The organism is Sphingosinithalassobacter sp. CS137, from assembly GCF_014334115.1.
GTDB lineage: Bacteria > Pseudomonadota > Alphaproteobacteria > Sphingomonadales > Sphingomonadaceae > Sphingomonas.
Genome location: NZ_CP060494.1, coordinates 2,840,756 through 3,062,365 on the forward strand (window position 1 = coordinate 2,840,756; position 221,610 = coordinate 3,062,365).

General features: G+C 67.5%; 221 protein-coding genes, 2 tRNA genes and 1 riboswitch (2 of these 224 only partly in view). Of the genes, 109 read left to right on the plus strand and 114 right to left on the minus strand.

Going from position 1 to position 221,610, the window contains the following annotated elements:
• The 5 genes from uvrA to H7V21_RS13960 form a co-directional block, all read right to left on the minus strand.
• On the minus strand, positions 1-1,846 hold the 5' portion of the coding sequence (gene uvrA, locus H7V21_RS13940; RefSeq protein ID WP_188054310.1) for an excinuclease ABC subunit UvrA. It extends 1,220 nt beyond the left edge of the window; only the first 1,846 of its 3,066 coding nucleotides appear in the window; it begins with the start codon at positions 1,844-1,846; the stop codon falls past the left edge of the window.
• Positions 1,847-1,960: 114 nt separating this feature from the next.
• Entirely contained in the window at positions 1,961-2,248 is a 288-nt protein-coding gene (locus H7V21_RS13945) for a UvrB/UvrC motif-containing protein (RefSeq protein WP_188054311.1), read from the minus strand.
• A 188-nt stretch (positions 2,249-2,436) separates the two neighbouring features.
• Positions 2,437-4,617 carry a TonB-dependent receptor gene (locus tag H7V21_RS13950; RefSeq protein ID WP_188054312.1) on the minus strand — a complete coding sequence of 727 codons (2,181 nt, stop codon included), beginning with the start codon at positions 4,615-4,617 and terminating at the stop codon, positions 2,437-2,439.
• A 43-nt stretch (positions 4,618-4,660) separates the two neighbouring features.
• Complete coding sequence (locus tag H7V21_RS13955) at positions 4,661-4,840, minus strand: hypothetical protein (protein ID WP_188054313.1); 180 nt, start codon at positions 4,838-4,840, stop codon at positions 4,661-4,663.
• A complete protein-coding gene (locus H7V21_RS13960; RefSeq protein ID WP_188054314.1) occupies positions 4,837-6,003 on the minus strand; it encodes a PepSY-associated TM helix domain-containing protein in 1,167 nt (388 codons plus the stop codon). The genes H7V21_RS13955 and H7V21_RS13960 overlap by 4 nt, the downstream gene beginning before the upstream one ends.
• 186 nt (positions 6,004-6,189) lie before the next feature.
• Between H7V21_RS13960 and H7V21_RS13965 the strand changes: the two genes are divergently transcribed.
• The 3 genes from H7V21_RS13965 to H7V21_RS13975 all read left to right on the plus strand — a co-directional run bounded on the left by H7V21_RS13965 (position 6,190) and on the right by H7V21_RS13975 (position 8,109).
• Complete coding sequence (locus H7V21_RS13965) at positions 6,190-7,065, plus strand: dienelactone hydrolase family protein (RefSeq protein ID WP_188054315.1); 876 nt, start codon at positions 6,190-6,192, stop codon at positions 7,063-7,065.
• Between the two features lie 153 nt (positions 7,066-7,218).
• A complete protein-coding gene (locus H7V21_RS13970) occupies positions 7,219-7,776 on the plus strand; it encodes a hypothetical protein (RefSeq protein WP_188054316.1) in 558 nt (185 codons plus the stop codon).
• Positions 7,777-7,815: 39 nt separating this feature from the next.
• Complete coding sequence (locus tag H7V21_RS13975; RefSeq protein ID WP_188054317.1) at positions 7,816-8,109, plus strand: hypothetical protein; 294 nt, start codon at positions 7,816-7,818, stop codon at positions 8,107-8,109.
• A gap of 90 nt (positions 8,110-8,199) precedes the next feature.
• Here H7V21_RS13975 and H7V21_RS13980 read toward each other — a convergent pair whose 3' ends face one another.
• From H7V21_RS13980 to H7V21_RS13990, 3 genes are read right to left on the minus strand one after another with little or no spacing between them, the layout of a single operon-like run.
• Positions 8,200-8,979, minus strand: a complete 780-nt coding sequence (locus H7V21_RS13980) for a crotonase/enoyl-CoA hydratase family protein (protein ID WP_188054318.1) — start codon at positions 8,977-8,979, stop codon at positions 8,200-8,202.
• A 51-nt stretch (positions 8,980-9,030) separates the two neighbouring features.
• Complete coding sequence (locus tag H7V21_RS13985) at positions 9,031-9,513, minus strand: vgr related protein (RefSeq protein WP_188054319.1); 483 nt, start codon at positions 9,511-9,513, stop codon at positions 9,031-9,033.
• On the minus strand, positions 9,513-9,956 hold the full coding sequence (locus tag H7V21_RS13990) for a copper chaperone PCu(A)C (RefSeq protein WP_188054320.1): 444 nt from the start codon (positions 9,954-9,956) through the stop codon (positions 9,513-9,515). Before H7V21_RS13990 ends, H7V21_RS13985 begins: the two co-directional genes overlap by 1 nt.
• A gap of 166 nt (positions 9,957-10,122) precedes the next feature.
• Between H7V21_RS13990 and dnaK the strand changes: the two genes are divergently transcribed.
• The 5 genes from dnaK to H7V21_RS14015 all read left to right on the plus strand — a co-directional run bounded on the left by dnaK (position 10,123) and on the right by H7V21_RS14015 (position 15,177).
• A complete protein-coding gene (gene dnaK, locus H7V21_RS13995; RefSeq protein WP_188054321.1) occupies positions 10,123-12,039 on the plus strand; it encodes a molecular chaperone DnaK in 1,917 nt (638 codons plus the stop codon).
• 107 nt (positions 12,040-12,146) lie between these two features.
• Positions 12,147-13,256, plus strand: coding sequence for a molecular chaperone DnaJ (gene dnaJ, locus H7V21_RS14000; protein WP_188054322.1), 1,110 nt, complete (start codon positions 12,147-12,149; stop codon positions 13,254-13,256).
• Between the two features lie 54 nt (positions 13,257-13,310).
• Positions 13,311-13,931, plus strand: coding sequence for a hypothetical protein (locus H7V21_RS14005; protein WP_188054323.1), 621 nt, complete (start codon positions 13,311-13,313; stop codon positions 13,929-13,931).
• Positions 13,928-14,563, plus strand: coding sequence for a hypothetical protein (locus H7V21_RS14010; protein WP_188054324.1), 636 nt, complete (start codon positions 13,928-13,930; stop codon positions 14,561-14,563). Before H7V21_RS14005 ends, H7V21_RS14010 begins: the two co-directional genes overlap by 4 nt.
• A 134-nt stretch (positions 14,564-14,697) precedes the next feature.
• Positions 14,698-15,177, plus strand: a complete 480-nt coding sequence (locus H7V21_RS14015; RefSeq protein ID WP_262503892.1) for a glycine zipper 2TM domain-containing protein — start codon at positions 14,698-14,700, stop codon at positions 15,175-15,177.
• An 87-nt stretch (positions 15,178-15,264) separates the two neighbouring features.
• Here H7V21_RS14015 and H7V21_RS14020 read toward each other — a convergent pair whose 3' ends face one another.
• The 3 genes from H7V21_RS14020 to purB are packed head-to-tail and all read right to left on the minus strand — an operon-like array spanning position 15,265 to position 19,748.
• Positions 15,265-17,847 carry an HWE histidine kinase domain-containing protein gene (locus tag H7V21_RS14020; RefSeq protein ID WP_188054325.1) on the minus strand — a complete coding sequence of 861 codons (2,583 nt, stop codon included), beginning with the start codon at positions 17,845-17,847 and terminating at the stop codon, positions 15,265-15,267.
• Positions 17,848-17,850: 3 nt separating this feature from the next.
• A complete protein-coding gene (locus H7V21_RS14025) occupies positions 17,851-18,438 on the minus strand; it encodes a biliverdin-producing heme oxygenase (protein ID WP_188054326.1) in 588 nt (195 codons plus the stop codon).
• Positions 18,435-19,748 carry an adenylosuccinate lyase gene (gene purB, locus H7V21_RS14030; protein WP_188054327.1) on the minus strand — a complete coding sequence of 438 codons (1,314 nt, stop codon included), beginning with the start codon at positions 19,746-19,748 and terminating at the stop codon, positions 18,435-18,437. The genes H7V21_RS14025 and purB overlap by 4 nt, the downstream gene beginning before the upstream one ends.
• A 205-nt stretch (positions 19,749-19,953) precedes the next feature.
• On the opposite strand from purB, the gene H7V21_RS14035 reads away from it, so the two are divergent.
• Positions 19,954-20,442, plus strand: a complete 489-nt coding sequence (locus tag H7V21_RS14035; RefSeq protein WP_188054328.1) for an EF-hand domain-containing protein — start codon at positions 19,954-19,956, stop codon at positions 20,440-20,442.
• A gap of 76 nt (positions 20,443-20,518) precedes the next feature.
• On the opposite strand, the gene radC is transcribed toward H7V21_RS14035, so the two are convergent.
• The gene (gene radC / locus H7V21_RS14040; protein ID WP_188054329.1) at positions 20,519-21,202 is read right to left on the minus strand and encodes a RadC family protein; all 684 of its coding nucleotides are present in this window, start codon (positions 21,200-21,202) and stop codon (positions 20,519-20,521) included.
• A 101-nt stretch (positions 21,203-21,303) separates the two neighbouring features.
• Here radC and H7V21_RS14045 point away from each other — a divergent pair, with 101 nt between their 5' ends.
• The 8 genes from H7V21_RS14045 (at position 21,304) to H7V21_RS14080 (ending at position 27,832) form a co-directional block, all read left to right on the plus strand.
• Entirely contained in the window at positions 21,304-24,465 is a 3,162-nt protein-coding gene (locus H7V21_RS14045; protein WP_188054330.1) for a YdbH domain-containing protein, read from the plus strand.
• Positions 24,466-24,509: 44 nt separating this feature from the next.
• A complete protein-coding gene (locus tag H7V21_RS14050; protein ID WP_262504110.1) occupies positions 24,510-24,677 on the plus strand; it encodes a YnbE family lipoprotein in 168 nt (55 codons plus the stop codon).
• Positions 24,677-25,054, plus strand: a complete 378-nt coding sequence (locus H7V21_RS14055; RefSeq protein ID WP_188054331.1) for a YdbL family protein — start codon at positions 24,677-24,679, stop codon at positions 25,052-25,054. The genes H7V21_RS14050 and H7V21_RS14055 overlap by 1 nt, the downstream gene beginning before the upstream one ends.
• Before the next feature lie 167 nt (positions 25,055-25,221).
• Entirely contained in the window at positions 25,222-25,545 is a 324-nt protein-coding gene (locus H7V21_RS14060; protein WP_188056573.1) for an AtpZ/AtpI family protein, read from the plus strand.
• Positions 25,546-25,608: 63 nt separating this feature from the next.
• On the plus strand, positions 25,609-26,367 hold the full coding sequence (locus tag H7V21_RS14065) for a F0F1 ATP synthase subunit A (protein ID WP_188054332.1): 759 nt from the start codon (positions 25,609-25,611) through the stop codon (positions 26,365-26,367).
• A 41-nt stretch (positions 26,368-26,408) separates the two neighbouring features.
• Positions 26,409-26,636 carry a F0F1 ATP synthase subunit C gene (locus H7V21_RS14070; protein ID WP_188054333.1) on the plus strand — a complete coding sequence of 76 codons (228 nt, stop codon included), beginning with the start codon at positions 26,409-26,411 and terminating at the stop codon, positions 26,634-26,636.
• Positions 26,637-26,709: 73 nt separating this feature from the next.
• Positions 26,710-27,204 carry an ATPase gene (locus H7V21_RS14075; protein ID WP_188054334.1) on the plus strand — a complete coding sequence of 165 codons (495 nt, stop codon included), beginning with the start codon at positions 26,710-26,712 and terminating at the stop codon, positions 27,202-27,204.
• Positions 27,197-27,832 (plus strand): hypothetical protein, encoded by a 636-nt coding sequence (locus tag H7V21_RS14080; protein WP_188054335.1) that lies wholly within the window; start codon positions 27,197-27,199, stop codon positions 27,830-27,832. Before H7V21_RS14075 ends, H7V21_RS14080 begins: the two co-directional genes overlap by 8 nt.
• 96 nt (positions 27,833-27,928) lie before the next feature.
• Here the strand turns inward: H7V21_RS14080 and H7V21_RS14085 are convergent, their stop codons facing one another.
• Positions 27,929-29,371 (minus strand): S41 family peptidase, encoded by a 1,443-nt coding sequence (locus H7V21_RS14085; protein WP_188054336.1) that lies wholly within the window; start codon positions 29,369-29,371, stop codon positions 27,929-27,931.
• Positions 29,372-29,412: 41 nt separating this feature from the next.
• Complete coding sequence (locus H7V21_RS14090) at positions 29,413-30,264, minus strand: GyrI-like domain-containing protein (protein ID WP_188054337.1); 852 nt, start codon at positions 30,262-30,264, stop codon at positions 29,413-29,415.
• 110 nt (positions 30,265-30,374) lie between these two features.
• Between H7V21_RS14090 and uvrC the strand changes: the two genes are divergently transcribed.
• Positions 30,375-32,297 (plus strand): excinuclease ABC subunit UvrC, encoded by a 1,923-nt coding sequence (uvrC, locus tag H7V21_RS14095; RefSeq protein WP_188054338.1) that lies wholly within the window; start codon positions 30,375-30,377, stop codon positions 32,295-32,297.
• Between the two features lie 16 nt (positions 32,298-32,313).
• Here the strand turns inward: uvrC and H7V21_RS14100 are convergent, their stop codons facing one another.
• Positions 32,314-33,204 (minus strand): hypothetical protein, encoded by an 891-nt coding sequence (locus tag H7V21_RS14100; protein WP_188054339.1) that lies wholly within the window; start codon positions 33,202-33,204, stop codon positions 32,314-32,316.
• Positions 33,205-33,333: 129 nt separating this feature from the next.
• Here H7V21_RS14100 and H7V21_RS14105 point away from each other — a divergent pair, with 129 nt between their 5' ends.
• The 3 genes from H7V21_RS14105 to H7V21_RS14115 all read left to right on the plus strand — a co-directional run bounded on the left by H7V21_RS14105 (position 33,334) and on the right by H7V21_RS14115 (position 38,074).
• Positions 33,334-36,129, plus strand: a complete 2,796-nt coding sequence (locus H7V21_RS14105; protein WP_188054340.1) for a DUF3857 domain-containing protein — start codon at positions 33,334-33,336, stop codon at positions 36,127-36,129.
• Between the two features lie 65 nt (positions 36,130-36,194).
• Entirely contained in the window at positions 36,195-37,151 is a 957-nt protein-coding gene (locus tag H7V21_RS14110; RefSeq protein WP_188054341.1) for a polysaccharide deacetylase, read from the plus strand.
• Positions 37,148-38,074 carry a GNAT family N-acetyltransferase gene (locus tag H7V21_RS14115; RefSeq protein WP_188054342.1) on the plus strand — a complete coding sequence of 309 codons (927 nt, stop codon included), beginning with the start codon at positions 37,148-37,150 and terminating at the stop codon, positions 38,072-38,074. Before H7V21_RS14110 ends, H7V21_RS14115 begins: the two co-directional genes overlap by 4 nt.
• Here the strand turns inward: H7V21_RS14115 and H7V21_RS14120 are convergent.
• Positions 38,071-39,333 (minus strand): cation:proton antiporter, encoded by a 1,263-nt coding sequence (locus H7V21_RS14120; RefSeq protein ID WP_262503893.1) that lies wholly within the window; start codon positions 39,331-39,333, stop codon positions 38,071-38,073. The two genes, H7V21_RS14115 and H7V21_RS14120, sit on opposite strands and share 4 nt — an antisense overlap.
• Positions 39,334-39,469: 136 nt before the next feature.
• Between H7V21_RS14120 and recO the strand changes: the two genes are divergently transcribed.
• From recO to H7V21_RS14135, 3 genes are read left to right on the plus strand one after another with little or no spacing between them, the layout of a single operon-like run.
• Positions 39,470-40,201 carry a DNA repair protein RecO gene (gene recO, locus H7V21_RS14125; RefSeq protein WP_188054344.1) on the plus strand — a complete coding sequence of 244 codons (732 nt, stop codon included), beginning with the start codon at positions 39,470-39,472 and terminating at the stop codon, positions 40,199-40,201.
• Between the two features lie 46 nt (positions 40,202-40,247).
• A complete protein-coding gene (gene leuB / locus H7V21_RS14130) occupies positions 40,248-41,294 on the plus strand; it encodes a 3-isopropylmalate dehydrogenase (protein ID WP_188054345.1) in 1,047 nt (348 codons plus the stop codon).
• Positions 41,291-42,397: a glycosyltransferase family 2 protein gene (locus H7V21_RS14135; RefSeq protein WP_410482662.1), complete on the plus strand. Its 1,107-nt coding sequence runs from the start codon at positions 41,291-41,293 to the stop codon at positions 42,395-42,397. The genes leuB and H7V21_RS14135 overlap by 4 nt, the downstream gene beginning before the upstream one ends.
• 21 nt (positions 42,398-42,418) lie before the next feature.
• Here H7V21_RS14135 and H7V21_RS14140 read toward each other — a convergent pair whose 3' ends face one another.
• On the minus strand, positions 42,419-43,783 hold the full coding sequence (locus H7V21_RS14140) for a phospholipid carrier-dependent glycosyltransferase (protein ID WP_262503894.1): 1,365 nt from the start codon (positions 43,781-43,783) through the stop codon (positions 42,419-42,421).
• Between the two features lie 95 nt (positions 43,784-43,878).
• On the opposite strand from H7V21_RS14140, the gene H7V21_RS14145 reads away from it, so the two are divergent.
• Genes H7V21_RS14145 through H7V21_RS14160 form a run of 4 tightly spaced genes read left to right on the plus strand, consistent with a single transcriptional unit; the run spans position 43,879 to position 46,822 of the window.
• Positions 43,879-45,087 carry a trans-sulfuration enzyme family protein gene (locus H7V21_RS14145; RefSeq protein ID WP_188054346.1) on the plus strand — a complete coding sequence of 403 codons (1,209 nt, stop codon included), beginning with the start codon at positions 43,879-43,881 and terminating at the stop codon, positions 45,085-45,087.
• A complete protein-coding gene (gene apaG, locus H7V21_RS14150; RefSeq protein ID WP_188054347.1) occupies positions 45,087-45,485 on the plus strand; it encodes a Co2+/Mg2+ efflux protein ApaG in 399 nt (132 codons plus the stop codon). Before H7V21_RS14145 ends, apaG begins: the two co-directional genes overlap by 1 nt.
• A 9-nt stretch (positions 45,486-45,494) precedes the next feature.
• Entirely contained in the window at positions 45,495-46,286 is a 792-nt protein-coding gene (locus tag H7V21_RS14155) for a LysR family transcriptional regulator (protein ID WP_188054348.1), read from the plus strand.
• Positions 46,283-46,822: a GNAT family N-acetyltransferase gene (locus H7V21_RS14160; RefSeq protein WP_188054349.1), complete on the plus strand. Its 540-nt coding sequence runs from the start codon at positions 46,283-46,285 to the stop codon at positions 46,820-46,822. Before H7V21_RS14155 ends, H7V21_RS14160 begins: the two co-directional genes overlap by 4 nt.
• Before the next feature lie 106 nt (positions 46,823-46,928).
• Here H7V21_RS14160 and H7V21_RS14165 read toward each other — a convergent pair whose 3' ends face one another.
• The 3 genes from H7V21_RS14165 to H7V21_RS14175 all read right to left on the minus strand — a co-directional run bounded on the left by H7V21_RS14165 (position 46,929) and on the right by H7V21_RS14175 (position 51,490).
• Entirely contained in the window at positions 46,929-48,299 is a 1,371-nt protein-coding gene (locus H7V21_RS14165; protein WP_188054350.1) for a serine hydrolase, read from the minus strand.
• Positions 48,300-48,387: 88 nt separating this feature from the next.
• Complete coding sequence (gene parE / locus H7V21_RS14170) at positions 48,388-50,373, minus strand: DNA topoisomerase IV subunit B (protein WP_188054351.1); 1,986 nt, start codon at positions 50,371-50,373, stop codon at positions 48,388-48,390.
• A gap of 97 nt (positions 50,374-50,470) precedes the next feature.
• Positions 50,471-51,490: an alpha/beta fold hydrolase gene (locus tag H7V21_RS14175; RefSeq protein WP_188054352.1), complete on the minus strand. Its 1,020-nt coding sequence runs from the start codon at positions 51,488-51,490 to the stop codon at positions 50,471-50,473.
• 98 nt (positions 51,491-51,588) lie between these two features.
• On the opposite strand from H7V21_RS14175, the gene H7V21_RS14180 reads away from it, so the two are divergent.
• Positions 51,589-52,227 (plus strand): SOS response-associated peptidase family protein, encoded by a 639-nt coding sequence (locus H7V21_RS14180; protein WP_188054353.1) that lies wholly within the window; start codon positions 51,589-51,591, stop codon positions 52,225-52,227.
• A 70-nt stretch (positions 52,228-52,297) separates the two neighbouring features.
• Here the strand turns inward: H7V21_RS14180 and H7V21_RS14185 are convergent, their stop codons facing one another.
• Positions 52,298-52,954, minus strand: coding sequence for a GcrA family cell cycle regulator (locus tag H7V21_RS14185; RefSeq protein ID WP_188054354.1), 657 nt, complete (start codon positions 52,952-52,954; stop codon positions 52,298-52,300).
• Between the two features lie 61 nt (positions 52,955-53,015).
• Between H7V21_RS14185 and H7V21_RS14190 the strand changes: the two genes are divergently transcribed.
• Positions 53,016-53,873, plus strand: coding sequence for an ABC transporter permease (locus H7V21_RS14190; RefSeq protein ID WP_188054355.1), 858 nt, complete (start codon positions 53,016-53,018; stop codon positions 53,871-53,873).
• Between the two features lie 59 nt (positions 53,874-53,932).
• On the opposite strand, the gene H7V21_RS14195 is transcribed toward H7V21_RS14190, so the two are convergent.
• Positions 53,933-54,259: a phage tail protein gene (locus tag H7V21_RS14195; protein ID WP_188054356.1), complete on the minus strand. Its 327-nt coding sequence runs from the start codon at positions 54,257-54,259 to the stop codon at positions 53,933-53,935.
• A 203-nt stretch (positions 54,260-54,462) separates the two neighbouring features.
• On the opposite strand from H7V21_RS14195, the gene H7V21_RS14200 reads away from it, so the two are divergent.
• The 6 genes from H7V21_RS14200 (at position 54,463) to queE (ending at position 59,677) form a co-directional block, all read left to right on the plus strand.
• A complete protein-coding gene (locus H7V21_RS14200) occupies positions 54,463-55,659 on the plus strand; it encodes an aspartate aminotransferase family protein (RefSeq protein ID WP_188054357.1) in 1,197 nt (398 codons plus the stop codon).
• Positions 55,660-55,687: 28 nt separating this feature from the next.
• Positions 55,688-56,611, plus strand: coding sequence for an ornithine carbamoyltransferase (gene argF / locus H7V21_RS14205; RefSeq protein WP_188056576.1), 924 nt, complete (start codon positions 55,688-55,690; stop codon positions 56,609-56,611).
• Between the two features lie 145 nt (positions 56,612-56,756).
• Positions 56,757-57,680, plus strand: a complete 924-nt coding sequence (locus H7V21_RS14210) for an Hsp33 family molecular chaperone HslO (RefSeq protein ID WP_262503895.1) — start codon at positions 56,757-56,759, stop codon at positions 57,678-57,680.
• 85 nt (positions 57,681-57,765) lie between these two features.
• Positions 57,766-58,179, plus strand: coding sequence for a DUF3617 domain-containing protein (locus H7V21_RS14215; RefSeq protein WP_188054359.1), 414 nt, complete (start codon positions 57,766-57,768; stop codon positions 58,177-58,179).
• Between the two features lie 173 nt (positions 58,180-58,352).
• A complete protein-coding gene (queC, locus tag H7V21_RS14220; protein ID WP_188054360.1) occupies positions 58,353-59,042 on the plus strand; it encodes a 7-cyano-7-deazaguanine synthase QueC in 690 nt (229 codons plus the stop codon).
• A 2-nt stretch (positions 59,043-59,044) separates the two neighbouring features.
• Positions 59,045-59,677, plus strand: a complete 633-nt coding sequence (gene queE / locus H7V21_RS14225; protein WP_188054361.1) for a 7-carboxy-7-deazaguanine synthase — start codon at positions 59,045-59,047, stop codon at positions 59,675-59,677.
• Positions 59,678-59,689: 12 nt separating this feature from the next.
• On the opposite strand, the gene H7V21_RS14230 is transcribed toward queE, so the two are convergent.
• The 3 genes from H7V21_RS14230 to lipB form a co-directional block, all read right to left on the minus strand.
• Positions 59,690-60,358: a hypothetical protein gene (locus H7V21_RS14230; protein WP_188054362.1), complete on the minus strand. Its 669-nt coding sequence runs from the start codon at positions 60,356-60,358 to the stop codon at positions 59,690-59,692.
• A 184-nt stretch (positions 60,359-60,542) separates the two neighbouring features.
• Complete coding sequence (locus H7V21_RS14235) at positions 60,543-60,803, minus strand: hypothetical protein (protein ID WP_188054363.1); 261 nt, start codon at positions 60,801-60,803, stop codon at positions 60,543-60,545.
• A gap of 103 nt (positions 60,804-60,906) precedes the next feature.
• Positions 60,907-61,557 (minus strand): lipoyl(octanoyl) transferase LipB, encoded by a 651-nt coding sequence (lipB, locus tag H7V21_RS14240; RefSeq protein ID WP_188054364.1) that lies wholly within the window; start codon positions 61,555-61,557, stop codon positions 60,907-60,909.
• Between the two features lie 99 nt (positions 61,558-61,656).
• Between lipB and H7V21_RS14245 the strand changes: the two genes are divergently transcribed.
• Together H7V21_RS14245 and H7V21_RS14250 are read left to right on the plus strand one after the other, a co-directional pair.
• The gene (locus H7V21_RS14245) at positions 61,657-62,487 is read left to right on the plus strand and encodes a hypothetical protein (protein ID WP_188054365.1); all 831 of its coding nucleotides are present in this window, start codon (positions 61,657-61,659) and stop codon (positions 62,485-62,487) included.
• Positions 62,484-63,236: a hypothetical protein gene (locus H7V21_RS14250; protein WP_188054366.1), complete on the plus strand. Its 753-nt coding sequence runs from the start codon at positions 62,484-62,486 to the stop codon at positions 63,234-63,236. Before H7V21_RS14245 ends, H7V21_RS14250 begins: the two co-directional genes overlap by 4 nt.
• Here the strand turns inward: H7V21_RS14250 and H7V21_RS14255 are convergent.
• From H7V21_RS14255 to H7V21_RS14265, 3 genes are read right to left on the minus strand one after another with little or no spacing between them, the layout of a single operon-like run.
• Entirely contained in the window at positions 63,194-63,799 is a 606-nt protein-coding gene (locus H7V21_RS14255; RefSeq protein ID WP_188054367.1) for a GNAT family N-acetyltransferase, read from the minus strand. The genes H7V21_RS14250 and H7V21_RS14255 overlap by 43 nt on opposite strands.
• Complete coding sequence (gene hemF / locus H7V21_RS14260) at positions 63,790-64,632, minus strand: oxygen-dependent coproporphyrinogen oxidase (RefSeq protein WP_188054368.1); 843 nt, start codon at positions 64,630-64,632, stop codon at positions 63,790-63,792. The genes H7V21_RS14255 and hemF overlap by 10 nt, the downstream gene beginning before the upstream one ends.
• 44 nt (positions 64,633-64,676) lie before the next feature.
• Entirely contained in the window at positions 64,677-65,123 is a 447-nt protein-coding gene (locus tag H7V21_RS14265) for a tRNA (cytidine(34)-2'-O)-methyltransferase (protein ID WP_188054369.1), read from the minus strand.
• Positions 65,124-65,459: 336 nt separating this feature from the next.
• Between H7V21_RS14265 and petA the strand changes: the two genes are divergently transcribed.
• The 5 genes from petA (at position 65,460) to H7V21_RS14290 (ending at position 69,512) form a co-directional block, all read left to right on the plus strand.
• A complete protein-coding gene (gene petA / locus H7V21_RS14270; RefSeq protein WP_188054370.1) occupies positions 65,460-66,044 on the plus strand; it encodes a ubiquinol-cytochrome c reductase iron-sulfur subunit in 585 nt (194 codons plus the stop codon).
• 13 nt (positions 66,045-66,057) lie between these two features.
• Positions 66,058-67,347: a cytochrome b gene (locus H7V21_RS14275; RefSeq protein ID WP_188054371.1), complete on the plus strand. Its 1,290-nt coding sequence runs from the start codon at positions 66,058-66,060 to the stop codon at positions 67,345-67,347.
• A gap of 16 nt (positions 67,348-67,363) precedes the next feature.
• Positions 67,364-68,218 carry a cytochrome c1 gene (locus tag H7V21_RS14280; RefSeq protein ID WP_188054372.1) on the plus strand — a complete coding sequence of 285 codons (855 nt, stop codon included), beginning with the start codon at positions 67,364-67,366 and terminating at the stop codon, positions 68,216-68,218.
• 64 nt (positions 68,219-68,282) lie between these two features.
• Positions 68,283-68,825: an adenine phosphoribosyltransferase gene (locus tag H7V21_RS14285; protein ID WP_188054373.1), complete on the plus strand. Its 543-nt coding sequence runs from the start codon at positions 68,283-68,285 to the stop codon at positions 68,823-68,825.
• Between the two features lie 168 nt (positions 68,826-68,993).
• Complete coding sequence (locus H7V21_RS14290; protein ID WP_188054374.1) at positions 68,994-69,512, plus strand: hypothetical protein; 519 nt, start codon at positions 68,994-68,996, stop codon at positions 69,510-69,512.
• A 21-nt stretch (positions 69,513-69,533) separates the two neighbouring features.
• On the opposite strand, the gene H7V21_RS14295 is transcribed toward H7V21_RS14290, so the two are convergent.
• From H7V21_RS14295 to H7V21_RS14310, 4 genes are read right to left on the minus strand one after another with little or no spacing between them, the layout of a single operon-like run.
• Positions 69,534-69,983, minus strand: a complete 450-nt coding sequence (locus H7V21_RS14295; protein WP_188054375.1) for a MaoC family dehydratase — start codon at positions 69,981-69,983, stop codon at positions 69,534-69,536.
• A 39-nt stretch (positions 69,984-70,022) separates the two neighbouring features.
• Positions 70,023-71,273, minus strand: coding sequence for an ectonucleotide pyrophosphatase/phosphodiesterase (locus H7V21_RS14300; RefSeq protein WP_188054376.1), 1,251 nt, complete (start codon positions 71,271-71,273; stop codon positions 70,023-70,025).
• A 46-nt stretch (positions 71,274-71,319) separates the two neighbouring features.
• Complete coding sequence (locus H7V21_RS14305; RefSeq protein WP_262503896.1) at positions 71,320-72,621, minus strand: hypothetical protein; 1,302 nt, start codon at positions 72,619-72,621, stop codon at positions 71,320-71,322.
• 25 nt (positions 72,622-72,646) lie between these two features.
• Positions 72,647-73,390, minus strand: a complete 744-nt coding sequence (locus tag H7V21_RS14310) for a MauE/DoxX family redox-associated membrane protein (RefSeq protein WP_188054377.1) — start codon at positions 73,388-73,390, stop codon at positions 72,647-72,649.
• Between the two features lie 78 nt (positions 73,391-73,468).
• Between H7V21_RS14310 and H7V21_RS14315 the strand changes: the two genes are divergently transcribed.
• Positions 73,469-73,846 (plus strand): MerR family transcriptional regulator, encoded by a 378-nt coding sequence (locus tag H7V21_RS14315; RefSeq protein WP_223177085.1) that lies wholly within the window; start codon positions 73,469-73,471, stop codon positions 73,844-73,846.
• Positions 73,847-73,892: 46 nt separating this feature from the next.
• Here the strand turns inward: H7V21_RS14315 and ychF are convergent, their stop codons facing one another.
• A complete protein-coding gene (gene ychF / locus H7V21_RS14320; protein WP_188054379.1) occupies positions 73,893-74,993 on the minus strand; it encodes a redox-regulated ATPase YchF in 1,101 nt (366 codons plus the stop codon).
• Between the two features lie 69 nt (positions 74,994-75,062).
• Positions 75,063-75,665 (minus strand): TIGR02466 family protein, encoded by a 603-nt coding sequence (locus H7V21_RS14325; RefSeq protein ID WP_188054380.1) that lies wholly within the window; start codon positions 75,663-75,665, stop codon positions 75,063-75,065.
• A gap of 114 nt (positions 75,666-75,779) precedes the next feature.
• Here H7V21_RS14325 and H7V21_RS14330 point away from each other — a divergent pair, with 114 nt between their 5' ends.
• The 3 genes from H7V21_RS14330 (at position 75,780) to H7V21_RS14340 (ending at position 78,404) form a co-directional block, all read left to right on the plus strand.
• Positions 75,780-76,337, plus strand: coding sequence for a hypothetical protein (locus tag H7V21_RS14330; protein WP_188054381.1), 558 nt, complete (start codon positions 75,780-75,782; stop codon positions 76,335-76,337).
• 33 nt (positions 76,338-76,370) lie between these two features.
• Positions 76,371-77,267 carry an oxygenase MpaB family protein gene (locus H7V21_RS14335; RefSeq protein ID WP_188054382.1) on the plus strand — a complete coding sequence of 299 codons (897 nt, stop codon included), beginning with the start codon at positions 76,371-76,373 and terminating at the stop codon, positions 77,265-77,267.
• A 144-nt stretch (positions 77,268-77,411) separates the two neighbouring features.
• Positions 77,412-78,404, plus strand: coding sequence for a hypothetical protein (locus H7V21_RS14340; protein ID WP_188054383.1), 993 nt, complete (start codon positions 77,412-77,414; stop codon positions 78,402-78,404).
• Positions 78,405-78,453: 49 nt separating this feature from the next.
• On the opposite strand, the gene pth is transcribed toward H7V21_RS14340, so the two are convergent.
• The 3 genes from pth to H7V21_RS14355 all read right to left on the minus strand — a co-directional run bounded on the left by pth (position 78,454) and on the right by H7V21_RS14355 (position 80,923).
• Positions 78,454-79,029, minus strand: coding sequence for an aminoacyl-tRNA hydrolase (gene pth / locus H7V21_RS14345; protein WP_188054384.1), 576 nt, complete (start codon positions 79,027-79,029; stop codon positions 78,454-78,456).
• 80 nt (positions 79,030-79,109) lie between these two features.
• Positions 79,110-79,754, minus strand: coding sequence for a 50S ribosomal protein L25/general stress protein Ctc (locus H7V21_RS14350; RefSeq protein WP_188054385.1), 645 nt, complete (start codon positions 79,752-79,754; stop codon positions 79,110-79,112).
• Between the two features lie 131 nt (positions 79,755-79,885).
• Positions 79,886-80,923, minus strand: coding sequence for a TraB/GumN family protein (locus H7V21_RS14355; protein ID WP_188054386.1), 1,038 nt, complete (start codon positions 80,921-80,923; stop codon positions 79,886-79,888).
• Between the two features lie 145 nt (positions 80,924-81,068).
• Between H7V21_RS14355 and H7V21_RS14360 the strand changes: the two genes are divergently transcribed.
• From H7V21_RS14360 to H7V21_RS14380, 5 genes are all read left to right on the plus strand, one after another.
• Positions 81,069-81,935, plus strand: a complete 867-nt coding sequence (locus H7V21_RS14360) for a glycine--tRNA ligase subunit alpha (RefSeq protein WP_188056578.1) — start codon at positions 81,069-81,071, stop codon at positions 81,933-81,935.
• A gap of 122 nt (positions 81,936-82,057) precedes the next feature.
• Positions 82,058-82,402 (plus strand): endonuclease domain-containing protein, encoded by a 345-nt coding sequence (locus tag H7V21_RS14365; protein WP_262503897.1) that lies wholly within the window; start codon positions 82,058-82,060, stop codon positions 82,400-82,402.
• On the plus strand, positions 82,399-84,810 hold the full coding sequence (gene glyS / locus H7V21_RS14370) for a glycine--tRNA ligase subunit beta (RefSeq protein WP_188054388.1): 2,412 nt from the start codon (positions 82,399-82,401) through the stop codon (positions 84,808-84,810). The genes H7V21_RS14365 and glyS overlap by 4 nt, the downstream gene beginning before the upstream one ends.
• An 84-nt stretch (positions 84,811-84,894) precedes the next feature.
• Complete coding sequence (gene ppdK / locus H7V21_RS14375) at positions 84,895-87,561, plus strand: pyruvate, phosphate dikinase (protein WP_188054389.1); 2,667 nt, start codon at positions 84,895-84,897, stop codon at positions 87,559-87,561.
• A 29-nt stretch (positions 87,562-87,590) separates the two neighbouring features.
• A complete protein-coding gene (locus H7V21_RS14380) occupies positions 87,591-88,097 on the plus strand; it encodes a hypothetical protein (RefSeq protein WP_188054390.1) in 507 nt (168 codons plus the stop codon).
• 31 nt (positions 88,098-88,128) lie between these two features.
• Here the strand turns inward: H7V21_RS14380 and H7V21_RS14385 are convergent, their stop codons facing one another.
• The 8 genes from H7V21_RS14385 to H7V21_RS14420 all read right to left on the minus strand — a co-directional run bounded on the left by H7V21_RS14385 (position 88,129) and on the right by H7V21_RS14420 (position 95,999).
• On the minus strand, positions 88,129-88,704 hold the full coding sequence (locus H7V21_RS14385) for a hypothetical protein (RefSeq protein WP_188054391.1): 576 nt from the start codon (positions 88,702-88,704) through the stop codon (positions 88,129-88,131).
• A gap of 77 nt (positions 88,705-88,781) precedes the next feature.
• Entirely contained in the window at positions 88,782-89,780 is a 999-nt protein-coding gene (locus tag H7V21_RS14390; RefSeq protein ID WP_188054392.1) for a type II secretion system F family protein, read from the minus strand.
• 7 nt (positions 89,781-89,787) lie between these two features.
• Positions 89,788-90,768, minus strand: coding sequence for a type II secretion system F family protein (locus tag H7V21_RS14395; RefSeq protein ID WP_188054393.1), 981 nt, complete (start codon positions 90,766-90,768; stop codon positions 89,788-89,790).
• 46 nt (positions 90,769-90,814) lie between these two features.
• Positions 90,815-92,104: a pilus assembly protein CpaE gene (locus H7V21_RS14400; protein ID WP_188054394.1), complete on the minus strand. Its 1,290-nt coding sequence runs from the start codon at positions 92,102-92,104 to the stop codon at positions 90,815-90,817.
• A 1-nt stretch (position 92,105) separates the two neighbouring features.
• Positions 92,106-92,744 (minus strand): CpaD family pilus assembly protein, encoded by a 639-nt coding sequence (locus H7V21_RS14405; protein WP_316715430.1) that lies wholly within the window; start codon positions 92,742-92,744, stop codon positions 92,106-92,108.
• Positions 92,745-92,764: 20 nt separating this feature from the next.
• The gene (locus tag H7V21_RS14410; RefSeq protein ID WP_262503898.1) at positions 92,765-94,393 is read right to left on the minus strand and encodes a type II and III secretion system protein family protein; all 1,629 of its coding nucleotides are present in this window, start codon (positions 94,391-94,393) and stop codon (positions 92,765-92,767) included.
• A 2-nt stretch (positions 94,394-94,395) separates the two neighbouring features.
• On the minus strand, positions 94,396-95,472 hold the full coding sequence (gene cpaB, locus H7V21_RS14415) for a Flp pilus assembly protein CpaB (RefSeq protein ID WP_188054396.1): 1,077 nt from the start codon (positions 95,470-95,472) through the stop codon (positions 94,396-94,398).
• Positions 95,473-95,528: 56 nt separating this feature from the next.
• Positions 95,529-95,999 (minus strand): prepilin peptidase, encoded by a 471-nt coding sequence (locus tag H7V21_RS14420; protein ID WP_188054397.1) that lies wholly within the window; start codon positions 95,997-95,999, stop codon positions 95,529-95,531.
• Positions 96,000-96,048: 49 nt separating this feature from the next.
• On the opposite strand from H7V21_RS14420, the gene H7V21_RS14425 reads away from it, so the two are divergent.
• Together H7V21_RS14425 and H7V21_RS14430 are read left to right on the plus strand one after the other, a co-directional pair.
• A complete protein-coding gene (locus H7V21_RS14425; RefSeq protein WP_188054398.1) occupies positions 96,049-96,996 on the plus strand; it encodes an alpha/beta fold hydrolase in 948 nt (315 codons plus the stop codon).
• A complete protein-coding gene (locus H7V21_RS14430) occupies positions 96,993-98,072 on the plus strand; it encodes an NAD(P)/FAD-dependent oxidoreductase (protein ID WP_262503899.1) in 1,080 nt (359 codons plus the stop codon). Before H7V21_RS14425 ends, H7V21_RS14430 begins: the two co-directional genes overlap by 4 nt.
• Positions 98,073-98,159: 87 nt before the next feature.
• Here H7V21_RS14430 and rnhA read toward each other — a convergent pair whose 3' ends face one another.
• From rnhA to ispH, 3 genes are read right to left on the minus strand one after another with little or no spacing between them, the layout of a single operon-like run.
• Complete coding sequence (gene rnhA, locus H7V21_RS14435) at positions 98,160-98,603, minus strand: ribonuclease HI (RefSeq protein ID WP_188054399.1); 444 nt, start codon at positions 98,601-98,603, stop codon at positions 98,160-98,162.
• Positions 98,600-99,556, minus strand: coding sequence for a homoserine kinase (thrB, locus tag H7V21_RS14440; protein WP_188054400.1), 957 nt, complete (start codon positions 99,554-99,556; stop codon positions 98,600-98,602). The genes rnhA and thrB overlap by 4 nt, the downstream gene beginning before the upstream one ends.
• Positions 99,556-100,509 carry a 4-hydroxy-3-methylbut-2-enyl diphosphate reductase gene (gene ispH, locus H7V21_RS14445; protein ID WP_188054401.1) on the minus strand — a complete coding sequence of 318 codons (954 nt, stop codon included), beginning with the start codon at positions 100,507-100,509 and terminating at the stop codon, positions 99,556-99,558. Before ispH ends, thrB begins: the two co-directional genes overlap by 1 nt.
• 124 nt (positions 100,510-100,633) lie before the next feature.
• Here ispH and H7V21_RS14450 point away from each other — a divergent pair, with 124 nt between their 5' ends.
• From H7V21_RS14450 to H7V21_RS14475, 6 genes are all read left to right on the plus strand, one after another.
• Positions 100,634-101,272, plus strand: coding sequence for a hypothetical protein (locus H7V21_RS14450; protein ID WP_188054402.1), 639 nt, complete (start codon positions 100,634-100,636; stop codon positions 101,270-101,272).
• A 67-nt stretch (positions 101,273-101,339) separates the two neighbouring features.
• Positions 101,340-101,440: riboswitch (glycine riboswitch) on the plus strand.
• Positions 101,441-101,655: 215 nt separating this feature from the next.
• On the plus strand, positions 101,656-102,807 hold the full coding sequence (gcvT, locus tag H7V21_RS14455) for a glycine cleavage system aminomethyltransferase GcvT (RefSeq protein ID WP_188056581.1): 1,152 nt from the start codon (positions 101,656-101,658) through the stop codon (positions 102,805-102,807).
• Positions 102,808-102,811: 4 nt separating this feature from the next.
• Positions 102,812-103,183 carry a glycine cleavage system protein GcvH gene (gene gcvH, locus H7V21_RS14460; RefSeq protein WP_188054403.1) on the plus strand — a complete coding sequence of 124 codons (372 nt, stop codon included), beginning with the start codon at positions 102,812-102,814 and terminating at the stop codon, positions 103,181-103,183.
• 117 nt (positions 103,184-103,300) lie between these two features.
• The gene (gene gcvPA, locus H7V21_RS14465; protein WP_188054404.1) at positions 103,301-104,659 is read left to right on the plus strand and encodes an aminomethyl-transferring glycine dehydrogenase subunit GcvPA; all 1,359 of its coding nucleotides are present in this window, start codon (positions 103,301-103,303) and stop codon (positions 104,657-104,659) included.
• The gene (gcvPB, locus tag H7V21_RS14470; RefSeq protein ID WP_188054405.1) at positions 104,656-106,224 is read left to right on the plus strand and encodes an aminomethyl-transferring glycine dehydrogenase subunit GcvPB; all 1,569 of its coding nucleotides are present in this window, start codon (positions 104,656-104,658) and stop codon (positions 106,222-106,224) included. The genes gcvPA and gcvPB overlap by 4 nt, the downstream gene beginning before the upstream one ends.
• A gap of 91 nt (positions 106,225-106,315) precedes the next feature.
• A complete protein-coding gene (locus tag H7V21_RS14475; protein ID WP_188054406.1) occupies positions 106,316-106,576 on the plus strand; it encodes a hypothetical protein in 261 nt (86 codons plus the stop codon).
• Positions 106,577-106,659: 83 nt separating this feature from the next.
• Here H7V21_RS14475 and H7V21_RS14480 read toward each other — a convergent pair whose 3' ends face one another.
• Positions 106,660-107,136, minus strand: coding sequence for a methyltransferase family protein (locus tag H7V21_RS14480; RefSeq protein ID WP_188054407.1), 477 nt, complete (start codon positions 107,134-107,136; stop codon positions 106,660-106,662).
• Positions 107,137-107,201: 65 nt separating this feature from the next.
• On the opposite strand from H7V21_RS14480, the gene H7V21_RS14485 reads away from it, so the two are divergent.
• Positions 107,202-107,813, plus strand: coding sequence for a DUF938 domain-containing protein (locus H7V21_RS14485; RefSeq protein WP_188054408.1), 612 nt, complete (start codon positions 107,202-107,204; stop codon positions 107,811-107,813).
• A 91-nt stretch (positions 107,814-107,904) separates the two neighbouring features.
• On the opposite strand, the gene H7V21_RS14490 is transcribed toward H7V21_RS14485, so the two are convergent.
• Complete coding sequence (locus H7V21_RS14490) at positions 107,905-108,828, minus strand: DMT family transporter (protein ID WP_188054409.1); 924 nt, start codon at positions 108,826-108,828, stop codon at positions 107,905-107,907.
• Between the two features lie 94 nt (positions 108,829-108,922).
• Between H7V21_RS14490 and H7V21_RS14495 the strand changes: the two genes are divergently transcribed.
• Positions 108,923-110,458 (plus strand): aminoacyl--tRNA ligase-related protein, encoded by a 1,536-nt coding sequence (locus H7V21_RS14495; protein WP_188054410.1) that lies wholly within the window; start codon positions 108,923-108,925, stop codon positions 110,456-110,458.
• On the opposite strand, the gene glpD is transcribed toward H7V21_RS14495, so the two are convergent.
• Positions 110,452-111,927 carry a glycerol-3-phosphate dehydrogenase gene (gene glpD, locus H7V21_RS14500; RefSeq protein WP_188054411.1) on the minus strand — a complete coding sequence of 492 codons (1,476 nt, stop codon included), beginning with the start codon at positions 111,925-111,927 and terminating at the stop codon, positions 110,452-110,454. The genes H7V21_RS14495 and glpD overlap by 7 nt on opposite strands.
• A 39-nt stretch (positions 111,928-111,966) precedes the next feature.
• Positions 111,967-112,449, minus strand: a complete 483-nt coding sequence (locus tag H7V21_RS14505) for a DUF892 family protein (protein WP_188054412.1) — start codon at positions 112,447-112,449, stop codon at positions 111,967-111,969.
• A gap of 70 nt (positions 112,450-112,519) precedes the next feature.
• Between H7V21_RS14505 and rnr the strand changes: the two genes are divergently transcribed.
• From rnr to H7V21_RS14520, 3 genes are read left to right on the plus strand one after another with little or no spacing between them, the layout of a single operon-like run.
• On the plus strand, positions 112,520-114,757 hold the full coding sequence (rnr, locus tag H7V21_RS14510) for a ribonuclease R (protein ID WP_188054413.1): 2,238 nt from the start codon (positions 112,520-112,522) through the stop codon (positions 114,755-114,757).
• Between the two features lie 55 nt (positions 114,758-114,812).
• The gene (locus H7V21_RS14515) at positions 114,813-115,145 is read left to right on the plus strand and encodes a hypothetical protein (RefSeq protein ID WP_188054414.1); all 333 of its coding nucleotides are present in this window, start codon (positions 114,813-114,815) and stop codon (positions 115,143-115,145) included.
• 4 nt (positions 115,146-115,149) lie between these two features.
• A complete protein-coding gene (locus H7V21_RS14520; RefSeq protein ID WP_188054415.1) occupies positions 115,150-115,464 on the plus strand; it encodes a hypothetical protein in 315 nt (104 codons plus the stop codon).
• A 4-nt stretch (positions 115,465-115,468) separates the two neighbouring features.
• Here the strand turns inward: H7V21_RS14520 and H7V21_RS14525 are convergent, their stop codons facing one another.
• Both H7V21_RS14525 and H7V21_RS14530 read right to left on the minus strand, forming a co-directional pair.
• Complete coding sequence (locus tag H7V21_RS14525) at positions 115,469-116,644, minus strand: saccharopine dehydrogenase family protein (RefSeq protein ID WP_188054416.1); 1,176 nt, start codon at positions 116,642-116,644, stop codon at positions 115,469-115,471.
• Between the two features lie 156 nt (positions 116,645-116,800).
• Positions 116,801-118,597: an ABC transporter transmembrane domain-containing protein gene (locus tag H7V21_RS14530; RefSeq protein WP_188054417.1), complete on the minus strand. Its 1,797-nt coding sequence runs from the start codon at positions 118,595-118,597 to the stop codon at positions 116,801-116,803.
• 150 nt (positions 118,598-118,747) lie between these two features.
• Here H7V21_RS14530 and H7V21_RS14535 point away from each other — a divergent pair, with 150 nt between their 5' ends.
• A complete protein-coding gene (locus H7V21_RS14535) occupies positions 118,748-119,968 on the plus strand; it encodes a polyhydroxyalkanoate depolymerase (protein WP_188054418.1) in 1,221 nt (406 codons plus the stop codon).
• Between the two features lie 28 nt (positions 119,969-119,996).
• Here H7V21_RS14535 and H7V21_RS14540 read toward each other — a convergent pair whose 3' ends face one another.
• The 5 genes from H7V21_RS14540 to H7V21_RS14560 all read right to left on the minus strand — a co-directional run bounded on the left by H7V21_RS14540 (position 119,997) and on the right by H7V21_RS14560 (position 123,132).
• Positions 119,997-120,365, minus strand: a complete 369-nt coding sequence (locus tag H7V21_RS14540; RefSeq protein WP_188054419.1) for a YkvA family protein — start codon at positions 120,363-120,365, stop codon at positions 119,997-119,999.
• Positions 120,366-120,396: 31 nt separating this feature from the next.
• Complete coding sequence (locus H7V21_RS14545; RefSeq protein WP_188054420.1) at positions 120,397-120,885, minus strand: pyridoxamine 5'-phosphate oxidase family protein; 489 nt, start codon at positions 120,883-120,885, stop codon at positions 120,397-120,399.
• Positions 120,886-120,946: 61 nt separating this feature from the next.
• Entirely contained in the window at positions 120,947-121,435 is a 489-nt protein-coding gene (locus H7V21_RS14550; protein ID WP_188054421.1) for a DUF805 domain-containing protein, read from the minus strand.
• 16 nt (positions 121,436-121,451) lie between these two features.
• Complete coding sequence (locus H7V21_RS14555) at positions 121,452-122,627, minus strand: acetyl-CoA C-acyltransferase (RefSeq protein WP_188054422.1); 1,176 nt, start codon at positions 122,625-122,627, stop codon at positions 121,452-121,454.
• A gap of 49 nt (positions 122,628-122,676) precedes the next feature.
• Positions 122,677-123,132 carry a MaoC family dehydratase gene (locus H7V21_RS14560; RefSeq protein WP_188054423.1) on the minus strand — a complete coding sequence of 152 codons (456 nt, stop codon included), beginning with the start codon at positions 123,130-123,132 and terminating at the stop codon, positions 122,677-122,679.
• A gap of 102 nt (positions 123,133-123,234) precedes the next feature.
• On the opposite strand from H7V21_RS14560, the gene putA reads away from it, so the two are divergent.
• Positions 123,235-126,264, plus strand: coding sequence for a bifunctional proline dehydrogenase/L-glutamate gamma-semialdehyde dehydrogenase PutA (putA, locus tag H7V21_RS14565; protein WP_188054424.1), 3,030 nt, complete (start codon positions 123,235-123,237; stop codon positions 126,262-126,264).
• 45 nt (positions 126,265-126,309) lie between these two features.
• On the opposite strand, the gene H7V21_RS14570 is transcribed toward putA, so the two are convergent.
• Complete coding sequence (locus H7V21_RS14570; RefSeq protein WP_188054425.1) at positions 126,310-127,530, minus strand: mechanosensitive ion channel family protein; 1,221 nt, start codon at positions 127,528-127,530, stop codon at positions 126,310-126,312.
• An 11-nt stretch (positions 127,531-127,541) separates the two neighbouring features.
• A complete protein-coding gene (locus tag H7V21_RS14575; RefSeq protein WP_188054426.1) occupies positions 127,542-128,564 on the minus strand; it encodes a DNA topoisomerase IB in 1,023 nt (340 codons plus the stop codon).
• A gap of 118 nt (positions 128,565-128,682) precedes the next feature.
• Between H7V21_RS14575 and H7V21_RS14580 the strand changes: the two genes are divergently transcribed.
• Positions 128,683-129,243, plus strand: coding sequence for a type 1 glutamine amidotransferase domain-containing protein (locus tag H7V21_RS14580; protein WP_188054427.1), 561 nt, complete (start codon positions 128,683-128,685; stop codon positions 129,241-129,243).
• Between the two features lie 4 nt (positions 129,244-129,247).
• Here the strand turns inward: H7V21_RS14580 and H7V21_RS14585 are convergent, their stop codons facing one another.
• A complete protein-coding gene (locus H7V21_RS14585; RefSeq protein WP_188054428.1) occupies positions 129,248-130,612 on the minus strand; it encodes a putative O-glycosylation ligase, exosortase A system-associated in 1,365 nt (454 codons plus the stop codon).
• A complete protein-coding gene (locus H7V21_RS14590) occupies positions 130,605-130,754 on the minus strand; it encodes a hypothetical protein (RefSeq protein ID WP_188054429.1) in 150 nt (49 codons plus the stop codon). Before H7V21_RS14590 ends, H7V21_RS14585 begins: the two co-directional genes overlap by 8 nt.
• A 94-nt stretch (positions 130,755-130,848) precedes the next feature.
• On the opposite strand from H7V21_RS14590, the gene H7V21_RS14595 reads away from it, so the two are divergent.
• Both H7V21_RS14595 and H7V21_RS14600 read left to right on the plus strand, forming a co-directional pair.
• Entirely contained in the window at positions 130,849-132,087 is a 1,239-nt protein-coding gene (locus H7V21_RS14595) for a TIGR04063 family PEP-CTERM/XrtA system glycosyltransferase (RefSeq protein WP_188054430.1), read from the plus strand.
• Complete coding sequence (locus H7V21_RS14600) at positions 132,084-133,004, plus strand: hypothetical protein (protein WP_188054431.1); 921 nt, start codon at positions 132,084-132,086, stop codon at positions 133,002-133,004. Before H7V21_RS14595 ends, H7V21_RS14600 begins: the two co-directional genes overlap by 4 nt.
• Positions 133,005-133,008: 4 nt before the next feature.
• Here the strand turns inward: H7V21_RS14600 and H7V21_RS14605 are convergent, their stop codons facing one another.
• On the minus strand, positions 133,009-133,323 hold the full coding sequence (locus tag H7V21_RS14605; protein ID WP_262503900.1) for a hypothetical protein: 315 nt from the start codon (positions 133,321-133,323) through the stop codon (positions 133,009-133,011).
• Between the two features lie 271 nt (positions 133,324-133,594).
• On the opposite strand from H7V21_RS14605, the gene H7V21_RS14610 reads away from it, so the two are divergent.
• Complete coding sequence (locus tag H7V21_RS14610) at positions 133,595-134,218, plus strand: helix-turn-helix transcriptional regulator (RefSeq protein WP_188054432.1); 624 nt, start codon at positions 133,595-133,597, stop codon at positions 134,216-134,218.
• Between the two features lie 7 nt (positions 134,219-134,225).
• On the opposite strand, the gene H7V21_RS14615 is transcribed toward H7V21_RS14610, so the two are convergent.
• Positions 134,226-134,408 carry a hypothetical protein gene (locus H7V21_RS14615; RefSeq protein ID WP_188054433.1) on the minus strand — a complete coding sequence of 61 codons (183 nt, stop codon included), beginning with the start codon at positions 134,406-134,408 and terminating at the stop codon, positions 134,226-134,228.
• 184 nt (positions 134,409-134,592) lie between these two features.
• Between H7V21_RS14615 and H7V21_RS14620 the strand changes: the two genes are divergently transcribed.
• From H7V21_RS14620 to H7V21_RS14630, 3 genes are all read left to right on the plus strand, one after another.
• Positions 134,593-134,805 (plus strand): hypothetical protein, encoded by a 213-nt coding sequence (locus H7V21_RS14620; RefSeq protein WP_188054434.1) that lies wholly within the window; start codon positions 134,593-134,595, stop codon positions 134,803-134,805.
• A 160-nt stretch (positions 134,806-134,965) separates the two neighbouring features.
• Positions 134,966-136,738 carry an SLC13 family permease gene (locus H7V21_RS14625; protein ID WP_188054435.1) on the plus strand — a complete coding sequence of 591 codons (1,773 nt, stop codon included), beginning with the start codon at positions 134,966-134,968 and terminating at the stop codon, positions 136,736-136,738.
• 55 nt (positions 136,739-136,793) lie between these two features.
• Positions 136,794-137,129 carry a zf-TFIIB domain-containing protein gene (locus H7V21_RS14630; protein WP_188054436.1) on the plus strand — a complete coding sequence of 112 codons (336 nt, stop codon included), beginning with the start codon at positions 136,794-136,796 and terminating at the stop codon, positions 137,127-137,129.
• Between the two features lie 42 nt (positions 137,130-137,171).
• Here H7V21_RS14630 and H7V21_RS14635 read toward each other — a convergent pair whose 3' ends face one another.
• A complete protein-coding gene (locus tag H7V21_RS14635; RefSeq protein WP_188054437.1) occupies positions 137,172-138,602 on the minus strand; it encodes an aldehyde dehydrogenase family protein in 1,431 nt (476 codons plus the stop codon).
• A 110-nt stretch (positions 138,603-138,712) separates the two neighbouring features.
• On the opposite strand from H7V21_RS14635, the gene H7V21_RS14640 reads away from it, so the two are divergent.
• Positions 138,713-139,687 (plus strand): quinone oxidoreductase family protein, encoded by a 975-nt coding sequence (locus H7V21_RS14640; RefSeq protein WP_188054438.1) that lies wholly within the window; start codon positions 138,713-138,715, stop codon positions 139,685-139,687.
• Between the two features lie 259 nt (positions 139,688-139,946).
• On the opposite strand, the gene H7V21_RS14645 is transcribed toward H7V21_RS14640, so the two are convergent.
• Complete coding sequence (locus H7V21_RS14645; RefSeq protein WP_188054439.1) at positions 139,947-140,564, minus strand: flavodoxin family protein; 618 nt, start codon at positions 140,562-140,564, stop codon at positions 139,947-139,949.
• Between the two features lie 152 nt (positions 140,565-140,716).
• Here H7V21_RS14645 and H7V21_RS14650 point away from each other — a divergent pair, with 152 nt between their 5' ends.
• Together H7V21_RS14650 and H7V21_RS14655 are read left to right on the plus strand one after the other, a co-directional pair.
• Complete coding sequence (locus tag H7V21_RS14650) at positions 140,717-141,355, plus strand: SRPBCC family protein (RefSeq protein WP_188054440.1); 639 nt, start codon at positions 140,717-140,719, stop codon at positions 141,353-141,355.
• On the plus strand, positions 141,355-142,536 hold the full coding sequence (locus H7V21_RS14655) for a zinc-dependent alcohol dehydrogenase (protein WP_188054441.1): 1,182 nt from the start codon (positions 141,355-141,357) through the stop codon (positions 142,534-142,536). The genes H7V21_RS14650 and H7V21_RS14655 overlap by 1 nt, the downstream gene beginning before the upstream one ends.
• A 219-nt stretch (positions 142,537-142,755) precedes the next feature.
• On the opposite strand, the gene glnA is transcribed toward H7V21_RS14655, so the two are convergent.
• Together glnA and H7V21_RS14665 are read right to left on the minus strand one after the other, a co-directional pair.
• Positions 142,756-144,168 carry a type I glutamate--ammonia ligase gene (glnA, locus tag H7V21_RS14660; protein ID WP_188054442.1) on the minus strand — a complete coding sequence of 471 codons (1,413 nt, stop codon included), beginning with the start codon at positions 144,166-144,168 and terminating at the stop codon, positions 142,756-142,758.
• Positions 144,169-144,351: 183 nt separating this feature from the next.
• Positions 144,352-144,690: a P-II family nitrogen regulator gene (locus tag H7V21_RS14665; RefSeq protein WP_188054443.1), complete on the minus strand. Its 339-nt coding sequence runs from the start codon at positions 144,688-144,690 to the stop codon at positions 144,352-144,354.
• A 276-nt stretch (positions 144,691-144,966) separates the two neighbouring features.
• Between H7V21_RS14665 and H7V21_RS14670 the strand changes: the two genes are divergently transcribed.
• Positions 144,967-145,218: a hypothetical protein gene (locus H7V21_RS14670; RefSeq protein WP_188054444.1), complete on the plus strand. Its 252-nt coding sequence runs from the start codon at positions 144,967-144,969 to the stop codon at positions 145,216-145,218.
• On the opposite strand, the gene map is transcribed toward H7V21_RS14670, so the two are convergent.
• The gene (map, locus tag H7V21_RS14675) at positions 145,209-146,036 is read right to left on the minus strand and encodes a type I methionyl aminopeptidase (RefSeq protein WP_188054445.1); all 828 of its coding nucleotides are present in this window, start codon (positions 146,034-146,036) and stop codon (positions 145,209-145,211) included. The genes H7V21_RS14670 and map overlap by 10 nt on opposite strands.
• Before the next feature lie 64 nt (positions 146,037-146,100).
• On the opposite strand from map, the gene H7V21_RS14680 reads away from it, so the two are divergent.
• A complete protein-coding gene (locus H7V21_RS14680) occupies positions 146,101-146,856 on the plus strand; it encodes a competence/damage-inducible protein A (protein ID WP_188054446.1) in 756 nt (251 codons plus the stop codon).
• Positions 146,857-146,895: 39 nt separating this feature from the next.
• Here the strand turns inward: H7V21_RS14680 and H7V21_RS14685 are convergent.
• From H7V21_RS14685 to H7V21_RS14715, 7 genes are all read right to left on the minus strand, one after another.
• Positions 146,896-146,969 (minus strand) — tRNA-Gly (locus H7V21_RS14685).
• A 49-nt stretch (positions 146,970-147,018) separates the two neighbouring features.
• Positions 147,019-148,815, minus strand: a complete 1,797-nt coding sequence (locus H7V21_RS14690) for a glycoside hydrolase family 15 protein (protein WP_188054447.1) — start codon at positions 148,813-148,815, stop codon at positions 147,019-147,021.
• Positions 148,812-149,825, minus strand: coding sequence for an SDR family oxidoreductase (locus H7V21_RS14695; RefSeq protein WP_188054448.1), 1,014 nt, complete (start codon positions 149,823-149,825; stop codon positions 148,812-148,814). The genes H7V21_RS14690 and H7V21_RS14695 overlap by 4 nt, the downstream gene beginning before the upstream one ends.
• A 26-nt stretch (positions 149,826-149,851) precedes the next feature.
• Positions 149,852-151,498, minus strand: coding sequence for a GMC family oxidoreductase (locus tag H7V21_RS14700; protein ID WP_188054449.1), 1,647 nt, complete (start codon positions 151,496-151,498; stop codon positions 149,852-149,854).
• Complete coding sequence (locus H7V21_RS14705) at positions 151,488-152,132, minus strand: gluconate 2-dehydrogenase subunit 3 family protein (RefSeq protein WP_188054450.1); 645 nt, start codon at positions 152,130-152,132, stop codon at positions 151,488-151,490. The genes H7V21_RS14700 and H7V21_RS14705 overlap by 11 nt, the downstream gene beginning before the upstream one ends.
• Positions 152,125-152,976, minus strand: a complete 852-nt coding sequence (locus tag H7V21_RS14710) for a hypothetical protein (RefSeq protein WP_188054451.1) — start codon at positions 152,974-152,976, stop codon at positions 152,125-152,127. The genes H7V21_RS14705 and H7V21_RS14710 overlap by 8 nt, the downstream gene beginning before the upstream one ends.
• 6 nt (positions 152,977-152,982) lie before the next feature.
• Positions 152,983-154,767 (minus strand): thiamine pyrophosphate-requiring protein, encoded by a 1,785-nt coding sequence (locus H7V21_RS14715; protein WP_188054452.1) that lies wholly within the window; start codon positions 154,765-154,767, stop codon positions 152,983-152,985.
• Positions 154,768-154,872: 105 nt separating this feature from the next.
• Between H7V21_RS14715 and H7V21_RS14720 the strand changes: the two genes are divergently transcribed.
• Positions 154,873-155,250 carry a sensory rhodopsin transducer gene (locus tag H7V21_RS14720; protein WP_188054453.1) on the plus strand — a complete coding sequence of 126 codons (378 nt, stop codon included), beginning with the start codon at positions 154,873-154,875 and terminating at the stop codon, positions 155,248-155,250.
• Here the strand turns inward: H7V21_RS14720 and H7V21_RS14725 are convergent.
• From H7V21_RS14725 to hutI, 5 genes are read right to left on the minus strand one after another with little or no spacing between them, the layout of a single operon-like run.
• Positions 155,235-156,491, minus strand: a complete 1,257-nt coding sequence (locus H7V21_RS14725) for an alpha-hydroxy acid oxidase (protein ID WP_188054454.1) — start codon at positions 156,489-156,491, stop codon at positions 155,235-155,237. The genes H7V21_RS14720 and H7V21_RS14725 overlap by 16 nt on opposite strands.
• Before the next feature lie 41 nt (positions 156,492-156,532).
• Entirely contained in the window at positions 156,533-158,197 is a 1,665-nt protein-coding gene (gene hutU, locus H7V21_RS14730) for a urocanate hydratase (RefSeq protein ID WP_188054455.1), read from the minus strand.
• A complete protein-coding gene (gene hutG, locus H7V21_RS14735; protein WP_188054456.1) occupies positions 158,194-159,009 on the minus strand; it encodes an N-formylglutamate deformylase in 816 nt (271 codons plus the stop codon). Before hutG ends, hutU begins: the two co-directional genes overlap by 4 nt.
• Positions 159,006-160,532, minus strand: a complete 1,527-nt coding sequence (gene hutH, locus H7V21_RS14740; RefSeq protein WP_188054457.1) for a histidine ammonia-lyase — start codon at positions 160,530-160,532, stop codon at positions 159,006-159,008. Before hutH ends, hutG begins: the two co-directional genes overlap by 4 nt.
• Positions 160,529-161,746 carry an imidazolonepropionase gene (hutI, locus tag H7V21_RS14745; protein WP_188054458.1) on the minus strand — a complete coding sequence of 406 codons (1,218 nt, stop codon included), beginning with the start codon at positions 161,744-161,746 and terminating at the stop codon, positions 160,529-160,531. Before hutI ends, hutH begins: the two co-directional genes overlap by 4 nt.
• 60 nt (positions 161,747-161,806) lie before the next feature.
• Here hutI and H7V21_RS14750 point away from each other — a divergent pair, with 60 nt between their 5' ends.
• From H7V21_RS14750 to H7V21_RS14765, 4 genes are read left to right on the plus strand one after another with little or no spacing between them, the layout of a single operon-like run.
• On the plus strand, positions 161,807-163,144 hold the full coding sequence (locus tag H7V21_RS14750) for a formimidoylglutamate deiminase (RefSeq protein ID WP_188054459.1): 1,338 nt from the start codon (positions 161,807-161,809) through the stop codon (positions 163,142-163,144).
• Positions 163,141-163,830, plus strand: a complete 690-nt coding sequence (locus H7V21_RS14755; protein ID WP_188054460.1) for a UTRA domain-containing protein — start codon at positions 163,141-163,143, stop codon at positions 163,828-163,830. Before H7V21_RS14750 ends, H7V21_RS14755 begins: the two co-directional genes overlap by 4 nt.
• A 56-nt stretch (positions 163,831-163,886) precedes the next feature.
• A complete protein-coding gene (locus H7V21_RS14760) occupies positions 163,887-164,729 on the plus strand; it encodes a diacylglycerol/lipid kinase family protein (protein WP_188054461.1) in 843 nt (280 codons plus the stop codon).
• The gene (locus H7V21_RS14765; RefSeq protein ID WP_188054462.1) at positions 164,726-165,523 is read left to right on the plus strand and encodes a metallophosphoesterase family protein; all 798 of its coding nucleotides are present in this window, start codon (positions 164,726-164,728) and stop codon (positions 165,521-165,523) included. Before H7V21_RS14760 ends, H7V21_RS14765 begins: the two co-directional genes overlap by 4 nt.
• Positions 165,524-165,527: 4 nt before the next feature.
• Here the strand turns inward: H7V21_RS14765 and H7V21_RS14770 are convergent, their stop codons facing one another.
• The 7 genes from H7V21_RS14770 to H7V21_RS14800 form a co-directional block, all read right to left on the minus strand.
• Entirely contained in the window at positions 165,528-166,286 is a 759-nt protein-coding gene (locus tag H7V21_RS14770; protein WP_188054463.1) for a class I SAM-dependent methyltransferase, read from the minus strand.
• A gap of 187 nt (positions 166,287-166,473) precedes the next feature.
• Complete coding sequence (locus H7V21_RS14775; RefSeq protein WP_262503902.1) at positions 166,474-169,965, minus strand: autotransporter domain-containing protein; 3,492 nt, start codon at positions 169,963-169,965, stop codon at positions 166,474-166,476.
• Between the two features lie 334 nt (positions 169,966-170,299).
• On the minus strand, positions 170,300-170,833 hold the full coding sequence (gene rpsI / locus H7V21_RS14780) for a 30S ribosomal protein S9 (RefSeq protein ID WP_188054464.1): 534 nt from the start codon (positions 170,831-170,833) through the stop codon (positions 170,300-170,302).
• Positions 170,833-171,312, minus strand: coding sequence for a 50S ribosomal protein L13 (gene rplM, locus H7V21_RS14785; protein WP_188054465.1), 480 nt, complete (start codon positions 171,310-171,312; stop codon positions 170,833-170,835). The genes rpsI and rplM overlap by 1 nt, the downstream gene beginning before the upstream one ends.
• 123 nt (positions 171,313-171,435) lie before the next feature.
• Positions 171,436-172,275 (minus strand): hypothetical protein, encoded by an 840-nt coding sequence (locus tag H7V21_RS14790; RefSeq protein ID WP_188054466.1) that lies wholly within the window; start codon positions 172,273-172,275, stop codon positions 171,436-171,438.
• Positions 172,272-172,589, minus strand: a complete 318-nt coding sequence (gene cutA / locus H7V21_RS14795; protein ID WP_188054467.1) for a divalent-cation tolerance protein CutA — start codon at positions 172,587-172,589, stop codon at positions 172,272-172,274. The genes H7V21_RS14790 and cutA overlap by 4 nt, the downstream gene beginning before the upstream one ends.
• The gene (locus tag H7V21_RS14800) at positions 172,586-173,617 is read right to left on the minus strand and encodes a COX15/CtaA family protein (RefSeq protein WP_262503903.1); all 1,032 of its coding nucleotides are present in this window, start codon (positions 173,615-173,617) and stop codon (positions 172,586-172,588) included. The genes cutA and H7V21_RS14800 overlap by 4 nt, the downstream gene beginning before the upstream one ends.
• 109 nt (positions 173,618-173,726) lie before the next feature.
• Here H7V21_RS14800 and H7V21_RS14805 point away from each other — a divergent pair, with 109 nt between their 5' ends.
• The 3 genes from H7V21_RS14805 (at position 173,727) to dxs (ending at position 176,621) form a co-directional block, all read left to right on the plus strand.
• Positions 173,727-174,113, plus strand: a complete 387-nt coding sequence (locus tag H7V21_RS14805) for a MerC domain-containing protein (protein WP_188054469.1) — start codon at positions 173,727-173,729, stop codon at positions 174,111-174,113.
• A 44-nt stretch (positions 174,114-174,157) separates the two neighbouring features.
• Positions 174,158-174,616, plus strand: coding sequence for a Fur family transcriptional regulator (locus tag H7V21_RS14810; RefSeq protein WP_188054470.1), 459 nt, complete (start codon positions 174,158-174,160; stop codon positions 174,614-174,616).
• A 73-nt stretch (positions 174,617-174,689) separates the two neighbouring features.
• Entirely contained in the window at positions 174,690-176,621 is a 1,932-nt protein-coding gene (dxs, locus tag H7V21_RS14815; RefSeq protein ID WP_188054471.1) for a 1-deoxy-D-xylulose-5-phosphate synthase, read from the plus strand.
• A 64-nt stretch (positions 176,622-176,685) separates the two neighbouring features.
• Here dxs and H7V21_RS14820 read toward each other — a convergent pair whose 3' ends face one another.
• Positions 176,686-177,651 carry an alpha/beta hydrolase gene (locus tag H7V21_RS14820; protein ID WP_188054472.1) on the minus strand — a complete coding sequence of 322 codons (966 nt, stop codon included), beginning with the start codon at positions 177,649-177,651 and terminating at the stop codon, positions 176,686-176,688.
• A gap of 224 nt (positions 177,652-177,875) precedes the next feature.
• Between H7V21_RS14820 and H7V21_RS14825 the strand changes: the two genes are divergently transcribed.
• From H7V21_RS14825 to H7V21_RS14860, 8 genes are all read left to right on the plus strand, one after another.
• The gene (locus H7V21_RS14825) at positions 177,876-178,607 is read left to right on the plus strand and encodes a TlyA family RNA methyltransferase (RefSeq protein WP_188054473.1); all 732 of its coding nucleotides are present in this window, start codon (positions 177,876-177,878) and stop codon (positions 178,605-178,607) included.
• Positions 178,608-178,652: 45 nt separating this feature from the next.
• Entirely contained in the window at positions 178,653-179,753 is a 1,101-nt protein-coding gene (locus tag H7V21_RS14830) for an efflux RND transporter periplasmic adaptor subunit (RefSeq protein ID WP_188054474.1), read from the plus strand.
• Complete coding sequence (locus tag H7V21_RS14835; RefSeq protein WP_188054475.1) at positions 179,753-182,854, plus strand: efflux RND transporter permease subunit; 3,102 nt, start codon at positions 179,753-179,755, stop codon at positions 182,852-182,854. The genes H7V21_RS14830 and H7V21_RS14835 overlap by 1 nt, the downstream gene beginning before the upstream one ends.
• A 13-nt stretch (positions 182,855-182,867) precedes the next feature.
• Positions 182,868-183,422 carry a TspO/MBR family protein gene (locus H7V21_RS14840; RefSeq protein WP_188054476.1) on the plus strand — a complete coding sequence of 185 codons (555 nt, stop codon included), beginning with the start codon at positions 182,868-182,870 and terminating at the stop codon, positions 183,420-183,422.
• Positions 183,423-183,448: 26 nt separating this feature from the next.
• Positions 183,449-183,739, plus strand: coding sequence for an accessory factor UbiK family protein (locus H7V21_RS14845; RefSeq protein WP_188054477.1), 291 nt, complete (start codon positions 183,449-183,451; stop codon positions 183,737-183,739).
• A gap of 103 nt (positions 183,740-183,842) precedes the next feature.
• Complete coding sequence (locus tag H7V21_RS14850) at positions 183,843-184,343, plus strand: YbjN domain-containing protein (protein ID WP_188054478.1); 501 nt, start codon at positions 183,843-183,845, stop codon at positions 184,341-184,343.
• A gap of 71 nt (positions 184,344-184,414) precedes the next feature.
• Positions 184,415-185,158 carry a pyrroline-5-carboxylate reductase family protein gene (locus tag H7V21_RS14855; protein ID WP_262503904.1) on the plus strand — a complete coding sequence of 248 codons (744 nt, stop codon included), beginning with the start codon at positions 184,415-184,417 and terminating at the stop codon, positions 185,156-185,158.
• Positions 185,159-185,237: 79 nt separating this feature from the next.
• The gene (locus H7V21_RS14860) at positions 185,238-185,849 is read left to right on the plus strand and encodes a hemerythrin domain-containing protein (RefSeq protein WP_188054480.1); all 612 of its coding nucleotides are present in this window, start codon (positions 185,238-185,240) and stop codon (positions 185,847-185,849) included.
• 36 nt (positions 185,850-185,885) lie between these two features.
• On the opposite strand, the gene H7V21_RS14865 is transcribed toward H7V21_RS14860, so the two are convergent.
• Positions 185,886-186,371: a MarR family winged helix-turn-helix transcriptional regulator gene (locus H7V21_RS14865; RefSeq protein WP_188054481.1), complete on the minus strand. Its 486-nt coding sequence runs from the start codon at positions 186,369-186,371 to the stop codon at positions 185,886-185,888.
• A gap of 95 nt (positions 186,372-186,466) precedes the next feature.
• Here H7V21_RS14865 and H7V21_RS14870 point away from each other — a divergent pair, with 95 nt between their 5' ends.
• From H7V21_RS14870 to H7V21_RS14880, 3 genes are all read left to right on the plus strand, one after another.
• Entirely contained in the window at positions 186,467-187,564 is a 1,098-nt protein-coding gene (locus H7V21_RS14870; protein ID WP_188054482.1) for a branched-chain amino acid aminotransferase, read from the plus strand.
• A 70-nt stretch (positions 187,565-187,634) separates the two neighbouring features.
• Positions 187,635-187,709 (plus strand) — tRNA-Gln (locus tag H7V21_RS14875).
• A gap of 171 nt (positions 187,710-187,880) precedes the next feature.
• Entirely contained in the window at positions 187,881-188,219 is a 339-nt protein-coding gene (locus tag H7V21_RS14880) for a helix-turn-helix domain-containing protein (RefSeq protein WP_223177036.1), read from the plus strand.
• Here the strand turns inward: H7V21_RS14880 and H7V21_RS14885 are convergent.
• From H7V21_RS14885 to H7V21_RS14945, 13 genes are all read right to left on the minus strand, one after another.
• On the minus strand, positions 188,212-189,138 hold the full coding sequence (locus H7V21_RS14885) for a 1-phosphofructokinase family hexose kinase (RefSeq protein WP_188054483.1): 927 nt from the start codon (positions 189,136-189,138) through the stop codon (positions 188,212-188,214). The genes H7V21_RS14880 and H7V21_RS14885 overlap by 8 nt on opposite strands.
• Before the next feature lie 33 nt (positions 189,139-189,171).
• Positions 189,172-190,728, minus strand: a complete 1,557-nt coding sequence (locus H7V21_RS14890) for an AAA family ATPase (protein WP_188054484.1) — start codon at positions 190,726-190,728, stop codon at positions 189,172-189,174.
• Positions 190,729-190,911: 183 nt separating this feature from the next.
• Complete coding sequence (locus tag H7V21_RS14895) at positions 190,912-191,139, minus strand: hypothetical protein (RefSeq protein ID WP_188054485.1); 228 nt, start codon at positions 191,137-191,139, stop codon at positions 190,912-190,914.
• Between the two features lie 144 nt (positions 191,140-191,283).
• Positions 191,284-192,576: a patatin-like phospholipase family protein gene (locus tag H7V21_RS14900; RefSeq protein ID WP_188054486.1), complete on the minus strand. Its 1,293-nt coding sequence runs from the start codon at positions 192,574-192,576 to the stop codon at positions 191,284-191,286.
• 160 nt (positions 192,577-192,736) lie between these two features.
• Complete coding sequence (locus tag H7V21_RS14905) at positions 192,737-193,402, minus strand: AAA family ATPase (protein ID WP_188054487.1); 666 nt, start codon at positions 193,400-193,402, stop codon at positions 192,737-192,739.
• A 58-nt stretch (positions 193,403-193,460) separates the two neighbouring features.
• Complete coding sequence (locus H7V21_RS14910; protein WP_188054488.1) at positions 193,461-195,095, minus strand: putative bifunctional diguanylate cyclase/phosphodiesterase; 1,635 nt, start codon at positions 195,093-195,095, stop codon at positions 193,461-193,463.
• A 71-nt stretch (positions 195,096-195,166) separates the two neighbouring features.
• A complete protein-coding gene (locus H7V21_RS14915) occupies positions 195,167-196,186 on the minus strand; it encodes a helix-turn-helix domain-containing protein (RefSeq protein ID WP_262503905.1) in 1,020 nt (339 codons plus the stop codon).
• A 203-nt stretch (positions 196,187-196,389) separates the two neighbouring features.
• The gene (locus tag H7V21_RS14920; protein ID WP_188054489.1) at positions 196,390-196,905 is read right to left on the minus strand and encodes a hypothetical protein; all 516 of its coding nucleotides are present in this window, start codon (positions 196,903-196,905) and stop codon (positions 196,390-196,392) included.
• 78 nt (positions 196,906-196,983) lie between these two features.
• Positions 196,984-198,015, minus strand: coding sequence for a sigma factor-like helix-turn-helix DNA-binding protein (locus H7V21_RS14925; protein WP_188054490.1), 1,032 nt, complete (start codon positions 198,013-198,015; stop codon positions 196,984-196,986).
• A 252-nt stretch (positions 198,016-198,267) separates the two neighbouring features.
• Positions 198,268-199,323 (minus strand): peptidoglycan-binding protein, encoded by a 1,056-nt coding sequence (locus tag H7V21_RS14930; protein WP_188054491.1) that lies wholly within the window; start codon positions 199,321-199,323, stop codon positions 198,268-198,270.
• The gene (locus H7V21_RS14935) at positions 199,320-199,745 is read right to left on the minus strand and encodes a hypothetical protein (RefSeq protein WP_188054492.1); all 426 of its coding nucleotides are present in this window, start codon (positions 199,743-199,745) and stop codon (positions 199,320-199,322) included. Before H7V21_RS14935 ends, H7V21_RS14930 begins: the two co-directional genes overlap by 4 nt.
• Positions 199,742-201,067 (minus strand): flagellar protein export ATPase FliI, encoded by a 1,326-nt coding sequence (gene fliI / locus H7V21_RS14940; protein WP_188054493.1) that lies wholly within the window; start codon positions 201,065-201,067, stop codon positions 199,742-199,744. Before fliI ends, H7V21_RS14935 begins: the two co-directional genes overlap by 4 nt.
• A 12-nt stretch (positions 201,068-201,079) precedes the next feature.
• Positions 201,080-201,472, minus strand: coding sequence for a flagellar biosynthesis repressor FlbT (locus tag H7V21_RS14945; RefSeq protein ID WP_188054494.1), 393 nt, complete (start codon positions 201,470-201,472; stop codon positions 201,080-201,082).
• 333 nt (positions 201,473-201,805) lie between these two features.
• Here H7V21_RS14945 and H7V21_RS14950 point away from each other — a divergent pair, with 333 nt between their 5' ends.
• Genes H7V21_RS14950 through H7V21_RS14960 form a run of 3 tightly spaced genes read left to right on the plus strand, consistent with a single transcriptional unit; the run spans position 201,806 to position 206,084 of the window.
• A complete protein-coding gene (locus tag H7V21_RS14950) occupies positions 201,806-203,008 on the plus strand; it encodes a flagellar hook protein FlgE (RefSeq protein WP_262503906.1) in 1,203 nt (400 codons plus the stop codon).
• Positions 203,009-203,067: 59 nt separating this feature from the next.
• Positions 203,068-205,164: a flagellar hook-associated protein FlgK gene (locus tag H7V21_RS14955; protein ID WP_188054496.1), complete on the plus strand. Its 2,097-nt coding sequence runs from the start codon at positions 203,068-203,070 to the stop codon at positions 205,162-205,164.
• A gap of 14 nt (positions 205,165-205,178) precedes the next feature.
• Positions 205,179-206,084, plus strand: a complete 906-nt coding sequence (locus H7V21_RS14960; protein WP_188054497.1) for a flagellin — start codon at positions 205,179-205,181, stop codon at positions 206,082-206,084.
• Positions 206,085-206,242: 158 nt separating this feature from the next.
• Here the strand turns inward: H7V21_RS14960 and H7V21_RS14965 are convergent, their stop codons facing one another.
• Both H7V21_RS14965 and H7V21_RS14970 read right to left on the minus strand, forming a co-directional pair.
• Positions 206,243-208,042: a hypothetical protein gene (locus tag H7V21_RS14965; protein WP_188054498.1), complete on the minus strand. Its 1,800-nt coding sequence runs from the start codon at positions 208,040-208,042 to the stop codon at positions 206,243-206,245.
• Positions 208,039-208,278, minus strand: a complete 240-nt coding sequence (locus tag H7V21_RS14970) for a hypothetical protein (RefSeq protein WP_188054499.1) — start codon at positions 208,276-208,278, stop codon at positions 208,039-208,041. The genes H7V21_RS14965 and H7V21_RS14970 overlap by 4 nt, the downstream gene beginning before the upstream one ends.
• A gap of 78 nt (positions 208,279-208,356) precedes the next feature.
• Between H7V21_RS14970 and H7V21_RS14975 the strand changes: the two genes are divergently transcribed.
• The gene (locus H7V21_RS14975) at positions 208,357-208,755 is read left to right on the plus strand and encodes a hypothetical protein (RefSeq protein WP_188054500.1); all 399 of its coding nucleotides are present in this window, start codon (positions 208,357-208,359) and stop codon (positions 208,753-208,755) included.
• Positions 208,756-208,802: 47 nt separating this feature from the next.
• On the opposite strand, the gene H7V21_RS14980 is transcribed toward H7V21_RS14975, so the two are convergent.
• From H7V21_RS14980 to H7V21_RS14995, 4 genes are read right to left on the minus strand one after another with little or no spacing between them, the layout of a single operon-like run.
• Positions 208,803-209,366, minus strand: a complete 564-nt coding sequence (locus tag H7V21_RS14980) for a MotE family protein (protein ID WP_188054501.1) — start codon at positions 209,364-209,366, stop codon at positions 208,803-208,805.
• Entirely contained in the window at positions 209,363-209,779 is a 417-nt protein-coding gene (locus H7V21_RS14985) for a DUF6468 domain-containing protein (protein WP_188054502.1), read from the minus strand. Before H7V21_RS14985 ends, H7V21_RS14980 begins: the two co-directional genes overlap by 4 nt.
• A complete protein-coding gene (gene fliM / locus H7V21_RS14990; protein WP_188054503.1) occupies positions 209,776-210,801 on the minus strand; it encodes a flagellar motor switch protein FliM in 1,026 nt (341 codons plus the stop codon). The genes H7V21_RS14985 and fliM overlap by 4 nt, the downstream gene beginning before the upstream one ends.
• Positions 210,798-211,325, minus strand: a complete 528-nt coding sequence (locus H7V21_RS14995) for a flagellar basal body-associated FliL family protein (RefSeq protein ID WP_188054504.1) — start codon at positions 211,323-211,325, stop codon at positions 210,798-210,800. The genes fliM and H7V21_RS14995 overlap by 4 nt, the downstream gene beginning before the upstream one ends.
• 117 nt (positions 211,326-211,442) lie before the next feature.
• Between H7V21_RS14995 and H7V21_RS15000 the strand changes: the two genes are divergently transcribed.
• The 7 genes from H7V21_RS15000 to H7V21_RS15030 all read left to right on the plus strand — a co-directional run bounded on the left by H7V21_RS15000 (position 211,443) and on the right by H7V21_RS15030 (position 216,466).
• Complete coding sequence (locus tag H7V21_RS15000) at positions 211,443-212,186, plus strand: flagellar hook basal-body protein (RefSeq protein ID WP_188054505.1); 744 nt, start codon at positions 211,443-211,445, stop codon at positions 212,184-212,186.
• A 38-nt stretch (positions 212,187-212,224) separates the two neighbouring features.
• Positions 212,225-213,007 (plus strand): flagellar basal-body rod protein FlgG, encoded by a 783-nt coding sequence (gene flgG, locus H7V21_RS15005; protein WP_188054506.1) that lies wholly within the window; start codon positions 212,225-212,227, stop codon positions 213,005-213,007.
• Positions 213,007-213,456, plus strand: coding sequence for a flagellar basal body P-ring formation chaperone FlgA (gene flgA, locus H7V21_RS15010; RefSeq protein WP_188054507.1), 450 nt, complete (start codon positions 213,007-213,009; stop codon positions 213,454-213,456). Before flgG ends, flgA begins: the two co-directional genes overlap by 1 nt.
• Positions 213,457-213,482: 26 nt before the next feature.
• On the plus strand, positions 213,483-214,232 hold the full coding sequence (gene flgH, locus H7V21_RS15015) for a flagellar basal body L-ring protein FlgH (protein WP_188054508.1): 750 nt from the start codon (positions 213,483-213,485) through the stop codon (positions 214,230-214,232).
• Positions 214,233-214,569: 337 nt separating this feature from the next.
• Positions 214,570-215,400: a flagellin gene (locus tag H7V21_RS15020; protein WP_188054509.1), complete on the plus strand. Its 831-nt coding sequence runs from the start codon at positions 214,570-214,572 to the stop codon at positions 215,398-215,400.
• 137 nt (positions 215,401-215,537) lie between these two features.
• The gene (locus H7V21_RS15025) at positions 215,538-215,942 is read left to right on the plus strand and encodes a hypothetical protein (protein WP_188054510.1); all 405 of its coding nucleotides are present in this window, start codon (positions 215,538-215,540) and stop codon (positions 215,940-215,942) included.
• Between the two features lie 110 nt (positions 215,943-216,052).
• Entirely contained in the window at positions 216,053-216,466 is a 414-nt protein-coding gene (locus tag H7V21_RS15030; RefSeq protein WP_188054511.1) for a hypothetical protein, read from the plus strand.
• A gap of 308 nt (positions 216,467-216,774) precedes the next feature.
• On the opposite strand, the gene H7V21_RS15035 is transcribed toward H7V21_RS15030, so the two are convergent.
• The 4 genes from H7V21_RS15035 to H7V21_RS15050 form a co-directional block, all read right to left on the minus strand.
• Positions 216,775-217,428, minus strand: coding sequence for a flagellar hook assembly protein FlgD (locus H7V21_RS15035; RefSeq protein ID WP_188054512.1), 654 nt, complete (start codon positions 217,426-217,428; stop codon positions 216,775-216,777).
• Positions 217,429-217,440: 12 nt separating this feature from the next.
• Positions 217,441-218,940, minus strand: coding sequence for a flagellar hook-length control protein FliK (locus H7V21_RS15040; RefSeq protein WP_188054513.1), 1,500 nt, complete (start codon positions 218,938-218,940; stop codon positions 217,441-217,443).
• A gap of 71 nt (positions 218,941-219,011) precedes the next feature.
• Positions 219,012-221,093 carry a flagellar biosynthesis protein FlhA gene (gene flhA, locus H7V21_RS15045; RefSeq protein ID WP_188054514.1) on the minus strand — a complete coding sequence of 694 codons (2,082 nt, stop codon included), beginning with the start codon at positions 221,091-221,093 and terminating at the stop codon, positions 219,012-219,014.
• Positions 221,094-221,161: 68 nt separating this feature from the next.
• Positions 221,162-221,610, minus strand: the end of a protein-coding gene (locus tag H7V21_RS15050; protein WP_188054515.1) for a sigma-54-dependent transcriptional regulator. 889 nt of this gene lie beyond the right edge of the window; the window shows 449 of its 1,338 coding nt (coding positions 890-1,338); the start codon falls outside the window, past its right edge — the gene reads right to left on this strand; it ends in the stop codon at positions 221,162-221,164.

A 221,610-nucleotide genomic window follows, 5' to 3' on the forward strand; every position in this document is an offset into this window, starting at 1 on the left:
CGACCACCAGCACGGTGTTGCCGAGATCGCGCAGGCGGCGCAGCGTGGCGAGCAGCATGTCGTTGTCGCGCTGGTGGAGGCCGATCGAGGGCTCGTCGAGCACGTAGAGCACGCCCGAGAGGCCGCTGCCGATCTGGCTGGCGAGGCGGATGCGCTGGCTCTCGCCGCCCGAGAGCGTGCCGCTGGTGCGATCGAGGTTGAGGTAATCGAGGCCGACGTTGTTGAGGAAGCCGAGCCGCTCGTCGATTTCCTTGAGGATGGCGCGGGCGATCTCACGCTGCTGGTCGGTGAGGTGGTTGGGCAGGTCGGCGAACCATTGCAGCGCGTCGACCACGCTGAGGCGCGTGGCGTGGCTGATGTGCTCGCCGGCGACCTTGACCGCCAGCGCCTCGGGCTTGAGGCGCGCGCCGCCGCAGGTCTCGCAGGGGTGGCTCGCCTGATATTTGGAGAGCTCCTCGCGCATCCAGGCGCTTTCGGTCTGGAGCATGCGGCGGTTGAGGTTGCCGATCACGCCCTCGAACGGCTTCTTCACGTCATAGCTCTTGCGGCCGTCGACGAAGGTGAGCGTGACGGGCTTGCCCCTGGTGCCGTGGAGGATGGTGTCGCGGATTTCGGGCGGGAGCTCGGCCCAGGGGGTTTCGAGGCTGAAGCCGAATTCGCGCGCGAGGCTGCCGAGCACCTGCATGTAATAGGGGCTGGGCGGATTGGATTTCGCCCAGGGGACGATCGCGCCCTTTTTGAGGCTGAGGTCCTCGTTGGGGACGACGAGGCCCTCGTCGAATTCGAGCCGCTCGCCGAGGCCGTCGCACGCGGGGCAGGCGCCCTGCGGCGCGTTGAAGCTGAACAGGCGGGGTTCGATCTCGGGGATGGTGAAGCCCGAGACGGGGCAGGCGAAGCGTTCGGAGAAGACGATGCGGTTTTCGGGGATGCCGGCGCCTTTCATCGCGCCGCCAACCGCGTTCCCCTCCCGCATGCGGGAGGGGTTAGGGGTGGGCTCGCGCTCGCCATCGAGGAGGTCCGTCGTATCAGCGCGAAACGCTTGCGGCGCTTCGTTGACGCTGGCCGGGAGCCCACCCCCGGCCCCTCCCGCAGGCGGGAGGGGGGAGGCGAGGTCCGCCACCCTCGCATCTACCAGATCGACGTACGCCAGCCCGTCGGCCAGCTTGAGCGCCGTTTCGAAGCTGTCGGCCAGCCGCGTCGCGATATCCTCGCGCACCACCAGGCGATCGACGACGACTTCGATGTCGTGCTTGTACTTCTTGTCGAGCGCGGGGGCCTCTTCGATCAGATGGGTCTCGCCGTCGATGCGGACGCGCTGGAAGCCGGCCTTCTGCCACTCGGCGAGCTCCTTGCGATACTCGCCCTTGCGGCCGCGCACGACGGGCGCGAGGAGCAGCAGGCGGGTGCCCTCGGGCAATGCCAGCACGCGATCGACCATCTGGCTGACCGTCTGCGCCGCGATCGGCAGGCCGGTGGCGGGCGAATAGGGCACGCCGACGCGTGCCCAGAGCAGGCGCATGTAATCGTAGATCTCGGTGACCGTCGCGACGGTGGAGCGCGGGTTGCGGCTCGTCGTCTTCTGCTCGATCGAAATGGCGGGGGAGAGGCCCTCGATATGATCGACGTCGGGCTTCTGCATCATCTCGAGGAACTGGCGCGCATAGGCGCTCAAGCTCTCGACATAGCGGCGCTGGCCCTCGGCATAGATGGTGTCGAACGCGAGGGACGACTTGCCGCTGCCCGACAGGCCGGTGATCACCGTCAGCGTATCGCGCGGGATATCGACCGACACGTCCTTGAGATTATGCTCGCGCGCGCCGCGGACGCTTATATGGCTTAGGCTCATTCGGGAAGTTCTACTTCTGTTCTGAAGGCGGGTACAGAGGGGAGATAGGGGCGCGGTGCTGCGAGTGCGAGGGGCGCGGCGCGGCGGGGCGGCACGCGCGGGGTCGGCGCGGCGTCAGTCGCGCGCGCCGTCGCGCCGGTTGCGGCCGCGCGTCAGCGGATCGGGCTTCTTCGGCGGGGTCCAGCCTTCGGGGCGGCTGGGGCGGCCGCGTGAGGTTCCGAGCCCCATCGCGCCGGGCTGTTGGCGGGTGAGCCCGCTGGTGTCGGCGCCCGCGGCGGCAGCGCCATCGGCGCCGCCGCGCAGCAGGTTGATCCGATCGCGCAGCCGCCGCGCCTCCTCGAACTCCATCGCCTCGGCAGCGGCCTCCATCCGGGCGCGGAGCGTTTCGATCGTGTCGGTCATGGCGGGGGTAACGCGGGGAGCGCATTGGGGGTGCCGTGGTATCGCCTCGGCAGGGGTAGTCTATAGGTCGCCGCTTGGCGTTCGCGTGCGGCAGGTGGTGCGCGAGGAAGCGAACGTGCTGCCCGACTTCTTCGCCCAAATCTGAGCCGCGGCGTCCGGCGGGGGCGCGCTGCCCCCGCCGGCGTGGCTTACAGTTCGAGCGAGGCGGACAGCTTGAAGGTGCGCGGGGCGCCTTGCAGCAGGTCGGGACGGAAGCTGTCGAAGGCGGAGGCCCAGTAGCGTGCGTTCGCTACGTTATCGACGCTGAAGCGCAGCGTGAGCGGCATGTTGCCCGCCACCGCGACGTAGCGCGCGCCGAGATCGAAGCGCGTCCAGTCTTCGAGGAACAGCGTGTTGGCGATATTAGCGGGCTGTTCGCCGGTGTGGACAACGCGGCCGGTGAGCGTCAGCCCGCGCGCGAAGGGGAGATCCCATTCGGCGTTGGCGTTGACCAGATATTCCGGCACGCCGACCGCCTGATTGCCTTCGTTGACTCCGCCCTGCGTGCGCCGCAGCTTCGCGTCGATCACCGATCCGCCCGCGATGAGGCGCAGCCCGTCGAGCGGCTCGGCCTCGAAGCTCACCTCGATGCCGCGGTGGCGCTGGATGCCGAATGGCCCGAAGACGAGCATGTCGGTGGAGTCGGGATCGGGGGTAAGGATCGCGATCGCGCGATCGGTGCGGAACAGCGCGATGCCGGCGCTGAAGCGTGGGGCGATGTATTTCGCGCCTACTTCGATCTGTTCGGAGCGCGTGGGGGAGAGCACCTCGCCCGCGTTGCGCACGGGCAGCGTGCCGCCGCCGTCCGGGTTCGCGCCGCTCGCCGGGGCGGTCGCGCCCTGTACCAGCGCCTCGATATAATTGCCGTAGAGCGAGATGCGGTTGGTGGGCTTCACGACGAGGCCGAAGACGGGGGTGACGGCGCTCTCGCTGTATTCGCCCGTCTCCTCTTCCGTGAAGGCGGAATAGGAAGTGGCGGTGATCGTCTGGAGCCGCAGCCCGGCGGTGGCGAGGATGCGATCGTTCCAGAGGCCGATCGTGTCCGACGCGAAGGCGCTGCCGAGGCGGGTGCGCGAAATGGGGAAGGGATCGTCGAGGTCGCCGCCGGCGAAGGTGACGGTGGTGGAGCGCGGGACGACGATTGGATCGTAGATGTTGTTGAGGACCGGCGAGACTGCGTAGAATTCATAGGCGTTGCGGTTGACCAGCCAGTTCATCGACCCGCCGAAATTGACTTCATGGCTGATCCCGCCGTGCGCCAGCTTCGCGCGAAGCCCCGCGGTGGCGGCTTCGTTGTTGTCGGTGCGCGGAATGAACGAGCTCGAGACGCTGGCCGCGCCGGTGTCCGCGTCGAGCAGCGTAAGGCTGCTGTAGACGCCCGATTCCGAGCCGTCGCGCGCGCCGAACGCGGCGTAGAGCATCGCGTTTTCGCCGAGATCATATTCGGCGCGGAACTGGCCGAAAATGTCGCGCAGCGTGGTTTCCTGCCACGGCTGGCCATAGTTGACATCCGCGTCGGGAACACGCGGAACGACTCCGTTGACGGTGAGCTTGGGGCGCAGGCGGCGCACTTCGACGCGCTGATAGGCGAGATCGAGCGAGAGGCGGAGCGGGCCGGCGGCATAGTCGATCGCGCCGCCCAGCACCGCGGTTTCGCGGAACTCGTCGGTGATCGAGACATCGCCGCTACGGAACGCGCCGTTGAGCCGCACGCCCCATGCGCCGCCCGCGCCGAAGCGGCGGCCAATGTCGAAACTGCCGCCGAAATGCTCGTCGGAATTGTAGATCGCGGAGACGCGCGCGAGCGGATCGTCGGTGGCGCGCTTGGGGATCAGGTTGACGCTGCCGCCGATGCCCGATCCGCCCGGAGCCGCGCCGTTGAGGAAGGCGCTCGCGCCGTTCAGCACCTGCACCGACTGGTAGAGCTCGGGCGCGATCAGCTGACGCGGGGTGATGCCGTAGAGCCCGTCGAAGCCGACATCGTCGCCCGCCAGCGCGAAGCCGCGGATGACGAACTGTTCGGCGGCGTTGGCGAAACCGTAGCTGGTGCGGACGGTGGGGTCGTTCTCGAGCACCTGCCCCAGCGTATAGGGTTGCTGGTTGCGGATCAGCGTCTCGTCATAGCTGCGGATGCTGAACGGGATGTCTTCGGCGGGCTTGTCGCCGAGCACGCCCGCGCTGCCGCCGCGTTCCACCCCGGTGGCGTTCTCGCGCTGTGCGGTGACGATGATTTCCTCGGCGGTGCGGCTTTCCTGCGCTGCGGCGGGCAGCGCGAGCGCGGCCGCCGAAGCGCCGAGCAACAGCCGGATCGCGATACGAGAAGTCACCATAGTCTCTCATTTCCCCATGTGAGCGCGACAGCGTCGCGCCGTTTCAGAATTTGCGGACGCGCATCGCCCAGGCCACTGCCGCGACCGGAATGCCGAGTCCCACCCAGGCGATCCCATCGCGCCAGCCATCGCCGGTGAGCGCCGCGACGAGCCCGACGAATCCGGCAAGCGCGATGAGAAGCGGCAGCGCGAACACCGCTCCGGCCGAACGCGCGCGACTCATGCCGCGGCGATCGCTTCGCCGCCGCTCGCCACTTCGCGGACATGCGCGTCGGGAGAGGCGCGGCGCTTGCCGAGCCAGAGATAGACGCCGCTCGCCAGCACGACGATCGTGAACAGATCGAGCGCGGCCCAGAGCAGCTTGAGCGGCAGCCCGCCATAGTCGCCGAAATGCAGCGGGCGCGAGAGCGAGAGCGCCTGATAATACCAGGGCATGGGCCGCGCATCGGTGAAGACGCCGGTTTCCGCGTCGATCAGCGCGGGCGTGAGCAGTTGCTGCGTCAGCGGCGTATCGCCCTGGAAGAACACCGCATAATGATGCTTCGAGCTGAAGCTGCCGCCCGGAAAGGCGATGAACTGGGGATTGTTTCCGGGCAGCGCCTTGCGCGCCTGCGCCATCGCGGCGTCAAGCGAGCCGTAGCGCGAGGGCGGTAGCGGATCCTGCCCGGCATATTCGCGCGTCATCGCGGCAAGCTCGTTCGCCTGCCACGCCTGGTTGATCGGCGTGGCGAGCGCGTTGATGATGCCGGTGACGCCCACCGCCGCCATCCACGCGACGCCGACGATGCCGAGCAGATTGTGATAGTCGAGCCACTTGAGGCGCCGGCTGCGCGAAACGCGCAGCGTGCCGAAATCGAGCTTTCGCATGAAGGGCGCGTAGAGCACGACGCCCGAAACGATCGCGATCACGAAGAGCAGCCCCATCGCGCCGAGGAACAACATGCCCGGCAGCCCGAGGAACATGTCGGTGTGGAGCTGGAGCAGGAAGTGCATAACGCCGCTTTCGTCCGCCTGCCCGGTGCGCGCGCCCGTCGAGCGATCGAAGAACAGGAGCGTCATGTCGTGCGCGGGGGAATCGGGGCGCGGCGCGGTGGTGACGGTGATCGCGGGCTGATCATTGTCGAACGCCATATAGACGGGCACTTCGCCCGGCCGCGCGGCGAGCGCGCGCGCAAGCATCGCGTCGAGCGGCAGCAGCCCCGGCGCGTCGCTGGAGGAGCCGACGCCAGGCATGCCATATTCGGGCGTGGCTTCGGTGAGCCGATCGATCTCGTCGTGGAAAATGAGCGGCAGCCCGGTGACGCAGAGCATCAGCAGGAAAAGCGTGCAGGCAAGGCTCGTCCACTTATGGACGAGGAACCATGCACGTATCGATGCCCGTCCCACGACGACCCCTTATCAAGAACGCTTCGCATTAGCGCTTAGGCGCGCACGGGCGGGACCGCAAGCCTCGCGTAACAAAGTTGCATCGTCGCGCGAACGAGGCGCGGCGGGCGCGGCGCAGTACTTCTGTCGCCGCGAAAACTGCGCTATTCGTCGGGTTCGGCCGATCGGCTGCGAAGGGAAGCGACCATGTGCGAGCGCGACAATCTGGAAGCATGGAGCCGGCAGGGCGGGTTCGACTGGGCGATGAACCGGCGGCGATTCGTCGCGGCGGGTGCGCTGGGAGCGCTTGCCGCCTGCGCGCCGCGTGCAGAGGAGGATGCGGGCGGGCTGATCGAGGAGAGGGTTTCCGTGCCCTCGCCCGACGGGACGATCGACGCCTTTTTCGTGGCGCCGGCGAGGGGTCAGCATCCGGCGGTGCTCACCTGGCCCGACATCGCGGGGTTGCGCGAGGCGTTCAAGGTGATGGCGCGGCGGCTGGCGGCGCAGGGCCATGCCGTGCTGGTGGTGAACCCCTATTATCGTGCGATGGCTGCGCCGCAGTTCGCCGACTTCGCCGCGTTTCGCGCGCAGGGCGGGTTCGAGAAAGTGGGGCCGTGGCGCGCGGCGCTGACGCCCGACGCGGTGATGCGCGACGCAACCGCAGCAGTGGCGTGGCTCGACGCGCGCGACGAGGTGGACAGCGGGCGCGGCGTGGGCACCAACGGCTATTGCATGGGCGGGCCGTTCACTGTGTACAGCGCGGCGGCGGTGCCCGGGCGGGTGCGTGCGGCGGCGTCGCTGCACGGCGGCGGGCTGGTGCGCGAGGACGATCCCCAATCGCCGCACCGGCTGCTGGACGCGACTCGCGCGGCCTATCTGTTCGCGATCGCGCAGAACGACGATGCGCAGGAGCCCGAAGCAAAGACGGTGCTGCGCGCGGCGGCGCAGGCGGCGGGCGTGCCGGCGCAGGTGGAAGTCTATCCCGCCGACCATGGTTGGACGGTGATCGACAGCCCCGCCTATGATTCGGCGGCGGCCGAGCGGGCATGGGCGGCAATGAGCGCGCTGTTCGCACGGCTCTAGAATCGGCCGATTATCGCCGTCGAGGAGCGGTTCGGCTCAAAAAAAGCACAGGATCGCGGATATTTGCCGCGCCCGCTCCGTTCATCGGAGAGCAAGGGACGCGCAGCGGCGACGCGTGCGCCCCGGTTCTCAATCGAACAGGAGTGATACCGCATGGCAGAAATTCCGATCGAGAAGAAAAAGGGCGTACCCGGATGGATCTGGGCCGTATTGGCGCTGATCATCCTTGCGCTGCTGCTCTGGGCCTTCCTCGGCGACGACGACGACGATGTGCTTGTGACCGAGCCGGTGCCGGTGACCGCCCCCGCCGAAACCACGCCGATGACCGACAATATGGCGATGGAGACGACCGAGTCCGACGCGCCGATCACCGACCTGACGACTATCACCGGCGCGACCGACAATTCGATCGTCGGCCGCGAAGTCGATCTGACAGGCATCAACGTCGTCGAAATGCGCAGCGATGCCGGCTTCTGGATCGCCGATGCGAGCGGCGAGCGAGTCTATGTCGTGCTCGACGAGCAAATCGACCGCAGCAACAACGTCGAGGGCCGAGTCAACGTCGATGCCGGCGATACCGTGGCGATCCGCGGTGCGATCCGTGATGCAGCCGGCGGCATCCCGGAGGATACGGTGATCTATAACGATCGCGCGCGTCCGCTGCCCGATGGCGTCGAGCGGTACATCTACGCACAGGCGGTGACGAAGTAAGCGCCGCATCGCCCCCCGACAGAATTCATGGAGAGAAACATGACCAAGGAACATGACGTCCGCGAACTGGACGGACTCGACAAATGGGAGCTGAAGCATCCCGAGCAGGACCTTCGCGGCAAGCAGCTGATGTCGCCCGAAGGCCAGCAGATGGGCCGGATCGATGACATGCTGGCCGATCTCAATCGCGAGGAAGTGATCGCGCTGCGGATGGAGGACGGCAAGATCGTCAACGTCGACAATATCGACATTCGCGACGGCGTGCCCGTGCTGGTGACGCCGGCGGGCCCCGGCGGCCGCGCACAGATCGCGACGTTCGGCCGGCGGCGCTGAATGCGGGAGCCGGCGCCGCCGGCTCCTCCCCACCATTCGACCAACTGCCCTTCCCATCGGCGATGGGGAGGGCTTCTTTATGCGCCGAGTTTATGCGCCGAAGCTGCCGCCGCGGCCGGCGCCGCCCGAGAAGCGGCCGGCGCCGGCATGGCCTTCCTCGCGCAGCGGGCGTTCGCCGCCCTCGGCTTCGGCGCGCAGCGCGTCTTCGAGCGGCAGGTTCCATTGAGCGAGCGCCGAGGCGCGGTCGGCGCGCATGCAGCGCGGGGGGAAGGCGGCGATTTCCTGGGCCAGCGCAACCGCGGCGGCGCGTGCCTGCCCCTCGGGCGCCAGCCGGTCGGCGAGGCCGATCGCATGCGCCTCGCGCGCGTCGACCGGGCGGCCGGTGAGGATCATGTCCATCGCCCGGCCCTGGCCGACCAGGCGCGGTAGCCGGATCGTGCCGCCGTCGATCAGCGGCACGCCCCAGCGGCGGCAGAACACGCCGAACACGGCTGCCTCCGACGCGACGCGCAAGTCGCACCAGAGCGCGAGTTCGAGCCCGCCGGCAACGGCATGCCCCTCGACCGCGGCGATCACCGGCTTCGAAAGCGTCGCGCGGGTGGGGCCCATCGGGCCGGGACCGGCGGCGTCATAGGGCGGCGGATCGCTGGCGACGGCGTGGAGATCATAGCCGGAGCAGAAGCTGCCGCCCGCGCCGGTGAGGACGGCGACCTTCGCCTCGGCGTCGGCGTCGAAGGCGGCGAAGGCATCGCGCAGCGCGACCGCAGTGGCGGGATCGACGGCATTGCGGCGGTGCGGCCGATCGAGGGTCACGATGGTGATCGCGTCGCGGGTTTCGATCTTGATCGGCCGGGAGTCTGCGGAGGACATCGCATCGAGTGTCGCGGCGTTCGCGGGCAAGTCAATCGTGCGGCGCAGCACTCAGAAGGGCAGCAGGCTTTCGTAGCTGCTCAGCCCCGGCGCGCCGGCGACGGCGCAGCCGCGGCGGAGCAGGAAGGCGTGGCGGACGATTTCGGCCTGCTGCTCGATGCCGTAGCGGTGGAGCGGGCGGCCGGGCCTGAAGCTGTAGCCGTACCGGCAGAAGGGGTGGCGCACGAGTGGCAGGAAGATGCCGCGCTGATGCTGCCAGACGTGCACCATTTCGTGAATGAACAGCCCCTGGAGGGTGAGCGGCGCATCGGCGAAGTCGGGGCGGTAGAGGCCGCCGGCGGGATTGAAGTGAATCGAGCCGAGCGGCGCCATGGTGGTGCTCCTCGGCTGGAAGAAGATCCACTTGCGGTTGTGGACCCGGACCCGCGCGTAGTCGATCGCGCCGTCGAACACCGAACGCGCGAGCCTGATCTCGCCGGGCGTGAGCGGCCGCCCGGCGACTTCGCCGTCGCTCGCCGGTGCGGTGCGGAGCATCAATCCTCGGGCGCGGGATCGGCGGGCCCGACCACCTGCGCCTCGACTTCGATCTCGCGGCCCTCGGCGAATTCGAAGCGCAGCGGCACCGGCGTGCCGGCTCGCACATTAGGGCTGATGTCATAGACCATGACGTGCTTGCCGCCGGGTTCGAAAGCGAGCGTGCCGCGCGCGGGAATCGGAACGTCGCCGATCGGCTCCATCGTCATGCGGCCGTCGTGATGCATGCTTTCGTGCATCTCGGTCCGCAGCGCGAAGGGCGCACGCACTGCGACGAGCGTGGCGGGATCGGCGCCGCCCTCGATCGTGAAATAGGCCGCGCCCGGATTGGCCGCGACCGCGGGCAGGCGCACCCAGGCATCGGTGACGGCAACTTCCTCGGCCGGCTGCTGGCAACCGGCGAGCAGGGCGAGGGCGACCGCAGGTGCTGCAATCCTGAACATGGCGGCGGCGGCTCCTTCTCAAAACGGGAAATCGGGACATTTTCGTAGAAGCGACGCGATCTTGCGGCAAGCCGAACCGCACCTATATCGCGGATCAGACCGGCACGTGCCGCCATTTTCGGGGCGCGGGCCGCATGAATTTCAATACGGGGGCCAACGAGGGACCATGGCTAAAGTTATCGGTATCGATCTGGGCACGACCAACAGCTGCGTTGCCGTAATGGAAGGCGGCAAGCCCAAGGTTATCGAAAATGCGGAAGGCGCGCGCACCACGCCGTCGATCGTCGCCTTCGCCAAGGATGGCGAGCGGCTGATCGGCCAGCCGGCCAAGCGCCAGGCCGTCACCAATCCGGACAACACCGTCTTTGCGGTGAAGCGCCTGATCGGCCGCCGCTTCGATGATCCGGTGACGAAGAAGGACACCGAGCTGGTGCCCTATGACATCGTCAAGGGATCGAACGGCGACGCCTGGGTGCAGGCGGGCGGCGAGGATTATTCGCCGTCGCAGATCTCGGCGTTCATCCTGCAGAAGATGAAGGAAACCGCCGAGAGCTACCTCGGCGAGACCGTCAGCCAGGCCGTCATCACGGTTCCGGCATATTTCAACGACGCCCAGCGCCAGGCGACCAAGGACGCCGGCAAGATCGCGGGCCTCGAGGTGCTGCGCATCATCAACGAGCCGACCGCGGCGGCGCTGGCGTACGGGCTCGACAAGGACAACAACAAGACGATCGCGGTCTATGACCTCGGCGGCGGCACCTTCGACATCTCGATCCTCGAGATCGGCGACGGCGTGTTCGAAGTGAAGGCGACCAACGGCGACACCTTCCTGGGCGGCGAGGACTTCGATTCGAAGCTCGTCCAGTATCTCGCCGACGACTTCAAGAAGGCGGAGGGGATCGACCTCACCAAGGACAAGCTGGCGCTGCAGCGGCTGAAGGAAGCCGCCGAAAAGGCCAAGATCGAGCTGTCGAGCGCGCAGACCACCGAAGTCAACCTGCCGTTCATCACCGCCGACCAGAACGGCCCGAAGCACCTCGTCAAGCAGATCAACCGCGCCGAGCTGGAACGGCTGGTGGACGACCTCATCCAGCGCACGCTCGAGCCGTGCCGCAAGGCGCTGGCCGACGCCGGGGTCAAGGCGAGCGCGATCGACGAAGTGGTGCTCGTGGGCGGCATGACGCGCATGCCCAAGGTGCGCCAGGTGGTGAAGGAATTCTTCGGCAAGGAGCCGCACACCGGGGTCAACCCCGACGAGGTGGTGGCGATCGGCGCGGCGATCCAGGCGGGCGTGCTCCAGGGCGACGTCAAGGACGTGCTGCTGCTCGACGTGACGCCGCTGTCGCTGGGCATCGAGACGCTGGGCGGCGTGTTCACCCGCATGATCGACCGCAACACGACGATCCCCACCAAGAAGAGCCAGGTCTATTCGACTGCCGACGACAATCAGCAGGCGGTGACGATCCGCGTCTTCCAGGGCGAGCGCGAGATGGCGGCGGACAACAAGCTGCTCGGCCAGTTCGACCTCGTCGGCATTCCGCCGGCACCGCGCGGCGTGCCGCAGATCGAAGTGACCTTCGACATCGACGCCAACGGCATCGTCAACGTCAGCGCCAAGGACAAGGGCACCGGCAAGGAACAGCAGATCCGCATCCAGGCTTCGGGCGGCCTCAACGAAGCCGACATCGAGCAGATGGTGCGCGACGCGGAGAAGTTCGCCGAGGAAGACAAGAAGCGCCGTGCGGATGCCGAGGCGAAGAACAACGCCGAGAGCCTGATCCACACCACCGAGCGCCAGCTCGCCGAGAACGGCGACAAGGTCGATGCCGGGCTGAAGTCCGAGATCGAAGCGGCGATCGCCGAGACCAAGAGCGCCGTCGAGAGCGGCGACGCCGAGGCGATGCAGAGCAAGTCGCAGAACCTGGCGCAGGTTGCGATGAAGCTCGGCCAGGCGATCTACGAGCAGCAGCAGGCCGGCGAGGCGCAGCCTTCGCAGGCCGGCGCGGCCGCGGGCGGCGAAGCCGGCTCGGAAGAGGAAGTGGTCGACGCCGAGTTTTCGGAAGTGGACGACAACAAGGCGTAAGGGCGCATGCAACGGTTCTCGACTTCGCTCGAACCGAACGGGAATAGGGGCCTCACCCTTCCGTTCCTCCCGAGCGAAGTCGAGGGGCGTTTGCGGGCGGGGCACGTATGACCACTCAAGTCGACTATTATGAACTGCTCGGCTGCGAGCGGACGGCGGACAATGCAACGCTGAAGTCCGCCTATCGCAAGCTCGCGATGCAGTATCATCCGGACCGCAACGGCGGATGCCGCGACTCCGAGGCCAAGTTCAAGGCGGTAAGCGAAGCCTATGACGTGCTGCGCGATCCGCAGAAACGCGCCGCATATGACCGATTCGGCCATGCCGCCTTCCAGAACGGCGGCGGCGGCGCCCAGGACTTCGGCGCGTTCAGCGACATCTTCGAAAGCGTGTTCGGCGAGTTCATGGGCGGCGGCCGGCCCGGCGGGCGGCAGACGCGGCGCGGCGCCGATCTGCGCTACGACATGGAAATCACGCTCGACGACGCGTTCCACGGCAAGGCGGCCGAGATCACGGTCGATGTCTCCAGCGCGTGCGACAGTTGCTCGGGTTCGGGCGCGGCGCCGGGCACCAGCGCCCAGACCTGCGGCATGTGCAAGGGCATGGGCAAGGTCCGCGCGAGCCAGGGCTTCTTCGTGGTCGAGCGGACGTGCCCGACCTGTCATGGCGCGGGCGAACTGATCCAGGAACCCTGCGGCCGTTGCCGCGGCGAGGGCCGAGTCGACAAGACCAAGACGCTGTCGATAAACGTACCGCCGGGCGTGGACGACGGCACGCGCATCCGCCTGACCGGCGAAGGCGAGGCCGGCGCGCGCGGCGCCCCGGCGGGCGATCTCTACATCTTTCTCCACGTCGCCAAGCACCCGATCTATCAGCGCGAGGGCACGACCTTGTTCGCGCGCGCGCCGGTGAGCTTCACCACGGCGGCGCTGGGCGGCGAGATCGAGATTCCGGGGCTGGACGGCGAGGTCCACACGATCAAGGTGGCGCCGGGCACCCAATCCGGGCGCGAGCAGCGCCAGCGCGGCGCCGGCATGCCGGTGCTGCAGGGGCGTGGACGCGGCGACCTGGTGGTGACGATCGAAGTCGAGACGCCGACTCGCCTGTCGGCGCGGCAACGCGAGCTGCTCGAGGAGTTTCGCGCGATCGAGACCGGCGACGAATGCCCGGCGAGCCAGGGATTCTTCGCCAAGGTGCGCAAGGCGGTCGGCGGCTGAACGCTTGACCGTTCCCCACGCGCGCGACACCCTCGCGCCCGAGGGAGAAGCGGCATGGGGACTGGTGGTTGGGCAATCGCCGGGGTGGCGGCGTGGATCGGAGCTGTCCTGCCGGTGCAGGCCGAATCCGCGCCACCTCCGCCTTTCCGCCCCGACGTTGCGCAGATCCGACGCGTCGATGCGCAGGCGGGGCAGGCGGCGCGGGTCACTCTCGAGCATTTCGTCTACGGCACCGGTGCCGGGTCGCTCCACTATATCCTTAACGGGGTGGATGACGGCTCCGGCTATTTCTGGCTGAACGGGACGGCGCCGGGATCGCTGTACGCCTGGCTGAACGGGACCGGCCCGGCGACCCGCTATTTCTGGGAGAACGGCACCGGGCCATGGAGCCGCTATTACTGGGAATATGGCACCGGGCCGGGCAGTCGCTTCGCCTGGGAGAACGGGACCGGGTGCATGTCGCGGTTCGGCTGGGTCAACGGAGCCAGGGCGAACGGTGCCGCATGCCCGCGGCCGGGCTTTGAGCTCTTCTATGTCGTCACCTGCACCGCGGGCGTGCTCGACATCGAGCCCTGCGACTCGATCGACCGGGCGATCGGCCAAGCCGGCGGAGACGTGCCGGCCCAGATCGAGCGGTTGCGCGCACTGACCGCGCGGCAGGCGGGCGCCCGATGACGCGCTTCCCGGTTCTTGCCGCCGTGAGCGGCGCTGCACTGCTGGCGATGCCTGGCGCCGCGCACGCCGGGCAGGAGGCGCCGACCGAAGCGGCGCTGATCGCCTGCGGAATCCCCGCCGAGCGGGTTACGAGCCTCACCGACGCGGCAGTGGGAATCGTCGAGGCGACGATCACCGGCGAGGAACCGCTTCCTGAGGAAGTGCTGGCTTGCGCCGTACGGGTCGAGGCGGAGGGCGGCTATGGCACCCATCTGCGGTTCGACAGCGTGGACATGGCCGGCCGCTCGGTCGAGCTGGGCGAAGAACTGGAGCCGTTGCGCGTCCACCATGAAGGACTGCGGCAGCTCGACAGGCTGGGCCTGCGCGAGGGTCTGCCGCTCCAGGATCCCGCCAGCGAGCCGCTGGCGGCGTTCGCCGCGCGGCTGGAGACGCATTGCGGCGCCGCCCAGCCCGGGACGCTGATCGCGTCGTCCGACGGCCGCTATCTGACGCTGAGCGCCGCGGCGCTGGCCGACCCGCCCGCGCCCGAGGAGTTCGAGTGCCTGAGCGCGGCGGCAGCGGGATCGAACCTGTGGGAGCAGGGCATTTTCTTCGGCTTCGTCGCCAACGAGGAGGCGGGCGCGGCGGAGTAGCGACGGTTCGTTACCCGGCCGAAACTTGCTGAACGGCGGCTGTCGGGCGAATTCAGACAAGGCTCAGCGCGACTCGGGTCTTATGGCCTTCATCGCGGCGCACCTTGCGACCGCGGCAAGACAGGAGGCTCGTCATGCGCAAGCTCGCTCTTGGTTTCATTCTCCCGATTCTCGCGGTGCCCGCGATGACCGTCGAGGCGTCGGCGCAGCGGTACAACGACCGCGCGGATCGCTACGCCGAAGATCATAACTACAACGGCTATTACGACCGCTACGATGCCCGGCGGGACCGCCGCGAGGCGCGCCGTGCCGATCGGCGCGACTATCGCCGCTCGGAGCGGCGCCAGGATCGCCGCTACGCCCGCTATTACGATAACCGCGGCTATTATAACGGCCCGGTGTGGCGCGGCGACGGCGGCCGCTATTACTGCCACCGCGAGGACGGAACGACCGGCACGGTGATCGGCGGCGTCGCCGGTGCAGTGATCGGCGCAGGCGTCGCGGGTCGCGGCGACAGCACGGCCGGTGCGATCATCGGCGGCGTCCTCGGCGCGGTGCTGGGCAATTCGATCGATCGCAACGAGGATCGTCGCGACGGCCGCCGCTGCCGCTGAGGCAGCCGGACGTGCCGGACGCGCCGGGCTTTCCGGGGAAGGATCTTCGGGGCCCGGCGCGGGCGGCGACGGCTTCGCTCGCGGCGATCAGCGCCCGAGCACTTCCCCCAGCGTCCACGCCATGTTGCCGGCGGTATAGGGCTTCTGGATCACCGGCGCGTCCTGGTGATCGGCAGGCAGCTTGAGCTGCTCGCCATAGCCGGTCGCGAAGACATAGGGCACGCCGGCGGCGCGCAGCGCATCGGCGATCGGCATGCTGGTCTCGCTGCCGAGATTGAAATCGAGGACGGCGATCTCGAAACTGTCCTGCTCGAGCTCGTCCAGCGCCTGCGCGATGCCCGCGGCCGTCACGACGCGCGTTGCGCCGAGATTCACGAGGATGTCCTCGGCGTCCATCGCGATGATGAGACTGTCCTCGACCAGCAGCGCATTGCCGGAAAGCACCGGGCGCGCCTTGGGTACCGAGGGCGTTTCGAACGCGCGCGCAGTGGGATCCGAACCCGCCTTGGGGACCGTTCCATCGACCGTGACCTGCCGCGCGGGAATGCAGAAATCGGCCTCGAGGCCGGTCACGGGATAGCGGACATCCGCCTTGCCACCCAGATCATAGGGAATCGAGCGCTGGATGATGGTCGTGCCGAAGCCCTGACGGCTGGGCGGCTGGACCGCCGGCCCGCCGCGCTCGCGCCACTGGAGGATGCAATCGCCCTCGGCGTCGAGCTGCCAGGTGACGTGGACGGTCCCGCTGTCGGCGAGCGCACCATATTTCGCCGAATTGGTCATCAGCTCGTGAAACACGAGCGCGAGCGTGGAAAAGGCGGCCGGACGCAGCAGGATCATCGGCCCGTCGAGCGCGACGCGGCCCGCGCGTCCCCCCAGATAGGCGGCGGCTTCGGTCTCGATCAGCCGCGCGAGCGGGGCGGGACTCCAGTTGTCCTGAGTGATCTGATCGTGCGCGCGGGCGAGCGCTTCGATCCGCCCTTCGAGCAATGCCATATAGCTCGCCGCCTCGACCGCGGGATCGCGCGACTGGCGGACGAGGCCGCGGATCAGGCTGAGAATGTTGCGGACGCGGTGGTTGAGCTCGGCGATCAGCAGTTCCTGCCGCTCGGAGGCGCGCCGCCGCTCCTCCTGCGCATCGTCCGACAGCCGCAGCACGACTTCGATCAGCGACGCGCGCAGCATCTCCGCCACGCGCAGCTGCGGGTCGGTAAAGGGCTCGGACCGGCCGCGCACTTCCTGCCGCCACGCGTCGAAGCTCTTGCGCGGCGTGAGCCGGGCGCCGTTCGGGCCGAGCTGCGCCGGCTTGTGCGGATCGCCGCCCCAGGTGACGTTGCGCACCCGCTCCTGACGGAACAGCAGCACATAGTCGCGCGGGCTGCGCGAGACCGGAATGGCGAGTAGGCCGGCGCCGAGGCCGGCGTACTCGGCGGCCTGCGGCAGGATCTCCGCCAGGTGATCAGTCGCAAACACGCGGCCCGCCGCCATGGCGTTCAGGCGCCGGACGATCGCCGGCATGGCATCGGCGGGCGGCGTCGCGCCGCTCATCGCCACCTTGCCGTCGATCCAGATCGCGATGCCGTCGCACGGCACGACTTCGCGCATGATGCCGCCCAGCCACTCGGGATTGTCGAGCAGCGTGGCGTCGCCCGCGACGGCGGCGAGCAGCCGGTCGCTGGTCCCGCGCGCGGCGGTTTCATAGGCCGACAGCGCCTTGCGCTCGCGGCTCTCGAGCTTGAGCGCGAACATCTGACCGAACAGCTCGGCGATCGAGCGGCGCTCGAAGCCGGGGCAGCGCGATCCGCTGTAGTGATGGCACGCGAACAGGCCCCAGAGCTTGCCCTCGACGATGATCGAGATCGACATCGAGGCGCCGACGCCCATGTTCTTCAGATATTCAATATGGATCGGCGAGACCGAGCGAAGCACCGAAAGCGACAGATCGAGCGGCGCGCCGGTCTCGTCGCGCTCGGGGACGATCGGCACCGGTTTTGCCTCGACATCGGCGATGAGGCGGAACGGCGTGCGCAGATAGAGCTTGCGGGCCTGCGCCGGAATGTCGCTCGCCGGATAGCGCAGATCGAGAAAGCTGCCGATGCCCGAGCGGGCGGCCTCGGCCACGACGATGCCCGATCCGTCGCGATCGAACTGATAGACCATCACGCGATCGAAGCCGGTGAGCGCACGCACCTGGCGCGCGCCCTCCCGGAAATAGGCGGGAAGATCGGGCGTATCGTCGAGCCGCGCCATCATGCCGCGGATCGCGCTGGCCGGATCGGTATGCGCGTCGACGTCGCTCGGCTCGCCCTCGATGATGATCGTGTCTTCGACCATGTGCACGGCGAAGTCGAAGCAGCGATCGGGCTGGTCGGCGAACAGCGCCAGGCCGAACACACGCTCGACCGCATCGGCGCCGCGCAGCATGGTCAGGCGGTTGCGCAGCGTGTGGACCACCGTGGCCGACATGTGCTCGGTGAGCGGGGTGCCGAGCATCTCCTCGGCGGGGATGCCGAACGTATCCGCCACATTCGCCGAGGCGCGCTTGACGAGCCAGTCGCTCGAAACGGCGATCAGGAACCCGAACGGCTGGATCGCCCCGAGCTCGTGAATCGGCTCGCGATCGCAGTTGGTCAGGTCAACCTGAAACGCTTCTTCTTCCCGGTCCGCCACGCGCTACACTTTCGCCAGCCATTTCCGGCCGGCGGTTTCGAACGCTTCGAACACGTCGAGCGCTGCATCCACGGCGGTACTCAAGGCATGCGGCTCGTACAGGACCGCGTCGAGCTTGGAAAGCAATTTAGGCCAGTTTCCGCGGGCTTGATCCGCATCAAGATAGCGACGGGGAAAGCCGGTGGCGAGTTGGCGCGCGAGGAAGCGGCCGCCCAGGCGCGAGCCTTCGAGCACATAGAGCGTGCCGGCGATCGTCGCCTGATCTGCGCCTGCGCCGGTGTCGAGCGGCGGAGTGCCGCCGGTCCCGAACGGTGCGCCAGGGGCGGGCGGAGCGCCGGCAGGTCCACCGGCGAGTTCCGCCAGATCCGCCTGCAACGCCGCGCCGCGCCTGCGCTCCGGCCAGTCGGCCGTCACCGATTCGGCGCCTGCGCGGTCCAGCGCCGCTTCGAGCGGAAGCAGGACCTCGGCATGCGCGGCAAGCATCGCCGCATAGTGTGCGCGATCGGACAGGTCATAGCCCGCGAACACCGCATCGACACGCTCGTGCGCGCCGCGGGTGCGCTCGCGCAGCGCCTTATGGGCGGGGTTCATGCGCCGAAGACGCGCTCGAAGATCGTATCCACATGCTCGAAATGATAATCGAGGTCGAAACGTTCCTCGATCTGCGACGGAGTGAGCGCGGCGGTCACTTCGGGATCGGCCTTGAGCAGTTCGAGCAGCGACTTCTCGCCGTCGCTTTCCCACACCTGCATCGCATTGCGCTGGACGAGGCGATAGGCATCCTCGCGGCTGACGCCCGCCTGCGTGAGCGCGAGCAGCACGCGCTGCGAATGGACGAGCCCGCCCATGCGATCGAGGTTCTTCCGCATCCGCTCGGGATAGACGACGAGCTTCTCGACCACGCCGGTGAGCCGAGCGAGCGCGAAATCGAGCGTGATCGTCGCATCCGGGCCGATGAACCGCTCGACCGACGAGTGGGAGATGTCGCGTTCGTGCCAGAGCGCGACATTCTCCATCGCGGGCGTGACCGCGCTGCGTACCATCCGGGCCAGGCCGGTGAGATTTTCGGTGAGCACGGGATTGCGCTTGTGCGGCATCGCCGAGCTGCCCTTCTGGCCGGGCGAGAAATATTCCTCGGCCTCGAGCACTTCGGTGCGCTGCAGGTGGCGCACCTCGGTCGCGAGCCGCTCGATCGAGCTGGCGATGACGCCGAGCGTCGCAAAGAACATCGCGTGGCGATCGCGCGGGATCACCTGAGTCGAGACCGGCTCGATCGTCAGGCCGAGCTTGTCGGCGACATGCTGCTCCACGCGCGGATCGATGTTGGCGAAGGTGCCGACCGCGCCCGAGATCGCGCAAGTGGCGACGTCCGCGCGCGCGGCGAGCAGCCGTTCGCGGTTGCGCTGGAACTCGGCATAATAAGTGGCGAGCTTGAGTCCGAAGGTGACCGGCTCGGCATGGATGCCGTGGCTGCGCCCGATCGTCGGGGTCAGCTTATGTTCATGTGCTTTCGCCGATAAGGCACTGAGAAGATTGTCGATATCCTCAAGGAGGATGTCGGAGGCACGGGCTAGCTGGACGGCAAGACAGGTGTCGAGAACGTCCGAGGAGGTCATTCCCTGATGCATGAAGCGCGCCTGATCGCCGACGTTTTCGGCAACCCAGGTGAGGAAGGCGATGACGTCATGTTTGGTCACTGCCTCGATCGCGTCGATCCGCTCGACATCGATCTTCGGATCGGTGGCCCACCAGTCCCACAGCGCCCTGGCGGCATCGCGCGGCACCACACCCAGTTCCGCCAGCGCATCGGTGGCATGGGCCTCGATCTCGAACCAGATGCGGTACTTCGCCTCGGGCGCCCAAAGCGCGGTCATGGCCGGGCGGGCATAGCGGGGGACCATCGAAACCTCTTCGGATGTGCGGGCAACTGGTCGCAGCCAGGGAACCGAACTGCGATGAGCCGAGCCCTAGCAGGGACGAATCGCCCCCGCAACGGGTTGAAAATGGAACAAGCTGACGGGACGATATGTTGAAGCGCCGATTATCCTAGCGCAGTCTCAAGTAGTTTTCAAGTCGAATGGTTGATTAATAGGAGTATAGATTTACATGCTGAAGCAGTTCCTTTTGGCCGGTTCCATGATGATCGCCGGTCCTGCTCTTGCGCAGGACATGGCTGGTCAGGACTCGACTTCGCAGCAGCAGGCGACGATGGCGGAGACCCCGGCGCAGCAGCAGTCCCCGGCGCAGGATACGCCCGCCACGACTCAACCCCAGAGCCAGCAGTCCGCCGCCGCGGCGCAGGTCGCGCAGCTCGTCGACAGCGAGTGGGAGCTTTATGACACCAACGCGAACAATGCGCTCGAGCAGAGCGAGTTCGCAGCCTGGATGATCAAGCTGCGCCAGGCGTCGGACCCGAGCTTCACCGGCACCAGCGAAGAAGCGGTGGCGTGGCTGAACGGCGCGTTCGGCTTCGCCGACAAGGATGAGTCGCAGAGCATCAGCAAGGTCGAGATGATCACGCTGCTCACGCCCGCGCCCGCCGAGCAGGCGCCGGCCGAGCAGGGCGCGGAAACCACCGACTCGCCCGCTTCCTAAGCAGCGCGAACGGTTACGACAGGCGGCCGCCGGGCTTTTGTCCGGCGGCCGTTTTCATGTGCGCCGCCGGTGCGGGCTACAGCACACCCATCGCGCGCAGGCTGGCATGGCCTTGCGTGCCGAGGATGATGTGATCGTGGAGCACGATGCCGAGCCGCTTGCCGGCTTCGGCGACATTGCGGGTGATTTCGATATCGGCGCGGCTGGGCGAGGGATCGCCCGAGGGGTGATTGTGAACGAGGATGATCGCGGCCGAGCCGAGATCGATCGCGCGGCGGATGACTTCGCGGACGTAGAGCGCGGCTTCGTCGACCGAGCCTTCGCTCATCAGCTCGTCCCGGATCAGCATGTTTTTCGAATTGAGATGAAGCACCCGCACGCGCTCGATCGCGTGGTGCGCCATGTCCGCGCGCAGATAATCGAGCAGCGCCTGCCAGTTGGCGAGCACCGGCCGCTCGGCGACCTGCGCGCGCAGCAGCCGGAGCGCGGCGGCGTGCGCGGCCTTCAGCGCGGCGGCCGAGGTGTCGCCCATTCCCGGCACGCGCGCCAGCGCCTCGGCATCGGCGGTGAGCAGCCCGGCGATTCCTCCGAATTCGTGCAGCAGCGCCTTGGCCAGCGGCTTGGTGTCCCGTCGCGGGATCGCCAGCGCGAGCAGATATTCGATCAACTCGTGATCGAGCAGCGCATCGGGCCCACCTTCGAACAGCCGCTGGCGCAGGCGCGCGCGGTGGCCGCTATTGTCGGGCGGAGGGGCTTGCATCGACGGCGATGCTAAGACGGCGGCTGGCGCTGCGCAATCGGGCTTGCAATAGAGCTCGTTGGGACGGCGCAACGTTCCGGCGTGCGTGGAGTTGTGGCTGAGTGACGGACGAGGGCGCAACGAAGCGGCGGGGGTGGCGCAAGCGGCGGTGGACCGCGAGCGCGCTGCTGGGGCTTCTGCTGTTCGCGCTGCTCGCCATCGGAATCGCCTGGCTCGACCGAGTGCGGATCGCCGACGACTTCATCGCGAAGGAGCTTGCCCGGCGGGGCGTGGCCGCGCGCTACACGGTGGAGGAGATCGGCCTCACCCGGCAGCGGCTTACGGATGTGGTGATCGGCGATCCGGCGCACCCCGATCTGACCGCCGACTGGATCGAAGTGAATACTGCGCTGGGTCTGTTCTCGGGCGCGCGCGTGACCGGCATCCGCGTCGGCACGGCATGGCTCCGCGCGCGGATCGAGGACGGGCAGGTCTCGCTCGGCGAGATCGACCGGCTGATGCCCGAGCCTTCCGGCAAGCCCTTCGCCTTCCCCGAGCTTCATGCGGAGCTTGGCGACGTGCGGGTGCGGCTCGAGACGCCGCAGGGGCTGGTCGGGCTCAAGCTGACCGGCAGCGGGCGGCTCGACGACGGCTTTCGCGGGCGGATCGGCGCAGTGGCGCCGAGGCTGGCGCTTGGCGGCTGCACTGTTCGAGACGTGGCGCTCGCCGGAGCGGTGGCGATCCGCGACGGCGCGCCGGCGCTCGACGGGCCGCTGCGGGTCGGCGCTGCCGACTGCGGCGACATGCGCGGTGAGACGCTGCGCGCGGATTTGGAGCTGGCGCTCGATGCCCAGCTTTCGGCGTGGCGCGGCGACGCGCGGCTGACGCTGGCGGCGGCGCAGATGCCGCAGCTCCGGCTCGGCGGGATTTCCGGCACGATCGGCTTCGCAGGCGATGCGGAGCGTACGGCGGGAAGCGTCGATCTGGCGGCGCGCGGGCTGGCCAGCGCGGCGGCGCGGGCCGCTTCGGTGCGGCTGCGCGGCCGCTATGCGCTGGGCGACACGATCGGATTCGACGGAGCGGTGGCGGCCGAGGGCATCGCGCTGGCGCCCGACACCCTCGCGGATATCGCGCAGTTGCAAGCCGCCGGAGACGGAACGCCGGTCGCGCCGCTGCTCGACCGGCTGGCGCGGGCGCTGGCCGCCGCCGGACGTGCGGCGCAAGGCCAGGCGCAGATCGTGGTGGCGAGCGGCCCCGAGGGCGGAGCGGTCCGCATCGAATCGCTTTCAATCGACGCGGCGAGCGGAGCCGAGCTGCGGATGACCGGATCGCCTGCGCTGGCCTGGCGTTGGCCCGACGGCGGGCTGTTGATCGATGGCGTGGTGACCACTGCGGGCGGCGGGCTGCCCGAGGCGCGGATCGCGCTCTCTCAAACGGCCCCGGGCGCGCCGGTGACCGGCGTGGCGCGGATCGCGCCCTATGCCGCGGGCGGCGCCCGGCTGGCACTGACGCCGGTGGCGTTTCGCGCCGGACCGGACGGGGCGACGCAGATCGAGACCCGCGCGACGCTGACGGGGCCGCTGCCCGACGGGCGTGTCGAGGGTCTGACGCTGCCGATCGACGCGCGCTGGAGCGGGGGCCGCGTGGCGGTGAATCCCGGGTGCGTGCCGGCCGGATTCGAGCGACTGCGGCTTTCGAGCCTCACGCTGGCGCGCACACGGCTTGCGCTCTGCCCGCTGGAGGGCGCGCTGGTGACGGTCACTAACGGCGCCGTTTCGGGCGGGGCGCGGATCGCACGGCCGCGGCTCTCCGGCGCGATCGGCGGCACTGCGCTGACGCTGGCCGCCGAGGAGGCGCGCTATGCGCTCGGCGGATCGCGCTTCGCGCTGAGCGACGTCGCCGCCCGGATCGGGGCGGGCGACAGCGTCACGCGGATCGACGCCGAGCGGCTGGACGGGCGCGTCGGCGGCGGTGCGCTGGGCGGCGGCTTTGCAGGGGTGTCGGGGCAGATCGGGCAGGTGCCGCTGCTGCTCGGCGGCGGGGCCGGCGACTGGCGGCTGGAAGGAGGGCGGCTGACGCTGGACGGCGGGATCGCCGTCACCGATGCGGCCGAAGCGCCGCGATTCAATCGCCTCGTCAGCGACGATGTGGTGCTGACGCTCGCCGACAACCGCATCGTCGCGACCGGCACGCTGCACTTGCCCGACGACACCACGCAGGTCGCGGCGCTCGATCTGCGGCACGATCTTTCGAACGGCGCGGGCGAGGCCGTGCTGACGGTCGACGCGCTGCGGTTCGAGGTCGGCGGTCTCCAGCCCGAAGCGCTCACCCGGCTGACCTATGGCGTGGTCGCCGATGTGGAGGGCAGCATATCGGGGCGCGGCATCATCCGCTGGAATGGCGAGGGCGTGACGAGCGAGGGAGGCTTCCGCACCCAGGGCGCCGATCTGGCCGCCGCCTTCGGATCGGTGAGCGGGCTGACGACCGAGATCCGGTTCGGCGATCTGCTCGGCCTGGCCACTCCGGAGGGCGAGACGCAAACCGCGACGGTGGCGCTCATCAATCCGGGTATTCCGGTCGAAGCGGGGACGATCCGCTACCGGCTGCTGGGCGAACAGCGGATCGCGATCGAGGAGGGGCGCTGGCCGTTCGCGGGCGGGACGCTGGTGCTCGAACCGACGGTGCTCGATTTCGGCCAAAGCGTGCCGCGGCGGATGACCTTCCGGCTGATCGGCGCGGACATCGCCCGCTTCCTGAAGGAAATGGAATTCGACAACGTCGCCGCCACCGGCACGTTCGACGGCGTGCTGCCGATGGTGTTCGACGCGCGCGGCGGCCGCATCGTGGATGGCGAGTTGAGCGCGCGCGACGGCGGCAGCATTGCCTATGTCGGCGAGCTGACGCAGGAAGACCTCGGCTTCTGGGGGAATTATGCTTTCCAGGCGCTGCGCTCGCTGCGGTACCGCAGCCTCGAACTCGGGATCGAAGGCCCGCTGACCGGCGAGATGGTCACGCGCATCCGCTTCGCGGGCGTGCAGCAGGGGGAGGGTGCGCAGCGCGACATCATCACGCGGCGGCTGGGCAGCCTGCCGATCGTGTTCAACATCGAGATCCGCGCGCCGTTCCGGCAACTCGCAGGCACGGTGCGCGGCTGGTACGACCCTTCGGTCCTGATCGATCGCAACCTGCCGCGACTGCTGGAAGAGCAGGAGGCGCGGGACGCGAAGGCGCCCGATGATAGCAAACGACCCGTTCAGCCTAAGGAAAGCGAGACCGTGCCATGAGCGTAACGGAGAAGAATATGGGTGGAAGAGGGTCGGTGATCCGGATGCTGCTGGTTGCGCCCGCGCTGTTGATCGGCGGCGGCTGCGTCACCATCAATGCTCCAGACAAGCCGATCGTCATCAACCTCAACATCGCGATCACGCAGGAAGTCGTGTATCGTCTCGACAGCAAGGCCCGATCGGTGATCGAGGACAACCCGGGGATTTTCTGATGCAATTCGCAGCATCCATCGCACTGGCTCTCGCGCTCGCCGCGCCGGCAGGCGCCGTGGCGTTTCAGGATCGCGATCCGGCCTATGCCGCGGCGCGCGCGGCGGGGCAGGTGGGCGAGCAGCCCGACGGCTATCTCGGCGTCGTCGGCAGCGGCACGCCCGCGCTGCGCTCGATGGTCAGCGACATCAACATCCGGCGCAAGGCGGCGTACACGCGCGGCGCGCAGGAGAATGGCTCGACCGTCGAGCAGTTCGCGTTCGTATCGGGCTGCCGGCTGATCCTGCGTACCGAAGCGGGCGAGAAATATCAGGCGCCCGACGGCACGTGGATGACTCGCGGCAGCGGCCCGCCGGTACGTGATCCGCGCTGCATCTGAGGCGTCTGGCCCGCGCGCCGGCGGGCAGCGCCTGTGCGCTTCGGACCCGCACGCGCCGCACGAGTGTTGACTCGCCCGCGCCCCCTTTCTAAACGGCCCCTGCCTTGGCGGGATCGCTCGCCGTTCTGCGCTTCTTCCCCCAGGATCGATACCAGGAGAAGCCGCGCATGGCGGAGAACGAAACCGGGCAAGACGATCCCTATGGCGCCGAAGATGCTCGCCTGACGTCGCTTGAAGAGCGGCTGAAACATGCGCAGCACGCGGAGGCGGTCCGGACGGGACGCGCGACGAAAACGTCTGACGGGGGCTATTCCCAGGGCAACCGCGTCCTCGCCGCTTTGATTGGGTCGCTTGCCGGCAGCGCGCTGGTGGGGTGGGTTCTCGACCGCCTCCTCGGCACGACGCCCTGGCTCCTGCTCGTGGCGCTGTTCCTCGGAATTGCGGTCGCGTTCAGGAACATCATCAGGATGGCAAGCGAACGCCCGGAGTGACCGGGCGTTTGGCATATCAGGGGTTTGAAGCGCGTGGCTGAATCGGGTTCCAAAATCGATCCGATGCATCAGTTCCTGATCGAACCGGTGTTCGGCGAACACTGGATCGTTGGCGGATATGATCTTTCCTTCACCAACAGCTCGCTGTGGATGGTGATCACGCTGGTCGTGCTGTGGGGCTTCATGTTCCTCGGCATGAAGGGCGATCTCGTCCCCGGCCGCTGGCAGGCGGCGGTGGAGAGCTTCACCGGCTTCGTGAAGAACATGCTGCTTTCGAACATCGGGTCCGAGGGCACGAAGTTCCTCCCCTATGTCTTCTCGCTGTTCATGTTCATCCTGGTGGCGAATATCCTCGGCCTTGCGCCGATCGGGCTGGTTCCCGGGTGGCATCCGTTCACCATCACCAGCCATCTGACCGTCACCGGCGTGCTGGCGATCATCAGCTTCGCGCTGGTGCTGATCGTCGGCTTCGGCCGCCACGGCTTTCATTTCTTCAGCCTGTTCGTGCCGCACGGCACGCCGGTGGTGATGATCCCGCTGATCTTCGTCGTCGAGCTGATGAGCTTTCTGGTGCGCCCCTTCTCGCTGGGCCTGCGACTGTTCGTCGCGATGACCGCGGGGCACATCCTGCTGAAGGTGCTGGCGAGCTTCGTCATCACCGGCGTCAATTCAGGCGCGGGCTATGCCGCGATCGTCAGCCTGCCGAGCTTCGCGCTGATGATCGGCATCACGCTGCTCGAGCTGCTGGTCGCCGCGATCCAGGCCTATGTGTTCGCGCTGCTGACGTCGGTGTATCTGAACGACGCCGTGAACCTGCACTAAGTGTTTCCAACAAGAACGTATCTGCCAAAGGAGTTTGAATAATGGACGCTGAAGCCGCAAAGCTGCTGGGTGCGGGTCTCGCCGCGATCGGCATGGGCCTCGCCTCGCTGGGCGTGGGCAACGTGTTCGCCAGCTATCTCGAAGGCGCGCTGCGCAATCCGTCGGCCGCCGACAGCCAGCAGGGCCGCCTGTTCATCGGCTTCGCGGGCGCCGAGCTGCTCGGCCTGCTCGCCTTCGTGACGATGATCATCCTGGTGTTCGTCGCCTAACCAGCGACCTTTGCGGCGGCGCGCGGGGCACGGAGCCCGGCCGCCGCCGTGACGACAAAGCTACGGGACGCCGATGCCTCAGATAGAACAGCTCGCTTCGACCTATGCGTCGCAAATCTTCTGGCTGCTGATCATTTTCGGCCTGACCTATTTCGTGGTCGGGCGGGGAATGGTGCCGAAGATCGAATCGACGGTGCAGAAGCGGGATACGCAGATCGCCGAAGACCTGGCCGCCGCCGAGCGTGCGCGCGAGGAAGCCGATGCGGTCGAGGATCGCTGGCGTGCCAAGATGGCCGAAGCGCGCACTGCCGCGCAGGCCGAGACGAACAAGGCCAAGGAGGCTTCCGCCGCGGATGCGACGGCGCGGGTGCGCGCCGCCGATGCCGAACTGGACGCGAAGCTCGAGGCGGCCGAGGCGGAGATCGCCAGGGCGAAAGCCGAAGCGCTCACCAGCCTGGAAACCGTGGCCGCCGAAGCCGCGCGCGACATCGTCGCCAAGCTGTCCGGCGTCGAGGTGAGCGAGGCGGTCGCCGAGCAGAAGGTGCGGGAGGCACTGGCACATGGCTAATCCGAACCTGTCCCCCGCCGATGCCGCGGTGCAGGAGCATCTCGACGACGCGGCATCGACCATGCCGCTCGCGCCCGAGAGCGAAGTCTATGGCGAAGCGCATTCGCCGGCCGGCGAGACGCACGCTGCCGAACCGACGATCGGCGGGTTCGCCGATGCGACCGTTATCGTTGCAGTCGCCGCGCTGGTGACGATCCTGGGCATGCTCTGGAAGAAGGTGCCTGCCGCGATCGCCGGCGCGCTCGACAAGCGGATCGCCGAGATTCGCGCGCAGCTCGACGAAGCGAAGAAGCTGCGTTCCGAGGCCGAGGCACTCAAGACCGAATATGCCGCCAAGGCCGCCGCCGCCGAATCCGACGCCGCCGCGATGCGCGAGAATGCGCATGCCGAGGCGGCCGCGATCGTCGCCAAGGCGAAGGAAGACGCCGATGCGCTGATGGCGCGTCGCGCGCGGATGGCCGAAGACAAGATCGCCGCCGCCGAACGCGCGGCGATCGCCGAGGTGCGCGCCAAGGCCGCCGATGCCGCCGCAGGCGCCGCTGCCGCGATCATCGCCGAGAAGCACGGCGCCGACGCCGATCGCGCGCTGATCGACCGCACCATCGCAGGGCTCGGCCGGCTCAACTGAGCTTCCGCAGCACGATGAACCGACGCCCGCCACGAGCGCCGTGGCGGGCGTTTTCGTGTGCAACGCGCGTGCGCCCCGGGCGACCGCCCGCTCGTGTCAGGGCTGCCGTGCGGCAACCAGTGCGGCGGGCAGCGCCGCTTCGAGCAGGCGCGTGCGCAGTGCGTTGCTGTCGCTGGCGCGCCAGCCGATCAGCACGTCGGGAATGATGCCGGCCACTTCGTTCGATCCGTCGCGGCGGAAGCGTGCGCAGTCGGGCAGTTCGAGCACCGCGCCGCTGTTGGGCAGGGTGGTGGGCGTGCCCCCCCAGGTGTGGCCGCAGCCTGCGCCGCCGGTACGGCTGCCGAGGACGATCGCCGCATCATTGTCGCGCAGCAGGGCCGTGAATTCCTCGGCTGCCGAGAAGGTCTTGTCGTCGACCAGCACGATCAGCGGCGCGCGCCAGACGCCCTCGCGCCACGGATGCGCTTCCTGCGCGATGCTGAACACATGGACGCCCCAGTCCTTGCCCGCGAACTCCTGCGGCGGGGCGGCGGCGATCAGACCGGTGGCATAGCCCGCGCTGCCGAGCCAGGCGCAGCCGGCCGCGGGGTCGCAGGGCGTTTCGGCTTCGAGGCGCGCGGCGTCGGCGCGTGCGATCCAGTCGGCGAGGCGAGCACGGTCCTCGGGCGCTGCGGTTTCGGTGGCTTCGCGCAGCGCCGCGGCGGTGTTCGCCCATTGCCGCGCCCAATGCTCGCCGCGCACGAACCCGACGCGCGCCGATTCGAGCCGCCGCGGCGTGAGCATCCGCGCGGCGGCCTCGGCCCATTCGCTGCCGCCGCCGTTGCCGGTGAGATCGACCAGCAGTGCCTGCGCACCCGCCTCGCGCAATTGATCGAGCCGGGCGATCAGCGCGAAGTTGAGCCGGCGATAGGCTTCCGTGATCAGCGCCCCCTGACAATTCTCGTTGCAGGGCTGGTCGACCGGCAGGCCGAGCGCCGCGACCGATTCGGTGCACAGCACGGGAAAGGCCGCGGGATCGAATACGGGAATGCGCAGCACGCCCAGCATGGTGCCGTTCACGTCGAGCAGGCCGGTCGGCAACAGGCGTTCGTCGGCAACCGGGCGATAGGCGGGCAGCGCCGCCGCGATGCCCGCGCGACCCCGGTTCGCGTCATAGCCCTGCGCGCGGCAGAAGGCGGCGGCGTCGGCCGGCGGAGCCGCCTCTCCCGGCGCGGAAGCGGGCGCGATGGGCGAGGCGGGGCGCGGCCAGCGCAGCGCGACATGACCGTCGTTCAGGCCGGCGAGAAGCCGGTCGAGCGTCGCGCGTGCCTCGGCATCGCTGCCCGCTGCGCGGACCTGCACCTCGATCGCGTCGAACGCCCGGTCGAGAGGAATTCCGCGCTCGCGCTCGATCCACTCGCGATTGGCATATTTGGTGAGGAAGGCGGTGCGCATCGCCGCCACATCCTCGAGCCATGGCTGCGGATCCCACGCCGGCTGGGCGAGCGCGGGGAGCGGCGTCAGAGCGGCGAGCGCCGCTGCGATTCGGAGAGCGATCATGCAAGGCGTATTGCTATAGTAACACGCCTTGTGCAAGCGGCTCAGGCGATCGGGAGATAGATGTCGGCGCGCTGATCGGCCTCGGCGACTTCGTCCGGATCGTCGAGATAGTGGAGCATCAACGGCGCGTCGGCGGGCTCGACTCCGGCGGCGAGCGCGATCAGCGTGAGCCGATCGATCTCGGGCTCCAGCGTGCCATAGCCGCCGACATGGTGGAGCCGCAGCCAGCGGCGCGGCTCGGCGCGGGTCGCGCGGATCGGCGACACCGGATCGGCGGGAGGCGCGAGCACCGCAAGCGCGGCATCATAGACCTGGTCCTCGGCGGGTACGTGATCGACGTCGTCATGTTGAAAGCCGAGCAGCGCCGAGACGTTCTCGGGACCGCCCGCATGCTCGAACAGGAAACCGTAAACGCCATGGAGCTGCATCGGATCGCCGACGTGGCGCATCACCAGCACGTCGAAGCCGGGCGTGTGCGCGACTTCGAGCGTCAGTGCTCCCGGCGCAGCGGGCGCGGCCAGGATGGTGAAGGCGGCGTCGAGCCGCTCCGGCTCGGAACGCAGACCGCTGGGCGAGGCGTCGAGCGCCTGGCGCATCGCCTTTGCCAGCGCCTGGCTGCTGGCGAATCCGGCCTCGTGCGCGACCTGAGTGATCCGGGCCTGCGGATCGCGCAGCCCGGCAACCGCATGGGCGAGCCTCAGCCGCCGTACTGCCTCGCCGGGCGCTTCGCCGGTGAGCAGGCGGAACACGCGATGGAAATGGAATTTCGAAAGCGCTGCGGCGTCGGCGAGTTCGTCGAGCCGCACCGGCTCGCCCGCGTCGATCCGCGCCGCCATCAGCTCGGCCGCGCGGGTGACGCGCGCCAGAAGTGCCTCGGTGTGCGGATCATGCATGCGGTTCCTCCCTTGTCGTGCCGCAGCGATAGCGCGCCGCAGTCGCCGGTGCGTGTCCGCGATTGCGGACGTTGCGGGAAACGGGTCGCAGCCCCTACATCGGGACTTCCATGTCCGATCCCAATTCGCCCAACCGCTTCAACGAGGAAGCGGCGACCTACACCGTCCGCGGCAGCGACAAGCCCGATCTGGAGACGGGTGTCGCGGCGATCCGCAACGTGCTCAAGACGCTGCCCGCGCGCCCCGGCGTCTATCGCATGCAGGACGCGCGCGGCGACGTGCTGTACGTCGGCAAGGCGCGCGCGCTCAAGAACCGCGTGGCGAATTACGTGCAGGTCGCGCGGCTGTCGAAGCGGTTGCAGCGGATGATCGCGCAGACGCGCAGCATGACGATCGTCACGACGAACAACGAGGCCGAGGCGCTGCTGCTCGAGGCGCAGCTGATCAAACGCTATCGCCCGCCGTACAATGTGCTGCTGCGCGACGACAAGAGCTTCCCCTTCATCCTGTTGCGCGGCGATCACGACTATCCGCGCGTGCAGCTGCATCGCGGCGCGCGGCGGGTGAAGGGCAATTACTACGGCCCGTTCGCGGGCGCGGGGCAGGTGCGCAAGACGCTGAACGCATTGCAGAAACTGTTCCTGCTGCGCAGCTGCACCGACGGATTCTTCAACACGCGCGACCGGCCGTGCCTGCTCTACCAGATCCGCCGCTGCTCGGCGCCCTGCGTCGGGCGGATCGACGAGGCGGGCTATGCCGAGCTGGTCGCCGACGCGAAGGACTTTCTCGCGGGCAAATCGACCAAGGTGCAGGAGAAGCTGGGCGCGCAGATGACCGACGCCGCCGAGCGGATGGATTTCGAACTGGCCGCGGTCTTTCGCGACCGGCTGAAGGCGCTCACCTTCATCCAGGGCAGCCAGGCGATCAATGCCGAGGGCGTTGGCGATGCAGACGTGTTTGCGCTCGCGTGCAAGGAGGGGCTGGTCGGCATCCAGGCCTTCTTCATCCGCGGCGGGCAGAACTGGGGGCATCGCAGCTTCTTCCCCGCGCACACCGCCGAGGTGCCCGACGAGGAAGTGCTGATGCAGTTCCTGATGCAATTCTACGAGGAAGTGCCGCCGCCGAAGACGGTGTTCGTCGATCGCGACCTGCCCGAGGCGGCGCTGCTGGCGCAGGCGCTCGCCGAGCGCGCGGGGCACAAGGTGGCGCTGGGCGTGCCGCAGCGCGGGCCGCGCCGGCGGCTGCTCGACCAGGCGAAGCGCAACGCCGACGAGGCGGTGCAGCGGCGGCTCGCCGAGAGCACGACGCAGGCCAAGCTGCTGCGCGAAGTGGCCGATCTGTTCGAACTGCCCGAGCCGCCCGACCGGATCGAGGTGTATGACAACAGCCATATCCAGGGGACGAACGCGCTGGGCGCGATGATCGTCGCGGGGCCGGAGGGGTTTCGCAAGGGCCAGTATCGCAAGTTCAACATCAAGCGCGCCGAGACCAAGCCGGGCGACGATTTCGCGATGATGCGCGAAGTGCTCGAACGCCGCTTCGCGCGTGCGCAGGCGGAGGACCCCGATCGCGAGAAGGGCGACTGGCCCGATCTGGTGCTGATCGACGGCGGGCGGGGGCAACTGAACGCCGCGATGGGTGTGCTCGAGGATCTCGGGATCGAGGACGTGACGATGGTGGGGATTGCCAAGGGGCCGCACCACGGCCGCGAGGGGCGCGAGGTGTTCCACCTGATGGACGGGCGCGAGCGGATGCTGCCCGCCAACTCCCCCGTTCTGTTCTACCTCCAGCGGCTGCGCGACGAAGTGCATCGCTTCGCGATCGGCGCGCACCGGGCGAAACGCGCTAAGGCGATCGGCGCGAGCCCGCTCGACGAGGTCCCCGGCATCGGCCCCGCGCGCAAGAAGGCGCTGCTGATGCATTTCGGCACCGCGAAGGCAGTGCGCGGCGCGAGCCTGGAGGATCTGCAGAAGGCGCCCGGCGTGAGCGCGGGTGTCGCGCAGCAGGTGTACGACTTCTACCACGCGCGGTGAGGCGCGGGCGGCGTTCTCAGTCTTCCGGGGGAAGAAGCGAGTCGACGTTCCGCACCGCCAGCGTCCAGCGATACAGCGCCTCGGCGGAATTCGCGCGGAATTGGCTGGTATCGATCGTGACCGTTTCAGCGCGCCCGCGGCACGGCTGCGATCGCGCGATCATCAGCGATGCCAGCCGGTTTTCGGCTGCCGATCCCGGCTCGGTGCGTGTCAGGAGGATCGCCGCGCCCGGCTGTAGCTGCACCACGCAGGCGGCGAAGAGATAAAGCCTGCGCTGCTGCTGTCGGCGCAGCGTCCCGTTTTCGCGCTCGTTCGCGGTGAACCGGGCCAGCGCCTCGGGAACGAGCGTGTCGGCGCGGCTGAGCGACAGATCGGGCGCATAGGTGTGCAGAACATATTCGAATATCGCGCCACGATCATGGACCGCGCGGCAGATCTGGTTTTCGATGCTGGCGTTGAAGATCCGGTTACTGCTCCCGCCGTCCGGGGGAGGCGCAGCGATGCTGCCGGTCAGGTCGGCGATCGGATTGCACTGGCCGTAAAAAGGCACCGGGTGCGGCAGCGTCGTCGAGCTGGTGTGATAGCAGGGACGATTGCGGCGGATATGGCTGTCGAGCGCGAGGATGGTGGCGCTCGAGGCGGGCTGAGCGTCCACGATCCCGCGCAGGTGGCGGAGCGCGGGGGCGCCCGCGCAATCGATGAATTCGCGCGCCTGCAGCGAGACGCGGCGGTTCAGTTGGACAACCGCGCCTACGGGTGGCCGATTGACCACGTTGAGCTCCTCGGCGGTCACGACGATGTCCTCGACCTGCTCTTCGGCTGCTCGAAAGTCCTGCGCGGCGGCGGGAAGCGCGCTCAGCGATGCGAGGAGCGCAATTCCGAGGCATCCCTTGGGAACACGATGCATGTGCGGCACCTCCGATCGTTCCGTGGGGAGAATGACCACGCTCGATGAACCCGGTATGAATATTCCGGCCGGAACTTGCCCAATGGATTGAATTGACTAGCCTTCCCGCATCTTGAGTGGGGGCGGGGTATGATTCGGCTTGTTGTGGCTGCTGTCGCGGCGCTTTTCTGCATGGGTGCCGCAATGGCGCAGGAGGCGCCCGCATATGGGCCCGTACCCGACTGGGTAACCGTCGCGACGCTCGATCCCGAGGCAGCGGATGCCGGCGAGGGGGGGCCGTTCCTGCTGTACGACCAGCAGCGCCTGATCGAAGGCGACACCGTCCACCACTATGCCGACACCGCGTTCCATATCGCGAACCAGCAGATGCTGGCGGCGTTCGGGACGATCAGCCTGCCCTGGCAGCCCGAGCAGGGCGCGATGACGATCCACCGCGTCGAGATCATCCGCGACGGAGAAACGATCGATCTGCTGGCGAGTGGCGCGCGCTTTTCCGTCCTGCAGCGCGAGCAGCAGCTGGAGCAGGCCCAGCTGACGGGCACGCTGACCGCGACGATGCCGGCCGAGGGGCTGCGCCTGAACGACGTGCTTCGCGTCAGCGTGTCGGTCGATCAGCGCGACTCTGCGCTGGGAGGCAATGCCCAGGTTGCGGTTCCGGTCCCTGTCGAGCCGGTGAAGCTGGCGTTCGGGCGTGTGCGGCTGCTTTGGCCGAGCGATCGTGCGCTCCGCTGGAAGCTGCCCGACTATGCGACGGCTCCGGAGGAGGCCGAGGCCGGGGGGCGCCGCGAGTTGATCGTCTCGCTGCCGCTCGCCAAGCCGCCCGAGCTGCCCGACGATCTTCCGGCGCGGTTCGCGCAGCTGCCGATTCTCGAGGCGACGAGCTTCTCCGACTGGGCCGATGTGGCGACGACGATGGCGCCGCTGTACCGCGCCGAGGGGCTGATCGCGCCCGACGGCGAGCTGGCGCGCGAAGTGGCGGCGATCGCCGCCGCCTCGACCGATCCGCTCGCGCGTGCGACCGCCGCGCTGCAACTGGTGCAGGGGCGTGTCCGCTATCTCTACAAGGGGATGGACGGCGGGAATTACCGGCCGCAGCAGCCCGAGGAGACCTGGGCGCTGCGCTATGGCGACTGCAAGGCCAAGACGCTGCTGCTGCTGGCCGTGCTGCACGAGCTGGGGATCGAAAGCGAAGCCGCGCTCGTCCATTCGACGCTGGGAGCGCTCGTGCCGCAGCGCGTGCCTTCGCCCGCCGCGTTCGACCATGTCATCGTGCGCGCGCGCATCGCGGGCCGCGACTTCTGGCTCGACGGAACCGATCTGGGCGCGACCGCGGCCACGATCGCGGACATTCCGCCCTTCCATAACGCACTGCCGCTTACCGCTGCCGGTGCACTGGTGCCGTTGCCGCTCACGCCGCCCGCCGAACCGGACCTCGCTTTCGACTACACGATCGACATGCGCGCCGGCATGCACCTTCCGGTCCTGTTCGAATTCAGCGGTACGATGACCGGCGAAATCGCCGAGATGCTGCGGATGGTGAAGCTGCAGGGCGACGCTGCGCAGATCGCGACGGTGGCGGAGAACCTCGCCAAGCTGACCTTGCGGAATGCGGTGGTCACGGAAGCGGCGGTCGAGGCGCCCGAGGATGGCAGCGGCGTCACGGTCACTGCATCGGGGATCTTCTATCCCAAGTGGGAGGAGGAGAATCGCGAATTGCACTATTGGCTCGATTCCAGCGTCGAGGGCATCGCCTTCGCGCCCAATCGTGCGCGGTCCGCCTGGCGCGACCTGCCGGCGATCGCAACCGAGTTGGAATCCTCCCGGATGCGGCTGCGCATCCGCTTGCCCGGGGGCGGGGAAGGATATCGGCTCGACGGTGACGAAACGCTCCCGCGCGAACTCGCCGGACGCCTGCTGGCGCGCGAAGTGCAGCAGGACGGCGCGTGGGTGACCGTAACCGACCGAGTCGATTCCGGCTTCATCGAAGTGCAGCCGGAGGAAATCGGAGCGGAACGCCGCAAGCTGGCGCAGGCCCAGTCGCGCAGATTGAAGCTGATCGCGTCGGAGGACGCCGGGTTTTTCCCGGATCAGCTGGAGCGCGCACGCGCGGACGGCATGATCGACTTGCTCGAGGCGCGCTATGGCGAGTGGATCGCGGCCGACCCCGAGGAGGCGTTCCGCTACGAATCCCGCGGCTGGTTCCGCGAGCGGATCGACGCCGAGGAAGCCGCGCTGGAGGATTATGATCGGGCGATCGAGCTCGACCCCAGCGCCCAGCGGTATCGCGGGCGCGCAGCGATCCATGCCGAGCTCAAGAACTGGGATGCCGCGCTGGCCGATGCCCGTGCCGCCTATGAGCTCGATCCCGCGAGCGACGGGGGAATCGGGCTGGTCGCGCATTACCAGGCGGAGGGCGGGGACGTCGACGGCGCGGTGGCGACGCTGACCGAGCAGATCGATCTGGGCGGCGATACGTCGGGCAATCTCGCCTCGTCGCTGGCCTCGATCCTGGCGGACGCGGGCCGCACCGACGAGGCGCTGGCGACGCTGGACGAGGCGATCCTGCTGCGGCCGGACGACAGCATGCTGCTCAACAGCCGCTGCTGGACCAAGGGAACGCGCAACCGCGATCTGGAGGGCGGATTGCGCGACTGCACCCGGGCGATCGAGCTGGCGGAATCGCCCGCCGCGATCCTCGACAGCCGCGCGATGATCTATTTCCGGATGAACCGCCTGGATTCCGCCTTGGCCGATCTGGATGCGGCGCTGGCGCTTGCGCCGGAGATGGCGGCGGGCCGTTTCCTGCGCGGCGTGGTCCGCACGCGCATGGGCGACGCCGAGGGCGCGCGCAGCGATCTGGATTTGGCCGCACGCCTCGTTCCCGACATTGCGGAGACCTATGCCGAATATGGGGTCGCGCCGTGACCGAGGGCGGCTGACCTGCACCGCGATTTGGAGTTTCTTCACCTCGGCCCGATACTGCCGCTTCCATGCCGACTCGCGTGTTCCTCACCATCGACACCGAGCTGATGTGGCGGCACCATGCCGCCGGGCTCGATGCAGACACCATCGTCGAGCGCTCGCTCGAGCCCGCAGGCGTGGGAATCGGCTGGCAGCTCGCGCGGCTGGCCGACCATGGCCTGAAGGCGACATTCTTCGTCGATCCCATGCCGGCGCTGATCTATGGGCTCGATCCGATCAAGCGCGTGGTGGGAGCGATCCTGGAGGCGGGGCAGGAAGTGCAGCTCCATCTCCACCCCAACTGGACCGGCGCGAGTTGCGAGGATCGCCGCGCGACCGCGCTGTCGTTCGAGCTGATCGACTATGAATTCGCCGAGCAGGTGGAGCTGATCGCCGGCGCGAGCGACCTGCTGACGGCTGCGGGGGCGCCCGACCCGGTGGCGTTCCGCGCCGGCAGCTATGCCGCGAGCGACGATACGCTGGCGGCGCTCGCCGAACTCGATTTCCGCTATGACAGCAGCCACAACGGCTCCGAGCATCCCTGGCCGAGCGCGGTCTCGCTGCCGCCGCGCCAGATCGCCCCGATCGAGCATCGCGGCATCATCGAAGTACCGGTGACGCTGATCGAGGACATCGCGGGCCATCTGCGCCATTTCCAGATCTGTGCCCTGTCCGCAGCCGAGATGCGCGACGCGCTCGACCATGCGGTGCGCGAGAGCCATGCCGCGGTGACGATCGTCGGCCATGGCTTTGAGCTTGCAAACCGAGCCGGTACGCGGCCAAACGCAGTGCATGTCCGGCGATTCGAGACGCTGTGCCGGATGCTCGCTCAGCGGCAGGGAGCGATGGTGACCACGCATTTCGCCGAGCGGCCGCAGCTGCGACTGGGGCAGGAGGATGCGCCGCTCGCGCCGAATGCGCTGCGCACCCGCCTGCGCCAGGCCGAGCAGCTCTGGTCCAACCTGGTCGAAGAGCGCGCAGCATGAGCGCTGCCGGACACGCCAATCCGACAGCGCTCAAGTTCGAGATCGGCGCGCGGACGCTGATGCAGGTGAGCCGTGCGCTCGCCCGGGTGCCGCTGAGCCTGGAGGAAGCCCGCGAGGGGCGGCTGCCCGCGCTGCCGCCGCTGGAGCGCGAGGCGCATGGCTATTCGATCACGTCGCTGCCCGAGGACCGGCTGGAGGCGATGGTCTATGCCAGCGGCGGGATGCTGCCGTTCGTGCGGCAGCGCTATACGCGCTACTATGCCGATCTGGACGGCGGCTTCGATCGCTGGCTGGCGGGGCTTTCAGGCAACACGCGCCAGCAGCTCAAGCGCAAGGCCCGCAAGATCGCCGAAGTGTCGGGCGGTACGCTGGATGTGCGGCGCTTTCGCACACCCGATGAGCTGGAGGAATTCCACGACATCGGCCGACGCATCTCGCTACGCACCTATCAGGAGCGGCTGCTGGGATCGGGGCTGCCCGACACGCCCGAATTCCTGCGCGAGATGATGACATTGTCGGCGGCCGACCGGGTGCGGGCGTGGCTGCTGTACGTCGCGGGCGAGCCGGCGGCGTTCCTCTATTGCCCGGTGTTCGGCAAGACCGTGATTTACGCCCATGTCGGGCATGATCCGGCGTTCAACGACCTCTCGCCGGGCGCGGTGCTCCAGCTCGAGGCGTTTCGCGACCTGTTCGGCGAGGAGCGGTACGACCGCTTCGATTTCACCGAGGGCGAAGGCCAGCACAAGCGCCAGATGGCGACGGGCGGCGTGGCCTGCGTCGATCTGCTGCTGCTGCGGCCGAGCCTGGCGAACCGGGCGACGATGGCCGCGCTGGGTGGGTTCAACCGCAGCGTGGCGGCGCTGAAGCGGGTGGTGAACCGCACGCCGCTGAAGGGCGTGGCAAAGAAGGTACGGCGCGGCTAACGCACCGGTTCGGGGCCTTCGCGCGCGACGTGATCGACCACCCAGCCGGCGGTGAGGCCGTGCACCGCCGTCGAGAGCAGGATGGTGAGCGCGATCGTCGCCCAGAGCTGGCCCTCGTTCAGAAATTCCATATGGCTGGTGGCATAGCCGAGATAGTAGATCGAGCCGATGCCGCGTACGCCGTAGAAGGCGACGACCCAGCGTTCGCGCGGGCGCAAATCGGTGCCGATCAGCGAAAGCCAGCCGCTCGCCGGACGGATCACGAAGATCACGGCCACTGCGATCGCGACATGCGCCCAGTCGAGTTCGCCCCAGATGGTGGGGAAGACGCCGCCGATCAGCACGAGCAGCAGCGCGGTGAGCGAATATTCGATCGATTCGTTGAAATGGTGGCAACGGGCGTGGAATTCATGGTCGGCCTCGACCCGGCGGAGGACCGCTCCGGCGACGAAGGCGGCGATGAAGCCATAGCCTTCGAGCAGTTCGGTCGCGCCATAGCAGAGCAGAACGCCGGCGATCGCCACGACACTTGAGCCGGTGTCGGCGAGCACATTGCCCCTCGGTACCACGAACAGCATCCGCCCGAGCAGCCAGCCGACCGCCGCGCCCCCCGCGACGCCGACCAGGATTCGATAGACGACGTCCTGCGCAACCCAGGTCAAGATCAGTTCGCCTGCGCCGGTTCCCGCCGCGGCGACGAGCAACCCCAGATAGACGAAGGGAAAGGCCAGCCCGTCGTTCAGTCCCGCCTCGGTGGTGAGGGCGAAGCGAACCGGATGTTCTCCGCCCTCGGTCGGCGGGCCGACCTGCACTTCGCCGGCGAGCACGGGATCGGTAGGCGCCATCACCGCGCCCAGCAGGATCGCGCCGGCGAGCGTCATTCCCGCCACGGCGAACCCCATCAGCGCCACGGCCGCGATCGTGAGCGGCATCGCGATGGCGAGCAGGCGGACGGTGGGTTTCCACCGCGTGAAGCTGGAGAGATTGTCGATCCGCAGGCCGGTGCCGAACAAGGCGACGATCACCGCGAGCTCGCTGGTGAGCTCCCAGAATCGCGAGGCGGTGCGCGGGTCCAGCGCCTCGGGCATGCCGGGGATGAGCGAGAAGGTGATCATGCCGAACAGGATCAGCAGCGCCGAGGCGGCCGGCTCGCGGCCCGAGAAGAGCCGCGGTAGCCAGGCGGCGAGAATGATCGCACCGCCCAGCGCGACCATCGCGACATGATAGGTGCTGAATCCGAAAAAAGGTTCGTCGGCCAAACGCGATGCTCCACAGATGCCCCGGCGGGCCGGCGGCGCACGCGAGTGCAGTGCTCCGGCCCACCCCAACGCGCGGTGCGGCCAAGCGGTTGCCGCCGCCATTTCCGCCACGGCCGCACGCCGCTAGGGTGGCGCGATGCACCTGCGCGCCGAAGCCATCGTCCTGTCCGTGCGCGCGCATGGCGAGCATGGCGCCGTCGTTCGGGCGCTGACCGAGGCGCATGGGCTGCAACCGGGGTATGTCCGCGGCGGACGGTCGCGGCGGTTGAAGCCAGTGCTCCAGCCGGGAAATCTGGTCCTCGGCGAATGGCGAGCACGGACCGAGGAGCAACTCGCGAGCCTGACGACCGAGCTGGTGCACAGCCGGGCGCCGCTGTTTTCCGAGCCGCTGCCGGCCGCCGCGATCGATTGGGTGACTGCGCTGACGGCGGCGGTGCTGCCCGAGGGGCAGCCTTATCCACGGCTGCATGCGGCGCTCGACGGCGTGCTCGCCGCGATCGAGGCGGCGCCGGCGGCGCGCGGCTGGGGCACGGCGCTGGTGCGCTACGAGCTGCTGCTGCTGGCCGAGCTGGGGTTCGGACTCGATCTGGAGCGGTGCGCGGCGACCGGCGGAACGGCGGAGCTGGCATTCGTCAGCCCGCGGAGCGGCGCCGCGGTGAGCCGCGCGGGCGCGGCGGGATATGAGGCGCGGCTGCTGCCGCTGCCCGGGTTCGTCGCGGCCGGTGGAACCGCCGAATGGCGCGAGATCCTGGATGGCCTGCAGCTTGCCGGCCACTTCCTCGAGCGCGATCTGCTGACCGGGCGGGCGGGCGAGACGCTGGCAGCGCGCACGCGCCTGATCGATCGGATCAAGAGGGCGGTTGCGTGAGCGCGCGACATCGGCAATGCGCTGCGCCGAGGGAGGGCTGGTTTCAGTGGCATTGATCGCGATTTTGCCGGGCGACGGCATCGGTCCCGAAGTGACGGCCGAGGCGCGCCGGGTGCTCGAGGCCGTGGGCTGCGGAGCAAGGTTCGAAGAAGCGCTGGTGGGAGGCGCGGCCTATCTCGAAACCGGTATGCCGCTGCCGCCCGATACGCTGGCGCTGGCGAAACGCGCCGACGCGATTCTGTTTGGCGCGGTCGGGGCGCCGCAATATGACACGCTGGAGCGCGCCTTTCGCCCCGAGGCAGCGATCCTGGGGCTGCGCAAGGAACTGGGCCTGTTCGCCAACCTGCGCCCGTCGAAGCTGTTCGCGGGACTGGAAGGGGCTTCGGCGCTTCGCCCCGAAATCGCGCGCGACATCGATCTGGTGATCGTCCGCGAGCTGACCGGCGACGTCTATTTCGGCGAGAAGGGCCGCAAGCTGAACGACGCAGGGCATCGCCTGGGCTTCGACATCATGGCCTATGACGAAGCCGAAATCGCACGAATCGCCCGCGTCGGCTTCGAGACGGCGCGCACGCGCTCGCGCCGGCTGGTGTCGGTCGACAAGGCGAATGTGCTCGAAAGCTCGCAGCTCTGGCGCGACGTGGTGAACGAAGTTTCGGCCGACTATCGCGACGTCGCGTTGAGCCACATGTACGTCGACAATGCCGCGATGCAGCTGGTGCGCAATCCGGGACAGTTCGACGTGGTCGTCACCGGCAATCTGTTCGGCGACATCCTCTCGGACCAGGCGAGCATGTGCGCGGGGTCGATCGGCATGCTGCCGTCCGCCTCGCTGGGCGAGGGCAGTCGCGGCCTCTACGAGCCGATCCACGGCAGCGCGCCGGACATCGCCGGGCAGGGCAAGGCGAATCCCTGCGCCGCAATTCTCTCGGCGGCGATGCTGCTGCGCCACTCGCTCGACGACGTGCCGAACGCCGAGCGGATCGAGGCCGCCGTCGCGCGCGCGCTGGCGAGCGGAGTGCGGACCGCCGATCTGGGCGGCAGCTGCTCGACGCGGGAGATGGGCGACACCGTGCTCAGGCACCTCGCGTGATCCCGCGATCGCTGGAGCTCGCGGTCGTCATCCCGACCTTCAACGAGCGCGAGAATGTGCCGGTGCTGATCGCAAAGCTCGATCAGGCGCTGGAAGGCCGCGCCTGGGAAGCGATCTTCGTCGATGACGACAGCCCCGACGGCACGGCGGACGCCGCGCGCGAGCTGGCGCGGATCGACGGACGGGTGCGGGTAATCCAGCGGATCGGCCGGCGCGGCCTTTCTTCGGCGTGCATCGAGGGCATGTGCGCGACCGCGGCGCCGGCGGTCGCGGTGATCGACGGCGACCTGCAGCATGACGAGACGCTGCTGCCGAAGATGCTCGACGCGTTGCAGGCGGACGCAACGCTCGACGTGGTGATCGGATCGCGCTTCGTCGAAGGCGGCGGCACGGGCGAATGGGATCGCGACCGAGTGGCCAAATCGGCGCTTGCTACGCGATTGTCTCGCGGCGTGCTGAAGGACGGGCTCACCGATCCGATGAGCGGCTTCTTCATGATCCGGTCGGACGTGATGCGCGGCCTCGCGCCGCTGCTGTCGGGCATCGGCTTCAAGATCCTGCTCGACATCATGACCGCGAGCCCGCGGCCGCTGAAGTTCAGGGAGCTGCCCTATGTCTTCCGAATCCGCGAAGCCGGCGAGAGCAAGCTCGATCACGTGGTGGCGATGGAATATCTGATCGCGCTCTACGATCGCATGTTCGGGCGTTTCGTGCCGGTCCGCTTCGCGATGTTCTCCGCGATCGGCGCGCTGGGGGCGGGGCTGCACATGGCGGTGCTGTGGCTGTTCTTCATAGGCGCGGGGCTGGGGTTCATCGTCGCCACCGCGATCGCCACGCTGGCGGCGATGACGTTCAACTTCTTCCTCAACAATGCACTCACCTATCGCGATCGGCGGCTGAAGGGCGCGAAGGCGCTGGTGAGCGGCTGGCTTTCCTTCTGTGCGGTCTGCGCGGTCGGGGCAGTGGCAAACGTCGGCGTGGCGGCGTTCCTGCACGATGTGCAGCACGGATACTGGGCGTTCTCGGCGCTTGCCGGCATCCTCGTCGGCGCGGTGTGGAACTTCGCGCTATCGTCGCGCTTCACCTGGGGGCGGTACAAGTAACTCGCCGCCGCACCGGCAGCATCACCTCCAGCTCGGGAACCACATCCAGAATTCGAACGCGTCGCCTCCGGAGAGCGGCGCGGCCGAGAGGATCGGATAGAAATAGATGAAGGCGAGCAGCGCCGCGCCGCCGAACCATTCCTCGAGCCCGCGCCGCTTGCCCCCATCGAAATGGTGGAAGGCGACCGCCAGCACCAGCGCGAGGAAAATGCCCGAGAGATGATAATAGTAATAGAAGCCCAGTGACTTGGGGATGACGATGTAGATGGCGAGCGAAGCGGTCCACAGCAGCGCCATCGCCAGCGGCACGATCGCCTTCGACCGGAACCATGCCCAGTAGCAGGCGGCTACGGCGACGAGACCGCCCCACATGATCACCGGATTGCCGATCAGCAGTACCCCGCGCTGGGCGCCGCCCTCGAACTCGTAGAAATACCAGATCGGCCGCAGCATCAGCGGCCAGCTCCACCAGTCGGACTCATAGGTGTGCGCCGACAGCACCTGGGTCTGCGCCTCGTACATCTTGAACTGGAACGCGACGATCTCGCCGGGAGGGATCGCCCCATAGGCGTAGAAGAAGGCCGGTAGATAGGTGAGAAAATAAACGGTGATGCTCACGGCGCCCATCAGCAGCAGCCCCGGAAGCGTCGCGAGACCCGGCCAGTGCGGCTGACCCTTTCCGGCGAGAGCGGCGGCCACCATTCCCCGCTGCGGCTGCGGCTGCGGCTGCGGCTGCGCCGGGCGCGAGGCGCTGCGGCGGGCGTCGATCAGCCGGATCGTCACGAACGCCAGCCCCGCGAGCGCGACATAGGGGATCGCGGCCCATTTCACGCCGACCGCGAGCCCCAGCAACACGCTTCCCGCGATCCAGCGCATGAGCACCTTGTTCGGCGGCGCGCGCATCGCCGCCAGGAACGCCACCATCGCCCAGACGAGGAACGCGCCCAGAAACACGTCGAGCATCGCGATCCGCGCCTGCACATAGAGCAGCTGGTTCAGCGCGACGAACACCGCGCCCGCGAGAGCAAAGCGCATGCGCCCCAGCAGCAGCCACAGGATCGCGAACACGCCGGCGACCGTGGCGCTGCCGGCGAGCGTCGACGGCAGGCGCCATCCCCAGACATTGTCTCCGAAAACCGCCATGCCGAGCGCGATCAGTTCCTTGGCGACCAGCGGATGCTCGGTGTTGCGCGCCTGATCGAGCAGCAGCAGGCTGCGCGCGGCAGGCACGTAATGAGTCTCGTCGAACTGAATGATGCCCGGGCGGTCGAGATGCACGGTGAACAGGATCTGGGCAGCGAGGGCGACGAGCAGCCCGACCAGCCAGGGACGGGAGCGAAGGTCAGTGAGGCGATCGAGCATGGCGGCGGAGCGATAGCCGATCATTTCGCGTGCGTCATGCCGTTTGGGGGAGCCGGCTTGGCACGGCCCAAGCGCGGCTAACTTGACGCCGCCCGTCCGGCCCCGGCAAAGCAACCGTCATGAAGCGTCATACCGGACAGGACCGTAGCGTCACCCAAAAGTGGAAGCCCGCGACTCAGGCGGTGCGCGGAGGAACCGCGCGTTCGGAATGGGGCGAGACGAGCGAGGCGCTGTTCCTCACGTCCGGCTATGCCTATGATTGTGCCGCCGATGCCGCCGCCCGCTTTGCCGGCGAGCAGGCGGGCATGACCTATTCGCGGCTGCAGAATCCTACCGTCGAGATGCTCGAGCAGCGGATCGCGCTGATGGAAGGCGCCGAGGCCGCGCGCTGCATGGCCAGCGGCATGGCGGCGATGACCGCGGCGCTGCTGTGCCAGCTGGAGGCAGGCGATCATGTCGTCGCGGGTCGCGCGCTGTTCGGATCGTGCCGCTGGCTCACCGATACGCTGCTGCCCAAATTCGGCATCGCGACGACGGTGGTCGATGCGCGCGATCCGCAGGCATTCGCCGACGCGGCGACCGACAGGACGAAGGTCTTCTTCTTCGAGACTCCGGCCAATCCGACGATGGACGTCGTTGATCTGAAGGCGGTGTGCGGCATCGCGCGCGAGCGCGGGATCACCAGCGTCGTCGACAATGCCTTTGCGACGCCCGCGCTCCAGCGGCCTATGGAGTTCGGCGCCGATGTCGTTGCCTATTCGGCGACCAAGATGATGGACGGGCAGGGGCGGGTGCTCGCCGGCGCGGTGAGCGGCAGCGAGGATTTCGTCACCGAGGTGCTGCTGCCGTTCACGCGCAACACTGGGCCGACGCTGAGCGCGTTCAATGCCTGGGTGGTGCTGAAGGGGCTGGAGACGCTCGATCTGCGCATCCGCCGTCAGAGCGAGAATGCACTGGTCGTAGGGCGCTTCCTGGACGGGCGCGTGCCGCGGATCAACCACCCCGGCCTGCCCAGCCATCCGCAGCACGATCTGGCGATGGCGCAGATGGCGGCGGCGGGGCCGATCTTCTCGTTCGAGGTGGACGGCGGGCGCAGCCAGGCGCACGGGCTGCTCGATGCGCTGGAGCTGATCGACATTTCGAACAACATCGGCGACTCGCGCTCGTTGATGACGCATCCGGCATCGACCACGCACTCGGGAGTCGCCGAGGAGAAGCGGCTCGAAATGGGCATTACCGAAGGGCTGCTGCGCATCAACGTCGGACTGGAGGATCCGGAGGATCTGATCGCCGATCTCGATCAGGCGCTGCGAGCGGTGGGCCTTTGATGAAGGCGCTGTTCACCGAGGAAGCCGAGACGCGGGGGATCACCGTTCGCGTATCGGTCTCCTATCTGCCGGAACAGTCGGAGCCGCAGCGCGGGCGCTGGTTCTGGGCCTATCACATCCGCATCGAGAACGAAGGGCCGATGGCGGTGCAACTGCTCACGCGCCACTGGATCATCACCGATGGGCGCGGCGCGCGCCATTCGGTGGAAGGCGAAGGCGTGGTGGGCGAGCAGCCGCTGATCGCGCCGGGCGGTAGTTTCGACTATGTCTCCGGATGTCCGCTCGCGACGCCGACGGGGAACATGCAGGGCAGCTATCACATGCTGGGCGAGGACGGCTCCACCTTCGACGTTACGATCCCCAAATTCGCGCTGATCGCTCCGACCGTGACGGGGTGAGATGAGCCGATGAAGCGCACGCATCTCCCGCTCAACGGCCTTCGCGTTCTCGACGCTGCCGCCCGGCACCTGTCGTTCACCCGCGCGGCCGACGAGCTGGCGGTCACGCCGGCCGCAGTGGGCCAGCAGATCCGGGCGCTGGAGGACACGCTGGGCGTCGTGCTGTTCCGCCGCACGACGCGCGGACTGGAGCTGACGCCCGAAGGCGAGGCGGGGCTCGACGCGCTGCGTCACGGCTTCCTGCAGTTCGAGGAGGCGGTACGCGCGATGCAGGCGGGGCAGTCGTCGAAGTCGCTGACGATCGCCGCCCCGCGTGACCTCACCGCGAAATGGCTGATGCCGCGCCTGGCCGAAATCGCGCGCGCCGACGGCGAGCTGCGCTTCATGCTGCTTACCGCCGACGAAAGCGTCGATTTCACCGAGGCCAACCTCGATCTCGCGGTCCGATGGGGCGAGGGGCCGGGCGAGCATGAGGGCGAGGCGCTCGAATCCGACGGGATGGTGACGGTGGAGCGGCCGGGCGGGGGCGCGGAGACGCGCATTTCATGGCCGGGGTGTATTTCCGACGAGGCGCAGTCGCTGGTGCGGGTGGGCGATGCCGGGCTCGCGCTCGACGCCGCCGCCGACGGGCTGGGCCGGGCGACCATTCCCGAAGTGCTGGCGCGCGGCGACCTGGCCGCCGGCCGAGTGGTGATGGTGGGCGAGCCCAAAGCGTCGCGGCTCGGCTACTGGCTGGTCGCGCCGCTGCCGCAGTGGCGGCAGAAGAAGGTCCGCGATCTGGTGGAGGCGCTCGCGTCGTGAGGGATGCGCCGCCGGTGCTCGAGACCGAGCGGCTGCGGCTGCGGCCGCTTTCTCCCGATGATGCCGAGGCGCTGCACCCGATGCTGGCCGATGCCGAGCTGATGACCTGGTGGTCGAGCGGCCCGCACGCCAGCCTGGAAGAGACGCGCGATTATCTGCGTCCCGTGCCCGAATGGCGTCACTGGGCGATCACGCGGCGCGGCGACGATAGCGCGCTTGGGTGGGTCGCCGCCGGCGCGAAGCGTTCGGGCGTGATCGAAGTCGGCTATATCCTCGGGCGGGTGCACTGGGGGCAGGGGATCGCGCGCGAGGCGGTCACTCGGCTGCTCGATCACCTGTTCTTCGAAGAAGGCCAGCGTCGTGTGATCGCCGACACCGATCCGGAGAATCGCGCCTCGCGGGCGCTGCTGGAGTCGCTCGGCTTCACGCTCGAAGGTATTTTGCGCGCCGAATGGGAGACGCACATCGGCGTGCGCGACACCGCGCTGTACGGACTGCTGCGTGACGAATGGGCGGCGCGAAGCACCAGGCGCTAAGCGGCTGGAGCGGGCGATCGGCGGCGGCCCCCCTGATGCCCCGCTCCTCCGGAGCGGTTGCATCCCCTTCGGCCGAACGGCGGCCCCAGGCGATTGAGCGAGTCGCTTACTGGCCGGCGCTCTGTTGCGGCAGCGCCGCCGCCGCCAGTTCCGCCATGCGGCTTACGAGCCCCGCGAAGCGGCCGTTGTCGACCGCCGCCTCCGGGTCGTTCCAGCTTCCGCTGAATGCATACCACTCCCCGGACTGCGCCTGGAGGAGCAGCGTCATGTTGATGACACCGGGTTCGGAGCCGCCCTTATACCCGACATAGCGCCACTGCTGCGCAATGCCGGGCGAGATGCCGGGGTTCTGCGAGAGGATTTCGCGGGCGACGGAATTGGCTTCGGTGTTGCGGCGCAGCCAGTCCATCGTGCGGACGAGATCCGCGGGGCTGGCGAAGAACTCGATTGCGTCGATCATCACCGGCACGCCGTCCTGGAACAGATCGGGGCGGATTGCCGTGATCGGCGCGGCGGCGACTTCGCCGGCCAGCAGCGCGCGGCGCTCGGCATGGTCGCTGCCGATCCACTGGCGGCCAAGCGCCCCATCCTCGATCCCCTTCAGCTTGAAGAATTCGAGCGTGCCGAGCAGCGGGCGATTCATCGCGACCTGTTCGGGCGCGACGCCGACCACCGGCAGCATCGCCTCCACCCGCTCGCGGCCGAGATGGTGGAGCAGGATGTCGGTCGCGCTGTTGTCGCTCACCGAGATCATCCGCTCGGCCAGTTCGCGCAGCGTGACTTCGGTGCCCGCAGGCGCCGCGAAATAGGCGCCGCCGGGAAGCGCGCTTCCGTCGAGCGTCACTACATCGTCCCACTGCCGTTCACCGGCATTGGTGGCGCGGACCAGTTCCGCGAGGATCCAGAGCTTGAAGGCGGAGCCGACGCCGAACGGAGTGTCGGCATCCTCGGCATGAAGCATCTGCGGAGCGCCGTCGCCCAATCGCGCGGCAGCATAGCCGGTGCGCCCCGGCAGCGCCTCGATCGCGTCGAACACTTCGCCGAGCGATGCTTCGCGCGCCTGAAAGCCAGTCACTCGAAGCCCCGTTACCTGATGCGGCTCGGCAGGATCGACGGCGATCTGGAGCGTGGCAGTGGTGTTCGCAAAGGCGACGGTGATGACGGCCTGATTCGGGTCGCGCGCCTCGACGTCGGCGATCTCGGGCGGAGCATCCGCGCCGGCGCGCATCTGGGCGGTCATTTGATCGAACTGCGCCTTCGGCACTTGCGCGACGAAGGCCGGATGGAAAAACGCCTCGTAATCGCCGCCGCCGGAAAGGATTGCCGGAAGCTCGTCGATCCGTGCCTGCAGTGCCGGGGAAGGTGCGATCGCCTGCGGAGCTTGCGGCGGGGAAGCGGGAGCGTCCTGCGCGACGGCCGGCGCTCCGGTGAGGGTGAGCGCGGCGAAGGCTGCGGCGAGAAGGCGTGTGCGAAGCATCGGCAAGTCCCCTGCTGCGCCGCGAATCGCCGCGGCCGCCCGATCCTACCCGGCAAAAATTATGATATCAATTATTGGCCGAAGGGGGTCAGGCGTCGATCGCGTCTTCCTCGAGCCGCGCGGCGTTTTCCTGGATGAAGGCGAAGCGATGCGCCGGATTGGTCCCCATCAGCCGGTCGACCAGATCCTTCACAACCGCCCGTTCCTCATATTCCTCGGGCAGGCGGACGCGCAGCATGCCGCGCGTCTTGGGATCCATCGTCGTTTCCTTGAGCTGCTGCGCGTTCATTTCGCCGAGTCCCTTGAACCGCGCGACTTCGACCTTTCTGCCCTTGAATTCGGTGCGCTCCAGCTCGGCGCGATGCGCATCATCCCGTGCATAGGCCGACTTGGCGCCCGCGGTGAGGCGATAGAGCGGCGGCTGGGCCAAATAGAGGTGCCCCTTGCGCACCACGTCGGGCATCTCCTGGAAGAAGAAGGTCATCAGCAGCGTAGCGATATGCGCGCCATCGACATCGGCATCGGTCATGATGATGATCCGATCGTAGCGCAGGTTAGCCGCGTCGCAGTCCTTGCGGGTGCCGCAGCCCATCGCGAGGATCAGATCGGCGATTTCCTGATTGGCGAGGATCTTGGCCGAGGTGGCGCTGGCGACGTTGAGGATCTTGCCGCGGATCGGCAGGATCGCCTGCGTCTTGCGGTCGCGTGCCTGTTTCGCCGTGCCGCCCGCGCTGTCGCCCTCGACGATGAACAGCTCGGTGCCTTCCGAAGCGTCCGAGGAACAATCGGTGAGCTTGCCGGGCAGGCGCAGCTTGCGCGCGCTGGTCGCGGTCTTGCGCTTGACGTCGCGTTCCTGCTTGCGCCGAAGCCGCTCGTCCATCCGCTCGAGCACATAGCCGAGCAGCGCCTTGCCGCGATCCATGTTGTCGGTGAGGAAATGGTCGAAATGATCGCGCACGGCCTTTTCGACCAGGCCGGTCGCCTCGGGCGAGGTGAGGCGGTCCTTGGTCTGGCTCTGGAACTGGGGATCGCGGATGAACACCGAGAGCATGAGTTCGCTGCCGGTCATCACGTCGTCCGCCGTGAGATCCTTGGCCTTCTTCTGCCCGACAAGGTCGCCGAAAGCGCGCAACGCCCGCGTGAGAGCGGTGCGCAGGCCCTGCTCGTGCGTGCCGCCATCGGGGGTGGGGATGGTGTTGCAATACCAGCTGTAGCTGCCGTCGGACCAGAGCGGCCACGCAACCGCCCATTCGACTCGGCCGTTGCCTTCGGGGAAATCCTGGCTCCCGGCGAAGAATTCCGCCGTCGCGCATTCGCGCCCGCCGACCTGTTCCTTCAGATGATCGGCAAGGCCGCCGGGGAACTGGAACACGCCCTCGGCGGGAATGTCGCTTCCTTCGACCAGCGCCGGCGCGCATTTCCAGCGAATCTCGACGCCGGCGAACAGATAGGCCTTGGAGCGCGCGAGCTTGTAGAGCCGGGCGGGCTTGAACTGCATCTCCGGCCCGAAGATCTCCGGATCCGGAGTGAAGGCGATCGTGGTTCCGCGGCGGTTGGGCGTGGAGCCAAGCGTCTCGAGCGGGCCAAGCGTCTGCCCTTGGCTGAACCGCTGGCGGAACAGCTCGCGGTTGCGCGCGACTTCGACCACCGTATCCACCGAGAGCGCGTTGACGACGCTGACGCCGACGCCGTGGAGCCCGCCTGACGTCGCATAGGCCTTGCCCGAGAACTTGCCCCCCGAATGGAGCGTCGAGAGAATCACTTCGAGCGCGGACTTGTCTGGAAACTTGGGGTGCGGATCGACCGGAATGCCGCGGCCATTGTCGCTGATCGTCAGGCGGTTGCCCTCGTCCAGCATCACTTCGATCCGGGTGGCATGGCCCGCCACCGCTTCGTCCATGGCGTTGTCGAGCACTTCGGCGGCGAGGTGGTGCAGCGCCCGCTCGTCGGTCCCGCCGATATACATGCCGGGGCGGCGGCGCACCGGCTCCAGCCCCTCGAGCACTTCGATCGAGGAGGCGTCATAGCTTTGGGCGGAGCGGGGAGTATCGGACTCGAACAGGTCGTCGGACATGTTCCCGGTATGGGCGCCGCGATTCCGCAGTGCAAGGCGCCGCCGTGTGTTGGCCGTCATTCGCAGGTCGCCGATGCTGTGGCAACGGCTTCGAGGATCAGTCGCCTGAGGCGAGCGCGGCTAGCAGAATGCGATGGAACTGCTCGGGAGCCTCGATCTGCGGCGAATGGCCGAGTTCGGGAAGGCGGATGAGCCGTGCCTCGGGAAAGCGGTTTACTGCCGTCTCGGCCGCTTCCGGCACGGTGCGGATCGACTCGCGTTGCGCCTCGGGCGCGCTGCCGCGGCGGAAGCTGGTCAGATCCCGTTGGCCGATGATCAGCGTGGTGGGCACGTCGATTTCCGGGATCTGCCCCACGATCGGCTGGCTCTGGATCATGTCCGAAAGCCGGGCCTGCGCGTCGCGCACCCGATCGCCCTCCGGACTGGCATATTGCCCGGCCAGCATGTCCACCCAGCGATCATAGGCCGGCCGCCATTCGCCCTGATAATAGACGCGCTGCTGATATGCCTTGATCGAGGCGCGGTCGGTCTCGGCTTCCTCCGCACGCAGCGTGCCGAGATCGGCATAGGGGACGCCTTCGGCCACGGTATCGTTGAGCCCGAGCGGATTGACGAGCACCAGCCGCTCCAGCCGCTCGGGATGGAGGAGCGCATAGTGCATCGCCAGCATCCCCCCGGTCGAATGGCCGACGAGCGTGACCTTCTCCGCGCCGACGCGGTCGAGCAGTGCATCCGTCAGGCTCGCGAGCGCACGGAAGCTATATTGATAGCCTTCGGGCTTGCTCGACTTGCAGAAGCCGATCTGATCGGGCGCGAGCACCCGATAGCCGGCTTCGGCCAGTACGCCGATCGCTTGAGCCCAGGTCGCGGCGCAGAAATTCTTGCCGTGGAGCAGCACGACCGTCTCGCCGTTCGGCGCGCCGCGCGGCGCGACGTCGAGATAGGCCATGCGCACGGCATCGCCCTGCGACCGGGTTTCGAACCAGTGGACCGGATAGGGATAGTCGAACCGCTCGAGGTCGGCGCCGTAGATCGGCGTTTGCGGCTCGGTCTGCGCGCTGGCAGGAGCCGAAAAGGCCGTGAGCGCCACGCCGGCCGCACCAATCCAGAACCGCATGCCTGCCTCCCATGTTCTCGGAGCGCGAACGAACGGATGCGCCCGCGGCTCCCGCCGCGCCGGTTGACCGGCGCACGCTTTGCGCCACAACTGATAGCATGTGCAACGAAGCGGCGCGGCAGATCGCCGTAGGAGAGATCGGTGAGGGTTTCGCGCAAATGCGCATCCCGCTCGACTTTCCCGAGGGGCTGCCGAACCTCGAGCCGACCGACAGCGTGCGCATTACGGATGCCACGCCGATCGTGCGCGCCGCCCCCTTGGGCGAAGGAATGGGCGCGCAACTGGTGCAGCGGCGGTGGAGCTGGCCGGGGCAGGGCGGTCGCCCGATCTACAACTACCGATCCGAGGGACGCGACTTCCGCAATGCGCCGACGCAGGGGCGTTGCCTGATCCCGCTCGACGGTTTCTACGAATTCCGTGAGCCGGCGCCGGGCACGGGGACGAAGCCCAAGCGCAAGGAGCGGCTGTTGTTCACGCCCGCGCCCGGAAGCGTGCTGGGAGACGGCTTTCTCTGCGTCGCGGGCCTGTGGCGCGCGGTTCCCAAAACAGGCGAAGCCTTCACCATGCTGACGTGCGAGCCGGGACCCGACGTGGCGCCGCATCATCGGCGACAGGTCGTACTGATGCCGCGAACGAGCTGGGCGGCATGGCTGCGCGGAGACGTGCCGGCACGGGAGCTGATTGAACCGACACCGGCCGGCATGCTCGACGTGCGGGTGGCGCCGCGTTCGGCCTGAAAGGGCGGAGCTTGCCCGCAAAACAAGGGGCGGCTCTTTCGAACCGCCCCCGTATGTCCTCGGTTCCTGTTCAGCGGACCCGCGGACCGCCGAAGGGAAGCGGCGGCGGAGGCCGGCGATCGCGGCGCGGCAGCTGCGCCTGATAGGCATGGCCGCAATGATCGACGCAATAGGGAAAGCCGGGGTTCACCTTTTCGCCGCAGAAGTGGAAGTCCGGCTCGCCGGGATGGCCGATCGGCCATTTGCAGATGCGGTCGTTGAGATCGAGCAGCGACGTCTTGCCGGCGATCGCCTCGCTCGGCTTGGCGGGCACCAGCCGGCGCGGCGGCGCGGGCGTGCTCGGCGGCGCCTGCTCCCCGGGATTCTGGCGAACGAAGCCGCCGGGGCCGACCGAACGAAGCGACGGGGCCGGCGCGCTCGGCTTCGCTTCGGGAGTGGGAGCCGCCTCCTGGTCCTGCTCCTGGTCCTGCGGCTGTTCCTGCTGCTGGGCCGGTTCGCGTGCCGGCGCCGGGCGCGGTTCGGGCGCGGCCTTTGCCGGCGCCGCAGGCGCGGCGCGGCCTTCGTTCGGCTTCACCGGCGACGGACGCGACGGAAGGCCGAGCCGGTGGGCCTTGCCGATCACGGCATTGCGGCTGACGTTGCCCAGTTCCTCGGCAATCCGAGTGGCGGTCATGCCGCTATCCCACATCTTCTTCAGCGTCTCGATGCGCTCTTCGGTCCAGCTCATGGTCTTCCTTCAGTATTCCGCGGCTTGCGGGCGGCCCCGGCAGCGATTAGGCGATCGCGCCATGAGCAGCCAGCCCCAATCGGGTGCCGAGCCCCGCCAGCATCCGCTGCCGGAGCCGGGTGTCCCCACGATCCGCAACGTCAATTGGGCAGGCTTGCGAACCCTATATGTGAAGGAGGTGCGCCGTTTCTTCAAGGTGCAACTCCAGACGATCTGGGCGCCCGCGGTAACGACGCTGCTGTTTCTGGTGATCTTCACCGTCGCACTGGGCGGAAACGGGCGGCAGGTGACGCTCGACGGCGAGCCGATCGCGTTCGGCAATTTCGTCGCGCCGGGGCTGATCGTGATGGGCATGCTGCAAAACGCCTTCGCGAACGCCAGCTTCTCGCTGCTGGTCGGCAAGATCCAGGGCACGATCGTCGACTATCTGATGCCGCCGCTATCGACCGGCGAGCTGCTCGCGGCGCTGGTGGGCGGCGCAGTGACGCGCGCCTTCTGCGTGGGCGGCGCGGTGTGGCTGGCGATGGCGTTGTGGCCGGGGGTGAACGTGACGCCGAGCCATTTCTGGGCAGTGCTCTGGTTCGGGTTGCTGGGGTCGGGGTTCCTCGCGCTGATGGGCGTGCTCACTTCGATCTGGGCGGAGAAGTTCGATCACGCCGCTGCGGTGACGAATTTCGTCGTCGCGCCGCTCACGCTGCTGTCGGGCACCTTCTATTCGGTCGAGCGGCTCGCGCCGACTTTTCAGGCGGTCAGCCACGCCAATCCGTTTTTCTACATCATCTCGGGCTTCCGCTACGGCTTTCTCGGAGTCGCCGATTCGCCCGTGCTGTTGGGCAGTGCGATCACCCTCGCGCTCGATGTGGCGCTGGGGCTGTTCTGCTACTGGCTGCTCAAGCGCGGCTGGAAGCTGAAGAGCTGACGCGACCCAGCGGTCCGCCGCCGCTGCAAAGACGCGGCGGCGGACCGGTTATGAGCCGCTCAGTTCGTGCGCGTCCGATTCGGGCGCGGCGGATAGGCGCCGTCCACGACGACGCAATAATGCATCCCGGCCAGCGGCGGGGTGAGCTTGGGAATGGCGAAGCTAGTCGCTCCATCGCCTCCATAGGTCGTCCCGTACAGTGAGAAGAGCGCCGAATATTGCTGGATCGGCAGGAGCCGGCCATCGGCATCCATCGTCCCGGCCGGACAGAAATTCGATCCGACGAGCAGCACTTCGCCAAGGAAGGACTGCTGTGCCAAGGCCGGAGCGGAAACGGTCAGAGCGGCGATCGCCGCGCATGCGGCCGTCATCATCTTGCGTGCCATTGCAAACCCCCTGTTTGCGCCGCCCGGAACATCCGGACGGATGCGAAACGATCCTACGGCATTTTCCTGCCGGAGTCGCGCGCGATGGTGTTGACGCGATTGCTGGGCTGCCCCTAAACACCCGCTCCGGGGCGGTCCGGATGGGCCGCCCTTTGTCGTTTCGGAGTTGTATTCACTCGTTCTTGCGAAAAGGAGCAGTCCCAATGTCGATCACCCCGCTCATGCCCGTTTATCCGCGGTGCGATGTGCGTCCGGTGCGAGGCGAGGGCTGCTATCTGATCGGCGAGCGCGGCGAGCGATACCTCGATTTCGCCAGCGGCATCGCAGTGAACGCGCTGGGCCATGGCCATCCGCACCTCACCAAGGCGATTCAGGACCAGGCGGCGACGCTGATGCACGTCTCCAATCTCTACGGTTCGCCGCAGGGAGAGAAGCTGGCGCAGCGGATCGTCGACAACAGCTTCGCCGATACGGTGTTCTTCACCAATTCGGGCGCCGAGGCAGTCGAATGCGCGATCAAGACCGCGCGCCGCTATCATTTCGCCAACGGCCAGCCCGAGAAGCACCGGCTGATCACCTTCAACATGGCATTTCACGGGCGGACGATCGGGACGATCAGCGCCACCAACCAGGCCAAGCTGCGCGATGGATTCGAGCCGCTGCTGCCCGGCTTCGCCTATGCCGAGTTCAACGATCTGGACGGTGCGCTGGCGCTGATCGACGACAATACCGCCGGTTTCCTGGTGGAGCCGGTGCAGGGCGAGGGCGGCATCCGCGCGGCGACGCCGGAGTTCCTGCAGGGCCTGCGCAAGGCGTGCGACGAGAAGGGGCTGATGCTCGTGCTCGACGAAGTGCAGTGCGGGTACGGCCGCACCGGCAGCTGGTTCGCCTATGAGCAGTATGGGATCGAGCCGGACATCCTCGCCGCGGCGAAGGGCATCGGCGGCGGCTTCCCGCTCGGCGCGTGCCTCGCCACCGAGAAGGCCGCCAAGGGCATGGTGATCGGCACGCATGGCTCGACCTATGGCGGCAATCCGCTCGCCATGGCGGCGGGCGAGGCAGTGCTCGACGTGATGTTCGAGGAAGGCTTTTTCGCGCATGTGAAGGCGATGGGCGAGCGGCTCCGCGCGAGCCTGGAGCAGATGATCCCGAACCACGATCATCTGTTCGACAGCGTGCGCGGCAAGGGGCTGATGCTCGGCCTCAAGCTCAAGGAGCCGGCGGTGAGCCGCGATTTCGTCGCCTTCTGCCGCGATCATCACGGGCTGCTGACGGTGGCGGCGGGCGAGAATGTCGTCCGCATCCTGCCGCCGCTGGTGATCGGCGAGGAGCATATCGCCGAATGCGTGCAGAAGCTGAGCGAAGCGGCGCAGGTCTATGTGCCGCCGAGCGACGATTGAGCCAACGGGCTTTTCCAGAGGCGTGCCGATGACGATCCGCAATTTCCTTAGTCTTGCCGACGCCGGACCCGCCGGCATCGCCGCCATGCTCGCCGACGCGCTCGACCGGAAGGCAGCGCGCGCAGGCTGGCCGAAGGGCAGGCTCGACGCCGATGCGCCGCTCGCCGGGCATACGCTGGCGCTGGTCTTCGAGAAGAGCTCGACGCGCACGCGCGTGTCGTTCGACATGGCGATCCGCCAGTTGGGCGGCAGCTCGGTGGTGCTCGACGCGGCGACGACTCAGTTGGGGCGCGGCGAGACCGTGGCCGATACCGCGCGCGTGCTTTCCGGCTATTGCGACGCGATCATGGTGCGTACCGACGATCACGCCAAGCTGCTCGAGATGGCGGAATATGCCAGCGTGCCGGTGATCAACGGCCTGACCGACGACAGCCATCCCTGCCAGATCATGGCCGACCTGCTGACGATCATCGAGAGCGGCAAGGCGCTGCCGGGGCTGAAAGTCGCCTGGCTGGGCGACGGCAACAATGTGCTCGCCTCGATTGTCGAGGCTGCCGGGCTGATGCAGTTCGACCTTGTCGCCGCCTGCCCGCAGAGCTTCTCGCTGCCGGAGGAGACGATGGCGGCGGGGGCGGGGCGCGCGCGCTGCGTCAACGATCCGGCCGAAGCCGTGGCCGACGCCGATGTCGTCATCACCGACACCTGGATCTCGATGGGGCAGGCCCACGCCGAGGCGAAGCTGGCCGCGCTCGCACCCTATCAGGTCGATGCCGCGCTGATGGAGAAGGCCAAGCCCGACGCCAGGTTCCTCCACTGCCTGCCCGCCCATCGCGGCGAGGAAGTGACGCCCGAGGTGATCGACGGGCCGCAGTCGCTGATCTGGCCCGAGGCGGAAAACCGCCTGCATGCGCAAAAGGCGATCCTGCGCTGGTGCTTCGGCCAGATCGGCTGAGTTGTCGCCGGGCACGAGGCTTCCTATCTCGTGCCCGAAGCCAACAGCCCCGTCCGCGCCGAGCGTGCCTAGGCGCTGCACTTCTTTCCGAGGGCGGAAAGGGGACGGACGGGGTTTCGACATGCCCAGCCCGAAGGTTGTTCTCGTGACCGACACACCACGCCCCGCCGATCTCGACCGCGCGATCGGCTTCACTCTTCCCGAACGGAATGCGCGCGGCCGCGTGACGCGGCTCGGACCGGTGCTCGACGAGATCTTGTCGGCGCATGCCTATCCGCCGCCGATCGAGCGGCTGCTTGCGGAAGCGCTGACGCTCACTGCGCTGCTCGGCTCGACGCTGAAGGATGCCGGCGGCCAGCTGACCCTGCAGGCGCAGACCCAGCATGGCATCGTGAGCCTGATGGTGTGCGACTACAAGGGCGGCGAACTGCGCGGCTACGTCCAGTATGACGCCGATCGGCTGGCGCTGCTCGGCAAGAACCCCTCGCTGTTCGCGATGTTCAACCAGGGCTATCTGGCGGTCACTTTCGACCAGGCGGCGACCGGCGAGCGCTATCAGGGAATCGTCCCGCTCGACGGCGATTCGATCGCGCAGGCGGCCGAGAGCTATTTCCTTCAGTCGGAGCAGATCCCCAGCCTCGTGCGGCTCGGCCTTGGCCGCGACGGCGAGGGACGGCTGATCGCGGGCGGGCTGTTCCTCCAGCATCTGCCCGAGGGCGAGGAAGGTCGCGAACGGCTGCACACCCGGCTCGACCATCCCGAATGGGGCCATGTCGAGGCGCTCGGCGCCACGATGGGTGCGGACGAGCTGGCGGATTCGTCGATCCCGCTCGAGAACCTCGTCTGGCGGCTGTTCAACGAGGAGAGCGAAGTGCGCGTGCTGGCGGGCACGGAGCTTTCGCGCGGTTGCCGCTGCGATGCGGAGTATATCACGCAAGTCCTGGGCAAGTTTCCGCCAGAGGAGCGGCAGGCAATGGCCGATGCTGAGGGCATGATTACGGTCGATTGTGCATTCTGCGCGCGCAATTTCCCGGTTTCGCTGTCGGACTTCGCAGCGTCGTCACTGTAATACTGGACTCTTTTGCCCGAATCGCGAGAGAGTGATGTTCGGGCGAAGACTCGCGCAACGCGGGCTCGCCCGCTAGGAGATCGAAATGCGGCTCATGCAGTTCGCGCGGCCGGCAGCGGCCGGAGCGTTGCTCGTCGCCGGTACGGCCGGCGCGCTGCCCGTGCAGGATGGCGTCGGGACCTTTCGTGCGCTCGAGGAGCTCGAACTCGGCGCGTGGGAGCTGCGGGAGCTGAACGGCGGGGCGGTACGCCGGATCTGCCTGCGCGACGCGGTCGTGCTGCTGCGCCCGCGCCTGAGCGGAGCGCAGTGCACGCAGCGGGTGATCGAAAATTCGGGCCGGACGGCGACGGTGCAGTATTCGTGCGCCGGGCGCGGCACTGGCCGCACCACCGTGCTGGTGGAAACGCCGCGGCTCGCCCGGATCGACGCGCAGGGCATTGAGGCCGGCGCGCCGTTCCTTCTCGCGATGGAAGCACGGCGCGTAGGCCCCTGCAACTGAGCCGGCACGGAACCCTTTGTTTACCAAGATCGTAGTAGAAGGCGGTGTCCCTTGCGGGACATTTCCTTTTGGCAGCGTTTGATCCTGGGCCGCTCGCCCGAGCGGCCCTTTTTCTGTTCGCGCCGCCGCCGAGGGGCTGGACCTTGGGCGAGAAAGCGCTAGCCGAGGAGGCGATGACTAACTCTGCTCCCGCTGCCGTCGTCCTCGTCTCCGGAGGGCTGGATTCGATGGTCGCCGCCGCCAGCGCGCGCGAGGCCGGTTATCGGCTGCTGGCGCTCTCCATCGACTATAATCAGCGCCACCAGGTCGAGCTGGCAGCGGCGCGGCGCATCGCGGCCGCGCTCGGCGCCGAGCGGCATGTGGTGCTCCCGATCGATCTGCGCGCCTTCGGAGGTTCGGCGCTTACCGCCGCGATCGACGTGCCGAAGCATGGTGTCGGCGCCGATATACCAGTCACCTATGTTCCCGCGCGCAACACGATCTTTCTGAGCCTCGCGCTCGGCTGGGCGGAAGCCGCGGGCGCGCGCGACCTGTTCATCGGCGTCAATGCGCTCGATTATTCGGGATATCCCGATTGCCGGCCGGAGTTCATCGAAGCGTTCGAGCGGCTCGCCGCGGTCGGCACCAAGGCGGGGGTCGAAGGCGATCCGTTCCGCGTGCATGCGCCGCTCCAGCACATGACCAAGGCCGATATCGCGCGTGAGGCGGATCGGTTGGGGCTCGACGCGGGGCTGAGCTGGTCGTGCTACGATCCGGCGCCCGGAGGCGTGCATTGCGGCCTGTGCGACAGTTGCCGGCTGCGCTCGAAGGGCTTTGTCGAGGCCGGGCTGCGCGACCCGACGGTCTACGCCACGGCGCCCTGAGCATGAGCTATGCCGTCAAGGAGAGCTTCCTGACGCTCCAGGGCGAGGGCGTGAACGCGGGCGCGCGCGCCGTCTTCGTGCGCTTCGCCGGCTGCAACCTCTGGTCGGGCCGCGAGGCGGATCGTGCGAAGGCGGTCTGCCGCTTCTGCGACACCGATTTCGTCGGCACGGACGGAGCGGGCGGCGGCCGCTTCGCCGACGCCGATGCGCTCGCGCGCGCGACCGAGGAACATTGGGGCGAGGGCAGCGAAGCCCGTTTCGTGGTGCTGACCGGCGGCGAACCCATGCTGCAGATCGACGACTCGCTCGTCGATGCGCTGCATGCGCGCGGCTTTCGCATCGCGATCGAGACCAACGGGACCTTGCCCGTGCATCCGCGCATCGACTGGGTCTGCGTGAGCCCCAAGGCGGGAAGCAACGTGGTGCAGCGTTCGGGCGACGAGCTCAAGCTCGTCTGGCCGCAGCCGGGCACCGACGTCGAGGAGCTGGAACGCTGGGACTTTCGCCATCGCCTCGTCCAGCCGATGGATGATGCCCGTGGCGAAGCCAATGTCGCCGCGGCGGTTCGCTTCGCGCTGGAGCGGCCGCAGTGGCGGCTGTCGCTCCAGACGCACAAGTTGCTGGGGCTGCGCTAGCGCCGCTCGCGCCTATAGCGGGCCGCAGCGCCGCTCGCGATAGACGTCGCGACGCCAGCAGCGTCGCTCGCCGAACGGAGGCATTTTCGGCATCAGAATCTCGGCGCTCTGCTGCTCGGGAGCGAATTGCTCGCCCCAGGGGACGAGACTGTTGCGCAGTTCGCGCATCCGCGACTGGGCGAGATCGCCGAGCGCGCCTTCTTCGGTGAAGATCGCCTGGTCGGCGATCGAAGCGGCGGTCTGGCAAAAGGTGAGCTGCGCCGAAACCGTGGAAAAGCCCGAATAGACCCGTGTGCCGAACCGGTCGAGCTCCGCCTGACCTTCCCGGCGACTGGGCGAGACTCGGTTGAAGTAGCGCTCGAGCGTTTCATACGAGGTCTTGAGCTCGTCCTTATGCTCGGTGAGGATCGAGTTGTAGTTGTTGAGCGTCAGCAGCGTCGGCTCGAACTGGCACTGGAGCGCCGCGACATTGAGTGCGGCGCGCAGATTCCACACCAGCGCCGCGCGCAGTTCCTCGGGCGTTGCCTGGGGAAGCTCGGGTCCGGTCATACCGGGCTCGGCCCCGGTGACGCGGGGGCCGGCAAGGTCGGCGGACTTGAAGAAGAATTGTGCGGACGCCGGGGCGGCGCCGAAAAGGCCGGCCGCAGCAGCCAGCACGAGTACGAAACGCGGAACGAACATGCTATCCTCTTCGCCTGGTCGCGCCCCATCCGGTACGGTGTTTTGGCGCGGCTCCCAAGAGCTTTTTGCAAGGGAAACGGCGGCGGATGGCTGCCCCCCTGGGACACTGCGGATAGTTGCGGAAACGAAACGGGGCCGCCCGGTCGCCCCGGGCGGCCCCGCAGAACTGCGCAATGCGCGGTTCTTACATCTCGTTGGCGACCATGGTGTTGTCCATGGTCGTGTTCATGTCCATGGTGTCGTCCATCATGTTCATGTCGGTCAGGTTGTCCGTCGCATCGAGCGTGGTGACCATGTTCTCGTCGGCGCCCATTTCGTCGATCGGAACGATTTCGTTCGAGGTTTCGTTAACCGCGACGGTGGTCTCTTCGGTGCAGGCCGAAACCGCGAGGGCGGCGCCGGCGATCATCGAACCCGCGACGAGCTTGGAGAGAAGTGCACGCATGTAAAAGCTCCCTAGATATGGATTTGGACGGCGGAGGGCCGTTAATACCCAAATCGGGGTAGACATTAGACGCTTCGGCGGAAGCCCTCAAGAGTGGTTTTCGTCAGGGTGGGGCGAGTCCGTCCAAAAATGGCGGAAATGTGGCAAAAAGAGACGAATCAAAGTCACTATGCGTGATCGAGATGCCCAGTCGATCGGCGCTCGTTACCGGGTATTCCGCGATCCCGCAGGGCACGATGCCGGCGAAATCGGCCAGATTCGGCGATAGATTCACGGCAAATCCATGCAGCGTCACCCACTGCCTGATTCGCACCCCGATCGCCCCGATCTTCGCTTCCGTTCCCCCCGCGCGGGTCCAGATTCCGATCCGGTCGGGCGTGGCAAAGGCTTCGATGCCGTGGAGCGCCAGCGCTGCGATCACCCAGCCCTCCACCGCATGGACGAAATGCCGCACGTCGCGGCGCCGCTCGCGAAGGTCGAGCATCAGATAACCGATGCGCTGCCCCGGACCGTGGTAGGTGTAGCGGCCGCCGCGGCCGGTGGCATGCACCGGGAAGCGGGGATCGATGAGTTCGGACGGGTCGGCACTCGTTCCGGCGGTATAGACCGGCGGATGTTCGAGCAGCCACACGCGCTCGCGCGCTTCGCGGCGCATGATCGCGGCCGCGCGCTCCTCCATCGCCGCCAGCGCCTCGGGGTAGGGAACAGGCGCCGGTTCCGTGCGCCATTCGATGCCGTTGACCAGCGTTTCCATGCCCGCCCGATTGCGCCGTAGCGGCCGATTGCGCAAGCATTGGCAAGCCGAGCCGCAATCGGCTAACACCCCGCCGAGCCTCAAGGGGAAGCGCCACCGATGGTGAAGATGGGCACTGTCTGGGACAGGACTGCCGAGTTCATAAGCGACAATCTGGGCGTCATACTGCCGATCGCGCTGATCTCCTTTTTCGTGCCCGCCTCGATCGAGGGAAACTTTCCCGCGGCGCGCGATACGGCGAGCGCCGGGCTGGAGCTGGTGCTGAGCCTGATCTCGGTGGCGTTCGCGCTGCTGTCCTTGTGGGGCACGCTGGCGCTGATCGCCATGGCGGCCGATGCCAATGCGACGGCCGATGCCGGCAACGTCGCCCGGCGCCGGCTTCTGCCTGCGCTCGCGGTGTGGATCGCGTTGATGCTGGTTCTTTTCGTGCTTTTCCTCGGTGTGCCGCTGTTGCTGGCGCTGGGCGGGCAGGATCCGGGCCTGCTGATCGCGACCGGCGATATGGCGCTGGATTTGCCGCCTGCGCTCGCATGGGCCGTGGCGCTCTATTGCATCGCGCTGGTCCTGTTCCTGATCTGGGCGGCCGCGCGGCTGATGCCCCTCAGCCCGCTGATCGTGCACGAGCGACGGATGTTCGATGCCATTCGGCGCTCGTTCGCACTCACGCGCGGGCATGTGCTGGCGATCGTCGGCGTGTTGCTGTTGTTCCTGCTCATGCTGGTGGTCGCGCGTTCCGCCGCGCTGTGGGTGTTCGGGTCGATCTTCCGCCTGATCGCCGGTGGCGAGGACGGGGTGACGCTGGCCGGCGTGCTGACGTCGGTGACGGTGGCGGCGGTGCAGACGGCGTTCGCGGTGATCGCCGCCGTCTTCCAGGCCAAGCTCTACGTCGCGCTCGTGAGCGAGCGCGAGCGCGCCGTGTCTCCGGCATGAGGCTCGATTTCGCCGGCGTGTTCGCCGACGCGCTGGCACTGTGGCGCAAGGAAAGTGATCTGCTCGTGCGAATCGCGGGCGTTTTCTTCTTCCTGCCCGCCTATGCTTTCCGGCTCTTCGTTCCGGTGCCCCAGCCTGCGCCGGAGGCAGGCGAGGCGACCGCCGAGGCAGCGTTCGCGCAGATGGCTCAGTGGTTCACCGCCAATGCCCATTGGCTGCTCGCCGAGCGGCTGGTCGAGTTGTTCGGGGGTGCGGTGCTGTTCGCGCTGCTGCTCGCCAAGCGCCGGCCGAGCGCCGGAGAGGCAATGGCGGCGGCGTTGCAGCGGCTGCCGATTTATGTGCTCGTCTATGCCGCGGCGATGGCGCTGATCGCGGCCGGCTGGATGATCTTCATCCTGCCCGGCCTGTATCTGCTCGGCCGCACGTTCCTGACCGGAGCGGTGGTCATGGCCGAGCCTGGGCGCGGGCCCGGCGATGCGCTGCTGCGCGCGTTTCGACTGACGCAGGGAAACGGCTGGCTGCTGCTTCTGGCGACGATGGTGATCTTTTCGGTCGGCTATTTCGGCGCGGTACTGATCGGTGAGCTTTACCTCGGCCTCGGCCTCGAAGGGTTTGTGGGCGATGCGGTTCGCGCGCTTCTCGATGCGCTGGGTGCAACGATCGCCGCGGCGGTCGCGCTGGCGATGGTGCTCGTTCAGACGGCGGCCTATCGCCGGCTGTCGGAGTCGCGACCCAAGCACGGGATCTGAGGCGCCGCCTCGATCGGCAATATGCCGGCGAGCCGCGGGTCGGGAAAGGTCTCGACGATGCGGCGATACGGCACGAACCCGTAGTGACGATAGAATCCCAGCGCCGATGGATGGTCGAGCGTGCAGGTATGAACCCAGACCCGTTCGACTCCCTTGCGCCAGGCGAGGGCAAGCGCGTGGCGCATCAGCCAGCCGCCGTTCCCCTTTCCGACCAGCTCGGGCACAAGCGCGAGATAGGCGAGTTGGCACTGCCCGGATTCGCGGAAATCGAGCTCGAGTATTCCCACTTCGATTCCGGCCCGGTCGGTGGCGGCATAGACTTCGATTCGATCGTCCGAAAGAATCGCCTCCAGCTGCTGCGTGCCCATGGCGAGCCGAGAGAACCACAGCCAGGGAGCGCCGACGCGGCGGAAGAGCAGGCGATAGCGATCCGGATCGGGCGCGCGCCAGCGGCGCAGCGCGAACGATGACGGCGGCAACGGGGCAGGGCGGGGACGCTCGCGCATTTCGAGCGACGTGACGATGGTGGCCACGTCGCCGTCCGCGACGGGGATCAGTCCCATGTCGCCTGGGGCGGCAGGCTCATCAGAATGGCGTCGATGTTGCCGCCGGTCTTGAGCCCGAAGAGCGTGCCGCGATCATACACCAGGTTGAATTCGGCATAGCGCCCGCGCCATTCGAGCTGGCGCGCCTTGTCCGTATCGGTGAAGGACGTTCCCATCCGCCGCCGCACGATTTTCGGAAACACGTCGAGGAAGGCGCGCCCTACGTCCCGAGTGAAGGCGAAATTCGCATCCCAATCGCCTTCGAGGTGATCGTAGAAGATGCCGCCCACGCCGCGGTGCACCTTGCGGTGGGGGATGTAGAAATAGTCGTCCGCCCATTGCTTGAAGCGCGAATAATGGGCCGGATCATGCGCGTCGCACGCGGCCTTCAGTGCGGCGTGAAATTCGGCGGTGTCCTCTGCGTACGGGATCGGCGGGTTGAGGTCCGCGCCGCCGCCGAACCACGCCTTGGTCGTGACCAGATAGCGAGTGTTCATGTGCACCGCAGGCACATGCGGATTGGCCATGTGCGCGACCAGGCTGATCCCGGTGGCGAAGAAGCGTGGATCCTCGGCCGCGCCGTGGATCGTCCGGGCGAAATCGCCTTCGAAACTGCCGCCGACGGTGGAGACGTTGACCCCCACCTTCTCGAACACGCGCCCCTTCATCACGCCGCGAACGCCGCCGCCGCCAGGTTCGCCGGAGGGATCGGTGCGATCCCAGGGCGTATATGCGAACGCGGCGTCGGAGCCGGCCTCGCGCTCGATCGCCTCGAACTCGGCGCAGATCGAATCGCGCAGCGATTCGAACCACTGGCGGGCGGCGGTCTGGCGGTCGTCGAGCGGTTGCATGGGAGCGCTGGTAGCGAGGCCGACTCGCGTAGGCAAATCGCGCCTCAGGGCCAGCCGTCGGTCTGGCGAAGTGCCTCGGCGAGGGCAATTCCGGCGGCTACGGCGACGTTCAGCGAGCGCATGCCGGGCCGGAGCGGAATGCGGATCGCAAGGTCGGCGAAGCCATGGACGTCCTCCGGCACACCGCGACTTTCCGAGCCGAAGAGAAGCGTGTCACCGGGGCGAAACCGCGCTTCGGGCAAGGGGACCGTGCCATGGGTAGTGAACAGGGCGATGCGGCCGCTCGCCGATCCGGCAAAGGCCCCCCAGTCGGCGTGCCGCTTCACCTGTGCCTGGGCGGCATAGTCCATTCCGGCGCGGGCGAGCGCGCGATCGCTCCAGGGGAAGCCCATCGGCTCGATCAGGTCGACGCCGACACCGAAGCAGGCGGCGGTGCGCAGGACCGTGCCGACATTGCCGGCGATATCGGGTTCGTAGAGCGCGACGCGCATGAAGGCTCCGGTAGAAGAAGAGTGCGTGGAGTCGCTGCGGCAACAGCGCCGGGCGCGGCGAATCCTCACCGCGCGACCGCAGCCTGCCATGGGCGCGCGCCCTCGGCAAAACCGCGCCGGGCGCGGCGATCGGCCGGGGTCAGGCAATTCCCCTAGGGTGGTTTGCGCAGCGGCTCCGTAACATCCCGGTCAAAATGCCTGTTGGCAAAGCCGCCGCGTCGCGTCTATCAGGCCCGCCAGCCGCCGGGGGTACCGGGAGGCCCGGGCGCGATCCGCGTCCCTGTTCCGGTATCGCGCGGTCCCGCGCGGAAGAAGTCGAAGTGCAAGGGCTGAAGCATGGCAACGCTTGATGATGGTGTCTCCCCCGACCAGACAGTCGGACCTGGTGGCGAGGTGCTCGAGAACCCGCGCCGTCGAGACTATCTCCAGATCGCTGCGATCGCTTTCGGCGGCGTTGGTGCCGGCGTGGTCGTGTTGCCGCTCGTCAACTCGATGAATCCTTCCGCCGACGTGCTCGCGCTGTCGGTGACCGAAGTCGATCTTTCCGCGATCGAGCCGGGTCAGGCGATCAAGACGACCTTCCGCAAGCAGCCGCTTTTCGTGCGCAACCTGACGCCCGCCGAGATCGCGGCTGCCGACGCCGTGCCGATCGGCGATCTGCGCGATCCGCAGACGCTGGAGGAGCGGACCAAGGAGGGCAAGGCGAACTGGCTGGTGACGCTGGGCGTGTGCACGCATCTGGGCTGCGTGCCGCTGGGCGCCGGCGCGGGCGAGAACAAGGGTCCGTTCGGCGGCTATTTCTGCCCGTGCCATGGTTCGGCGTACGACACCGCGGGCCGCATCCGTTCGGGCCCGGCACCGACGAACCTGGAAGTGCCGGTTTATGAATTCACGTCTGATACGACGATCGTGGTGGGTTGAGGACTAGGCTGCAATGAGCTTTCCCTGGGCAAAACAATATGCGCCGAAGCATCCGCTCATGCAGTGGGTCGACAGTCGGCTTCCCCTTCCGCGTTTCGTGTATAACGCGGTCGGCGCCGGCTATCCGGTACCGCGCAACCTGAACTATTTCTGGAACTTCGGTGTCCTGGCCGGCGTCGCCTTGGTGGTGCAGATCGTCACCGGCATTGTGCTGGCGATGCACTTCCATTCGAGCGCGGCCGGAGCGTTCCAGAGCGTCAACGGCACGATCATGCGCGACGTGAACGCCGGCTGGTTCCTGCGCTTCGCGCACGCCAACGGCGCCTCGATGTTCTTCATCGTGGTCTATATCCACATGGCGCGCGGTCTGTTCTACGGATCGTACAAGGCGCCGCGCGAGATGATCTGGCTGCTCGGCGTCGTGATCTTCCTGCTGCTGATGGCGACTGCCTTCATGGGCTATGTGCTTCCCTGGGGGCAGATGAGCTTCTGGGGCGCGCAGGTGATCACCGGCTTCTTCTCCGCCATTCCGGTGGTGGGCGACACGATCCGCATCTGGCTGCTCGGCGGCTATGCTCCGGACGACGCGGCGCTGAACCGCTTCTTCTCGCTGCACTATCTGCTGCCGTTCGTGATCCTGGGCGTGGTCATCCTCCACATCTGGGCGCTGCACATCCCCGGCTCGGGCAACCCGACCGGCGTGGAAGTGAAGGGCGAGCAGGATACCGTTCCATTCCACCCCTATTACACGGCCAAGGACGGGTTCGGGCTCGCGATCTTCCTGCTCGTGTTCTCGGTGCTGATCTTCTTCTACCCCGACATGCTGGGGCACCCGGACAATTACATCGAGGCGAACCCGCTCTCGACGCCGGCACACATCGTGCCCGAATGGTATTTCCTGCCGTTCTACGCGATCCTCAAGGCGTTCACCGTCGACTTCATCATCCCGGCCAAGCTCTGGGGCGTGCTGGCGATGTTCGGTTCGATCCTGCTGCTGTTCTTCCTGCCGTGGCTCGACAAGTCTCCGGTACGCTCGGCCAATTTTCGGCCGGTCTACCGTGTGTTCTTCTGGATCCTGGTGCTCGACGTGCTGGTGCTGGGCTATGTCGGCGGAGCCGAACCGGTCGCGGTCAACGTGGTCATCAGCCAGATCGCCGCGGCGTACTACTTTGCCTTCTTCCTGATCATCGTGCCGATCATTTCGCGTCTGGAACGCCCGCGCCCGCTGCCCAATTCGATCACCGAAGCGGTGCTGAAGGGCGAGAGCGGAAGCCGCGTCAGCGAATCCGCAGTGAGCGCGTAAAGGGGACTCCGGAACAATGTCTGCGCTCTTCGTAAAATCGATCAAATTCCTGATCGGCCTCGGCTTCGTCGGCGTCCTGCTGCTCGGCATGATCGGCACCATCGCCGGTGCCATCAACGAGCCCGCCGAGGAGACGGTCGAGCACGAGTTCCACGAGGAACCGGTGTCGCTCGATCTTGCCTCCGACGGCCCGTTCGGTCACTTCGACCGGCAGCAGCTGCAGCGCGGCTTCCAGGTCTATCGGGAAGTCTGCGCCTCGTGCCATTCGCTGCGGCTCGCTTCGTTCCGCGAGCTTGAGGGGATCGGCTACAACGAGGCCGAGATCAAGGCGATCGCGGCGCAGTGGCCGATCGAAACCCCCTCGATCAATCCCGACACGGGTGAGGCCACGACGCGTCCGAACCTTGCGTCCGACCGCTTCCCGTCGCCCTATGCGAACGAGGTCGCGGCGCGTGCGGCCAACAACAATGCGGTTCCGCCGGATCTGACGCTGATCGCGAAGGCGCGCGGGGGCGGGTCCGACTATATCTACTCGCTGCTGATCGGCTATGGCGATCCCTCGGCCGAGCTGCGCCACGAGTTCCCCGAGTTCACGACGCCGCAGGGGCTGTATTTCAACCGCTTCTTTCCGACGCTGAACATCGCGATGCCGCCGCCGCTGACCTCCGAAGGGCAGGTGCAGTATGTGGACGGCACGCGACCGACGGTGGAACAGATGGCGCGCGACGTTTCGGCGTTCCTCGTGTGGACGGCCGAGCCGACGCTGGAGACGCGGCACCAGGCGGGCCTGGCCAGCGTGATCTTCCTGATCATCGCGAGCTTCCTCGCTTATGGCGCCTATCTGACCGTGTGGCGGGGCGTGAAGCACTGAGCTTCCGCCCCAGGAGGCCGGTTCGAAGGGCGGCCGGAAGCGACTAGGCGAGGGGAGAGCGGCCGTGGCCGAAGCCGAGAACGAGGATATCCGGAGCCGCATCCGGACGATTCCGGACTTTCCCAAACCCGGCATCCAGTTCCGCGACATCACCACCTTGTTGCTCGACGCCGAAGGGCTGCGCCTCACCATCGACCGCATGGCCGAGCAGGTGGAGGCGCCGATCGATCTCGTCGCCGGAGTCGATGCGCGCGGCTTTCTGTTCGCCGCCCCGCTGGCGATCAAGCTCGGCACAGGCGTGCTGCTGATCCGCAAGGACGGCAAGCTGCCGGGCGCAACCATCGCCGAGGAATATGCGCTCGAATATGGCACCGATCGGATCGCCATCCATGCCGATGCCTGCGCGCCGGGCGCGAACGTGCTGCTGGTCGACGATCTGATCGCCACGGGCGGCACCGCGCGCGCGGCGGTACGGCTGCTGCGCAAGGCAGGCGCCACTGTGCGGCAGGCGGGCTTCGTCGTCGATCTGCCCGATCTGGGCGGCGCCGAGGCACTGCGTGGGGACGGGATTACGGTGCGCTCGCTCGTCGCGTTCGAAGGCGACTGACTCCCCGCATCGCCGCTGGCTGCAGCGGCCGATCGCGCGCCATCGTGGCATAGATTCGGGAACCCTTCGCGAGACTGCGGGGTTCGTCCGAGTATCAACGGCGCGGGCGCGCCTTGCCTGCGAGCCGGTCCGCCCTCCGCGCCACACTGCGATGCGAGGACCGATCCGATGCCTTTTCTGACGAAGCCCGCCCTGATCGCCGCTGCCGCGGCAGGAACCCTTGCGCTGGCCGGCTGCACCGACGGCTATGGCTATTCGGGTGTCTCGGTCGGCTATGGTTCGACCGGCTATTACGACGATGGATATTACGGCAACGGCTATTACGACAACCGATACGGCAGCCCCTATTGGGGCTGGTACAACGACTATTATTATCCCGGCACCGGCGTGTACGTCTATGACAGCAACCGCCGCCGCTATCGCTGGAATCAGGCGCAGCGGCACTATTGGGAAACGCGGCGCCAGGCGTGGCGCGGCGACCGCCGGAACATGCGATCGGACTGGCGCGACTTTCGCCGTGACGAGCGGCGCGACTATCGCGATGACCGCCGCGACTGGCGGCAGGATCGGCGCGACGATCGGCGCGACTGGCGTCAGGATCGCCGCGACGATCGGCGGGAATGGCGCAGGGACCGCCGCGACGGCGATCGTCGCGAGCATTGGCGGTGGCGGCGGGACGGAAACTGAGCCGGCGCCAAGCCGCTGACGCTACTCGTTCGGGCGGCGACGGATCAGCGCGATTGCAATGAAGCGCAGCACCGGCTCGTCGTTCTGATTGAAGGTCGTGGTGCGTGATTTGACGCTGCCCATTTCGGGCCGGCTGGTCGAGGGACGTACGTCGATCACTTCGCTCTCGCAGCGCAGCACGTCACCGGGATAGACGGGCTTCACCCAGCGCAGTTCGTCGACGCCTACCGCGCCGAGGCCTGCCTGCGGGTGCTCCTTCATATTCTCGACGATCATCGCCATCGTCATCGAACAGCTATGCCAGCCGCTCGCGGCGATGCGGCCGAAATGTGTCTGCGCGGCCGCCTCGTCGGAAAGGTGGAACGGCTGCGGATCATATTTCCCGGCGAAGTCGAGCACTTCCTCGCGCGTGACCGCATAGCTGCCGAAGCGTGAGACGGTGCCGACCTCGATATCTTCCAGATAGCGCATGCCAGTCGTTTCGGATGAAAACCGATGCCGCGCAAGACTTCAACGAAGCAGCACGTCTTCGAACGGCGCGATCGTTCCGTCGATATCATCGCGCTGCGGCAAGCCGATCAGGTGACGGAGCAGCGGTTCGACGGCGACATTGTCGAACGGCGGGAGCGTCCGCTCCGCCGCGAACGCCGGGCCGCTGGCCAGAAACAGCGCGCGCATCTCGGGCGCCGCATTGTCCCAGCCATGGCTGCCGCCGGTGATCGGCCACTCGGGATCGGCGGCCAGGATCAGCCAGCCCAGCTCGGCGAGACAGATGATCGGTGGTACGCGCGGATTGCTGCCATAGTGAAGGCGGGAGGGAATATCCTCGCGCCGCCAGCATTGCATGTGCTCGTGCGGCGCGAGGAGCGCCGCGGCCACCTGATTCTCGGCGCCCTCCGCCGGGACGATGCCGGCATAGGGGCCGGTCTCGACCGCGCGGAAGGATTCCGGGGGAAGCATGCGATCGATCCGGATCATGCGATCCTCGTGCGTCGCCGCCATGCCATGATCCGAAACGATCACGAGGTTCGCGGGCTGTCCGAGTGCGGTGAGCTCGGCCGTCAGCCGCCCGATCAATGAATCGACCTCGGCAACCGCCGCCGTGGTTTCGGGCGCCTCCGGGCCGAAGCGGTGGCCCGCGGTGTCGACGGTATCGAAATAGAGCGTCAGGAACTCCGGGCGCGTGGTCGGCGGCCGGCGCAGCCAATCGATGATCGCATCGACGCGCTGGCGCCCGCTCACTTCCTGGTTGAATTGCTGCCAGTCGGACGGACGCGTGTCGCGGATCTCGACGTTCGAGCCGGGCCAGAACATCGTCGCAGTGCGGATGCCCGCGCGCTCCGCCGCCACCCAGATCGGCTCGGCCTGTTCCCAATAATGCGAATCGCTGGTCGCCATGGTGAAGGTCTCGCCGGGCCGCTCGGGATCCTCGAAACGATTGGCGACGATGCCGCTGCGATCCGGGCGCAGCCCGGTGACGATCGTATAGTGGTTGGGGAAGGTCTTGGTCGGAAAGGAGGGGCGCATCGACGCCTCGACGCCTTGCGCGGCAAGGCCGGAGAGGACCGGAGTCACTCCCCGCCGAAGATAGTCGGGATGGAAGCCGTCGATCGACACGAGGATCGTGACCGGCTCGCGCACTTCGGCAATGGCCGGCGCCGCAGGCGCGGTCGGCGGCTCGGGCGCGATGGCGGGCGCAGTGACGCAGGCCTGAAGCAGCGCGGCGACGCCGGCGGCGAGAATCTTGCTGGACCAATGCATGCCCGCCCTCTGCCCCAGCTTGGGGTCAGCAATGTGACGGCGGACGTCAATCGCCGAGCGACAGCCTGGCGAACAGCGTATAGCCGAACGGATCGCCATAGGCGCTCCGCAGCGCCTCTGGCCGGTCGAACGCGGCCAGCGAACCGCCGAGCGCGAGGCTGAGCGGGCCTGTCAGCGGCAGGCGATGGGCATAGCCCGCTTCGAACCGAGCGACGCGGAACTGCCGGTCGTGCAGCGAATGATGATGATCCGGAAGCAGCTCGTCGTTGGCGACGCTCTCGATTCGGCCGAACAGGTCGTTGCGGCCATCGAGGTTCCAGTTCGCTTCCGCCAGCCAGGCAGTGAGTGTGTCGCCGGGAACGCGGTTCTTCGCCGAGAAGGCGAGCGTGGTCGCAATGCCCCCGGCCGAATAGTGCACGCTGGCCGTGGTACGTGCCTCGTCCTGCCCGGGATGCAGTTCCTCGGGGCTCTCCAGCCGCCCGTGGCTGACCTGGAGCGCCCAGTTAGGCGTCGGCGTCCAGCTCGCGCGCAGGCTCCAGCTGTCGAGCTTCGGCGTTTCGATGTCCCAGCGCGCTTCGTCCGGCTCGCGGCCACGAAAGGCCGATGCCTCGATCTGAAAGCGCGGCGTGGCGACGCCGGCGGTGACCACGCCATAGGTGATGTGGGTGCTGTCGAACCAGTGGTGCGTGATCGGGGCGAGCGGCATGTAGCGCGCCGAGCCGCGGTGCATGAACGCGGAGGGGCCGAGCGCAGGCTCCGCGACCGGTCCGCCGTAGAGGAAGCCGCTGACGTCGCCGCCCAGCGGCACGTCCACTCGGGCCGCGAGTTCCATGAACAGATCGTGCGGATGCTGGCGATCGACGAGGGCTTCGCCGTTCGCCGCCTCGCCAGTCGCGAAGAGATTGGGGTAGCCGGGCGCGCCCATCAGCGGCTCGAGGCTCAGCATCGTGCGTGCCTCGAAACGTGCCCCACCGGCGAATTCGCGCCCGGCGGTGAGCATCGCCATCGAGCCGACGAACGCCATGTCGTCACCGCGCGGACCCGACTGGTCGGTATAGGCGCCCCAGAGGTAGCCGTGCGCCATCACCATCCAGTCGCCGGTTGCGAGATGCAGCCCGTGCATCCCGCCCTCTGCCGACGGCAGCCGCGCCGTTCCCGAGCCATAGGTGGCGCCAGGCGGGAGGGGCGCATTCGGCACGGCAGGATCGGCTTGGGTCTCCGTTGCTGCCGCGCTGGGCGGCGCAGGCATTTCGCGCCCGTCGTGCCCGTCCTGGCCGGCGTGCTGCGCGGCAGCGGGACTCGCGAGCAGCGCCAGCGCAGCGCCGCCGATCGAGGCGAAACGAATCATTTTCGAGATCTCCGCAGAGGGGCCGTCAGTGGCCGAGCAACATCCAGATCGCCATGGCGACCATCATCACATTCTCGGTCAGCGAGACGAAGCCGAGCGGCACCTTGCTGCTGCCGCCGACACAGGCGCATTTCAGCTCGCGACGATCGAGATACACGGCCTTGAAAACCGACACGCCGCCGATGCTGCCGATGAACAGCGCCAGCGGCGCCGAAAACCAGGTGAGCGCGCCGGCAGTCATCAGTACGCCTGCGATCCCTTCGGCATAGGGGTAGATGCGGCCATAGGGCACCCAGCGCTGCGCGAGCAGGTCATAGCCGAGGAACATGGTGGCGAACTGATCGACGTCCTGAAGCTTGAGCATCGCCAGCAGGCACATGCTGATCGAGATGAACCACTCGGCGGCACGGACGGTGAACGGCGTGCCCAATGCGGCATGGCTGACCGCCAATGCGAGCGCCGCCGCGATCGCGAAGACCGCGACCACCGGCCGGTAGCTGGTCGCATCCGGATCGCGCACCGGCAGGCCGAAGTGGCGGCGCAGATCGTCGTAGCCACCGATTCGCTGTCCGCCGATGAACGTCTGCGGCGTCGTAGTCACGTCGTGCTCGGCCTTGAACGCGTCGGTCTGCGCGCGCGAGGTGAGCCATTGGTCGTCGACGCGATAGCCCTTTCGCTTCAGGAGGTGCAGCGCCTTCAGCCCATAGGGGCACAGGTGCTTGTCCATCACCATGCGATAGAGAGTCGCCGTCTTCGCGTGCGCGGCCATCGTGCCGATCCTTGTTCGTTCGCAGTCGGCAAGCGATATAGCGTCCGTACCATGGTACGGAGTCAAGTCGTGACTGCAATGACGATCGCGAAGCTGGCGGCGGCCGCCGGAGTGGGCGTGGAGACCGTCCGCTATTATCAGCGGCGCGGATTGATCGACACGCCCGCGCGCGGCGCAGGCGTGCGTCGCTACGGCGCTTCCGACGTACGGCGGCTGCGCTTCATCCGCTCGGCGCAGGCGGCGGGCTTCACGCTGGAGGAGATCGGCGAGCTGCTCGCGCTGGATGCCGGCAACGATCGGGCACGCGCCCGCGAAATGGCGCGAGCGCGAGTCGCGGCCCTCGACGCGAGGATCGCGGAACTGCAAGCGGCTCGCGGCGCACTGGCGCAGCTCGCGCGCGAATGCGCGGCGGGAGAGGCGGGACCGTGCCCGATCATCGCAGCGTTCGAAGCGTGAACCCCCGGGCGCGCGCTCTCGACGCCCCTGACCCGGCCATGCTGCCTCAGACGTTGAAGCGGAACAGCATCACGTCGCCGTCGTGGACGACATATTCCTTGCCTTCCTGGCGCAGCTTGCCCGCGTCGCGCGCGCCGCTTTCGCCACCCAGTGCGACATAATCTTCAAAGGCGATCGTTTCGGCACGGATGAAGCCGCGTTCGAAATCGGTGTGGATCTCGCCGGCGGCCTGCGGCGCCTTCGATCCCGCTTCCACCGTCCAGGCGCGCGCTTCCTTGGGACCGACCGTGAAGAAGGTGAGCAGGTTCAGCAGCTTGTATCCCGCACGGATCACACGCGCGAGGCCGGTCTCCTCGAGGCCGAGCTCGGCGAGGAACTCGCCGCGCTCCTCGGGCGGCATGGTGGCGATCTCGGCCTCGATCGCCGCGGAAACGACCACGGCTTCGGCGCCCTCGGCCTTGGCCTTCTCGAAAACGCGCGCGGAGAATGCGTTGCCGTCGGCTGCATCCTCTTCGTTGACGTTGCAGACGTAGAGCACGGGCTTGCCGGTGAGCAGCTGTGCCTGTTCGAACGCGCGCGCCTCTTCGTGGTCGGCGATTTCGGTGAGCCGCGCCGGCTTGCCCTCGCGCAGCAGATCGAGCGCCTTGCCGAGCACGCCGGCCTGGATCTTCGCTTCCTTGTCGCCCTGCTGCGCCTTCTTGACGAGATTGGGGACGCGCTTTTCGAGGCTCTCGAGGTCGGCGAGCATCAGCTCGGTCTCGACCGTTTCGGCGTCGGCGATCGGATCAACCTTGTTGTCGACGTGCTGGATGTCGTCGTTCTCGAAACAGCGGAGCACATGGACGATCGCGTCCACTTCGCGGATGTTGCCGAGGAACTGGTTTCCCAGGCCCTCGCCCTTGCTGGCGCCGCGCACCAGCCCGGCGATGTCGACGAAGGCGAGCTGGGTCTCGATCTTCTTCGCCGAACCCGCGATCTCCGCCAGCTTGTCGAGCCGTGGATCGGGAACCGCGACATTCCCCACATTGGGCTCGATGGTGCAGAAGGGATAGTTTGCCGCCTGCGCCGCGGCGGTTTGCGTGAGTGCGTTGAAAAGCGTGGACTTGCCGACGTTCGGAAGGCCGACGATGCCGCAGCGGAAACCCATGGATCGTTCCTGATGTGAAGGGGAAGGGGAGCGGATAGGGGTTTCGGCCGGGCAAGGCCAGAGGCTCGGCTACAGCCGATAGTTGAAGCTCACGCTGATCCGCTCGCCCTTCGCCTGATTGGGCATCACTTCGTGGCGCAGCCAGCTTTCCCACAGAAAGACGCTACCCGGCTTCGGCTCGGCATAGACGAAGGTGGAAAGATCCGCCGGCGCGTCGGCGCGGCGCGGCGGGGCAGCCATCAGCATCGGCAGGCGCGGATCCTCCAGCTTCAGCGCGCCCGATCCCGGCGGCACCGCGACATAGACGGTTCCCGAGACGATGCTGTGCGGATGGATATGGCCCGAATGGACCGCGCCGGGCTTCATCACATTGACCCAGAGGCTGTCGAGCTTGAGCCGCTTGCCGTCGAGATCGAGCGCACAGGCTTCGGCGAAATCGGCGACGTGGCGGCGCAGTGCGCGCTGCAGGTCGTCGAAACGCGGATCGCGCTCGGGCAGATCGTTGAGCGAGGCGTAGGAGGTGTAGCCGCGATAGCCGTGCGCCTTGGCCCAGGCGCGGCCGGCCCGATCCTCCTGCGCCAGCGCGCGGCACGCTTCCTCCAGCTCGGCGACGAGCGCGGGCGCGATGGCGGCTTCGTAAAAGCGCGTGGCGAACAGGCTGCGGACCGGCATGGCTTCCGCTCAGCATGCGCCGGGCGCCATTGCAAGCGCCACCCGCAGTGGCGTTGACATGCAGCGGCGCCGTCGCGAAACCGTGGCGAGAGCATGAACGGGAAGGATGCCGCTATGACCGCCACTCTGCGCCGGACCGCGCGCTTCGCATTCACGGGCGCGCTTGCGCTGGCCATTGCCGGTTGCGGCGGCGGCGAGGATGCGGAAAAGGCGGCGGCCGATGCGGCGGCGAACCGCCAGGCGCAGTATCAGGAGCAGCTGCTGGCGGCGGGCCTCGCACATGACGTCCAGTGCCTCAGCGCGATCCGCTGGCAGGAAGCGGCGCTGCGCGAAGCCGATGTGGGCGATCTCGACATCTATCGAAGCTATTTCCGTTCGGGCATCGAGAATCGGCTCGGCGAAACGGTGATTGCGGCCGATCCGCCGCAGCCGGAGCTGTCGCAGGCGAACCTCGACGCCTATCTCGACTGGGCCTATGCCGATCAGGTGGAAAATGTCTTCCACGCGGGCGGCGACGGCGGAAGCTCCGCCGGTCGCGGTTTTCAAATCGTCGCATCCTGTATCCAGGAAGTCGCCGAAATGGGCGAGGGACCGCTTGCCGGTCCTGACAAGAACGCGCGCATGTTCCGGATCGAGGCGCTGCGCAACAGCCTGGAGGACAAGGGCGCCTGAGACCAGGCGAGGTGTTGCCGCGTTAGTGCGTCGATGATCGACGCATTGCTCTCGACGCCGCTCGACCGGCTCTCGGCCAAGCTGCTCGGCCCGGCGGAATTCGACTTCGCGCTGCCGCCGGGGGAGCCTTCGGTGATCGCACCGGATTCGGTATCCTGGCGCGTCTTCGCCAATCCTGTTTCGATGTACATCGGCGGCATGGCCGCGGTGTTGCTCGAACTGGGCGAGCCGCGCGTGCGGCACGGCGTGTGGGACCATTCGAGCTTCAGGCGCGATCCCGCCGGCCGCTTGCGGCGCACCGGAATGGCCGCAATGGTCACCGTCTATGGCGCGCGCAGCAGCTTCGAGGCGATGGCGGCGCGGGTGCGGCGGATGCACGGCCGGATCACCGGCACCACGCCGGAGGGGCTGGCCTATTCCGCCGAGGATCCGGAGCTGCTGCTGTGGGTACAGGTGACGGCGGCGTACGGCTTTCTGGAAGCCTATCACGCCTATGTGCGACCGATCGATGCAGCGCAGCGGGATCGCTACTATGCCGAGGCGGAAGCGGGCGCAGCGCTATATGGCGTGCAGGAGCCGCCGCTGAGCCAGGGCGCAGTGGATGCGGTGTTTGCGCGCATGCAGCCGACGCTCGCACCGTCGCCGATTCTGGACGAACTGCTCGACATCCTGCGGACCGCGCCGATCCTGCCGCTGCCGCTGCGTCCGATGCAGCGCGTGGCCGTGCGCGCGGCAGTCGATCTCGTTCCGCCCGGCCTGCGGCGGCAGCTCGGCCTCGCCGGCCAGCCCAGGCCGCGGCCCGGCGAGCGCGCGCTGCTGAAGGCGCTTGCGCAGCTTGGCGAGCGCACGCACCTGCCGTCGAGCCCAGCCGCGCAGGCGCTGCGGCGGATGGGCTTGTCCTTCGATCGTCACGGGCGAACGGCCGCGTGAATCGGGGCATGTGAAGGTAAATGCAGGCAAGGCTTGATTTGCGGGTGCGCAGCGGCTTTGGAGGGCAAATGGATGCTGCCGTTCAGGCTGCGTACAGACCAATTCGTTGCAGTCGCGCAACGTCACCAATCGTGGAGAGTATCGATGATCCGCCGGAGCCTGTTTCTCAGCGCAATTGCCGTCCCCGTGCTGCTCAGCGGCTGCGGCGACAATGACGATTCGGCTTCGCCGACGCCGACTCCCACTCCGACCACGTCGCCGACGCCTACGCCGACGGCGAGCCCCACCTACACTGCATTTCCGTTGAGCGCGGCCACCCAGTTCACGGCGATCTCCGCCGGAACGAGCTACACCGGCGACCCCGCGACCGGCGCGGTCACGCTCGGGCCGGCGACCACCGAGACGCGCACCGGCCGTGTCACTCTGGCAGTCAACAACAACATCACGAGCGGCGAGTATGTGATCGCCGAGGCGAGTGAGGAGACGCGGTTCAACAACGCCGAACTGACGGTCCAGCCTGCGACGACTGTTCCGGAATATGTCTTCCGCGAGACCGGCACCGGCGGGAAATTCTCGCAGATCGAATTCCTCAACAACAGCATCCCGGATCGCGTCTCGAGCAACGAGACGATCAAGGCGCTGACGCGCGTGAGCTATGCCAATTGGTGGCGGGGTGACACCACGGCGGGGCAGAAGCGGATCACGGCCACCGTGTTCGGCTATCCCACTGTCGTAGCCGACATTCCGACGACCGGGACCGCCGCCTATACGTCGCGCGTGTCCGGCCGCGTGGTGAGCGTGACGGGCGGAGCGACGGCAATCGACCGGCTGGACGGTACGGTCACGATGTCGGTGAACTTCTCGAGCGGCCTCGTAACGCTCTCGATGAACCTCAGCCGAGTCGATGCCGGCGGCGTCGTTACGCCGCTCGGCACGATCGAAGGCACGGCCGGCGTTCCGGTGAGCGCGAACCTGTTCACCGGCAATTTCGGGACGACCAGCCTGGTGCCGGGCCTGTTCAGCGGCGGCTATTACGGCTCGGTGGCCGAAGAGATCGGTATCAGCTTCGTCGCATCGGGCGCGGCCGCAGGCACCGAATATCGGATCGTCGGCACCGTCGTCGGCAACAAGAACTGAGCAGGCGCGGGCGGCGGGGCATCGCGCCCGCCGCCCGCTTCCTCGTCGTTCAGGCGTCGCGCTGGAGCCGGAGCGCGACGTCGCTCATGAAGCGCGCGTCATTTCCTTCGGCAAGCCACGGCGCTTCGGCAGCGAGCGCGCCGAGCAGATCGGTGAGGTCCTCCAGTTCGGCCTTGGCATAGTTGCCGAGAACATAGCCGGTGACGCGATCCTTGTGGCCGGGATGGCCGATTCCGATCCGTACGCGCCGGAAATCGGGGCCGATGTGCTGACCGGCCGAGCGCAGCCCGTTGTGTCCGGCAGTGCCGCCGCCGACCTTCACCTTCACCTTGAATGGCGGTAGATCGAGCTCGTCGTGAAAGACGGTCACCTCCTCGGGCGCCAGCTTGTAGAAATCCGTTGCCGCGCGGATCGAGCGGCCGCTTTCGTTCATATAGGTCCCGGGCTTGAGCAGCAGGATCTTGGCGCTGCCGACGTGGCCCTCGCGGGTCCAGCCCTGGAACTGCTTCTTCACTGGCCCGAAGCTGTGCACTTCGGCGATGGCGTCCAGCGCCATGAAGCCGATATTGTGCCGGTGCATCGCATATTGCGGGCCCGGATTGCCGAGGCCGACCCAGAGCTGCATGGACACTTCCCCAAAACGAACACCGCCCCCGCACCGGGGTGCGGAGGCGGCGTATCGGACCCGGAAGATCGAGGAAAGGCTTACTCGCCTTCGCCCTCGGCCTCGCCAGCCTCGCCGGCTTCCTCGGTCGTCGTGTCGCCTTCGCTCGACTTCAGCGCCGACGGCGCGACGACGGTGGCGATGGTGAAGTCACGATCGGTGATCGCCGGAGTGGCGCCCTCGGGCAGCGCGACCGCCGAGATGTGCAGCGAATCGCCGACCTCGAGGCCCTTCAGCGAGGCTTCGATCTGGTCGGGGATGTTCGCCGCATCGACCACCAGCTCCACTTCGTGGCGCACGATGTTCAGCACGCCGCCCCGCTTGATGCCCGGAGCCAGCGCCTCTTCGGTGAACACGACGGGCACGTTGACGTGCACCTTGGCATGTTCGGAGATGCGCAGGAAATCCGCGTGCACCGGACGATCGGTGACGGGATCGAACGCCACGTCCTTCGGCAGCGTGCGCACGGCCTTCTTGCCGGCGCCTTCGATCATCACGACCGAGTTCATGAAGTGGCCCGTCATCAGGAGCTTCATCAGCGCCTTTTCTTCGACGTGGATGATGACGGGATCTTCCTTGTTGCCGTAAATCACGGCGGGCACGCGGCCATCTCGACGAAGCGCCCGGGAGGCTCCCTTGCCAGCCCGGTCGCGCGTCTCGGCCGACAGCGTAAGCTGTTCGCTCATTGCAGTCTCCGAATGCGCTTGATGTGTTCAGTCCATTTCGCCGGGCAGGCCTCCAGGGATGACCCTGCCACGACAAGCGCGCGCCTATAGGGGAGACGCGCGTAAAGGGCAAGCACGCGCGCCCTGAAACGTTATTGCACGCGCTCGATCGCCACTCCGCGCGTTTCCAGCATTTCCAGCACGGAGCCGGAGCCGACGAAATGGCCCGCTCCGGCGGCGAACAGGATCACGCCGCTGCGCGAGTCGAGCCGCGCGATCAGCTCCTCCACCCAGGCGGCGTTGCGGCGGGTCAGCATCGGATCGGCGAGGGCGGAGGAGGGGTCCAGGTCTTCCGGCATGATGATCAGCGGCGAATCGGGGCCGACCTCGCCGCGCGCCCATGCATGTGCGGGCCCTTCCAGCACTTCGCGCCGGCGCGCCGGCGTTATGAGCGCGGCCTCCAGCATCCGCCGCTGCGCAGCTTCGGGCACGGCGTTGATGCTTTCGACCACACTGCCGCTGTCCTCGATCGCCTCGACCGGCTTGCCCACGCTGCGGAAATGATGTTCGAGCCAGTCGTCGGCCCCCTGGGCGGAGACTTCGCCTGCCAGCATGTCGCGGACCGCGGAAACGCTCAGCGCCGCGGCCCAGGTTGGCATCGCGTCCATCTGTTCGACGAGCGCGGCGGGGAGCGTGCGCTGAAAGGCAGCGAGCTTGGCGTGATAGCGCGGCGATATGCGATCCTGGAGCGGCGGCATGCTCTCGCGCCCGGCGAGCCCCAGCATCAGGTCGATCCCCTCGGTCTCTTCCTCCACCGATTCCAGCAGCAGCGAATCGGCGCGCAGGATGACCGCCTCCAGCCCCGGATTGCGCCAGCGGAAGCCGATCGGCAGGCTGTGGATCGTGCCGAAGAGATAGATGGTCGTATCGGCATCGGCGATGCGCCAGATCGCCGGCGCCGGGGCATAAGGCTGCGTCTCGCGCACCCGCTCGCGTTCCAGCGCGTACAGCAGCTCCATTGCCGCCTCGGCTGGCGGGCGGACGATGGTGCCGTCCAGTGCTACGGCCTCGTCCATCGGATAGCCGTGGTAGGGAAGCTGTGGCGTCTGAGCCGCCGTCGGGCCAGCGAGCCACAGCAGCGTCAGCAGCATCGCCGCGCAGGCGGCCTTCCGGCAAGCGTTCCCCTTCATCCGGGACAATGGGCCAGCGGCGCACGCACGAGTCAACGGCCGCGGCATTGACCCGTTCTGCCGGCTGCGCCAAAGCGGGGCGGATTTCCCCTTCCGCACCTGCGAACATACCTTGCCCGAGACCGCCGCCCCCAGCTTCCAGCGCATGATCCTCACGCTCCACGACTATTGGAGCGATCGCGGCTGCCTGATCCTCCAGCCCTATGACATGGAGATGGGGGCGGGCACCTTTCACACGGCCACCACGCTCCGCGCGCTGGGGCCGCAGCCGTGGAACGCGGCGTTCGTCCAGCCGTGCCGCCGCCCCACCGACGGCCGCTATGGTGAGAACCCCAACCGGCTGCAGCATTACTACCAGTATCAGGTGATCCTGAAGCCCAGCCCGGCGGACCTGCAGGAGCTGTATCTGGGCAGCCTGGCGGCGATCGGCATCGATTTCGGGCTGCACGATATCCGCTTCGTAGAGGACGATTGGGAAAGCCCCACGCTGGGCGCCTGGGGGCTGGGCTGGGAAGTCTGGTGCGACGGGATGGAAGTCACCCAGTTCACCTATTTCCAGCAGATGGGCGGGTTCGATTGCAAGCCTGTCGCCGGTGAGCTCACCTACGGGCTGGAGCGGCTGGCGATGTACATCCAGAATGTCGACAGCGTGTACGAGCTGAGGTTCAACGACGCGGGCGTGACCTATGGCGATGTGTTCCTCGAGAACGAGCGCCAGATGTCCGAATGGAATTTCGAAGTCGCGGACACCGATGCGCTGTTCGACGGCTTTCGCAAGGCAGTGGCGGAGTGCGAGAATTGCCTCGACCGCAACTTGCCGATCCCCGCCTATGAGCAGGCGATCAAGGCCAGCCACACCTTCAATCTGCTCCAGGCGCGGGGCGTGATCTCGGTCGCCGAGCGCCAGGCCTATATCGGCCGCGTGCGCGATCTGGCGAAGGGGGCCTGCGCCAAGCATATCGAGAAGATGACGCCACAGTGGGAAGCGAACTTCCCGGGGTGGAGCCTGTGAGCGCGGCTGCAAATCCTCCCCGGCACGGGGAGGGGGACCGCGCGAAGCGCGGTGGAGGGGGCGTGCCGCGTCAGCTCCGTCCGGAATCCGCGACTGCTCGCACGTTACGCAAAGAATTGAGCTTGCCTGAAGTCCTCCTGTGGGAGCGCCTTCGCGGTCAAAAGACTGGCGCAAAATTCCGCCGACAGCATCCGATCGGATCATATGTGGTCGATTTCTACTGCGCGTCCGCGCAGCTGGTCGTCGAAGTTGACGGACAGGCGCACGATCTTAATCCACGTGCGGAAAGCGATGCGCGGCGTGACGCTTTTCTAATCGACAATGGATATCGAGTGGCGCGTTTTTCGGCCGCGGATGTGCTTGAGGATGCGGGCGGGGTGGCGGAATCGATCGCTGCGCTTGTGGCGAGCCCCCTCCACCATCCTTCGGATGGTCCCCCTCCCCGTGCCGGGGAGGATCTGAAGTGACCGAATTCCTGCTCGAACTGCGTTCCGAGGAAATCCCCGCGCGGATGCAGGCGAAGGCGCGCGACGACCTCGCCAAGCTGTTCTCCGCCGAACTGACCAAGGCCGGGATCGAGGTCGATGCGCTCGTCACCTATGCCACGCCGCGCCGGCTCGCGCTGATCGCGCGCGGACTGCCGCTGGCGACGCAGGCGGTGTCCGAGGAGATCAAGGGTCCTCGCACCTCGGCTCCGCCGCAGGCACTGGAAGGCTTTCTGCGCAAGACCGGCCTGGCGCGCGAGCAGCTCGAAGACCGCGACGGCGTGTGGTTCGCGGTGATCGACAAGCCCGGCCGCGCGACCGCCGAGGTGCTGGCAGAGGCGATCCCCGCGGTGATCCGCGCCTTTCCCTGGCCCAAGTCGATGCGCTGGGGCGATGCCTCGGTTTCGACCGAGAGCCTGCGCTGGGTGCGCCCGCTGCAGGGCATCGTCGCGCTGCTGGGCGAGGATGTGGTGCCGTGCGAGGTCGCGGGCGTCGCCAGCGGCGCCGCGACGCTAGGGCATCGCTTCCACCATCCCGGTGCGATCACCATCGGATCGGCGGCGGATTATGTCGAGAAGCTGCGCGCCTGCCATGTGATCGTCGATCCCGCCGAGCGCGCGGCGATCATCCGCGACGGCGCGGCGAAACTGGCGGGTGAGGCCGGGCTGGTGCTGGTCGAGGACGAGAGCCTGGTTGCCGAGAACGCCGGGCTGACCGAATGGCCGGTGCCGCTGCTGGGCAGCTTCGACGCGCGGCTGCTCGATGCCCCGCGCGAGATCCTGGAGCTGACGCTCAAGGTGAATCAGAAATATTTCTCGGTGCGGCGCGAGACTGGCGAGACCGCACCGGGCTTCGTCTGTGTGGCGAACATCGCCGCGCGCGACGGCGGCGACAAAATCGTGGCGGGCAATCGCAAGGTCGCCGAGGCGCGGCTCTCCGACGCGATCTTCTTTTGGGAACAGGACAAGAAGGTCCCGCTTGCCGAGCAGGCGAAGAAGCTCGACCGCATCGTCTTCCACGAAAAGCTGGGCACGGTCGCGGACAAGGCCACGCGCGTCGGCAAGCTGGCGCGCTGGCTGGTCGAGGAGGGGATCGTTGGAAACTCCGGTGCGGCTGCCGGTTCGAAGGGTTCGGATGCGAGCACCAGTGCTCCGGCGCAGGCCGGAGCTCAGGGTGCAGAGCGCAGCGGAGACGGCACAGGGCTCCGGCCTGCGCCGGAGCACGGGCAGGCGGAACTCGCCGAGCTTGCCGAACAGGCCGGCCTTCTCTGCAAGGCCGATCTCGTCACGCAAACGGTGGGCGAATTCCCCGAGGTTCAGGGCATCATCGGCTATGAACTGGCGAAGGCGCAGGGCCTGCCGCTGGAAGTCGCCGAGGCGATCCGCGATCACTACAAGCCGGTCGGGCAGGGCGACGAAGTCCCCACCGCGCCGGTGAGCGTGGCGGTGGCGCTGGCGGACAAGCTGGATACGCTCGTCGCGTTCTTCTTCGCGGACATGCCGCCCACTGGATCGAAGGACCCGTTTGCCCTTCGCCGAGCGGCGTTGGGGGTGCTGGAACTCCTAACGCGCAACGGTCTGCGGCTTAACCTTTGGGAGGGTATCACCCGAGGCCTGCGAGGAATGACCGATCTGCGCGTATCGCCAGAATCCTCTGACGAGGCTTTGGTCGAGCACAAAGCCGCCATGGAAAGCGTCTTCACATCGCTTCCCACCTTCTTCGCCGACCGCCTCAAGGTTCAGCAGCGCGAGGCGGGCGTTCGCCACGATCTGATCGACGCGGTGTTCGCGCTCGGCGGCGAGGACGATCTCGTCCGGCTGCTCGCGCGGGTGCATGCGTTGCAGGCGTTCGTCGAGACCGATGAGGGGACGAACCTGCTCGCCGGGTACAAGCGTGCGGCGAATATCCTGAAGAAGGAAGGCTACGTCGCCCCTGCGCAGGCAGGGGCCCATGGCTCTGTCGATGAAATGCCAGCGCCAGTGGACGGAGAGATGGGCCCCCGCCTTCGCGGGGGCGACGGTAGAAAGCATGTGCACGAGGGTGCAGCTATACGCTCCCGCCTGCGCGGGGGCGACGGTGGAGAGCCGGCGTCCGGAACTGCTGACGGTGGTGGGGATGCAGCCGAGCCTTATGCTCGCGAACCCGCCGAGGCCGAGCTGATCGCTGCGCTCGACGCGGCCGAGCCCGAAGCAGCCGCCGCGATCGCACGCGAGGATTTCGAAGCCGCGATGGCCGCGCTCGCCACGCTGCGCGGGCCGATCGACCGTTTCTTCGACACGGTGACGGTGAACGACGCCGACGCGGCGAAGCGCGCGGCACGACTCGCGTTGCTGGCGCGGATGCGCGACGCAGTGCATCGGGTGGCGGATTTCTCGAAGATCGAGGGGTAGGGAACCTGCGCCGGCTTCCGCCCTTTGTCCGCATGCATTTCGCCTCCCCAGCGAAAACAAAGAGTTGAGAACAGGGACGGACCGATGACCAAATATGTGTACCGCTTTGGCGGCGGCGTTTCCGAAGGCGGCACGGGCGACAAGAACCTGCTCGGTGGCAAGGGCGCCAATCTGGCCGAAATGGCCTCGATCGGCCTGCCGGTGCCGCCGGGCTTCACCATATCGACCGAGATGTGCACGCGCTATTACGCTGAGGGCGAGACGTTCCCGGACTCGCTGCGCGAGGAAGTGGCCAACGGCGTCGCCCATATCGAAGGCATCACCGGAAAGAAGTTCGGCGACAATGCCGATCCGCTGCTCGTCTCGGTCCGCTCGGGCGCGCGCGTGTCGATGCCCGGGATGATGGACACCGTGCTCAACCTGGGGCTCAACGACGAGACCGTGCAGGGCTTGGCGGCGAAGGCGGAGGACGAGCGCTTCGCCTGGGACAGCTATCGCCGCTTCATCCAGATGTATTGCGACGTGGTGCTCGGGCTCGATCACGGCCGCTTCGAGGAAGCGCTGGAGATCGCCAAGGAGGATCGCGGCTATACTCTCGATACCGAAATGACCGCAGCCGACTGGAAGGCGCTGGTCGACGAATACAAGAAGATCGTGAGGGAGCTGTGGGACAAGCCCTTCCCGCAGGACGTGCAGGATCAGCTGTGGGGCGCGATCGCTGCGGTTTTCGGATCGTGGAACGCCGAGCGTGCGAAGGTCTATCGCCGCATCAACGACATTTCCGGCGACTGGGGCACGGCGGTCAACGTCCAGGCGATGGTGTTCGGCAACATGGGCGAGACTTCGGCAACCGGAGTCGCGTTCACGCGCGATCCCTCGACCGGCGAGAATGGCTATTATGGCGAGTTCCTGATCAATGCGCAGGGCGAGGATGTGGTCGCCGGCATCCGCACGCCGCAATATCTGACCAAGGACGCCCGCGAGAGGGCGGGCGCCAAGCCGCTGTCGATGGAAGAGGCGCTGCCCGAAACCTATGCCGAGCTGGCGCAGGTGTTCGAAAAGCTCGAGCGCCACTATCGCGACATGCAGGACATCGAGTTCACCGTAGAACGCGGCACGCTGTGGATGCTCCAGACTCGCACCGGCAAGCGCACCGCCAAGGCTGCGCTCAAGATCGCGGTCGACATGGCGAGCGAAGGGCTGATCTCGGAAGAGGAGGCGGTCGCGCGGGTGAACCCCTCCGCGCTCGACCAGCTGCTGCACCCGACGCTCGATCCCGATGCGCCGCGCGACGTGCTGACCAAGGGGCTGCCGGCCTCGCCCGGCGCGGCTTCGGGCAAGGTGGTGTTCGACGCCGACACGGCCGAGAAGGCCGCCGCCGATGGTCAGGATGTGATCCTCGTCCGCATCGAGACGAGCCCCGAGGACATTCACGGCATGCACGCCGCAAAGGGCATCCTCACCGCGCGCGGCGGCATGACCAGCCACGCCGCCGTGGTCGCGCGCGGCATGGGCCGGCCCTGTGTTTCGGGCGCGGGCACGCTCTCAATCAAGGCCGCCGAAGGCGTGATGCGCGTCGGCAGCCGCGAAGTGCGCGAAGGCGAGATCATCACGATCGACGGCGCCACCGGCGAAGTGATGGTGGGCGAAGTGCCGACGCTCCAGCCTGAACTGGCGGGGGACTTCGGCACGCTGATGGTCTGGGCCGACAAGGTCCGGCGGCTCAAGGTGCGCACCAATGCCGAGACGCCCGCCGACTGCCGCACCGCGCGCGAGTTCGGCGCCGAAGGCATCGGCCTGTGTCGCACCGAGCATATGTTCTTCGATTCCGGCCGGATCACCGCCGTTCGCCAGATGATCCTCGCGGGCGACGAGAAGGGCAGGCGGGCCGCGCTCGAGAAGCTGCTCCCCGAGCAGCGCAAGGATTTCACCGAGATCTTCGAGGTGATGGCGGGGCTCCCCTGTACCATCCGCCTGCTCGATCCGCCGTTGCACGAATTCCTGCCGCACGAGGAGGACGAGTTCGCCGAAGTGGCGCAGGCCGCCGGAGTCGAGGTCGAGACGCTGAAGCGCCGCGCGGCCGAGCTGCACGAGTTCAATCCGATGCTTGGTCATCGCGGCTGCCGCCTCGGCGTCACCTATCCCGAAATCTACGAGATGCAGGCGCGCGCGATCTTCGAGGCGGCGTGCGATGTCGCGGCGAAATCGGGCGAGGCGCCGATCCCCGAAGTGATGATCCCGCTGGTCGCCACGCGCAAGGAACTGGCGCTGATGAAGGCAGTGGTCGACAAGGCGGCGACGGCGGTGTTCGAGGAGAAGGGCCGCACGATCGACTATCTGGTCGGCACGATGATCGAACTGCCGCGCGCGGCGCTGCGCGCGGGCGAGATCGCCGAGGTGGGCGAGTTCTTCTCGTTCGGCACCAACGATCTCACGCAGACCACGCTCGGCGTGAGCCGCGACGATGCGGGGCGGTTCCTCACCACCTATGTCGATAAGGGCATCTATCCGCGCGACCCGTTCGTCAGCATCGACATCGAAGGCGTGGGCGAGCTGATCGAGATTGCCGCGGAGCGCGGCCGTGAAGCCCGGCCGGGCCTCAAGCTCGGCATCTGCGGCGAGCATGGCGGCGACCCGGCCTCGATCGCCTTCTGCGAGAAGACCGGGCTCGATTACGTCTCGGCCTCGCCGTATCGCGTGCCGATCGCGCGGCTGGCGGCGGCGCAGGCGGCGCTCGCGGCGCGGGCGTGACGCCGCTTGCCGCTATCGCCCTGGGCAGCATGGCCATGACGCCGCTCGCGCACGCTGTGCAGGATGCAGTCGACGCCCTGCACGCCGACTTGCTGGCGGGTCCGACCGCGACGAGCGTGCTGGAGCGCCGCTGTGGCGGGCTGGCGGTGCGCGCGGAGGTAGACCGTGGAATCGACGTGCCCGCGAGCGCCGAGCAGCGCGACCGGCTGGCAGTGAGCGCAGACGAGCCGCTCGGCTATCGGCGCGTGCGGCTGGTCTGCGGCGCGCGGCTGCTGTCCGAGGCGGAGAATTGGTTCGTGCCCGCGCGTCTGACGCCGGAGATGCGCGCGGCGCTGGCGGAGAACGACACGCCGTTCGGCGCGGTGATCGCGGACCTTGTGCCGGTGCGGCGCAATCTGGCCGCAGAACGGCTGTGGGACGGGCGGGGCGCTCCCCCCGCCGCGGTCCTGCGCCATCGTGCGCTCGTGTCATCGGGCGCGGGCGTGCCGCTGGCGGAAGTGGTCGAGACGTACCAGCGCGCGCTCGTGCTGCCGTAGCCCGGCGCTGCCCCGACCCAGCGTTTCCGGCTCAGCCGTAGCGCTGGCCGTGCTCGTCGTCGTTGCCCGCGCGCAGCATCGCGGCCTGTTCGCGCCACTCCTGATCGGCGATGGTGCCTTTCTCGACCTCGAGCCGTTGTTCGAGCGCCGCTTCGTCGTCGGCGGTCATCTTCTCGATCTCGCGATAGGTCTTGATGCCGAGCTCGTTGAGCCGCTGCTCGCGTGCTTCGTCGATACCCTTTATCCGCGCAAGATTGTCGCGGCCCCAGCCGAACCAGCCGCGCCAGCCGGCGCCGGGCTCGCTATCGGTTTCGCTGACGGCATCGGCGCTTGCCGTCGGTGCGCTCGGCGGAGCCGCTTGTGCCTCGTCGAGCGACTTCTGCAGCCGTTCGCGCTCGGTTTCGAGCTCGCGAATGCGTTGGTTGGCTTCGCGAAGGTCGGTCTCCGCCTGGTGCCGATAGCCTGCGTGAGCGACTTCCTCGTCCTGATAGAGCTGCTTCCACTTGCGCCCGCCCGGAGCGCTGGCGAGACCCAGCAGCCAGCCGGCGATGAGCGTTAGGGCAAGCGCAACGAATTCGGTCGGCGTCTGGAACGGCAACTCCGGCATGATCGACCTCCCCTATGATCGCGAGGCCGATGTACCCTGCTCCGCGATTCTCCGCCACAGGCAAGATGGCGGGGTGGTCAGCCGGTCAGCAGTGCGTCGTTGATGTCGCAGGCGGCGGGGCCCAGGATCACGATGAACAGCACCGGCAGGATGAACAGAATCAGCGGGATCGTCATGATCGCGGGAAGCCGCGCAGCCTTTTCCTCGGCGCGCATCATCCGCTCGTTGCGGAACTCGGCCGAAAGGACGCGCAGCGCCGAAGCGAGCGGCGTGCCGTATTTCTCGGTCTGGATCATCGTGGTCACCACGCCGCGAATCGCATCGAGATCGATCCGCATCGCGAGATTTTCGAACGCATTGCGGCGGTCGGTCAGAAAGCCGAGCTCGATCGCGGTCAGCGAGAATTCCTCGCCCAGTTCGGGATAGGCCTTGCCCAGTTCGCGCGAGACGCGGCCAAAGGCGGCGTCGACGGTGAGTCCCGCTTCGGCACAGATCACGAGCAGATCGAGCGCGTCGGGCAGGCCCTTGCGGATCGCGGCCGAACGCTTCTGGATCTTGTTCTTGAGATAGATGTCCGGTGCCTTGTAGCTCAGCAGGAAGGCGCCGGCGACGAGCCCGTATTTCTTAAGCGAACCCCAGTCGGCGAACATGTCCGTGCCATAGACGAGGAACACCGCGAGGCCACCGATCACGATCGGCAGCACGAGCCGGCCGAAAATGACGCCGACGGCCCATTCCTTGCGCCGGATCCCGGCCTGCAGCATCTTGATCTGGACGGCCTTGACCTGGCTTTCCTGCAGCACCTTCATCGAGCTGAGGAAATTGCGCATTCGATCCGAAGCGTCGCTCCGCTGGACCAGCTTGGCACGCCGCTTTGACGTGGAGGCTGTGATGCCCGCCTTCAGCTGCTCGCGCCGCTCGTTGAGTGCCTTGACGCGCTTGGCCATCGGATTGCGCACGGTAGTGGCCATGTAGAGCGCATACAGCATCGCCAGCGTCGCGACTCCCGCGAGCAGCGTGGCCACCCACAGGACGTCGACGCCCAGGATCATCGGTGCGGTGCTGGTGGGTTGCATTGCCGCCTCAGATCTCGAAATTGACCATCTTGGCCATGATGAACGCGCCGATCCCCATCCAGACCAGCCCGCCGCCGCCGGCGACCATCAGCCGTTCGTCCTGAAAGAAGTTGAGCATATACTGATTGTTGATGAACCAGATCATGCCGAACACGATGAAGGGCAGAGCGCCGACGATATAGGCCGACGCCTTGGATTCGGACGAAAGCGCCTTGATCTTGAGCTTCATCTGGCTGCGCTTTCGCAGCACATCGGCGAGGTTCGACAGCGTTTCGGCAAGGTTGCCGCCGGTTTCGCGCTGGATGGCGATGGTGATGACGAAGAACTGGAACTCGGGAGTGCCGAGCCGGTCCGATGTCTCCTGCAGCGCCACGTCGAGCGTGCGCCCGATCTTCATCTTGTCGGAAACGGCACGGAATTCCTCGCCCACGGGCCCTTCGATCTCGGCTCCCACGACCGCCATCGTCTCGGTGATCGGCAGGCCCGAGCGCAGGCCGCGAACCAACAGCTCGATCGCGTCGGGGAACTTCGCAGTGAATTTGGCGATGCGCCGGCCGATGAAGAAGCCGACCGCCATGTGCGGAACGGCCAGCCCCAGGAAAAGCCCGGCGAACATTGCCAGCCACGGCGGTGCGCCCTGAAACCAGAGAGCGACGAAGCCGACCAGCGCAAGTCCGACCGTGGCCAGCGCATATTGTCCGACCGTCCAGTCCTTGCCCGTCATCGCGAGACGCTTTCCCAGAAGCGCCGGGTTCGGGATGAAACGTGCGGCTGCGGCGTCCACGCGCGTTGCCCGCTGCGCGGAGATGCGGCGCATCTGCGCCTCCATCGCCGCCGCGACCGTCGTTTGGCCGGCGTGGCGTTCGCGAACGCTGGAAAGACGTCGTGAGCCCGCGCGCTGTACGGACGGACCCGAAAAGGCAAACACCAGTATCGCGAGCACCGCGAAAGCGCCCGCGCCGATCATCAGGTACGGCAGCATGTTCATGCCGCGTTCGCCTCCGCTTCTCACTGGCCGCCCGGAAGCGGCGGAGTTACTTTTTCTTCGGCGTCATCAGCTTGGCGAGGAGCGAGCCGCCCTTGCCCGATGCAGCCTTGCCGCCCGCCTTGCCTGCTTTCTTGCCGCCCACGGAAGCCGGTTCGCCTGCATCCGCGAAGTCGAGGACACGTTCGGACAGCTCCACCATGGGCGCGACCGATTTCGAATTCTTGCCCGCCTCGGCGAAAGGCTTGCCGAGCTTTGCCGCCTGCGCGGCGAGCTTGTTGTCGAACGGAACGAGGAAATCGATCTTGCGCTCGATCGACCCTTCGAAATCCTTTCGGCTGATCTCGAGCTGCGCGCTCGGCTGCACGCGATTGGCGACGACGATCACTTGCGTCTGCGGCGCGTTCGACTTGAACCAGCTCAGGATGCGGATCGCGTCGCGCGCAGCGGCGAGGGTGAGCTCGGTGACCAGTACCGCAACCTGCACATCGGCGATCAGATGCGGATGCAGCACGAGCATCGAGCGCGGGAGATCGACGATGGTGCACTCGAATGCGGTGCGGATCTCCTCCTGCAGCTGATAGAAAGCGGCGCCATCGGTGAGGACCGGCGAGTTGATCGGTGCTTCGGCCGAAAGCACGGCGAGTCGTTCGGACGCGCGGACCATCGCGCGCTCGATGAACAGTCCGTCGATGCGACTGGGATTCTCGATCGCATCGGTCAGGCCGCGCCCGGGCTCGAGATCGAGCGCAAGCGCGCCGGTGCCGAAATGCACGTCGAGATCGAGCAACGCAGTCGTTCTGACGTGGCGCTCGCTCATCAGCCAGGAGAGCGACGTCGCCATCGTCGAGGCGCCCACGCCGCCGCGGGTGCCGATCACTGCGATCGCGCAATGCGGCCGATCGGCGGATGTCTCGGCGACCTTTGGAGCTGCCAATGCGGCCTGCGCCTGGGCGAAGCTCTCGCGCAGCGCGTCGGGATTGAGCGGCTTCAGGAGATAGTCCTGAATGCCGCTGGCGATCAGGTCGCGATAGAGGCGAACGTCATTCACCTGCCCTGCGGCGATCACGATGGTGCCGGGCTCGCACACTTCGGCCAGCGCGTTGATATCGTTGAGCGGATCGCCCGATTCGGACAGGTCGACGAACAGGATGTTGGGGCTCGCGGAGACGGAGAGCGTCTGAACGGCATTGCGTAGTCCGCCCTTGTTGACCTTCTCCGGCGACCAGCCGAGCTCGATCGCAATCGGGCGCAGCAGCTCCGCCGTCGTCTCGTCGCAGACGAAAGCGACGAACGGTTCGCGATGGCCGGTTCGGCCGGGGTTGAAGGGGGCGTTCACTTTAGTTGTTCCCTCCGCCCATGGTGGGAGTCGCCGCGGGCAGGCCCTCTGCGCCCGTCGGCTTGGCTTCGCGGTAGCTGCGGATCGCGCGAGTCGCGGTTGCCGGATCGGCGATGTCGGCGCCCGGTTCGCCGCGCACGAGATCGGCCGGATTCGCGGTCATTGCCGCGAGGTTCGAATTGATCGCGCAGCCGAAGTTGGAGCTCGTGCTCGCGCCGAAGTCGGGCTGATATTCGCGGCTGTGATCGGGGCAGCTCGGAACACTGGCGGTCATGCGGGTGACCACGACGCGCACCGTTCCCGGCGCGACCGTGCCCATCGTGACAGGAGCATGATCGGACAGGAGGATGCCGTGGCGGCCCGCGACGGCAGCGATCTGCTCGCGCGCGCCTGTGGGGTGGCCGCCGTCGTCGACCGCGACGCGATCGCCGTAGCGCAGACCCATCGATTGCAGCCAGCCGGCGAGGCGCTGTTCCTCGCCTGGAGCCAGGCCGTAGCCCGCCGTGGCGAGATCGAACACATAGTCGCTGCGCGACACCACCGGCTGGTGCAGCGAATCGACGCCGCCGTTATACGTGCCGCAGCCGGCGAGCAGCAGCGCCGGAGCGAGCAGGGCGGAAAGCGCGATACGGGGGGACATGAGCATCTCCTGAGTGCGCATCAATCGAGACTGAAACCGGGGGCGGCGGAACCATCGCTTCGGCGTTGCTCGCGCCGCGGCTGCGGAGCCGGCTCGGATGCCTGCGGCTGCGGCTGGACGGGAGCCGCGGCGCCGAGTGCGGGCGCTGCGGCGGGCGCGGGCGCCATCGACGGCCGGGGCGGCGGCGCATCGGTCGAGCGCGAGAGCTGACCGCCGAGGATACGGGAGAAGTCGTCCGGCGCCTGATAGCCGTCGGTCGGCAGCGAAATCTGGTTCGAAGTCACCGGCCGGACGAGCGTCGCGGTGATCACGATCACCAGCTCGGTCTCGTTGCGCTGAAAGGCGTTCGAGCGGAACAGCGTGCCCAGGATCGGCAAGTCCCCGAGGCCGGGTGCCTTGTCGATCGAATTGTCATGCGTGTTCGACAACAGCCCTGCGATCATGAAGCTTTCGCCCGAGCCGAGCTCCACCGTGGTCTCGGCGCGGCGCGTCGAGACGCTGGGCAGGATCGTGCCTTCGAACTGGACGGCCTGGGCATAGTTCAGCTGCGACACTTCGGGCCGGACGCGCAGCGAGAGGCGACCGTCGGCCAGAACGGTGGGCGTGAAGGCCAGGCTGATGCCGTATTGCTTGTATTCGATCGAGACGGCGCCGAGCCCCTGCGCGATCGGAATCGGGATTTCGCCGCCCGCGAGGAACGTGCCGGTCTCGCCCGAAAGCGCGGTCAGGTTCGGCTGGGCGAGCGTGGTCACCTGGCCAATGGTCTCACCGAGATCGATCGCCGAGAGAATGTCGAGGCCGAACAGCCGGCCGGCCAGCGCGAGCGTCGCCTGCTGCGGGCCCTTCGACCAGTCGAATTGCGTGCCGGTATCGGGATAGACGAAGTCGCCGATGCGCGGATCGAACGGCAGCTCGATCGAGCCCGCCGGCAGCCCGAACCGCGCCGATGCGTCCAGCTGCGGCAGGTTCGAGGTGTCGACCGAGCCGATCGTGCCGGGCGAACGGCCCGAACCGATCCCGAACTGAAAGCCGTTGGTCGTGTCGCGGGTCAGCAGATTCGCGCCGACATTCTTGACGAAGCTGCGGCTCACTTCGGCGAACCGAACCTGCAGGTTCACCTGCAGCGGCGTGGCGGTCCGCAGCCGGCTGATGATCTGGGTCTCCTCGCCGACGAAGGCCTGGACGAGCCGCTCGGCCTCGGCCGCGTCGTCGGGGCTGGCGATCGTGCCGGTCAGCAGGATCAGGCCGTTCATCGGAGTGGCGACGATCTGCGCCTCGGGCATCGCCAGGCGCAGCATCGAATCGATCGAATCGATGTTGTTCGCGATGCGGACGGTGGCGGCATAGACGACGCCGCCGCCGCGACTGGTCGCATAGACGGTGGTTTCCCCCGGCGCCTTGCCGAACACATAGAGCTGGGTCGGCGAGCGAACCTGCACGTCGGCGACTTCGGCATTGGCGACGAACACGTCCGTCATCGGAGCGTCGAGCGTCACCAGCCGCCCGCCGCCCGTGCTGATCTGGACGAGATTGGTCGGGGAGGGGGCGGTCGTCTGCGCCGCCGCGGGCGCGACGGACAGCGCGGCCGCGCCTCCCGTGGCGAGGACAGCCGCGAACGGCAGTACCATCGGCTTGGCCAGAAAACGCATGTCTAGTTGTTCCTTCCGGAGGAAGCATTCGGCATTCCGAGCGGCACCACCGTCACGTCGTTGCCGCGCGCCACGCGGACCGTGGGTCCCAGGTCGACGCCGTTCGGAACCGGAGGCGGCTGGTTGCCCGGCATGACGAAGCCGGGCGGCGGCGCGGAAAGCGGCGGAGCGCCATTGTTTTCGGCAGGGCGGCCCGGCACGGTGCTGCGCTGGAAGCGCGAGACGTCGGCACCGGTGGAGAAGCTGGAGCGCCCCTCGATCGGCCGGGTGCGGGCCCGCTCGAGCATCGCGCGCTCGGCGGCGGGATCGTCGCCTTCGGGAACCGAGACCGCACCGGTGGCAATCGCTTCCTCGAGCTCGGTAGATGAATCGGCAAGCGAACGCAGCGAGAGCGAGATGTCGCCGATCTCCTGCGCCACCGAGATCTGCTCCGCGATCGAGGGAGTCGCCTCCACGGTGACGGTCGAATAGGTGCTGACGACCGTGCGGCCTTCTTCGTCGGTCTGGCGGTCGGTCTGCTGGTCGGTCGCCAGCACGCGCAGGTTGCGCAGTACGGTTTCGGAGACCTTGAGCGGCGGACCGTCGCCGCCGCCTTCGATATTCTGGGTGAGGATCAGGTCCACGCGATCGCCGGGAAAGACGAACCCCGCGACTGCGTTCTGCGCCTGCACCGGCACGGTGACGGCGCGCATCCCCGGACCGAGCGCGGCGGCCAGGAAGCCACGGTCGCCGGGCTTCACGAGCGCGCCCTGCGTGATCGGCTGGCCCGCCGGAATGGCGAAGCGGACGACCGTGCCCTGAAGCGAATTCAGATCGGTCTCGGCCTTCAGATAATAGGCGCCTTCGACCAGCTCCTCGGGCCAGGCGACGAACTTCAGCGCGCCGGGATCGAGGATCGTGCCGACCGGCAGCGCGCGCTGCGCCACCAGCACTTCCACGGCGGGCGCGACTTCGCCGGTGCCCGGAGCGGCGCCCGCGACGGGGGCAGGCGTGCCCACCATCAGGCTGCGCGCCATGAACGCCGTGATCGCCGCGACGATCAGCGCGCCCACGAGAAGTATCAGCTTCCTAGCATCCATGACGCATCAAGGCCTTTTCCTGAAATCGACGGGCCGGGTTGATCCGGCATTAAACATCACCCGAACTGGTTAAAAATCGGTTCGCGAAGCACCAGCAGCGTCGCGATCGCGATTGCGACCCCATAGGGAATTTCCAGTGTCTTCCGTGTCTTCCGCAGCGCCTTCTCCAGCACGAGCAGCAGTGTGAGCGCGCCGCCGATCAGCGACATCAGCACGAGCATCCACAGCAGCGGCTGGACCGGCAGCCACAGCGCCAGCGCGCCGATAAGCTTCACGTCGCCACCACCCATCTGGCCCAGCGCAAAGGCGCCGGCGAAGAAGGCGAAGACGGCCAGGGCGACTCCGATCTGGATCGCCACTTCCGGCCAAAGCGCGAGACCGTTCGCCATCCACCAGAGCGGCGCCATCAACGCGATGGCCGCGTTCTTCCAATTGGCGATCTGGCGGATTCGCACGTCCTCGATCCCGGCCGAGACCAGGAGCAGCCCGAGCGCCACGAGCATCACGGTGGCGAGCACATCCCCCATCGCGCCAAATGCCTAGACGGAGTGGCTTTCCAAAAAGTAACCACGCGGGATGACGGATGCTTCTTTCGATCGCCGCGCCATTCCGAATGGCGCCCGCGTAACCCGCTGGCCCGCGGCGGACGGCTGGGAACTGCGTGCTTTCGCATGGCCGGCCGAGAGCTCACAGCCGCGTGGCTCGATTCTCTTTCTCACCGGGCGTGGCGATCTGTTCGAGAAATATCTCGAGACTTTCGAGCACTGGCATCGCCAGGGATGGACGGTCACGTCCTTCGACTGGCGCGGCCAGGGCGGATCGGGCCGACTCACCGATCACCCGAATTGCGGGCATATCGACGATTTCGACCATTTCATCGCCGATTTCGAAACCTTCGCGAAGGAATGGCAGGCGGCGACACCGGGACCGCATGTGGTGATGGGTCATTCGATGGGCGGGCATCTGCTGCTCCGCGGGCTCGTCGAAGGCATCATCCGGCCCGACGCGGCCGTGCTGATCGCGCCGATGCTGGGGGTGCGGAGCATCGTCCCGCCGTTCCTGGCCGAGCGGGTGGCAAAACTGCTGGGCGGAGTCGGCAATTCGGCGCGCCCGGCGTGGAAGGGCAATGAAAAGCCGCACACCACCGAGACGCGCGAACAGCTGCTGACGCACGACCGCACGCGCTATGAGGACGAGCTGTTCTGGCAACAGTCCGATTCGGCGCTTCTCACCGGCCCGCCGAGCTGGCGTTGGGTGATCGAGGCGTTTCGTTCGATGCGCGAGCTGCGCCGGAACCCGAAGCTGAAGGAAATGCGTGTGCCGGTGCTCGGCCTTGTCGCGGATGCCGATCAGCTGGTCGACGCAAAAGCCGCGCACACGACGCTCGCGAAGCTGCCGGACGCGCGGGTGGTGCGGTTCGGCAAGGAGAGCGCGCACGAAATCCTGCGCGAAGTCGACAAGGTGCGCAATCGCGCGATCGGCGAAATCGATCTGTTCCTCTCGGCACGAGCCCAGCAGCGTTGATCCGAACCGACGTCGCGATCGTCGGCGCCGGAATCGCCGGCGCCAGCCTGGCGGCGGAACTGGTGCCGCACGCGCGGGTGCTGCTGCTGGAGGCGGAGGATCGGCCGGGCTATCACGCGACCGGGCGTTCGGCGGCCTATTGGTCCGAAACCTATGGCGGGCCGCATGTCCAGCCGCTGACGACCGCCTCGGGGCCATTCCTGCGCGAGCATGTCGAGGCACTGGGATCGCTGCACATTGCCCGCGCGGACGAAGGCGCCGCAGTGGACGCATTTCTCGCCGAGTTCGACGGCAGCGGCGTTGCGCTGGAATCAGTCGATCCGCGCACGCGCGTTCCGGGGCTGCGCGATGGCTGGTCGCTGGGCGTGTGGGAGCCGAGCTGCAACTATATCGACGTCGCCGGGCTCCACGCGGCCTTTCTGAAGACCGCGCGGCAGGCAGGCGCCGAGCTTCGGCTGTCGTCCGGGCTAGAAGCGGCGCGACGCGTGGACGGACGCTGGCTACTGCAAAGCCGGAGCGGCGATATCGAGGCGGAGGTGCTGGTGAACGCGGCCGGCGCCTGGGCCGATCCGGTCGCGCGGATCGCCGGCGCGGCGCCGCTCGGCATCACCGCCTATCGCCGCACCATGGTGCAGCTACGCACCGATCCTGCGCCGCCGCCCGATCTGCCGCATGTCGCGCATCTCACCGGTAGTTTCTATTTCAAGCCCGAGGCGGGCGGGCGGCTGTGGCTGAGCCCGCACGACGAAATCGAGACTCCGCCGGTCGATGCCGCACCCGAGGAGATCGACGTGGCGACGGCGATCGATCGGTTCGAGCACGCCGTTGACTGGCGCGTGTCGGCGCTGGAGCACAAATGGGCGGGGCTGCGCAGCTTTGCGCCCGATCGGCTGCCCGTTTATGGCTTCGATGCGAAAATACCGGGCTTTTTCTGGTGCGCGGGACAGGGCGGGTTCGGTATCCAGACCGCGCCCGCCGCAGCGAAGCTGGCGGCGGCGCTGCTGCTGGGGCGCACCCCGGAAGCGGCGGTGGCGGGCATCGATCCGGGGGTCTATTCGCCGCGGCGGTTCGGCTAGGGCGCGAGCGGGGCGGCCGAAGCCGTCGATCCGACAGTCGTCATCGCGGAGGGTGCTGTCGCCGGCGAGGGCCGAAACGGGTTGCGCCTATCGTGCGGCAAGCGCGGCGTCGCTCGCCAGCTTGTCGGCGCGCTCGTTGTCGGGATGGCCGGCATGCCCCTTGACCCATTCCCACTGGATCTGATGCGGGCGAGCGGCGGCAAGCAGCTCCTGCCACAGATCGGCGTTCTTCACCGGCTGCTTCGATGCGGTTTTCCAGCCGTTGCGCTGCCAGCCGTGAATCCACTTGGTGAGCCCGTCCATGACATATTTGCTGTCGGTGGAGAGCGTCACCCGGCACGGCTTCTTCAGTGCCTTCAGCCCCTCGATCGCGGCCATCAGCTCCATGCGGTTGTTGGTGGTGTGTGCCTCGCCACCCGAGAGTTCCTTCTCGGTCCCGTTGGCGCGCAGCACGACGCCCCAGCCGCCGCGCCCGGGATTGCCCTTGCACGCGCCGTCGGTCGCGATCTCGACATGGGGAAGCGTGGTCACAGGAACAGCGTCTCGCCGGCATCGGCGTAGAAGCGATAGCGGTTCCAACAGGCGAGCGGATCCTTGCGCGTGACCAGCGCATCGGCCGGCGTGTTCAGCCAGTCCCAGGCGCGGGTCAGAAAGAAGCGGATCGCGGCGCCGGCCGCGAGCACGGGCATCGCCTTGCGCTCGGCAGGAGTAAGGCCGTGGCTGTCGGCATAGCCGGTCATCAGCGCTTCGCCGATTTCGGCGGCATAGCGCGTTCCCGCAGCGTCGAATGCCCAGGCGCCATGCATCACGGCCAGGTCATAGGCCCGGACTTCGGTGCACGCGAAGTAGAAGTCGATCAGTCCCGTGACTCGATCGCCGAGCATGAGGACGTTATCGGGGAACAGGTCAGCATGGATCGCCGCCCGGTCGAGCTCATGCGGCCAGCGCGCCAGCACTTCGTCCACCGCCGCTCCCGCCGCCGCATAGAGCCCCGGCGCGATGGCATCGAGATCGCGACCGCAGCGTTCGAAGAGCGGCTTCCAAGCCGCCGGGCCGAGACTGTTCGGGCGCTCGCCGGAAAAATCGGTCAGCGCGCGGTGCATCCTTCCCATCGCGCGCGCCGCCGCCTGTGCCTGCGCCGGGGTGGGGTGCGAAACCGAAACGCCGGAAAGAAACTGAATGAGGCACGCCGGGCGGCCTTCCAGCTCGTGGATTACCCGGCCGTTGCGGTCGGGCACCGCCGGCGGCACCGGCAGGTCGCGATCGGCGAGATGATCGAGCAGCGCCATGAAGAAGGGCAGGTCTTCCGCCGATACGCGCTTTTCGTAGAGCGTCAGGATGAAGCGGCTCCTGGTCGTGTCGACCAGATAGTTGGAGTTCTCGACTCCCTCGGCGATCCCCTTGGCGGAGACGAGATCGCCCACGTCGAAGCCGCTCAGGAAGCGCGCGAGCGCTTCGGCCGAAACCTGCGTATAGACGGCCACTAGGCGGCTTCGAGACCGCGCGGCAGCTTGAACGCCACCTTTTCCTCGACCAGCTCGACCTCGCGCTCGGTCACGGCGAAGCGCGTGGCGAGATGATCGATCACTTCGCGGACGAGGATCTCCGGCGCCGAAGCGCCCGCCGTGATGCCGACGGTGCGGACGCCGTCGAACCAGTCGAAATCGATCTCTGTGGCGCGCTGGATCAGCGTCGCGCAAGTGCCGTTGCGCACCGCGACCTCGACGAGCCGCTTCGAATTGGACGAATTCGGGGCGCCGATCACGAGCATGAGATCGACCGCCTCCGCGATCGCCTTCACCGCTCCCTGGCGGTTCGACGTCGCATAGCAGATGTCGTCGGCGCCAGGCGCGAGGATCGTCGGGAAGCGTTCGCGCAGCTTGGCGAGAACGGCGGCGGTATCGTCGACCGAAAGCGTCGTCTGCGTCAGGAAGGCGAGATTGTCCGGATCGGCCACCGTGACCTGCTCGGCGTCCTCGACGGTTTCGACGAGCGTCATCGATCCTTCGGGAACCTGGCCGAACGTACCGACCACTTCGGGGTGGCCGGCGTGGCCGATGAACAGGATATGCCGCCCCTGGTTCACCAGCCGCTCGGCCTGGCGGTGCACTTTGGAAACCAGCGGGCAAGTGGCGTCGAGATAGGAGAGGCCGCGCTCGGCTGCCTTGGCCGGCACTGCCTTGGGCACTCCGTGCGCGGAGAAGACCACCGGCACGTCATCGGGAACCTGATCGAGTTCGGCGACGAAGATCGCCCCCTTCGCCTTCAGCGTGTCGACCACATATTTGTTGTGGACGATCTCGTGCCGGACATAGACCGGCGCGCCATATTTCTCGATCGCGAGTTCGACGATGCGGATGGCGCGATCGACGCCGGCACAGAAGCCGCGCGGCGCCGCGATCAGCAGGTCGAGGGCGGGTTTGAAGTGATCGGTCATCTGGGGCGGCCTCTACGCGATTGCTTGCACGGGCGAAAGGCGGTTCCTATGGTGCGCTCCGTATCCGGGCCGGTCAGCGTTTCGCTTGAGCGGCCCGTTCCTTTGTCGAAAGGTGGTCTGTCCCGTGCCGCTTCGCAAGTTCGCCGCACCCGTTCTTCTCCTCGCGCTCGCCACGGGCTGCACGCGTGCGGGCGACATCGCCGAAGGCGGAATCGCCGCAGTGCGGTCCGCTTGCCCGACGGTGGGCGTGCCTGCCGGCACCGGCGACATCACATTGTTCGACCCCGCCGACAGCCGCGAAGCGAGCGCGATCGACGTCACTGCGGTGATCACCAACGTCCAATCGACGTGCACCCAGGCCGGCGACCAGATCGTCACCGAAGTGACCTTCGACGTGCTCGGCCGGCGAAGCGAAGCGACGGGCGCACGCACCGTGACTCTGCCCTATTTCGTCACCATCGTGCGCGGCGGGACTTCGGTTGTCGCCAAGCGCGTCGATCAAGTCACCCTGAATTTCGCGCCGGGCGAGATCCGCGCGTCCTCGACGGGGCGGGGAACCACCACGATCGGCCGTGCCGCCGCGACGCTGCCGGACGACGTTCGGGACCGGCTGACGGAGCGCCGCCGCCCCGGCGAAGAACAGGCTGCGATCGATCCGCTCACCGATCCCTCGGTGCGCCAAGCGGTGCTTTCCGCGACGTTCGAGACGCTCGTCGGATTCCAGCTCACCGACGAGCAGCTACGCTATAACGCGACGCGCTGAACCGCGGCGCGATTGACTCGATCGCTGCGGCGCGCCAATCAGGACGCGTCGAGGGTGGGCAACCACTCAGGCACGCGCGGGAGAGTGTGGCAGGCGAGCGATCGTCCGACACCGCCGAAGGAGCAACCGCCCCGGAATCTCTCAGGCAGACCGGACCGCGCGGCGCATGACACTCTGGAAAGCGAGCCCGGTTTCGGCCCGGCTCCACCGAAGGGGTAAGCCGCGGGGGGAACCGCGGCGAAAGCTCTCAGGTTCCGTGACAGAGGGGGTGATGGAAGGGCCGGCAACGGCGGGACCATCGCGACCAACTGCATCGGAGCCGATTCATGAGCCGAGAAGTCCACAACGGTCCTACCGACGATTATCAGGCACGCGGCACCGAGATGTCCGGTGCTCCCGAGGGCGGCGAGGATGTCGGCCCCGCGACGCTGCCGCTCAATGCGTGGCATCGCGGCCGGGGCGGGCGGATGGTCCCGTTCGCGGGCTATTCGATGCCGGTTCAGTACGAAGGCATCATGGCCGAGCATCTGTGGGTACGCGAGCACGCGGGCCTGTTTGACGTCAGCCATATGGGGCAGCTGCTCTTCACCGGCGATGCGGTCGACGCGGCGCTCGAAACGCTGCTGCCGGGCGAGCTCAAGGCGCTCGGCGAAGGCCGGATGCGCTATTCGCTGCTGCTTGCGGAAAACGGCGGCATTCACGACGATCTGATGATCACGCGCCTGCCGGCCGAGAACCCGTTCGGCGAGCCGGGCTTCTACATGGTCGTGAACGGGGCGACCAAGTGGGACGATCTCGGCGTGTTGCGCGACGGGCTGCCCGACGCAGTCACGATCAACCACATGGAAGAGCGCGCGCTGCTCGCGCTGCAGGGGCCGAAGGCGGTCACCGCGCTGGCGCGGCTGGTGTCCGGCGTCGAGGAACTGGTTTTCATGACGGCCGGTGCGTTCGGCTGGAACGGAGCGGCGCTCTGGATCAGCCGCTCCGGCTATACCGGCGAAGACGGTTTCGAGATTTCGGTTCCGGCGGATCGAGTGGAGGCGCTGGCCGAGGCGTTGTGCGCCGAGCCGGAAGTGGAGCCGATCGGGCTGGGCGCGCGCGATTCGCTACGGCTCGAAGCCGGGCTGCCGCTCTATGGCCACGACCTTGACGACGATACGACGCCGATCGCTGCCGATCTCGGCTTCGCGCTGTCGAAGCGTCGGCGCGAGGAAGGCGGCTTCCCCGGCGCCGAACGGATCCTGCGAGAGCGCGAAGAGGGGCCGATTGCGAAGCGGGTCGGGCTGATCGTCGAGGGGCGCCAGCCGGTGCGCGAAGGTGCGATGGTGGTCGACGCCGACGGCGCCGAAGTGGGCAAGGTGACGTCGGGCGGGTTCGCCCCCAGCGTTCAGAAGCCGATCGCCATGGCCTATGTCCCCGCCGCTCTCGCAGAGCCGGGAACGCAGATCACGCTTGCCCAGCGCGGCAAGATCCACCGGGCGGAGGTCGTGCCGATGCCCTTCGTCCCCCACCGTTATGTCCGCAAGAAAGGCTGATGCGATGAGCCGCTATTACACCCAGGAACATGAGTGGATCGAAGTCGAGAACCAGGTCGCGACGGTTGGCATCACCGATTATGCGCAGCACCAGCTCGGTGACATCGTCTTCGTCGAAGTGCCCGATGCCGGCCGCGAGTTCGCCAAAGGCGACGAAGCCGCAGTGGTGGAGAGCGTGAAGGCGGCGAGCGACGTGTACTCCCCGGTCTCCGGAACGGTCACCGAAGGCAATGCCGCGTTGGCCGACGATCCCAGCCTGGTCAATTCGGACCCCGAAGGCGCGGGATGGTTCTTCAAGCTGAACCTGATGCACCCCAGCCAGCTGAGCGAACTGATGGACGAGGCGGCGTACAAGGAATTCGTCGCGGGGCTTTGAGCGCTCCTCCCCGCTGGCGGGTGGGGCCGGGGCGACGGTGTGCGCTCCCTTGCTGCCTTTGCGATCGTGTAATGGGCGACAGACTCCTTCCCGCGCGGGAGGGGAGAAGGAAATCGAATGCGCTATCTACCCCTTACCGACGGCGACCGGCAGGCGATGCTCGCCCGTGTCGGCGCCGCTTCGATCGACGAGCTCTTCATCGACGTGCCCGAGCATGCGCGCCTGAGCGGGCCGATCGAGGGCCTGCCGAACCGTGCGAGCGAAATCGCCGTCGAGCGGCACCTTTCGAAGCTGGCGGCAAAGAATCTCGCGGCCGGCGACGCGCCCTTCTTCCTCGGTGCCGGCGCCTATCGCCACCATGTTCCTGCGAGCGTCGATCACCTGATCCAGCGCGGCGAGTTCCTGACGAGCTATACGCCCTACCAGCCGGAAATCGCGCAGGGCACTCTGCAGATGCTGTTCGAGTTCCAGACTCAGGTCGCGCGCCTTTTCGGCTGCGACGTGGCGAACGCATCCATGTACGACGGATCGACGGCTTGCTGGGAAGCGATCGGCATGGCGCGCCGCGTGACGAAGCGCGGCAAGGCGATTCTCTCGTCGGGCCTCCATCCGCACTACGTCTCGGTCTGCGAGACAATGGCGAAGTTCACTGGCGACATGTTGGAGACAGCCGCGCCGGAATTGGCCGCACGGTCGGACATCGAATCGCTGATCGATCGGATCGACGACGATACCTCCTGCGTGGTGGTGCAATATCCTGACATTCTGGGCCGCATCGGCGACCTTTCCGCGCTTGCCGATGCCTGCCACGCCAAAAAGGCGCTGCTGGTGGCGGTGGTCACCGAGCCGGTCGCGCTGGGGGCGCTTACGTCGCCCGGCGAGATGGGTGCGGACATCGTCGTAGGCGAGGGCCAGTCGATCGGCGTCGGCCTGCAATTCGGCGGACCCTATGTCGGTCTGTTCGCGTGTTCGGAGAAGCTGGTGCGGCAGATGCCGGGACGGCTCACCGGCGAGACGGTGGACGCGGAGGGCAAGCGCGGCTTCGTGCTGACGCTCTCGACGCGCGAGCAGCACATTCGGCGCGAGAAGGCGACGTCGAACATCTGCACCAGCTCGGTGCTCTGCGCGCTCGCCTGGACGGCGCACATGACGCTGCTGGGCGAAAAGGGACTGCGGCAGCTTGCGGCGGCGAACCATGCGCGCGCCTGTTCGGCGGCGGATCGGCTCGCGAAGGTGCGCGGTGTCGAGTTGGTGAACGATTCCTTCTTCAACGAATTCACGGTGAAGCTCCCGCGCGAAGCACGACCGGTGGTGCGCGCGCTCGCCGACCGCGGGATTCTTGCCGGTGTGTCGCTGGGCAGGCTCTTCCCGGAGACCAAAGCGCTGGCGAACGGGCTGGTCGTCGCCGTTACCGAAACCGTGACCTACGAGGACATCGAGGCGCTCGCGAGCGGCCTCCAGGAGGTACTGGCATGACGATCAACCAGAGCGGCTGGAAGCCGACCATGGGTGAGGCGGGCGCGCCTGACGGTGAGACTTTCACCGGCAATCGGGCGCTGATGCTCGAGGAGCCGCTGATCTTCGAGATCGGGGGCGCCGACACCACGGGCGTCGACATCGATCCTCCGGCCGCGCATGAGAGCCGGCTGGGGGGGCTGGAGCGGCGTTCGGAGATCGGTCTGCCGGGGCTGTCGGAGCCGGAGACGGTGCGCCATTATACGCGCCTCAGCCGCCAGAACTATGCGATCGACCTGGGCCTGTTCCCGCTGGGTTCGTGCACGATGAAGCATAATCCGCGGCTCAACGAGCGGCTGGCGCGGCTGCCGGGCTTTGCCGATGTTCATCCGCTTGCCCCGATCGATACTGTTCAGGGCGCGCTCGAACTCATTCATGAACTGGCGCACTGGCTCGTGACGCTTACCGGCATGCACTCGGTGGCGATGAGCCCGAAGGCAGGCGCGCATGGCGAATTGTGCGGCATCCTCGCGATCCGCGCGGCGCTTGATGCGCGGGGCGACAGCCGCAAGGTGATCCTCGTGCCTGAAAGCGCGCACGGGACGAATCCGGCGACGGCCGCGTTCGCGGGCTTCACGGTCGAGGATATTCCCGCGACTGCCGAGGGGCGCGTCGACCTGAAAGCGCTGGAGGCGCGGCTCGGGCCCGATGTCGCGGGCGTGATGATCACCAATCCGAACACCTGCGGATTGTTCGAGCGCGACATGAAGGCGATTTCCGACGCGGTGCATGCTGCAGGCGGGTTCGTCTATTGCGACGGTGCCAATTTCAACGCGATCGTCGGTCGGGTGCGGCCGGGCGATCTCGGCATCGACGCGATGCATATCAATCTGCACAAGACCTTTTCCACGCCGCACGGCGGTGGCGGACCAGGCTCCGGGCCGGTCGTGTTCTCCGAGGCGCTGTCACCCTACGCGCCGCTGCCCTTCGTGGAGAAGGCCGCCGACGGCAGTTTCCGGATCGTCGAGGAAGAGACGGCCGAGGAGCATCACGGCGACAGCTTCGGCCGGATGACGGCTTTCCACGGCCAGATGGGAATGTTCACCCGAGCGCTTTCCTACATCCTCAGTCACGGCGCCGATGGTCTGCGCCAAGTGGCCGAGGATGCGGTGCTCAACGCCAATTATGTCCTCCGCAGCCTGGAAGACGTGCTCGAGGCACCGTTCGGCGGCAGTGGCCCGTGCATGCACGAAGCGCTGTTCTCCGACGCGGGCCTGGCCGATGGCTTCACGACGCTCGACATCGCCAAGGCACTGATCGACGAAGGCTATCACCCTATGACCATGTACTTCCCGCTGGTGGTGCATGGCGCGATGCTGGTGGAGCCGACCGAAACCGAATCGCGAGCCGCGCTGGATCAGTTCATCGGGGCGCTTCGGTCGGTAGCCGAACGGGCCAAATCCGGCGACGAACGTCTCAAGTCGGCGCCGCATTTTGCGCCGCGCCGGCGGCTCGACGAGACCTTGGCTGCACGCAAGCCGGTACTGGTATGGAAAGAACTGCCGGTCGCTGACGCCGCGGAATAGGATGGCGGACTTTCCACTGCGACACGGAGCCGTTGATTTCACTTTCAGAAGCTGTATGTCTCAAGGGTCCAAAGGGGCAAGGGAGAAGAAAATGCGTTTGTTCAAATCCATCGCGGCTGCGACGTCCGTCGCCCTGATGGCAGCTCCGGCAGTTGCCGGCGCCAACTCGGCCGCTTCGCTTTCGGTCACGTCGCAGGTGCGCGCTTCGTCGTCCGCCGACTCCGCGAGCGACCAGTTCGGCGGTGAGGGTGCGATCTACACCGTTGCGATTGTCGCTGCTGCAGGTGCGATCGGCTATCTGTTCCTCGACGAAGTCGTATTCGACGACGAAGACGAACCCGACAGCCCGTAATCTGTCGGCGCACAAGATGCGTTTGGAAGGCAGCGACTGGTCACGGTCGCTGCCTTTTCTTGTTTGAAGGGCGATTGCCCGCGTTAGAACCAGCGGCGAACGACGCTGCGATAGGCGCGATACGCGTCGCCGAATCGGCGCTCCATATAGGCTTCCTCAGGCTCGATTACCTTGGTCTGGATCACCAGCACCACCGGGATCAGCAGCAGCAGCGCGATCAGGCTGTCGAGCATGAGCGCGATACCCGCATAGGCAAGCGCCATGCCCAGGTACATGGGGTTGCGCGTCCAGCGATAGACGCCCTCGGTGACGAGCGCCGACGAGGACTTCCACGGCTTCATCTCCGTACCGGCCTTGCGGAAGAGGCCGCTCGCCGTGAGCAGAATCGCAAAGCCGCCGATCATGAGAAAGGCGCCGATCGGATAGGTCAGATCGCTGTCGAGCGGGACGGGCGGCCGCCCCACTGCAGCGCCGAATGCAAGTCCGAGCAGCAGCGCGCCCAGATAGACGAGCGGCGGCGGGAAGCGTATTCCCGCGCTGTCATGATCAATGTCCCTCATGCGACCTCCTCCCGCCTAGCGACGGCACGATGCGCAGAATGGCGCCATTTCGCAATGGCGGTGGCATGATTGCGCCGGAGCTGCCCCCGGGCGCACGCCACGCGCCTGCGACTGCGCGAAACCGGGAAGCAATCGCCGAAGTGCTCGCTGCCGAACTCCCGGAGCGAGGCCGCATCTTGGAAGTTGCCAGCGGTACCGGCGAGCATTGTGCCTGGTTCGCCCGCCGTTTCCCCGAGCTGCGCTGGCAGCCGAGCGACCCGGACGCCGATGCGCGCGGCTCGATCGCCGCCTGGTGCGAAGGTATCGGGACCGTCGCGCCGCCGCTGGCGCTCGACGCGGCGGAGGCATGGCCAGGCGACGTGGCGGGCGATGCGATATTGTGCATCAACATGGTTCACATCAGCCCGTGGGAGGCGACGCTGGGGCTGATGGCGCATGCCGGCCGTTTGCTCGCTGCGGGCGCTCCGCTGATCCTCTACGGCCCCTATCGGCAGCGGGGTGAAGTCACGGCCCCCTCGAACGAAGCCTTCGATGCTTCGCTCAAGGCGCGCGATGCGCGATGGGGGCTCCGCTTCGTCGAGGATGTCGATGCGGCGGCCGCGTCGCACGAGCTGCGCCGGACGCCGATCGTGCCGATGCCGGCAAATAATCTGACGTTGGTGTATCGCCGCCAGTGATTGGCAGAAATCGAACCCGCATCCTCCGGCGAGGAGCGAAGCGCGCTCGACCGGCGCGCGTTGAGCCACGGCCCCACAGCGCGCTCGCTTCTTACAACTCGGCGCGTTGAGTCACGCTTGCGGCGGATCGACTGGCAAGCCGCTGGCGGCGATGCTCGCGCCACGCGATCGTCAGGCCGCTGCCGATGATGATCGGCGCGCCGATCCAGGTGTAGGAGGTCGGCCACACGCCGAAGAAGAGCCAGCCGTAGAGCGTCGCCCAGAGCAGGCTGGAATAATCCATCGGAACAGCCGCGCTGACCGGTGCATACCGCAGCGCCCCGGTCAGCGCGAGCTGGCCGGTGCCGCCGATCAGGCCGATGGCCACCAGGATCGTCCAGGTGAGCGAGTCATGCGGCTGCGCGAAGAAAAGATAGACGATGCCGAGCGGCGGCAGCGACAGCAGCGAGAACCAGAAGACGGTGGTGCCGGCGCTTTCGGTGCGCCCGATCTGGCGCAGCAGGATGGAGATCACCGCGATCAGAAACGCCGAAGTGAGTCCGACCAGTGCGCCGACGAGCGGAAAATGCCCGCTTCCCGGCTGCGCCACGATCAGCACGCCGCCGAAGCCGACGAGCACTGCCGTCCAGCGTGGCCAGCCGGTCGGCTCCTTGAGCACGAGTGCGCCGAGGATCGTGGCGAAGATCGGCACCGTGAAGGACAGAGTCGTCGCTTCGGCCAGCGGCAGCAGGATCAACGCCCCGAACGTGGCGACCATGCCCAGCAGGCCGACCCCAGTGCGGAGCAGGTGCGCCCCGATCCGCTGCGTCCGCACCGCTCCCACGCCCTGGCCGAGCGCAAGCCACCCCAGCACAAGCGGCAGCGCGCATAGCTGCCGGAAGAACATCGTTTCGGGCAGCGCGGCTCCGCGCGCTTCGACCAGCTTCACGAGGGCCGACATCGTCGCCAGGCACAGGATGGCGAAAAGCCGAAGCGCCAGTCCCTTCAGGACGCGATCGGTGGCTGGTGCGTTCACAAGCGCGCGTTAGGCGTGTGATCCGCGGACGACAACTGCGGCGGCATGTACGGACGGGCTTTGCGTCGGGGCCGCTTGTCGCTATCGCGCGAAAATGGTCAAGCACGCACTCCCCGTCACGCGCGAGGCGGATTTCGCGCAATGGTATCAGGCGGTGATCGCCGAGGCGGACATGGCCGAGGAGAGCGGCGTGCGCGGCTCGATGGTCATGCGGCCGTGGGGCTATGGCATCTGGGAACGGATGCAGCGGCTGCTCGACGATCGCATCAAGGCGCTCGGTTACGACAATTGCTATTTTCCGCTGTTCATCCCGCTCAGCTATTTCGAGCGCGAGGCCGACCATGTCGAGGGCTTTGCCAAGGAAATGGCGGTGGTGACTCATCATCGGCTGGTGAGCGACGGCAAGGGCGGCCTGATCCCCGATCCCGAGGCGAAGCTGGAAGAGCCGCTGGTCGTGCGGCCGACATCGGAAACGGTGATCGGCGCCGCCTTCTCCCGCTGGATCCAGAGCTGGCGCGACCTGCCGGTGCAGATCAATCAATGGGCCAATGTCGTCCGCTGGGAAATGCGCACGCGCATGTTCCTGCGCACCACCGAGTTCCTGTGGCAGGAGGGCCATGCCGCCTATGCCACCGAGGAACAGGCGCGCACGCAGACGCGCCGCGCGCTCGAGCTCTATCGCAGCTTTGCCGAGGATTGCGCCGCGATTCCGGTGATCGCCGGCGAGAAGCCGGAGCATGAGCGGTTTCCCGGCGCCGTCGAAACCTGGTCGATCGAAGCGATGATGCAGGACGGCAAGGCGTTGCAGGCAGGCACCTCGCACTTTCTGGGCACCACTTTCTCGGCTGCCCAGAACATTCGCTATCAGAACGAAGAGGGCACTTTCGTGCCCGCCCAGACGATCAGCTGGGGCATGTCGACTCGGATGATCGGCGGACTCATCATGACGCATGGCGATGATGACGGTCTGCGCGTGCCGCCGCGCCTAGCGCCGTGGCAGATCGTGATCGTGCCGATGCTGCGCGACAATCACGAGGATGCCTCGATCCTCCACTATTGCCGCGACATCCAGCAGGCACTGCTCCAGGAAAGCGTCTTCGGCGAGCCGGTGCGGCTGCTGGTCGATACGCGACCGGCCAAGTCTGCGACCAAGCGCTGGGGATGGCTCAAGAAAGGTGCGCCGCTGGTGCTCGAGGTCGGCGGGCGCGACGTGGCGGGCGGCAATGTTTCGATGATCCGGCGCGACCGGCTCTATCGCGAGGACGGGAAGCTCGACAGCGCGATCATCTCGCGCGACGACTTTCTCGGCCAGGCGACCGAGCTGCTCGAGGCGATCCAGCAGGCGTTGTACGACGAGGCCAAGGCGAAGCGCGACGCCAATATCCGCCGCGACGTGACGGAATTCGCCGAACTCGAGAAATTCTTCGCCGAGGATGCGCGCTATCCCGGCTGGGTCGAAGTCCAATGGGCGCGGCCCACCGGCGCCGAGCTAGATCAGGTCGTCGAGCGGCTCAAGGCGCTCAAGCTCACTGCGCGCAACGTGCCCGCGGTGTGCGATCCTGTCGACGGCACCTGCATCTTCACTGGCAAGCCTGCCGTCGAGCGGATCCTGATCGCGCGCGCTTATTGAGCCGCTCGGGCAAGGGGAGGCGCGTCGCGAAGGCAAGCCGCGACGCGCGCCACTGCCTCGGGGCCAAGATGCAGTCCCAGCTTGCTGCGTCGCCACAGCACGTCTTCGGTGGTGCGCGCCCATTCGCGATCACGCATCCAGCGCACTTCCAGCTCAGTGAGGCCGCCGCCCAGGTCGGCGCCCATTTGTGCCGCATTGTGAACATCCGACAGCATCTCGCCGAGCGCGCCGCCATAGGCCGCGGTCATGCGCCGTGCTCGCGGTTCCCCTAGAAACGGCCAGTAGAGGAGCGTCGCGTGCAGCATCCGGGGAAAGGGGTAGGGAGCGGCTCCGGGAAAGCGGCGCTCGCGCGTCTTTGGCTGGGTCGCGACGCTTAGGGCAGCGCCAAGTTGCGCCACCGCCTCCTCGGCGAGCGCGCGAGCGGTGGTGATCTTGCCGCCGAAGACCGAAAGTACGGGCGGCCCCTCGGCATCGACTTCGAGCAGATAGTCGCGCGTCACGCTTTGCGGATCGTCGGCGCCGTCATCGTGCAGCGCACGGACGCCGGACCATCGGTACAGAACATCCTCGGGCGCGATGCCGGCGAGGAAATAGCGGCTCGCCGCCTCGCAGAGATAGTCGACTTCCGCGTCGGAGCAGGCGGCATCCTCCGGCCGCTCGACCGGCACATCGGTGGTGCCGATCATGGTGAAGTCCCGCTCATAGGGAATGGCGAACACGATACGGCGGTCGGGTTGCTGGAGGATATAGGCGTGGTCGCCAGAATAGTGCCGCGGAACGAGGATGTGGCTCCCCTTCACCAGCCGCACGCCAGACCGGGTGGCAACGTTCAGCCGGTCGAGCAGGTGACGCACCCACGGCCCGGCGGCGTTGACCATAGCGCGCGCGCGCACTGTCCGGCCGTCGGATAGCGTCGCGTGCCACAGATCCCCCACACGCTCCGCCGACAGCAGCTCGTTGCGCGTGGCGATTTCCGCTCCGTTTCCGGCCGCGTCGATCGCATTGGCGAGCGTCAGCCGGGCATCATCGACAAAGGCGTCCGAGTAGACGAAGCCGCCCTCGTGACGCCCGAGCGGCGCGCGATAGGTGCGGTCTTTCCCCCGCAACCGGCGAGAGCGCGGCAGCGCCGTGCGTCCCGCCAGCAGATCGTAGAGAAGGAGGCCTGCGCGCACCATCAGCCGCGGCCGAAGAGCGTGCCGGTGCGGCAGCACGAAGGCCATCGGCCGGATCAGATGTGGTGCCGCCTTCAACAGCCGCTCGCGTTCGTGCAGTGCTTCCCGCACCAGACGGAACTCATAGTGTTCGAGATAGCGGAGCCCGCCGTGGATCAGCTTGGTGGAAGCCGACGAGGTGTGGCTCGCCAGATCATCCTTTTCGACGAGCAGCACCGAAAGGCCATTGAGAGCGGCCTCGCGTGCGATCGCGCAGCCGTTGATACCACCGCCGACGACGAGCAGGTCGTAAATCATATGTTCGTTCGTAGCGGCTGAGGCGCGTTGCGCGAATCCCTAAATCCGCGAGGTCCGCTTCACGCTCGGTCCCAGCAACTCGGCGAGCCGCGTGTCCCCGCTGCGCTCCACGTTGCGCAGCCGCTCGACGAGGCGGCCTAGCTCCGGTTCGTCCAGCTGGCCGGCGAGCGCAATCGCGGTTTCATAGGAAACGAGCTTCGCCGCCTTGGCCTTGCGCACGGCGCCGATCATCGCGGTGTCGAGGAGCGCGCCCTTCGCGATGCTCCGAGTGTCGCGCTCGGCATCGTCGAGGATGCCCTGCATCCAGATATTGTCTGGACCACCCGCCGCGCGACCGGTTGCTTCGAGCTCGCGGGCATGCGCTGCCGCGTCGCCCGCTTCCTCAGCCAGCTGCGCCAGCAGCGCGGGCGCTGACGCCGCCGCGGCGATGCCGGGCAGCCGCACGGCGAGCATTTCCTCGCCTGCGCGCAGGTCCTGGAGGCATAATGTGAGCAGCGCCGCTGCTGTTTCGGTATCGGCCATGGCGTTGCAACCTCGGGAGCGGGTGCGGGTTCCCCGTGACGATGCCTTCTCTCTTCCCTATCAGGTGACGATGCCCAAGCGCCCAGGGCTGCCTTCCCGGCAGCAGATCCTCGATTTCATCGAAAGCTCCGACCAGCCTGCGGGCAAGCGCGAGATCGCGCGCGCCTTCGCGCTGCGCGGTCCCGACAAGATCGCGCTGAAGGCATTGCTCAAGGACATGAGCGACGAGGGACTGATCGACAGCGCCCCCGGACGCGCCTTCCACAAGATGGGCGGGGTACCCAAGGTGACGGTGTTGCGAGTCGTGGATGCCGACGGCGACGCGGTGTGGGCAGTGCCGGAGCGGTGGGAGGCCGAAGGCGTTCCCGTGCCTCGGCTGCGCGTGAAGGAGCGCGGCAAGCGATCGGCGCTCGGGCCGGGCGATCGCATCCTCGCGCGCACCGAAGAGGCCGGCAACGGCTGGATCGCGCATCCGATGAAGAAGCTCCAGCGCGGCGAGGAGCTGATGCTGGGCGTGCTGCACGAGGAAGGCGGCAAATATTGGCTGCAGGGTGTCGAGAAGAAGGAGCGGCGCGACTTCCCGGTTTCCGATCGCGGCGAGGCCGAGGTCGGCGATCTGGTGCTCGCGGAAAAGTCCGGACGACCGCCGCGCCTCACTGCGAAGATCGTCGAGCGGCTGGGCGACCCGTTCGAACCGCGCAGCTTCTCGCTGATCGCGATTCACAAGCACGGCATTCCGCACGTTTTCTCCGAAGAGCTGCTTGCCGAGGCGACGCGCGCGGCGAAGCAGCCGCTGGGCGTGGGGCGCGAGGATCTGCGGGACCTGCCGATCGTCGCGATCGATCCTGCCGACGCGCGCGACCATGACGATGCCGTCTGGGCGAGCGCGGACGACGATCCCGAGAACAAGGGCGGATGGAAGGCGATCGTCGCCATCGCCGATGTCAGCTTCTATGTGCGGCCGGGATCGTTGCTCGACAAGGAAGCAAAGCGCCGCGGCAACAGCGTCTATTTCCCCGATCGAGTCGTGCCGATGCTGCCGGAGGAGCTGTCGGCGGAGGTGTGTTCGCTGAAGCAGGGCGTCGACCGGGCGGCGCTCGCCTGCCATCTTCAGGTCGCGAAGAACGGCACTTTGAAAGGTTGGCGGTTCAGCCGCGCGGTGATCCGCGTCGCCGCGAACATCGCCTATGAGGACGCCCAGGCGGCGATCGACGGAGAGGAGGATGCAGTCGCGCCCGAACTCCTCGAGGCGGCGCTGCGCCCGCTGTGGGAGTGTTGGCAGGCGCTCTACAAGGCGCGCGAGAAGCGCAATCCGCTCGACCTCGACTTGCCCGAGCGGCGAATCGTGCTCGACGAGAAGGGGCGCATTCTCTCGGTCGCGCCGCGCGAGCGCCTCGACGCGCACAAGCTGATCGAAGACTATATGATCGCCGCCAACGTCGCTGCCGCCAAGGCGCTTGAGGCGAAGAAGGCTCCGGTGATGTATCGCATCCACGAGCCGCCCAGCCGGGAGAAGCTGGTCGCGCTCAAGGATTATCTGAAGACCTTCGACGTCGAGTTCGCGCTGGGGCAGGTGATCCGGCCCGAGACGTTCAACCGCATTCTGGAGCGTGTCGGCGAGGCGGACTTCCGCCAGGAAGTGATGACCCAGGTGCTGCGGACCCAGACGCAAGCCTATTATGGGCCACAGAACCACGGCCATTTCGGACTCGCGCTGGGAAGCTATGCGCATTTCACGTCGCCGATCCGGCGCTATTCGGATCTGATCGTCCATCGCGCGCTGGTCGACGCCTATCGGCTGGGGCCGGGCGGGCTTACCGCCGAGGAGGCCGCCGGCATGGAGCGGATCGGCGAGACGATCAGCCAGCTGGAGCGGCGCGCGATGGAGGCCGAGCGCGACACGGTGGACCGCTATGTCGCGGCCTATCTTGCCGAGCGCGTGGGCGAAGTGATGGAAACGCGGATCACCGGCGTGCAGAGCTTCGGCTTCTTCGCCACGGTGGACGGGATCGGCGGCGACGGGCTGGTGCCCGCGCGCGATCTGGGCCGCGAATACTTCCGCTGGGACGAGGCGGGGCAGCGCCTGGTGGGCGAGGACAGCGGCGAGCAATTCGCGCTGGGCCAGCGGCTGGAGCTCCGGCTGGTCGAGGCCAATCCGGTTTCGGGTGCGCTGCGCTTCGAGCTTCCGGACGGAAAGGGCTCGGGCAGCGGAGACGCCAGCGGCAAGCGCAGCCGCGGCGGCCCCAAACGGGAGATCAAGCGGCGCGGGCGCCCCGCCAACATCCGCCACAAGGGCAAGCGGCGCTGAGATTTGCTTGACCCCCGGCGCCTGCCGGTACAGCCTCGGGACAGAGGGGAAAGCAATGGCGGCAGCAGGCGGAACCAGCGGTGTGACGGCGGTCGCGGCGACGCGGTCTGCGTCGGAGCGCCGGATCCTGGCTCATTTCCGCGAAGCGAATGCGACTCAGCCGGCCAGGGCAGTCGATTATGTGGCGCAGCGTCCGTTGGAGCGTGTCGTCTTTCGGCGGCTGATCGCGGCGCAGGTGGTGCGCCGGGCCAGCCGAGGCGGCTATTATCTCGACGACCAATCCTACCGGAATTACTGCGAGCATCGGCGTCGGCTGGTACTGATCACCTTCGGCATTTCGCTCGCGCTAGTGGCGTTCCTCATCGTGATTGCCGCCGCCGGCGGGTGACACGATGCGCGCCCAGCTGCTGATGCTGACCGGACGAAGCTATCGCGCGCGACGCGCGATCGCCGCGTTTTTCGCTGCCCAGCACGCGATCACAGCTGCCGAAGCGATCCGCTATGTGCCCCGGACGCCGGCCGAACGGGAAGCGTTCGAGGACTTGCAGACGCGGGGGCTCGTCCGGTCGGCAGGGGAACAGACATATTTCATGCTGCTCCCGGCCTATGACGCCTATGAGGATGCGCGCCGCCGACGGCTGGTGCCGCTGGTGATCGGTGGCGCGGTCCTGGTCGCGCTCGTCGCGATGCTGTTCTACCGGGGCTGACGCCTCACTCCGACACCGAGAAGCTAAGCCCTGCATTCGCTTCGAGCCGCGCCTTGAGCTTCTCGGGCATCAGCGCGCCGGCAGTCCAGATGCCGCCTTGGGCCGCGCCATCGCGAAGCAGGCAGAGCGCCGATTCGGAGATCATCTTGCTGGTCGATCCATAGCCGGGATCGCGGTCGCCCTTCACGGTGGCGGTGAGGCTGCGCCCATCCTCCATCTCGGCGATGAACAGCAGCTCGTAATAGCCGTTCTCGCGCTCCTCGCGGCTCGGCCCCTCGCCCGGCTTGGGCCCGCCGTCGCCGCCGATCGGGTTCATCTTCGCCATCGCCTCGGCCGCGGCCTTGCCGATCTCGCCCAGGCCCGGCGCGATCATCATCTCGTCGTAGCGAAAGTCGGTGCCATAAGGGTGGCCCGCAAGCAGATTGGTGCGGTGGACGTTCTTCGTGTTGATCACGGCCATCACGAAGGGGGCGACCCAAGCGTTAAGCGCCGCATCGTGATGCGGGAGCATCCCGTTGGGCTGGGCAGCTCCCTGAAAGCCGGGCGTGAGCGCGAACGGATCGAGCATCAGCCTGCCGACCGACGGATCCTTGGCGGCAGCGACCATGGTCGCCTTGGCGCTCGCCGCCGTTCCGCCGGAGAAGGTTCCTTTCATCGACTTGATCCGGCCCTTCACGCGGGGAGCCGGCTTGCCAAACCGCTCGATTGCCGCCTGCTCGGCGATCCACACGCCGAGATCGAACGGGATCGAATCGAACCCGCACGAAAAGACGATGCATGCTCCGCTCGCCTTCGCCTCCTCCTCATGCGCATCGATCATGTGACGCATCCAGGCGGGCTCGCCGCACAGATCGACATAATGCGTGCCGGTCGCGGCGCAGGCGGCGACGAGGTTGGAGCCGTAGAGCTGATAGGGGCCGACAGTGGTGAGCACTGCGCGAGTGCGCGCCGCCATCGCCTTCAATGCCGCGGGATCGCCCGAATCTGCCGTGAGCAGCGCCACATCGGCGGGGACGCCCAGCTCCCCGCGCACTTCTTCCAGCCGCGTCAGCGAACGCCCGGCCATCGCCCATTTGAGGCTGCCGTCGCCATAGCGTTCGGCCAGATATTCGGCGACGAGCCGGCCGGTGAAGCCGGTGGCGCCATAGACGATCAGGTCGAACTCGCGGGAACCGGTCATGCATCCTCTCCTCTGGCGGCGCACCCGCACCTCAAGATCGGTCTCGCGAGGTCAGGTCCTTTTCGAATCCAGCATACCGGAAGATCGGCGCGAGAAAAGGCAACCGCGCCTCATGTCTCGGCGGCCTCTGCTGGCCTAGTGCTGCCAACGGGACTGCTAGGCCGCTTCGCTGAACTGCAGCGCGGCCAGACGCGCATAGAGCCCTTCCTGTGCCACAAGTTCGGCGTGCGTGCCGGTTTCGACGATGCGGCCATCGTCCATCACGATGATCCTGCCCGCGGCACGGACGGTTGCCAGGCGGTGCGCGATGACGAGAGTGGTGCGGTCCTGCATCAGCCGCTCTAGCGCGTCCTGCACCAGCCGCTCGCTTTCCGCATCGAGAGCACTGGTCGCCTCATCGAGCAGGAGGATCGGAGCGTCGCGCAGGAGCGCGCGGGCGATCGCGATCCGCTGGCGCTGCCCCCCGGAGAGCCGTGCGCCGCCTTCGCCGAGGAAGGTATCGAGGCCTTGCGGCAGATCGCGCAGAAACTCGGCTGCGTTCGCGGCTTCGGCGGCTTCCCACAGCGCCGAATCTTCCGCGTCCCAGCGGCCGTAGCGCAGATTGTCGCGCGCCGAGGCGGCGAAGATCACCGTCTCTTGCGGAACCATCGCGATGCGGGCGCGAATCTGGGCCGGGTCGGCGAGGCGGACCGGAACTCCGTCGACCCGAACCTCTCCGGCTTCAGGGTCGTAAAAGCGCTGCACGAGCTGGAACAGAGTCGATTTCCCCGCACCCGATGGACCGACGACGGCGATCGTCTCGCCGGGGGCGACTGCCAGGGTGAAGTTGTCGAGTGCCTTGGATTCGGGTCGGGTGGGATAACGAAAGGTGACGCCGACGAAGTCGATCGCGCCATGGGGCGGATCGGCGAGCGGCACCGGGTGGGCGGGGGGAGCGATCTCCGGCTCCTGCTCGAGCAGTTCCGCCAGCCGGCCCGCGGCACCCGAAGCGCGGAGCAACTCGCCATAGACTTCGGTAAGCGCCCCAAGCGACCCCGTGACGAGGCCTGCGGTGATCACGAAGGCCGTAATCGCTCCGCCGGAGATATCGCCGCTGGCGACGCCAGAGACGGCGTCCCACATGATCAGCGTGACCGCTCCGAACAGCATCGCGATCACCATCGCGGTCATGATCGCGCGGGTCGCGAAACGGCGCTTCGCAGTTTCGAACCCGCGGTCCACGGCATCCTGGAAGCGCTGTGACTCGCGCCGTTCCTGCCCGAACGCCTGGACGATCTTCATCGCGCCAAGCGTTTCGGACGCAATTGCGCCGATATCGGCGACTCGATCCTGGCTCGACCGCGACAGCCTGCGCACGCGCCCGCCGAGCCAGACGATCGGCGCGATCACGAGCGGTATGCCGACGATGAGGAATGCTGCGATCTTGGGCGCCAGCGCGAAGAGGTAGATCACGCCGCCGACGCCCACGAGCATGTTGCGAAGCGCGGTCGACACGGTGGCGCCCACGACCTGCTCGACAATCGCTGTGTCCGCGGTGAGACGGGAGGCGATCTCCGACGGGCGGTTCTCCTCGAACCAGCGCGGCGGCAGCCGCAGCAGATTGCGGTGAACCGCGGTGCGGATATCGGCGACCGTCCGCTCGGCCAGCCAGGAGACGAAGTAGAAGCGCCCCGCGGTCGCGACTGCGAGGACAAGCACTACTGCGAGAAGCTGGCGAAAATAAACGCCGATCCTGTCCGAATCGGCTCCCGCGGCGAAGCCGTGATCCACGACGAGCTGAAAGGTTCGCGGGATCCACAGCGTCGCCGCCGCCGCGATCAGCAACGCGACCAGCGCGCCGGCGAGTTGCAGCGGATAGCGTCGAGTGAAGTCCCATACGATGCGCAGATACCGCAGCTTGCGCTTGGTGACGGGAGCAGGCGCCGGAGAAGGTTTGGAAACGGGATCGACCATGTCGCTTCGCCCCTAGCGCGATACCAGGGGCGGGGAAACCACTCGCGCGCGTGCCGTCCACCGTGGACCGGCAACGTTGCACCGCACAACGGGCGCGCTATAACCCCCGGGGCCGCCGCCGTTGCTATAGGTGACGGTGGAAGGAATTTGATGCTGTACGACGCTTACGAACTTCAGCGGTCGATGCTGGCCGGGGCCAGTGCCATGGCCAATTTCGGTGCGGGCCTGCTCCAGAACCCGGCGAACCCCTTCGCCTATTTCGGCGGCGGCCCGGTCCTTGCCTCGGCGCTCGAAGTGTTCGCTCATGCAGCGGCTTCGCGCGGGAAGCCGGCGTTCGGGCTGAGCCACACGGAGATCGACGGCAAGCGGGTGGCGGTGCACGAGGAGATCGTGCTGCAGAAGCCGTTCGGTCAGCTCAAGCGGTTCGTGCGCGAGGGCGTCGAAGGCGGGCCCCGGCTGCTGATCGTCGCGCCGATGTCCGGCCACTTCGCGACGCTGCTGCGCGGCACGGTCGAGCGGATGCTCCCCTTTGCCGACGTGTACGTCACCGACTGGCGCGACGCGAAGCTGGTGCCGCTTTCCGAGGGACGCTTCGATCTCGACGACTATGTCGATTATGTCGTTGCGTTTCTGGAGAAGATCGGCCCGGGTGCGCATGTGCTGGCGGTGTGCCAGCCGTCGGTGCCGGTCTATGCCGCCGCGGCGCTGATGAGTGCGGACAACCATCCCTGCCGCCCGAAGACGCTCACCCTGATGGGCGGCCCGATCGACACGCGCGAGGCGCCGACCGCCGTCAACACGCTCGCGACCGAGCGGCCGCATGCCTGGTTCGAACAGAATGTGATCGCCACCGTGCCGATGCTCTATCCGGGCGCGGGACGGCAGGTGTACCCGGGCTTTCTGCAGCTTGCGGGCTTCATGTCGATGAACCTCGGCAATCACATGATCAGCCACTGGGAGATGTTCAAGCACCTCGTTCAGGGCGACGGCGAGAGCGCCGAGGCGACGATGGAGTTCTACGACGAATATCGTTCGGTGAGCGATATGACGGCCGAATTCTATCTTCAGACGATCGACGTGGTGTTCCAGCATCACGCCTTGCCCAAGGGCGAAATGACGCACCGTGGCCGGCCGGTCGATCCCGGCGCGATCACCGACATCGCGCTGCTGGCGATCGAAGGCGAGCGCGACGACATCTCGGGGCTAGGCCAGACGAAGGCGGCGCTGACACTCGCGACCAACCTGCCCGATGCCATGAAGCAGTATCATATGGCGAAGAGCGTCGGCCATTACGGCATCTTCAACGGGTCGAAATGGCGAAACCGGATTGCGCCGGTGGTCGAACAGTGGATCACTGCGCACGACAGCTGAATCGGGCGGTCATCGTTCGACGCCGGGCTCAGTCGTAGAAGTGGACAGCGACCGTCCAGACCGCCCAGGCGCCGAGCGCCCATAGCGCCCCGACGATCAGGATCCCGCCCCAGGCGATCGGCCGGTCCGAAGCGCGCTCCGCATGGGCGCGGTGCTCGGCGAGCAGCGCTGCGGGAACCATTTTCTCGAAGACCCAGACCCCCAGCGGGATCAGCACCGCTTCGTCGAGCAGGCCCAGAATCGGGACGAAATCGGGGATGAGGTCGATCGGCGAAAGCGCGTAGGCGGCGATCAGCAGACCGAACAGCCGGGCGTGGAGCGGCGTGCGCCGGTCGCGGACGGCAAGCCAGACCGCATGCGCCTCGACTCGAATGCGATGTGCTAGCGACGGCCCCATGCGCTTGCCATCGCGTGGGGCCGTCGTTGCGTCAAGCCGGCGTGCCTTCGGCGGTCGTCGCCACCTTGGCATGGCTGCCGCTCTCGTCCGAACGGATCGTGCCGCCGAACAGCATCTTCACCCTGCCGGTCATGGAGACGTCGCTTTCCCACATCTCCGCCGTGTCGATGTCGAAGCGCAGCAGCGCGAGGTTCGGATCGTCCTTGCCCTTGGGAAACCAGGCCTCGACCTGCTTGTCCCAAAGCTTGTCGATCATCGCCCGGTCGGTGTCGAGGCGCGCGCTTCCGGCGAGGCAGGCGAAGAAATCATGCCCCTTCGATACGAACTGCGCCATCGCCTTGCCGCCCTTCGCCGCGCGATTGTCCTTGCCGATGAAGAAGAAGATGGTGTCGACCTGATCCTCGTCGAGCTGCGCAGTCAGCGGCTCGTGGTGCTGGCCGTCCATCAGACCGACCATCATGAAGGGGCTGTCGGCCAGCTTTTTCCAGAAATCCTTTTTGATCTCGGTCTTGTCTGCCATTCTTTTCCTCCGTTTTCGGTGTGTTCGGAGGGAGAACGATCAGGCGGCGCGCAGTTTCCGATCAGATATGCCGCGGATCGAAACGGTCGTGCAGGCGCGGGTCCGGGCCGAAGCGATCGCCGTCCGGGCGTGACGACCGAAGCGCGACGGCGAGCAGCGCGAGCACGCAGAGCCCACCGGCTGCCAGTTCGGCGGAGGATTGATACCAGCCGGGCTCGAACGATCGAAGCGTGACGATCAGAAAGGCGCCGACCAGCAGCGGTCCCGGCCAGCCGGGCAGGCCGATGTCGTGCAGCCGGCGCGCCGAGAGCGCGAACAGCGGAAGCGCCAGCAACATCGCGAGCAGCGGAGCGCCCTGCGATCCTGCCAGCGCTTCGCTGGCCGCGGCCCCGACCAACTGCGTAACGAAGAGATAACACCAGAATTCGGTGCGGGTAGCGCGGCCGCGCAGATGCAGGACGTCACGGAACGGGCGCAGCCCGAGCGCCAGTGCCTGTCCGATCCTGCGGAGTTCGGCGGCGATCATGACGGGAGCGTGACGCGCGGCCACGCCCCCGTCAAGCGGTTCAGAGAACCTCGAAAAGCCCGGCCGCGCCCATGCCGCCACCCACGCACATGGTGACGACGACATATTTGGCGCCGCGGCGCTTGCCTTCGATGAGAGCGTGGCCCGTCATGCGGGCGCCGGACATGCCGTAGGGGTGGCCGATCGAGATCGAGCCGCCGTTGACGTTCATCAGTTCGCCCGGGATGCCCAGCTTGTCCTGGCAATAGAGAACCTGCACCGCGAAGGCTTCGTTGAGTTCCCAGAGGCCGATGTCGTCCATCTTGAGGTTGAAGCGCTCGAGCAGCTTGGGGATCGCATAGATCGGGCCGATCCCCATCTCGTCGGGCTTCGTCCCCGCCACGGCCATGCCGACATAGCGGCCCAGCGGCGTGAGGCCGCGCTGGCTGGCGATCTTTTCCTCCATCAGCACACAGGCCGAGCTGCCGTCGGAAAGCTGGCTGGCATTGCCTGCGGTGATCGTGCCGCCGGGAACGACGGGGTTGAGGCCGGTCAGGCCCTCCAGCGTTGTTTCGGGGCGGTTGCCCTCGTCCTTGGCGAGCGTGACTTCCTTTTGGGAGACTTCCTTGGTCTCCTTGTTCATCACGTTCATCGTCGCGGTGACGGGGATAATCTCGTCGTCGAACTTGCCGGCGGCCTGGGCGGCCGCCGTGCGCTGCTGGGACTGGAGGCTGTACGCATCCTGACGCTCGCGGCTGATGCCGTACCGGCTGGCGACGACCTCGGCCGTCTGCAGCATCGGCATATAGGTGTCGTTCTGCATCGCGATTAGTTCGGGATCGGGGGCGACGCGCATCTCGGGAGTCTGGACGGTGCTGATCGATTCGGCGCCGCCGCCGATCGTCACGTCCATATTGTCGGTGATGATCTGCTTGGCGGCAGTGGCGATCGCCATCAGGCCCGATGCGCACTGCCGATCGACGGACATGCCGGGCACTTCGACCGGCAGGCCGGCCCGCAGCAGCGCGAGGCGGGCGATGTTCGGCGCCTGGCTGCCCTGCTGGAGCGCGGCGCCCCAGACGACGTCGGCGACTTCGCCGCCTTCAATCCCGGCGCGCTCGACCGCGGCCTTGATCGCGTGGCTGGCCAGCGTGGGCCCGGGCAGGGCGTTGAACGCACCGCGATAGGCGCGACCGATCGGAGTACGGGCAGTGGAGACGATGACTGCGGAGCGCATGGAAATTCCTCTCATTCTTTCTACCCTCCGAACGGGAGGGGTGCTGGGATCAAACGAACAGAATGGCGACCCACTCGGCGATCAGTGCGGGCTTTTCGCTGCCTTCGATCTCGAGCGTATATTCGGTGGTCTGTTGCCACTGGCCGGGACGCTTCTCGTCGAGGCTGAGCAGCTTGAAACGGCCGCGCACGCGCGAGCCCGATCGTACCGGGGTGAGGAAGCGGCATTTGTTGCCGCCATAGTTCACGCCCATCTTGAGCCCCTCGATCTGGGGCTGCTCGGTCCTGGCCGACAGCATCGGCATGAGCGACAGGGTGAGGAAGCCGTGTGCGATCGTGCCTCCGAACGGAGTCATTTTCGCCCGCTCGGGGTCGACATGGATGAACTGGTGATCGCCGGTCGCCTCGGCGAACGTATCGATCATCTCTTGCGTGACTTCGACCCAGTCGGACACCCGCTCGGTGCCGATCGTTTCCGCGAGTTCCTGAATCGTGATCGTCGACACTGGTCTTTCCCCTGCGATCGGTTTCGCCTAGCGCTGGGCACCAGATAGGGGTCCAGGCCGTTCTCCCGCAAGCCTCACGCCAACTCGAAGATGGAAACCACGATGGACGTACCGTCCGCGGCCCGCCAGACCATGGCGAAACTGCACCGCGCACCCGAACCCGAAGTTCTAAAACCGCTTCTCGAGCGTGCTCGCACCGATTCGGAGGCCCGCGCGCGAATCGTCGGCCGGGCGCGCGAATTGATCCGCGATCTGCGCGAAGCGCATGATCGCGGCTGGGTGAACCAGTTCCTTCAGGAATATCAGCTGAGCACGACGGAAGGCGTCGCGCTGATGTCGCTCGCGGAAGCCTATCTGCGCGTTCCCGACGCCGTCACTGCCGACGCGCTGATCGCCGACAAGCTGGGCGAGGGCGCTTGGCGCGCGCATGCCGGCAAGTCGAACTCCACGCTGGTCAATAGCGCCACCTGGGGCCTGGTGATGACTCGGGCACTGGTGGGCGAAGCGGAGGGCGGACCGCTCCGCCGGCTGCTCGCCCGTGCCGGTGAGCCCTTCGTGCGCCAGGGCGTGGGCGCCGCGATGCGGATGATGGGCGAGGTCTTCGTCATGGGCCGGACCATCGACGAGGCGATGAAGCGGATGACGCGGCGCGAGAATCGCGGCTTCACGGCAAGCTTCGACATGCTGGGCGAAGCGGCGCGGACGAAGGCGGACGCCGAGCGCTTCTACGAGGCCTATCATCGGGCGATCGTCGCGGTCGGGCGGAATCCGGAAGCGGGCCATTCGGTATCGGTGAAGCTGTCGGCGCTGCACCCGCGCTACGAGGTGACGCAGTACGACCGCTGCGTCCCCGAGCTGGTGGATCTGCTCGCGCAGCTCGCCTCCGAGGCCGCGCGGTACAACATCGCGCTCACCGTCGACGCCGAGGAGGACAACCGGCTCGGCATGAGCCTCGACGTGATCGAGGCAGTGGCGAAGCGGCCGGAGATCCGCGGCTGGGACCGGTTCGGCATGGTGATCCAGGCGTACAACAAGCGCGCCCGTGCAGTAGTCGCCTGGGCCGACGCGCTCGGCCGGCCGCTCAACGTGCGGCTGGTGAAGGGCGCCTATTGGGATACCGAGATCAAGCGGGCACAGGTCGAGGGGCTCGACGAGTATCCGGTGTACACGCGCAAGAGCGCGACCGACGTGAGCTATCTTGCCTGCGCACGCGACCTGCTGGACGCGAAGAACCTCACCCCGGCGTTCGCCAGCCACAATGCGCTCACCGTCGCCACGATCCTCGAATGGGCGGGCGACCGGCGCGACTTCGAGTTTCAGCGGCTCCATGGCATGGGCGAGGGGCTCTACGAACGGCTGGTGCGCGAGCACGGCTATCAGTGCCGCATCTACGCGCCGGTGGGCGGGCACAAGGATCTGCTCGCCTATCTTGTGCGCCGGCTGCTCGAGAACGGCGCGAACACCAGCTTCGTCCACCAGCTGGCCGACGAGAGCACGACCGAGGCCGAGCTGCTCGAGGATCCGGTCGAGTATGTCGAGTCGGTCGGCGGCACGCGGCATCCGCGGATTCCGTTGCCTGTCGACATCATGAGCAATTGGCGCAACAGCCGCGGCATCGATCTCGACGACCGCGCGACGCTGCTCGACACTGCCGCCGCGATCGAGGCGGTGCCGGTCGACAATCGCGGAGTCGATGCGGTCCACGCCGATCCGCTCCACGCCACCGGCCGCGCCAAGCGCGCGCTCGAGGCGTGGCGCACCCCCGACAACGAAGTGCACGAGGCGATCACGCGGGCGCAGGCAGCGTTCCCGACGTGGGACGCCCGCTCGATAGAGGAGCGCGCGACGATCCTGGAGCGCTACGCCGATCTGCTCGAGGAGCATCGCATCGAGCTGATGGCGCTGTGCGTCAAGGAAGCGTTCAAATCGATTCCCGACGCGATCGGCGAAGTGCGCGAAGCTGCGGATTTCTGCCGCTATTATGCGTATCAGGCGCGCAGCGACCTCAAGCCCCGCATCCTTCCCGGTCCGACCGGGGAGCATAACGAGCTGCGAATGGAAGGCCGCGGCACCTGGGCGACCGTGAGCCCGTGGAACTTCCCGCTCGCGATCTTCGTCGGCCAGAACGTCGCTGCGCTGGTGACCGGCAACACGGTGGTCGCGAAGCCCGCGCCGCAGACGCCGCTGATCGCCGAGCGCGCCGTGGCGCTAGCCCATCGGGCGGGCGTGCCGAGCGACGCCTTCATCCTCGTGCCCGGCGGCGCCGAGGTCGGCGCCGAGCTCGTATCCGATACGCGGATCGCCGGGGTCGCCTTCACCGGCTCGACCGGCACCGCAAAGCGGATCGCGCACACGCTGCTGGTGGACGAGGATCGGCCGATTATCCCATTCATCGCCGAAACCGGCGGCATCAACTGCATGATCGTCGATTCGACGGCGCTGCCCGAGCAGGTCGTGGCGGACGTGCTCACGTCGGGCTTCCGTTCGGCGGGGCAGCGTTGTTCGGCGATGCGCATGCTGGTGGTGCAGGAGGAAGTCGCCGATTCGATGCTCGAGATGATTGCCGGTGCGATGGCGCTGCTTCGCGTCGGCGATCCCGGCGATCCGGCGACCGACGTCGGTCCGGTGATCGATCGCCCCGCCTATGACAAGCTGATGGGCTATCGCGAGACCCAGCGGGCGCGTTGGCTGGCGACGGCCAAAGTGCCCGACGAGGGGCTGTTCGTGCCGCCGACCCTGATCGGCCTCGATTCGATCGAGGACCTCGACAAGGAATGGTTCGGACCAATCGTCCATGTGGCGACATGGCAGAAGGGCAAACTCGAAGAGACGATCGATCGCATCAACGCCAAGAAGTTCGGCCTCACCATGGGGCTGCACAGCCGCATCGCGCGCCGGACGGATGTGATGGAAAAGCGCGCGAAGATCGGCAACATCTACGTCAACCGGTCGATGATCGGCGCGATCGTGGGCTCGCAGCCGTTCGGCGGCGAGGGTCTGTCGGGCACCGGGCCGAAGGCCGGCGGGCCGAATTATCTGCCGCGCTTCTGCTCGGAACGGGCGATCTCTATCGACACGACCAGCGCCGGCGGCAACGCGACGCTCCTGAGCTTGGACGAAGGGGGCATCTGAGACTCGGGCGCTCCCTGCGCGGCGCGGAGGGTGCGGCCGGAACGATCAGGCGGGCGAGCCGTCCTTCGGCTCGTCCCGCGAGACACGGGTTCCTTCCACGCCGATCACCGGCTGCACCTGGGGGTAGGGCAGCACCATCGTGCCGTCGGGCGCGGCAGTGAACGTCGTCTGCGTCGGATAGGCGATCTCGATGCCTTCGTCGCGGAAACGCTTGTGAATTGCGATTCCCACCACGGTGCGTCCGTCGTAGAAGGCGACGTAATCGGGGCCCTCGCTGTCGAATTCGAGTTCGAAGTCGAGGCTCGAGGCTCCGAAGCCGACGAAGCCGCAGCGCACGAAGATTCGATCGCAGCTCTCGACCACTTCCTGGAGGATTGCTGGGATGCGCGCGGCCACTTCGGGCGCGGTCTGATAGACAACGCCGATCGCGAATTTCGCGCGGCGGTGGCTGCGCAGCGTGTTGTTGGTGATCTCCTTGTCGAGAAGATTGCGGTTCGAGATGATCAGCTCTTCGCCGGTAAAGGCGCGGATGCGCGTGGACTTCAGCCCGATCGCCTCGATATTGCCGGTGGTGGTGTCGTAGGAAACGCTGTCGCCGCGCTTGAACGGCTTGTCGAAGATGATCGACAGCGCGGCGAAGAGATCGGCGAAGATGCCCTGCGCGGCAAGGCCGATCGCGATGCCGCCGACGCCGAGGCCGGCGACAAGGCCCGTCACATTGACGCCCAGATTGGACAGCACGACGATCAGCGCGATCGCGAACAGCGCCACCGTGACCAGCACGCGGATCAGATCGAGCGCCGTCGCCAGCGATTCGGCCTGATAGGTCTCGCCTTCGGTCCGCAGCTCGACGAAGCCCAGGATGATCTCGCGGGCCCAGATCGCGGCCTGGAACACGGCGGCGACCGTGAAGAGGAAGTCGACGGTCGCGGCGATGGCGGGCGGCGCGGCGGCATAGCCGACCACCAGCCGGGCGGCGACCATGATGATGAAGAAGTTGCCCGTCTTGGCGATCGCCTTGCCGAAGATCGAGCCCCAGCCGGTAATGCCGGGGGTCTTCTCGCACAGCTTCACGCCCCAGTGGCGCACCAGATGGAGCAGCGCCACGATCGCTGCGGCGACTCCGATCGCGATCAGGACCTCGAGCCAGTGGAGTTGCAGCCAGCTCACGCTGGTAAGCGCGAATTCCTGCGCACTCGCCTGCAGCTCGCTCGTGTCGAAGCTGTTGCCGTCGGTGGCAGCGGCTGCCGCTTGATTATTGCTCATGATCCTCGTCGTCAGGCTGCCTGGGCAGGGGCGGCGTCGGCCGCTTCCTCGGCATCGAGAAAGGCGATCAGGCCGCGCTCGACCCGGCTGAGATAGCGGGTGGTGCGCGGCAAACGCAACTCGGCGCGGAAGGCGGTTTGCGCCGGTTTGTCCTTCGCAAGCCCGACCAGCCGCGGATGGACGTAGGATTTGCGTGCAATGGCGGGCGTGTTGCCGAGCGCCTCGGTGACAGGTTCGAGCATCGTCTTGAGGCTGATCGGCTGCTCCGCCTTCGCAAGCGCCTCGAACGCCAGCACGCTCGCGCCCCAGGTGCGGAAATGCTTGGCGGTGAACTCTTCGCCCATCGCCTCGTGGATATAGGCGTTGACGTCGGTCGACGTCACCGGATGTGCCTCGCCGTCTTCGTCCAGCCATCCGAAGAGATGCTGGCCCGGCAGATCCTGGCACCGTTTCACGAAGCGGCTGAGGCTGCCGTCGCTGATCGTCATGTCGCGCAGCTTGCCGGACTTGGCGCGAAACTGAAGCTGGAGCTTCTTGCCCGTCACTTCGGCATGGTGCTTGCGCAAGGTGGTCGCACCGAAGCTCTTGTTGGCGCGGGCATAGCCTTCATTGCCGACCCGGAGCTGGCCGAGGTCGAGTAGTCGCACCACTGCGGCAACCGCTTTCGAGCGGCAGTGGCGGCGCTTGCGCAGATCGCTTTCGACCTGTCCGCGAAGCTTGGGCAATCGCTCGCCGAACCGGGCGCAGCGATCATATTTCGCCGCTTCCTGCGCCTCGCGGAAATCGGAGTGATAGCGATACTGCTTGCGGCCCTTGTCGTCATAGCCGATCGCCTGAAGGTGCCCGCGCGGATCGGGGCAGAACCAGGCGTCGGTATAGGCGGGCGGCAGGCCGATCGCATTCAACCGATCGATCTCTTCGCGATCGGTGATGCGCTTGCCCTGGGGATCCCAATAGCCCCATCCGTGCCGTACCTTGCGCCGCGTGATCCCCGGTTTCTGGTCGTCGACATACATCAGCTTGGTCGGCGGCATGGGGCTCCCTTCGCAGTGCCGCACAGAATGCGCGGCCTGTCGCTTCGTTCCGGAACCCGCACCCGGTCAGGCGGGTTGGCCGCGGCGACAGGGTGTTCCGATATCAGGAGAAATTCAGATGGCCGACCTTTCCGACTGCCGCGTGCTGATCCTCGCCACCGACGGCTTCGAACAATCGGAGCTGATGCAGCCGCGTCAGTCGCTGCTCGACGCGGGCGCGCAGGTGACGCTGGCGTCGCTGAAGACCGATCCGATCACGGGCGAGCAGGGCGGCGAAAAGGGCGAGAGCATCACGCCGGACACGACCGTGGACGAGGTCGACACCGCGCAGTTCGACGCGCTGTTGCTGCCCGGCGGCGTCGGCAATCCCGACAAGCTGCGGATGAACGATCGCGTCGTCGAGATCGTGCAGGAGTTCATGGACGACGAGAAGCTGGTGGCGGCCATCTGCCACGCTCCCTGGCTGCTCGTGGAGGCGGACGTCGTCGAGGGGCGGCGGCTGACCAGCTGGCCTTCGGTGCGCACCGATCTCGCCAACGCCGGCGCGACCGTGCTCGACGAGCAGGTGGTGGTGGACGGCAACCTGATCACCAGCCGCAACCCCGACGACATCCCGGTCTTCACGCGCACCCTGATCGACGCGCTCGAGCAGGAAACGACCGCGGCCGCGGCGGAGTGAGCGCTCAGGCGGCCGGTTCGAGCGTGGGCTTCGGCTGGCACCGGATCGGCCGCCACGACGTTTCGGCCCTCTTGCGGGCGCAATAGGTGTCGAGCCCGATCTGGGCGCCGACCAGCATGAAGATGAAGGGCTGGAAGGCGATGCCCACAAAGGCGGCGCCGACCATGTAGATTGCGTGGCCGTGCTGGAGCGCGGTCGCCAGCGGCGCGATCCACGCATCTGCCGGATCGTTGCTCTTGCGGTAGCGCTGCCGGAGCACTTCCATCCGGAAGAGGCCACCAAGGTTGATCAGCAGCCACAGGAGCAATCCCGGATAGCCCTGTTCGCCCAACATCTCGAAATAGGCGCTGTGATAGGCGCGGGCCTTGTCCACTTCGAGCGCGCGTTCGACGGTCGCGTTGTTCTCGTCGCCTTCCACCATCACCCGGTCGTAGCGGATGTGATTCTGGCGATAAGCCTCGAAGCCGCCGCCCATCGGGTGGAGCTTCACATAGTCGATCGTCCACTGCCAGACCGCCAGCCGCGTGGAAGCGGACGCGTCGGCGCGATACTCCTTGATCGTCCCCATTCGCTCGGTGAAGCTCGACGGAAGCAGGGGGATCGCTGCGAGGCCCAGCATTCCGATGCCGATCAGGTAGAGCAGCCGCCGCTTGGCATCCCGCAGCATCAGGATCGCGAGGACGCCGATGCACACCAATCCCGTTCGGGCCGACGTGCCCACCGGGATCAGTAGGCAGGCGAATACGAGCGCATAGGCGAAGGTCTTCACGCGCCAGTCCGGCGGAAAGACCGTGCCGAAGCGGGCGAACCAGAGGATCAGCGGAACGATGCAGATCGCGACGGTGGCGATGGTGCTGCTTTCGTAGAGGCCGCTGTTATTGTTCACCATCAGGTGCAATTCGCCATAACCGCCGCCGCCCGCCGCGGTCTTGATACCGCCGACGATGATGATCGACGCGGCCGACAGGACCATGAAGAGCAGCAGCGCCTCGATCCGCAGCTTCGTGCGCAGCGTGAGCGGCAGGAAGATCGCGAATGCGAGCGCCTTCCACACCCATTCCCATTTATACTGCGCTTCGATCGGGAAATCGGCGTTTCCGGTAGTGTACCAGCAATAGACGAGCAGCAGCAGGAGGAGAATCTGGCGCGGCGCGACTCGCACGTCGCGCTTGTCGTCGATCGCCAGCCACCCGACCACGGCCAGCCCGACCGCGATCAGCGAGATCGGAAGCGAGTTGAGCAGCAGGTAGCTCAGCCGCTGCGGCGAGACCACGTCGATGTAGACATAGGCAAGCACGAACAGAAAGGGCTTGCGGAACCCCATGGCGAACAACGCCGCGAGGAAGCCGATGAAGGCGAAGTCACGCACCGAAGCGCCCCTTGCGGGCGCGGGCGGCTTCTTCCTCGTCGCGAGGGGAAGGCTCGTGATCGAGATCCGGCCGCCGCAGCAGTTGCCATGCCGCTAGCAGCATCAAGCCATGGGTGAGCCCAAGCGCGAAATTGTCGATCATGGGCCGGGGCCTTTCATTGGCGCAGTGCGTCGCAACCGGCTCTAACCCGCTGCGGTTGACGCGTCGTTAAGCGATGCCGTGGCAGGGAAGCCGCATGCGCATCCTCCACGTTCTGGACCACGGCCTGCCGCTCCACAGCGGCTATGCGTTTCGCACGCGCGCGATCCTGAAGGCGCAGGCAGCGCGCGGGATCGAAGTGGCGGCCGTGACCGGCCCCCGCCACGGAGCGGCCGAGGCGGAACACGAAGTCGTCGATGGCCTTCACTTTTTCCGAACGTCCGCGATTGCGCCGGCGCCGACGCCGCTTCGCGAGTGGCGCGAAGTGAGCCGCTTTGCCGGCCGGATCAAGGAGGTGGCCGAGGCGTGGCGGCCGGATGTGCTCCACGCCCATTCGCCAGTGCTGGACGCATTGGCTGCTTTGCAGGCGCGGCGTTCGCTGAAGCTGCCGCTGCTCTACGAAATCCGTGCCTTCTGGGAAGATGCGGCGGTGGGGAACGGCACCGGCCGGGAAGGCTCGCCGCGCTATCGAGTCACGCGAGCGCTCGAGAGCTGGGCCGTGCGCCAGGCGGACGCGGTCGCCGTGATCTGCGACGGTCTGCGCCGCGACCTGATCGCGCGCGGCATTCCGGACGAGAAGATCCTCGTGTCGCCCAACGGCGTGGACATGACTCTGTTCGGTGCCCCCGCGCCGCGGGATGCGGCACTGGCCGCGGAAATCGGGCTCGGCGAAGAGACGATCGGCTTCATCGGCAGCTTCTATGATTATGAGGGACTCGACGTGCTGATCGCGGCGATGCCCGCGCTGGTGGCGAAGCGTCCGCGCATGCAGCTGCTGCTCGTCGGCGGCGGCCCCGCCGAGGACGCGCTGCGAGCGCAGGCCGCGGCCTCGCCCGTGGCCGATCATATCCGCTTCGCCGGCCGGGTGCCGCACGATGCGGTCGAGCGCTACTACAGCCTGATCGACGTGCTGGTCTATCCGCGCAAGGCGATGCGGCTGACGGAGCTGGTCACGCCGCTCAAGCCGCTCGAGGCGATGGCGCAGGGGCGGCTGGTGGCGGCTTCCAACGTGGGCGGGCATCGTGAGTTGATCGGCGACGGAGAGACCGGAACGTTGTTCGCGCCGGACGATCCGCACGCGCTGGCCGACTCCGTGGCCGCATTGTTCAACGATCGCGCCGAGTGGGAGGCGCGCCGGGCGCGAGCGCGGGCGTTTGTCGAGGCCGAGCGCGACTGGGCGCGAAATGTCGCCCGGTATGATTCTGTTTACCAAATCATCGCACAAGGAGGAGCGAGAGCATCCACAAGGTCGCGCCCCTCCCCGGTCCAGGCATGAACATCCCGATCGCCCCACTTGCAGCTGCCTTCCTCGGCCTCGCCTCGGCGGCGGGATTCGCGCTGATGCCGACTCCGGTGCTGGAGAGCACGGTGATCGACAGCGGGATCGCAGCGATCGTTGCTGCCGCCGAACCGCCGCTCGGGATGACGGCGCGCCTTCTGGTCGCTGCTGGCGCCGGGATTCTGGTGGCGCTCGTCACCTGGTTCGCGCTGTTCCTGTTGCTGGGGGGGCGGGCGATTGTCATCGGCAAGCGGGTCGAGCGCAACGACGCGGCACCCGTCGTCCGTCGCGCCGATGCGCATCCGGACGCGCCGCCGCGGCCGCCGCTGCGCGCAACCCGCGATCTCGGCCCGCCGTTTCTTGAGGTGCATGCGCGCCTGCGCCGCGGCGACGAGCCACTGACGGACGGCGAGGCGGAGGAAGTCTTCGAAACCGAGCTGGTATTGAGCGAACCGCTCCCCGACGCCGCTGTTGCCGACGATCCGGAGCAGACGCCGCCGACTCCTGCCGAGGCGGAGTTGCCGCAGGATCTGAACCAGCCGCTTTCCGCCTTCGACCCCGGCGCCATTCGCGAATCGCCGATGCCGGCGCCCTCGTCCGTGTTGCCGTTGAAGCGCTCGGCATTGCCGCCGCGTCCGCCCGTCTTTACGCCGAGCGAGCGTTTCGAGACGTTCGAGCTCACTCCTCCCGTGCGCAACGTCGCGCCGCCGCCGCCAGCACCGGCGCCCATATCGCAGGAAGCGCCGATCACGCGCCCCGAAACCGAAGCGACGGTGCACGCCTTGCTCGATCGGCTCGAGAAGGGAGTGGTCCGCCGGGGCCTCGCCAGCGGCGTCGAGCAGCCGCAGCGCGATCCCGAGCATGGCTTGCAGGAAGCGCTCGTCACCTTGCGCAACCTCGCGCGCCGCGCGTGAGGCGCTAACGCTCCTCCACCGTCAGCACTTCGAGAAACACGAACGCTTCCTCATCGTTTCGCACCAACCGGTCGATCGTGAGGTCGGCGAGGAGGTGGCCGCGCAAGGCGAACTCCGCCTCCGGAAGAGCGGCAAGCCATCGAGAGAGCGCATCCCCGGGCGTCGCCGCCAGTTTGAGCATGTGACGCGCGCCCGTGAACGTCGCGCTCGCCCAGCGGGTCCAGTCGGATTCGCACACCCGCACGGGGCAGTTCGCCGTCACCGCGCTGGCCAGCAGCGCCCGCTCGAGCAGTGTTGCTGCGTCCGGACCGCGGCTCATCGCGCATCTCCATGGAGCGCGATAAACGCTTCGATCCGCGCCACCATCGCGGCTCGCGGTTCGCGTCCGTTTCGCAGGTCACGCACCAGCCGTGGGTCGCGGACCGCGAGCCTTCCGAACTTCGTCGCAGACATCTCCCTGGTCCGCAGGAAACGCTCAACCTTGGGCAGCACAGACATCTGCCGATTCCTCCCGAGTCGCTGTGAATGTTCATTGTCTGTTCCGTGAAATCCTACTTGTCTAGGAAATTTCCTACGACTATGAAATCGTGATGGATGAAACAGCTGCGCGGGCCGCCCTGGAGGCGCTGATCGCCGAGCGTGGCGAGAGCTATGCGGCATTGTCGCGCATGCTCGGCCGCAACGCGGCCTATTTACAGCAATTCGTGAAGCGCGGATCGCCACGGCGGCTCGACGAGCGCGATCGCACTCTGCTGGCGCGCTATTTCGGCGTCGCCGGCGCCGTGCTCGGCGGGCCGGATGCAGCCGAGCTGGTGCCCGTGCCGCGGCTCGACATCGGCGCCTCGGCCGGACCGGGGCGCATCGCCGAAGATGGCGCCGTGCGGCAAATGGCACTCGATCCTGCACTGCTGCGCCGCTTGGGCGTGCGCTCTGCGGCAGCCTCGATGATTCGAGTGGAAGGAAGCTCGATGGAACCGACGCTAGCGGATGGCGATGCGATCCTGATCGACGGCGATCGGCGGTGGCCTGGATCGCGCGCTGCGCTGTTCGTGCTCCGCGGCCCGGCTGGCGTTCAGGTGAAGCGGCTGCGGTTGCTGGGAGATACGATCGAGATTGCCAGCGACAATCCGGAAGCGCCGCCGCCGCGCCTCCACCCGGCTGCCGAAGTGGACGTCGTCGGCCGGGTGGTGTGGCTCAGCCGGGCGCTGGTCTAAGCGGCCATCAGCCGGCCCGGCGCTTGTCCACCAGCCACACGATTGCCGCCAAGGCGACACCAAAGATCGCGCCCAGCACTACGCCGAGCGAGGGCTCGCCTTGCCAGAATCCGATCGCGGCGCCAGCAAGGGTGGAGAGCGCAATCAGCGATCCGCCGGCCTTGGGATTGCGCTTGGGTTCGACTGTCATGGGGCGCCTTTGCCATGTCCTGCGCTGGGACGCCACTGTCCCGCTTCGGGATAGGTGGCACGGGCGGGCTCCCGGGTAGCCGACGGCATTAACCTTCGGATGCGGCGTGTCCTGCCGATCCAATTCGATTGGCACGGAGCTTGAGTAGAAGGCGGCGCCGTTGCGGCCAGTATGTGGAGTACAGATGGAGCAGTTGCCTTATCTCGCCGACCGCGCCGAGGTTTCGGACGCTGCCGAACTCATCCGCCTGTATGGCGACGATGCGGGTTTCCAGGCAGCGGCGCGGGCCGACCGCAGCCGCGATCTCGGCAACCACATTCACTTCTGCCGCTGGCGCCAGATCGAGCGGCTGATCGTGCTGCTGGCGAGCGAGCGGCCGGTGGGCGCGATTCACTGACGGCGCACCCGCGGCGTAGCGCTTGATCGCGCCGCCGCTTTCCCGCTAGCTGGTCTCCCGCGCCCGGCGGACGTGACGGCGACGCACTGCGCGAAGCGGTTGCGGACCTTGAAGCCGCTTCGCGAGTTCAAGAGCCTTCCTCCATGCACACCGAGGCCGAATGACGCTTCCCCAGATGCTCTCGGTCGCGGTGCTGACGGCCATGATGGGTTTGTTCGTCTGGGGGCGGTTTCGCTACGATCTGGTTGCGGTGATGGCGCTGTTGGCGGCGCTTGCCGTGGGAGTCGTCTCGCCGGAGGAGGCGTTTCGCGGCTTTTCGGACGACATCGTGATCATCGTCGGATCGGCGCTGGTGCTTTCGGGCGCGGTCCAGCGATCGGGCGCGATCGAGCGGCTGATGCTGTTGATCCAGCGGCGCACCACCAAGGTGAGCACCCAGCTGATGGTGCTGACCGGCAGTGTGGGCTTCGCCTCGGCGCTGGTAAAGAACATCGGCGCGGTCGCGATGCTGATCCCGGTCGCGTTCCAGATGGCGAAGAAATCGAACACCTCGCCATCGGTGTTCCTGATGCCGATGTCGTTCGCATCGCTGCTGGGCGGGCTGATGACGCTGATCGGCACTTCGCCCAACATCATCGTTTCCAGCGTTCGCGAGGAAATGACGGGCGAGCCGTTCGGGATGTTCGACTATCTGCCGGTCGGGCTGGGACTTACCATCATGGGGCTCGTGTTCCTGCGGTTCGGCTATCGCCTGCTGCCGGGCGACCGGCGTGCGGCGCCGACGCTGGGCGAGGCGCTCGATATCCAGGATTATGTTACCGAGGCGCGGATCGGCCCCAAGTCGCCGGCGATCGACGAGACGGTTGCCGAGTTCATCGAGCGCCACGATCACGAGATCACCATCACCAACCTGATCCGCGGCGGGGTGCGCAGCGCGCCGTTCCCCGACACCGTCCTCCACCGCGAAGACATCCTGATCCTCGGCGGATCGCCGGACAGCCTGGAACGGGTGATCGCAGGCGACCGGCTCGAGCTCGAGGGTCGCGAGACTCTGGCGGGCGGCGACACCGCCGACATCGGCGTGATCGAGGCAGTGATCGGCACCGACAGCCCGCTGGTCGATCGCACCGCCAGCCGCATGCAATTGCGCGACGTGTTCGGCGTGAACCTGATCGCGGTCTCGCGGCAGGGCGAGCGGCTGGTGCGCCGGCTGGGCAACATCCAGCTCTCGGCCGGCGACGTGATCGTGCTGCAGGGGCCGCTCGAACTGCTGCCCGAGCGGCTGCGCGACCTGGGCTGCCTGCCGCTGGCGGAGCGCGCGCTTCGGCTGGGGACCAGCGCCCGCCGCGGCCTGCTGCCGATCGTCATCCTGGCGGCGGCGATGGCGGCGACGGCGGCCGGGCTGGTGCCGGTGGCGGTCGCCTTCTTCGCTGCGGCGGGGCTCGTCGTCATCACCGGCGCCCTGCCGGTCCGCGAGGCCTACAGCCACATCGAATGGCCGATCCTGATCATGCTCGGCGCGCTGATCCCGGTATCCGATTCGCTGCGGACCACCGGCGCCACCGTGCTGATCGGCGACCAGCTTTCGGCGCTGGCGTCGGTGCTGCCGCCCTGGGGCGCGGTGATGCTGATCATGGGGGCGGCGATGGCAGTGACGCCGTTCCTCAACAATGCCGCCACCGTGCTGGTGATGGCGCCGATCGCCGCCACTTTCGCGAGCGGGCTGGGCTACCGCCCCGAGCCGTTCCTGATGGCGACCGCGGTGGGCGCCGGATGCGACTTCCTCACTCCGATCGGCCACCAGTGCAACACGCTGGTGATGGGGCCGGGAGGCTATCGCTTCAGCGACTATGCCCGGTTGGGCGCTCCGCTTTCGGTGCTGGTGCTTCTCGCCGGAACGCCGCTGATCCTGTGGTTCTGGCCCGCGCTGTGATTGCGGGGCCGCGGTCGCGTGCCTAGCTACCACTCGAAAAGCACAGGAGAGACGAATGCGAAGCCCCGAAGCCGTTGCGGCCATGCCATGCCCCGTCTGCAAGACCGGGCTGGCGATGAGCGAACGCCAAGGCATCGAGATCGACTATTGCCCGACGTGCCGCGGCGTCTGGCTCGATCGCGGCGAGCTCGACAAGATCATCGAGCGCAGTGCCGCGGAGATGGCGCCCCAGCAGATGCCGCAGCCGCCGCGCCCGTCCGAGCCACCGCGTTCGCCCGCCTCGGCAAACCCGTGGGGCGGCGGCGACTATCGCCACGAGAGCAGCCGGGGCCACGACCCGCGCTATTACAAGAAGCGCAAGCGCTCGTTCCTCGACGATCTGTTCGACTGAGCCCGAGGGGAGGGGGCGCGGCCGGAGCCGCGCCCACCGTGCTCAGGCTTCGGCGTAGGCGTTGAGCACCGACTTCACTTCCATGAACTCGGCAAGGCCGAACTTGCCGTGCTCGCGGCCGTTGCCCGATTGCTTGTATCCGCCGAAGGGCAGGTTCGGATCGGGCTGGCCACCGTTCACATAGACCATGCCGGCGCGCAGCTTGGGAGCGACTCGCTTCGTCGCTTCGGCCGGGCCGTGGACGACCGCCGAGAGGCCATAGTCGGTATCATTGGCGATCCGCACGCCTTCGGCCTCGTCCTTGTAGGGGATGATCGTCACGACCGGACCGAAGATCTCCTCGCGCGCGATCGTCATGTCGTTGGTGACGTGGCTGAACAGCGTCGGGCTGACATAATAGCCGCTTTCTACGCCCGCCGGTCGGCCGGGGCCGCCGACTTCGAGCTTGGCGCCTTCCTCCATGCCCTTCTTGATGAGGTCCTGGACCTTGTCGAATTGCGCCCGGTTCACCAGCGGCCCGATGTGGCGACCTTCCTCCATCGGATCGCCGACTTGCGTGCCCTTCATGATCGCAGTGGCGATCGCGACTGCCTCGTCCTGCCGATCGGCGGGCACGAGCAGGCGAGTGGGGGCGATGCAGCTCTGGCCCGAGTTCACCAGCACGCTCATCAGCGTTCCCTTGACGGCCTTTTCCATGTCGGCGCCTTCGAGCACCAGCGAGGGCGACTTGCCGCCAAGCTCCTGATGCACGCGCTTCACCGTGTCGGCGGCGTTCTTGGCCACCATGATGCCGGCGCGAGTCGAACCGGTGAAACTCACCATGTCGACGTCCCTGTGCTTCGACAGCGCAGTGCCGACGCCGGGGCCGTCGCCCTGGACGAGATTGAACACGCCCTTGGGAACGCCTGCCGCATCGAACACCTCGGCGAGAATCGCGGCGCAGCTCGGCGCTTCCTCCGAGGGCTTGAGCACCATGGTGCAGCCCGCCGCGAGCGCGGGCGCGACCTTCGAGATGATCTGGTTGAGCGGCCAGTTCCACGGCGTGATCAGCGCGACGACGCCGATCGGTTCGTGGACCACGGCGGAATTGCCGATCCGCTCCTCGAATTCGAATTCCTTGAGCGCCTTGATCGCGGCGTTCCAATGGCCGATCCGCGCATCGACCTGTGCCATCTTGGCCATCGAGATCGGACAGCCCATCTCGAGCGCGATCGCCTGGGCGAGATCGTCCGAGCGCTTCTGATATTCGGTGATGATCCGCTCGATCAGCGCGACGCGCTCGTCGACCGAAGTCTGCGAAAAAGTCTCGAACGCCGCCTTCGCCGCCGCGACCGCCTTGTCGACATCGGCGTTGCTGCCGAGCGTGATCTCGGTGACCGCTTCCTCGGTCGCGGGGTTGATCACTTCGTGACGGATGCCGCCGTCGCTCTCCACCCAGGCGCCGTCGATATAGTGCTTCAGATAGCTGCGCATGCCTCGCCCTCTGCTCTTTCGTATTTCGAGTATGGGCTAGATGGCGGGCGCGCACGCCGCTTGCAACCACCGATCGCAGCGCCACATCGGCGCGAGGAAGGAGACCGGCGATGGCACATGCGGCACGGATCGAGCGGACGGGCGGACCCGAAGTAATCGAGTGGGTGGCGGTGGACCTGCCCGATCCCGGCCCGGGCGAAGTGCGGATGCGCACCGCCGCCGCGGGGCTGAATTTCATCGACACCTATCATCGCAGCGGGCTCTATCCGATCGCGCTGCCGAGCGGGCTCGGCGTCGAGGCGGCGGGCGAAGTGATCGCCGTGGGAGCCGGTGTCGAGGGCTTCGTGCCGGGTGACCGCGTGACGGCCTTTGGTCCGGCGATCGGCGCCTATGCCACCGAGCGCAACGTGGCGGCGGACAGCCTGTTCAAGCTGCCGGGTGCGATTTCCGAGGAAGTCGCGGCGGCGGCGCTGCTCAAGGGATGCACGGCGGAGTTCCTGATCGAGCGCTGCGCGAAGGTGCAGCCGGGCTGGACGGTGCTGGTGCACGCCGCGGCGGGCGGTGTCGGCACGCTCCTGGTGCAATGGCTCAAGCATCTCGGCGCGACGGTGATCGGCACCGCCGGCTCGGCCGAGAAGGCCGAACGCGCGCGCGCGCATGGCGCGGATCACATGATCCTCTATCACGAGGAGGACGTGGCGGCGCGGGTGCGCGAGATCACCGGCGGCGCGGGCGTGCCGGTAGTGCTCGACGGCGTGGGCGCCGCGACCTGGCAGGCCTCGCTCGGATCGACCGCGCGGCGCGGGCTGGTGGTGAGCTTCGGCAACGCCAGCGGCCCGGTCGAAGGCGTGAAGCTGGCGGCGCTCAACCAGCATGGTTCGCTGTTCGTCACGCGCCCGAAGCTGTTCGACTATTATGCGACGGCCGAGGAGCGGACGGCAGGTGTTGCGCGCGTGTTCGACCTGCTGGGGCAGGGGGTGCTCACCCCCGAAATCGGCCAACGCTTTCGCCTGTCGCAAGTCGCCGAGGCGCATCGCGCGATCGAAGCGGGCGAGACGCATGGATCGACGCTGCTGTTGCCCTGAGCGCTTCGCGGGCCAAACCCACGCATTTCCGTCGAAGGTCACACTAAGGTCGCACCTCAACGCGCGCGGGCGCCCCCGCGCACACGTGCGTGCGCGCGCAGGCGAACACGCGCGAGACGAGCGGATCGGCAGACGGGATTTGCGGCGCATGACCGCGCCGGTGTGGCAGATCGGCACCGTGTAGGACAGCGGAAAAACCGATATGGTTCGTGCACTGCCGCCCCGCGAGGCGATGCGGGAGGGCGCGCGATCGGCGCGTTCAGCCGCTCACCCCGGGATATTGTGCCTGATTCAGCAGCTTCGCGAGATGGGCGGCGTTGCTCGCGGCCATGTCGGCGGTCTGCTGAACCTTATTGGGCACGTGCTCGAGATCCTTGAAATCGGTCGATCCCATCGCCTCGCCGACCCAGTAGCAGGCGGCGTTGGCGGGAATCGTCCAGCCGACGTCGTTGAGCGCCTGGAAGAGCTGTTGCGCCGAGCAATGGGCGCCATCCTCGTTGCCGACGATCGCCGCCAGCGCGACCTTGCCGAACGCGGGCATGCGGCTCTTGTCGTCGGTTTCGGACAGGAACGCGTCCATCCGCTCGAGCACGCGTTTTGCCACGCTGCCGATCTGACCAAGCCAGATCGGACCGCCGAAGATCAGAATGTCATGCGCGAGGATCTTCGTGCGCAGCGCGGGCCAGGCGTCGCCCGGCCCTTCGTCCGAAGTGACTCCGGGTTTGATGTCGTGCGCCGCGACCCGGATCGTCTCGCTGAGCGTCACATCGTGCTTCGCGAGCGAATCGCGCAGCACGCCGATCATCCGGTCGGTCGACGAATCCTGCGCGGGATCGGATTTCAGGGTGCAGTTCAAGGCGATCGCGGTCAGCGCCATTGGAATCCTCCGTGTCTGGTCATTGTCGGGAGACGCGCGGAGCATGCGCTCCGTTCCGCCTGCGCCCGGAGCGAACGCAACCTGCAGGACCGGTGATCGTTAGCCCTTCAACACGCGCTCCAAGCGGAAACCCCAATCAGGAGAATGGTTTGATGTCCGAAACGACCAGAAAGGCGACCGTGCAGCGTGTAGCTGCCGGGCTCGGCGTGCTCGGCGTCGCAGGCGTCGCGCTTCTCGCCACACGTTCGAGCGGCCCGCGATCGGGGGAAGACGATGCACCCGGCTATAGCGGACGGCACCGCACCGGCGGCGCGCCCGCGATCGTCGGCAAGACAGTGGCGATCGCCAAGCCCTCGCGGCGCGAACTCTACACCTTCTGGCGCGACTTCACCAACCTGCCGAGCTTCATGGAGAATATCGATGCGGTCGAGAAGCTCGACGGCAACCGCTGGCGCTGGACGATCAAGGCTCCGGCCGGGCGGACGGTCACCGTGGTGAGCGAAATCGCGCAGGAAATCGAAGGCGAGCTCATCGCCTGGCGCTCGACCGAGGATTCGGAGATCGAGACCAATGGCCGGATCAGCTTCCGCGACGCCTCCGGCAACCGCGGCACTTATGTGACCGCCGAGATCGAGTATCGCCCGCCGTTCGGCAACGCCGGACGCTCGCTTGCCAAGCTGTTCCAGCGCGAGCCGGCCATCCAGGCGCGCCGTGACCTGCGGCGCTTCAAGATGCTGATGGAAACCGGCGAGATCGCCACCCCCGCCAATCGACTCGAGGAGGCCGCCTGATGCGCGCACTTACCTTTCACGGCACCCACGACGTGCGTGTCGACACGCACCCCGACCCCGAAATCGTCAATCCGCGCGACGCGATCCTGAAGGTCACCAGCACCGCGATCTGCGGGTCGGACCTGCACCTCTATGACGGCGCGATTCCGGCGGTGATGAAGGGAGACATTCTGGGTCATGAATTCATGGGCGAAGTGGTGGAGACCGGCCCGCAATCGACGCTGAAGAAGGGCCAGCGCGTGGTGGTGCCGTTCACCATCTCGTGCGGCAGCTGCTATTTCTGCGACCAGCAGCAATATAGCGCGTGCGACAACAGCAACCCGGTCGACAAGCGCGAGATGTCGGAAACGCTGTACGGCACGCCGATGAGCGGGCTGTTCGGCTATTCGCACCTGACCGGCGGCTATCCCGGCGGGCAGGCGGAATATGTCCGCGTGCCGTTCAGCGACGTCGGCCCGATCGTGATCGACGACGACGGGCTCGACGACGACAAGGTGCTGTTCCTCTCCGACATTCTGCCGACCGGCTGGATGGCGGCGGAGAATTGCGGGATCAAGGAAGGCGATGTGGTCGCCATCTGGGGCTGCGGCCCGGTCGGCCTGTTCGCCGCCCAGAGCGCCCGGATCATGGGTGCGCGGGTGATCTCGATCGACCATTATCCGCACCGGCTGGCGCTTGCCCGGCAGATGGGGGCCGAGACGATCAACTTCCACGAGAGCGACGTGCGCGAGGCGCTGATGGAGATGACCGGCGGGATCGGCCCCGATGCGGTGATCGACGCGGTCGGGCTGGAAGCGCACGGCTTCGCCGTCGACAATATGATCGACATCGCCAAGCAGAAGGTGGGCATGGGCGCCGATCGCGCTTCGGCGCTCAAGCAGGCGATCCTCGCCTGCCGCAAGGGCGGCACCGTCTCGATCCCCGGCGTCTATGGCGGGATGACCGACAAATTCCCGATCGGCGCGCTGATGGAAAAGGGACTGACGGTGAAGACCGGTCAGACCCATGTACAGAAATACACCGCCAAGCTGCTCGACATGATCCGCGAGGGCGAGGTCGATACGACCTTCCTGATCTCGCACCGGCTGCCGCTCGAGCAGGCGGCGGACGGCTATCGCAATTTCCGGACGAAGCAGAACGAGTTCACCAAGGTGGTGCTCAAGCCCGGAATGGAGGTCTGACATGGCGGGCACGCTTGCGGTCGTCACCGACGGCAAGGCGCACGTCGTCTCGATTCCAGAACAAACTCCAGGCCGCGCTGGCGCATGTCGTGCCCGATCGGGTGCTGGCGAAGCAGCACCGCGGAATGGCCGAGCCCGAGCAGGACTGACGGGCCCCACGCGAAGCGCCCGGACATTGCTGCCCGGGCGCCCTGCCGTCCCGTTGCGACGGGGATGCGCTTATGCGCTGTAGTAGAGGTCGTACTCGACCGGGCTCGGGGTCATTTCCCAGAGCGCCACTTCGTCGCGCTTCAGCTCGATATAGGCTTCGACCTGATCGCGGGTGAACACGTCGCCCTTGAGCAGGAACTCCATATCCGCTTCGAGGCTGTCGAGCGCCTCGCGGAGCGAACCGCACACGGTCGGCACGTCGGCCAGTTCGGCGGGCGGCAGATCATAGAGGTTCTTGTCCATCGGATCGCCCGGATGGATGCGGTTCTGGATGCCGTCGAGCCCCGCCATCAGCAGCGCGGCATAGGCGAGATAGGGGTTCGCCAGCGCGTCGGGGAAGCGGAATTCGACGCGCTTGGCCTTGCTGCCCGCGCCATAGGGAATGCGGCACGACGCCGAGCGGTTGCGGCTCGAATAGGCGAGCAGCACCGGTGCCTCATAGCCCGGGACCAGCCGCTTGTAGCTGTTGGTCGACGGGTTGGTGAAGGCGTTGAGCGCCTTGGCGTGCTTGATGACGCCGCCGATGAAATAGAGGCACATGTCCGAAAGCCCGGCATAGCCGTTGCCGGCGAACAGCGGATTGCCTTCGTTCCAGATCGACATGTGGGTGTGCATGCCCGAGCCGTTATCTTCCTTGATCGGCTTGGGCATGAAGGTCGCGGTCTTGCCATAGGCATGGGCGACCTGATGCACGACATATTTGTAGATCTGCATCCGGTCGGCGGTCTGCACCAGCGTGCCGAAGGTGAGGCCGAGTTCGTGCTGCGCGGCGGCGACTTCGTGGTGGTGCTTGTCGCAGGGCAGGCCCATCTCGATCATCGTCGAGACCATCTCGGCACGAATGTCGGTGGCGCTGTCGACCGGGGCGACGGGGAAATAGCCGCCCTTGGCACGCGGACGGTGACCGAGGTTGCCCGCCTCATATTCCTTGCCCGAGTTGCCGGGCAGCTCGATGTCGTCGATCGCGTAATAGCTCGTCGCGTAGCTGTTTTCGAACCGCACGTCGTCGAACATGAAGAATTCGGCTTCGGGGCCGACATAGACGGTGTCGCCCAGTCCGGTGGACTTCAGATAGGCCTCGGCACGCTTGGCGGTGGTGCGCGGATCGCGGGCATACCATTCGCCGGTCGACGGCTCGACGATGTCGCAGAACAGGATCAGCATCGGCGTGGCCGAGAAGGGATCGACATAGGCGGCCTCGAGATCCGGCTTGAGGATCATGTCGCTCTCGTTGATCGCCTTCCAGCCGGCGATCGAGGAGCCGTCGAACATCAGCCCGTCGGTGAGCGCGTCCTCGTCGATCACGCCCGCGACCATCGAGAGGTGCTGCCACTTGCCCTTGGGATCGGTGAAACGCAGGTCGACCCATTCGATCTCCTGCTCCTTGATCATCTTCAGGATCGTGCCCGCATCGTTCGCCATCTAATCAGTCCCTTTCCAGATCATGCGTGTCACCCTGCGAATCGGGCAACATAGTTATGCAGCGTCTCCGAGCATCCCGGAATTGCTGCGCTGCGTCAAACCGTCGTTGGCGCGCGCCGGGATCGGCGCCTGCATGCCGTCGGCCGCCGCGCCCGAAACCGGCCGACGGCCGCGTACGCCACGTCAGATCGCGCTTTCGTTGCGCTCGCCGGTGCGGATGCGCAGCGCCGTCTCCACCGGCATGACGAAGATCTTGCCGTCGCCGATCCGGCCGGTCTGCGCGGCAGTGGCGATCGCCTCGACCACGCGCTCGGCAAGACCGTCCTCGACCACCACCTCGAGCTTCACCTTGGGGAGGAAATCGACGACATATTCGGCGCCGCGATAGAGCTCGGTGTGGCCCTTCTGCCTTCCGAAGCCCTTCGCCTCGGTCACGGTAATCCCGGAAACGCCCACTTCGTGCAGCGCCTCCTTCACTTCATCGAGCTTGAAGGGCTTGATGATCGCTTCGATCTTTCTCACGCATTCCCCCGCATTCGGACGTCGAGATCCTTCGCACGCCGTTGGCGCCACACGCCTTAGCAACACACACGCCTTGGCAACAAATGTGCCAGCGGCGGCGTGGCGGCGATCCTTGGCTCGCACGGGCCGGAACCCGCAACAAGTGCCTAGCGAATAGGCATATATACGAGGGGTGCCCGAAAGGGGAGCAGCGCCCGTCGCAGCCTCTACAGTAACAGCAGGAACCGCCCGTGTTCCTTCACGTTGATGCAGGAACATGGAACTGAGAGTGCGCCGATGCGGACCGACATCAACATGCCCGCCGCGCTGGTGCGGCGGCGTTGCGGCACTGCCGCGCCCGAAGGGGTGGAGACGGTCGCGCGCGGCCCGCTGATCGTCATGGCGTATGGGATGCGCGCGATTCCGCTGCCCCAGCGCGAGGAATATTGGATTCGCAGCCCGGCGGGCGATTTCACCGCCAGCGAGGCCGAGGAAACGCTGCGGCGCTGGACATCGGCGCCCGAGGATCCGGACCGCCGTCAGCCATAGGGCGGGCGATCGAAGCCCTTCGGACTGGTCGTGAAGATCTCGCACCCGTCCTCGGTGATCCCGATCGAATGTTCGAACTGTGCCGAAAGCGACCGGTCGCGCGTCACTGCCGTCCAGCCGTCGTCGAGCAGCTTCACGTCGGGGCGGCCGATGTTGATCATTGGTTCGATGGTGAAGAACATGCCGGGACGCAGCTCCGGCCCGGTGCCGGGGCGGCCGACATGGACCACTTCCGGCGCGTCGTGGAACATCCGCCCGAGGCCATGGCCGCAGAAATCGCGGACCACGCCGTAGCGGTGCCGCTCGGCATGCGTCTGGATCGCGTGGCTGATGTCGCCCAGGTAATTGCCCGGCCGCGCCTGCTCGATGCCGAGCATCAGGCATTCATAAGTGACGTCGACCAGCCGCCGCGCCTTCAGCGGCACGTCGCCCACCAGGAACATGCGGCTGGTGTCGCCGTGCCAGCCGTCGAGCAGGGGCGTCACGTCGATGTTGACGATGTCGCCATCCTTGAAGGTGCGCTCGCCGGGGATTCCGTGGCAGACGACATGATTGATCGAGATGCAGCTCGAATGCGTGTAGCCGCGATAGCCGAGCGTTGCCGGAACCGCGCCGGCGGCCAGCATCTGCTCGCGGATCATGTCGTCGATCGCGCCCGTGGTGGCGCCAGGCACCACATGCGGCACGACGGCATCGAGAATCTCGGCGGCCAGTCGCCCGGCGCGGCGCATTCCTTCGAACCCCTCCGCATCGTGGAGCTTGATGGCGCCGGTGCGGTGGAGCGGCGTATCGGCGGAGGCACTCACATATTCGGTCATGGCCGCGATATAGGCCGGCCCGAGCAGCTTTGCGAGGGCGCCGGCGTCGGCTATGCGACAGAGCATGTCAGAACGCATCTGGACGGCCGGGCTCGCCGTGATCGGCGACGAAATCCTTTCGGGCCGCACGCAGGACCGCAACGTCGCGCAGCTCGCCTCGTGGCTGAACGCACAAGGAATCCGGCTGCGCGAAGTGCGGATTGTGGCGGACGTCGAGGACGCGATCGTCGAGGCAGTGAACACGCTGCGCGCCCGCTATGATTATTGCTTCACCACCGGGGGAATCGGGCCCACGCACGACGACATCACCGTCGATGCGATCGCGGCGGCACTCGGCGTTCCGGTGGTCGTCCATCCCGAGGCGCGGGCGGTGCTCGAGCGCCACTATGCCGAGCGCGGTGGGTTGACCGACGCGCGGCTGCGCATGGCGCGCGTGCCGCAGGGCGCCGAACTGATCCCCAACCGCATGTCGGGCGCGCCCGGCATCCGCATCGGCAACATCCTGGTACTGGCGGGCGTGCCGCACATCGCCGCGGGGATGCTCGACGCGCTCACCGGCACGCTGGAAGGCGGCGCGCCGCTGGTGGCGCGGACGATCGGCTGCTGGGTGGCGGAAAGCGAGATCGCCGAGCTGCTCCGCGCAGTGGAGGCCGCCCATGCCGGCGTGACGTTGGGCAGCTACCCCTTTTTCCGCGAGGGCAGGGTGGGCGCCAATTTCGTCATCCGGGCGACGTCGCAGCAAGTGGTGGATGCCTGCGGGAGGGCATTGTCGGAGGGGCTGCGCGCGCTGGGTCGCGACTCGGTCGAAGGCGGCATCTGAGGCGGGTCGTCAGCGCGGAGCGCGGACGGGGAGCGGCGCTGGAGCGGGTGAAGGGAATCGAACCCTCGTCGTAAGCTTGGGAAGCTTCTGCTCTACCATTGAGCTACACCCGCGTGGACGGCGGAAATGCGTGGAATTCCGGGCCGTGTCAAGCGCGCCGGATCAGGAGCTGCCGCGTTCCTGGGCCGGGCCGCCCGCGCGGTCGAGGCTGAGCGCGGCGGCGACCAGCGAAAGGTGCGAAAGCGCCTGGGGGAAGTTGCCGAGCAAGCCTTCCTCGCCGACTTCCTCGGCCAGCAGGCCGACGTCGTTGGCGGTGGCGCACAGGCGCTCGAACAGCCGCCGCGCGTCTTCGAGCCGGTTCTGCAGCACATAGGCGTCGACCAGCCAGAAACTGGCGGCCAGGAAAGCGCCTTCGCCGCCGCCGACGCCATCCTCGATCCGGTCGGGCGCGTAGCGCCGGACGAAGCCGTCGCGATCGAGCGCGCTTTCGATCGCCGCGACCGTACCGCAGACGCGCGGATCGTCCGCCGGGAGAAAGCCCACGAGCGGGATCCGCAGCGTCGCTGCGTCGAGCGCGGTTTCGCCATAGGCGGCGACGAAGCTGTTGCGCTCGGAATCGAAGCCGTGCTCGAGCACCTGTGCCTTCACGCGCTCGGCCAGTTCGCGATAGTGCGAACACAGCTCGGGGTCGCTTTCCTCGAACCAGCAGGCGGCGCGATCGAACGCGGTCCAGCACATCACCTTGGAATAGACGAAATGGCGCGGTTCGCCGCGGCTTTCCCAGATGCCGGCATCGGGCTTCTGCCATTCGCTCTCGAGATCGGCGGCGAGCAGGCGGACGAGCGCGTCGCTGTCTTCGGTCCGTTCCATGCCGTGGCGCACGGCGGAATGCAGCGTGTCGATCACTTCGCCATAGATGTCGAGCTGGCACTGGTCGGCGGCGGCGTTGCCGAAGCGCACCGGCGTGGCGCCGTTGAAGCCGGCGAGCCAGGGCGCCTGCCACTCGAGCATCCGCCGGTCGCCGCCCACCGTGTAGAAAGGCTGGACGTCGATCGGCTCGCCCGCGACGGCGCGCCGCAGCCAGCCGACCCAGGCGTGCGCTTCGGCCGACATGCCCGATTGGAGGAACGAGAGGAGCAGGAAGGTCGAATCGCGCAGCCAGCAGAAGCGATAATCCCAGTTGCGCGAGCCGCCCGGACATTCGGGCAGCGAGGATGTGGGCGCGGCGACGATCCCGCCGGTGGGCCGGTGGATCAGCGCCTTCAGCGTGACGAGCGAGCGGATGACTTCGCCTCGATACGGGCCGTCATATTTGCACCGCGCGACCCAATCTTCCCAGAAGCCGCGCGTATTCTCGAACGCCTTCTCGGGGTGAACCGATTCGGGAACCGCCTCGTGCGCGGGAAACCAGGTCATCACGAAGCCGCGCCGATCGCCTTCGTTCACGGTGAACCGGCTGGTGAACCAGCGATCCTCGAAAGTGATCGGTTCATCGAAATCGAGAACGATCGCGTCGGGGCCGGCGATCGCCAGGACCTGCGCCTCGGAACAGGTGCGCACCAGCGGGTGGAGCTGGCCGTAATCGAAGCGCGCGGCGAGTTCGGAGCAGACCTCCACGCTGCCGCGGCGGCCCTCGACGATGCGCACGATATCCGGCGCCTGGCCGCGGATCGGCATGAAATCAATGACGGCGATGCAGCCGTCCCGGGTCTCGAACTCGGTTTCGAGGATCAGCGTCTCGTCGAGGTAGCGGCGGCTGCTGCGGGTGACTTCGCCCACCGGGCGCATGCGCCAGCAGCCGTTCTCGGCGTCGCCGAGGATCGCCGCGAAACAGGCCTCCGAGTCGAAGCGCGGCATGCACAGCCATTCGATCGAGCCGTCGCGATGGACCAGCGCGGCGGTCTCGCCGTCGCCGATCAGGGCATACTCCTCGATCCGCTTGCGGGATGGCTCGCTCATCCTTCGGCGCGGCTCCGCGCGAACAGCCCGGCTGCCAGCCCAGCGCCGATCGCGGCGAGCGCGCCCAGCGCTACTGTTCCGCGATGGGTGGTGAGCCAGAGCTGCGAACTGCGCGTCCGGGCACTCGCGTCGAACCGGCCGTGCGCGCCATGATCGCCGGGAACGGGCGCATAGAGGTTGTTCCGCCGGTCCGGCGCGACGGGTTCATCACTCTGCTGCCCGCTGACGCCCGTGCGCGCGAGATAGCGGTCCAGCAGCGGGGAAGCGATCTGGTCGCCCAGGATGGCCTGCCAGGTGGGCCAACCGAGCTTGATGTTCTTGCGCTTGTGATGCGCGGCGAAGTGGATCGCGCGGGCGGCGATTTCCGGCTGGTACGGCGGGCTCGCCGGCCGGGGTTTCATCGGCAGGTTCGTCTTGATCCAGTCGAACTGCGGCGTGTTGACGCCCGGCAGTTGCACCATCGAGACCGAGACGTTGCTGCGATCGTGGATCAGCTCGGTTCGGATCGAATCGTGAAAGCCCTGGATCGCGTGCTTTGCGCCGCAATAGGCCGATTGCAGCGGGATGCCGCGATAGGCGAGCGCCGAGCCGACGAGCACTACCGAGCCCCGGTCGCGCGGCACCATCCGCTTCAGCGCGGCATAGGTGCCGTTTACTTGCCCGAGATAGGTGACTCGCGTGACGCGCTCGTAATCGGTGAGCGACATGTCGAGGAAGCGCGCGAGCACGCCGGCGAAGGCGGCGTTGATCCAGATGTCGATCGGGCCGAACCGCTCCTCGAGCTTCGCGGCAGCGTTCTCGACGGCGTCGGCATCGACGACGTCGAGCGGCAGGACCAGCGCCTCGCCGCCGGCCTCTTCCACTTCGCGCGCTGCGGCTTCGAGCCCGTCGCGCCCGCGGGCGATAAGGCCGATGCGCGCCTTGTCCTTCGCGAATTCGCGCACGACCGCGCGCCCGACGCCGGCCGAGGCGCCGGTGATCATCACGACGGGGGGATGGCTGCTGCGCATGGTGCCTCCGCTTGTTGCTTGCCCTGTCAAAGCGCACCGCGACGCGAGAGTTCCTTGATGCGATCGGCAGTGCGGCACGCGAGCGCCTGAATGGTCAGCGACGGATTGGCGCCGCCCACGGTGGGAAAGACCGATCCGTCGCAGATCCAGAGGTTGGGAACGTCCCAGCTGCGGCAATCGGCATCGACGACGCTGGTTTCGGGGTCGAAGCCCATCCGCGCGGTGCCGTTCAGATGGCAGGTATCGTCGGTCTCGCGCCAGCGCTCGCGCGCGCCGGTCGCTTCGAGGCTTGCCTCCATGAAATCGAGCGCATGCGCGACCATGCGGCGCTCGTTGTCGCCTATCGCGAAGGTGACCCGCGGGATCGGCAGCCCATATTGATCGGTCTCGTCGGCCAGGGTGACGCGATTGTGCGCATAGGGAAGCACTTCGCCGACCATCTTGAGCCCGACCGAATGGTTGCTGCGCGCCATCTCGTCGATCAGCGCCCGACCCCATAGGCCGCGTCCGCCCGAAAGCGACCGCGCCCAGCTGATCGGCAGCGGACCCTGGCTCATATAGGCCCAGCCGCCGTGATAGTCCTTGCCGGCGTCCGCATAGTTCCAATGCTCGTTGATCGCGAGGCTGGGCGGCCCTTTGTACGAGCGGATCTCCTCGTCGACCTGGCCCCAAACCGCCTGGTTGAGCTGGACCATAAGATTGCGGCCGACGAGCCCCGACCGGTTGGCGAGGCCGTCGGGAAAGCGGCTGCACGCCGAATTGAGCAGCAGCCGCGGCGTTTCGATCGCATAGCCGGCGACGACGACGTTCTTCGCCCGCTGGAACCGCCATTCGCCTTCGCGGTGATAGTGAACGCCCGTGGCGCGGCCGTTCGGCCCCATCTCGATCCGGCCGACCATCGCCAGGTCGCGGATTTCGGCACCGGCAGCCAGTGCGCGCGGCAGCCAGGTGACGAGCACCGATTGCTTGGCGTTGGTCGAGCAGCCGATCACGCACATGCCGCGATAGACGCAGGGGTGCGCCTTGCCGTGCGGCGCGGAAAGCGTGGCGATCGGCGTCTCCGCCCAATCGGTGCCGAGCGCCTCGGCGCCGCGCGCCAGATGCTCGGCGGCGGCATTGAGCGGATGCGCGCGATAGGGATAGCGCGGCCGCTTGGGCCCCCAGGGATAACGGACCGGGCCGGCGATCTTCAGCGCCTCCTCGACCTCGGCGTAATAGCGCCACATCTCGCGCCAATCGATCGGCCAGTCGACGCCATAGCCCAGTTTCGTCCGGCTCTTGAACCATTCGGGACGGAAGCGCAGCGACACCATCGCAAAATGAACGGTCGATCCGCCGACGGATTTTCCCGAATTGTTCGAGCCGAGCTTGAGCGGATCTGGGCCGTCGACGATGCGGTCGTCGGTCCAGTAGAGCTTTGCCTGATGCCGCTCGTCGGAAGCGAAATCCTCGAGCGGGCGCCAATAGGCCCCGGCATCGAAGGCAACGACCGAAAAGCCGGCTTCGGCGAGCTTGCAGGCAAGCGTGCCGCCGCCCGCGCCAGTGCCGACGATCGCGAAGTCGACTTCATCCTGCTCGCGATGCTCGCGCATCGGCACCCAGCCGCCCGGTTCGAAGACGTCGGGCGCACGGCCGTTGGCGGCGCGGGGCGTGGTCAGCGCGTCAGCGCGCATGCCGGTTCCGAAAGGGGGCAGGGAGGAGGCGCCCATCGTCGCGCTCGGCGGCTTCCCAGGGATCGCGGCGATCGGCGGCGAGGCGGACATAGCCGCGCGGGCTGGCGGGACCGCCGAAGCCCATCGCGCTCCAGGCCGAGGGGTGGGCAAAATAGGCCGCGACGAGATCCGGCAGCAGCCGCCACGACCAGAAGAGACGGGGCGGGAGCTGCTGCCATTCGCAAGCGCGCACCGTGCCGTTCTCGATTGCGGCGAGCAGCGTGTCGGCCGCCTCGGGGGGCAGCGCCGCGAAGCCCCGCCCGTGGACCAGCCTGGCCTCCGCCTCGATCGCGTCGAGCCCGCGCGCCCAGGCCTCGCGCGCGGGCGGCAGTCCGGCCGGGCGATAGCCTTCGCCGGCGGTTGCGTCCGTCAGCGATGCGAGCAGCAGCGCGACCGTGTTGACCGGCGCCCGCTGTTCGGGCTGCGGCACGATGCGCTCGGCAAGTGCGCGCAGCGTCGCGATCTGGACGGCGGTGAGCAGGCCGGTGGCTTCGCCGAGCCGAAGCCGCGCGTCGATCACTTCGCGCGTGGCCGCGTTCCAGCTCGGCGTGTCGCGCTGGGTGAGCACGTCATAGTCGGGGAAGCGATCAGCCATGCCCCCTCCGCATCAGGAGCAGCGCGCCGAGCCCGGCGAGCGCCAGGCCGGTGAAGGCGGGCGGGGCGGGGATCGGCGGGCCGACGAGCAGATTCTGGCGCCAGTTGCGCCAGCCGCCCATGTTGCGCGCGACACCGCGCGCGTGGAAGCCCGCGCCGACAAAGCCGAGCAGCGCAGTTGCACCGAGCAGTGCCCAACTCGTGTCCTTCGGCACTCCGGAAAGCGTGTCCCGCGCGAGGGCGAGTGCCGCCAGCGGCGGCAGCGTGACGGGCAGCCACATCCAGGGGCTGTGGAAGGCGCCGCGGAAATGCAGCAGCGCCGCTTCCGCCGAGGTGCCGACAAGTCCGATCACGGCGAGCGCGCCGACGAAACGGCCGCCGACGGGCAGCGGCCCCAGGCGCGGATCGCGCGTGGCGAGCGCATCCGCCGCCGCGCCGAGCGCACCGGACAGGATCAGCGCGGCCGGAGCGCCGATCGGAGCGGCATAGAAAAGCGTGCTCCAGCGCAGATGCCCGACGCGGCGAGCGATGTCCCATCCATGGAAGCCCAGGCCTGCCGCTCCGGCGGCGGCGATCGCTGCGTGGGCGGGCGTGCGCGGCCGACGCTCAGGCCGCTGTGCCGGATCGCGGAGCGGCTCATTGGGAACGGATGATCGGTCTCGACCGCCGGCCGCGTTCACGCGGATCGCTGCCACTGCGGCTACGATGGGCACCGCCATCGCCGGGTGGTGAAACGATCCTCGGTAATGCTCGATCGAACTGTCGGCGAGCACCGAAGCCCCTAGGATCGTCGCGCCACCGGCGATCAGCCGGGCGGGCGCCGTGGCTGCGTCCGCCTGCAGCATCGCCGATCAGTCCTTCGCGAAGACGTTGGCGAGAACCTGCTTGGCGCTGCCCTTCAGCACCGACCCCTGATTGGGATCGCCCTTGAAGAACATGCTGGTGAAGGCCTTGGCCTGCTCCAGCGTGATGTGCGGCGGAAGAGGCGGGACCTCGGGGTCGGTCTTGACCTCGACCACCACCGGCCGATCGGAGGCGAGCGCCTGGTCCCAGGCGTCGCCGAGCTCGGCGGGATCGTCGACATAGATTCCGCGCAGTCCGATCAGCTCGGCGAAGCGGTGATAGGGCACATCGGGAATGGTCTGCGTGGCTTCGAACTTCGGATTTCCCTCCATGACGCGCTGTTCCCACGTCACCTGATTGAGATCCTCGTTATTGAGGACAAGCACGATGAAGCGCGGATCGGCCCATTTGTGCCAGTATTTCGATACGGTGATCAGCTCCGCCATGTTGTTCATCTGCATCGCGCCATCACCGACGCTCGCGATCACCGGGCGCGTGGGATGGGCAAACTTGGCCGCGATCGCATAGGGAACGCCCGCGCCCATCGAGGCGAGCCCGCCCGAAAGCGACCCGCGCATCCCGCGCCGCATCATCAGGTCGCGCGCATACCAGTTGGCGCAGCTTCCGCTGTCGCTGGTGAGAATCACGTCATCGGGAAGCCGCGTGTTGAGTTCTGTGAAGACGCGCTGCGGATTGACCGGATTGGCATCCACCATCGCGCGGTCGTGAAGAGTCTTGCGCCAGTCCTCGTTCCACTCGGCGATGTCCTCCCGCCAGCTTCGGTCGGTCTTTTCCTCGAGCAGCGGCAGCAGCGCCTCGAGCGTGGAGCGCACATCGCCGGTGAGATTGACTTCCATCGGATAGCGGATCGAGAGCATGCCGGGATCGATATCCACCTGCACGCCGCGCGCCTGACCCTCCTTGGGGAGGAATTCGGAATAGGGGAAACCCGAACCGAGCATCAGCAGCGTGTCGCATTCCATCATCAGATTCCAGCTCGGCTTGGTGCCGAGGAGTCCGATCGAGCCGGTGACCCAGGGCAGGTCGTCGGGAAGGACATCCTTGCCGAGCAGCGCCTTCGCCGAGCCCGCGCCGAGCTTGTCGGCCACGGCGATCACTGCATCGGCGGCGTTGCCGGCACCGGCGCCGACCAGCATCGCGACTTTCTCGCCCGAATTGAGCACGTCGGCGGCGCGCTGAAGGTCCGTCGGTTCGGGAACGACGCGCGGGGCCGACCAGCCGACTCCCGAGAAGACCGCGCCATGGCTGCGCGGCGGCTGTTCCATCTCGAGTTCCTGAAGATCGTTCGGAAAGACGAGCGCAGTCACCCGGCGCTGGCCGAGCGCGATCCGCACCGCCCGGTCGATCAGGTGGCGGACCTGCGCCGGCGCCATCGCATAGCCGGTGAAGGCGCCCGCTACGTCCTTGAACATCGACGTCATGTCGAGTTCCTGCTGATAATGCGCGCCGACCGCGGTGCGCGCCTGCTGACCGACGATCGCGAGCACCGGCATGTGATCCATCCGCGCGTCATAGAGGCCGGTCAGCAGATGCGAGGCGCCGGGCCCGGAAGTCGCGAGGCACACGCCCAGCTCGCCGGTGAACTTGGCATGGGCGGAGGCCATGAAGGCGGCCATCTCCTCGTGCCGCGCCTGGACGAAATCGAATTTGTCGCCGGCGCGGTCGAGCCCGCCGAGCAGTCCGTTGATGCCATCGCCGGGATAGCCGAAAATGCGCCGCACGCCCCATTCGTGCAGGCGTTCCCACACGTAATCGCCGACCGTCTGCGCCATGATGCGCCTCCTCGAAAGATTGCTCCGGTTTCCGTGCTGTCTGTTTGGTAACGGGTTGCGCGCGTGCGCGTTCCGCTTCCCGGTTGGTATCGATGGAGATCAAGGATGGAGGCGATCGGAAGGACGCGCTGGGTGATCGCGGAAGGCTATCTTCCCGACGGCAGCATGGCCGGGGCGGATCACGCGCTGATGAGCCACGAGGCTGCCTGTATCCTCAACAGCGGCGACACGGATGCGCAGGTGACGCTGACCTTGTTCTTCACCGATCGCGAGCCGGCCGGACCCTATCGTGTGACCGTGCAGGCGCGGCGGACGCTGCACCTGCGGTTCAACGACCTCGATGATCCCGAGCCGGTGCCGGTGGGAAAAAGCTATGCCAGCGTGATCGAGAGCGATGTGGCCGTAGTGGTGCAGCATACGCGGCTCGACAGCCGCGCCGCCGAGATCGCGCTGATGACGACCATGGCCTATCCCGCCGGCTGAGCGGCCTCGGACGGGAGCGGCAGCGAGTCGGTCCGCACCAGCATCTCGCGCCCGAGATGCGCCAGCGAGGGCGCGCCGATCTGGCCCAGTTCGTTCCGCATCTCGTCGCGCAGGATCTCGAGCGCGCGGTGCACGCCGTCGGCGCCGCCTGCGCACAGGCCATAAAGGGGTGCGCGTCCGGCGAGCACCGCGTCGGCGCCGAGCGCGAGCGCCTTCAGAATGTCCGATCCGCGGCGGATTCCGCCCGACATGTAGAGCGCGATCCGATCGCCGACGATCGCGCGGGCGGGGGCGATCACGTCGAGCGCGGAAACCGACGACTCCGCCTGGCGGCCGCCGTGGCTGCCGAGGATCACGCCGTCCACTCCCGCGTCGAGAGCTAGACGGACGTCGTCGGGATGGAGCAACCCCTTGAGGAGGAACGGTCGCTTCCAGCGGTCGCGGATCTTCGCGACCATATCCCAGGAGAGCGCCTTGGGCATGTGCTCGCGGATCCAGAAGGCGCTGTCGAAGAAGCCGCGCCGATCCTTCGGCACATGATCGCGCACGTTCACGAAGGCGGGCATGCCGTGGCTGAAGGTGCGCAGCGTCCATTGCGGGTGGCGCGCCGCGTTGGCCAGCGTGGCAAGCGAGGGCCGCGTCTTGGTCGCGCGGGTGCGGGCATACCATTCGCGGCGGCCGAACAGCTGCGCGTTGGTGGTGAGCACCAGCGCCTCGCATCCGGCGGCATCGGCGCGGTCGACCAGCGACTGCCAGACCTCCTCGCCGCCGAAGACATAGAGCTGCCACCAGTGGCGCAGGTTCGGGACGCGCGCGACATCCTCCATGCGATCGTTCGACATGGTGCTCTGGACGAACGGCACGCCCGCCCGTGCGGCGCCTTCGGCAAGCGCCAGGTCGCCGTGGCGGCGGAAGATGCCGTTGAGGCCGGTAGGCGCCACCGCGAGCGGCATTGCGGCGCGCGTGCCGAGCAGCGTGCCGTGCACATCGCGCTCGCTCTCGTCGGTCAGCGTGCGCGGCAGGAAGCGCCATTCGGCCAAGGCGTCGCGCTCGCGCTCGAGAGTCGTTTCCTCGCCCGCGCCGGCTTCGAGATATTCGAGGACGAAGCGCGGCATCTTGCGATGCGCACGGGCGCGGAGGTCCTCGATCGTGCGGGCGCGGGCGAGATCGGCGCCGGTGTAGAGCCGGCGGCGCGGCGTGCCGTTCAGCTGCGCGAGATCGTGGCGGTGCGATGCGGCCATCGACGCGACCAACGCGCGGATGCGCCCTCGCGGTTCCGCGCCTAGCGGGCGCCGACGATCCCCGGCAGGTCGAGCCCGTGCTCCGCCGCGCAATCGAGCGCCTCCGGATAGCCCGCGTCGGCGTGGCGCATCACTCCCGAGGCGGGGTCGTTCCACAGCACGCGCTCCAGCCGGCGCGCGGCCTCGGGCGTGCCGTCGGCGACGATTACCATCCCGGCGTGCTGCGAATAGCCCATGCCGACGCCGCCGCCGTGATGCAGCGACACCCAGGTCGCGCCGCCGGCGGTGTTGAGCAGCGCGTTGAGCAGCGGCCAGTCCGAAACCGCGTCGGAGCCGTCGCGCATCGCTTCGGTCTCGCGGTTGGGGCTGGCGACCGAGCCGCTGTCGAGATGGTCGCGGCCGATCACCACCGGCGCCTCGAGCTCGCCGTTCGCCACCATCGCGTTGAAGGCGAGGCCGAGCCGGTGGCGATCGCCGAGGCCCACCCAGCAGATGCGCGCGGGCAGCCCCTGAAAGGCGATGCGATCGCGCGCCATGTCGAGCCAATTGTGGAGGTGCGCGTCATGCGGCAGCAGCTCCTTCACCTTCGCGTCGGTGCGATGAATGTCCTCGGGATTGCCCGAGAGCGCCGCCCAGCGGAACGGGCCGATGCCGCGGCAGAACAGCGGGCGGACATAGGCCGGGACGAAGCCGGGGAAGGCGAAGGCATCCGCCACGCCTTCGTCCTTCGCCACCTGGCGGATGTTGTTGCCGTAATCCACGGTGGGGATACCCATGCGGTGGAAGGCGAGCATCGCCTCGACATGCACCGCCATCGACTTGCGCGCGGCGGCTTCGACTTCGGCGGGCGCCGTTTCGCGTCTTTCCGCCCATTGATCGAGCGTCCAGCCGATCGGGAGATAGCCGTTGAGCGGATCATGCGCCGAGGTCTGGTCGGTGACCGCATCGGGTCGCACGCCGCGGCGGACGAGTTCGGGGAGCACTTCGGCGGCATTGCCGAGCAGGCCGACGGAGACCGGGCGATCCGAGCTGCGGATGATCTCCAGCGCTTCGTCGATGCTCGACGCCGAGCGATCGAGATAGCGGGTCCGCAGCCGCATCTCGATCCGGCTCGGCTGGCATTCGATCGCGAGGCACGAGGCGCCGGCCATGGTCGCGGCAAGCGGTTGGGCGCCGCCCATGCCGCCGAGGCCCGCCGTGAGGATCCACTTGCCCGACCAGTCGCCGCCATAATGCCGGCGGCCCATTTCGGCGAAGGTTTCGTAGGTACCCTGAACGATGCCCTGGCTGCCGATGTAGATCCACGAGCCGGCTGTCATCTGGCCGTACATCATCAGCCCCTTGCGATCGAGCGCGTTGAAATGCTCCCAGTCCGCCCATTTGGGCACAAGATTGGAGTTGGCGATCAGGACGCGCGGCGCATCGGCGTGGGTGCGGAAGACGCCGACCGGTTTGCCCGACTGAACGAGCAGCGTCTCGTCGCCTTCGAGCCGCTGGAGCGCCGCGACGATCCGGTCGAAACTCTCCCAATCGCGAGCGGCGCGGCCGATGCCGCCATAGACGACCAGGCTCTCGGGCGCCTCGGCCACTTCGGCGTCGAGGTTGTTCATCAGCATCCGCAGCGGCGCCTCGGTGAGCCAGCTCTTCGCCGAGAGGCGCGGGCCGCGCGGCGCGCGGATGCGGCGGCTGTTGTCGGTGCGGCTCATTGCTTTTCCCCGGTGAAGTCGATGCAGGCGGCGAGTACCCGGCGCAGCACGTCGCGGCAGGGCTCGGCGCGCGTCGTATCCCATTGCGGCGGCCACTCGGCCGCCGGCACCTCATCGAGATAGGTCCGCATCGCGAGCTCCATCTGGATCGCGTGCACCCGTTCGGCGCGCGGCCAGCCATAGTGGCGCGTGATCCAGCCGCCCTTGAACCGCCCGTTCGTCACGCGCGTGAAGTCGCTTGCGTCGCAGGCCTGTTCGACCGCCTGCGTCAGGCCGGGGGCGCAGGAGCGCCCGTCGTTGGTGCCGATGTTGAAATGCGGCAGCTCGCCCCCGAACAGCTTGGGCGCGACACTGCGGATCGAATGGGCGTCATAGAGCACGAGCCGCGGGTGCCCGCCGCGCAGCCGATCGACCTCGGCACGCAACGCGTCATGATAGGGCTGGTACCAGGCGGCGCGGCGGCGCTCGATCTCGGCTTCATCCGGTTCGCGGCCCGGCAGGTACAAAGGCTCGCCATCGAAGGTGACGGCGGGGCAGAGGCCGGTGGTGAACTGGCCGGGGTAGAGCGTTTCGCCGTCGGGCATGCGGTTCACGTCGACGACGGTGCGCGAAATCGCGGTGCGGACGATCGTCGCGCCGAACTCCCGCGCGATTGAATAGAGCCGATCGACATGGAGGTCCGCGTCGCGCCGCGCACGCTCCACCGACACGAGATCGCGCGCGATATCATCCGGAATGTCGATTCCGGCGTGCGGGATCGACACGATCAGCGGCGCATCGCCGCGCGTGATGTCGAGCCAGTCCGCGCTCATTCGGTCACTCCGGGCAGGGACAGGCCCTCCAGCAGCGCGCCGCTGCGCACCAGCGCAGTCGCCTCGGCGATATCGGGCGCGAAATGGCGATCATCCGCGAGGTGCGGCACGCGCCCGCGAAGGCAGGCGCGCGTGCGCTCCAGCGCGTCGCTCGATAGCAGCGGCGCATGGAAATCGCAGCCCTGCGCCGCGGCGAGCAGCTCGATACCCAGGATGTTCGCGAGATTCGCCGCCATTCCGATCAGCCGCCGGCTGCCGTGCGCCGCCATCGAAACATGATCCTCCTGATTGGCCGAGGTGGGGATCGAATCGACGCTGGCGGGATAGGCCTGCTGCTTGTTCTCCGAGACGAGCGCGGCCGCAGTCACCTGCGGGATCATGAACCCCGAGTTCAGCCCCGGGCGCGGCGTGAGAAAGGCAGGGAGGCCCGAGAGCGCCGGATCGACGAGCATCGCCACGCGCCGCTCGGCAAGGCTGCCGATCTCGCACAGCGCCATCGCGATCATGTCGGCCGCGAAGGCCACCGGCTCGGCGTGGAAATTGCCGCCCGACAGCGCCTCCCCCGTCTCGGCGAAGACGAGCGGATTGTCGGTGACGCCGTTCGCCTCGATCGCCAGCGTGGCCGCGGCCTGGCGCAGCAAGTCGAGGCAGGCGCCCATCACCTGCGGCTGGCAGCGCAGGCAATAGGGATCCTGGACGCGCTCGTCCGCCTCGCGATGCGAGTCGCGGATCGCCGAGCCGGCCATCAGCGTGCGCAGCGCCGCCGCGCTCTCGATCTGGCCGCGATGGCCGCGGGCATGATGGATACGCCCGTCGAACGGCGTGTCCGAGCCTTTGGCGGCTTCGGTGGAAAGCGCGCCGGTGACGAGCGCCGACTGGAACAGCCGTTCGGCCTCGAACAGCGCGGCAAGCGCATGGGCGCAGGAGAATTGCGTGCCGTTGAGCAGCGCGAGCCCTTCCTTCGGCCCGAGCGTGAGCGGTTCGAGCCCGGCGGCGCGCAGCCCTTCGGCGGCGGGAAGCGTGCGCCCCTGCCACGTCACCTCGCCCGCGCCGATCATTGCCGCCGCCATATGCGCAAGCGGGGCGAGATCGCCGCTGGCGCCGACCGAACCCTGGCCGGGGATCACCGGCAGCAGATCCCGGTCGAGCATCGCCGCCAGCAGCGCAGTGGTTTCGGTGCGCACGCCCGAGATGCCCTGCGCAAGACTGGCGAGCTTGAGCGCCAGCATCAGCCGCACGATCGCGGCGGGAACGGGCGCGCCGACTCCGGCGGCATGGCTGAGCACGATGTTGCGCTGGAGTATCTCGAGATCCTCGTCGCCGATGCGGATGCTGGCGAGCTTGCCGAAGCCGGTGTTTATCCCATAAACCGGTTCGTGCCGATCGATGATCGCCGCGACGGCGCGCGCGCCCGAGGCGATCGCCGCCTGTGCGTCGGAGCGAAGCCCGGGCACCGCACCGCGATAGATCGCCCGCCAATCGGCCAGCGGAACGGCGCCAGGTTTGATCTGGAGACCGCTCATGCGCCCGCCACCACGCGCGTGTGCAGCGGATTGAAGCCGATGCGATAGACGAGATCGGCGGGCGTATCGACGTTCCAGATGGCAAGATCGCATGCCTTGCCGGTTTCCAGCGAGCCCGTGACTTCGTGCAGGCCGAGCGCCCGGGCGGCGTTCCGAGTCACGGCGGCGAGGCACTCCTCGACGGTGAGACGGAACAGCGTCGCGCCCATGTTCATCGCGAGCAGCAGCGAGGTGAGCGGCGAGGTTCCGGGATTGCAATCGGTGGCGAGCGCGATCGGCACGCGCGCCGCGCGCAGCGCCTCGATCGGGGGCAGCTTGGTTTCACGCATGAAGTAAAAGGCTCCGGGAAGCAGCGTCGCGACCGTACCGGCGCGGGCCATGGCGGCGACCCCCTCGGCGTCGAGATGCTCGAGGTGATCGGCGGAGAGGGCGCCGTGGCGGGCGGCAAGCGCGGCGCCGTGCTGGTTCGACAGTTGTTCGGCGTGGAGCTTCACCGGCAAGCCGTGACCGGCGGCGGCAGCGAAGATGCGGTCGGTCTGCGCGGGAGTGAAGCCGATCCCTTCGCAGAAGACATCGACGGCGTCGGCAAGCCCGGCCTGCGCGATCGCGGGAAGCATCGTCTCACAGACATGGGCGACATAATCGTCGGCGTCGCCTTCGAATTCGGGCGGAAGCGCATGGGCGCCGAGGAAGGTGGTGCGCACACGAACGCGGCGCGTCTCGCCAAGTGCCCGGGCCGCGCGCAGCATCTTCGCCTCGTCGTCGAGGGTGAGGCCGTAGCCTGACTTGATCTCGACCGTGGTAACTCCTTCGGCGAGCAACGCGTCGAGCCGCGGCAGGCTCTGCGCGACCAGATCGGCCTCGCTTGCGGCGCGGGTTGCCGTCATCGTCGATCGGATGCCGCCTCCGTTCCGGGCGATCTCCTCATAGCTGGCGCCTTCGAGCCGTGCTTCGAATTCGCCGGCACGGTTGCCCGCGTGCACGAGATGGGTGTGGCAGTCGATCAGGCCGGGCGTGATCCAGCGGCCGTCGCAGGCGATGCGTTCGGCCGCGTCGAGCGGCGGCGCCTCTGCCGCAGGGCCGGCATAGACGATCCGCCCGTCGCGTGCGGCGACGATGCCGTCGTCGATCGCGCGCGCACCGTCAGCAGTCAGCGGGAGCAGTCGCGCGCCGTGCCACATCCGGTCGCAGCGGGGAGACTCGTCGGAGGCCATATGCGACAGACTTGGCCACTCGCGCGAATATGTCTAGACATATTTGACGGGAGGTGCGGCATGCGCGCGCTATGGTTCGAAACGGCGTTGGTCGGAGATGCCTGGGAGCGCGGCGTTACGGTCACGCTGGAGCGCGGGCGGATCGCCACGCTGGTGTGCGGCACGCGGCCCGGCGAAGGCGCCGAACGGTGCGCGATCGGTGTTCCCGGTCTCCCCAACCTCCACAGCCACGCCTTTCAGCGGGCGATGGCGGGGCTGGCCGAGGCGCGGCGCGGCGAGGGGGACGATTTCTGGGGCTGGCGCGAGCTGATGTACCGCTTCCTCGACCGGCTGACGCCCGAAGACGTCGAGGCGATCGCCGCGCTCGCCTTTGCCGAGATGCTCGAAGCGGGGTTCACGCGCGTCGGCGAGTTTCACTATCTGCATCACGATCCGGAGGGCAGGCGCTACGACGCATCCGCCGAGATGGCCGAGCGAATCGCCGCAGCGGCCGAGACGAGCGGAATCGCGCTGACGCTGCTGCCGGTCTTCTACGCGCATGGCGGGTTCGGCGGTGCGGCCCCGGGGGCGGCGCAGCGCCGCTTCATCAGCGACATCGACGGCTATGGCCGGCTGCTGGAGGGCGCGCGTGCCGCCGTGGCGACGCTGCCGGACGCGCGGGTGGGAATTGCGCCGCACAGCCTGCGCGCCGTCACGCCGGACGCGCTACGGGCGCTGCTGCCGCTGTGCCCCGACGGGCCGGTGCACATCCACATCGCCGAACAGCTGCGCGAAGTGGAGGATTGTGTCGCCTGGAGCGGACGGCGGCCGGTCGAGTGGCTGCTCGACGCGGTGCCGGTCGATGAACGCTGGTGCCTGGTGCACGCCACGCATGTGACGCCTGACGAGCGCTCCGCGCTCGGGCGGTCCGGCGCAGTGGCGGGGCTGTGCCCGATCACCGAGGCGAACCTCGGCGACGGCATCTTTCCGGCGGCGGAATATCTGGCGGAGGGCGGCGCGATCGGCGTGGGCAGCGATTCGAACGTGCGGATCGACGCCGCCGAGGAACTGCGGCTGCTCGAATATGGCCAGCGGCTGACGCGGCGGCAGCGCTGCGTGCTGGGGAGCGGCGCAGCGCTGTTTCGAGCCGCGCTTTCGGGCGGCGCGGCCGCGCTCGGCGCGCCGGCGGGGCTGGCGGAGGGGCAGGCGGCGGACATCGTTGCGCTCGATGCCGGCGATCCCGCTCTGATCGGGCGGTCGGGCGACGCGCTGCTCGATGGGTGGATCTTCGCCGGGCGCGGAGCGATCGACTGCGTGTGGCGCGGCGGCGCGAAGCTAGTCGCGGGCGGTCGCCACCTCCGCCGCGAGGCGATCCGCGCGCGCTATGCCGCGACGCTGGGGCGGCTGCTCGACGCATGACGATCGAGGAGCGGATCCGGCGCGATATCGAAGGCCGCATCCGATCGGGCGCATGGCTGCCGGGTCAGCGTATCCCGTTCGAGGCCGAACTGGCCACCCGCTACGGCTGCGCGCGCGCGACGGCGAACAAGGCGCTGACGCGGCTGGCGCGCGAGGGGCTGATTGAGCGGCGACGACGGGCCGGCTCGTTCGTCGCGCAGCCGCAGGTTCGCTCGGCGGTCGTGGGCGTGCCGGACATCGCCGCGCTGCTGGCCGAACGCGGCGAACCGCATCGCTGGCAGTTGCTCGGGCGCGAGGAAGATGCGGAGCTCCCCGCCGATGTGACCGACGGGCGCGGCGACCGCTGGTTGGCGGTGTGCGGCATCCATCATGCCGCCGCTGCTCCGTTCGGCTGGGAACAGCGCTGGATCGACTGCGCCAGCGTGCCCGCTGCCGAGGCGGCGGAGTTCGCCGACGTTGCGCCGGGCAGCTGGCTGCTCGTGAACGTGCCCTGGAGCGACGCCCGGCATCGCGTGCGCGCCGTCGGCGCGAGCCCGGCCACGGCTGCGGCACTGGAAATCGCGCGGGGGAGCGCCTGTCTTCAGATCGAGCGCTGGACGTGGCGCGGCGATCGGCCGGTGACCTATGTTCGGCAGACCTTCCCCGGCGATCGCTATGATCTGGTGGAGACGTTCGCGTCGGAGTAGCGCCGCCATCTCGCGCGCGTTGCGCCGATTTCGGTATTCGCGCGTTGGGCGGGACGATGCAGAAGCTCTGGTTCGTCACAAATCACCTTTCCGGCACGGCGACTCGCGAAAAATGCGAGGCGCTCGAGGCCGTGTTCGAGGAGCGCGGACTGGTGCTCGCCGGTCGCACCCAGTTTCCCGACGACGATCTGCCCGACGGGGCGCAGCTCGACGCCGCGGGCGTCGACACGGTGGTGCTGTTCGCCGGAGACGGGACGATCAACGCCGCGCTGTGCAAGCTCGGGCGCTGGGAAGGCGCCTTTCTGATCCTGCCGGGCGGCACGATGAACCTGCTGGCGAAGGAGCTGCACGGCAACGAGACCGATCCGCACAAGATCGTCCATGCCGCGCATGTCTGCGACCGGCGCGTTGCGCTGCCGTTCGTCGAGGCGGGCCCGCACCGCGCCTTCGTCGGCCTGATCCTGGGGCCGGCGGCGCACTGGTTTCGCGCGCGCGAGGAGATGCGCGCGCATCGCCTGGCGCGGCTCTGGCGGGCGGTCCGATTCGCCTGGCGCAAGACCTTCGGGGGGCACGGAGTGCGGGTCTATGGCGCGCCCGATCTGCGCGCCGGTTATCAGGCGGTGTTCGTGAAGCCCGATCCTAGCGGTCTCGAAGTCGATGGGATCGACGCGCACGACTGGAGCTCAATCGTCGAACTCGGCTGGGACTGGCTGACCGGCGACTGGGTGGCGGCCCGTGCGGTGACCCACACGCGCACAGATCACTTGCGCGTTCGGGGAACACGGCCGGTACTTGCCTTGTTCGATGGAGAACCGGAGACGCTGGAGCCGCGTGTCGTCATCACGAGCGGCAAGAGCCTCCCCGGCTTTATCGCCACGCGTCAGGAGAGCGCCGAATGATCCGCCTGTTCCACGTCAGCGACATCCATTTCGGGGCCGAGGATCGCGAAGCGCTCGACTGGTTCGCTCATAGGACGCGCGAGGAGCAGCCCGATGCCGTGATCGTGACCGGCGACCTGACGATGCGCGCGCGTTCTCACGAGTTCGCCGCCGCAGCGGAATGGCTGCGGAGCCTCGACCGGCCGACGACGGTGGAAGTGGGCAATCACGATCTTCCCTATTTCGATCTCTTCGCCCGCTTCTTCAGGCCGTATCGCCGGTATCGCGCGGTCGAGGACATGATCGAGAAGCCGCTCGACCTGAAGGGGGTGGCGATCGTTCCGCTGAAGACGACCGCGCGCTTCCAGTTCCGGCTCAACTGGTCGAAGGGCCGCGTGAGTACGCGCGCGTTGCAGAAATCGCTGTCGATCGTCGAATCGCTGCCGAAGGACGAGCTGGTGTTCGTCGCCTGTCATCATCCGCTGGTGGAGGCGGACACCCAGGCGACCTCGCGCACGCGTCGGGGTCGGCAGGCGCTGGAGGCGCTCGCCACCGCCGGTGCCGACGCGGTGCTGACCGGCCACGTCCATGATCCGTTCGACATCGAGCGGCATGTGGAGGGCAAGCCGATCCGCCTGGTGGGAGCGGGCACGCTTTCCGAGCGGGTGCGCGAGCACCCGCCCTCGTTCAACGAGATCCGGATCGAGGGGCGCAGCTTCGAAACGGTCGCGCGCTTCATGAACGAGGCCCATCCGGAGCGCGAAGGCGCGGAAGTGCCGGTGACCGGCGACGAGCGCCGCGCGGCCAACGCCTGAGCGCTCAGCGCAGCCGGGTGCCGATCAGCGTGCCCTTGGTGCCCTTGTTGACCAGCTTGAACTCGAAGTTCGGCCAGCGCCGCCGCCAACGGCGCGCGACGACGCGCTCGCCCGGGCGTGCCGCGTCGTCCAGCATCACCGTGCCGCCCACCGGCATCCGATCGAACAGGCTTTCGGCGGCACCGCGCACATAGGGATGGATCGTCCAGGGCGGGCCATCGACGATCAGCAGGTCGATCTGCGGCGGCAACGGGCCATGGTCGTACCAGACGCCTGGCCAGTCGCCGGGCGGACGGCGGAACGGCGTGGCGCGCAGATCGGCCTCGACACCGTTCTCGCGCAGCCATTCGTGCGTCGCGGCGACGAAATCCGCGTGCTGATCGCAGCTGATGAGCTGACCGCTGCCGCTGCCGCTGCTCTTCTGAAGCGCCTTGCCGATCACCAGGCTGGAGGCGCCGGCGCCCAGCTCGACGACGGTTTCGGGCTTCCGCTCGAGAATGTGATCGACGATCAGCGTGAGGAAGCCGGTATCGGCCTTCCAGCTTCCAAGGTTCGGCAGCGCATCGGGCGCGAGATCGAGCCGCTCGAGCAACTCGCGCTTCGCGCGCTTCGATCCGCCCGAAAGACTGCGCGCGAGCCACGGCCAGCCGATCGCGCCGAACGCCAGGACGTGCGCCCAATCCGACGCGGTGCGCTCGACGTCTTCCGGCCACAAGGCATCGTCGGACAGTGGCAGATAGGAAGTCGCCTCGCGGGACGTCATGCAGTCGCTCTCCCTCGCAATCCGGTGCTCGTGACGGTGCTGCAAACCGAGCGCCCGAGCAATTCCCGAAGCGGCGTGCGAGACCACTCGCGTCCCGCCGCGTCAACCGAAATTCGACGGTGCGCCCCGCAGGCACGAAAAAGGGGCCGCCCCGAAGGACGACCCCGTTCCCGTTTCGCAGAATGGATCAGAAGCGGAAGGTGACCGATCCGCGATAGTTCTGTGCCTCGACGTCCTCGCGCTCGATCGTGGTCTGCGCGGAGACCGACAGGTCGACGTTGCCGGTCGAAACCGTCACGCCGCCGGCGATTTCCGCCCAATCCTGATCGGTGCCCGCAAGCGCGAAGATCGCGTTCGGGCCGACGCCGCCCACGAAATTCGCACCGAACGCCGCCGGGCGCTCTTCAAAATCGTGGACATAGTTTGCGCTCAGGTACGGCCGGATCATGCCGGTCTTGCCCTGCAGCATCGCACCGGCACGCGCCTGAAGGCTCTCGAAGGTGCCCAGATCATACTGCAGCGCCGGACCGCCGCCGGTTTCCGCGGTTGGCGTGAACTGGATCTCGCTTGCCCGGATCGAGGCGCGCGGCCCGACCGAGAGCGCGCCGAGATCGAAGCTCTTGCCGATACCCACTTCGCTGGTGAAGACGAAGGCAGTGTCCTCGGCGCGCAGCGTGTAGCCGCCGCCCGGCACCGCGACGTTGCGGATGCTGCGCGTGTCGAAGGCGCCGGCGCTGATCTGCGCATCGAAGGTGAGGCCGCTTTCCATCATGACCTTGCCGTAGAGGCTGCCCTGATAGAGCTGCCCTTCGGAGGTTTGCGGCGCGCCGCCCACCGATCCGTCGATATCGGCATAGGAGACCGAGAAACCGATCATGCTGGTGTCGTCGAGCCGTGCCTCGACGCCGGCCGCGGCGAACCAGCCATCGAACTGGTTCCGCTCGGCCGACACGCCGGCCATTCCGGCGCTGTCACCGTCGATATAACCGCCGGCGACGAAGACGCTGACGTTGTCGGGCAGGACATTCTCCTGCACGATGTCCTGGTTCGCGTCGCTGCGGATGTCGGTGGCGCCGAAACCGCGTGCGCTGAGCGCCGCCATTTCGATCGGTCGGCCGATCATCGTCAGCGAACCGCCCGAGCTGCTCGGATCGAGCCCGGCGATCCGTTCGCTGTTGAACTGCGTCAGCACGTTGACGGCAGCCACGCCGGCGAAACCGGTGAGCGTCTGCGCCTGGGGGGCGAAGCCCTGGAGCGTGGTGCGGATCGTCTCGGCGTTCTGCACGTCGAGCGTGCCGTACAGCTCGGAGTATTCGCCGTACTGCGTGCGGTTCTGATTGAGCAGCTGCGCATAGGCGCTCTGGACCGGCGACGAGCTGTCGATGACGTCGGCGTAGCTGCCCGCTTCGATCTCCACCAGCACCGAGTTGGCGGTGTAGCTTACCTGCGGCGTCAGGATCGCGCTGATCGAAAGCGCTTCGTCGAACGTGCCCGAAATTCCGCCCTCGGCGGTCAGCACCGTATAGGTGTCGCCGTCACGGACGAGATAGCCCGACACCGGCGCGATCGCGAGCGTGCCGCCGATCGAGGCCATGCCCTCTGCTTCGATCGTGCCGTAATCCTCTTCCTCATCGACTGCATGGACGGCGAAGAGGTCCGAGACGCCGTTCGCGCCAACGTCGATCAGCAGCGTGCTGGCCGAGGCCAGAATCGCATTGCCGTAGAGATTGAGCGTGCCCGTGGTGCCCATGGTGCCCGGTGCGATGCCGCCCATGATGCTGGTGAAATAGGGCGCGACGATATTGCCCGAGCCGGTGAGCAGCCCGTTGAACAGCGTGTAATCGCCATAGGTGCCGATCGTGCCGTCGACGTTCACGATGCCGGTCGCGTGGCTGATGCCCATCAGGCTCACCAGCTCGCCGCCGGCCGTGATGTCGAGCGTGGTCTCGGCGCCCGCGATCGTCAGCTGGTCGATCTCGACGTCGGTGTCCAGCGTGGTCGTGCCCGCCGCGGCGAGCGTGACGTCGAAGTAGCGCGCGTTGATTCCCTCCTCGGGATCATAGCCCCGATTGTCCGGCACGAAGCCGCTGCCGCCGGGAAGCCCGTTGGCGAAGGTTGCCGGAGGGAGCGCCATGTTGGTGACGTCACCCGCAGCGTAGGCGATGTCCTCGACGCCGGTGATCGACGTGCGCGTGCCATGGCCCTCGTTCTCGGCCGCAAGCGTGTCCGCGAAGCGCGAGACGACCTGCGTCCGCACTGTGCCTTCGCCCTGGGGCTCGGGCTCGGAACCGGGAACCGGCGTGTCGTTCACGTAATAGGTGCGGGTCGCGAGATCATAGCATTCGTTGACGGAGCCCGACTGGTAGCAGATCTGGCCGAAGTCGGTCGTGTCGTCGTCGCCGCTGGCGCCGGCGCCCGGATTGGTCGGCACGCCGTTGGCGAGCGCGCCTTCCGGCGTCAGGATGCGATAGTTCGGATCGAGCGCGAGGACCCAGTGATCCGGATCGCTCCAGTTGCCGTCGCCGGCCACGTTGGTGGCATAGCGATAGGGGTTGTTCTCGACGATCCAGTCCCAGAACAGATACAGCGGCTGATAGAAGGAGCTGGTGCCGTAGGAGCTGAACGGCTGTGCCCCGAAGAAGCGGCTGCCGCCCGAGAGCACGCCGATCACCAGTTCCTCGTCGAACGTCTGGTCGAGGATCAGCGGACCGCCCGAATCGCCGCCTGCGGTCGTCGCCTCACGCGGCAGGGCGTCGTCGCGGAACAGGTTGAAGTCGTGCGCGTCCGAATGATCGGGCGAGTCGAAATCGAGCTGATAGAGGTTCTGCTCGAGCCCGTCGCCCGAGCCGAACAGGAACTCGTTGCGATCGTCGAGCGAGCCGAGGATGCCGATGAAATTCTCGGCAGCGCGACGGCGGAAGTCGACACCCAGCGTGTCGCCATTCTCGCCGTAGCCGGTGCCGCCATAGCCGTTCAGCTTGACGTGATAGCCGGTGCCGCTCGTCAGCGAGATCGATTCGGGAGCGGGCAGGGCGGAGAAGAGCAGCGCCCAAGTGGGGATGTTTGCCGCGGGCGTATCGAGCGAGGCGATCGCGACATCGGCCTCAAGGAAACCCGTTTCGAGCGAGTCGGGATGGAAGACGATCTGATTGACGTTGTAAACGTCAACGTCGGTATTGGTCTCGAAGTTGTTCGCGAACCAGTTCTGGAAGCCGGGAAGCGCGTTGGAGCGGAAGCTGAACGCCGCCGGGATGCCGCCGGTCGCCGAGCCCCAGTTCTCCGTCTCGACATCGTTCACGCAATGCGCGGCGAAGATGACGGTGCGCGGATTGATCAGCGTACCGGTGCAGACGAAGCCGTCGGCGCGATAGAACATGCCGACGCCCGTGACGTCGACCGCGGTGTCGCGGATCGTGGTGGGGGTCTCGCCCTGGCCGGGACCGGTGATCACGATCTGCGGCTGATCCTGCACGCCTTCGATGCTGGCGGCCTGCGGCGTGTTGTGGATGAACTCGACGCCCAGGTTCGCGCCGCCCGCATGGGCGACGTCCTGTGCCATTTCCGGTCCCGACTGCGCATGGGCGGCGCTACCAAGCAGGCAGAGTCCCGCCGCCGAAGTGAGAAGAGCCGTCTTCACTGCGCGCGTCGAAGCCGTAGATTTCTTTTGCAACATCATCATCTTGTCCCCTGTTGCTCGTTCCGGGCGATGGCTTGCCCGACGTGGACCAAGGCTATGGCTCACGTACTTCAGAGACAAGCCTGAATAGCCGGGGCGGCGAGGCGCGCGAGATCGAACGAATACCGGCGGCCAGGCATGTGGGATTAGGCTATTTCTCCCGGATTTCTGCGATCGATGAAGATGCGCAACGAAGCGGATGCCCTGTCACCCGGTTGCAACACTTCGATCGGAAAGCGCAGCTTCGGTGCGGATTTCCGGCCACGCAATCCGGCGCGCACGAAAAAGGGCGGCCCGTTTCCGAGCCGCCCCTTGGATTTCGGCGTTCGGGAAGCGCTTAGCGCTTCGAGAACTGAAAGCTGCGGCGTGCCTTGGCGCGGCCGTACTTCTTGCGCTCGACGGCGCGCGGGTCGCGCGTCAGGAAGCCTGCGGCCTTGACCGGGCTGCGCAGCGCCGGCTCGTAGCGGGTGAGCGCCTGAGCGATGCCGTGCTTCACTGCGCCGGCCTGACCGGAGAGGCCGCCGCCCTTGACGGTGCAGACGACGTCATACTGGCCGCGGCGGTCAGCGACATCGAACGGCTGGTTGATGACGAGGCGCAGCGTGGGGCGCGCGAAATACGTCGCCTGATCGCGGCCGTTGATCGTGATCTTGCCCGAACCAGGCTTCAGCCACACGCGTGCGACCGCATCCTTGCGGCGGCCGGTGGCATAGGCGCGGCCATATTGATCGAGCTCCTGCTCGCGCAGGGGCGCGGTCGACTGAGCCGGCGAGGGCAGCGTGGTCTCGGTGCCCTGCTCGCCTTCGGCGGCGAGCGGCTGACCCTGGACGACGTTGCCCAGGTCGGAAAGGGACTGGCGATTGTCGGTCATTACGCGCCCACCTTGTTCTTGCGGTTCATCGCCGCGATATCGAGGACTTCGGGGTTCTGCGCTTCGTGCGGATGCTCCGAACCGGCATAGATGCGCAGGTTGCGCATCTGCTGACGGCCGAGCGGGCCGCGCGGGATCATGCGCTCGATGGCCTTCTCCAGCACGCGCTCGGGGAAGCGGCCGTCCAGCACCTTGTCGGCGCGGACTTCCTTGATGCCGCCGATGTAGCCGGTGTGCTTATAATACATCTTCTGCGTCAGCTTCTTGCCGGTGAAGCGCACCTTGTCCGCATTGATGACGATGACATTGTCACCGCAATCGACGTGCGGAGTGAAGCTCGGCTTGTGCTTGCCGCGCAGGACATTGGCGATGATCGCCGCCGCGCGACCGACCACCAGGCCGTCGGCATCGACGATGTGCCACTTCTTTTCCACCTCGTGCGGCTTGACCGCCTTGGTGGTCTTCATGAGCGCCTTCATGGGCGTGGACCTCTCGGATTGAAATGCAGCGCGCCGCCCGATGAGGAGCGGCGCGATCAGAGGCGCTTTGGCGAAAGCGAGCGAATTAGTCAAGCGTTCGTGCAGGTTGCGCGACGGGTATCATCATACCCGTTCGATGTGGACGGTGCTGACGACTGAAAGCTCGCGTCGTGCGTCATCCTCTCCGATCGAGGTGCGCACCGTCTCCCGCGCGTTGCGGAGGAGCCCGGTGGCGGGATCGGCGGTCCGCTCGATCGCGATCGTCATCACCGCGCTTTCCGCTGTGCCCGCGGCGGGCGGAAGCGGCACCGTGCCGCTGGCCTCGGTCGTACTGCGGAGCAGGCCCTCGGCACGATCGACGCGGCGTATGCCCTGCAGCGTCACGGCACCGCCGAACGGCGTCCGGCCGGGCACTTCGACCGACAGCGGTATGCCATGCGGCTGGGCGAAGCCATCGTTGGCAATGGCCTCGCTCACGAGCGTCGCGAAGGCGGCGCGGCGGCGGGCGATCGGCGAGGCGCGCAGCGTGGCCGCGATCCGCTCCGCAAAGGCCCCGCGCTCCTCGGCACCCGCGTCGGTACGGCGCGAGGCGGCCATCGCCGCGACGCCGCGGCAGAAGGCCTCCCAAAGCGAGTCGAGATCCTCGATTTCGCTGACGTTGCCTGACTCGTCGAGCCGCAGCACGATCGTCCGGCCGAGAAGTCCGCGATAGCCTGCTTCGAACATATCGGCCGCGTCGCCCGGCGTAGGGGCGGTCGCCGCGATCAGCGTCACTTCGGCATAGAGGCCGAGAGCGTTGCGCCCGAAGCGCAGCATGCGTTCGGTGCGATGGTGCTGTTGCCGGTCGCCTCCGATCTGGATGCGCTCGGTGACGATGCGGAACGGCGTGGCGAGCGGCGGCGCGAAGGCAGGGGCGGGCACGGCTGCCTGAGCGATCAGCAGCGGCGCCAGCAGTGCGTTCACCCTTCGGTTTCCGCCTCGACCCAATCCGAAACCGCCGCGGCGGCGGCCGCGGGCCAGGCTTCGATCACCGGCAGGTCATAGGAATGGAGTTCGGCGATGCGGCTTCGCAGGCGTTCGACCAGCGCGGGTGTCGTCTTGAACAGCGCAGGCACTTCGCTGCCCTGAACCACGGCGCCTTCCCAGCGATAGACCGAGGTGCAGGACGCGAGCAGATGAACGCAGGCCGCAAGCCGCTCGGCGACGACGGCCTCGGCGGCAGCAGCCGCATCGGCATGGCTCTCGAAAGTCGTATAGACGAGCGCGATATCGCTCATCGCCGGCCAGCCGCATGCGCCGCCCATGCAGTGGCCGCGACGACCAGCGCGCCGGTAAGCTGATGCGCCGCCGCCAGTACGAGCGCGACGCTCGACCATACGGTGGCGATGCCGAGCAGGATCTGGATGCCGAACGCGCTGTGCAGCGCGATCGACGCGGGGCGGCACCCCGCGCGCCGAGCATGCCGCGCGAGCACGACGAGTCCGGCGACTGCGAGCCAGGCCCACCAGCGGTGGATCCAGTGAACCATCGCCGGATCATTGACGAGCGCGTCGAAAAAGCCGCGCACTTCCAGAACCTCGGAGGGGAAGAAGCGGCCGTTCATCAGCGGCCAGTCGTTCGCGACGAGGCCGGCGTTCAGCCCCGCCACGAAGGCGCCGAAGAGCAATTGGACGAACAGCAGCCCGGAAACGATCGCCGCGGTGCGCGTGAAGCGCGCCGGTCGGGCCGCCGGGTCGCGGTGCAACGCCAGCAGGTCGAGCGCGGTCCAGATCGTACCCGCGAGGATGAACAACGCGGTGAGCAGATGGACCGCCAGTCGGAAATGGCTGACGTCGGTGCGCTCGCTGAGGCCCGAAGTCACCATCCACCAGCCGATCGCGCCCTGCAGCGCGCCGAGCGCGAAGAGCGCGCCCAGCCGCCAGCCATAGCCTTGCGGAATAGCCTTGCGCACCGCGAACCAGACGAGCGGGACGAAAAAGGCGAGGCCGATCAGCCGGCCGAGCAGCCGATGGACATATTCCCAGAAGAAGATCGTCTTGAACTCGGCGAGCGTCATGCCCTGATTGACGAGCTGATATTCGGGAATGCGCTGGTATTTGGCGAATTCGGCCTGCCACTGGGCGTCGCTGAGCGGCGGTACCGCACCGGTCACCGGCTTCCATTCCGTGATCGACAGGCCCGATTCGGTGAGGCGCGTGATGCCACCGACCAGCACCATCAGGACGATCAGCGCGGCAACGGCGAACAGCCAGTGCGCGATCGCGCGGGGGCGGGCAGTGGCGGAGGGGCGAGTCGGCTGGAGCACGGCTGCCGTCCTAGGCCGCGTCCGAGGCAAATTCCAGCGGCAGGATGATGCCCTATTTGCGACCAATGATATGTTGTAACTTGCACTGCGGGCGCCTATAGGGAGTCGCATGCCAGCTGTGCTCTCCCTTTCCCGCATGTGGGGCGGCGTCGATTCGCGTCTCGATCGCTGGGCGATCGGGATCAGCGGCCTCTGCCTTGCGCATTGCCTGGCGACCACGGTCTTTCTGGCGCTGCTCTCTTCGGCGGGCGCGCTCTTCAACCCCCTGATCCACGAAGTCGGGCTGGTGCTGGCAATCGCGTTCGGCGTGCTGGCGCTCGGCCGCGGGATCGTGACTCACGGCTATTTCACGCCCGCGGTTGTGGGCGCCTTTGGCCTGGGCATGATGGCGGGTGCGCTTTCGCTGCCGCACGGCGGCCACGAGACTTTCTGGACGATCGCCGGTGTTGCGCTGGTGGCGCTTGGGCACGACCTCAATCGCCGCGCCGCTCGTTGAGCGCCGCGCTTGCCGGAAGTCCGCTGCGTACCTAAGTTTGGCCCATGCACGCGCACGATCATCATGAACCTCAGGGCGCCGAGCTGACGCGCGCCGCCCGGACCACGCTCGAGAAGGCCGGCGAGCAATGGACGGCGATGCGCGAGCGCGTGTTCGAGGCGCTGGCGGGCTTCGACAAGCCGGCTTCGGCCTATGATATCGCGGAGGCGGTTTCCAAGTCGGAAGGGCGTCGGGTCGCGGCGAACAGCGTCTATCGTATCCTTGATCTGTTCGTGACTGCGAATCTCGCGCGGCGAGTGGAAAGCGCCAACGCCTATGTCGCGAACGCGCATCCCGATTGCCTGCACGATTGCATCTTTCTGGTGTGCGATTCGTGCGGCCAGACCACGCACCTCGACGACGACAGGATCACGCGCAACGTGCGCGCGGCGGCGAAGGACGCCGGCTTTTCGCCGATTCGCCCGGTGATCGAAGTGCGCGGAAAATGCGGCGCCTGCGACTAGTATGAAGCGCGCGGGAACGCCGCAGCGCGCTTCGGGGTTCGACTTGCACAGCGACTGCGAGTAGACAGCCGCAATGGCCGATCATCCCAAGACTCCGCTGCTCGACACGGTCAGCACGCCGGACGACCTTCGCAAGCTCGAACCCAACCAGCTCCGCCAGCTCGCCGACGAGCTTCGCCAGGAGATGATCTCCGCGGTCGGTGTCACCGGCGGGCATCTGGGATCGGGGCTCGGCGTCGTCGAGCTGACGGTGGCGATCCACTATATCTTCAACACCCCCGACGACCGGCTGATCTGGGACGTCGGGCATCAATGCTATCCGCACAAGATTCTCACCGGCCGGCGCGATCGCATCCGCACGCTGCGCCAGGGCGGGGGCCTCTCCGGCTTCACCAAGCGCAGCGAGAGCGAATATGACCCGTTCGGCGCCGCGCACAGCTCGACTTCGATCTCGGCGGCGCTGGGCTTTGCCGTCGCCAACAAGCTGAACGACAAGCCCGGCAAGGCGATCGCGGTGATCGGCGACGGCGCGATGAGCGCCGGCATGGCCTATGAGGCGATGAACAACGCCGAGCAGGCGGGCAACCGGCTGGTCGTGATCCTGAACGACAACGACATGTCGATCGCGCCGCCCGTGGGCGGGCTTTCCGCCTATCTCGCGCGGCTGATCTCGTCGTCGGAATATATCGGGCTGCGGAGCCTGGCGAGCCGGATCACGCGCAAATTCTCGCGCCGCGTGCACAAGTCGCTCGGCAAGGCGGAAGAATATACGCGCGGCATGGTGACTGGCGGAACGCTGTTCGAGGAGCTGGGCTTCTATTATGTCGGCCCGATCGACGGCCACAATCTCGACCATCTGATCCCGGTGCTCGAGAATGTCCGCGACGCCGAGGAAGGCCCGATTCTGGTCCATGTCGTGACCAAGAAGGGTAGGGGCTATGCCCCGGCCGAAAACGCCGCCGACAAATATCATGGTGTGCAGAAGTTCGACGTGATCACCGGCGCCCAGGCCAAGGCGCCGCCGGGACCGCCGAGCTATCAGAATGTCTTCGGCGAGACGCTGGCGAAGCTGGCGGAGAAGGACGAGCGCATCTGCGCGATCACCGCGGCGATGCCGTCGGGCACCGGCGTCGACAAGTTCGCCAAGGCGCATCCGACCCGCGCGTTCGACGTCGGCATCGCCGAGCAGCATGCGGTGACCTTCGCCGCCGGGCTCGCCGCGCAAGGGATGCGGCCGTTCTGCGCGATCTATTCGACCTTCCTGCAGCGCGCCTACGATCAGGTGGTCCATGACGTGGCGATCCAGAACCTGCCGGTGCGGTTCGCGATCGATCGCGCCGGACTGGTCGGTGCCGACGGCGCGACCCACGCGGGCAGCTTCGACGTGACCTATCTGGCCACCTTGCCCAATTTCGTGGTGATGGCGCCGGCCGATGAGGCCGAGCTGGCGCACATGACCTATACCGCCGCCGAGCATGACAGCGGGCCGATCGCCGTGCGCTATCCGCGCGGCAGCGGCGTTGGCGTGGCGCTCCCCGAAACTCCCGAGCAGCTGCCGATCGGCAAGGGCCGGATCGTGCGCGAGGGCAAGAAAGTAGCGATCCTGTCGCTTGGCACGCGGCTGGCGGAGGCGCTCAAGGCGGCCGACGCGCTGGAGGCGAAGGGGCTGTCGGCGACGGTTGCCGACCTGCGCTTCGCCAAGCCGCTCGACGAGGAGCTGATCCGCCGGCTGCTGACCACGCACGAAGTGGCAGTGACGGTCGAGGAGGGCGCGGTCGGCGGGTTGGGTGCGCATGTGCTCACGATGGCCAGCGACCAGGGGCTGATCGACGCCGGACTGAAGCTGCGGACAATGCGGCTGCCCGACATCTTCCAGGATCAGGACAAGCCGGAAAAACAATATGACGAGGCGCGGCTGAACGCCGAGCACATCGTCGAGACGGTGCTGACCGCGCTGCGGCACAACACGGGCAGCGCCGAAGTGATCGAAGGCGCGCGGGCCTGATCGGCTGGGCGAGCGCGGCGGCGTACCGTTCGCGCCAGCGCGCGGCGCCGCACAAGTGAGCGGCTCAGCCGAGAAGCCCGTGATGGCCCGCCCATCGCAGGAATAGTTCGGGCCAGTTCTCGACCGGCTTGCCGCGGGCCAGCCGCAGGCCGAAGCCGTGGCCGCCTTCGGAAAAAAGGTGGGTGTCGACCGAGACGCCGGCTGCCTTGGCGGCAGAGCGCAGGCGGAGGCTGTTGTCGACCGGCACGACTGCGTCGTCTTCGGCATGGACGAGGAACAGCGGCGGCGTGGCGGCAGTGACTTGCCGGTCGGGCGAATGCTCTTCCTCCAGTATCGCGCCGGCGGTCGCTCCGATCAGGCGCTCGCGCGAGCCGGGATGGGCGATCGCCGGGTCCATGGAGATCACCGGATAGATCGGCGCAGCGAGTGCCGGACGGGCGCTCAGCGCGTCGTGGGTATCGACGGCCGAATAGACGCTCCGGCCGAAGCGGGTCGCCAGGTCGGCGCAAAGATGGCCGCCGGCGGAAAAGCCCAAGGCGGCCACTCGCGCCGGATCGAACGCATAGTCCGCCGCGCGGCCGCGGATCAGCCGCATCGCGCGCTGCGCGTCGGCGAGCGGCACGTTGCGTCCCCGGTCCCAGCCTTCGGCGGGAAGGCGGTAAAAGAGAACGAAAGCAGTCACACCGCGCTCGGCCAGCCAAGCGGCGAGTTCATGCCCCTCACGGTCGATCACCACGCGCTGATAGCCGCCGCCCGGCATGATGAGCACGGCGGCGCCGTTCGGTCGAACCGCGGGGAAGACGTCCAGATAGGGTGTGCGGATCCGATCGAGCGCCCGGTCGCGAAGCGCCGGATCGGTGCTCCGTTCCGTGATTCGCTCGGAGAGGAGGGCGGCAGCGCCCATGCCGGGCGCGGCGCCCGGCCACAGCGCGATTCGCATGGCCGGGAGGGCGGCGGCGCGGGCAGCCCGCGGCGCGAGTGCCGCCGCGCCGGAAGCGGCCAGCAGCGTTCGTCTGGTAAGCGGTGTCATCCGCCGAGACTGCGACGGAGGGCGAGGCATTGCAAGGCGGGGAGCTGCAATGCGGGGATGGCAAGGCGCGGGAGATGCGGGAGGGCCGCGCGACGCTCTAGGGGGGACGCCGCTCGACCACACCCGCAGTTCCACTATAGGAACGATGGCCCGGTTCGCCCACTTCGGCTGCGCTGAGCCGGCCCTGCCTTGCGGCGGCCTGAGCGCGCGTGCAGGAGGCAAGCATGGCCAAACAACGTGCCGATCAGATGCTCGTCGACCGCGGGCTCGCCGAAAGCCGGACCCGCGCGCAGGCGTTGATCATGGCGGGGCTGGTGTTTGCCGGCGACCGAAAGGTGGAGAAGGCGGGTCAGACGCTTGCGCCAGAGACCGTGCTCGACGTGCGCGGGCGCGACCATCCCTGGGTGTCGCGTGGCGGGATCAAGCTGGCGCACGCGATCGACCATTTCGGCCTGGACCCCGCCGGCGCCGTGGCGATCGACGTCGGCTCCTCGACCGGGGGGTTCACCGATGTGCTGCTGAGCCGGGGCGCGGCGCGCGTCTATGCAGTGGACAGTGGTACCAACCAGCTCGCCTGGAAGCTGCGTCAGGATTCGAGAGTGGTTGTCCATGAGCAGACCAGCGCCCGGATTCTCACCGATGCGCACGTGCCTGAGCCGGTCGACTGGATCGTCTGCGACGCGAGCTTCATCGCGCTTTCGAAGGTGCTCGAGGTGCCGCTGGGGTTCGCCCGGCCCGGCGCGCGGCTGGTCGCGCTCATCAAGCCGCAGTTCGAGGCAGGGCGCGACGAAGTGGGAAAGGGTGGGGTGGTCCGCGATCCCGCCGTGCATGCGCGGGTGTGCGATGCCGTCGCGCGGTGGCTCGGCGGGATCGGCTGGAATGTCGACGGGATCGTCCCGAGCCCGATCCAGGGTCCGGAAGGAAACATTGAGTTTCTGGTCGCCGCGCATCGCTGATGGGTTGCCTTCGTTCTATCTGCGGAATAGCTGCGATTCATTCTCATGAGACGGGCATTGGCATTTCTCGCGCTCGGCGCGCTCCTCACCGGGTGCGGCGATCAGGCGAATGGCGGCGCAGCCAAGGGTCGCGACGCGCCGCTCGTGCGCGCGTCGGCGGTGATGCCCGCGCGCTTCGTCGAGCGCATAGAGGCCGTGGGCACCGCGCGCGCCAACGAGCAGGTGACGCTCGCCGCGCCGGTGACCGAGCGGATCGTCCGGCTCAATTTCGATGACGGCGCCTATATCCGCCGGGGCCAGGTGGTGGCGGTGCTCGCCAGCAGCCAGGAAAGCGCGGAGCTTGCCGAAGCTGCCGCGCGCGAGCGCGAGGCGCGGCAGCAGCTCGATCGGCTGAGCGCGCTGCGCGAGCGGGGCTTCGCGACCAACAGCTCGGTCGATTCGCAGACCGCGCTTGCCGCACAGGCGTCGGCACAGGCGTCGCAGGCGCGTGCCTCGATCGGCGATCGCGTCATCACCGCGCCCTTCTCCGGATGGGTGTCGCTGCGTACCATCTCGGCGGGCGCAGTGGTGAGCGCGGGAACCGAAATCGCGCAGATCAGCGATCTTTCGCGAATCAAGCTGGACTTCGCAGTCCCCGAGACGCTGTTGCCGCAGATCGCGCAGGGGCAGTCGATCGAGGCGCGCTCGGCGGCCTTTTCCGATCAGCCGTTCCGCGGCACGATCGCCAGCATCGATCCGGTACTCAATCCGCAGACCCGCGCGGCAACGGTTCGGGCGATCCTGCCAAATCCCGATCGCAAGCTGAAGCCGGGCATGCTGCTGACGGTCGACATCGAATCCGCCGCGCGCACTGCGCTTGCCGTGCCGGAACTGGCTGTGATCGGCGATGGCGAGGATAGTTTCGTCTTCGTCGTGGAAGACGGCACTGCGCGGCGGGTGCAGGTCCGCACCGGGCTGCGCCAGAACGGCATGGTGGAGATTCGTGAAGGTCTCGCGCGCGGCCAGCGCGTAGTGACCGAGGGCGTGGTGAAGGTGACCGACGGGCGCGAAGTCCGACTTGCCGGGCCTGAAAACAGCGCGCCGCGCGAAGCGCCCGCGACCGCGCCGGGACCCGGTTCCGCGCTTCGGAACGAGAGCACCGGCTGATGCAGCTGTCGGACCTGTCCGTCCGCCGCCCCGTCTTCGCCGCGGTGCTGGCGATTCTGCTCGTCATCGTCGGCTTCGTCGCTTTCACCAGCCTTTCGGTTCGCGAATATCCCGATACCGATCCGCCGATCGTCTCGGTCGAGACCGCCTATACCGGTGCCGCGGCGAGCGTGATCGAAGCGCGCATCACCCAGCCGCTCGAGGAAGTGCTGTCGGGCATCGAGGGCATCCAGACGATCACCTCGCGCTCGACCGATGGCGAATCGGATATCTCGATCGAGTTCAGCCCCGGCCGCGATGTCGATGCCGCGGCAAACGACGTGCGCGACCGGATCGGCGGGGTCGCCGACAACCTGCCCGAGGAAGCGCTCGCGCCCGAGGTGCGCAAGGTCGACGCCGATGCCTCGCCGATCATGTTCATCACCATCGCCCGGCCGGGCTGGACTCCGCTCCAGCTTTCCGACTGGGTGGACCGCAATCTGGTTGACCGCTTCTCGACGATCGACGGCGTGGCGCGTGTTTTCGTGGGCGGCGATCAGCGGCCGTCGATGCGCGTCTGGCTTCAGCCCGAGCGGCTTGCCGCCTTCCAACTGACGCCGGGTGACATCGAAAGCGCGCTGCGCAGCCAGAACGTCGAGCTGCCCGCCGGCCGAATCGAATCGCAGCAGCAGAACGTCACTTTGCGTGTCGACCGCCAGTTCCAGTCGGCGGACAGCTTCGCGCAGCTCGTCGTCGGCCGCGGACCCGACGGCTATCTCGTGCGGCTGGGCGATATCGCCCGGGTGGAGGAAGGCGCGGAGAATCCCTACACGCGCTTCCGGCTGAACGGCGATCCCGGCGTCGGCCTCGGCATCGTGCGACAGTCGGGTGCGAACACGCTCGCGGTCGCGCAGGCCGCGAAGGAGCGGATGGAGGAAATCCGCCCCGAGCTGCCCGAAGGCATGGTGATGATGGTCGGGTCGGACGATTCGCTCTTCATCGACCGCGCGATCGAGAAGGTGTGGCACACGCTCGCCGAGGCGGCGCTGCTCGTGGTGCTGGTCATCTTCCTGTTCCTCGGGTCGTGGCGGGCGACGCTGATCCCGGCGGTGACGGTGCCGATCTGCCTGCTCGGCAGCTTTGCGGTGCTGTGGCTGTTCGGCTTCTCGATCAATCTGCTGACCTTGCTCGCGCTCGTGCTGTCGATCGGCCTGGTCGTCGACGATGCGATCGTGGTGCTCGAGAACGTCTATCATCGGATCGAAGAAGGCGAGCCGCCGCTTGTCGCTGCCTTCAAGGGCACGCGGCAGGTGGGCTTCGCGATCATCTCGACCACGCTGGTCGTCTGCGCCGTGTTCGTCCCGGTGTGCTTTCTGGCGGGTCAGACGGGGCTGCTTTTTCGGGAGCTGGCGGTAGCGATGATCGCCGCGATCGCCTTTTCCGGGTTTCTGGCGCTGAGCCTCACGCCGATGCTCTGTTCCAAGCTGCTGCGGCGCGAGAGCCGGGGGCGGATCACCGGTTGGGTGGACGATCGTTTCCGTGCGCTCGAGCGGTTCTACGCAAGGCAGCTCGACCGGACGCTCCGCAAGCCGCTGCTGCCGTTGCTGCTGGTCGGATTGTTCCTGACCGCAGCGGGCCTCGCCTTCACCACATTGGAATCCGAGCTGGTGCCCGCCGAGGATCAGGGCGGCATGTTCGCCAGTCTTTCGGCGCCGGAGGGGACCGGCTTCGACCAGATGGACCGCTATGTCCTCGACGCGCAGGAGAAGCTGCTGCCGCTGCTCGAGGAAGGCGCCGTGCGCAGCATCATCGCGCGCACTCCGGGAGGCTTCGGCGCCAGCGACGATTTCAACAGCGGCATGTTCATCATCTTCCTGGAAAACTGGGAGGATCGCGATGCGACCACGCAGGAAGTGGCGGAGGAGGTGAACGCGATCCTCCAGACGCTGCCGGCGGTGCGCGGCAATGCCCAGGTCCGTTCGGCGCTCGGGCGCGGACGCGGCCAGCCGATCAACTTCGTGCTCGCGGGCAACAGCTATGAGGATCTCGCCCGCGCGCGCGACCGCATCCTGGCCGCCGCGGCGGAGAACCCCGGCATCGTCAACCTCGACAGCGACTATAAGGAAACCAAGCCGCAGCTGCGCGTGGATGTGAATACCACGCGGGCAGGCGATCTGGGCGTTTCGGTCGAGGCAGTGAGCCAGGCGCTGCAGACGCTGCTCGGCAGCCGCCGCGTCTCCACCTATGTCGATCGCGGCGAGGAATATCGCGTGATCGTGCAGGCCGAGGACCAGAGCCGCGCCGCGCTCTCCGACCTCGCCTCGATCTACGTTCGCGCGCGCGACGGCAGTCTCGTGCCGCTGTCGAACCTCGTCACTACGCGCGAGGTGGCCGGGCCGCGTGACCTCGGCCGCTACAACAAGCTGCGCGCGATCACGCTGTCGGGCGGGCTGGCGCCGGGCTATTCGCTGGGCGAGGCGCTGACCTTCCTCGAGGAACAGGCGCGGGCGGCACCCGAAGTAACTGCGGTGGGCTATCGCGGCGAAAGCCAGGCGTTCATCGAGACGGGCGGGTCGATCCTGCTCGTGTTCGGCATCACGATCCTGATCGTCTATCTGGTGCTCGCCGCGCAGTTCGAGAGCTTCGTGCATCCCGCCGTCATCATCACCACCGTGCCGCTGGCAGTCGCGGGCGGGCTGATCGGGCTGGCGGTGTTCGGCCAGTCGCTCAATCTCTACAGCCAGATCGGGATCGTCATGCTGGTCGGCCTGGCCGCCAAGAACGGCATCCTGATCGTCGAATTCGCTAACCAGCTGCGCGACGAGGGGCTGGAGATCGCCGACGCGATCCGCCAGGCCTCCAGTCGGCGCCTGCGCGCGATCCTGATGACCTCGATCGCCACCGTGGCCGGCGCGGTGCCGCTGGTCGCTTCCGGCGGTGCGGGTGGCGCGGCGCGGGCGGCGATCGGCGTCGTGATCATTTCCGGCGTGACGCTCGCTACGTTGATCACGCTTTTCCTAATCCCGATTCTGTATAGTAGGCTGGCACGCCGCACCCGCTCGCCGCAGGCGGTGAGCCGGGAACTCGATGCCGCGCTCGGGGGGGCGCAGCCGGCGGAGTAGGGAGGGACAGTCGTTGAGGGAAATCGCGTCGAAAAGTCAGCTCAGGCTCGCCTATCTGCGTTGGGCGATCGTAACCGTGCCGTTCATTCTGCTGCTCGGCTTCACGTCGGCCCGGCTCGTGCCGAGCGGTTCGGACAATCTTTGGTTCGCGCGGCTGGTGAAGCCGGAGATCATGCCCCCCGAATGGGCGTTTCCGGTTGCCTGGACGATCATCTACATCCTGCTGGGGCTGGCGCTGGCGATGATCATCAATGCGCGCGGATCGCGGCTGCGCGGCCCGGCGCTCGTGCTTTTCGCGGTCCAGATGGCAGTGAACCTGGTGTGGACGCCGCTGTTCTTCGGCATGCATCAGGTGGTGGCATCGCTGGTGGTGATCGGGGTTCTGTTCGTGCTGGTGCTTGCCACCATCGTGGTTTTCGGCCGGATTCGTACGGGCGCGGCGTTGCTGCTGCTGCCCTATCTCGCCTGGCTCGGCTTCGCCTTCGTCCTGCTCTGGCAGATCCACGGGCTCAATCCGAACGCGGCAACCCTTGTGCCATCGACCTCGACTGACCAAATTCAGATCTGAAGATCAGCGATCGCAAGGACCGACCAATGCAAACCGAGAACCGCCTGTTCGACGATTTCGTCAAGTTCGTGAATGGAGCCGCGGGCACCATGGCGGGCATGGCGCGCGAAGGCGAAGCCACTGCGCGCGAGCGCGCGCGCGAGTGGATCGGCGGACTCGATTTCGTGAGCCGCGACGAATTCGAAGCAGTCAAGCAGATGGCCGCCGCGGCGCGTGACGAGGCCGATGCGCTGAAGGCGCGCATCGCCGAGCTCGAGGCGAAGCTGGCCGCCACGCCGGCGGCGGCACGCGCCAAGAAGTCGACGGGGCAGGCCTGATCCAGCTTGTCCACAGTTTTTCGACAGGGTTGCCCACGCTGCGCTTGTCCCGCGCCGGAGCGGTTGGCAGGGTTCGGCCGATGATGGCCGGCCGGAGAATCTGATGCTCGACGAAGCCGAGTTCGACCGCGACGACGCGGCCCCGATCGACATGCTCGAAACCTATTTCGCCGCCCATGGCTGGAGCCATGAGCGCGAGGACGACGAGATCGTCGCGAAGGTAAAGGGCAGCTGGACCGAATATGAGCTGCGTGCGATCTGGCGCGAGGAGGACGGCGTTCTCCAGTTCCTCGCCTTTCCCGACATCCGGGTCGCCGACGAACGGCGCGTCGCGCTGTACGAGACGGTGGGGCTGGTCAACGAGCAGCTCTGGATTGGTCATTTCGAGCTGTGGTCGCAAAGCGGCATTCTGCTGTTTCGCCACGCCGCGATGATCGACGGCGGCGACGGCACGTTGACGCTGGCCCAGGCCGAGCTGCTGGTGGAAAGCGCGATCGACGAGTGCGAGCGCTTCTATCCCGTGTTCCAGTTCGTGCTGTGGGGCGGAAAGACGCCGCAGGACGCACTCGCCGCGGCACTCATCGAAACCCAGGGAGAAGCCTGATCACAGACCAGCCCGAATCCATCCGGCCCGACTCGATCTGGCTCATCGGCTGCGGCAACATGGGCGGGGCGATGCTCCGCCGCTGGGTCGAGAGTGGTATCGACGCGGCCCGATTCACGGTGATCGATCCCGGCACGCCGCAGCTTCCCGAAGGCGTGCGGCACGTCGCTGAGCCCCCCGAGGGGCTGCCTCAGGCGATGATGCTCGGCGTCAAGCCGCAGCTGATCGACAAGGTCGCGCCGCTCTATGCCGGGCGCGGGCAGGTGCCGATCCTGCTGTCGATCCTCGCCGGCGTGGAGGAGGCGGCGCTCGCGAAGCGTTTCGACGCGCGAACCGTGGTGCGCGTGATGCCGAATCTGCCCGTGGCGCTCGGGAAGGGTGTGGTCGCGCTTTACACCAGCGGCGGCGAGGCGGCCGACCGGGACGCGACCGGCGCGCTGATGGATCCGCTTGGCCAGGTCGAATGGATCGAGAGCGAAGATCTGTTCCATGTGGTGACGGCGCTGGCGGGCAGCGGCCCCGGCTATGTCTATCGGTTCATCGACGCACTGGCGGCGGGCGCGGCCGAGCTCGGCCTGCCGCACGATCAGGCGCTGCGCTTCGCGACTGCGATGGTGGAAGGCGCCGCGGCGCTGGCGGGCGATGCGGATGCGACTCCGGGCGAACTCGCCGATCGTGTCGCCAGCCCTGGCGGAACGACGCGCGCGGGCATGGACGTGCTCGACGAGGGAGATGCGCTGAAGCGGCTGATGCGAGCGACGCTGGAGGCCGCGGCGACGCGCAGCGAGGATCTGGCCGGAGCCGCGCGCGGCTGAGAGCACCGGGCCGAGAGCTCGGGAACGTCGGTCCCGCCAAGGTGTTGAACCGCTTGACGGTACAGCACAGGAGGCGAGCATGGCCACGGCTACACGCGACAGCAACGGACGGTTCACCAGCAACGAAGCGCAGGAAGAGCACGGTCGCGGCCGCAGCCTCGGCGTGATCGGCGCCGCAGTGGCGGGTGGCGCGGCGATCGGCGCGCTCGCGATGCTCGGCCGCAAGGCCGCGGTCCAGGCGCCGACCGCACTCTCGGGCAATTGGGCCGAGGCGCTGGCAACCGAGCACAAGGCAGTGCTCAAGCTGTTCGACGCTCTCGAAAAGACCACCGAAACCTCGACCGCCAAGCGCAACGTGATGCTGGCGCAGCTCAAGCATGCGCTGGTCAAGCACGATGTTCAGGAAGGCAACGTGATCTATCCCGCTCTGCGCGAGGCTGGCTATGCGGACGAAGCCGATCACCTGACCAAGGACCACGGCTATGTGAAGCAGTATCTCTACGAGCTGGAGATGACGCCGACCAGCTCGCCGGACTGGATCGTGACGCTGCGCAAGTTCCGCAGCGACATCGAGCGGCACATGCAGGAGGAAGAGACCGATCTCTTTCCGCGACTCCGCGCGCAGCTTTCCGAGGAAAAGAACAAGGCGCTGACCGCGACGATGAACAAGGAAGGCTTTAAGGTCGCCTGACCGCCGCGCCTTCTTCGACCGGGAAGACGCGGCGCATTAGCGGCCGAGTCCGGCGACGCGGCCGCGCTCTTCCTCGGGGATCAAGCCTTCCAGCACTGCCCAGAAACCGCCTACCGCACCCTGGCCGGCGCTGGAATAAGCCGCCGAGAGCTTTTCGCGCAGCGCGTCGAACAGCTCGGCCTCCAGCGTCGTTCCGCTTTCTGTGAGGCGCAGCAGCCGCTGCCGCCTATCCTGCACGCCGGTGCGCGTTTCCACCAGCCCGCGCTCCGACAGATCCGTGAGAACCCGGCCGAGCGACTGCTTGGTGATGGCGAGCAGCGCCAGCAGCTCGCTGACGGTGAGGTCCGGCTTGCGCGCGATGAAATAGAGCGCGCGATGATGCGCCCGGCCGAGCCCCGAAGTCGCCAGCCGCTCGTCGATCGATCGGGTGAGATGGCTATAGCCGAAATAGAGCAGCTCGATCCCGCGGCGGAGCTCGGGCTCGCGCAGGAAAAGGGGCGAGGCGGGAATTGGGGCAGCCATGTTGACCGATGTTGCCACTCTGCCTAGGTTCGCGCAACCCGAAGGCGCCCCGGTTCGCGAGAGAGGCGCCGTGCATGATCCGGAGCCCTAGTCGCATGTCCGAAGCGTCGAATCCAACTTTCGCCTTCGAGCCGCATGCAAATCCGGTCCCGGCAAGCGAGCGAAGCGCGATCCTCGCCGATCCAGGCTTCGGCAAGGTCTTCACCGATCATATGGCGCTGATCCGCTATTCGGCGGACAAGGGCTGGCACGATGCGCAGATCACTGCCCGCCGGCCGCTCGAGCTCGATCCGGCATGCGCGGTGCTCCATTACGCGCAGGAGATTTTCGAGGGCATGAAGGCCTATCGCCTGCCCGACGGCGGCGCGGCGCTGTTTCGCCCCGATCGCAACGCCGCCCGTTTCCGCGAATCGGCCGAGCGGATGGCGATGGTGCCGCTGCCCGAGCCGCTGTTCCTCGAATCGGTCCGAGCACTGGTGCGTGCCGATCGCGACTGGATTCCCGAAGCCGAGGGCGGGGCGCTCTATCTGCGGCCGTTCATGTTCGCCAGCGAAGTGTTCCTTGGGGTGAAGCCGGCCTCGGAATATCTCTATCTGGTCATCGCCTCGCCGGTCGGCGCCTATTTCAAGGGCGGTGCGCCGTCGGTCACGCTCTGGGTTTCGCAGGATTACACGCGCGCGGCACCTGGCGGCACGGGTGCGGCCAAATGCGGCGGCAACTATGCCGCGAGCCTGATCGCCCAGGCCGAAGCGATTCGCGAAGGATGCGACCAGGTGGTGTTCCTCGACGCGGCCGAGCGCCGTTATGTGGAGGAACTGGGCGGCATGAACCTGTTCTTCGTCTTTGACGACGGCACGATGATCACGCCGCCGCTGGGCGGCACGATCCTGCCGGGCATCACGCGCGATTCGGTGATCGCGCTGGCGCGCGACGCCGGGATCGCCGTCCGCGAGGAACCCTATTCGCTCGATCAATGGCGCAGTGATGCGCAGAGCGGACGGCTGCGCGAGACCTTTGCCTGCGGGACGGCGGCGGTGATCACTGCGGTGGGAACGGTGCGCGGCGAGGGTTTCGAGTTCAGCATCGGCAACAAGGGGCCGGGCATGGTGACCGAGCAGCTGCGCGAGCGGCTCGTCGGCATCCAGCGCGGTACCGTCGCCGATCCGCACGGTTGGGTCGAAACGCTGTTCTAGGTGCGGAGGCGAGGCGCACCCCCTTCCATCCGCCGCCCGCGGCTCTATAAGCGCAAGCCCACGCCGATGCTGGGGCGTCGCCAAGTGGTAAGGCAGCGGCTTTTGGTGCCGCCATTCGCAGGTTCGAATCCTGCCGCCCCAGCCAGTCGTCGTGATTCCCCGGTTCCGGTCGCTTATGGAACCTCGCGTTGGCGACGGGTGCTGGCCATCGGCGCTCGCTCCAGCGCGATGATTGTCTTCGATCGCTGAAAAATCGTGCTGTTCCCGCACGATAGCAGGTTGCAACCGCCGCGGCGGCGGAATAGCTGTGGCTCCCGTGAAGAATGATTTGATTGCCGCAGTCGACCGCGCCTCGGATTTCCTGAAGGCGCTTTCGGGCCGAAGCAGATTGTTGCTGCTCTGCCATCTTCTGGAGGGCGAGAAGTCGGTCGGCGAGCTCGCCCGGCTGACGGAGGCGCGCGATACCGCCGTCTCGCAGCAACTCGCGCTGCTCCGGCGCGAGGGGATGGTGCGCGCGCGCCGGTCGGGCCAGACGATGTATTATTCGCTGTCCAGCAAGGACGCCGAACGCATGCTGGAGATGCTGCACGGCATGTTCTGCGCCGATGCGGTCGTGGTGACGAGCCAACCCGCGCTGCGCGACGCGGTCAGCTAGCGCCTGCGGCGAGCCGCTCGACGTCGGCGCGGCGGACGAGTTCGGTCGCGGGCGTCATCAGCGCGGCCGCGCCCGCGGCAATCCCGTATCGGACCGCCTCGCGTACCGACTTCCCCTGCGACAACGCCAGAGTGATTGCGCCGACCATCGAATCGCCCGCCCCGACGGCGCTCGCGATCGGGACTTCGATCGCCGGAAAATGCTCGACGCCTTCGTTCGTCACCAGCAGCGCGCCCCGTTCGGCCAGCGAAACGACGATCGATTGGGCGAACCCGCGGGCGAGCAGCTCGCGTGCGGCGGCCGCTTCATCCTCCGCCCCGATCAACGGGCGTCCGGTCACCGCTTCGAGTTCGCTGCGGCTCGGCTTTATCAGGAAAGCGCCGGCGCCTTCCGATGCCTTCAGCGCGGCGCCCGAGGTGTCGAGGATCAGCCGCGCGCCCATTTGGCGCGCGGCCGCCGCGACGTTGCAATAGAAATCGGGCGCGACGCCGGGAGGCAGGCTGCCGCTGGCGACGATCCACTGTGGCGGGCCAGGCAGTGCGGCGAGCGCATCGAGCAGCCGTGCCTGCTCCGCAGCGGCGAGTTCAGGGCCGGGGAGGACGAAGCGGTATTGAAGGCCGCTCCCGGTTTCGTCGATCGTGATGCTCTCGCGCGTGTCGCCCGCGATCGGCACTGCATGGACGGGAACCGCCGCATCGCGCAGCAGGGCCTCGACCCGTGCTCCGGTCGGCCCGCCGGCAGGGAAGACGGCAATGGCCTCGCCGCCCAGCGCGTGGAGAACACGCGTGACGTTGATGCCGCCGCCGCCGGGATCATAACGCGCCGCCGTGCAGCGCAGCTTGTTCGTCGGGCGCACCTCGGGCGTGCCGGTCGTCACGTCCAATGCAGGATTCATTGTGAGCGTTGCGATCGTGGTCATGGCCCGGGGGCTAGGCAGGCGAGGGGCCTGGGGTCAAGCGCGGGTCGGCCGATCGAGGATCGCGCGCACTGCCGCGATGACGCGATCGATCGGCCGGTTCACGCGGATCCGGTGCCAGCCGGAGAGATCGCCGGTCGAGCGGCGCGATTGCTCGCGCGCGATTTCGGGCCCGGCGTCCGAGGCGTCGCCGGTGCGGCCGCTCACGCGCGCCACACGCTCATGCTCCGGCGCCTCGAGCCAGATGCCGGTAAACGGCAGGCGGCTGCGGTCCGCCAGGATTTCGGCGACTTCGCGCTCATGCCGGCGGTGGAAAACCGCGTCGAGGATCACTCCGGTGCCGCAGCCGAGATGGTCCTCGGCCGATTCGAACAGCGCCTCATAGGTCTCGGCCGCCGCCGCGCTGGTGTAGCTCGAAGGCGGCAGCCGCGTCTCCGGAGCGACGCCGGCGAGACGCTTGCGGAAAACATCGCTTCGGAGCACGCGCGCGCCGGGCACGCGCCCGATCCGGGCGCCGACGGCGCGAGCGATGGTCGTTTTGCCCGTGCCAGAGAGGCCGCCGATCGCGACCAGCCGCGGCGGCACGGCCAGGAGCGCCGCGCGTGCGAAAGCGAGATACCCCTGGGCGTCCTCGGCGGCACTGGAATCGCCGTTGCGGAGGCTTTCCGCGGCGCGGACATGGGCACGGATCGCGGCACGCACCGAAACGAACAGCGGCAGCAGCGCATAGCCCGAGGCGCCCTGCGGCGCGACGTCGAGATAGCGGTTGGCGACGATGTTCGCCTCGGCCGCCATTCCCCGGTGCCACAGGTCCATCAGCAGGAACGCGACGTCGTAGAGAATGTCGGTGGTCGCGAGCTGCTCGTCGAACTCGAGGCAGTCGAACAGCACCGGCTCGCCGTCGATCAGCGCGATGTTGCGCAGGTGCAGATCGCCATGGCCGCGCCGAACGCGCCCGCCACGCGCGCGTGCGTCGAGCCGATCGGCATGACGGTTCAGCTCGGTGCGCTGCGCGGCGTCGAGCGCTGCGACTTCGGCGGGATCGAGCAGTTCGGAGACGGCGGCGAAGCTTTCGGCATTGCCGTCCAGGATCTGCCGGATTGCGGCGGCGCCTTCGATCCGGGAGGGCTCGGCGCGCGCATGCAGCTCCTGAATCCTGTCGGTGAGGCGGAGCAGCGTCGCCGTGTCGATCCACCCGCCGGCGGCCTGCTTCTCGAGAAGCGCGTCGTCGGGGAAGCGCACCATTTCCAGCACCCAATCGACCGGCTCACCCTCACCGCCCAGCTCCAGGCCACCGTCGGCCATGCGCACGATCGGATGAACCGCGCGGTAGAGCGCTGGCGCGGTGCGGCGATTGAGCGCCAGCTCGGCGTCGAGCGCCGCACGGCGCCGTTCCGGCGTGGAGAAATCGAGATAGGGAAAGCGCACCGCACGCTTCATCTTCCAGGCACGGTCGGCGGTCAGGAAGACATGCGCGGCATGTGTTTCGAGATGCTCTGGGCGTACGCCACCGAAGGCGGCGCCCCCGGCGAGGAAAGCGACTGCTTTCGCGTGCGTCTCTCGTGATTCCCCCTCCGCCGGGCCCGCGGCCATTCAGCTACTCCGCGCGAACGGAATCTTGCGGCTGCGCGCCTCGGCGTTCGCTCCCCCGGCGCGTGTGCGTGTGCCGACCGCAGAAACGCTGGGCTGGGTGCGGCGAATCGGCGCTAGGCTGTCTCTGCCCATAGAACCAGCCTTGTCGCGGCGACAGACTTTTCGATGTGGCCGCGCGGTGCCTCACGCAAAGAGCGCGCGCTCGCCCGTGTCCTCGATCGGCTCGGGGACGTGCAGCTCGTGCACGTCATCCGCGTGATGCTGCGTCGCTGTCGGGCGGGGGAGCCACCAGCCGCCGAGCATCGCATCGCACCACGCGGCGAAGAACATCGCAGGCATCAGCGCCGCGGTTTGCGCCTGTTCCATCAACTGCGCGTGGACCGTTGCGCCTGGGGGCAAGTCGCTGGACATGGCGGGACTCCTTCGTCGATCGGGCAGCAAGGCTAGGATGGGCCGGTTGCCGCGACTATCGGGAAACAGCCGTACCTCATCACGGCCCGACGGGCAGCGGCCAGGATGCAGGGCGCCCGGCTGATGCGACGAACTGCTACCGGCTCATTGCGGCGCGGTCGCGATCGACGAGAGATGTATCCACGGATCGCGCGCCGAGGCTGCTCGCGCGCGGCCGAAACGCCGCAGGCACTGCATGAATTCGGGATCGAACATCACGGACGGAGGCTTTTCGCACGCGCGGCCCGGAGAACTCCATCCGTCCGCCGTCACCAGCCGCAGCGGTCCGCTCGGATGTTCCAGGCGAATCGCGGCGATCGAACCCACTTCGAGCTCGTTGACGACGATCGCCTCCGCTCGCAGCGCCGCCGACAATGCGCCGCCGCTCGTGTCGATGCCCGGATCCGCCTCGACGGTGGTCGGGCCGTTCCGCACGACATAGATCGGCAGTCGCGCCTCCTCCGAGGGGATTGGCCGGCCGGGATTGAGACTTTCCTCGATCTCCAGCGCCGCCTTGGCGGATGCCGCGACGCTCGCTTCGAATACCGAGGCGCGAACGCCGCCGTCGAAATAGGTTTCGCCTTCGATTTGCACGGGCTCGAAGAACACCGGCATCGCCGCGGAGGCCAGCGCGGCGCCGGTGAGGCAGGCGCGGGCGCGGCGGCGGGGCAGCTGAGCGACTTCGACGGCGTCGACATACTGGAATTTGCCCGACGCAGCGTTGACGAAGCCGAGCAGCACGGACTTGCGCCCGTCGAGCGCACGGATCGCATCGAGCATGCACGGGCGCGCTGGGTCGTCGATCACCGCATCGGGGCAGAGCGCCTCGGCAATGCGCTGCTCAAGCGGGCGCAGGCCGGCGATCGAACCACGGAACAGCGCCTGCCACTCGGGCCGCCTGTTCACGACATCCTGTTCGCGTGCGGGGGAATAGGCGGCGATCAGCGCGTCCCATGCCTCGGGGGTGTCGACTGCGACGAAGAGCGACTGGAGCGCACCGGTGCTCACTCCGGTGATCAAGACGAATTCGGGCAAGCGGCCGCTGGCGTGCATCGCTTCCAGGAAGCCAGCGCCGAAGGCACCCCATTGCCCGCCGCCGGAGAGCAGCAGCACCGCTTCGCCCGGCGCCGCCGTCGTCAGCATCGCGTCCGGCCGCGCCCGTTGCAGTGCAGGGCGCACGAGACGGTGAATCCGCCGGTCGAGATCGCTCGCCGCCGAACCGGCCTGCGATGCGGCGAGCGCATCGGCAGACGCCTGGCGCTGTATCTCTCGCTGCAGTGTCGAGGGCGGCAGATCGTGACGAAGCGACGCGAACTCAGGGCAATTGACCGAGAGCGCGCCGCCGCTGCACCCTCCAAGCAGCATCGCGAACAGGCAGGCAAGGATCAGCGCGCGCATCGACTCTCCCCCCGAGAGATCATTTGGCGTTGCCGGACGGCACGATTGTCGGCTCTGTCCGATGTGGCTGCGGCCCGGAGCGCAGCATAACGGCGGGTGCTGACGGACGCCAGAAGGGGATCACGCCGTTTCGGACGTGCCGTTCTGCAGCGCCCGCTGCTCAGAGCGACCGCAGATGCTCGCGGATTTCGGCGGCGATGGTTTCCGGCGGGCGCATCGCGCCATCGCTGCTGGCATGCACGATGCGCCAGGGCCCCAACAGGCCGGCGGCGACCATCGCTTCATAGTTGGTGCGGACGCGCAGCTGGAGCGCGGCATCCGCCTCATGCTCGTCGTAGCGGCGGTCGGTGTAGCTGCGTTTGCGTTTCTGGAGAATCAGCGCCTTGGCGATCTCCCACGGCGTATCGAGGTAGATGCTGAGATCCGGGCGCGGCAGCACGAACTGCCGGGTTTCGAGTGCTAGGATCCACTCCATCATCGCCCGCGCTTCGCCTTCCGGCTCCTTCGCCGCCTGATACGCCATGTTGGAGGCGATGTAGCGATCGAAGACCACGACATCATGCGCGTCAGCCGCTTCGGCGATGGCGCGGCGCCACTCCAGCCGATCGAGCGCATAGAGCACGGCGGCAGCCTGTGTGGAAACCGGCACGGGAAGCTCGCCCGCAAGGAACTTCCCGAGCGTCACTCCCGCCACCGTCTCGGCATAGCGGGGGAAGGCGATCATCGTCGCACGCGTGCCCGCGGCGTTCAGCTGCTCGCAGAGCAGGGTCGAAGCGGTGTTCTTGCCGACGCCGTCGGCGCCTTCGATGGCGACGAGGATGCCCATGACTGGCTGACCCTTCTGTGGCGAAAGAGCGGCCTCTCTAGCAGCGCCGTCGGGCTTGTCACGCCACTGCGGATCCTGCCTCGCGGAGCGGCGGCCGGATCTCGCCGGCCACGGCGGAGGCGGCGGGTGCGAAGCCGGATGAATGCGCCAGCTGCAGTGCCCCCTCGGCATCGACCGGGCGGCTGTAGAGATAGCCCTGGCCATAGTCGCAACCCAGCGCAGCCAACGGAGCCGCGGTTTCCGCCGTCTCGATCCCCTCGGCGGTGGTGGGCAGGCCGAGCCCTCTGCACAGCCGGAAAATCGCTCGAACGATCTCGCCGTTTTCGGCCTCGTCGAGGTTTCCGATGAAGCTGCGGTCGATCTTCACTCGGTCGAAACGCAGCTCGCGCAAATGTTTCAGGCTGGCATAGCCCGTGCCGAAATCGTCCAGGGCGATCTGCACACCAGCATTCTTGAGCGACTCGAGAATGGTTTTCGCGGTCGGCAGATCGCCGAACAGCCGGCTCTCGGTGACTTCGATGATCAGCCGCGCCGGTGCGATGCCCGTGCTGCACAGGTGACGCAGAACACGCTGGGGCAGCCAGCGATCGTTAAGCTGAAGCGGCGATATGTTGAACGAAAGCGTCATGTGCGGCGGCCACCTGCGGGCAGCGCGACAGGCGCGGTCCAGAAGTGCGAAAGCGAGCTCCTGGATCATGCCGGCTTCCTCCGCGATCGGGATGAAGTCATTCGGGCCGATCAGCCCGCGCCTGGGGTGCTGCCAGCGGGCGAGGCATTCAAATCCGGCGATGGCACCGGTCTGGAGATCGACGATCGGCTGAAAATAGGGGACGAATTCGCCGCGATGGATTCCCGCCCGCATGTCGATCTCGAGCTGCGCGCGATCGCGCATCTCGTGATCCAGCTCGGCCTCGAAGTGACACCAGCCGCGTTCGGGAAAGCGCTTGGCCCGATACCGCGCGAATCCGGCGGAATGAAGCAGCTGTTCGGCCGAGCACGAGTCGCCGGGCGCCGTTCTGATACCGATGCTGGCGCTGATCTCCGCCATGCCGCCGCGGAGCTGGATCGGCTTTGCGACGGCGGTGCGGATGCGCGCCGCCATCGCTTCCGCAGCCTCGGGGCCGGCGGGATGGGGCAGGATGCAGGCAAATTCGTCGCCGCTGATCCGTCCGGCGGTCGCGCCGTCCGGGAGCGCCGCCAGCAGTCGCTGCGCCACCGCCTGCAGCACATGATCGCCGCCCTGATGGCCGTAGCTGTCGTTGATCGGCTTGAACCGGTCGAGATCGACCAGCAGGACGGAGAGGAGGCCATCATTCGCCTCGTCCTGTGCGCGACGGATCGCCTCGAGGAGAGCCGTGCGGCTGGCAAGGCCCGTGAGCGTGTCATATTGGATGAGGTCGTCCGCGCGCGCTTCGGCAGCGTTGCGCGAGTGAAGCGCCTGGCGCAGCAGGCGGCGTTGACGGATCAACAGGACGAAATAGGCGAGGCCCGCGCCCAGCATCGCAGTGAAGAGTTCGTCGAGCTCGAGCTTTTCGTGTTGCTCGGCGAAGTTGGCGAAGCGTTCGAACACGTCGAAGACCGAGCCGAGGGCGGCCGCCACCATGAACGGCGCGACGAGCAGGATTTCGTCACGATGCCGCTCGAATTCCTCTGCGAGCCGCCTTCGGATATTTCCGATCCGTTCTTCGCTCATCCAACTCTTCCTTCCCTCCCCACATCTTAGGATGGGCGGAAGTGCGAGTGAGTTGGGGGATGTGCGGAGGCCTATGGAAAGATTGCGCTAACCACTGTTGCCAGGCTCTCGCGATCGCAATCGTCGAGCGATATCTCGAGCTCGGGGTTCGTGCTGTAGCCGACGACCTGCCCCTCGCGCGTCAGCCCGACCGAAAGCAGGCGCCAGCCGTCGCCGTCGCGCAGCGCCGTGAGCCCGCCGGGTGTCGGACTCCGATCCGGATCCAGGATGACGATCGACTGCACCGGCAGCCCCGCGCCAAGCGTCGCGCGCGAAACGCGCAGCGCGAAGGCGCGCGGCCCGACGCCGCTCGGTGCTTCCACTTCGTCACCCGTGACTGCGTCGGCGATGCGGCCGGCCGGCATCGGTCCGCCACGCACCTGGAGCATGCGGGCAGCCGCAGCGAGCGGCAACTTTGACGGCGGAACCGCTGCGGCAGGGGCAGGACCGGCCACCGGGCTCTGAAGCTCTTCGGCGAGCGCCTGGACGCGTGCCCGGGTTCGCTCCATGCGCGCGATGGGATCGACCACGTTGCCGATCGCGGAATCGAGCGCGCCTGCGCGGTGCTGCGCTTCGATCTGCGCGCGCAGTGCCGGCTCGTCGGCGACATCGAAGATCGCGAAGAGCGCGCGCCGGATCGCGGCGTTCCAGCGCCCGAATGGCTTCACGGCATTCTCGATCCGCGAAAGATTCACGGGCGGAAGCCCATAGTCCTGGTCGATCGTCGCAATGGTCAGCGCCGGATCGGCCGCACGCCGTGCCCGCAATGCGGCGGCGAGCAGCACGGCGAAGCGCTCCTCGGTCAGATCGGGCGAATTGCCGTCCCTGAACGGCTCAACCCAAGCATCGAAATCGAACCCGGGTGCGGCAAGATCGATCAGCAGATCGGTCGGCTCCAGTCCTAGCGCGTGCGCGACTCGGCGAATCTCGTCCGGTCGCGCGAATACTTCACCGCGTTCGATTTTCGAAAGACGGATATAGGGTACATCGGGAATCCGCATCGCGAGCGGCAGTAACTTGGGATAGCCGAGTCGTTGCCGCAACTCGCGCATGCGGTTCGGAAAGACGATTCCACGGTGCAGGTCGAGCGGTACCGGCCGCTGTCCAGTGCCGCCGCTCTCACTGCTTGTCCTTCGTTCTCGTCTGACCTTGACCATTGCCGCTCCTGCCTCTCTCCGTTTGTGGAGGCTTGGCGGCTAGTCCTGAACCACGTTTAGGAATAACACAAGGTAAACAAAACGTTCTTCACGATTTCTTAATGGAGCGCTTCGAAGCTCCGAGTGCCGGGTCCGGCGAGCAACGCGCAGGGACCGGTCGGCTCCATCGGCAGGATCGCCCGGAGCCCCTCGCCGTTAAGCGCATGATGCTGCATCCACCCGGGTGCCGCGGGCGCCGGGCGGGAAGGAGCGAACACCACTCCGCGGCCGTCGGTGATAACGCCCAGTTCAGTAGGCGCCGCACCTGCCGGCCAGCGACCCTCCAGCCAGTCGATGAACGCCGACCCGGTGCGCTGGAGCCTGCCCTCGGCGCTGTCCGCGGGGCAAAATGCGTCCGGCGCTGCAGTGATCTCCATGGCCGGCACGAAAGCGGGGCCCCACCAATGAATGTGGAGCAGCCCGGGCGTGCGCGTGACGCTGAGAAACATCGCGCTCGGCAGCAGCGGGCGCGCGGCCCCGGCCAGCGCCTCGGCAAGCCGAGTCAGCCGATAATTCGGCTGGAGCGGCGCGGGGGTTGCGCTCGCCTCCTGCCAATCCTCGAGGGTGCCGTGCACCTTCACTCTCCCGATCTCGATCCGTCTGCTTCATTATAGGATCCCGCGCAGGCGCGGACCCGATTTTCGCGGCCGATATCAGTGGCGTGTCTCGGATGCATGAAGGGCGATCCGGCCGGCCGCTTCCACGGTTTCGGTCGCGGCGGTGGCGAGCGCGGAGGGCTGAACGGCCGTAACGCGTGCGAGGCGGTTGTGCGGCTGACCGGCATCCGGAAGCAGCGGCGCTCTGGTCTCTGCCGGTGCGGGGGCGGGGCGACGCCGGGCCGGAGCCGCGGCATAGTCCGCCATCACCGCAAAGCGCGGATCGCTGGCTGCCAGCTCGGTGAGCGCCTTGGTCGCGCGCTTGGTGATCTGGCGCACGCGCTCCTTGGTCACGCCGGTGTCGTTCGAAACATCGTCGAGCGTGCCGGTATCGAACAGACGGCGGGCGATGATCTCACGATCGCGCGCCAGCTTGGCGTCGAGCTTTTCCAGTTCCGCGGGATCGATGCCATGGGTGGCGACGCGCAGGCGCGGTCCCTCGGCGACCGGGCGCGGCTCGGTGCGGCTGCGCGGCCGGCGACGCAGCTGCTGGATGCCGACCTTACGCAGATTCGCGACGTAGACGTCGATGAGCGATTCGACGGCGCCTTCCGCGAGATAATCGGAAGCGGCGGATTCGGTGCGGCCCAGGGCATCCTCGTCCTCGATCAGCGCCTCGGGAGACAGTTCCTCGCCATCGGCACCGGTGGCAAGCGCGTTCAGCGAAACGGTGGTGGCTTCCACCTTCTTCGCCGACGGGCGCTGGTCGGTCATCAGGCGGAAACGCAGGCTCTGCAGTTCGCCGCGGATCTGCCAGTTCACGAAGGTCGTGAACTGCGCCTTTTCAGGGTCATAGGCCTGGATCGCGCGGTGCGCTGCGATCGCGCAGCACTGCTCGGCATCGTCCCAGTGTGCGGTGAGGCCATATTGGCGGATGAAGTGGCGGATGCGCGGAGCGATCAGCTTGAGGATCGATGCGAAGGCACGGTCGACATTGGCGCGCTGACGGGCGGTCTGGCTCCCTTCGGCGGGCGTATTCTCGAGCACTACGGCGACGGCAGCTTCGAGTGCGGCGGTGATCTTCGACATGGACGGTCCCCTGTTTGCGGGCGGCGGAACCCCTGCGGACCGCCGTTCACAAGAGGAACCTTGCCTCCGATACTCCTAACAAAATCCTTAACATCCTATATGGGCGATCCCGTATCCAACACACGACAGCGGATCGGAACGGGTGCCAACCGCAGAAAGCTGGCGAATAACAAGTATTTCCAAGAGCCGGAGGGGTGCTGGTCCTCCATTATAGGAGAATCCCGGAGTAGCGCGGCGCGCGCGCCAAAAAATTCACCCGGCAAAACGATCCGGTTGGATTCGGCGATCGATGTAGGCGAGCAGCCATTCGCGATGCGCCTCGGTCGCATTGCCCGTGCGAGCGATGCGCTGTTCGGCGGCTGCGCCTCCGATCTGCGCGACGAGCAGAGTGCGGGCGCGGTCGGGGACCAATCCGCCCCGCAGGAAGCGGCGCGCGTCGCCCAGCCCGAGGTGATGGCTGAGGTACGCCGCCTTCGCCAGCGCTTCCGGATCGGCACGGACGCGCAGCCCGTCGCTTTCCAGCCGATCGAGATTCAGCCGCGCGAAATCGGCGACCGTGCGTATCGATGCTTCCGGATCGTAGCGCAGCTGCAGCAGCGCCGAGCGCGCCTGCGGCCGAATCCGGCCCTGTCCGTCGAGCCAGCCGTGCGAAGCGGCGGTTTCGTTGAGCCACGTGCCCGGCGTGCGGGCCATATCCTGCCAGGTGCCGCTCAGAAACTGTCCGAGACCCGCTGCGCTGGAACGGGGATTGCGCGAGAGCGGATTCCAGCTTCCGTCGGCGCGACGCGCGGCCTCCGCATCGACGATCGCCGCGATCGCTCCGGCGGGGACGCCCGTGGCTTCGGCGGCGCGAGCGAGGGCCGGGGCGAATTGGGCATTGCTGCCCAGCGCCAGCAATCCGCCGCGGGCCTCGCCAACGGCATCGGCTGGTCCGCCCTGCGGAAAGACCGTTCCGGGGACGGTGATCGTCGGCGCGCTTGGCGCAGCCCTCGCCGCGGCGGCAGGCGTCGCTCCCGGCGCGGCGTCGCCATGATGGTGGCGGCAGCAGCAGCAATGATGCGGATGGCCGGCGGTCGTCGCCCCGGTGGCCGCAGTGCCAGGCTGGGCCGAGCCGCCGCCCATCATTTCGACGAGCGAACCGAGCGGCAGTCCTGGCCGGCCGGCCGGATTGCTGGCGCTGTTTCCCGAATCCGAGTCGCCGAGCGCAGCGCGCCACAGCCGGTTTGAAAGTTCCGAACGTGCGGTGGCGTAGATCAGTTCGGCGCGGCGCGCAGGCGGCAGCGCGGCGAGTGCTTCGGGGCCGTTCATCGCACATCTCCGGGCCGCAGCCGATTGCGGACCAGCCGCGCCGCGACGACGTCGTCAAGGCCGGTCTGCTCGGCAGTTGCGGCCGTGCGCTCGCTTTCCGCGCGATAGTTGTCGGCGGCCTGTTCGATCGCGCGCATCGTTCCATAGAGTTCGGTTGCCTGGGAGCGAAGCTGCGCCAGCCGCGCCTCGGCGTCGCCCGCGTCCCGCAGCAAGCGCGTGCGCTCGGCCCGCATCCGCGCCGCCCAGGCATCGGTGGGTACCCAGATTTCGTTCGTGCTCGCGCGTTCCCGCCGCGCGGTATCGATATTCTCGCGGTGGCTGCGTTCCAGGTCGCTGAGCCGCTCCACGGCGACGCTGATCGAAATCCGCAGCGAATCCACTTCGCGCCGTTGCACGCGAAGCGCAGTGTCGAAGGGAGTCATTCCGCTTCCTCCAGGATGGCGGCAAGCGCTGCAAAGCCGTCGGCGGCGCTACCCTGCTCGTTCTTGCCCTGGCCGAGCAGCTTCTCGATTGCCGGGGCGAGCGCGACCGCCCGATCGACGTCCGGATTGGAGCCGGCCTTATAGGCGCCGAGTCGCACCATTTCCTCCATGTCGCCATAGGTGGCGAGCAGGCGGCGCGCGGCGACGCGCGTTTCGTTCTGATCCTCGGGGAGACAGTGCGGCAGCGTCCGCGATACGGATTTCAGCAAGTCGATCGCCGGATAGCGGCCGCGCTCGGCAATGGCGCGGCGCATCACGACATGCCCGTCGAGAATGCCGCGCACGGCATCCGCGACCGGCTCGTTGTGATCGTCGCCGTCGACGAGGACAGTGAACAATCCGGTAATGCTGCCTTGACCCGGAAGGCCGGGCCCGGCGCGCTCGAGCAGCCGCGGCAGCTCGGCGAAGACGGTGGGGGTGTAGCCCTTCGTCGCGGGCGGCTCGCCGCTGGCGAGGCCGATCTCGCGCTGCGCCATGGCGAAGCGCGTGACCGAATCCATCAGGCAGAGCACGTCGAGCCCCTGGTCACGGAAATGCTCGGCGACGGCGAGCGTGGTCCAGGCCGCCTGGCGGCGCATCAGCGCGGGCTCGTCGGAGGTGGCGACCACGACGACCGAGCGGGCCATGCCTTCGGGCCCAAGATCGTCCTCGATGAATTCCTGCACTTCGCGGCCGCGCTCGCCGATCAGGCCGATCACGGCGACGTCGCATTGAGTCCAGCGCGCGAGCATCGAGAGCAGTACCGACTTGCCGACGCCCGAGCCTGCGAACAGGCCGAGGCGTTGCCCACGGCACAATGGCACGAAACAGTCGAGCGCGCGGACGCCGGTTTCAACGCGCGCGCCGACGCGGGTGCGATGCGCAGCGGCGGGCGGTAGCGATTTGACCGGCTGGGGATCGGCGCCAAGCGGCAGCGGGCCGAGACCATCGACCGGGCGGCCGAGACCGTCGATCATGCGACCGAGCCATCCGGCGGACGGGCGGATCGAAAGCTGGCCCGCGGAAAGGTCGGCACGCGCGCCCAGGCCCACGCCCTGCGGATCGGAGAAGGGAAGGCAGAGCGCGACGTCGCGATCCAGCGCGGTCACTTCGGTTTCGACTTTGCCGGACATCGAAGTGATCGTGACGCGGCTGCCGATCTGGGCCGCGCCCATCAGCCCTTCGACTTCGATCAGCGCACCGCGCACCGCGACCACGCGGCCGAAGCGGCGATCGGGTTCGAGCGCGCGGATCGCGCGGGCGGCGCTGGCGAGTGTCTGCATCGCTGCCTCGCCTCAGGCTGCCTGCGGTTCGGCTGCAGCGCCTTCGAGCGCGATCAGTTCGCGCGCGGCGGCAAGTGCGCGATAATGATTGCCGCCTGCGATTTCGCTGGCGAAACGGACGCAGGTTTCCCGCGCGCCGGGTGCAGTCACGCTCGCCAGCACGTCGGCGAGCAGGGCTACCACGGCATCCTGGTGGCCTGCGCGGCCTTCCTCGTCGATATAGGCGAGCATGGCCGCAAAATAGAGCTGGCGAGCGGGCGTGGTCGCATCCTCAGGACGCATGACTTCGCGGCCGCGCAGGATGGCGACATGGTTCTCGATGACGATCTGGGTCTTGCCGACCGAGCGCAGCACGGCGCCGTTGACGACTGCCTTCTCGCCGTCGCGCAGCGTGATCCGGAGCATGAGCGTGCCTTTCTGAAGCGTTTCGCAGGCATTATAGGAAGAAAGCGCTCCGGGCGGGGCAGGGGGCGGCAAATTCTGCCTAGCGCGGCGGCCGAGGCGTGCGCCGCCGCTGCTGCGGCCGGTTTTTTCGACCAGTGAGCCACTCGGGCCCAGGCCTTCAGAGGAGCGCGGGAAGCGCGGCGAACTGATTCTTTCGCGCCTGCGACCGCCTTCGCCACTCTCTTCCTATAATGCCTGCGAAGGGCCTTGCGCCTGCATCCGGGAGACACTGAGTTGAGCCTCTATTCCGCACTCTACGCCGGCGTTTCTGGTTTGAGCGCGCATGCGAGCGCGATGGCCACCGTCGCGGACAACATCACCAACATCAACACCGTGGGCTACAAGGGCACCGAGGCCCAGTTCCGCACGCTGGTGACCGATGGCCGCGGTGGCAGCAGCTATTCGGCAGGCGGCGTCGCCGCCGCGCCGATCTCGCAGGCGACCAAACAGGGCTTGCTTCAGGCATCGGGCAGCAACACCGACCTCGCGATCGACGGCGGCGGCTTTTTCGTCACCCGCACGGGTTCGGGTAACGACAGCGCCGTCGCGTTCACGCGTGCGGGCTCGTTCAAGGCAGACGAGCAGGGCTTCCTGCGCAACGCCTCGGGCCTCTACCTCCAGGGCTGGCCGCTCAAGAACACGACGCCGGCCTATGTCAACACCGGGAGCCTCGATGATCTGCAGCCGATCCGGCTCAGCGACCTGACCGGCACCGCGCAGCCGACCACGCGGCTGATGATGCGCGCCAACCTCCAGTCGGACGCCGCCGTCGGCGCGACGTTCGAGCGTTCGTTCGAAGTCTATGACGCGCAGGGCGGCTCGCGCACGCTGAGCATGACCTTCGAGAAGACCGCGGCGAACACGTGGAGCTTCGAGGTCGAGGGCGACACCTCCGCCTCCAACCCGCTGGCATCGGGCACGATGACCTTCGGCGGTGACGGCAGCCTCGCCGGGATCACGGGCACCAAGTACGACGGTTCGGCCATCACCGATCCGTTCACGCTCACGCCCGACTGGACCGGGGGCGCGGGCACTTCGGAAATCACGCTGGAGCTCGGCGACATCGGCGGCATCAACGGCATCACGCAGTTCGGGCAGCCGTCCTCGGTGATCTCGTCGGACGTCAACGGGGGCCTGCTCGGCAACCTGGCCACGGTCGACGTCAGCAAGACCGGCCGAGTGACCGCCGTGTTCGACGACGGCACGACCCGCGAAGTCTTCCAGCTTCCGATCGCCACCTTCCAGAACCCGGACGGTCTCACGCGCCTGTCGGGCAATGCCTATACCGCAAGCAAGGGCTCGGGTGGCGTGACGCTGAACGAACCCGGTTCGCTCGGCGCCGGCAATGTGGCGTCCAATTCGCTCGAAGCCTCGACGGTCGACCTCGCCGGCGAATTCACCAACATGATCCGGTTCCAGCGCGCCTACAGCGCCTCGTCCAAGATCATCACGACGGTGGACGACATGCTGCGCGAAGTGAGCGATCTGAAGCGCTGATGATCTGACGAAACCCCCGCGCTTCGGCGCGGGGGCACCAGCGAACAGGGCGGGGTCCAATGGCGCTCAACGACATTCTCAGCACGGCCGTATCCGGCCTCGCCGCATCGCAGGCGGGGCTGAAGTCGGTTTCGAACAATATCGCGAACGTCGGCGTCTCGGGCTATGCGCGCGAGCGCGTCAACCTGTCGACGGGCGTGTCCTCCGGCCGTGTCTCGGGCGTGGTGGTGGGCGAGCCGACGCGCGTCGCCGATCGATTCCTCGAGGCCACCGTCTATCGCCGCTCGGGCGACTATGGCCGGGCCGAGGTGAGCGCCAATTATCTCGACCGGCTCCAGTCGCTGCTCGGCCAGCCCGGCGCAGCGTCGGGCCTGCCCGCGCGGCTCGACTCGATTTCGGCTTCGGCGGTCGCAATGACGGGATCGCAGGCATCCGAACAGACCGTTGCGGCCTTCACCGCCGACGTCCAGGACGCAATCACCTCGATGCAGCAGCTCGACGACGATGTCGCCGGCCTGCGCGGCGATGTCGAAAGCGAAGTCGGCTACACCGTCGATCGCATCAATAGCCTGCTCACCCGTATCCACGATCTCAATGGCACGGTCGCACGCCTCGAAGGGCTGGGGCGGAGCGCCAGCGGATCGGCCGACCAGCGCATGAGCGCCATTCAGGAGTTGAGCTCGCTCGTCAACGTGACTGTCCGGGACCAACCCGACGGGCGCGTGACGATCGAAACGGCCTCGGGCGCGATGCTGCTCGACCGGCGGCTGCGCCAGCTCTCCTATCCTTCGGGCGGCGGCGGCATGTCTCAGCCGATCTACCCGACCATCGACATTCGCTTTGCCGATGCGAACGGTGCGCCCGGCGCGGCAACCGGCGAGCGGATCGATTCCGCGGCGGTCGGCGGCAAGCTGGGCGGGCTGCTCGACCTGCGCGACCGGCAGCTTCCCGAGTTTTCCGAGAAGCTCGGCGTGCTGTTCGGCGGTCTCGCCGAGGCGCTGAACAGCGTCGCCAACGAAGGCACCACCGTGCCGCCGCCCGCCAGCCTCAACGGACGCGCCACCGGGCTCGTCGGCAGCGATCGCCACGGCTTCACCGGCTCCGCCACCTTCGCGGTGACGAAGGCGGACGGAACGTTGGTGGCGAGCACGAGCATCGATTTCGCGAGCACTCCGGGGCTGAACACCGTCGATGACATTGTCGCGCGGATCAACACGGATCTTGGGGGCGCGGCGACCGCCAGCTTCGTCGACGGGCGGCTCAGCATCACGGCTTCCGGCGGCAACGGCGTGGTCGTCGCGCAGGACGCGAACGATCCCAGCGCGCGCGCCGGCGTCGGCTTCTCGCAATATTTCGGGTTGAACGATATTGTCCGCAGCGATGCCAGCGCGCTCGTGCCCTCGGGCTTCGATGCCAGCGACCCGCACGGATTCGGCGCGGGAGAATCGGCGGAGATCGTGCTGCGCGACACCTCCGGCCGCGCGCTGACCCGCTACACGCTCACCGGCTCCACCGGATCGACCTTCGGCGACGTGATCGGCGAGCTGAACGCCAGTCCGCTGGGACAGTTCGGTACCTTCTCGCTCGACGATCGCGGCCGCGTGCGTTTCGCGCCAGCGGCGGCACTTTCCGGGGCGACGCTGTCGATCCCCTCGGATTCGACCGACCGCTTCGGTTCGGGCCGGTCCTTCTCCTCGCTGATGGGGCTGAGTGGCGGCGCCAGCGGGCTCTCGAGTGCCGAGGTGCGCCCCGAGGTGCTTGCCGATCCGTCGAAGCTGCCGCTCGCGCGGCTGCAACCCGGCGTGGCCATCGGCGCCAAGGCGCTCGGCCCAGGCGACGTGCGCGGCGCCACGGCGTTCGTAGAGCGGCTCGGCCAGCCCGTCGATCTCGGCAAGGACGGCGTGGCGACGATGGAGCGCTTCTCGAGCCTGCTGCTTGGCCGCACGGGCCTCGTGGCGTCGCAAGCGACAGATTCTTTCGCCGATGCAACGGCCCGGCGCGATGACGCGGTCAACCGCCGCGACAGCTTTTCGGGCGTCAACATCGACGAGGAACTGGCGCAGATGGTGGTGTTGCAGAACAGCTATTCCGCCGCTGCGCGCGTACTGACGACTGCCAGCGAAATGTACGACACGCTGATCGCAATGGTCCGCTGAAGGAGACGGAGACAATGACGAGAGTTGCCACCATTCCGCTCCAGCGCGTCATGGCCGACGCGATCCAGCGTTCGCAGGAGAAGCTGGCGATCACGCAGACGCGGCTGTCGACGGGCAAGAAGGCGGCGAATTTCGCCGACCTTGGCACCGAGACGGTGCGCAACCTTTCGGCGCACAGCCTGCTCGCGCGACAGGAGGCGGAAGCCACCGTCGCCAAGCGCGTGGGAACGACGCTGTCGCTCTACGAGGGCCATCTCACCGGCATCGAGGAATCGGCGAGCACGCTGAAGACCGACGTGCTCACGGCGATCGGCACCGGCCGCGCCGCCGGGCTTCAGGAGGCCATCGAGACGGCCTTTCATCAGTTCCGCACCTCGCTGAACGCATCCGAAGGCGGCACGCCGCTCTTTGCCGGATCGCAGACGGGCGGCAAGCCTTTCCGTCCCGACGCTCTTTCCGATCTCGTCGGGCTGGCGCCCGACGATGCCTTCGCCGACGATGGCGTCCGTGCATCGGCGCGAGTGGCCGACGGAGTCGACGTGACCTATGGCATCACTGCCAGCGCCACTGGCCGCGACCTGTATCAGGCGCTCCGTACGCTCGCCGAGGCCGGGCCGATCGGCGAGGTTCCGACCGACACCCAGATCGCCGCGCTGCGCACCGCGGTCGACCAGCTGGAGACCGGGCTTGGCAGCCTTCGCTCGGTGAACGCCGAGAACGGCCGCAAGCAGGCGCAGGTGGAGACGCTGTCGACGCGCGGCGAAGAACGCGCGCTGCTGCTCAAAGGCGTGATCGAAAGCAACGAGGACGCCGACCTGGGCCAGGTGGCGGTCGACCTCGCCCAGCAGAAATCGATGCTGGAAGCGAGCTATTCGGTGTTCGCCCAGCTTTCCGGGCTCAGCCTGGTCCGCTTCCTCTAAGGAACCGCGCCGGCGGCGGCTGCCCCTCGGGCGCCGCCGCCGCATCCAAGCACCCTCTCAGAACATCGTTTCGGCGGTGCCGCGCGCTTCTGGCGTCTGCCGGAAAGGCTCGCGCAACGCTGTCAGCGGCGCGTCCTTGGGCGCGCCGGGAGCGGCCCTCAGCCCTGAGGCGCCGCCGCTTCCTCGCTTGCGTCGAGCAGATCCGCCAGCCCACCGGCGGGCGATGCAGCGGGAATCGCGGCGAGGGCGCGGCCGAGCACTTCGGGATCGACGCTTCCGCTCGGCTGCGTGAGCGCATCGAACACGCTTGCCGTGGGAAGCGCCGCGAAACGATCGGCATAGCGGCCGCGCAGCGCGGCAAGCGCCGGCTCCTGCCCGAGCATGGCGAGTGCCACTGCATGACGCAGCACAGCGGTCTGCGCCTCGGGCTCGAGCCTGCCCCCGCCGGGGAGGGCGGCGGCGTTTGCAGCGACGAAGCTGCCCCATTCCTTGCGGCGCCAGAGGAGTTCGGCACGGATGGCGCCGTTGGCGGGAACGCTTTCCAGCGCCGCCATGGCCGCTTCGTATCGGCCGAGCCGCTGAAGCGCCACTGCCTCGATCCGCTTGCGATCGTGCAGCATCGCGGGCGAATAGCCGGGCTGCTCGGTGTCGCGCAGCGTGCGCAGCGCGCGATCCGGATCCCCGGCGAGGACATGGAGCGTGGCGACCTGGACCGACAAGGGGCCCTGCGCCACATCCTGGGTGCGCTCGCTCAGCTGATATTGCAGCAGCTCGGCGGCGCGGCCGTAGAGGCTCTCGCTCTGCAGCCGCTCGGCGAGGCGGCGTACCATCGCATCGCCCTCGGCACCGGCGGGGGCCAGCTCGCGATAGTCCCAATAGAGGCCCGCCGCCTCGGCTACCGGAAGCGCGCTGTCGGCGGCGAGCAGACTCGCCAGCACCGACTGCAGCTGCGCGAGCAGTTCGCCGGCTTCGCTGCCGGGATTGAAATAGCGGAACAGCGCCGCGCCCGCGCGCAGTGCCGCGCGCGGATCGTTCAGCTCCTCGGCGAGCCGTACCGACAGGCGAAGCGCCCGCCGTTCGACCGGACCGCCGCGCCAGCCGAAGCGGAGCGCGTCGAGCTTCTCCAGCGCGGCGGCGCCGGCGATGTTGCCTTGCTTCAGATCGGCCTCGATCATCGCGAGCCGCGCGTCGGCGCGCTGCTCGGCCGTACCGCTCACCAACGCCCGCTCGAGGCGAAGCCGGCCGTCCTGCAACGCGCCGGTCGCGATCAGCGCGCGACCGCGCAGCAGGTTCACGGCGGGGTCGCGGTCCGGCAGGGGCTGCAGCCACGGCAGCGCGTTCTGCGGTCGCCCGGCATCGATCACCTGTTCGGCGGCGGCGACCACGAAGGGAGTGCGCGCATCGCCCTGGCGGCTGTTGATCGCCGGAAGCGCGCAGGGGAGTTCGGCCAGCGCCGTCTCGGCCTCGCCGGCACCGGCGAAAGCCCGCAGGCGCCATGCGCATGCCTCTGGATTGGTGGCGAGCCCGGGCGCTGCGAGCGCCACTGCGGCATCGCTCCAGCGGCGAAGCTGCGTGAGCGCCACTCCTTCGGCAAGGCGGAAGGCGGCGACACGGTCGAGATCGGCATCGGCGCCGCGCATCACGGCCAGCACGCCGAGCGCTTCGGCGGCGCGTCCGCGACCAAGCAGCGCGCGGGCATGATCCCAGCGCGCTTCCTGCCGTCGTTCGGGCGCTGCGACAAGCAATGCATTCCAGCTGGCGGTGCCCTGCCACGCGGAGGGGCCGGTCGGCGGCGGAAGCTGGGCCAGTCGCGCGGCGAAGCCGGGAAGGTCGAGCGGCGCCATCGGCGCGGGAGCCGCGGGGGGCGGGCTCGCGGTGCCGGCCTGCGGCGTCTCCTCGGCCTGCGAGGGCGCGGCAAGCGCCAGTACTGCGGCGGCCGTGAGCAACATCTGCTTCATTGGCCGAACATTCCCGAATGCGCGGCCATGGCCACGGCGACGCCGCCACCGGCGCTGCCAAGCAGGAAGAGGCCGATCAGCAGCAGCGACAGGCCGCGCGGCTTCGCCGGAACGGCGTCGACGGCAGGCAGCTGTGCGGCATCGCTCTCTTGCGGGCTGTCGCCCCGTCTGCGCTGCGGCTGAGGCGTGCTCTGCCCGACGACGCGCATGCGTCCGGGGCGTTGATCGTAGCTCATGTCGAGTCCTGTCGGCTGCCGTTCCTCTATTATAGAGAGGGGCGCGCAGCAGGGCGTGCCGATGCGAGGGAGATTTGCGTGCGTAAGCTGATGGCCGGAGCGCTGGCGCCGATGCTGCTGGTACCGGGCGGTGGTGCGGCCGCCGCGGGTGACGGCGGCGTGCAGGCGCTGCACCTGGTCGATATGGCGCCGCTCAGCCTGCCGATCGTCGATACCGGGCGCCTCGAAGGCGTCCTGCAGCTCAAGCTCGTGCTCGATCTCGCCGACGACGCTGCCGCGTCGCGTGCCGAGGACAGGATGCCGGTGTTGCGTTCCGCCGCGCTTTCCGCGGGGCTGGAGTTCGCACGGCTGCACGCGTCCGGCCTGCGGCCGGTGGATGCGGTGCGGCTCGATGCCGATATGACCGCCGCGATGCAGGCGGCCGATCCTGCGATCACCCGTGTGCTGATCGTCGAAGTCGCCGCGACCCGCGGCTGATGAAGAAAGAGACTGGGCCGGCGCAGTAATCCTGCGGCCGGCCCGATTCAGCGCGGCCGCGTCTGCGGTTGCGGGCGCCGCATTGCCTGACCGGCATCGGCGCGACCCCGCGCGAGCGCCATGCTGAGCGCCGCGGCGCCCTGCGGAGTCATCGCTGCCAGGATCTGTGCGGTCGAGCGCTCGCGCATGCGCTGTGCGATCTGCATCTGCACGTCGAGTTCGAGCTGTTCGAACACCACTGCCGCCTTGCCCGGCTTCATCGCCTGATAGATTCGGGCGAGCTCGTCGAACTGCGCGCCTTCGGGCGGCGCCTCGGCATTCGCGCCGGCAGCTGCCGGTTGCTGCTGCTGCTGCTGGGCGCCCATCTGCGCCTGCAGCCGCGCCTCGGCCGCGCGTGCGGCTTGTTCGCGCAGATCGAGCGCCCGGCGCCGGCGCGCCGCTGCGGCGTCGCGTGCGCTCAGATCCTGCTCGATCTCGTTGCCGAGCCGGGTGCTGGCTGCCGGAGCGCTCTGTGCCTGGGGCTCGGGCGTGGCGGCAGTGACGCCGTTCGCCACGACCGCCAATGCCGAAGCGGCGGCGGTGAGCAGCAGCAGCGAAGGGCGGGGGATCATGCCGCTTCCGCCACAACCGGGGCGATCGACGCGACGGTCGCCTCGCTCTCGTCCTCGTCGGCCGCATCTTCGGCTGACTCGGCCTCGCTGCGGGCGGCGTTCGCCGTGCCGACGGCTTCGACGATGCGTTCGGCGGTGGCGTCGGCAATGCCGATCATCACCGAAAGCTCGTCGCGGAGGCCGCGGGCCTCGGCCACCAGCCGCGCATTGTCGGCACATTCGCGCCCCAGCGTCGACTTCATGTCGGAAAGCACGGTGCGCGCTTCGCCGGTCGCCTTTTCGAGCGCGGCGACCACCTCGGTCAGCGCACCGTCCTTCACTCGGCGAAGGCTCCGCATCATCCGCACGCTTTGCACCAGCACGGCCAGGCACAGCGCCATCGTGAGGAGATTGGTCGTTACTGCGATGCTCATCGCTTTCCCTTTGCTTCCCTGGAGATTCTGCTGACGAGCCGCACGGCCACCTTGCCGCCGCGCTGCCCGATCTGGGCGAGGCCCAGCGGGACGCCGCCGCATTGCAGTTCGAGTGCATCGTCGGGGTTCTTGTGGAGCTGGATGGTCTCGCCGACCTCCAGCGCACGCAGCTTGGCGAGCGGCATCGGCTCCTCGCCCAGCAGCACATTGACCGTGACTTGCGTCTTGCGGATCTCGGAGGCCATGTGCGCCTCCCAGATGCTGTCCCGGCCGCTCTTCTCGCCCATGAAGCGCTGGAGCAGCTTCTCGCGGACCGGCTCGAGCGTGGCATAGGGCAGCAGGATGGTGAACTGGCCGCCGCGCCCGTCCATGTCGACGCGATAGCTGGCGCTGGCGCACAGGTTCGACGATCCCGCGATCGCGGCGAAGCGCGGATTGGTCTCGATCCGCTCGAGCTTCATCGTGATCGGTTCGATCGGGCTGAACGCCTCGGCGAAGTCGTCGAGCGCGAGCTCGAGCATGCGCGAGACGAGCCCCGTCTCGATCGTGGTGAAGGCGCGGCCGTCGATCGTCATCGGCGGATTGCCGCCTCGTCCGCCCAGCAGCGCATCCACCACGGCATAGATCAGCCCGGATTCGACGGTGATCAGGCCGTAGCTCTCCCACTCCTCGATCTTGAAGACGCCGATCATGGCGGGAAGCGCTACATTGCCCATGAACTCGCCGAAGCGAGTCGAAGTGACTTCCTCGAGGCTGACGTCGATCGAATCCGATGTGAGATTGCGCATCGAGCTGCCGAAGGCGCGGACCACTCGGTCGCAAACCACTTCCAGCATCGGCAGCCGCTCGTGGCGGATGACCTTGGATTCGATGACGGCGCGCAGGCCTTTCTTGGGCGCGGCCGCACCACCGACATCGCCGAACAGCGCGTCGATATCCGCCTGATCGAACTTGCCGTCGCCGCCCAGTCCCGGCGCAGAGGGCGGTTCGGGCAGCTCGAAATCGTCGAAATCGTCGCTCATTGCTGAACCATGTCCTGGATGAGGATATCCGAAACCACGTCACGTCCGACGACGTCGGTGGCGCGGAGGAGCATTTCCTCCTTGATGCGGAACACCGCGGCGGATCCGGCGAGATCCTCCGGGCGCAGCTCGCGCAGGAACGGCTGATAGGCATCGAGGATCAGCGGCAGCTTCGCCGTGATCGCGTCGCTGCTTCCGGCGGGGCCGGGCACGAGCATGAAGTGCAGCTTCAGAAAGCGCGGGGCGCCATCGGGCGAGCGCAGGTTCACCACCATCGGCGGCACGTCGACGAAAGAGGCGGCATCGGCTTCGGCGCCGGCCTCGCCCGCGGGGGCAGGGGCAGCGTGCGCGCTTTCCTCCGCGGCCGCGCTGTCGCCGCCCGACAGGAAGAAGGCGCCCGCGCCGCCGCCGCCCAGCAGCAGCACCGCACCGGCCGCGCCGATCATGATGAGCTTCTTCTTGCTCTTCTTGGCCGGCGCCTCCGCCTGATCCCCGGCTTCAACGATTTCCGATGATTCTGCCATGGCCGTCTGCTTTCCCTGAAAAGCTGCGCTGCCGCACCCGCGACTGCGATTTCTTCCTATTATAGGATCGTTGCCCGGCAAAAAGTGCCTAGTGGCGAAAGGAAAAAAGAGGCGCGGATGGATATCTCCTCTTATGTGCTGCTGAGCCACGAACAGGCGCTGCGCCGCCGGCTCGATATCGCGGCGAACAATCTGGCGAACATGAATACGGTGGGATTCCGCCGGGAAGAGCCTGTGTTCCGCGAATATATCCAGGACGGCGAGTCCGTCGTCGATGCGGCACGCAAGACGTCGTTCGTGCTCGATTATGGCGCCGTTCATGACACCGCGCCCGGCGGCTTTCAGGCCACGGGCAACCCGCTCGACGTGATGATCGAAGGCCCCGGCTATCTTGCCGTGGAAGCGCCTGATGGCGGCACTGCCTATACGCGCGCGGGCTTTGTGAAGGTGCTCGAGAGCGGCGAACTGGCGACCGCCGGCGGGCAGCGGCTGCTGGGCGAGGGCGGCCAGCCGATCGTCGTGCCGCCCGAGCAGGCGGCGAGCCTCACCATCGCGCCCGACGGCACGGTGATGGGCACGGATGGCCCGCTCGGACGCATCGCAGTGACCATGTTCGATAATGAGGCAGGCGTCACTCCGCGGGGCGACGGCCTGTTCGACGGCGCCGACGGACGCGAGCTCGAAGCCGGCGAAACGCGGCTTCGCTCAGGCGGCGTCGAGGGATCGAACGTCAATGCGATCGTCGAGACCACCGACATGATCGAGATTCTGCGCGCCTATCAGACCAGCCAGCGCATGAACGAGAGCATGACCGAAATGCGCAAGCGCGCGATCGAGAAACTGGGCCGCGTTTCGCCCTGATCTCTCCCTGAACCGAATTCCCACCGGAGGAACTGAAGATGCGTACTCTTTCCATCGCGGCGACGGGCATGCTCGCGCAGCAGACCAACGTCGACGTCATTTCGAACAACATCGCCAACATGAACACCACTGCCTTCAAGCGGCAGCGCGCGGAATTCCAGGACCTGCTCTATCAGCAGGTCGTCCGCCCGGGCTCGGCGACCGGCGAAGGCACGATGGCGCCGGCGGGCATTCAGATCGGTGCCGGCGTTCGCACCGGCGGCGTCTATCGCATTCTCGAACAAGGCGCGCTGACCCAGACCAGCAACCCGCTCGACGTGGCGATCCAGGGGCGCGGCTATTTCCAGATCACGCTGCCGTCGGGCGAGACCGGCTATACGCGCGACGGCTCGTTCCAGCTTTCCGACCAGGGCGAGCTGGTGACGCAGGACGGCTATCCGGTCCAGCCCGGCATCAACATTCCGCAGGAAGCAGTCGATGTCACCATTTCGTCGACCGGGCAGGTCCAGGTGAAGCTCGCCGGCGATCCCGAGCCGCAGAATGTCGGTCAGCTCGAACTCGCCACCTTCATGAACGAAAGCGGACTCGAAGCACAGGGCGGCAACCTGTTCCTCGAGACCGCGGCATCGGGCCAGCCGACGATCGCACCCCCGGGCGAGCCGGGCACGGGCACGCTCACGCAGGGCTTCGTCGAAGCTTCCAACGTCAATCCGGTTGCGGAAATCACGGCGCTGATCACTGCCCAGCGCGCCTATGAGATGAACAGCCGCGTCGTGAAAACGGCAGACGAAATGCTGGCAACGACCAGCCAGCTGCGCTGATGTCGCGCGCGCTTCTTCTCGCCACCGGCCTGGCGCTCGCGCTGCTGCCGCGTCCGGCGGCCGCGCAGGACGGCGAAGTGGCGGTGCTCGACAGGGCGGTCGTGCGCGGCGAGCTGCTTGCCGCCGGCGACTTCTCGTTCGAATCGCTGCCGGCTGCCGCGGCACGCGGTGCGCTAGGCGCCGATGAAGCAGCGGGCATGGAGGCACGCCGCAACCTGCGCGAAGGCGCGGTCGTGCGCCGCAGCGACGTGCAGCCGCCGCAGCTCGTTCGCCGGGGCGAGCCCGTGACGATCCGGGTTGTGCGCGGCGCGATGGTGATCGCCACGAGCGGCCGCGCGCTTTCGAACGGGGGCGAGGGCGATCTCGTCCGCGTGGTGGCGACGTCGACCAACCGCACGCTGGACGGAATCGTCGACGGATCGGGCAGCGTGCGCATCGCCGCGCCCTGAACCGCCGCAACACAGGGATTGAACAGATGAAGAAAGCAATTGCGATCGTGGCGCTCGGCGCCACGCTGTCGGGCTGCGGCGCGGTGGGTCGGCTCAAACAGGTCGGCAGGGCGCCCCAGCTGACTGCGATGGAGCCGGTCGCTGCGCCCGCGTTCGAGCCTTCGCTGGCGGCGCCGGCCGATCGCTCGGGCCGCGCCGTGCCCATCGCCTCGGCGCCAAGCGCATCGTTGTTCCGCACTGGTGCCGGGGGCCTGTTCCGCGACCAGCGCGCGGCGACGGTGGGCGATATTCTCACAATCCGGATCGAGATCGCCGACCAGGCGAATCTGGGCAACAACACCTCGCGGACCCGCGGCGGATCCGAGTCGGGCGGCGTCACGGCGCTGCTGGGACTGGAGACGCCGCTCGCGAACGTGTTGCCGGGCAATGTCGATCCGTCGCAGCTGGTGGAGGCGGAATCGGGTTCGCGCTACGCCGGCGGCGGCACCACCGCGCGCTCGGAAACCGTCAACATGACGATGGCGGCGATCGTCACCCAGGTGCTGCCCAACGGCAATCTGATGGTGCGCGGGCGACAGGAAGTGCGCGTCAACTTCGAGATGCGCGAGCTGATCGTCACGGGCATCGTCCGGCCGCAGGATATCGAGCGCGACAATTCGATCCAGCACAGCAAGATCGCCGAAGCGCGGATCATCTATGGCGGCCGCGGCCAGCTGACCGAGGCGCAGCAGGCGCGCTGGGGGCAGCAGATCTACGACGCGCTTTTCCCGTTCTGACGGGCGGCGCTACGGTCGCAATCTGAGCCGGCTCCGCCACCAGGGCGGGGCCGGCTTTTTTCATTTCGCCGCGTGCGCAGGCACCGGTTCGGACGCGAGCCGAGCAGTGAAAATCAGCTAAACCAGGCAATTTTTGCCGCATCCGTGTTGCCGCTAGGAAAACTTTTCCGGTTCTTCAAGTTAATTGAGAGTATACCGCAAAAAAAAGATGTACTTTGTTTTGTCGCGTCGAAAAGTCTTTCCAGAATGAACTTGCGGATGCGCAAGAGCTTCCGTCGCGGGCCGGCGTCACCGGCTCAGGCCGCAGAAGCGGTCTTATTCCGAGAAGGACAAGAGCATGGGTTTTTCGGTCAACACCAACGTCGGCGCGATGGCGGCTCTCCAGAGCCTCAACCAGACCAATAAGGGCCTCGCCACGACCCAGAGCCGCATCAACACCGGCCTGGCCGTGTCGTCGACGAAGGACGACTCCGCTTCGTACACCATCGCGCAGACCCTGCGTGGTGATGTCGGCAGCCTCAAGGCGGTCAACTCCTCGCTCGCTCGCGCGAAGAGCACCGTCGACGTGGCAGTTGCCGGCGCCGAGGGCGTCTCCGACCTTCTGAACCAGATGAAGGCGAAGGCAACCGAAGCTTCGGACGCGGGTCTCGACACGACGAGCCGCGCGGCGATCGCCAAGGACTTCACCGCGCTCAAGGAGCAGATCACCACGATCATCGACTCCTCCGAGTTCAACGGCACGAACCTGCTGAAGGCTTCGGGCGGCACGGTGGCTGCGCTTCAGTCGACCGACACGGCGGCGGCGACGCTCGACGTGGCGAACCAGGACATGGGCGCAGTGACGACGGCGATCAACGCGTCGAACAGCGGCACCTTCACCACGGCCGCTCAGGCCGAGGCGATGGTCACCGTGATCGACACGCAGGTCACTGCAGTGAACGGCAAGCTCAGCACGCTGGGTGCCGCTTCGAACAAGATCGACGCGCAGATGGAGTTCACGAACAAGCTGTCTGACGTCATCGAAGCCGGCATCGGCAACCTGGTCGACGCCGACCTCGCGAAGGAATCGGCGAACCTCCAGGCGCTGCAGGTCAAGCAGCAGCTGGGCGTGCAGGCTCTGTCGATCGCCAACCAGGCGCCGCAGACGATCACGTCGCTGTTCCGTTAAGGGCGTATCGCGCTTTTCCCTGGAAGCGCGGACACCTCGGGCCGGAGCGGGAAACCGCTCCGGCCCTTTCCTTTGCGCCGCTCCGGCGCCCGCGCCCTCCTCGTCCCCTCTATAATGGGGATAGCCAGGAGGTTCGCTTGTTTCCCCGTATCCGTGAAATCACCGACGCCCTGGGCGATCGTCTGCGCCTGAGCGTCGAAGAGCATCCCTCCGGCGCGCTGATCGTGCTGGAACGGCCCGATCTGCCCGAGTGCTCGCGAGTCCTGCTCGACGGCTACGGCGCCGATGTCCTTGCCGGCTATATCATGTCTGCGCGTCTTTCGGTGCCGCATCCGCTGCCCGACGAGCTCGTCGACGGAGCGTTCGGGATGCAGTTCCATCTGTTGCTCGATCCGTGCGTCGCGCTTGCATTGCGCCAGCCGGGTGAAAGCGAGGCTCTCGAGATCCCGGCTCCGTTCTGGGACCGGCTTTACGCCGAACTCTGCGTGGTGGGGGCGCATGCCCGCGAGCTCAGCCGAAGGGCCGAGGCACGAATTCATTAACCCCGAAGTCGCTTGCGTAGGGATTTCTCCTGAATACGCGTAGAACCGGGGCACGGGCATTGAGCTTGTGAGGGCGCGGGGTTGGCGCCGAAGGGTAAAGGGGGTGGAGAATGGATCCGAACGATTCCGATATCGTACCGGGCACTACGACGCCGATCTACACGGTCACGCTCACGCTGAGCGTCGATGATATGAACGCCCTTTGGGAAGCGGCGGCCGAGCGCGCGCTGCGGGCCCCGGGCATGACGCTCGCGAATGTGCTCGATACGCTTGGTCCGCGTGAGGATCCGTCGATCAGCGACTGCATCGCGATGCTGACCGCCCCCGCGCCGGTCGCAGGTTGCACCGCAAGCGACTTCGTCGTGGAAGAAATTCGGTCCGTCGCCGCCGCCGCCGCCGGGGATGGCCCTGTCGAGGGAGGGCTTCCGTCTGCCGCGCGCGCAATTCTGCTGCGTTCGATCCCGGCGGCCTCGTCGCGCCGCCTGCCGTCCTGGCCGGAGGCCGATGCGATGTCGCTCGGCTAACCGGTAGATCTCGTTGCCAGCGATGCGCCGCGCGCCCAATGGGATGTCGCGGCGTTTTTTTTTGCGTTCCGGGCCTGCCGGTGCAGGGCTTTGGCCGGAATCGCAAACGGCAGGCCGGATGGGGTTCCGGCCTGCCGCGCAATCCTCGATACGAACACGAAACTCAGTATGGAGGCAGAGATACAGAAGTCATCGAGGGGATCGGTTTATGGCCCCTGCATCTCACACCTCAGTATAGAATAGTATCCAAGCCGATACCTACCGTATGAGTGCGGTAGGTGTTCTTACCTAGCCAGCGCGTCGACCGATCAGCCACCGCCGATGCGGACGAGCTTGCCGACAGGAACCTGAAGTCCGTTGATGCCGACCGTGGTGCCCCCGTTGCCGCCGCGCGCATCGGACACGGTGCCGATGCCGTGAATAGCGACAGGGATGGCGTTTCCGCTCGTATCCTCTGCCTTCAGGCTGAGCGTGTAGGTGCCGGCCGGCGCCGTGCCGCCATTCGTCAGCGTGCCGTCCCAGGCGAGCTGTCCGCTGGCGGCTGGATCGATGGCGCGCGTCTCGACCGTGCGTCCGCTCGCATCGGTCAGCGTGGCGACCAGCTTGGCCGGGGCTCGATCGGCGGACCAGCTCCAGGCTGCGGGAGCATCGCCCAGCGCCGCGTCGGGCGAGTCATATTCGACCGTGCTGCCGACCAGTGCCGAAGCCTGAAGCAGATCCTGCGAGCCCATGCCCGCAAGCATCTCCTTCAGCGTGGCGGTCTGCTCGATCGCCTGCTCGACCTGCGAATATTGGACCAGCTGCTCGGTATATTGCGCCGTATCCATCGGATCGAGCGGGTCCTGATTCTGCATCTGCGCGGTCAGCAGCTTCAGGAACATGTCGAAATCGGCATTGAGCTTCCCGATCGACGAGTTGGTCTCGGGCGTAAGGCCTGCACTTGTGGCGGACGAAACGGTCATTGCTAAAGCCTCCTAGGCGAGCAGATCGACGCGGCCGGTGCCGCGCAGGGTGGGACGCGGCGCTTCGGTCGCGCTCGGTTCGGGATCAGCGTTGCGGCCGGTATGGTTCGGCTGGGGCTGGCCCCCCGAGCGACCCTGGCCGCCGTCGCCGGCGCGGCTCTCGAAGCGGAAGCTCTGCGCGTCCGAACGGACCCCTGCCTGGTCGAGCGCGCGGCCGAGATCGGCGGTGTCGCGGCGCAGCAGTTCGAGTGCGGCGGGGCTTTCAGCACGGACCGTCGCGCGCAGGGCGCCGTCCTCGAAGGCAAGGGTCACGTCGATCCGGCCGAGTTCGGCGGGATTGAGCCGCACTCGCACCACATCCTCGCCGCCGGCGACGCCGCGCGCGATCTCTACGCCCAGTTCACGGCCGAACACGCCGGGCCGCGCAGTGACGCTGGGCTCGCGCGCGGGCGCCGGAGCGGCGCTCGCTGGTTGCGGAGCGGGCGAAGTGGGCGTGCTTGCCTCCGTCTGCACCGGCGGCGGAGCCAGCGGCGCGGCGGGGTCGCGCATCCGCGCCACTGCCTCGGGCTGGGGCCGCGAATTGGCGTCACCCGCAGGCAGCTCGGCCTGCGGCATCTCGCCCGCGCTCATGCCGCCCGCTGCCGCATCGGCGGGAGCCGGTGCGGCAGCCGGAAGATCGGTTGCGGCGGCCGGCACCGCAGCACCGCCGGCGGTCGGCGTGGCGGCACTGGTGGCAGGCGGTTGCGCGGGGTCGCGAGGCGGCGGCGCCACCGGCGGCATGGCGAGTGCAGCGGCTTGCGGCACAGGCTGCTCGCCACCGTTGCCAGCAAGTTCTTCAGGCGCTGCTTCGGCCGTGGGGTCGGACAGGGGAGCGGCTTCCTCCGCCGCCGCGTCGATCGGCGCGGCGAGGAGCGTTTCCCCGAGCGGACCGGGAGGCGCGGTTTCGGCTGGCATATCCGAGGTGCCAGGCAGCGAGGGCGAGAGCCCATCCTTTGTCGCTCCAGCGCGAGCCATGGGCGGCTTGCTCGCCATGGGAGCTGAAGCGGGTTGCGCCGTCGGCAGCTTCGATGCGCTTGCGAGGAGTTCCGGCAGCGACGGTGGCGCCGCGGCCTGCGTCGCCGCGCCAGCGACGCGCGCGTCGGGAGCGGCTGCGATCGGCAGGTCGAGGTCGCTTTCGACGGTCCGAGAGGTCGACAGGTTGGGCTCGACAAGGATCGGCGTTCCGTCCGCCGGCTGCGGCGCGGCGGGGGAAGCGCCGGTGCCGGCAGGAACCGTGCTGGGAACCACGGCCGGAACTGCCACCGTGCTTTCGACGGTTGCGATCTGGATCAGGCCGCCGAGTTGCGGACCGGCGATCCCGCCCGTCGGCATCATACCGGGAAGCGGCGTCGGCTGCGCTGTCGGCGGCATGCCCTGCATCCCCACCAGCGCTCCGAAACCCGGTTGGCCGATCGTCGCGGCCGCCGGCATGGGCTTGGAGCCCGGTGCGAAACTCACGTCGGCAATCTGCATGCGGCCCCTCGTTCGCAGTGCCGATGCGGCACTGCCTTTCATTATAGGAGAATTGACGCCTCCGCGGGCGCTCAGGCGATCGAGCCCAGTGCGCGGATCCGCGCGCGCGCATGAATCTCGTTCTGCGAGAGCACCACGGTCGCCGGCCGCACCCGCTCGATGATCGAGCGGACGAAGGGGCGAATCGACGGGCTGGTGAGCAGGCACGGAATCTCGCCGTCCTGCGCCAGCCGGTCATAGGTCTCGCGCACCGAGGCGATGAACTGCTGAAGCGACGATGGGGCCATGGCGAGCTGGCGGTCGTCGCCCGAGCCGACGATGCTCTCGGCGAAGGCTGCGTCCCAGTCTGGCGAGAGAGTGACGATCGGGATCGCCTCGCCGCGCACCTGCGATGCCGAGATCTGGCGAGCGAGGCGCCCGCGCACATGCTCGGTGATCTGGGTGAGGTTGTTGGTCAGCGGCGCCGCTTCGGCGATGCCTTCCAGGATCGTAGGAATGTCGCGAATCGAGATGCCCTCGGCGAGCAGGTTCTGCAGGATCCGCTGGATGCTCGAGATCGACACCTTCGACGGCACGATGTCGGCCACCAGCTTCTCGGATTCCTTGTGGACCTCGGTCAGCAGCTTCTGCGTCTCGGTGTAGGAAAGCAGGTCGGCGATATTGTCCTTCACCAGCTCGGTGAGATGGGTGGTGATGATCGTGCCGCAATCCACCACGGTGAGACCACGGAAACCCGCCTCGTCGCGCAATTCGCGATCGATCCACAGCGCCGGCAGGTTGAACACGGGCTCGCGCGTCTCTTCGCCCGGCAGGCCGGACGGACCGCCGCCGGGATTGATGAGCAGCAGCTTGTCGAGCCGGATTTCGCCGCGTGCCGCTTCGGTCTCCTTGATGTAGAGGACATATTCGTTGGGCTTCAGCCCCATGTTGTCGATGATGCGGACCGACGGCAGCACGAAGCCATATTCGGTGGCCATCTGACGGCGCAGTGCGCGAACCTGATCGTCGAGCCGCGGCTCGCGCTCGGCGTCGTTGATCATCGGCAGCAGCGCATAGCCGATCTCGATGCGCACCGCGTCGATCGCCAGCGTCTGGCCGATCGGCTGTTCGGCGATCGCCTGCTGCTCGGCGGCAACGGCTTCGGCGATTCGTTCCTGCGCCGCATCGGCCTCGGCCTTCTTGCTCATCTTCCAGGCGATCCAGCCGGCCAGCAGCGCAAAGCTGATGAACGGCAGAAAGGGGAGACCGGGCATCAGCGCCAGCGCGCCCATCAGGAAGGCGACCATGCCGAACGCCTTGGGGTGACGGCCGAGCTGATCGCTCAGTGCCTTGCCCGCCTTGCCCTTCATGCCGCCCTTCGAGACGAGCAGGCCCGCGGCGACCGACACGATCAGCGCCGGGATCTGGCTGACCAGTCCGTCGCCGGCGGTGAGGATGGTGTAGGTGGAGAAGGCCTCGCCCAGGGGCACGCCATGCGCGAACACGCCGAGGCCCAGCCCGACCAGGATGTTGACTGCAGTGATGATGAGGCCCGCGATCGCGTCGCCCTTCACGAACTTCGACGCGCCGTCCATCGCGCCGTAGAAGCCGCTTTCGGCTTCGATTTCGGCGCGACGGGTCTTGGCGGTCTCTTCGTCGATCATGCCGGCGTTGAGATCGGCGTCGATCGCCATCTGCTTGCCGGGCATCGAATCGAGGCTGAAGCGCGCCGCGACTTCGGCGATGCGGCCCGCACCCTTGGTGATGACGACGAAGTTGATGATCACGAGGATCATGAAGATGGTGAGTCCGATCACCACCTGGCCGCCCATCAGGAACTCGCCGAACGCGCCGATCACGCCGCCCGCGGCGTCGGGCCCCTCATGGCCGTGGCTGAGGATCAGGCGAGTCGAGGCGATGTTGAGGCCCAGCCGCAGCATCGTCGCGATCAGCAGGATCGTCGGAAAGGACGAAAGCTCAAGGGGCTTGTCGATGAACAGCGCGGTCATCAGGATCATGACCGAGATGGTGATCGAAAATGCCAGGCCGAGGTCCAGAAGCCAGGCCGGCATCGGCAGGATGAGCATCGCGATGATCGCGACGACGCCGATCGCCAGCGCCAGGTCGCGGCTGGCACCCATGCGATCGAAGAACTGTGTGAGGGCGGGAGACATCAGCGGATCTCGAACCTTTTCCAGCCGAACTCACAGAGAGGCCGGAGCGTGGCGATTGGAGGTTTTCGTCAGGCGGCCGGCGACACGGCAATGCCCGCCTCGACGAAGCTCTTGAGCTTGTTGCGCATGGTGCGCACCGAGATGCCCAGGATGCTCGATGCCGAGGTGCGGTTGCCGTGGCAGCGCTCGAGAGTCTGCAGGATCAGCTCGCGCTCGACTTCCTCGACGGTCCGGCCGACGAGATTCTCGACCTGGAGCCGCGAGGCGCCTTCACCGGCGTCGCGCTCCGCGATCCGCGATCCGTCGATCAGCACCAGATCCTCGGGTTCGATCCGTGCGCCGCGGGCGAGCAGCACGGCGCGGTGCACCGCATCCTCGAGCTCACGAACGTTGCCCGGCCAGCTGTAGCGCCGCAGCAGCGCAAGCGCGGCGTCGCTCAGCGGCCGGAACGGAAGCCCGTCGGATACCGCCATCCTTTCGGCGAAATGCTGCGCCAGCAACGCGATATCGTCGCCGC

Bases quoted from the DNA above. Each gene is read 5' to 3' on its own strand.
- H7V21_RS14350 (WP_188054385.1), bottom strand. From the start codon at position 79,754: ATGAGCGAACAGCTTACGCTGTCGGCCGAGACGCGCGACCGGGCTGGC.
- purB (WP_188054327.1), bottom strand. From the start codon at position 19,748: ATGGTCCCCCGCTATGCCCGCCCGGCCATGACCGCGCTTTGGGCGCCC.
- H7V21_RS14305 (WP_262503896.1), bottom strand. From the start codon at position 72,621: ATGATTCGTTTCGCCTCGATCGGCGGCGCTGCGCTGGCGCTGCTCGCG.
- H7V21_RS13990 (WP_188054320.1), bottom strand. From the start codon at position 9,956: ATGTTCAGGATTGCAGCACCTGCGGTCGCCCTCGCCCTGCTCGCCGGT.
- H7V21_RS14235 (WP_188054363.1), bottom strand. From the start codon at position 60,803: ATGCGTGCACTTCTCTCCAAGCTCGTCGCGGGTTCGATGATCGCCGGC.
- H7V21_RS14970 (WP_188054499.1), bottom strand. From the start codon at position 208,278: ATGAGCTACGATCAACGCCCCGGACGCATGCGCGTCGTCGGGCAGAGC.
- flgG (WP_188054506.1), top strand. From the start codon at position 212,225: ATGCGTACTCTTTCCATCGCGGCGACGGGCATGCTCGCGCAGCAGACC.
- H7V21_RS14615 (WP_188054433.1), bottom strand. From the start codon at position 134,408: ATGACAGTCGAACCCAAGCGCAATCCCAAGGCCGGCGGATCGCTGATT.
- H7V21_RS14155 (WP_188054348.1), top strand. From the start codon at position 45,495: ATGAAGCGCACGCATCTCCCGCTCAACGGCCTTCGCGTTCTCGACGCT.
- H7V21_RS14980 (WP_188054501.1), bottom strand. From the start codon at position 209,366: ATGATCCCCCGCCCTTCGCTGCTGCTGCTCACCGCCGCCGCTTCGGCA.
- ppdK (WP_188054389.1), top strand. From the start codon at position 84,895: ATGACCAAATATGTGTACCGCTTTGGCGGCGGCGTTTCCGAAGGCGGC.
- dxs (WP_188054471.1), top strand. From the start codon at position 174,690: ATGGCCGATCATCCCAAGACTCCGCTGCTCGACACGGTCAGCACGCCG.
- H7V21_RS14310 (WP_188054377.1), bottom strand. From the start codon at position 73,390: ATGGCCGCGCACGCGAAGACGGCGACTCTCTATCGCATGGTGATGGAC.
- hemF (WP_188054368.1), bottom strand. From the start codon at position 64,632: ATGCAACCGCTCGACGACCGCCAGACCGCCGCCCGCCAGTGGTTCGAA.
- H7V21_RS14165 (WP_188054350.1), bottom strand. From the start codon at position 48,299: ATGCTTCGCACACGCCTTCTCGCCGCAGCCTTCGCCGCGCTCACCCTC.
- H7V21_RS14080 (WP_188054335.1), top strand. From the start codon at position 27,197: ATGGCTAATCCGAACCTGTCCCCCGCCGATGCCGCGGTGCAGGAGCAT.
- rnr (WP_188054413.1), top strand. From the start codon at position 112,520: ATGCCCAAGCGCCCAGGGCTGCCTTCCCGGCAGCAGATCCTCGATTTC.
- H7V21_RS14860 (WP_188054480.1), top strand. From the start codon at position 185,238: ATGGCCACGGCTACACGCGACAGCAACGGACGGTTCACCAGCAACGAA.
- flhA (WP_188054514.1), bottom strand. From the start codon at position 221,093: ATGTCTCCCGCCCTCACACAGTTCTTCGATCGCATGGGTGCCAGCCGC.
- H7V21_RS14870 (WP_188054482.1), top strand. From the start codon at position 186,467: ATGTCCGAAGCGTCGAATCCAACTTTCGCCTTCGAGCCGCATGCAAAT.
- radC (WP_188054329.1), bottom strand. From the start codon at position 21,202: ATGCAAGCCCCTCCGCCCGACAATAGCGGCCACCGCGCGCGCCTGCGC.
- hutH (WP_188054457.1), bottom strand. From the start codon at position 160,532: ATGAGCGGTCTCCAGATCAAACCTGGCGCCGTTCCGCTGGCCGATTGG.
- putA (WP_188054424.1), top strand. From the start codon at position 123,235: ATGGACGTACCGTCCGCGGCCCGCCAGACCATGGCGAAACTGCACCGC.
- flgH (WP_188054508.1), top strand. From the start codon at position 213,483: ATGAAGAAAGCAATTGCGATCGTGGCGCTCGGCGCCACGCTGTCGGGC.
- rpsI (WP_188054464.1), bottom strand. From the start codon at position 170,833: ATGACCGACAATCGCCAGTCCCTTTCCGACCTGGGCAACGTCGTCCAG.
- H7V21_RS14895 (WP_188054485.1), bottom strand. From the start codon at position 191,139: ATGTCCAGCGACTTGCCCCCAGGCGCAACGGTCCACGCGCAGTTGATG.
- H7V21_RS14290 (WP_188054374.1), top strand. From the start codon at position 68,994: ATGCCTTTTCTGACGAAGCCCGCCCTGATCGCCGCTGCCGCGGCAGGA.
- argF (WP_188056576.1), top strand. From the start codon at position 55,688: ATGACGATCCGCAATTTCCTTAGTCTTGCCGACGCCGGACCCGCCGGC.
- H7V21_RS13945 (WP_188054311.1), bottom strand. From the start codon at position 2,248: ATGACCGACACGATCGAAACGCTCCGCGCCCGGATGGAGGCCGCTGCC.
- H7V21_RS14915 (WP_262503905.1), bottom strand. From the start codon at position 196,186: ATGCGCGAGTTGCGGCAACGACTCGGCTATCCCAAGTTACTGCCGCTC.
- H7V21_RS14755 (WP_188054460.1), top strand. From the start codon at position 163,141: ATGACGATCGAGGAGCGGATCCGGCGCGATATCGAAGGCCGCATCCGA.
- H7V21_RS14770 (WP_188054463.1), bottom strand. From the start codon at position 166,286: ATGACGTCCCGCGAGGCGACTTCCTATCTGCCACTGTCCGACGATGCC.
- H7V21_RS14985 (WP_188054502.1), bottom strand. From the start codon at position 209,779: ATGAGCATCGCAGTAACGACCAATCTCCTCACGATGGCGCTGTGCCTG.
- H7V21_RS14655 (WP_188054441.1), top strand. From the start codon at position 141,355: ATGCGCGCACTTACCTTTCACGGCACCCACGACGTGCGTGTCGACACG.
- H7V21_RS14905 (WP_188054487.1), bottom strand. From the start codon at position 193,402: ATGGGCATCCTCGTCGCCATCGAAGGCGCCGACGGCGTCGGCAAGAAC.
- queC (WP_188054360.1), top strand. From the start codon at position 58,353: ATGACTAACTCTGCTCCCGCTGCCGTCGTCCTCGTCTCCGGAGGGCTG.
- H7V21_RS14110 (WP_188054341.1), top strand. From the start codon at position 36,195: ATGCCGACTCGCGTGTTCCTCACCATCGACACCGAGCTGATGTGGCGG.
- H7V21_RS14595 (WP_188054430.1), top strand. From the start codon at position 130,849: ATGCGCATCCTCCACGTTCTGGACCACGGCCTGCCGCTCCACAGCGGC.
- H7V21_RS14315 (WP_223177085.1), top strand. From the start codon at position 73,469: ATGACGATCGCGAAGCTGGCGGCGGCCGCCGGAGTGGGCGTGGAGACC.
- H7V21_RS14065 (WP_188054332.1), top strand. From the start codon at position 25,609: ATGCATCAGTTCCTGATCGAACCGGTGTTCGGCGAACACTGGATCGTT.
- H7V21_RS14605 (WP_262503900.1), bottom strand. From the start codon at position 133,323: ATGAGCCGCGGTCCGGACGCAGCAACACTGCTCGAGCGGGCGCTGCTG.
- cpaB (WP_188054396.1), bottom strand. From the start codon at position 95,472: ATGGATGCTAGGAAGCTGATACTTCTCGTGGGCGCGCTGATCGTCGCG.
- H7V21_RS14215 (WP_188054359.1), top strand. From the start codon at position 57,766: ATGCGGCTCATGCAGTTCGCGCGGCCGGCAGCGGCCGGAGCGTTGCTC.
- H7V21_RS14650 (WP_188054440.1), top strand. From the start codon at position 140,717: ATGTCCGAAACGACCAGAAAGGCGACCGTGCAGCGTGTAGCTGCCGGG.
- H7V21_RS14075 (WP_188054334.1), top strand. From the start codon at position 26,710: ATGCCTCAGATAGAACAGCTCGCTTCGACCTATGCGTCGCAAATCTTC.
- H7V21_RS14380 (WP_188054390.1), top strand. From the start codon at position 87,591: ATGGCCATGACGCCGCTCGCGCACGCTGTGCAGGATGCAGTCGACGCC.
- H7V21_RS14100 (WP_188054339.1), bottom strand. From the start codon at position 33,204: ATGCATCGTGTTCCCAAGGGATGCCTCGGAATTGCGCTCCTCGCATCG.
- parE (WP_188054351.1), bottom strand. From the start codon at position 50,373: ATGTCCGACGACCTGTTCGAGTCCGATACTCCCCGCTCCGCCCAAAGC.
- hutI (WP_188054458.1), bottom strand. From the start codon at position 161,746: ATGGCCTCCGACGAGTCTCCCCGCTGCGACCGGATGTGGCACGGCGCG.
- H7V21_RS15035 (WP_188054512.1), bottom strand. From the start codon at position 217,428: ATGACCGTTTCGTCCGCCACAAGTGCAGGCCTTACGCCCGAGACCAAC.
- H7V21_RS14680 (WP_188054446.1), top strand. From the start codon at position 146,101: ATGTCAGAACGCATCTGGACGGCCGGGCTCGCCGTGATCGGCGACGAA.
- H7V21_RS14535 (WP_188054418.1), top strand. From the start codon at position 118,748: ATGCTGTACGACGCTTACGAACTTCAGCGGTCGATGCTGGCCGGGGCC.
- H7V21_RS14865 (WP_188054481.1), bottom strand. From the start codon at position 186,371: ATGGCTGCCCCAATTCCCGCCTCGCCCCTTTTCCTGCGCGAGCCCGAG.
- H7V21_RS14035 (WP_188054328.1), top strand. From the start codon at position 19,954: ATGCTGAAGCAGTTCCTTTTGGCCGGTTCCATGATGATCGCCGGTCCT.
- H7V21_RS14620 (WP_188054434.1), top strand. From the start codon at position 134,593: ATGGAGCAGTTGCCTTATCTCGCCGACCGCGCCGAGGTTTCGGACGCT.
- H7V21_RS14825 (WP_188054473.1), top strand. From the start codon at position 177,876: ATGGCCAAACAACGTGCCGATCAGATGCTCGTCGACCGCGGGCTCGCC.
- H7V21_RS14525 (WP_188054416.1), bottom strand. From the start codon at position 116,644: ATGACCGGTTCCCGCGAGTTCGACCTGATCGTCTATGGCGCCACCGGC.
- H7V21_RS14555 (WP_188054422.1), bottom strand. From the start codon at position 122,627: ATGCGCTCCGCAGTCATCGTCTCCACTGCCCGTACTCCGATCGGTCGC.
- H7V21_RS14765 (WP_188054462.1), top strand. From the start codon at position 164,726: ATGATCCGCCTGTTCCACGTCAGCGACATCCATTTCGGGGCCGAGGAT.
- H7V21_RS14610 (WP_188054432.1), top strand. From the start codon at position 133,595: ATGGATGAAACAGCTGCGCGGGCCGCCCTGGAGGCGCTGATCGCCGAG.
- H7V21_RS13950 (WP_188054312.1), bottom strand. From the start codon at position 4,617: ATGGTGACTTCTCGTATCGCGATCCGGCTGTTGCTCGGCGCTTCGGCG.
- ychF (WP_188054379.1), bottom strand. From the start codon at position 74,993: ATGGGTTTCCGCTGCGGCATCGTCGGCCTTCCGAACGTCGGCAAGTCC.
- H7V21_RS14630 (WP_188054436.1), top strand. From the start codon at position 136,794: ATGCGAAGCCCCGAAGCCGTTGCGGCCATGCCATGCCCCGTCTGCAAG.
- H7V21_RS15040 (WP_188054513.1), bottom strand. From the start codon at position 218,940: ATGCAGATTGCCGACGTGAGTTTCGCACCGGGCTCCAAGCCCATGCCG.
- apaG (WP_188054347.1), top strand. From the start codon at position 45,087: ATGAAGGCGCTGTTCACCGAGGAAGCCGAGACGCGGGGGATCACCGTT.
- H7V21_RS14805 (WP_188054469.1), top strand. From the start codon at position 173,727: ATGCCAGCTGTGCTCTCCCTTTCCCGCATGTGGGGCGGCGTCGATTCG.
- H7V21_RS14390 (WP_188054392.1), bottom strand. From the start codon at position 89,780: ATGCAACCCACCAGCACCGCACCGATGATCCTGGGCGTCGACGTCCTG.
- H7V21_RS14515 (WP_188054414.1), top strand. From the start codon at position 114,813: ATGGCGGCAGCAGGCGGAACCAGCGGTGTGACGGCGGTCGCGGCGACG.
- H7V21_RS14950 (WP_262503906.1), top strand. From the start codon at position 201,806: ATGGCCACCGTCGCGGACAACATCACCAACATCAACACCGTGGGCTAC.
- H7V21_RS14995 (WP_188054504.1), bottom strand. From the start codon at position 211,325: ATGGCAGAATCATCGGAAATCGTTGAAGCCGGGGATCAGGCGGAGGCG.
- ispH (WP_188054401.1), bottom strand. From the start codon at position 100,509: ATGACCGATCACTTCAAACCCGCCCTCGACCTGCTGATCGCGGCGCCG.
- H7V21_RS14720 (WP_188054453.1), top strand. From the start codon at position 154,873: ATGGAGGCGATCGGAAGGACGCGCTGGGTGATCGCGGAAGGCTATCTT.
- H7V21_RS14070 (WP_188054333.1), top strand. From the start codon at position 26,409: ATGGACGCTGAAGCCGCAAAGCTGCTGGGTGCGGGTCTCGCCGCGATC.
- H7V21_RS14835 (WP_188054475.1), top strand. From the start codon at position 179,753: ATGCAGCTGTCGGACCTGTCCGTCCGCCGCCCCGTCTTCGCCGCGGTG.
- H7V21_RS14520 (WP_188054415.1), top strand. From the start codon at position 115,150: ATGCGCGCCCAGCTGCTGATGCTGACCGGACGAAGCTATCGCGCGCGA.
- cutA (WP_188054467.1), bottom strand. From the start codon at position 172,589: ATGAGCGATATCGCGCTCGTCTATACGACTTTCGAGAGCCATGCCGAT.
- H7V21_RS14820 (WP_188054472.1), bottom strand. From the start codon at position 177,651: ATGACACCGCTTACCAGACGAACGCTGCTGGCCGCTTCCGGCGCGGCG.
- H7V21_RS14495 (WP_188054410.1), top strand. From the start codon at position 108,923: ATGGTCAAGCACGCACTCCCCGTCACGCGCGAGGCGGATTTCGCGCAA.
- H7V21_RS13955 (WP_188054313.1), bottom strand. From the start codon at position 4,840: ATGAGTCGCGCGCGTTCGGCCGGAGCGGTGTTCGCGCTGCCGCTTCTC.
- queE (WP_188054361.1), top strand. From the start codon at position 59,045: ATGAGCTATGCCGTCAAGGAGAGCTTCCTGACGCTCCAGGGCGAGGGC.
- H7V21_RS14410 (WP_262503898.1), bottom strand. From the start codon at position 94,393: ATGCGTTTTCTGGCCAAGCCGATGGTACTGCCGTTCGCGGCTGTCCTC.
- H7V21_RS14600 (WP_188054431.1), top strand. From the start codon at position 132,084: ATGAACATCCCGATCGCCCCACTTGCAGCTGCCTTCCTCGGCCTCGCC.
- H7V21_RS14010 (WP_188054324.1), top strand. From the start codon at position 13,928: ATGACGCGCTTCCCGGTTCTTGCCGCCGTGAGCGGCGCTGCACTGCTG.
- dnaJ (WP_188054322.1), top strand. From the start codon at position 12,147: ATGACCACTCAAGTCGACTATTATGAACTGCTCGGCTGCGAGCGGACG.
- hutU (WP_188054455.1), bottom strand. From the start codon at position 158,197: ATGAGCCGCACCGACAACAGCCGCCGCATCCGCGCGCCGCGCGGCCCG.
- H7V21_RS13985 (WP_188054319.1), bottom strand. From the start codon at position 9,513: ATGCTCCGCACCGCACCGGCGAGCGACGGCGAAGTCGCCGGGCGGCCG.
- H7V21_RS14060 (WP_188056573.1), top strand. From the start codon at position 25,222: ATGGCGGAGAACGAAACCGGGCAAGACGATCCCTATGGCGCCGAAGAT.
- gcvPA (WP_188054404.1), top strand. From the start codon at position 103,301: ATGCGCTATCTACCCCTTACCGACGGCGACCGGCAGGCGATGCTCGCC.
- H7V21_RS14025 (WP_188054326.1), bottom strand. From the start codon at position 18,438: ATGAACCCCGCCCATAAGGCGCTGCGCGAGCGCACCCGCGGCGCGCAC.
- H7V21_RS14245 (WP_188054365.1), top strand. From the start codon at position 61,657: ATGGTGAAGATGGGCACTGTCTGGGACAGGACTGCCGAGTTCATAAGC.
- H7V21_RS14180 (WP_188054353.1), top strand. From the start codon at position 51,589: ATGTGCAACGAAGCGGCGCGGCAGATCGCCGTAGGAGAGATCGGTGAG.
- H7V21_RS14900 (WP_188054486.1), bottom strand. From the start codon at position 192,576: ATGCGCGCGCTGATCCTTGCCTGCCTGTTCGCGATGCTGCTTGGAGGG.
- H7V21_RS15030 (WP_188054511.1), top strand. From the start codon at position 216,053: ATGGATCCGAACGATTCCGATATCGTACCGGGCACTACGACGCCGATC.
- H7V21_RS14760 (WP_188054461.1), top strand. From the start codon at position 163,887: ATGCAGAAGCTCTGGTTCGTCACAAATCACCTTTCCGGCACGGCGACT.
- H7V21_RS14705 (WP_188054450.1), bottom strand. From the start codon at position 152,132: ATGGCTGATCGCTTCCCCGACTATGACGTGCTCACCCAGCGCGACACG.
- H7V21_RS14360 (WP_188056578.1), top strand. From the start codon at position 81,069: ATGATCCTCACGCTCCACGACTATTGGAGCGATCGCGGCTGCCTGATC.
- H7V21_RS14505 (WP_188054412.1), bottom strand. From the start codon at position 112,449: ATGGCCGATACCGAAACAGCAGCGGCGCTGCTCACATTATGCCTCCAG.
- H7V21_RS14175 (WP_188054352.1), bottom strand. From the start codon at position 51,490: ATGCGGTTCTGGATTGGTGCGGCCGGCGTGGCGCTCACGGCCTTTTCG.
- H7V21_RS14090 (WP_188054337.1), bottom strand. From the start codon at position 30,264: ATGCATGATCCGCACACCGAGGCACTTCTGGCGCGCGTCACCCGCGCG.
- H7V21_RS14275 (WP_188054371.1), top strand. From the start codon at position 66,058: ATGAGCTTTCCCTGGGCAAAACAATATGCGCCGAAGCATCCGCTCATG.
- H7V21_RS14695 (WP_188054448.1), bottom strand. From the start codon at position 149,825: ATGCGCAGCAGCCATCCCCCCGTCGTGATGATCACCGGCGCCTCGGCC.
- H7V21_RS14140 (WP_262503894.1), bottom strand. From the start codon at position 43,783: ATGATCGGCTATCGCTCCGCCGCCATGCTCGATCGCCTCACTGACCTT.
- H7V21_RS14485 (WP_188054408.1), top strand. From the start codon at position 107,202: ATGATTGCGCCGGAGCTGCCCCCGGGCGCACGCCACGCGCCTGCGACT.
- H7V21_RS14340 (WP_188054383.1), top strand. From the start codon at position 77,412: ATGATCCGCCGGAGCCTGTTTCTCAGCGCAATTGCCGTCCCCGTGCTG.
- H7V21_RS14845 (WP_188054477.1), top strand. From the start codon at position 183,449: ATGCAAACCGAGAACCGCCTGTTCGACGATTTCGTCAAGTTCGTGAAT.
- H7V21_RS14050 (WP_262504110.1), top strand. From the start codon at position 24,510: ATGCTGCTGGTTGCGCCCGCGCTGTTGATCGGCGGCGGCTGCGTCACC.
- map (WP_188054445.1), bottom strand. From the start codon at position 146,036: ATGACCGAATATGTGAGTGCCTCCGCCGATACGCCGCTCCACCGCACC.
- H7V21_RS14750 (WP_188054459.1), top strand. From the start codon at position 161,807: ATGCGCGCGCTATGGTTCGAAACGGCGTTGGTCGGAGATGCCTGGGAG.
- H7V21_RS14015 (WP_262503892.1), top strand. From the start codon at position 14,698: ATGCGCAAGCTCGCTCTTGGTTTCATTCTCCCGATTCTCGCGGTGCCC.
- H7V21_RS14545 (WP_188054420.1), bottom strand. From the start codon at position 120,885: ATGGCAGACAAGACCGAGATCAAAAAGGATTTCTGGAAAAAGCTGGCC.
- H7V21_RS14855 (WP_262503904.1), top strand. From the start codon at position 184,415: ATGCTCCGCCGCTGGGTCGAGAGTGGTATCGACGCGGCCCGATTCACG.
- H7V21_RS14265 (WP_188054369.1), bottom strand. From the start codon at position 65,123: ATGCGCGTCGCGCTCTACGAACCCGATATCGCCGGCAATGTCGGCACG.
- fliM (WP_188054503.1), bottom strand. From the start codon at position 210,801: ATGAGCGACGATTTCGACGATTTCGAGCTGCCCGAACCGCCCTCTGCG.
- gcvH (WP_188054403.1), top strand. From the start codon at position 102,812: ATGAGCCGCTATTACACCCAGGAACATGAGTGGATCGAAGTCGAGAAC.
- H7V21_RS14105 (WP_188054340.1), top strand. From the start codon at position 33,334: ATGATTCGGCTTGTTGTGGCTGCTGTCGCGGCGCTTTTCTGCATGGGT.
- H7V21_RS13975 (WP_188054317.1), top strand. From the start codon at position 7,816: ATGACCAAGGAACATGACGTCCGCGAACTGGACGGACTCGACAAATGG.
- H7V21_RS14145 (WP_188054346.1), top strand. From the start codon at position 43,879: ATGAAGCGTCATACCGGACAGGACCGTAGCGTCACCCAAAAGTGGAAG.
- H7V21_RS15020 (WP_188054509.1), top strand. From the start codon at position 214,570: ATGGGTTTTTCGGTCAACACCAACGTCGGCGCGATGGCGGCTCTCCAG.
- H7V21_RS14625 (WP_188054435.1), top strand. From the start codon at position 134,966: ATGACGCTTCCCCAGATGCTCTCGGTCGCGGTGCTGACGGCCATGATG.
- H7V21_RS14890 (WP_188054484.1), bottom strand. From the start codon at position 190,728: ATGGCCGCGGGCCCGGCGGAGGGGGAATCACGAGAGACGCACGCGAAA.
- pth (WP_188054384.1), bottom strand. From the start codon at position 79,029: ATGCAGCTCTGGGTCGGCCTCGGCAATCCGGGCCCGCAATATGCGATG.
- H7V21_RS14195 (WP_188054356.1), bottom strand. From the start codon at position 54,259: ATGGCACGCAAGATGATGACGGCCGCATGCGCGGCGATCGCCGCTCTG.
- fliI (WP_188054493.1), bottom strand. From the start codon at position 201,067: ATGCAGACACTCGCCAGCGCCGCCCGCGCGATCCGCGCGCTCGAACCC.
- H7V21_RS14325 (WP_188054380.1), bottom strand. From the start codon at position 75,665: ATGCCGGTCCGCAGCCTGTTCGCCACGCGCTTTTACGAAGCCGCCATC.
- recO (WP_188054344.1), top strand. From the start codon at position 39,470: ATGCACCTGCGCGCCGAAGCCATCGTCCTGTCCGTGCGCGCGCATGGC.
- gcvT (WP_188056581.1), top strand. From the start codon at position 101,656: ATGTCCGGTGCTCCCGAGGGCGGCGAGGATGTCGGCCCCGCGACGCTG.
- H7V21_RS14670 (WP_188054444.1), top strand. From the start codon at position 144,967: ATGCGGACCGACATCAACATGCCCGCCGCGCTGGTGCGGCGGCGTTGC.
- H7V21_RS14810 (WP_188054470.1), top strand. From the start codon at position 174,158: ATGCACGCGCACGATCATCATGAACCTCAGGGCGCCGAGCTGACGCGC.
- H7V21_RS14005 (WP_188054323.1), top strand. From the start codon at position 13,311: ATGGGGACTGGTGGTTGGGCAATCGCCGGGGTGGCGGCGTGGATCGGA.
- H7V21_RS14185 (WP_188054354.1), bottom strand. From the start codon at position 52,954: ATGAGCTGGACCGAAGAGCGCATCGAGACGCTGAAGAAGATGTGGGAT.
- H7V21_RS14335 (WP_188054382.1), top strand. From the start codon at position 76,371: ATGATCGACGCATTGCTCTCGACGCCGCTCGACCGGCTCTCGGCCAAG.
- H7V21_RS14475 (WP_188054406.1), top strand. From the start codon at position 106,316: ATGCGTTTGTTCAAATCCATCGCGGCTGCGACGTCCGTCGCCCTGATG.
- H7V21_RS14775 (WP_262503902.1), bottom strand. From the start codon at position 169,965: ATGATGATGTTGCAAAAGAAATCTACGGCTTCGACGCGCGCAGTGAAG.
- lipB (WP_188054364.1), bottom strand. From the start codon at position 61,557: ATGGAAACGCTGGTCAACGGCATCGAATGGCGCACGGAACCGGCGCCT.
- H7V21_RS14640 (WP_188054438.1), top strand. From the start codon at position 138,713: ATGGCACATGCGGCACGGATCGAGCGGACGGGCGGACCCGAAGTAATC.
- hutG (WP_188054456.1), bottom strand. From the start codon at position 159,009: ATGAGCGCGGACTGGCTCGACATCACGCGCGGCGATGCGCCGCTGATC.
- glnA (WP_188054442.1), bottom strand. From the start codon at position 144,168: ATGGCGAACGATGCGGGCACGATCCTGAAGATGATCAAGGAGCAGGAG.
- H7V21_RS14965 (WP_188054498.1), bottom strand. From the start codon at position 208,042: ATGAAGCAGATGTTGCTCACGGCCGCCGCAGTACTGGCGCTTGCCGCG.
- H7V21_RS14850 (WP_188054478.1), top strand. From the start codon at position 183,843: ATGCTCGACGAAGCCGAGTTCGACCGCGACGACGCGGCCCCGATCGAC.
- gcvPB (WP_188054405.1), top strand. From the start codon at position 104,656: ATGACGATCAACCAGAGCGGCTGGAAGCCGACCATGGGTGAGGCGGGC.
- H7V21_RS14405 (WP_316715430.1), bottom strand. From the start codon at position 92,744: ATGTCCCCCCGTATCGCGCTTTCCGCCCTGCTCGCTCCGGCGCTGCTG.
- H7V21_RS14085 (WP_188054336.1), bottom strand. From the start codon at position 29,371: ATGATCGCTCTCCGAATCGCAGCGGCGCTCGCCGCTCTGACGCCGCTC.
- uvrC (WP_188054338.1), top strand. From the start codon at position 30,375: ATGTCCGATCCCAATTCGCCCAACCGCTTCAACGAGGAAGCGGCGACC.
- H7V21_RS14885 (WP_188054483.1), bottom strand. From the start codon at position 189,138: ATGACCACGATCGCAACGCTCACAATGAATCCTGCATTGGACGTGACG.
- H7V21_RS14230 (WP_188054362.1), bottom strand. From the start codon at position 60,358: ATGTTCGTTCCGCGTTTCGTACTCGTGCTGGCTGCTGCGGCCGGCCTT.
- H7V21_RS14250 (WP_188054366.1), top strand. From the start codon at position 62,484: ATGAGGCTCGATTTCGCCGGCGTGTTCGCCGACGCGCTGGCACTGTGG.
- H7V21_RS14190 (WP_188054355.1), top strand. From the start codon at position 53,016: ATGAGCAGCCAGCCCCAATCGGGTGCCGAGCCCCGCCAGCATCCGCTG.
- H7V21_RS14300 (WP_188054376.1), bottom strand. From the start codon at position 71,273: ATGCATTGGTCCAGCAAGATTCTCGCCGCCGGCGTCGCCGCGCTGCTT.
- H7V21_RS14575 (WP_188054426.1), bottom strand. From the start codon at position 128,564: ATGCCGCCGACCAAGCTGATGTATGTCGACGACCAGAAACCGGGGATC.
- H7V21_RS14255 (WP_188054367.1), bottom strand. From the start codon at position 63,799: ATGGGACTGATCCCCGTCGCGGACGGCGACGTGGCCACCATCGTCACG.
- H7V21_RS14710 (WP_188054451.1), bottom strand. From the start codon at position 152,976: ATGCTGCAGGCGGACGCAGCCACGGCGCCCGCCCGGCTGATCGCCGGT.
- H7V21_RS14580 (WP_188054427.1), top strand. From the start codon at position 128,683: ATGGCCGACCTTTCCGACTGCCGCGTGCTGATCCTCGCCACCGACGGC.
- petA (WP_188054370.1), top strand. From the start codon at position 65,460: ATGGCAACGCTTGATGATGGTGTCTCCCCCGACCAGACAGTCGGACCT.
- H7V21_RS13980 (WP_188054318.1), bottom strand. From the start codon at position 8,979: ATGTCCTCCGCAGACTCCCGGCCGATCAAGATCGAAACCCGCGACGCG.
- H7V21_RS14425 (WP_188054398.1), top strand. From the start codon at position 96,049: ATGACGGATGCTTCTTTCGATCGCCGCGCCATTCCGAATGGCGCCCGC.
- H7V21_RS13970 (WP_188054316.1), top strand. From the start codon at position 7,219: ATGGCAGAAATTCCGATCGAGAAGAAAAAGGGCGTACCCGGATGGATC.
- H7V21_RS14725 (WP_188054454.1), bottom strand. From the start codon at position 156,491: ATGGCCGCATCGCACCGCCACGATCTCGCGCAGCTGAACGGCACGCCG.
- H7V21_RS14925 (WP_188054490.1), bottom strand. From the start codon at position 198,015: ATGTCGAAGATCACCGCCGCACTCGAAGCTGCCGTCGCCGTAGTGCTC.
- H7V21_RS14830 (WP_188054474.1), top strand. From the start codon at position 178,653: ATGAGACGGGCATTGGCATTTCTCGCGCTCGGCGCGCTCCTCACCGGG.
- H7V21_RS14935 (WP_188054492.1), bottom strand. From the start codon at position 199,745: ATGACTCCCTTCGACACTGCGCTTCGCGTGCAACGGCGCGAAGTGGAT.
- H7V21_RS14570 (WP_188054425.1), bottom strand. From the start codon at position 127,530: ATGAGCAATAATCAAGCGGCAGCCGCTGCCACCGACGGCAACAGCTTC.
- H7V21_RS14420 (WP_188054397.1), bottom strand. From the start codon at position 95,999: ATGGGGGATGTGCTCGCCACCGTGATGCTCGTGGCGCTCGGGCTGCTC.
- H7V21_RS14355 (WP_188054386.1), bottom strand. From the start codon at position 80,923: ATGAAGGGGAACGCTTGCCGGAAGGCCGCCTGCGCGGCGATGCTGCTG.
- H7V21_RS14690 (WP_188054447.1), bottom strand. From the start codon at position 148,815: ATGAGCGAGCCATCCCGCAAGCGGATCGAGGAGTATGCCCTGATCGGC.
- H7V21_RS14715 (WP_188054452.1), bottom strand. From the start codon at position 154,767: ATGGCGCAGACGGTCGGCGATTACGTGTGGGAACGCCTGCACGAATGG.
- H7V21_RS14115 (WP_188054342.1), top strand. From the start codon at position 37,148: ATGAGCGCTGCCGGACACGCCAATCCGACAGCGCTCAAGTTCGAGATC.
- H7V21_RS14530 (WP_188054417.1), bottom strand. From the start codon at position 118,597: ATGGTCGATCCCGTTTCCAAACCTTCTCCGGCGCCTGCTCCCGTCACC.
- flgA (WP_188054507.1), top strand. From the start codon at position 213,007: ATGTCGCGCGCGCTTCTTCTCGCCACCGGCCTGGCGCTCGCGCTGCTG.
- H7V21_RS14910 (WP_188054488.1), bottom strand. From the start codon at position 195,095: ATGAGCGAAGAACGGATCGGAAATATCCGAAGGCGGCTCGCAGAGGAA.
- H7V21_RS14635 (WP_188054437.1), bottom strand. From the start codon at position 138,602: ATGCGCAGCTATCTGAAGCACTATATCGACGGCGCCTGGGTGGAGAGC.
- H7V21_RS14955 (WP_188054496.1), top strand. From the start codon at position 203,068: ATGGCGCTCAACGACATTCTCAGCACGGCCGTATCCGGCCTCGCCGCA.
- H7V21_RS14945 (WP_188054494.1), bottom strand. From the start codon at position 201,472: ATGCTCCGGATCACGCTGCGCGACGGCGAGAAGGCAGTCGTCAACGGC.
- H7V21_RS14055 (WP_188054331.1), top strand. From the start codon at position 24,677: ATGCAATTCGCAGCATCCATCGCACTGGCTCTCGCGCTCGCCGCGCCG.
- H7V21_RS14280 (WP_188054372.1), top strand. From the start codon at position 67,364: ATGTCTGCGCTCTTCGTAAAATCGATCAAATTCCTGATCGGCCTCGGC.
- H7V21_RS14930 (WP_188054491.1), bottom strand. From the start codon at position 199,323: ATGAACGGCCCCGAAGCACTCGCCGCGCTGCCGCCTGCGCGCCGCGCC.
- H7V21_RS14960 (WP_188054497.1), top strand. From the start codon at position 205,179: ATGACGAGAGTTGCCACCATTCCGCTCCAGCGCGTCATGGCCGACGCG.
- H7V21_RS14395 (WP_188054393.1), bottom strand. From the start codon at position 90,768: ATGAACATGCTGCCGTACCTGATGATCGGCGCGGGCGCTTTCGCGGTG.
- H7V21_RS13965 (WP_188054315.1), top strand. From the start codon at position 6,190: ATGTGCGAGCGCGACAATCTGGAAGCATGGAGCCGGCAGGGCGGGTTC.
- H7V21_RS14200 (WP_188054357.1), top strand. From the start codon at position 54,463: ATGTCGATCACCCCGCTCATGCCCGTTTATCCGCGGTGCGATGTGCGT.
- dnaK (WP_188054321.1), top strand. From the start codon at position 10,123: ATGGCTAAAGTTATCGGTATCGATCTGGGCACGACCAACAGCTGCGTT.
- H7V21_RS14540 (WP_188054419.1), bottom strand. From the start codon at position 120,365: ATGGGGCCGTCGCTAGCACATCGCATTCGAGTCGAGGCGCATGCGGTC.
- H7V21_RS14295 (WP_188054375.1), bottom strand. From the start codon at position 69,983: ATGCGCTATCTGGAAGATATCGAGGTCGGCACCGTCTCACGCTTCGGC.
- H7V21_RS14645 (WP_188054439.1), bottom strand. From the start codon at position 140,564: ATGGCGCTGACCGCGATCGCCTTGAACTGCACCCTGAAATCCGATCCC.
- glpD (WP_188054411.1), bottom strand. From the start codon at position 111,927: ATGATTTACGACCTGCTCGTCGTCGGCGGTGGTATCAACGGCTGCGCG.
- rplM (WP_188054465.1), bottom strand. From the start codon at position 171,312: ATGAAGGCGCTCATGAAGACCACCAAGGCGGTCAAGCCGCACGAGGTG.
- H7V21_RS14700 (WP_188054449.1), bottom strand. From the start codon at position 151,498: ATGCGCGCTGACGCGCTGACCACGCCCCGCGCCGCCAACGGCCGTGCG.
- H7V21_RS15000 (WP_188054505.1), top strand. From the start codon at position 211,443: ATGGATATCTCCTCTTATGTGCTGCTGAGCCACGAACAGGCGCTGCGC.
- H7V21_RS14590 (WP_188054429.1), bottom strand. From the start codon at position 130,754: ATGATCGACAATTTCGCGCTTGGGCTCACCCATGGCTTGATGCTGCTA.
- H7V21_RS14385 (WP_188054391.1), bottom strand. From the start codon at position 88,704: ATGCCGGAGTTGCCGTTCCAGACGCCGACCGAATTCGTTGCGCTTGCC.
- H7V21_RS14330 (WP_188054381.1), top strand. From the start codon at position 75,780: ATGACCGCCACTCTGCGCCGGACCGCGCGCTTCGCATTCACGGGCGCG.
- H7V21_RS14480 (WP_188054407.1), bottom strand. From the start codon at position 107,136: ATGAGGGACATTGATCATGACAGCGCGGGAATACGCTTCCCGCCGCCG.